At 69.6% G+C, this 228,865-nt stretch carries 205 protein-coding genes, 1 pseudogene and 1 riboswitch (1 of these 207 cut by a window edge); of the genes and pseudogenes, 107 read left to right on the forward strand and 99 right to left on the reverse strand.

The genetic code is table 11. The annotated features are described in order from the left end of the window. Positions 1–18: 18 nt before the first annotated feature. From ABZ855_RS14430 to ABZ855_RS14440, 3 genes are read right to left on the reverse strand one after another with little or no spacing between them, the layout of a single operon-like run. A complete protein-coding gene (locus ABZ855_RS14430) occupies positions 19–876 on the reverse strand; it encodes a ThuA domain-containing protein (protein ID WP_360806306.1) in 858 nt (285 codons plus the stop codon). A gap of 3 nt (positions 877–879) precedes the next feature. After that, on the reverse strand, positions 880–1,644 hold the full coding sequence (locus tag ABZ855_RS14435; RefSeq protein WP_360806309.1) for an SDR family oxidoreductase: 765 nt from the start codon (positions 1,642–1,644) through the stop codon (positions 880–882). A gap of 50 nt (positions 1,645–1,694) precedes the next feature. Next, positions 1,695–2,930 (reverse strand): acyl-CoA dehydrogenase family protein, encoded by a 1,236-nt coding sequence (locus tag ABZ855_RS14440; RefSeq protein ID WP_360806312.1) that lies wholly within the window; start codon positions 2,928–2,930, stop codon positions 1,695–1,697. A 205-nt stretch (positions 2,931–3,135) separates the two neighbouring features. Between ABZ855_RS14440 and ABZ855_RS14445 the strand changes: the two genes are divergently transcribed. Genes ABZ855_RS14445 through ABZ855_RS14460 form a run of 4 tightly spaced genes read left to right on the forward strand, consistent with a single transcriptional unit; the run spans position 3,136 to position 7,552 of the window. Next, a complete protein-coding gene (locus ABZ855_RS14445) occupies positions 3,136–4,674 on the forward strand; it encodes an AMP-binding protein (RefSeq protein WP_360806315.1) in 1,539 nt (512 codons plus the stop codon). A gap of 29 nt (positions 4,675–4,703) precedes the next feature. After that, positions 4,704–5,309, forward strand: coding sequence for a histidine phosphatase family protein (locus tag ABZ855_RS14450; protein ID WP_360806318.1), 606 nt, complete (start codon positions 4,704–4,706; stop codon positions 5,307–5,309). A gap of 30 nt (positions 5,310–5,339) precedes the next feature. After that, positions 5,340–6,530, forward strand: coding sequence for an acetyl-CoA C-acyltransferase (locus ABZ855_RS14455; protein ID WP_360806321.1), 1,191 nt, complete (start codon positions 5,340–5,342; stop codon positions 6,528–6,530). Positions 6,531–6,550: 20 nt separating this feature from the next. After that, entirely contained in the window at positions 6,551–7,552 is a 1,002-nt protein-coding gene (locus ABZ855_RS14460; protein ID WP_360806324.1) for a PDR/VanB family oxidoreductase, read from the forward strand. 25 nt (positions 7,553–7,577) lie between these two features. Here the strand turns inward: ABZ855_RS14460 and ABZ855_RS14465 are convergent, their stop codons facing one another. Next, positions 7,578–8,177 carry a dihydrofolate reductase family protein gene (locus ABZ855_RS14465; protein ID WP_360806327.1) on the reverse strand — a complete coding sequence of 200 codons (600 nt, stop codon included), beginning with the start codon at positions 8,175–8,177 and terminating at the stop codon, positions 7,578–7,580. An 11-nt stretch (positions 8,178–8,188) separates the two neighbouring features. Further along, positions 8,189–9,058: a metalloregulator ArsR/SmtB family transcription factor gene (locus ABZ855_RS14470; protein ID WP_360806330.1), complete on the reverse strand. Its 870-nt coding sequence runs from the start codon at positions 9,056–9,058 to the stop codon at positions 8,189–8,191. Positions 9,059–9,143: 85 nt separating this feature from the next. On the opposite strand from ABZ855_RS14470, the gene ABZ855_RS14475 reads away from it, so the two are divergent. Continuing rightward, positions 9,144–10,844 (forward strand): acyltransferase, encoded by a 1,701-nt coding sequence (locus ABZ855_RS14475; RefSeq protein WP_360806333.1) that lies wholly within the window; start codon positions 9,144–9,146, stop codon positions 10,842–10,844. 122 nt (positions 10,845–10,966) lie between these two features. Here the strand turns inward: ABZ855_RS14475 and ABZ855_RS14480 are convergent, their stop codons facing one another. From ABZ855_RS14480 to ABZ855_RS14515, 8 genes are all read right to left on the reverse strand, one after another. Beyond that, positions 10,967–11,911 (reverse strand): glycosyl hydrolase, encoded by a 945-nt coding sequence (locus ABZ855_RS14480; RefSeq protein WP_360806336.1) that lies wholly within the window; start codon positions 11,909–11,911, stop codon positions 10,967–10,969. A gap of 7 nt (positions 11,912–11,918) precedes the next feature. After that, positions 11,919–13,448, reverse strand: a complete 1,530-nt coding sequence (locus ABZ855_RS14485) for an alpha-N-arabinofuranosidase (RefSeq protein ID WP_360806339.1) — start codon at positions 13,446–13,448, stop codon at positions 11,919–11,921. Between the two features lie 43 nt (positions 13,449–13,491). Continuing rightward, a complete protein-coding gene (locus ABZ855_RS14490; protein WP_360806342.1) occupies positions 13,492–14,562 on the reverse strand; it encodes a lactonase family protein in 1,071 nt (356 codons plus the stop codon). Positions 14,563–14,615: 53 nt separating this feature from the next. Next, complete coding sequence (locus ABZ855_RS14495) at positions 14,616–15,584, reverse strand: sugar kinase (protein WP_360806345.1); 969 nt, start codon at positions 15,582–15,584, stop codon at positions 14,616–14,618. After that, positions 15,581–16,252, reverse strand: a complete 672-nt coding sequence (locus ABZ855_RS14500; RefSeq protein ID WP_360806348.1) for a bifunctional 4-hydroxy-2-oxoglutarate aldolase/2-dehydro-3-deoxy-phosphogluconate aldolase — start codon at positions 16,250–16,252, stop codon at positions 15,581–15,583. The genes ABZ855_RS14495 and ABZ855_RS14500 overlap by 4 nt, the downstream gene beginning before the upstream one ends. Positions 16,253–16,338: 86 nt before the next feature. After that, positions 16,339–17,160, reverse strand: a complete 822-nt coding sequence (locus ABZ855_RS14505; RefSeq protein ID WP_360806351.1) for a carbohydrate ABC transporter permease — start codon at positions 17,158–17,160, stop codon at positions 16,339–16,341. After that, positions 17,160–18,203 carry a sugar ABC transporter permease gene (locus tag ABZ855_RS14510; RefSeq protein ID WP_360806354.1) on the reverse strand — a complete coding sequence of 348 codons (1,044 nt, stop codon included), beginning with the start codon at positions 18,201–18,203 and terminating at the stop codon, positions 17,160–17,162. The genes ABZ855_RS14505 and ABZ855_RS14510 overlap by 1 nt, the downstream gene beginning before the upstream one ends. Then, positions 18,200–19,546, reverse strand: coding sequence for an extracellular solute-binding protein (locus ABZ855_RS14515; protein ID WP_360806357.1), 1,347 nt, complete (start codon positions 19,544–19,546; stop codon positions 18,200–18,202). The genes ABZ855_RS14510 and ABZ855_RS14515 overlap by 4 nt, the downstream gene beginning before the upstream one ends. Positions 19,547–20,048: 502 nt before the next feature. Between ABZ855_RS14515 and ABZ855_RS14520 the strand changes: the two genes are divergently transcribed. From ABZ855_RS14520 to ABZ855_RS14575, 12 genes are all read left to right on the forward strand, one after another. Further along, positions 20,049–21,146 (forward strand): LacI family DNA-binding transcriptional regulator, encoded by a 1,098-nt coding sequence (locus tag ABZ855_RS14520; protein ID WP_360806360.1) that lies wholly within the window; start codon positions 20,049–20,051, stop codon positions 21,144–21,146. Further along, positions 21,143–21,910, forward strand: a complete 768-nt coding sequence (locus ABZ855_RS14525; protein WP_360806363.1) for an SDR family NAD(P)-dependent oxidoreductase — start codon at positions 21,143–21,145, stop codon at positions 21,908–21,910. The genes ABZ855_RS14520 and ABZ855_RS14525 overlap by 4 nt, the downstream gene beginning before the upstream one ends. Before the next feature lie 247 nt (positions 21,911–22,157). Beyond that, positions 22,158–23,303, forward strand: a complete 1,146-nt coding sequence (gene dgoD / locus ABZ855_RS14530) for a galactonate dehydratase (protein WP_360806366.1) — start codon at positions 22,158–22,160, stop codon at positions 23,301–23,303. Positions 23,304–23,505: 202 nt separating this feature from the next. After that, on the forward strand, positions 23,506–24,441 hold the full coding sequence (locus ABZ855_RS14535; protein WP_360806369.1) for a zinc ABC transporter substrate-binding protein: 936 nt from the start codon (positions 23,506–23,508) through the stop codon (positions 24,439–24,441). Beyond that, the gene (locus tag ABZ855_RS14540; protein WP_360806372.1) at positions 24,438–25,280 is read left to right on the forward strand and encodes a metal ABC transporter ATP-binding protein; all 843 of its coding nucleotides are present in this window, start codon (positions 24,438–24,440) and stop codon (positions 25,278–25,280) included. The genes ABZ855_RS14535 and ABZ855_RS14540 overlap by 4 nt, the downstream gene beginning before the upstream one ends. Further along, a complete protein-coding gene (locus ABZ855_RS14545; RefSeq protein WP_360806375.1) occupies positions 25,277–26,158 on the forward strand; it encodes a metal ABC transporter permease in 882 nt (293 codons plus the stop codon). Before ABZ855_RS14540 ends, ABZ855_RS14545 begins: the two co-directional genes overlap by 4 nt. 138 nt (positions 26,159–26,296) lie before the next feature. Next, the gene (locus tag ABZ855_RS14550) at positions 26,297–27,859 is read left to right on the forward strand and encodes an acyl-CoA carboxylase subunit beta (RefSeq protein WP_360806920.1); all 1,563 of its coding nucleotides are present in this window, start codon (positions 26,297–26,299) and stop codon (positions 27,857–27,859) included. 41 nt (positions 27,860–27,900) lie between these two features. Beyond that, positions 27,901–29,646: a fatty acyl-AMP ligase gene (locus ABZ855_RS14555; RefSeq protein ID WP_360806378.1), complete on the forward strand. Its 1,746-nt coding sequence runs from the start codon at positions 27,901–27,903 to the stop codon at positions 29,644–29,646. Continuing rightward, a complete protein-coding gene (locus ABZ855_RS14560; protein ID WP_360806381.1) occupies positions 29,643–33,656 on the forward strand; it encodes a beta-ketoacyl synthase N-terminal-like domain-containing protein in 4,014 nt (1,337 codons plus the stop codon). Before ABZ855_RS14555 ends, ABZ855_RS14560 begins: the two co-directional genes overlap by 4 nt. A 29-nt stretch (positions 33,657–33,685) precedes the next feature. After that, positions 33,686–34,627: an alpha/beta hydrolase family protein gene (locus ABZ855_RS14565; protein WP_360806384.1), complete on the forward strand. Its 942-nt coding sequence runs from the start codon at positions 33,686–33,688 to the stop codon at positions 34,625–34,627. A gap of 71 nt (positions 34,628–34,698) precedes the next feature. After that, a complete protein-coding gene (locus tag ABZ855_RS14570) occupies positions 34,699–35,988 on the forward strand; it encodes a helix-turn-helix domain-containing protein (protein WP_360806387.1) in 1,290 nt (429 codons plus the stop codon). Positions 35,989–36,069: 81 nt separating this feature from the next. Beyond that, on the forward strand, positions 36,070–36,711 hold the full coding sequence (locus ABZ855_RS14575) for a cutinase family protein (protein ID WP_360806390.1): 642 nt from the start codon (positions 36,070–36,072) through the stop codon (positions 36,709–36,711). Between the two features lie 70 nt (positions 36,712–36,781). Here the strand turns inward: ABZ855_RS14575 and ABZ855_RS14580 are convergent, their stop codons facing one another. Together ABZ855_RS14580 and ABZ855_RS14585 are read right to left on the reverse strand one after the other, a co-directional pair. After that, positions 36,782–38,515 carry a hypothetical protein gene (locus ABZ855_RS14580; RefSeq protein ID WP_360806393.1) on the reverse strand — a complete coding sequence of 578 codons (1,734 nt, stop codon included), beginning with the start codon at positions 38,513–38,515 and terminating at the stop codon, positions 36,782–36,784. A gap of 136 nt (positions 38,516–38,651) precedes the next feature. After that, positions 38,652–39,278 (reverse strand): hypothetical protein, encoded by a 627-nt coding sequence (locus tag ABZ855_RS14585; protein ID WP_360806396.1) that lies wholly within the window; start codon positions 39,276–39,278, stop codon positions 38,652–38,654. A gap of 239 nt (positions 39,279–39,517) precedes the next feature. Between ABZ855_RS14585 and ABZ855_RS14590 the strand changes: the two genes are divergently transcribed. Continuing rightward, entirely contained in the window at positions 39,518–42,730 is a 3,213-nt protein-coding gene (locus ABZ855_RS14590; RefSeq protein ID WP_360806399.1) for a glycoside hydrolase, read from the forward strand. Between the two features lie 57 nt (positions 42,731–42,787). On the opposite strand, the gene ABZ855_RS14595 is transcribed toward ABZ855_RS14590, so the two are convergent. From ABZ855_RS14595 to ABZ855_RS14615, 5 genes are all read right to left on the reverse strand, one after another. Continuing rightward, entirely contained in the window at positions 42,788–44,950 is a 2,163-nt protein-coding gene (locus ABZ855_RS14595; protein ID WP_360806402.1) for a beta-L-arabinofuranosidase domain-containing protein, read from the reverse strand. Between the two features lie 61 nt (positions 44,951–45,011). Next, positions 45,012–46,970: a beta-L-arabinofuranosidase domain-containing protein gene (locus ABZ855_RS14600; protein WP_360806405.1), complete on the reverse strand. Its 1,959-nt coding sequence runs from the start codon at positions 46,968–46,970 to the stop codon at positions 45,012–45,014. Between the two features lie 41 nt (positions 46,971–47,011). Continuing rightward, positions 47,012–47,833, reverse strand: a complete 822-nt coding sequence (locus ABZ855_RS14605; RefSeq protein WP_319203734.1) for a carbohydrate ABC transporter permease — start codon at positions 47,831–47,833, stop codon at positions 47,012–47,014. 58 nt (positions 47,834–47,891) lie between these two features. Next, a complete protein-coding gene (locus tag ABZ855_RS14610; protein ID WP_360806408.1) occupies positions 47,892–48,857 on the reverse strand; it encodes a sugar ABC transporter permease in 966 nt (321 codons plus the stop codon). Positions 48,858–48,959: 102 nt separating this feature from the next. Next, a complete protein-coding gene (locus ABZ855_RS14615; protein ID WP_360806411.1) occupies positions 48,960–50,294 on the reverse strand; it encodes a sugar ABC transporter substrate-binding protein in 1,335 nt (444 codons plus the stop codon). 218 nt (positions 50,295–50,512) lie between these two features. Between ABZ855_RS14615 and ABZ855_RS14620 the strand changes: the two genes are divergently transcribed. The 3 genes from ABZ855_RS14620 to ABZ855_RS14630 all read left to right on the forward strand — a co-directional run bounded on the left by ABZ855_RS14620 (position 50,513) and on the right by ABZ855_RS14630 (position 56,543). After that, a complete protein-coding gene (locus ABZ855_RS14620) occupies positions 50,513–51,541 on the forward strand; it encodes a LacI family DNA-binding transcriptional regulator (protein ID WP_360806414.1) in 1,029 nt (342 codons plus the stop codon). Between the two features lie 185 nt (positions 51,542–51,726). Next, on the forward strand, positions 51,727–55,026 hold the full coding sequence (locus ABZ855_RS14625) for a discoidin domain-containing protein (protein ID WP_360806417.1): 3,300 nt from the start codon (positions 51,727–51,729) through the stop codon (positions 55,024–55,026). A 14-nt stretch (positions 55,027–55,040) separates the two neighbouring features. After that, the gene (locus ABZ855_RS14630; RefSeq protein WP_360806420.1) at positions 55,041–56,543 is read left to right on the forward strand and encodes a family 43 glycosylhydrolase; all 1,503 of its coding nucleotides are present in this window, start codon (positions 55,041–55,043) and stop codon (positions 56,541–56,543) included. Here the strand turns inward: ABZ855_RS14630 and ABZ855_RS14635 are convergent. The 4 genes from ABZ855_RS14635 to ABZ855_RS14650 form a co-directional block, all read right to left on the reverse strand. Beyond that, a complete protein-coding gene (locus ABZ855_RS14635; protein WP_360806423.1) occupies positions 56,515–57,696 on the reverse strand; it encodes a PP2C family protein-serine/threonine phosphatase in 1,182 nt (393 codons plus the stop codon). The two genes, ABZ855_RS14630 and ABZ855_RS14635, sit on opposite strands and share 29 nt — an antisense overlap. Positions 57,697–57,805: 109 nt before the next feature. Then, positions 57,806–58,564, reverse strand: coding sequence for an IclR family transcriptional regulator C-terminal domain-containing protein (locus ABZ855_RS14640; RefSeq protein ID WP_360806426.1), 759 nt, complete (start codon positions 58,562–58,564; stop codon positions 57,806–57,808). An 82-nt stretch (positions 58,565–58,646) separates the two neighbouring features. Next, positions 58,647–59,351 carry a hypothetical protein gene (locus ABZ855_RS14645; RefSeq protein ID WP_360806429.1) on the reverse strand — a complete coding sequence of 235 codons (705 nt, stop codon included), beginning with the start codon at positions 59,349–59,351 and terminating at the stop codon, positions 58,647–58,649. A 68-nt stretch (positions 59,352–59,419) separates the two neighbouring features. Then, positions 59,420–60,427 carry a LacI family DNA-binding transcriptional regulator gene (locus ABZ855_RS14650; protein ID WP_360806922.1) on the reverse strand — a complete coding sequence of 336 codons (1,008 nt, stop codon included), beginning with the start codon at positions 60,425–60,427 and terminating at the stop codon, positions 59,420–59,422. Between the two features lie 299 nt (positions 60,428–60,726). Between ABZ855_RS14650 and ABZ855_RS14655 the strand changes: the two genes are divergently transcribed. The 7 genes from ABZ855_RS14655 to ABZ855_RS14685 all read left to right on the forward strand — a co-directional run bounded on the left by ABZ855_RS14655 (position 60,727) and on the right by ABZ855_RS14685 (position 70,226). Beyond that, entirely contained in the window at positions 60,727–61,653 is a 927-nt protein-coding gene (locus tag ABZ855_RS14655) for a sugar ABC transporter permease (protein ID WP_360806432.1), read from the forward strand. Between the two features lie 3 nt (positions 61,654–61,656). After that, entirely contained in the window at positions 61,657–62,604 is a 948-nt protein-coding gene (locus ABZ855_RS14660) for a carbohydrate ABC transporter permease (protein ID WP_360806435.1), read from the forward strand. Between the two features lie 87 nt (positions 62,605–62,691). Further along, entirely contained in the window at positions 62,692–64,032 is a 1,341-nt protein-coding gene (locus ABZ855_RS14665; RefSeq protein WP_360806438.1) for a sugar ABC transporter substrate-binding protein, read from the forward strand. Positions 64,033–64,116: 84 nt separating this feature from the next. Further along, on the forward strand, positions 64,117–66,162 hold the full coding sequence (locus tag ABZ855_RS14670; protein ID WP_360806441.1) for a beta-galactosidase: 2,046 nt from the start codon (positions 64,117–64,119) through the stop codon (positions 66,160–66,162). Positions 66,163–66,293: 131 nt separating this feature from the next. Further along, positions 66,294–68,345, forward strand: a complete 2,052-nt coding sequence (locus tag ABZ855_RS14675; protein ID WP_360806444.1) for a glycoside hydrolase — start codon at positions 66,294–66,296, stop codon at positions 68,343–68,345. Positions 68,346–68,542: 197 nt separating this feature from the next. Then, positions 68,543–68,902 carry a DUF779 domain-containing protein gene (locus tag ABZ855_RS14680; protein WP_360806924.1) on the forward strand — a complete coding sequence of 120 codons (360 nt, stop codon included), beginning with the start codon at positions 68,543–68,545 and terminating at the stop codon, positions 68,900–68,902. 88 nt (positions 68,903–68,990) lie between these two features. Next, positions 68,991–70,226, forward strand: coding sequence for a phosphodiester glycosidase family protein (locus ABZ855_RS14685; protein WP_360806447.1), 1,236 nt, complete (start codon positions 68,991–68,993; stop codon positions 70,224–70,226). Between the two features lie 27 nt (positions 70,227–70,253). On the opposite strand, the gene ABZ855_RS14690 is transcribed toward ABZ855_RS14685, so the two are convergent. From ABZ855_RS14690 to ABZ855_RS14710, 5 genes are all read right to left on the reverse strand, one after another. Then, complete coding sequence (locus ABZ855_RS14690; protein ID WP_319098300.1) at positions 70,254–70,448, reverse strand: hypothetical protein; 195 nt, start codon at positions 70,446–70,448, stop codon at positions 70,254–70,256. 135 nt (positions 70,449–70,583) lie between these two features. Continuing rightward, positions 70,584–71,666 carry an acyl-CoA dehydrogenase family protein gene (locus ABZ855_RS14695; protein ID WP_360806451.1) on the reverse strand — a complete coding sequence of 361 codons (1,083 nt, stop codon included), beginning with the start codon at positions 71,664–71,666 and terminating at the stop codon, positions 70,584–70,586. After that, a complete protein-coding gene (locus ABZ855_RS14700) occupies positions 71,663–72,844 on the reverse strand; it encodes an acyl-CoA dehydrogenase family protein (RefSeq protein ID WP_360806454.1) in 1,182 nt (393 codons plus the stop codon). The genes ABZ855_RS14695 and ABZ855_RS14700 overlap by 4 nt, the downstream gene beginning before the upstream one ends. After that, positions 72,841–73,818 (reverse strand): NADPH:quinone oxidoreductase family protein, encoded by a 978-nt coding sequence (locus ABZ855_RS14705; RefSeq protein ID WP_360806457.1) that lies wholly within the window; start codon positions 73,816–73,818, stop codon positions 72,841–72,843. The genes ABZ855_RS14700 and ABZ855_RS14705 overlap by 4 nt, the downstream gene beginning before the upstream one ends. A gap of 116 nt (positions 73,819–73,934) precedes the next feature. Beyond that, positions 73,935–74,543 carry an XRE family transcriptional regulator gene (locus ABZ855_RS14710; protein ID WP_360806460.1) on the reverse strand — a complete coding sequence of 203 codons (609 nt, stop codon included), beginning with the start codon at positions 74,541–74,543 and terminating at the stop codon, positions 73,935–73,937. Positions 74,544–74,620: 77 nt separating this feature from the next. Between ABZ855_RS14710 and ABZ855_RS14715 the strand changes: the two genes are divergently transcribed. The 5 genes from ABZ855_RS14715 to ABZ855_RS14735 all read left to right on the forward strand — a co-directional run bounded on the left by ABZ855_RS14715 (position 74,621) and on the right by ABZ855_RS14735 (position 79,518). Beyond that, positions 74,621–75,592, forward strand: a complete 972-nt coding sequence (locus tag ABZ855_RS14715; RefSeq protein WP_360806463.1) for an NAD(P)/FAD-dependent oxidoreductase — start codon at positions 74,621–74,623, stop codon at positions 75,590–75,592. A gap of 147 nt (positions 75,593–75,739) precedes the next feature. Next, positions 75,740–77,278 (forward strand): ATP-dependent DNA ligase, encoded by a 1,539-nt coding sequence (locus tag ABZ855_RS14720; RefSeq protein WP_360806466.1) that lies wholly within the window; start codon positions 75,740–75,742, stop codon positions 77,276–77,278. 20 nt (positions 77,279–77,298) lie between these two features. After that, positions 77,299–77,775 carry an NUDIX domain-containing protein gene (locus tag ABZ855_RS14725; protein WP_360806926.1) on the forward strand — a complete coding sequence of 159 codons (477 nt, stop codon included), beginning with the start codon at positions 77,299–77,301 and terminating at the stop codon, positions 77,773–77,775. Between the two features lie 89 nt (positions 77,776–77,864). Continuing rightward, positions 77,865–79,259 (forward strand): NADP-dependent succinic semialdehyde dehydrogenase, encoded by a 1,395-nt coding sequence (locus ABZ855_RS14730; RefSeq protein WP_360806469.1) that lies wholly within the window; start codon positions 77,865–77,867, stop codon positions 79,257–79,259. Positions 79,260–79,284: 25 nt separating this feature from the next. Beyond that, positions 79,285–79,518, forward strand: coding sequence for a DUF6213 family protein (locus ABZ855_RS14735; protein WP_360806472.1), 234 nt, complete (start codon positions 79,285–79,287; stop codon positions 79,516–79,518). Positions 79,519–79,596: 78 nt separating this feature from the next. Here ABZ855_RS14735 and ABZ855_RS14740 read toward each other — a convergent pair whose 3' ends face one another. Further along, positions 79,597–80,823: an acyl-CoA dehydrogenase family protein gene (locus ABZ855_RS14740; RefSeq protein WP_360806475.1), complete on the reverse strand. Its 1,227-nt coding sequence runs from the start codon at positions 80,821–80,823 to the stop codon at positions 79,597–79,599. A 170-nt stretch (positions 80,824–80,993) separates the two neighbouring features. Between ABZ855_RS14740 and ABZ855_RS14745 the strand changes: the two genes are divergently transcribed. Next, on the forward strand, positions 80,994–81,638 hold the full coding sequence (locus tag ABZ855_RS14745) for a TetR family transcriptional regulator (RefSeq protein ID WP_319203787.1): 645 nt from the start codon (positions 80,994–80,996) through the stop codon (positions 81,636–81,638). 57 nt (positions 81,639–81,695) lie between these two features. On the opposite strand, the gene def is transcribed toward ABZ855_RS14745, so the two are convergent. Next, positions 81,696–82,241, reverse strand: a complete 546-nt coding sequence (gene def, locus ABZ855_RS14750; RefSeq protein WP_360806479.1) for a peptide deformylase — start codon at positions 82,239–82,241, stop codon at positions 81,696–81,698. 147 nt (positions 82,242–82,388) lie between these two features. Here def and ABZ855_RS14755 point away from each other — a divergent pair, with 147 nt between their 5' ends. The 7 genes from ABZ855_RS14755 (at position 82,389) to ABZ855_RS14785 (ending at position 90,244) form a co-directional block, all read left to right on the forward strand. Further along, entirely contained in the window at positions 82,389–83,627 is a 1,239-nt protein-coding gene (locus ABZ855_RS14755; RefSeq protein WP_360806482.1) for a MurT ligase domain-containing protein, read from the forward strand. Positions 83,628–83,663: 36 nt separating this feature from the next. Continuing rightward, entirely contained in the window at positions 83,664–84,395 is a 732-nt protein-coding gene (locus tag ABZ855_RS14760; protein ID WP_319203794.1) for a glutamine amidotransferase, read from the forward strand. 212 nt (positions 84,396–84,607) lie between these two features. Continuing rightward, positions 84,608–85,633, forward strand: a complete 1,026-nt coding sequence (locus ABZ855_RS14765; RefSeq protein WP_360806486.1) for a 6-phosphofructokinase — start codon at positions 84,608–84,610, stop codon at positions 85,631–85,633. 116 nt (positions 85,634–85,749) lie between these two features. Beyond that, positions 85,750–86,700: a cytochrome c oxidase assembly protein gene (locus ABZ855_RS14770; protein WP_360806489.1), complete on the forward strand. Its 951-nt coding sequence runs from the start codon at positions 85,750–85,752 to the stop codon at positions 86,698–86,700. Positions 86,701–86,817: 117 nt separating this feature from the next. Then, on the forward strand, positions 86,818–88,134 hold the full coding sequence (locus tag ABZ855_RS14775) for a PASTA domain-containing protein (RefSeq protein ID WP_360806492.1): 1,317 nt from the start codon (positions 86,818–86,820) through the stop codon (positions 88,132–88,134). 81 nt (positions 88,135–88,215) lie between these two features. Then, positions 88,216–90,060: a protein kinase gene (locus ABZ855_RS14780; protein ID WP_360806495.1), complete on the forward strand. Its 1,845-nt coding sequence runs from the start codon at positions 88,216–88,218 to the stop codon at positions 90,058–90,060. Between the two features lie 13 nt (positions 90,061–90,073). Beyond that, positions 90,074–90,244, forward strand: coding sequence for a hypothetical protein (locus tag ABZ855_RS14785; RefSeq protein WP_107090993.1), 171 nt, complete (start codon positions 90,074–90,076; stop codon positions 90,242–90,244). A gap of 51 nt (positions 90,245–90,295) precedes the next feature. Here the strand turns inward: ABZ855_RS14785 and ABZ855_RS14790 are convergent, their stop codons facing one another. The 4 genes from ABZ855_RS14790 to ABZ855_RS14805 are packed head-to-tail and all read right to left on the reverse strand — an operon-like array spanning position 90,296 to position 94,462. After that, positions 90,296–91,510, reverse strand: coding sequence for a histidine kinase (locus ABZ855_RS14790; protein WP_360806499.1), 1,215 nt, complete (start codon positions 91,508–91,510; stop codon positions 90,296–90,298). Beyond that, complete coding sequence (locus ABZ855_RS14795; RefSeq protein WP_360806502.1) at positions 91,507–93,288, reverse strand: cation acetate symporter; 1,782 nt, start codon at positions 93,286–93,288, stop codon at positions 91,507–91,509. The genes ABZ855_RS14790 and ABZ855_RS14795 overlap by 4 nt, the downstream gene beginning before the upstream one ends. A 24-nt stretch (positions 93,289–93,312) precedes the next feature. After that, complete coding sequence (locus ABZ855_RS14800) at positions 93,313–93,678, reverse strand: hypothetical protein (protein ID WP_360806505.1); 366 nt, start codon at positions 93,676–93,678, stop codon at positions 93,313–93,315. A gap of 16 nt (positions 93,679–93,694) precedes the next feature. Further along, a complete protein-coding gene (locus ABZ855_RS14805) occupies positions 93,695–94,462 on the reverse strand; it encodes a DNA-binding response regulator (RefSeq protein ID WP_360806508.1) in 768 nt (255 codons plus the stop codon). A gap of 113 nt (positions 94,463–94,575) precedes the next feature. On the opposite strand from ABZ855_RS14805, the gene ABZ855_RS14810 reads away from it, so the two are divergent. The 5 genes from ABZ855_RS14810 to ABZ855_RS14830 all read left to right on the forward strand — a co-directional run bounded on the left by ABZ855_RS14810 (position 94,576) and on the right by ABZ855_RS14830 (position 99,250). Beyond that, the gene (locus tag ABZ855_RS14810) at positions 94,576–95,091 is read left to right on the forward strand and encodes an Lrp/AsnC family transcriptional regulator (RefSeq protein ID WP_319203815.1); all 516 of its coding nucleotides are present in this window, start codon (positions 94,576–94,578) and stop codon (positions 95,089–95,091) included. A gap of 124 nt (positions 95,092–95,215) precedes the next feature. Next, positions 95,216–96,046: a dimethylargininase gene (gene ddaH, locus ABZ855_RS14815; RefSeq protein WP_360806512.1), complete on the forward strand. Its 831-nt coding sequence runs from the start codon at positions 95,216–95,218 to the stop codon at positions 96,044–96,046. After that, entirely contained in the window at positions 96,043–97,281 is a 1,239-nt protein-coding gene (gene rocD, locus ABZ855_RS14820) for an ornithine--oxo-acid transaminase (protein ID WP_360806515.1), read from the forward strand. Before ddaH ends, rocD begins: the two co-directional genes overlap by 4 nt. Positions 97,282–97,380: 99 nt before the next feature. Further along, a complete protein-coding gene (locus ABZ855_RS14825) occupies positions 97,381–98,130 on the forward strand; it encodes a lysophospholipid acyltransferase family protein (RefSeq protein ID WP_360806518.1) in 750 nt (249 codons plus the stop codon). Between the two features lie 109 nt (positions 98,131–98,239). Beyond that, positions 98,240–99,250, forward strand: a complete 1,011-nt coding sequence (locus ABZ855_RS14830) for an NAD(P)-dependent oxidoreductase (protein ID WP_360806928.1) — start codon at positions 98,240–98,242, stop codon at positions 99,248–99,250. Between the two features lie 110 nt (positions 99,251–99,360). Here ABZ855_RS14830 and ABZ855_RS14835 read toward each other — a convergent pair whose 3' ends face one another. From ABZ855_RS14835 to ABZ855_RS14870, 8 genes are all read right to left on the reverse strand, one after another. After that, positions 99,361–100,956: an alpha/beta hydrolase gene (locus tag ABZ855_RS14835; RefSeq protein ID WP_360806521.1), complete on the reverse strand. Its 1,596-nt coding sequence runs from the start codon at positions 100,954–100,956 to the stop codon at positions 99,361–99,363. 197 nt (positions 100,957–101,153) lie between these two features. After that, positions 101,154–101,930, reverse strand: a complete 777-nt coding sequence (locus tag ABZ855_RS14840; RefSeq protein WP_360806930.1) for an urease accessory protein UreD — start codon at positions 101,928–101,930, stop codon at positions 101,154–101,156. Beyond that, a complete protein-coding gene (ureG, locus tag ABZ855_RS14845; protein WP_360806524.1) occupies positions 101,927–102,607 on the reverse strand; it encodes an urease accessory protein UreG in 681 nt (226 codons plus the stop codon). The genes ABZ855_RS14840 and ureG overlap by 4 nt, the downstream gene beginning before the upstream one ends. A gap of 236 nt (positions 102,608–102,843) precedes the next feature. Beyond that, on the reverse strand, positions 102,844–103,509 hold the full coding sequence (locus tag ABZ855_RS14850; protein WP_360806527.1) for an urease accessory UreF family protein: 666 nt from the start codon (positions 103,507–103,509) through the stop codon (positions 102,844–102,846). Positions 103,510–103,522: 13 nt separating this feature from the next. Next, positions 103,523–105,244, reverse strand: coding sequence for an urease subunit alpha (locus ABZ855_RS14855; RefSeq protein WP_360806530.1), 1,722 nt, complete (start codon positions 105,242–105,244; stop codon positions 103,523–103,525). Next, entirely contained in the window at positions 105,237–105,548 is a 312-nt protein-coding gene (locus tag ABZ855_RS14860; RefSeq protein ID WP_055535474.1) for an urease subunit beta, read from the reverse strand. The genes ABZ855_RS14855 and ABZ855_RS14860 overlap by 8 nt, the downstream gene beginning before the upstream one ends. 9 nt (positions 105,549–105,557) lie before the next feature. Next, a complete protein-coding gene (locus ABZ855_RS14865; RefSeq protein ID WP_053744439.1) occupies positions 105,558–105,860 on the reverse strand; it encodes an urease subunit gamma in 303 nt (100 codons plus the stop codon). Between the two features lie 111 nt (positions 105,861–105,971). Further along, the gene (locus tag ABZ855_RS14870; RefSeq protein WP_360806534.1) at positions 105,972–106,622 is read right to left on the reverse strand and encodes a TetR/AcrR family transcriptional regulator; all 651 of its coding nucleotides are present in this window, start codon (positions 106,620–106,622) and stop codon (positions 105,972–105,974) included. A gap of 115 nt (positions 106,623–106,737) precedes the next feature. Here ABZ855_RS14870 and ABZ855_RS14875 point away from each other — a divergent pair, with 115 nt between their 5' ends. Continuing rightward, entirely contained in the window at positions 106,738–107,757 is a 1,020-nt protein-coding gene (locus ABZ855_RS14875; protein ID WP_360806537.1) for an ABC transporter permease, read from the forward strand. A gap of 769 nt (positions 107,758–108,526) precedes the next feature. On the opposite strand, the gene ABZ855_RS14880 is transcribed toward ABZ855_RS14875, so the two are convergent. Then, entirely contained in the window at positions 108,527–108,802 is a 276-nt protein-coding gene (locus tag ABZ855_RS14880; RefSeq protein WP_319203838.1) for a type II toxin-antitoxin system Phd/YefM family antitoxin, read from the reverse strand. A gap of 177 nt (positions 108,803–108,979) precedes the next feature. Between ABZ855_RS14880 and ABZ855_RS14885 the strand changes: the two genes are divergently transcribed. The 3 genes from ABZ855_RS14885 (at position 108,980) to ABZ855_RS14895 (ending at position 110,972) form a co-directional block, all read left to right on the forward strand. Next, entirely contained in the window at positions 108,980–109,615 is a 636-nt protein-coding gene (locus ABZ855_RS14885; RefSeq protein WP_360806932.1) for an ATP-dependent Clp protease proteolytic subunit, read from the forward strand. A 7-nt stretch (positions 109,616–109,622) separates the two neighbouring features. Beyond that, positions 109,623–109,931, forward strand: a complete 309-nt coding sequence (locus ABZ855_RS14890) for a hypothetical protein (protein ID WP_360806540.1) — start codon at positions 109,623–109,625, stop codon at positions 109,929–109,931. Between the two features lie 384 nt (positions 109,932–110,315). Further along, positions 110,316–110,495, forward strand: a riboswitch (cyclic di-AMP (ydaO/yuaA leader). 3 nt (positions 110,496–110,498) lie between these two features. Further along, positions 110,499–110,972, forward strand: a complete 474-nt coding sequence (locus ABZ855_RS14895) for a C40 family peptidase (RefSeq protein WP_360806543.1) — start codon at positions 110,499–110,501, stop codon at positions 110,970–110,972. Between the two features lie 141 nt (positions 110,973–111,113). Here the strand turns inward: ABZ855_RS14895 and ABZ855_RS14900 are convergent, their stop codons facing one another. After that, positions 111,114–111,575, reverse strand: coding sequence for an ATP-binding protein (locus ABZ855_RS14900; protein ID WP_360806546.1), 462 nt, complete (start codon positions 111,573–111,575; stop codon positions 111,114–111,116). Between the two features lie 212 nt (positions 111,576–111,787). Here ABZ855_RS14900 and ABZ855_RS14905 point away from each other — a divergent pair, with 212 nt between their 5' ends. Together ABZ855_RS14905 and ABZ855_RS14910 are read left to right on the forward strand one after the other, a co-directional pair. Further along, positions 111,788–112,645, forward strand: coding sequence for a helix-turn-helix transcriptional regulator (locus ABZ855_RS14905; protein WP_360806549.1), 858 nt, complete (start codon positions 111,788–111,790; stop codon positions 112,643–112,645). 9 nt (positions 112,646–112,654) lie between these two features. Then, a complete protein-coding gene (locus ABZ855_RS14910; RefSeq protein ID WP_360806552.1) occupies positions 112,655–112,879 on the forward strand; it encodes a DUF397 domain-containing protein in 225 nt (74 codons plus the stop codon). Between the two features lie 78 nt (positions 112,880–112,957). On the opposite strand, the gene ABZ855_RS14915 is transcribed toward ABZ855_RS14910, so the two are convergent. Beyond that, entirely contained in the window at positions 112,958–114,085 is a 1,128-nt protein-coding gene (locus ABZ855_RS14915) for an 8-amino-7-oxononanoate synthase (RefSeq protein WP_360806555.1), read from the reverse strand. 155 nt (positions 114,086–114,240) lie between these two features. Between ABZ855_RS14915 and bioB the strand changes: the two genes are divergently transcribed. From bioB to bioD, 3 genes are read left to right on the forward strand one after another with little or no spacing between them, the layout of a single operon-like run. Beyond that, on the forward strand, positions 114,241–115,452 hold the full coding sequence (gene bioB / locus ABZ855_RS14920; protein WP_360806558.1) for a biotin synthase BioB: 1,212 nt from the start codon (positions 114,241–114,243) through the stop codon (positions 115,450–115,452). Further along, positions 115,445–116,734, forward strand: a complete 1,290-nt coding sequence (locus ABZ855_RS14925; protein WP_360806561.1) for an adenosylmethionine--8-amino-7-oxononanoate transaminase — start codon at positions 115,445–115,447, stop codon at positions 116,732–116,734. Before bioB ends, ABZ855_RS14925 begins: the two co-directional genes overlap by 8 nt. A 2-nt stretch (positions 116,735–116,736) precedes the next feature. Then, positions 116,737–117,447: a dethiobiotin synthase gene (gene bioD, locus ABZ855_RS14930; protein WP_360806563.1), complete on the forward strand. Its 711-nt coding sequence runs from the start codon at positions 116,737–116,739 to the stop codon at positions 117,445–117,447. Positions 117,448–117,507: 60 nt separating this feature from the next. Here the strand turns inward: bioD and ABZ855_RS14935 are convergent, their stop codons facing one another. After that, the gene (locus ABZ855_RS14935; protein ID WP_360806566.1) at positions 117,508–119,790 is read right to left on the reverse strand and encodes a LuxR C-terminal-related transcriptional regulator; all 2,283 of its coding nucleotides are present in this window, start codon (positions 119,788–119,790) and stop codon (positions 117,508–117,510) included. A 218-nt stretch (positions 119,791–120,008) separates the two neighbouring features. Here ABZ855_RS14935 and ABZ855_RS14940 point away from each other — a divergent pair, with 218 nt between their 5' ends. Together ABZ855_RS14940 and ABZ855_RS14945 are read left to right on the forward strand one after the other, a co-directional pair. After that, the gene (locus ABZ855_RS14940; protein WP_360806569.1) at positions 120,009–120,695 is read left to right on the forward strand and encodes an alpha/beta fold hydrolase; all 687 of its coding nucleotides are present in this window, start codon (positions 120,009–120,011) and stop codon (positions 120,693–120,695) included. 79 nt (positions 120,696–120,774) lie between these two features. Beyond that, the gene (locus ABZ855_RS14945; RefSeq protein WP_360806572.1) at positions 120,775–121,476 is read left to right on the forward strand and encodes a class I SAM-dependent methyltransferase; all 702 of its coding nucleotides are present in this window, start codon (positions 120,775–120,777) and stop codon (positions 121,474–121,476) included. On the opposite strand, the gene ABZ855_RS14950 is transcribed toward ABZ855_RS14945, so the two are convergent. Both ABZ855_RS14950 and ABZ855_RS14955 read right to left on the reverse strand, forming a co-directional pair. Continuing rightward, positions 121,471–121,809 carry a fic family toxin-antitoxin system, toxin component gene (locus ABZ855_RS14950; RefSeq protein ID WP_319204106.1) on the reverse strand — a complete coding sequence of 113 codons (339 nt, stop codon included), beginning with the start codon at positions 121,807–121,809 and terminating at the stop codon, positions 121,471–121,473. The two genes, ABZ855_RS14945 and ABZ855_RS14950, sit on opposite strands and share 6 nt — an antisense overlap. 49 nt (positions 121,810–121,858) lie before the next feature. Continuing rightward, on the reverse strand, positions 121,859–122,098 hold the full coding sequence (locus tag ABZ855_RS14955) for a toxin-antitoxin system HicB family antitoxin (RefSeq protein ID WP_319203886.1): 240 nt from the start codon (positions 122,096–122,098) through the stop codon (positions 121,859–121,861). A gap of 169 nt (positions 122,099–122,267) precedes the next feature. Here ABZ855_RS14955 and ABZ855_RS14960 point away from each other — a divergent pair, with 169 nt between their 5' ends. The 6 genes from ABZ855_RS14960 to ABZ855_RS14985 all read left to right on the forward strand — a co-directional run bounded on the left by ABZ855_RS14960 (position 122,268) and on the right by ABZ855_RS14985 (position 129,700). After that, positions 122,268–123,110, forward strand: coding sequence for an ABC transporter ATP-binding protein (locus ABZ855_RS14960; protein WP_360806575.1), 843 nt, complete (start codon positions 122,268–122,270; stop codon positions 123,108–123,110). A 6-nt stretch (positions 123,111–123,116) separates the two neighbouring features. Then, positions 123,117–125,684 (forward strand): ABC transporter permease, encoded by a 2,568-nt coding sequence (locus tag ABZ855_RS14965; RefSeq protein WP_360806578.1) that lies wholly within the window; start codon positions 123,117–123,119, stop codon positions 125,682–125,684. Positions 125,685–126,040: 356 nt separating this feature from the next. Continuing rightward, entirely contained in the window at positions 126,041–126,544 is a 504-nt protein-coding gene (locus ABZ855_RS14970; RefSeq protein WP_360806581.1) for a hypothetical protein, read from the forward strand. A gap of 129 nt (positions 126,545–126,673) precedes the next feature. Then, positions 126,674–127,357 carry a class F sortase gene (locus tag ABZ855_RS14975; RefSeq protein WP_360806584.1) on the forward strand — a complete coding sequence of 228 codons (684 nt, stop codon included), beginning with the start codon at positions 126,674–126,676 and terminating at the stop codon, positions 127,355–127,357. A 96-nt stretch (positions 127,358–127,453) separates the two neighbouring features. Beyond that, the gene (locus ABZ855_RS14980; RefSeq protein WP_360806587.1) at positions 127,454–128,533 is read left to right on the forward strand and encodes a right-handed parallel beta-helix repeat-containing protein; all 1,080 of its coding nucleotides are present in this window, start codon (positions 127,454–127,456) and stop codon (positions 128,531–128,533) included. Positions 128,534–128,701: 168 nt separating this feature from the next. Next, the gene (locus ABZ855_RS14985; protein ID WP_360806590.1) at positions 128,702–129,700 is read left to right on the forward strand and encodes a methyltransferase; all 999 of its coding nucleotides are present in this window, start codon (positions 128,702–128,704) and stop codon (positions 129,698–129,700) included. Between the two features lie 71 nt (positions 129,701–129,771). On the opposite strand, the gene ABZ855_RS14990 is transcribed toward ABZ855_RS14985, so the two are convergent. The 7 genes from ABZ855_RS14990 to ABZ855_RS15020 all read right to left on the reverse strand — a co-directional run bounded on the left by ABZ855_RS14990 (position 129,772) and on the right by ABZ855_RS15020 (position 135,117). Continuing rightward, positions 129,772–130,104 carry a TcmI family type II polyketide cyclase gene (locus tag ABZ855_RS14990; RefSeq protein ID WP_319203901.1) on the reverse strand — a complete coding sequence of 111 codons (333 nt, stop codon included), beginning with the start codon at positions 130,102–130,104 and terminating at the stop codon, positions 129,772–129,774. 25 nt (positions 130,105–130,129) lie between these two features. After that, entirely contained in the window at positions 130,130–130,606 is a 477-nt protein-coding gene (locus tag ABZ855_RS14995; RefSeq protein WP_360806593.1) for an SRPBCC family protein, read from the reverse strand. 2 nt (positions 130,607–130,608) lie between these two features. Next, the gene (locus ABZ855_RS15000) at positions 130,609–130,869 is read right to left on the reverse strand and encodes a phosphopantetheine-binding protein (protein ID WP_319203905.1); all 261 of its coding nucleotides are present in this window, start codon (positions 130,867–130,869) and stop codon (positions 130,609–130,611) included. Positions 130,870–130,904: 35 nt separating this feature from the next. Then, complete coding sequence (locus tag ABZ855_RS15005) at positions 130,905–132,161, reverse strand: beta-ketoacyl synthase N-terminal-like domain-containing protein (protein WP_360806597.1); 1,257 nt, start codon at positions 132,159–132,161, stop codon at positions 130,905–130,907. Then, positions 132,158–133,426 carry a beta-ketoacyl-[acyl-carrier-protein] synthase family protein gene (locus ABZ855_RS15010; protein ID WP_360806600.1) on the reverse strand — a complete coding sequence of 423 codons (1,269 nt, stop codon included), beginning with the start codon at positions 133,424–133,426 and terminating at the stop codon, positions 132,158–132,160. Before ABZ855_RS15010 ends, ABZ855_RS15005 begins: the two co-directional genes overlap by 4 nt. Beyond that, positions 133,423–133,905 carry a cupin domain-containing protein gene (locus tag ABZ855_RS15015; RefSeq protein WP_319203911.1) on the reverse strand — a complete coding sequence of 161 codons (483 nt, stop codon included), beginning with the start codon at positions 133,903–133,905 and terminating at the stop codon, positions 133,423–133,425. Before ABZ855_RS15015 ends, ABZ855_RS15010 begins: the two co-directional genes overlap by 4 nt. An 87-nt stretch (positions 133,906–133,992) precedes the next feature. Continuing rightward, entirely contained in the window at positions 133,993–135,117 is a 1,125-nt protein-coding gene (locus ABZ855_RS15020) for a SchA/CurD-like domain-containing protein (RefSeq protein WP_360806603.1), read from the reverse strand. Between the two features lie 330 nt (positions 135,118–135,447). Here ABZ855_RS15020 and ABZ855_RS15025 point away from each other — a divergent pair, with 330 nt between their 5' ends. From ABZ855_RS15025 to mug, 7 genes are all read left to right on the forward strand, one after another. After that, positions 135,448–137,109: an FAD-dependent monooxygenase gene (locus ABZ855_RS15025; protein ID WP_360806606.1), complete on the forward strand. Its 1,662-nt coding sequence runs from the start codon at positions 135,448–135,450 to the stop codon at positions 137,107–137,109. 220 nt (positions 137,110–137,329) lie between these two features. Continuing rightward, entirely contained in the window at positions 137,330–137,755 is a 426-nt protein-coding gene (locus ABZ855_RS15030) for a GNAT family N-acetyltransferase (protein WP_360806609.1), read from the forward strand. Between the two features lie 163 nt (positions 137,756–137,918). Beyond that, positions 137,919–139,301 (forward strand): hemolysin family protein, encoded by a 1,383-nt coding sequence (locus tag ABZ855_RS15035; protein WP_360806612.1) that lies wholly within the window; start codon positions 137,919–137,921, stop codon positions 139,299–139,301. Continuing rightward, complete coding sequence (locus ABZ855_RS15040) at positions 139,298–140,335, forward strand: hemolysin family protein (protein WP_360806615.1); 1,038 nt, start codon at positions 139,298–139,300, stop codon at positions 140,333–140,335. The genes ABZ855_RS15035 and ABZ855_RS15040 overlap by 4 nt, the downstream gene beginning before the upstream one ends. A gap of 74 nt (positions 140,336–140,409) precedes the next feature. Then, positions 140,410–141,192 (forward strand): SGNH/GDSL hydrolase family protein, encoded by a 783-nt coding sequence (locus ABZ855_RS15045; RefSeq protein WP_360806618.1) that lies wholly within the window; start codon positions 140,410–140,412, stop codon positions 141,190–141,192. A 232-nt stretch (positions 141,193–141,424) separates the two neighbouring features. Then, entirely contained in the window at positions 141,425–142,867 is a 1,443-nt protein-coding gene (gene purB, locus ABZ855_RS15050) for an adenylosuccinate lyase (RefSeq protein ID WP_360806621.1), read from the forward strand. Beyond that, on the forward strand, positions 142,864–143,442 hold the full coding sequence (gene mug / locus ABZ855_RS15055) for a G/U mismatch-specific DNA glycosylase (protein ID WP_360806935.1): 579 nt from the start codon (positions 142,864–142,866) through the stop codon (positions 143,440–143,442). Before purB ends, mug begins: the two co-directional genes overlap by 4 nt. Positions 143,443–143,477: 35 nt before the next feature. On the opposite strand, the gene ABZ855_RS15060 is transcribed toward mug, so the two are convergent. After that, positions 143,478–144,197, reverse strand: a complete 720-nt coding sequence (locus ABZ855_RS15060) for a 5-formyltetrahydrofolate cyclo-ligase (RefSeq protein ID WP_360806624.1) — start codon at positions 144,195–144,197, stop codon at positions 143,478–143,480. A 13-nt stretch (positions 144,198–144,210) separates the two neighbouring features. Continuing rightward, the gene (locus ABZ855_RS15065; protein WP_360806627.1) at positions 144,211–145,368 is read right to left on the reverse strand and encodes a helix-turn-helix transcriptional regulator; all 1,158 of its coding nucleotides are present in this window, start codon (positions 145,366–145,368) and stop codon (positions 144,211–144,213) included. Positions 145,369–145,587: 219 nt separating this feature from the next. Here ABZ855_RS15065 and ABZ855_RS15070 point away from each other — a divergent pair, with 219 nt between their 5' ends. Further along, entirely contained in the window at positions 145,588–145,932 is a 345-nt protein-coding gene (locus tag ABZ855_RS15070) for a recombinase family protein (protein WP_360806630.1), read from the forward strand. Continuing rightward, complete coding sequence (locus tag ABZ855_RS15075; RefSeq protein ID WP_360806633.1) at positions 145,929–146,543, forward strand: ATP-binding protein; 615 nt, start codon at positions 145,929–145,931, stop codon at positions 146,541–146,543. Before ABZ855_RS15070 ends, ABZ855_RS15075 begins: the two co-directional genes overlap by 4 nt. A gap of 399 nt (positions 146,544–146,942) precedes the next feature. Here ABZ855_RS15075 and ABZ855_RS15080 read toward each other — a convergent pair whose 3' ends face one another. Both ABZ855_RS15080 and ABZ855_RS15085 read right to left on the reverse strand, forming a co-directional pair. Then, positions 146,943–147,395 (reverse strand): hypothetical protein, encoded by a 453-nt coding sequence (locus ABZ855_RS15080; RefSeq protein WP_360806636.1) that lies wholly within the window; start codon positions 147,393–147,395, stop codon positions 146,943–146,945. Between the two features lie 149 nt (positions 147,396–147,544). Further along, positions 147,545–148,225 (reverse strand): hypothetical protein, encoded by a 681-nt coding sequence (locus tag ABZ855_RS15085; protein WP_360806639.1) that lies wholly within the window; start codon positions 148,223–148,225, stop codon positions 147,545–147,547. Positions 148,226–148,521: 296 nt separating this feature from the next. Here ABZ855_RS15085 and ABZ855_RS15090 point away from each other — a divergent pair, with 296 nt between their 5' ends. The 8 genes from ABZ855_RS15090 (at position 148,522) to ABZ855_RS15125 (ending at position 158,840) form a co-directional block, all read left to right on the forward strand. Then, complete coding sequence (locus ABZ855_RS15090; RefSeq protein ID WP_360806642.1) at positions 148,522–148,851, forward strand: hypothetical protein; 330 nt, start codon at positions 148,522–148,524, stop codon at positions 148,849–148,851. Continuing rightward, positions 148,848–149,078, forward strand: a complete 231-nt coding sequence (locus tag ABZ855_RS15095; RefSeq protein ID WP_360806645.1) for a hypothetical protein — start codon at positions 148,848–148,850, stop codon at positions 149,076–149,078. The genes ABZ855_RS15090 and ABZ855_RS15095 overlap by 4 nt, the downstream gene beginning before the upstream one ends. A gap of 112 nt (positions 149,079–149,190) precedes the next feature. Then, complete coding sequence (locus tag ABZ855_RS15100) at positions 149,191–149,349, forward strand: hypothetical protein (protein WP_360806648.1); 159 nt, start codon at positions 149,191–149,193, stop codon at positions 149,347–149,349. 11 nt (positions 149,350–149,360) lie between these two features. Then, positions 149,361–151,577, forward strand: a complete 2,217-nt coding sequence (locus ABZ855_RS15105; RefSeq protein ID WP_360806651.1) for a TraM recognition domain-containing protein — start codon at positions 149,361–149,363, stop codon at positions 151,575–151,577. Between the two features lie 54 nt (positions 151,578–151,631). Then, positions 151,632–152,285 carry a hypothetical protein gene (locus ABZ855_RS15110; RefSeq protein WP_360806653.1) on the forward strand — a complete coding sequence of 218 codons (654 nt, stop codon included), beginning with the start codon at positions 151,632–151,634 and terminating at the stop codon, positions 152,283–152,285. 119 nt (positions 152,286–152,404) lie between these two features. Beyond that, positions 152,405–153,085 carry a replication-relaxation family protein gene (locus ABZ855_RS15115; RefSeq protein WP_360806655.1) on the forward strand — a complete coding sequence of 227 codons (681 nt, stop codon included), beginning with the start codon at positions 152,405–152,407 and terminating at the stop codon, positions 153,083–153,085. Between the two features lie 135 nt (positions 153,086–153,220). Then, positions 153,221–157,675 carry an ATP-binding protein gene (locus ABZ855_RS15120; protein WP_360806658.1) on the forward strand — a complete coding sequence of 1,485 codons (4,455 nt, stop codon included), beginning with the start codon at positions 153,221–153,223 and terminating at the stop codon, positions 157,673–157,675. 268 nt (positions 157,676–157,943) lie between these two features. Then, the gene (locus ABZ855_RS15125; protein ID WP_360806661.1) at positions 157,944–158,840 is read left to right on the forward strand and encodes a Shedu anti-phage system protein SduA domain-containing protein; all 897 of its coding nucleotides are present in this window, start codon (positions 157,944–157,946) and stop codon (positions 158,838–158,840) included. Positions 158,841–159,013: 173 nt separating this feature from the next. Here the strand turns inward: ABZ855_RS15125 and ABZ855_RS15130 are convergent, their stop codons facing one another. Then, positions 159,014–159,877, reverse strand: coding sequence for a hypothetical protein (locus tag ABZ855_RS15130; protein WP_360806664.1), 864 nt, complete (start codon positions 159,875–159,877; stop codon positions 159,014–159,016). A gap of 52 nt (positions 159,878–159,929) precedes the next feature. Between ABZ855_RS15130 and ABZ855_RS15135 the strand changes: the two genes are divergently transcribed. Further along, positions 159,930–160,994, forward strand: a complete 1,065-nt coding sequence (locus ABZ855_RS15135) for a hypothetical protein (protein WP_360806667.1) — start codon at positions 159,930–159,932, stop codon at positions 160,992–160,994. Between the two features lie 160 nt (positions 160,995–161,154). Further along, positions 161,155–162,069 carry a Shedu anti-phage system protein SduA domain-containing protein gene (locus ABZ855_RS15140; protein ID WP_360806670.1) on the forward strand — a complete coding sequence of 305 codons (915 nt, stop codon included), beginning with the start codon at positions 161,155–161,157 and terminating at the stop codon, positions 162,067–162,069. Positions 162,070–162,228: 159 nt separating this feature from the next. On the opposite strand, the gene ABZ855_RS15145 is transcribed toward ABZ855_RS15140, so the two are convergent. From ABZ855_RS15145 to ABZ855_RS15185, 9 genes are all read right to left on the reverse strand, one after another. Beyond that, positions 162,229–163,707, reverse strand: a complete 1,479-nt coding sequence (locus ABZ855_RS15145) for a site-specific integrase (RefSeq protein ID WP_360806673.1) — start codon at positions 163,705–163,707, stop codon at positions 162,229–162,231. Then, positions 163,707–163,925 carry a helix-turn-helix domain-containing protein gene (locus ABZ855_RS15150; RefSeq protein ID WP_360806676.1) on the reverse strand — a complete coding sequence of 73 codons (219 nt, stop codon included), beginning with the start codon at positions 163,923–163,925 and terminating at the stop codon, positions 163,707–163,709. Before ABZ855_RS15150 ends, ABZ855_RS15145 begins: the two co-directional genes overlap by 1 nt. Positions 163,926–164,005: 80 nt before the next feature. After that, positions 164,006–164,827 (reverse strand): replication-relaxation family protein, encoded by an 822-nt coding sequence (locus tag ABZ855_RS15155; protein WP_360806679.1) that lies wholly within the window; start codon positions 164,825–164,827, stop codon positions 164,006–164,008. 115 nt (positions 164,828–164,942) lie between these two features. Next, positions 164,943–166,961, reverse strand: coding sequence for a hypothetical protein (locus tag ABZ855_RS15160; protein WP_360806682.1), 2,019 nt, complete (start codon positions 166,959–166,961; stop codon positions 164,943–164,945). Positions 166,962–167,448: 487 nt separating this feature from the next. After that, entirely contained in the window at positions 167,449–167,661 is a 213-nt protein-coding gene (locus ABZ855_RS15165) for a hypothetical protein (protein WP_360806685.1), read from the reverse strand. Between the two features lie 81 nt (positions 167,662–167,742). Beyond that, positions 167,743–168,642, reverse strand: a complete 900-nt coding sequence (locus ABZ855_RS15170) for a hypothetical protein (RefSeq protein ID WP_360806688.1) — start codon at positions 168,640–168,642, stop codon at positions 167,743–167,745. 388 nt (positions 168,643–169,030) lie between these two features. Continuing rightward, positions 169,031–169,519, reverse strand: coding sequence for a DUF3846 domain-containing protein (locus ABZ855_RS15175; RefSeq protein WP_360806691.1), 489 nt, complete (start codon positions 169,517–169,519; stop codon positions 169,031–169,033). 171 nt (positions 169,520–169,690) lie between these two features. Then, entirely contained in the window at positions 169,691–170,020 is a 330-nt protein-coding gene (locus ABZ855_RS15180) for a hypothetical protein (protein ID WP_360806694.1), read from the reverse strand. Positions 170,021–170,355: 335 nt separating this feature from the next. Continuing rightward, complete coding sequence (locus tag ABZ855_RS15185) at positions 170,356–171,783, reverse strand: recombinase family protein (protein ID WP_360806697.1); 1,428 nt, start codon at positions 171,781–171,783, stop codon at positions 170,356–170,358. Positions 171,784–172,120: 337 nt separating this feature from the next. Here ABZ855_RS15185 and ABZ855_RS15190 point away from each other — a divergent pair, with 337 nt between their 5' ends. Beyond that, a complete protein-coding gene (locus ABZ855_RS15190; protein WP_360806700.1) occupies positions 172,121–172,588 on the forward strand; it encodes a MarR family winged helix-turn-helix transcriptional regulator in 468 nt (155 codons plus the stop codon). A gap of 146 nt (positions 172,589–172,734) precedes the next feature. On the opposite strand, the gene ABZ855_RS15195 is transcribed toward ABZ855_RS15190, so the two are convergent. Continuing rightward, positions 172,735–173,460, reverse strand: coding sequence for an ABC transporter permease (locus tag ABZ855_RS15195; RefSeq protein ID WP_360806703.1), 726 nt, complete (start codon positions 173,458–173,460; stop codon positions 172,735–172,737). 2 nt (positions 173,461–173,462) lie between these two features. Beyond that, positions 173,463–174,410 (reverse strand): ABC transporter ATP-binding protein, encoded by a 948-nt coding sequence (locus ABZ855_RS15200; protein WP_360806706.1) that lies wholly within the window; start codon positions 174,408–174,410, stop codon positions 173,463–173,465. Between the two features lie 107 nt (positions 174,411–174,517). On the opposite strand from ABZ855_RS15200, the gene ABZ855_RS15205 reads away from it, so the two are divergent. From ABZ855_RS15205 to ABZ855_RS15215, 3 genes are all read left to right on the forward strand, one after another. Beyond that, positions 174,518–175,690, forward strand: a complete 1,173-nt coding sequence (locus ABZ855_RS15205; RefSeq protein WP_360806709.1) for a histidine kinase — start codon at positions 174,518–174,520, stop codon at positions 175,688–175,690. A gap of 4 nt (positions 175,691–175,694) precedes the next feature. Next, positions 175,695–176,369 (forward strand): response regulator transcription factor, encoded by a 675-nt coding sequence (locus tag ABZ855_RS15210; protein ID WP_360806712.1) that lies wholly within the window; start codon positions 175,695–175,697, stop codon positions 176,367–176,369. 214 nt (positions 176,370–176,583) lie between these two features. After that, on the forward strand, positions 176,584–177,741 hold the full coding sequence (locus ABZ855_RS15215; RefSeq protein WP_360806715.1) for an ROK family transcriptional regulator: 1,158 nt from the start codon (positions 176,584–176,586) through the stop codon (positions 177,739–177,741). Positions 177,742–177,860: 119 nt separating this feature from the next. Here ABZ855_RS15215 and ABZ855_RS15220 read toward each other — a convergent pair whose 3' ends face one another. Beyond that, positions 177,861–178,622 carry a GntR family transcriptional regulator gene (locus ABZ855_RS15220; RefSeq protein WP_360806718.1) on the reverse strand — a complete coding sequence of 254 codons (762 nt, stop codon included), beginning with the start codon at positions 178,620–178,622 and terminating at the stop codon, positions 177,861–177,863. Positions 178,623–178,733: 111 nt separating this feature from the next. Then, complete coding sequence (locus tag ABZ855_RS15225) at positions 178,734–179,636, reverse strand: RNA polymerase sigma-70 factor (protein ID WP_360806721.1); 903 nt, start codon at positions 179,634–179,636, stop codon at positions 178,734–178,736. Positions 179,637–179,779: 143 nt separating this feature from the next. Here ABZ855_RS15225 and ABZ855_RS15230 point away from each other — a divergent pair, with 143 nt between their 5' ends. Continuing rightward, complete coding sequence (locus ABZ855_RS15230) at positions 179,780–180,622, forward strand: alpha/beta fold hydrolase (RefSeq protein ID WP_360806724.1); 843 nt, start codon at positions 179,780–179,782, stop codon at positions 180,620–180,622. Positions 180,623–180,691: 69 nt separating this feature from the next. Here the strand turns inward: ABZ855_RS15230 and ABZ855_RS15235 are convergent. Beyond that, a pseudogene (locus ABZ855_RS15235) lies at positions 180,692–180,933 on the reverse strand (EamA family transporter); the annotation flags it as partial. 163 nt (positions 180,934–181,096) lie between these two features. On the opposite strand from ABZ855_RS15235, the gene ABZ855_RS15240 reads away from it, so the two are divergent. The 3 genes from ABZ855_RS15240 to ABZ855_RS15250 all read left to right on the forward strand — a co-directional run bounded on the left by ABZ855_RS15240 (position 181,097) and on the right by ABZ855_RS15250 (position 185,807). After that, positions 181,097–182,689 carry an alkaline phosphatase D family protein gene (locus ABZ855_RS15240; RefSeq protein ID WP_360806727.1) on the forward strand — a complete coding sequence of 531 codons (1,593 nt, stop codon included), beginning with the start codon at positions 181,097–181,099 and terminating at the stop codon, positions 182,687–182,689. A 113-nt stretch (positions 182,690–182,802) separates the two neighbouring features. After that, complete coding sequence (locus ABZ855_RS15245) at positions 182,803–184,083, forward strand: GNAT family N-acetyltransferase (RefSeq protein ID WP_360806730.1); 1,281 nt, start codon at positions 182,803–182,805, stop codon at positions 184,081–184,083. Between the two features lie 32 nt (positions 184,084–184,115). Then, positions 184,116–185,807, forward strand: coding sequence for a DUF885 domain-containing protein (locus tag ABZ855_RS15250; protein WP_360806733.1), 1,692 nt, complete (start codon positions 184,116–184,118; stop codon positions 185,805–185,807). Positions 185,808–185,912: 105 nt separating this feature from the next. On the opposite strand, the gene ABZ855_RS15255 is transcribed toward ABZ855_RS15250, so the two are convergent. Next, entirely contained in the window at positions 185,913–186,407 is a 495-nt protein-coding gene (locus ABZ855_RS15255) for an immunity 21 family protein (protein WP_360806736.1), read from the reverse strand. Positions 186,408–186,483: 76 nt separating this feature from the next. On the opposite strand from ABZ855_RS15255, the gene ABZ855_RS15260 reads away from it, so the two are divergent. After that, positions 186,484–187,278, forward strand: a complete 795-nt coding sequence (locus ABZ855_RS15260; protein ID WP_360806739.1) for an ATP-grasp domain-containing protein — start codon at positions 186,484–186,486, stop codon at positions 187,276–187,278. A 41-nt stretch (positions 187,279–187,319) separates the two neighbouring features. Here the strand turns inward: ABZ855_RS15260 and ABZ855_RS15265 are convergent, their stop codons facing one another. Continuing rightward, positions 187,320–187,802: a rhodanese-like domain-containing protein gene (locus tag ABZ855_RS15265; RefSeq protein ID WP_360806742.1), complete on the reverse strand. Its 483-nt coding sequence runs from the start codon at positions 187,800–187,802 to the stop codon at positions 187,320–187,322. Positions 187,803–187,940: 138 nt separating this feature from the next. Here ABZ855_RS15265 and ABZ855_RS15270 point away from each other — a divergent pair, with 138 nt between their 5' ends. Further along, positions 187,941–188,387 (forward strand): Lrp/AsnC family transcriptional regulator, encoded by a 447-nt coding sequence (locus ABZ855_RS15270; RefSeq protein WP_360806745.1) that lies wholly within the window; start codon positions 187,941–187,943, stop codon positions 188,385–188,387. Positions 188,388–188,438: 51 nt separating this feature from the next. On the opposite strand, the gene ABZ855_RS15275 is transcribed toward ABZ855_RS15270, so the two are convergent. Together ABZ855_RS15275 and ABZ855_RS15280 are read right to left on the reverse strand one after the other, a co-directional pair. Beyond that, entirely contained in the window at positions 188,439–191,423 is a 2,985-nt protein-coding gene (locus ABZ855_RS15275) for an SMC family ATPase (protein WP_360806748.1), read from the reverse strand. A 40-nt stretch (positions 191,424–191,463) separates the two neighbouring features. Continuing rightward, a complete protein-coding gene (locus tag ABZ855_RS15280) occupies positions 191,464–192,627 on the reverse strand; it encodes an exonuclease SbcCD subunit D (protein ID WP_360806751.1) in 1,164 nt (387 codons plus the stop codon). A gap of 289 nt (positions 192,628–192,916) precedes the next feature. Between ABZ855_RS15280 and ABZ855_RS15285 the strand changes: the two genes are divergently transcribed. The 4 genes from ABZ855_RS15285 to ABZ855_RS15300 are packed head-to-tail and all read left to right on the forward strand — an operon-like array spanning position 192,917 to position 196,419. Continuing rightward, positions 192,917–193,894 carry an ABC transporter substrate-binding protein gene (locus ABZ855_RS15285; RefSeq protein ID WP_360806754.1) on the forward strand — a complete coding sequence of 326 codons (978 nt, stop codon included), beginning with the start codon at positions 192,917–192,919 and terminating at the stop codon, positions 193,892–193,894. After that, the gene (locus tag ABZ855_RS15290; RefSeq protein WP_360806757.1) at positions 193,891–194,763 is read left to right on the forward strand and encodes an ABC transporter permease; all 873 of its coding nucleotides are present in this window, start codon (positions 193,891–193,893) and stop codon (positions 194,761–194,763) included. The genes ABZ855_RS15285 and ABZ855_RS15290 overlap by 4 nt, the downstream gene beginning before the upstream one ends. A gap of 4 nt (positions 194,764–194,767) precedes the next feature. After that, positions 194,768–195,559, forward strand: coding sequence for an ABC transporter permease (locus ABZ855_RS15295; RefSeq protein WP_360806760.1), 792 nt, complete (start codon positions 194,768–194,770; stop codon positions 195,557–195,559). A 14-nt stretch (positions 195,560–195,573) separates the two neighbouring features. Further along, positions 195,574–196,419, forward strand: a complete 846-nt coding sequence (locus tag ABZ855_RS15300) for an ABC transporter ATP-binding protein (RefSeq protein ID WP_360806763.1) — start codon at positions 195,574–195,576, stop codon at positions 196,417–196,419. Positions 196,420–196,504: 85 nt separating this feature from the next. Here the strand turns inward: ABZ855_RS15300 and ABZ855_RS15305 are convergent, their stop codons facing one another. The 4 genes from ABZ855_RS15305 to ABZ855_RS15320 all read right to left on the reverse strand — a co-directional run bounded on the left by ABZ855_RS15305 (position 196,505) and on the right by ABZ855_RS15320 (position 201,067). Next, complete coding sequence (locus ABZ855_RS15305) at positions 196,505–197,503, reverse strand: alpha/beta hydrolase (protein WP_360806766.1); 999 nt, start codon at positions 197,501–197,503, stop codon at positions 196,505–196,507. 318 nt (positions 197,504–197,821) lie between these two features. After that, complete coding sequence (locus tag ABZ855_RS15310; protein WP_360806769.1) at positions 197,822–199,477, reverse strand: IclR family transcriptional regulator C-terminal domain-containing protein; 1,656 nt, start codon at positions 199,475–199,477, stop codon at positions 197,822–197,824. 111 nt (positions 199,478–199,588) lie between these two features. Continuing rightward, positions 199,589–200,371, reverse strand: coding sequence for an aminoglycoside phosphotransferase family protein (locus ABZ855_RS15315; protein WP_360806772.1), 783 nt, complete (start codon positions 200,369–200,371; stop codon positions 199,589–199,591). A 66-nt stretch (positions 200,372–200,437) separates the two neighbouring features. Next, positions 200,438–201,067, reverse strand: coding sequence for a YigZ family protein (locus tag ABZ855_RS15320; RefSeq protein WP_360806775.1), 630 nt, complete (start codon positions 201,065–201,067; stop codon positions 200,438–200,440). A 153-nt stretch (positions 201,068–201,220) separates the two neighbouring features. Here ABZ855_RS15320 and ABZ855_RS15325 point away from each other — a divergent pair, with 153 nt between their 5' ends. Next, a complete protein-coding gene (locus ABZ855_RS15325; protein WP_360806778.1) occupies positions 201,221–203,230 on the forward strand; it encodes an amino acid transporter in 2,010 nt (669 codons plus the stop codon). Between the two features lie 10 nt (positions 203,231–203,240). Here the strand turns inward: ABZ855_RS15325 and ABZ855_RS15330 are convergent, their stop codons facing one another. Both ABZ855_RS15330 and ABZ855_RS15335 read right to left on the reverse strand, forming a co-directional pair. Next, on the reverse strand, positions 203,241–203,744 hold the full coding sequence (locus ABZ855_RS15330; protein WP_360806937.1) for a histidine phosphatase family protein: 504 nt from the start codon (positions 203,742–203,744) through the stop codon (positions 203,241–203,243). A gap of 563 nt (positions 203,745–204,307) precedes the next feature. Continuing rightward, positions 204,308–205,057 (reverse strand): hypothetical protein, encoded by a 750-nt coding sequence (locus ABZ855_RS15335; RefSeq protein WP_360806781.1) that lies wholly within the window; start codon positions 205,055–205,057, stop codon positions 204,308–204,310. A 308-nt stretch (positions 205,058–205,365) separates the two neighbouring features. Between ABZ855_RS15335 and ABZ855_RS15340 the strand changes: the two genes are divergently transcribed. Next, positions 205,366–205,773: a CoA-binding protein gene (locus ABZ855_RS15340; protein ID WP_360806784.1), complete on the forward strand. Its 408-nt coding sequence runs from the start codon at positions 205,366–205,368 to the stop codon at positions 205,771–205,773. A 27-nt stretch (positions 205,774–205,800) separates the two neighbouring features. Here the strand turns inward: ABZ855_RS15340 and ABZ855_RS15345 are convergent, their stop codons facing one another. Beyond that, positions 205,801–207,300 carry an alginate lyase family protein gene (locus ABZ855_RS15345; RefSeq protein WP_360806787.1) on the reverse strand — a complete coding sequence of 500 codons (1,500 nt, stop codon included), beginning with the start codon at positions 207,298–207,300 and terminating at the stop codon, positions 205,801–205,803. Positions 207,301–207,477: 177 nt separating this feature from the next. On the opposite strand from ABZ855_RS15345, the gene ABZ855_RS15350 reads away from it, so the two are divergent. After that, entirely contained in the window at positions 207,478–208,650 is a 1,173-nt protein-coding gene (locus ABZ855_RS15350; RefSeq protein WP_360806939.1) for a 4-hydroxybenzoate 3-monooxygenase, read from the forward strand. A gap of 27 nt (positions 208,651–208,677) precedes the next feature. On the opposite strand, the gene ABZ855_RS15355 is transcribed toward ABZ855_RS15350, so the two are convergent. Together ABZ855_RS15355 and ABZ855_RS15360 are read right to left on the reverse strand one after the other, a co-directional pair. Beyond that, positions 208,678–209,235, reverse strand: a complete 558-nt coding sequence (locus tag ABZ855_RS15355; RefSeq protein WP_360806790.1) for a YbaK/EbsC family protein — start codon at positions 209,233–209,235, stop codon at positions 208,678–208,680. Between the two features lie 44 nt (positions 209,236–209,279). Beyond that, complete coding sequence (locus ABZ855_RS15360) at positions 209,280–209,852, reverse strand: XRE family transcriptional regulator (protein WP_319204112.1); 573 nt, start codon at positions 209,850–209,852, stop codon at positions 209,280–209,282. A 164-nt stretch (positions 209,853–210,016) separates the two neighbouring features. On the opposite strand from ABZ855_RS15360, the gene ABZ855_RS15365 reads away from it, so the two are divergent. Continuing rightward, positions 210,017–210,874 (forward strand): EamA family transporter, encoded by an 858-nt coding sequence (locus ABZ855_RS15365; RefSeq protein ID WP_360806792.1) that lies wholly within the window; start codon positions 210,017–210,019, stop codon positions 210,872–210,874. 25 nt (positions 210,875–210,899) lie between these two features. Here ABZ855_RS15365 and ABZ855_RS15370 read toward each other — a convergent pair whose 3' ends face one another. Then, the gene (locus ABZ855_RS15370; RefSeq protein ID WP_360806795.1) at positions 210,900–211,691 is read right to left on the reverse strand and encodes an acyltransferase; all 792 of its coding nucleotides are present in this window, start codon (positions 211,689–211,691) and stop codon (positions 210,900–210,902) included. 107 nt (positions 211,692–211,798) lie between these two features. Between ABZ855_RS15370 and ABZ855_RS15375 the strand changes: the two genes are divergently transcribed. Then, positions 211,799–212,326 carry a gamma carbonic anhydrase family protein gene (locus ABZ855_RS15375; protein ID WP_360806798.1) on the forward strand — a complete coding sequence of 176 codons (528 nt, stop codon included), beginning with the start codon at positions 211,799–211,801 and terminating at the stop codon, positions 212,324–212,326. Between the two features lie 157 nt (positions 212,327–212,483). Here the strand turns inward: ABZ855_RS15375 and ABZ855_RS15380 are convergent, their stop codons facing one another. The 3 genes from ABZ855_RS15380 to ABZ855_RS15390 form a co-directional block, all read right to left on the reverse strand. Beyond that, positions 212,484–213,131 carry a DedA family protein gene (locus ABZ855_RS15380; RefSeq protein ID WP_360806801.1) on the reverse strand — a complete coding sequence of 216 codons (648 nt, stop codon included), beginning with the start codon at positions 213,129–213,131 and terminating at the stop codon, positions 212,484–212,486. A gap of 129 nt (positions 213,132–213,260) precedes the next feature. Beyond that, the gene (locus ABZ855_RS15385) at positions 213,261–215,258 is read right to left on the reverse strand and encodes an RICIN domain-containing protein (RefSeq protein ID WP_360806804.1); all 1,998 of its coding nucleotides are present in this window, start codon (positions 215,256–215,258) and stop codon (positions 213,261–213,263) included. 582 nt (positions 215,259–215,840) lie between these two features. Continuing rightward, positions 215,841–216,278, reverse strand: coding sequence for a DUF4442 domain-containing protein (locus ABZ855_RS15390; protein WP_360806941.1), 438 nt, complete (start codon positions 216,276–216,278; stop codon positions 215,841–215,843). An 85-nt stretch (positions 216,279–216,363) separates the two neighbouring features. Between ABZ855_RS15390 and ABZ855_RS15395 the strand changes: the two genes are divergently transcribed. After that, positions 216,364–217,479: a hypothetical protein gene (locus tag ABZ855_RS15395; RefSeq protein WP_360806807.1), complete on the forward strand. Its 1,116-nt coding sequence runs from the start codon at positions 216,364–216,366 to the stop codon at positions 217,477–217,479. A gap of 150 nt (positions 217,480–217,629) precedes the next feature. After that, entirely contained in the window at positions 217,630–218,931 is a 1,302-nt protein-coding gene (locus ABZ855_RS15400) for an MFS transporter (protein ID WP_360806810.1), read from the forward strand. Positions 218,932–219,097: 166 nt separating this feature from the next. Here ABZ855_RS15400 and ABZ855_RS15405 read toward each other — a convergent pair whose 3' ends face one another. Both ABZ855_RS15405 and tuf read right to left on the reverse strand, forming a co-directional pair. Next, positions 219,098–219,889 (reverse strand): fused MFS/spermidine synthase, encoded by a 792-nt coding sequence (locus ABZ855_RS15405; RefSeq protein ID WP_360806943.1) that lies wholly within the window; start codon positions 219,887–219,889, stop codon positions 219,098–219,100. 154 nt (positions 219,890–220,043) lie between these two features. Next, positions 220,044–221,213 (reverse strand): elongation factor Tu, encoded by a 1,170-nt coding sequence (tuf, locus tag ABZ855_RS15410; protein ID WP_360806813.1) that lies wholly within the window; start codon positions 221,211–221,213, stop codon positions 220,044–220,046. Positions 221,214–221,669: 456 nt separating this feature from the next. Here tuf and ABZ855_RS15415 point away from each other — a divergent pair, with 456 nt between their 5' ends. Beyond that, the gene (locus ABZ855_RS15415; RefSeq protein WP_360806816.1) at positions 221,670–222,455 is read left to right on the forward strand and encodes a TVP38/TMEM64 family protein; all 786 of its coding nucleotides are present in this window, start codon (positions 221,670–221,672) and stop codon (positions 222,453–222,455) included. Between the two features lie 111 nt (positions 222,456–222,566). On the opposite strand, the gene ABZ855_RS15420 is transcribed toward ABZ855_RS15415, so the two are convergent. Genes ABZ855_RS15420 through ABZ855_RS15430 form a run of 3 tightly spaced genes read right to left on the reverse strand, consistent with a single transcriptional unit; the run spans position 222,567 to position 225,501 of the window. Continuing rightward, positions 222,567–223,304, reverse strand: coding sequence for a cupin (locus ABZ855_RS15420; protein WP_360806819.1), 738 nt, complete (start codon positions 223,302–223,304; stop codon positions 222,567–222,569). After that, positions 223,298–224,233 (reverse strand): PmoA family protein, encoded by a 936-nt coding sequence (locus ABZ855_RS15425; RefSeq protein ID WP_360806822.1) that lies wholly within the window; start codon positions 224,231–224,233, stop codon positions 223,298–223,300. The genes ABZ855_RS15420 and ABZ855_RS15425 overlap by 7 nt, the downstream gene beginning before the upstream one ends. Next, positions 224,230–225,501, reverse strand: coding sequence for a Gfo/Idh/MocA family oxidoreductase (locus ABZ855_RS15430; RefSeq protein WP_360806825.1), 1,272 nt, complete (start codon positions 225,499–225,501; stop codon positions 224,230–224,232). The genes ABZ855_RS15425 and ABZ855_RS15430 overlap by 4 nt, the downstream gene beginning before the upstream one ends. A 348-nt stretch (positions 225,502–225,849) precedes the next feature. On the opposite strand from ABZ855_RS15430, the gene ABZ855_RS15435 reads away from it, so the two are divergent. Both ABZ855_RS15435 and ABZ855_RS15440 read left to right on the forward strand, forming a co-directional pair. Next, positions 225,850–226,725 carry an undecaprenyl-diphosphate phosphatase gene (locus ABZ855_RS15435; protein ID WP_360806828.1) on the forward strand — a complete coding sequence of 292 codons (876 nt, stop codon included), beginning with the start codon at positions 225,850–225,852 and terminating at the stop codon, positions 226,723–226,725. Positions 226,726–226,829: 104 nt separating this feature from the next. Next, positions 226,830–227,009: a hypothetical protein gene (locus tag ABZ855_RS15440; protein ID WP_319213696.1), complete on the forward strand. Its 180-nt coding sequence runs from the start codon at positions 226,830–226,832 to the stop codon at positions 227,007–227,009. Between the two features lie 31 nt (positions 227,010–227,040). On the opposite strand, the gene ABZ855_RS15445 is transcribed toward ABZ855_RS15440, so the two are convergent. Continuing rightward, on the reverse strand, positions 227,041–227,784 hold the full coding sequence (locus ABZ855_RS15445; RefSeq protein ID WP_360806832.1) for an SDR family oxidoreductase: 744 nt from the start codon (positions 227,782–227,784) through the stop codon (positions 227,041–227,043). Positions 227,785–227,829: 45 nt separating this feature from the next. Beyond that, positions 227,830–228,462 carry a DUF4291 domain-containing protein gene (locus ABZ855_RS15450; protein WP_360806835.1) on the reverse strand — a complete coding sequence of 211 codons (633 nt, stop codon included), beginning with the start codon at positions 228,460–228,462 and terminating at the stop codon, positions 227,830–227,832. A gap of 90 nt (positions 228,463–228,552) precedes the next feature. Between ABZ855_RS15450 and ABZ855_RS15455 the strand changes: the two genes are divergently transcribed. Continuing rightward, a protein-coding gene (locus tag ABZ855_RS15455; protein WP_360806838.1) for a nuclear transport factor 2 family protein crosses the window boundary here: on the forward strand, positions 228,553–228,865 show its 5' portion. Its footprint extends 203 nt past the window's final position; the window shows 313 of its 516 coding nt (coding positions 1–313); it begins with the start codon at positions 228,553–228,555; its stop codon lies beyond the right edge, outside the window.

Raw genomic sequence — 228,865 nt, forward strand, 5'->3', positions numbered from 1 at the left:
CGCCGGACGGGCTGGTAGTCAGCCCCTCCGGCGTTTGAGGAGCGGGGGTTCGGGGGCAGCGCCCCCGAGACGGATGGGACGGGTAGGGGCGGCGGGGGCGAGAGAACCCACCGCCCACTCCACGCACCGCCCCAGCACCGTCACGAACTCCGGCGTCTGCCACGGGCCCCCGTCCACCCGCCCCGTGTCGTCCACGCCCAGATCCTGCATGTCGTACCGCCCCCGACAGTGCCCCAGAGTGAAGTAGCAGACCTCCCCGAGCCCGTGCCGCTTCAGATACAGCACCGGCCGGGGCAAGCCGTCGAGGGCCACCGCCTCGCCCTCCGCGAACCCCCTGCACACCCCCGTGTACTCGGCATGCAGCAACACCTCCAACTCGCCGTGCAGCTGGCACACATACAGCTCGTCAGTGACCGTGAACGACCCGATCCCCGCGACCAGCGGATGCTCCGGCCGCGTCACCAGCACCTCGTACGGCGCGATCGGCGGATGGGCGAGGAACTGACTGCCGAGCACCTCGGCGAGCTCCCCGAGGAGCCGTGGAGTCGAGAACACCCGCGACCCCTCACCCGTGGACGGCTCGGTCACCTCGATCACCGAGTTGGTGCCGTGCAGGGCGAGCCAGCGCCCGCCCCGCGCGACGAACCCGGCCAGGGAGGCCCGCTGTTCCGGGCCCGGCCGGACGTCGCAGGTGTAGGTGACCAGCAGGTCGGCCCGGTCCAGGGCGGCGACGCAGTCGTAGTCCTGGTACACGGAGGTGCGCACCCGGGGATGCTCACCGAGCAGCTCCAGCAGCCGTAGCCGCGCGTGGTCGAAGTCGTGCCAGCGTCCGCCGCACACGAGCACGGCGTCCAGGCGGCCTGCCGGGCCCGCCACGGCTCAGTACTGGACGCGGGTCAGGAGCCCGCCGTCCACCACGAGGTTGACCCCGACACAGAAGGAACCGGTCCGCCCGAGCAGGAACGCCACCGCCGACGCCACGTCCTCGGCGGTGCCGTAGCGGCCGATCGGCAGCTTGGCCAGCACCTCCTCGTACACCTCGGGACGGCTGGTGCGGATGGTCTCCCAGGCGCCGCCCGGGAAGTCGATCGGGCCGGGCGAGACGGTGTTGACGCGGATGCCCCTCGGCGCGAGGGAGTGCGCGAGGGCCGAGGCGTGCTGGACGACGGCCGCCTTGAGCGCGGAGTACGAGTTCGCGCCGGCCGGGCGCGCGGTGTCGGAGGCGTTGGTGGTACCGATGGCGACCACGGCGGCCCGGTCGGACGCCTCCAGGTGGGGAAGGGCCGCCTCGACGAGTCCCGCGAACGGGATCAGGTCGCCGCGCAGGCTGGCCTCCCAGGACTCGGGGCCCTTCACGTTGCCCGCCGACACATTGGACACCAGCAGGTCGAGGCCGCCGAGCTCACCGGCCGCCCGCTCCACGAAACCCGCGAGCGCGGCGGGGTCGGTGACGTCGACGGCCTCCGCGAAGACCGTCGCCCCCTCCGCCCGCAGTTCCGCGGCCGCCTTGGCGAGCCCTTCCTCGCCCCGGGCGCAGAGGGCCAGCGCACAGCCCTCGGCCGCCAGTGTCGCGGCGATCGCCCGGCCGATACCCCGGCTCGCGCCGGTCACCAGCGCCTTCGCGCCCGTCAGTCCCAGATCCATGGATGTCACTCCTTCGTGAGATGCGTCCTATACGAAAGGCCTCGGGGGCCCTAGTTGCCGGGAAGCTGCGAAAACGGCGCCCGGTCCACCCGCGGCTCCGGCGGCAGCTTCAGCACCCGCTCGCCGATCAGGTTGCGCTGGATCTGGTCGGTGCCTCCGGCCAGTCGGTAGCCGGGGGCGCCCAGCAGGTGCTGTGTCCAGGCGAAGGTGCCCGGTTCGCCGGTGTCGGCGCTGATCCGCGCCCCGAGCAGCTCGGCGGCGGTCTGTCCGGTGCGGGTGAGCAGGTCGGACGCCATCAGCTTGGTCAGCGACGCCTCGGGGCCAGGGCGGCCGCCGGCGGCGCTCGTCCTGGCGACCCGGTCGACGGTGGCGGCGCGCAGGGCGGCCCGTACGTACAGGTCGGCGAGGCGCTGGCGGACCAGCGGGTCCGATGTCCGGCCGAGGGAGCGGGCGAGGGCCAGTACGTCCGTGAAGGTGCCGCCCTTGCGGCGGTTGCCGCTGCCGGAGGCCGTGCGTTCGAAGGCGAGGGTGGTGGTGGCGACCTCCCAGCCCTGCCCCGGGCGCCCGATCCGAAGCCGGTCCGGGACGCGTACGCCGCTGAGGAAGACCTCGTTGAAGGAGGCGCCGCCGCTCATCTGCCGGATGGGGCGCACCTCCACTCCGGGGGCGTCCATCGGGACCAGGAAGGCGGTGAGGCCGGCCTGTTTGACGACGTCGGGGTCGGTACGGGCGAGCAGCAGGCCGTAGTCGGCGAACTGTGCGCCCGAGGTCCACACCTTCTGACCGTCGATCACCCACTCCTCCCCCTCCTGCTTCGCGCGGGTGCGCAGGGCCGCGAGGTCGGAGCCGGCGCCGGGTTCGCTGAACAGCTGGCAGGCCAGCAGGTCGGTGCGCAGGAACGCCCGGGCGTGGTCCCTGAGTTGCTCGTCCGTGCCGAACAGCGAGACGGCCATCGCGACCAGGCGCACGGTGACACTGATCAGTTCGGTGGACGGCGGCACCTCGAAGGCGGACTCCTCCTGGGCGAAGACGGCCGCATGCGCGGCGGTCAGGCCCGCGCCGCCCTTCTCCACGGGGAGGGTCAGGGCCTGGTAGCCCGCGTCGAAGCGGGCCCGGTGGTAGGCGCGGCAGCGCTCCAGCAGCAGGCGTTCCTCGTCCTCGGGCAGGTTGTGGAACACGGCGAGGTCGGCCTCGGCCGCGGCCTGCGGTCCTCGCGCCGGCTCGAGCACGGTGGCCAGCCACTGCCTGACCTGTGTGCGCCATGCGTCCGGATCGGGCTGGGACATGGCTCCTCCTCGGTCACTTACCAGACGACAGATTCAGTAACGGGGAGGAGTCTGCGTGCGCCCATTCCCGCTGGAACATGCGTGAGCATGCGGAAATGCCTCCATCCGGAACCAGAGTGTTCCGTACTTTCTTGATAAACGCTACAGTCTCCGCATCTCCTCTCCCCTTGAATCGGGAGAGGCCCGAGGAGCCGTCGGAGGAGCCATGTCGCTGCTGCCACTCGACCGTCGCGCCCAGGAGACACCCGACGACCCCGCCCTGGCGGACGACCTGGGTGTGCTGTCCTGGTCCGCCCTCGCCGACCAGGTGGCGCGGGCGGCGGCCCGGCTGCTGGAGTTCGCGCCCGGTCCTGACGACCGGGTCGCCGTCCTCGGCGACAACGCGATTCCGACGCTGGTGGCCCATCTGGCCGGCCTGCGCGCCGGGGTGGGAACCGTGGCCGCGTCCCGGAACCTCACGTCGGGCGAGCTCGTCGACCAGATCATCGACGCGGGAGTGACCGGGATCATCGCCGGTCCGGTCGGCGCCGGCGCGGCCCTCGACGCGGCCCGGGAACTGGGACTGCCGGTCGTGACGCACGGGACCCCGGAGGCCGGGCACGCCTTCGACTGGGACCTGTGGCTGGCCTCGGCGCATGGCGGGCACGCCCTCCCGACGGGCAGGCCCGCCCGGCCTCCGCTCGTCTACACCTCGGGAACCACCGGCCGGGCGCGCGGCACCGAGGTGCGCTGGGTCAGCGGCCCGGTCGCCGACAGCTCCGCCTATCTCGCCGCGATGTCCGCCCGGCCCGGATTCCCGCCGGGACCGCATCTGGTGTGCGGCCCCCTGCAGCACAACGCTCCCCTGACCTCACTGCGCCATCTGGCGGCCGGTCAGCCGGTGGTCGTGCTCGGCCGGTACGACGCGGAGACGTTCCTCAGCCGGGTACAGCGGTGGCGGGTGTCCTCGACGGTGATGGTGCCCACCCACTTCCAGCGGCTCCTCGCCCTCCCGGACGAGGTCCGCTCCCGCTACGACGTCTCCAGCCTGCGGCAGGTGTCCCACACCGGTTCCGCGTGTCCGCCCGACGTGAAGCGAGCCATGATCGACTGGTTCGGTCCGGTGCTGACGGAGTCGTACGGCGCCAGCGAAGCGGGCACCGTCGCCCGCATCAGCAGCGACGAGTGGCTCGCGCACCCGGGCTCGGTCGGGCGGGTCCACCCCCCGTTCGAGGTCCTGGTCACCGACGAGAACGGCGGCCGACTGCCGTGCGGGGAACGCGGATTGCTGGCGTTCCGGGCACCCGCCGACCAAGGCGTGCGCTACCACGCCGACCCGGACAAGACCAAGGCCGCCTATCTCTCCCCCGGCGTCTTCACGCTCGGCGACATCGGATACGTCGACGCGGACGGCTACATCTTCATCACCGACCGGGCCGCCGACGTCGTGGTCTCCGGTGGTGTGAACCTGTACCCGGCGGAGAGCGAGGCGGTCCTGCGGCAGCATCCGGCGGTCGTCGAGCTCGCGGTGATCGGCGTGCCCGACCCGGACTTCGGCGAGGCGCTGCGCGCGCTGGTCGTGGTCGCGGGTGACGAGCCGTCGGCCGACGAGCTGGACCGGTTCTGCCGCGAGCGCCTCGCCGCCTACAAGTGCCCGAAGTCGTACGAGTTCGTACCCGAACTCCTGCGCAACGCCATGGGCAAGCTCGACAAGCGCGCGATGCGCCGCCCCTACTGGAGCTCGGACCGGACCATCGCCGGCTGAGCCGCTCCCCCGCTACGCAAGGACCACCCATGACCGAACTCCTCCTCATCCGGCACGGCCTCCCCCTGGCCGGGGTGTTCGACCCGGGGCTGTCTCCCGAAGGCACCGCCCAGGCCGAACGCCTCGCCGCGTGGCTCGTCCACGAGGACCTCGATGCCCTGTACGTCAGCCCGTTCCGGCGGGCCCGCGAGACCGCGGCACCTCTGGAACGCCTCACCGGCATGACCGCGACCGTCCTCGACGACCTGCGCGAATGGGACACGGACGTCTCCCAGCCCTACACCCCGCCCGAGCAGATCGGCACGGGCGACCCCCGGGCGGCGGCGCTCGCCGAGGGACGCTTCGAGGACTTCGTGCCCGACCTCGACTGGGACGCCTTCCGCGGGCGGGCGGTGCGCGCGATGGACACCATCCTCGACGCCCACCCCGGCGGGCGGGTCGCCGCCGTGTGCCACGGCGGCATCATCAACACCTACCTGGCGACGGTGCTCGGCCTGCCGACGATGTTCTGGTTCCACCCCGGCTACACCTCGGTCAGCAGGGTGCGGCGCATGCCCGGCGGCCGGGTCGTCCCGCACTCGGTGAACGAGACCGCCCACATGATCGCCGAGCGCGCCGCCGACCCGGTCGCCTGAACCCGCCACCACCCCCAGGAGGTCCCGGCCATGCCCGGATCCGTCATCGTCGCCGGTACCAGGACGCCCGTCGGCAAGCTGATGGGAGCCCTGAGCACCCTGTCCGCTGTCGACCTCGGTGCCCATGCCATCGGCGCGGCCCTGGCCGCCGTACGCCTGGACCCGCAGGCCGTGCAGGCCGTCGTCATGGGTCATGTCGTGCAGGCCGGGGCAGGCCCCAACTCGGCCCGGCAGGCCGCGATCCGGGCCGGCATTCCGTTCTCCGTCCCCGCGAGCACCGTCAACAAGCTCTGTCTGTCCGGTCTGCACGCCATCGCCCTGGCCGACCTGATGATCGCCTCCGGCCGGCACGAAGTGGTCGTCGCCGGCGGCATGGAGTCCATGTCGGGCGCCCCGCACCTGCTGCGCGGCTCGCGCTCGGGCTGGAAGTACGGTTCGGCCGCCGTGGAGGACGCCCTCGACCGCGACGCCCTCGTCTGTGCCTTCGACGGCGTGTCCATGGGCGCGGCCACCGAGCGTTACCAGCAGCCGTTCGGCCTGACCCGGGAGGAACAGGACGAGTACAGCGCGCTGTCGCACCAACGGGCCGCGCACGCCCAGGAGTCGGGCGCGTTGGCCGGGGAGATCACCCCCGTCACCGTCGTCGGACGCCGGGGTGAGACGGTGGTCGCCGCCGACGAGGGCGTACGGCCGGGGAGCACGGCCGAGAGCCTGGGGCGTCTGAGGCCGGCCTTCTCCGGCGCGGGCACGATCACCGCCGGCAACTCCTCTCAGCTTTCCGACGGTGCCGCCGCCGTCGTCGTGATGAGCGCGGAGCGTGCCCGGCGGGAGGGCCTGACGCCGCTCGCCGAGATCGGCGCCTACGGCACCGTCGCGGGCCCCGACCCCTCCCTGCTCGTCCAGCCGGCCGGCGCCGTGCGCGACGCCCTGTCCCGGGACGGCCGGCTGAAGGCCGCCGACCTGGACCTGCTCGAGATCAACGAGGCGTTCGCCGGAGTGGCCCTGGCCTCCGTGCGGGAGCTGGACGTTCCCCTGGACAAGGTGAACGTCAACGGCGGAGCCATCGCGCTCGGGCATCCGGTCGGCATGACCGGAGCCAGACTGGTGCTGACTCTCGCGGCCGAGCTGCGGCGGCGCGGGGGCGGCACCGGGGCGGCGGCCCTGTGCGGGGGCGGCGGCCAGGGCGACGCGCTGTTGCTGCACGTACCGACGCAGGCCTGAACCCCGGAGCTGAAACGATCATGAACGACCAGTTGCCCCCGGCCCCGCAGACCCCGACGACCCTCACGGTGGCCTCCCGCACCCTCGCCGCGGACGGTGTCGTCTCCCTCGTCCTGCGCCGCCCCGACGGCGGTGCGCTGCCCGTCTGGACGCCGGGCGCCCACATCGACGTACTGCTGAACGGCGAGCACGCTGACGCCGACGGCGATGACGGCGGGCTGATCCGTCAGTACTCGCTGTGCGGGGATCCGGCCGACCGCGGGGCCTGGCAGATCGCCGTGCTGCGCGAGCCGCAGAGCCGCGGCGGCTCGGCGTACGTCCACGACCGGCTGCGCGAAGGCGCCGCCGTGCGGGTGCGCGGGCCCCGGAACAACTTCCCGCTGCGGCCCGCCGATCGCCAGCTGTTCATCGCGGGCGGCATCGGAATCACGCCCATCCTTCCCATGGTCGAGGCCGCCGAGGCCGCGGGCGCCGACTGGCGGCTGCTGTACGGCGGTCGTACCCGGACGTCCATGGCGTTCCTGGACCGCCTCGCCCCGTACGGGGACCGGGTGCTGGTCCGTCCCCAGGACGAGTACGGCCTGCTGGACCTCGCCGCCCACCTCGGCGTGCCGGAGGAGGGCACCCTGGTGCACGCCTGCGGTCCCGAGCCCTTGCTGCGGGCGGTGCGGGAGCGGTGCGTGGGCTGGCCCCCGGGCACGCTGGGCGTGGAACGGTTCGCACCGGTCCCGGCGGCCTCGGCCGGCGCCCCCGGCGAGGCGTTCGAGGTGGAACTCTCCCGTTCCGGGCTCACCCTCACCGTCCCGGCGGGCCGCTCGGTTCTCGAGACGGTGGAGGCGGCCGGGATCCCGGTCGACTTCTCGTGCCGGGAAGGCACCTGCGGCACCTGCGAGACCGACGTACTCGACGGCAAGCCCGACCACCGCGACTCGCTGCTGACCGAGGACGAGCGGGCCGCCGGCGACACCATGCTCATCTGCGTCTCCCGCTCGTGCGGACCGCGCCTGGTCCTCGATCTGTGACGGCGACCGTCTTCGGCGGTCCAGCTCAGCGGACCCGGTCGTAGACCAGGCACAACGTGCCGTGCTCGCCCGCCGTCTGGCTGACGAGTGTCCACCCGCCCTCGGGCAGGCCGTCGTCGAAGAGGCGTGGCCCGGCGCCGAGGAAGACCGGAAAGACCGTCAGCGCCAGCCGGTCGACCTTGTCCTCCGCCAGCAGTGACTTGATGACGCTCGCGCTGGCGAGCACGAGGATGTCGCCGCCCTCGGCGGCCTTGAGGTCCTCGACCACTTCGGCGGTCGGCTTGTCGACGATCGCCGTCCGCTCCCACGGGGCCTTGTCGAGGGTGGAGGAGAGGACCACCTTCTCGGTGTCGACGAGCCACTTGGCGAAGCCCTCGTCGCGCGGGTCGGCCCCCTCCATACCGATGACGGTGGGCCAGAAACCGAGGAACCCCTCGGCGTTGACCCGCCCGAGCAGGGCCGTCGTCGCCGGTTCCCAGAGGCTGGTCAGATGGTCGCGGGCGACGTCGGTCACGGCGTACGGCATCACCCAGCCCATGTCCATCGGGTCCGGCTTGGCGTAGTGGCCGTCGAGGGAGAGGGCGATGTTGGTGACGACTCGGCGTGCGGCGGTCTGCTCGGGCATGGCGTGCTCCTTCAGTCAGTGGTGCGAGTCGGGTCGGGGTTACCGGTGCTGCTGTCGGTGGTGTCCGTGGCGGCGGCGAGGGTCGCCGCGAGCTTGTCGAGGCTCTGGCCGAAGCCGATCTCGATGCCCGCGACGAAGTCCGGGGCGTCCACGGTGCTGTCGGTGATGCGCCAGTGGACGTCGAGGTCCGTGCCCGCTTTCCCGGGCCGAAGGCCCATGGCGACGTGGGCGGTGAAGGCGGGGCCGCCGTCGGGCAGCAACGGGGAGAGCCGGTAGGCGAGATGCTCACCGGGTCGTACGTCGACGACGACTCCCTCCGCCCGTCCGACGACCGGGCCGGAGTCGTCGGCGTCCTCGCCGTCGCGGTACTCCTGGACGATCCGCCCGCCGGGCCGCGCCTCGAAGACGAGTTCGGAGACGCGAAGGTCGTCGGGTGTCCACCAGCCCGCGAGCAGATCGGCTTCGGTCAGCCGGCGCCAGACCGTGCCGGGGCTTCCTTTGAGTGCCCGGTGGAAGCCGAACGTGCGGCCGTCCGCCCACCCAGGCTCCTGTGCGGCGAGCCGCTCCGCGTCGACGCTGCGCCCGTAGCGGTCGTACGTCGCGTACGGACCGTCGGCCTGGTCGGCGGTGTCGGCGAGCCGTCCGAGCGTGGCCGCCAGGTCCCGCAGAGCGGCGGACCGGAGTGCGTAGACACGGTGCTGGCCGGTGCGCCTGGAGGTCACGGCGCCGGCCCGTTCGAGGGTCTGCAGATGCTTGGTCGTCTGCGGCTGGCGTGCGTCGGAGAGCTGAGCGAGCACACCGACCGAGCGGGGCCGCTCGGCCAGCAGATTCACGAGCCGCCAGCGGGCCGGATCGGCCAGGGCGGCGAGGAGTGCGTCCATGACAAGCGAGTATTCTCCGTAACGAATATTCCTGTCAAGGAATATCTTCTTGTTTTCGAAGATCTCTCCGATTAGCGTTTCCCCCGTGGAGCAGCACCAGCAATCTGATGACATAAGGCACTTCGACCACTGCCCCTGGCTGTTCGCCGAGGGTGCGACGGAGGAGCAGCGCACCGCCCAGCGGGAGCGGCAGCGGAGGGTCGGCGGGGACAGTGAGATCGGCGAGAGGTGTTACGTCGCCGAGTCCGCCGCGGTGTTCCCGGACCGTCTGCGGCTCGGCGGCAACTCGTACATCGCCGCCCATGCCTATGTCACCGGGGAGTTGACCACCGGGACGGACTGCACGCTGAACCCGTTCGCCACCGTGCGCGGCACCGTCACCCTGGGGAACGGCGTCCGGGTCGGCGCCCATACGTCCCTGCTCGGCTTCAACCACTCCATGGAGCCCGACCGTCCGGTGTTCCAGCAGCCGCTGACCAGCAAGGGGATCACCCTCGGCGACGACGTGTGGATCGGCTCGAACGTGGTCGTGGTGGACGGCGTGACCATCGGTGACCATTGTGTGATCGGCGCCGGCGCGGTGGTGACCAAGGACCTTCCGGCCTGGACGGTGGCCGCCGGCAACCCGGCCCGCCCCCTGCGCGACCGCCGGGGCGGAGCGCCCGCCGTCGCGGTCCGCGGCGCGGACCCTCTGACGAGGTTCGCCGACACCGCCCGCGCCCAGGCCGCCGATGTCATCGCCCGGTGCTGGGACGGCGATCGGTACGTCGACCGCCCCGGTGCGCCGGCGACGCTACGCGCCCACTGCGACGCCCTGGAGATCGCCGATCTGCTGCTGGGATCGGTACCCGGGCAGTTGACGGCCGAGGAGCACGGCAAGCGGCTGTGTGCCGCCCAGGACCCGGAGACGGGCCTGGCTCCGGAGTTCGACGGGCCCGTGCCGACGCCCGACGCCGACGGCTTCATCGGCGAAGGACCCGCGCTCTATCACGTCCTGTCCCTCGGCTACGCCCTCGATCTGCTGGGCATCCACTTCCCTCAACCGGTGCGCGGAGTACGGGAGATGACGGCCGCTCAGCTGGTCGAGCGGCTGGAGGGGCTGCCCTGGCGGGAGGAGGCCTGGGGCGCCGGAGCATGGATCGACGCCTGGGCGACGGCGGCGCGCTGGAACCTGCGCCATCCGGCGGGCGACGGTGGCGAGGCCGGCACGCTGGAGGCGCTGTTCGGCTGGCTGCTGACCCGGGCCGACCCGTGGACGGGAATGTGGGGCAGCCCCTCGCCGGAGGCCGGACGCCTGCAGGTGGTCAACGGCTACTACCGGCTGACCCGTGGGAGTTTCGCCCAGTTCGGCGTGCCGGTGCCGCACCCCGAGCGGGTCGTGGACGCCGTCCTGGACCACGCCCGGGACCCCCGGTACTTCGGGCCGGGACGGGAGAACGCCTGCAACGTGCTGGACGTCGTCCATCCGCTGTGGCTCTGCGGCCGACAGCTCGGCGGCCTCGGCAAGGACGGCGGTTACCGTTCCGCCGAGATCCGCGCGTGGGCCGAGCGGCAGCTCGCCGCCGCCCTCCCCCGCTGGCACGACGGCAAGGGCTTCGGGTTCGGCCCCGGCACCAGCGGCCCGGGCCCCGAACCCGGCCTGCAGGGCACCGAGATGTGGCTCGCCATCATCTGGTACCTCGCCGACCTCCTGGGCCGCGCCGACGCGCTCGGCTACCGGCCACGCGGCGTCCACCGCCCCGAGCCCGCCCTGAGCCTGGGGGCGGGCATGCGGGCCGGATCGTAGCCGGGCGCCGTCCGGGCGCACGGCCTGAAAGCGAAGAGCGGGCCGTGTTCCGGTGTCCACCGGAACACGGCCCGCTCTGGCACTCGGGACCGGCTACCAGCCCTCGCGGCCGGCCCACCGCGTCACCGGTCAGGTCCTCCGAGCGGAAGGACGGGGGCCTCGAGGACCTCGTCGCGGTCGCACACGAGGGTGTCTTCGCTCACCCGCAGCCGGGCCACCTGGATCGAGCTGCGGCGGTCGTTGTCGCCGCCGGGGCCGTCACCGGATCGCCCGGGGTGGGTGAAGTAGAAGACGAACGCGCCGAGTTCGCTGGTGACGACGTCGGCGTGGTAGCCGTAGCCGCTGTCGTCCGGGCCCTGTCCGGGACGGTCGAGGACGAGTCCTCGCGGTTCCCAGGTCTCCAGGTCCCGTGAGTGCAGGACCCGCAGGCCGTGCCACTCGTCGATCAGCATCCAGTAACCGCCGTCGAGCTCGAAGACGTTGGGGCCTTCGTGCGGCGAGCACTCGACCGCGGGCCCCCGCACGGTCCACCGCGCCAGGTCGTCGCTGTCCGCCGCGTAGGTGTGCGAGTGATCGGCCTCGTCCTTGTACCACATGCGGTAACCGCCCGTGGGGAGCCGCAGGACACAGGCGTCGATCACCTTGTCGGACGACAGCGACAGAGTGGAGCGGTAGGTCCACGTGAAGAGGTCGTCGCTCGTGTAGTGCCGGATCACCCGTGCGTGACCCGCCCACTGGGTCGGAATGCCCCGGATCACACTGACGTACATGTGGTACTCGGTACCGTCGTCGATGATCTCGGGGGCCCAGTAGGTGTGCCGCCCGGGCTCGATGTCCAGCCCCTCGGCAATTCCCCGATACAGCCAGGTCGCCCCGCCGTCCGAGGAGGACGCTATGCCGAGGTCGGTGCCGTGCACCCAGCTCACGTCGTTCATCGGCGGGGCGTCGGCGCGACGGCTCGTGTAGAACATCCACCATTCGCCGGCGTGCCGGTTCCAGATCACGGTGGGGTCGGTCGCCCCGTCGTGAACGGGGTCGCGGAACAGGGGGCGGGCAACGGCTGTCATCGATTCCTCAGTCCTGTCGGGGCGTCAGACGGATCATGTTCCAGGACATCGGCTCGAGCCGGGCGTGCAGGGCGCCCTCGGTGACGGTCGTGCCGGTGGCGGTGTGCGGGGTGACCCGGTCGGGCCGCTCGGCGGTGTTGGTGGCCTCCGGGTCGCTGTCGGCCAGGACCAGGTGCTCGGCCAGGGAGTGCGCGCCGGCGCCGCTCAGGTCGATCTCCAGCGGCAGGGCGTCCGTCTGGCTGCGGTTGACGGCGAAGACGGTGATCGCGCCCGTCTCGTCGTCGGTCACCGCGGTGGCGTGCAGCAGCGGTACCTCGCCGAAGCGGGCGGTGGTGTACGTCGGGCTGTCCACCTCGACGCGCAGTACCCGGCCGCGTCCGTACGTCGACGCCTGGGCGAAGGGGTAGAACGTGGTCTGCCGCCACGCGGCGCCGCCCGGCTCGGTCATGATCGGGGCGATGACGTTGACGAGCTGCGCGAGGGATGCCGAGGTGACCCGGTCGGCGTGCCGCAGCAGGGCGATGAGCAGCGAGCCGAAGACGACGGCGTCGGTGACGGTGTAGACGTCCTCCAGCAGACGCGGCGCCTGCTGCCACTCCTCGACCGCGTGCGGGTTGGGCCGCTTCTGGTACCAGACGTTCCACTCGTCGAAGGAGAGGTTGATGCGCTTGTCCGCCTTGAGGCGGGCGCGGACGTGGTCGCAGGTGGCGACGACCGACTCGATGAAGTGCTCCATGTCCACGGCGGAGGCCAGGAAGGAGTCGCGGTCGCCGTCGATCTCCTCGTAGTAGGCGTGCAGGGAGACGTAGTCGACGAGGTCGTAGGCGGCCTCCAGGACGGTCGCCTCCCAGGACGCGAACGTCGGCATGGCGGAGCTGGAGCTGCCGCAGGCGACCAGCTCGAGGTCCGGGTCGACCTGGCGCATGGCGCGGGCGGTCTCGGCGGCGAGCCGGCCGTACTCCTCGGGGGTCTTGTGCCCGGTCTGCCAGGGGCCGTCCATCTCGTTGCCCAGGCACCACATGCGGATGCCGTACGGCTCCTTGTCACCGTTCGCCGCGCGGCGGTCCGACAGCTCGGTGCCGCCGGGGTGGTTGGCGTACTCCAGCAGCCGTACGGCGTCCTCGACGCCCCGGGTGCCGAGGTTGACGGCCATCATGGGCTCCATGCCGGTCTTCCCGCAGAAGTCCATGAACTCGCCGAGGCCGAACTCGTTGGTCTCGGTGGACTTCCAGGCCAGGTCCAGCCGGGCCGGCCGCTCCTCGCGCGGGCCCACGCTGTCCTCCCAGCGGTAGCCGGAGACGAAGTTGCCGCCGGGGTAGCGCACGGTCGAGACACCGAGCTCCCGGACCAGCGCCAGTACGTCCTGGCGCAGGCCGTCCGCGTCGGCGGTGGGGTGGCCGGGCTCGTAGATGCCGGTGTAGACGCAGCGGCCCATGTGCTCGACGAACGATCCGTACACACGGGGGTTGACGCTGCCGACGGCGAAGGCCGGGTCGAGGGTGAAGCGGGCGGCTGGGGTGGCGGCGGGCTCGGACATGACTGCCTTTCAGGTGTAACAGACGTAAGGAGATGTAGGGAGGTCAGAGCGCCAGTGCGCAGACCACCGAAGGGGCGGAGACCGGTGGGTGGGGCTGGTCGAGGGTTCCGTCGGGCAGGATCCGCAGGGTGGCGAGTGTGCCGCTGTGCTGGTTGGCGACCAGCAGGTGACCGTCCACCAGGGTGAGACCGCGGGGCCAGGTACCGCCGGCGGGGGTCTCGCCGAGCGGTTCCAGGGTGGTGCCGGCCAGACGGAACGCGGCGACGGTGTCCGCGCCCCGGTTGGTCACCCACACGAAGCGTCCGCAGGGCGACGTGACGATCCCGCCGGGCTGGTTGTGGACGTCCTTCGCCGTGGTGGCGGGGACGGAGGAGAGGGTTTTCAGGGTGCCGTCGGTCGCGTCGTAGCGATGGCAGGTGACGGTCGAGGACAGTTCGTCGGCGCTGAACACCAGGTCGCCGCCGGGGGCGAAGGCGAGATGCCGGGGACCCGAACCCGCCCACAGGCGGTTGACCGCCAGCTGCTCCAGGCGTCCGGTGCCGGTGTCGAGCCGGTAGGTGAACACGGAGTCCGCCCCCAGGTCGGTGGCCAGCACGAAACGGGCCGCCGGGTCGACGAGCACCTGATGGGCGTGGCTGCCCTCCTGGCGCCCGACGACCGGTCCTGAGCCCTGGTGGACGACGAGGTCGGTCGGCTCCAGCAGGCGTCCGTCCGCGCCGAGCCGGTGCACCGCGACCGTGCCCGGCGCGGTGTCGCTGCCGTAGTTCGCGGTCAGCAGCCACTCGCCGCCCGGGTGGACGGCGAGGTGGCACGGGTTCGCCCCGCCGCTGCTCATCGACTCGCCCAGCGGGGACAGGGTGCCGTCGTCGGCGCGGGCGACGGCGCTGACGGTTCCCGTCTCGGTCTCGTTGGTGCTGTAGACGACGCCGAGCGACGGGTGCGCCGCCAGGAACGAGGCCCCGCTCACCGGCAGCGGTTCCACCCCGTCGTACGAGAGGTGTCCGGTGGTGGGGTCGAGCCGCAGGGCGGCGAGGCCGGGGCCGTCGCCGCCGGTGTCGGGGGTGTGGGAGCCGGTGAGGACGGAGATCGCGCCGGTGAGAGAGCTTGTGCGCATGGGGGGTCCTGGGTCCTGGGAGAGTCGTCGGGCGGGGCGGGGTGGAGGGGGCTTCAGCGGACGATGTCGTCGTGGTGGTCCAGCAGTCCCAGTTCGGAGCGCCGGGGCAGGCCCTCCCAGTCACCGGCGGTGCTCACCGCGAAGGCACCGAGCAGGGCGGCCGTCCTCAGCCGCCGCTCCGGGGGCTCCCCCGCGAGCAGTTCGGCGAGGTAGCCGGCGGCGAACGCGTCTCCCGCGCCCACCGAGTCGTGCACCCGGACCGGTACGACGGGCTGCCGGTAGGGCTGTCCGTCGAGCAGGGCGTACGCCCCGTCGGCGCCGAGCTTGATCACGGCACCGCCCGGTCCCAAAGCGCAGATGCCCTTGGCGAGTTCCTCCGGTCCGTCGATGCCGGGCACCATGAGCGCGGCCTCGTGCGGTCCGGCGAAGACCAGGTCGCTTCTGCGCAGCAGGGGCAGCAGGATCGCCCGGGCCTCGGCCTCGCTCCACAGCAGCGAGCGGAAGTTGATGTCCAGCGAGATGGTGACCCCGGCGTCGGCGGCGATGTCCACGGCCCGGGTCACGGCCGCGGCGGGCCCTTCCCCGAGCGCCGGGGTGATGCCGGTGATGTGCAGGACCGCGGCTCCGGCGACGACGTCCTCGGGGATGTCGTCGGCGGTCAGCCGGGCGCCGGCCGTGTTGGTGCGGTAGTAGCGCGTACGGCTGTGGGTGGAGGTGCGGCGCTCCTTCAGCAGCACGGAGGTGGGGGCGGGCTCGCGGGTGGCGACCGTGGTGACCCCTTCGGCGCGGAGTTCGCGCAGGACGAGTTCGCCGAGTTCGTCGTCGCCCACCCGGCCGATCCAGGTGGCGGCGCCGCCGAGCCGGCTGACGCCGATCGCGACGTTCGCCTCCGCGCCGGCGATCCCCAGGCGCAGTGCCGTGCCGAGCGAGAAGGGGCCGGGGTCCTGGGCCGCCATGACGGCGAGCACATCGCCGAAGGTGACGAGGTAGGGCTCGTCGGGCGGGGGTGCGGAGGTGCTCACGCGGTCGCCTCCCCGGGCCGTGCGGTGGTCCCCACCGCGTCCAGCAGGGTGCGCGCCCTGGTGACAAGGGACTCCAGGGCCTGGGGGGTCGGGTTCTGATCGGCGCCGCGCAGCAGCGGGGAGCCGATGCCGACCGCGCGGGCGCCGGCGTCCAGGTAGTCCCGTGCCTCGTCGATGCCGACGCCGCCGACCGCGACGACGGGGATGTCCGGCAGTGGCGCGCGCAGTTGGCGCAGGTGGGCGGGGCCGCCCGTGCTCGCGGGGAACAGCTTGACGGCGGCGGCGCCGGCCCGCCACGCCTGGGACACCTCGGTCGGTGTCCAGGCGCCCGGGTAGCAGGCCACGCCCCGGTCCGCCGCGTACCGGACGACGGCGGTGTCCACGACGGGGGCCACCAGGAACTGCGCTCCCGCCGCCAGGGCGTCCCTGGCCTCGTCTTCGGTGACCACGGTGCCGGCGCCGACCGCGACGTCCGGGCCGAGTTCCGCCCTGATGGCGGCCAGCGCGTCGAGCGCTCCGGCGGTGGTGAGGGTGACCTCGAGACAGGTGACACCGGCCGAGGCGAGGGCCCGGGCCACGGCGGGCAGGCCGGAGGCGTCGGCCGACCTGAGGATGGCCATGACCCGAGTCCGGTCGAGTTGCGGGGTGAGAGCGGGACGCTCCGTCATGACCCCACCGCCGCAGGGGACATGGCGGTTGCCTGGGTGTCCGTCATGCGAAGTTCCTTTGCTGCGAGGTGCGTTGGTGAAGGGGATTACTTGAGTCCGGAGGTGGCGACGCCGGCGACGAAGCCCCGCTGCATGATCAGGAACAGCGCCAGCACCGGGACGACGTACATCACCGCGCCCGCGGCGACCAGGTTCCCCAGCGGTGAGCCGTGCTCGTTGACGTATCCGGTGGCGAGCTTGACCGCGAGCGTGGTGTGGTTGTCGTCGAGCAGCAGGGCGGGCGCGATGTAGTCGCCCCAGGTCCAGCTGAAGGACAGGATCAGGCTGGTGGCGATGACCGGCCAGGACTGCGGCAGGAAGATCCGCCAGAAGATACGGATCTGTCCGCAGCCGTCGACGATCGCGGCCTCCTCCAGTTCCTTGGGCATGTTCGAGAAGAACTGCCGGAAGAGGAAGATCAGGTACGGCGCTCCGCACAGGCCCCACAGCACCCACGGCACATAGGTGTTGGTGAGGTGCATCTTGGCGAACAGCAGATAGGTGGGGATGAGGGTGAGGACCTGCGGCAGCATCATCGTCGACAGCAGGACGTTGAAGACGGCCCGCTTGCCGGGTGCGTTGAGACGGGCGAAGCCGTAGCCCGCCCAGGCCGAGGCAAGGGTGACCAGGACCGCGTAGAGGGTGGCGATCGTCAGGGAGTTGCGGGCGTAGCCGAGGTAGTCGATCTGGGTCAGCGCGTCCCGGAAGTTGTTCAGGCTGAGGTGGTGCGGCCACCAGTGGATGGGCAGCACGCGCAGCTCGGAGGGCGCCTTCAGGGCGGTGTCCAGCAACCAGGCGAACGGGCCGAGGAACAGGACCAGGGCGCCGACCAGCAGCATGTAGACGGCACTTCTGCGGGGGAACACCATCACTTGCCTCCGAGCGTGCGGGGCCGGGACGGCTTGGCCGGCTCCGGGTCGACGGCGTAGAAGACCGCGCCCTTGCTGAGTTTGAAGATGAGGAAGGTCACCGCGACGATGATCAGGAACAGCACCCAGAGCATCGCGGACGCGTAGCCGTAACGGCCGTTGGCGAAGTACTGGGCGAACACGTGGATCATGAACAGGTAGTTGCCCTCGGGTACCGCGGTGACGCCCTTGGGGGTGGGGTCCAGCGAGATCAGCAGCGGCAGGAAGCTCTGCACGGCGGCGATGATGCCGGTGATGACCTGGAAGAACAGCACCGGGGAGAGCAGCGGCAGGGTGATCCGGGTGAAGGACTGCCAGGCGTTCGCGCCGTCCATGCGGGCGGCCTCGTGCATCTCCTTGGGGATGTCCTGGAGCCCCGCAAGCGAGATGATCATGACGTTGCCGGCGCCCCACAGGGTCAGGCTGATCAGGACCCAGCGGGCGTAGGGGTCCGTCAGCCAGCTCACACCGTCGATGTGCAGGGCGTCCAGCGCGCCGTTGGCCGCGCCCGAGTCCCGGTCGAAGATCAGCTTGAAGGTGAGGGCGGCTCCGACCGGCGGCATGACCGCGGGCAGATAGAGCAGGGTGCGGAACAGGCCGCGGGCCCGGATGGGCTGGTTGACCAGTACCGCCAGCAGCAGGCCCGCCGCGATGGTGAGCGGCACGGTGATCGCCGTGAAGACGCCGGTGCGGGCCAGGGAGGACATCGTCTCCGGGTCGGAGAAGACCTCCCGGTAGTTGTCCAGGCCCACAAAACGGGAGTTGTTCGACAGCCCGTCGGAGTTGGTCAGGCTGAGCCAGAACGCGTAACCGAGCGGGAAGGCCGTCAGGGCCAGGAAGCCGAGGATCCAGGGGCCGGCGAACACGTAGAAGGCGAAGGCGCGGCGGGTGGTCAGCGAGCGGGACCGGCGACCGGTGTCCGCGGCGGGGCGGGGCCCGGGCCGGGCGGCCGTCTCCCCGGAGGGGGACGGCGCGCCCGGCGCGGTGATCTGTTCGGCTATCACCCCACGAGCTCCTTGCCCTGGGCGAGCAGCTCGTTCATCTGCGAGTTGAGGGTGTCGGCGACCTTGCCCGCGGGGGTGCCGGACTTCACGGCACCCGGCAGGACCTTGGTCAGCACGCCCTCCAGGGCGGCCTGCTGGGCGTACGGGGTGAAGCTGATGACCGAGAAGTGCGACAGTTCCTGCTGCTGCACCTGGAACGCCTGCTTCTGGAAGTCGTTGGTCTGCGGCATCTTCGAGTTCAGGGACGTCAGCGAGGGGATGCCCCAGCCGCTGGCGGCGCGGTCCTGGGCGGGCTGGCCGCCGAAGTACCACTCGAAGAACTTCCAGGCCGCGTCCTTGTTCTTGGCGTCCCTCGGGATCCAGAAGCCGGTGGCACCGAAGCAGGAACTGACGCGGTGGTCGCCGAGCTGCGGCGCGGGCGCGAAGCGGGAGACGCCGGCGAGCTTGGGGTCGGCGCCTATCAGTCCGCCGAACCAGTAGCCGTTGCAGCTCATCGCCATCCGGTTGGCCTGGAAGGTGGGGCCGTCCCAGCCGTCCGGGTTGGGGTTGACGACGCTGGGGCCGATGTCGGCCTTGGCGTAGTCCAGGTACCACTGCAGTGCCTTCTGCGCCTCGGGGGAGGTGAAGTCCACCGTGGCCAGGTCCTCGGCGAACACGCTGCCGCCCGCGGAGGCGGTCATGCCCATGAGCTGCGGGAAGACGCCCATGCCGGTGGCGTTCAGGCCGTACACATTGACCTTGCCGAAGCGGCGCTTGACCAGCTTCTTGCCGAGGTCGAGCCATTCGTCGTAGGAGATCGGTTCGGTGGCGCTGGGCGCGTCGAGCTTGGCGGCCTCGAACATGTCGGTGCGGTACCAGAACATGGAGTCCTGGGAGTAGTCCTTGGCCAGGCCGTAGCGCGGTCCGACACCCTGCTTCTTGCCGTCGTAGCGCCACACGTCGTTGACCGGAGCGAGGTCGGAGTCCTTCAGCACCGAGCTCTTGGCGATGTACGGGTCCAGGTCCGTCATCAGGCCGCGGGCGGCGAAGTACGGGGTCTCGGTGGCGCCCAAGCCGCGGACCACGTCCGGCGCGTTCTTGGCGGCCAGCATGGCGTTCAGCTTGGTGGGGTCCGAGAGGATGAGGTTGATGTTCATCCCGAGCGCCTCTTCGGCGGCCTTGAGGGTCTTCTTGTCCCACTCGTTCGCGACCGACATCAACGTGAGGGTCGTCTTGCCGCCCCCGGATCCGCTCGTGCTGCTGCCGGCCGAGCCGGCACAGGCGGACAGACCGGTCGCGGCGAGCGCGGTGGTGGCGGAGAGGGCGAGGAAGCGCCGTCTGTCGAGGGATGTCGTCGTTGACATAGGCATGCTGATGGGCCTTTCGTGGCGGAACGTACGCGGTTGCGGAACGTACGGCGGCTGCGGGGACACACGAGGGGGACATGACGGCAGGAGGGGCTGCCGCGGGGAGCGAACTGTGTGGAACACGACGGCCGGTGGAACACCGGCTCGCTCGCAGTGGTGCGAGATGTTCCGGACCGGGCGCATCCGTCTGCGTGGACGAGTGCGTGCACGGGTGGCAGCGGACCGCGAGTGCGACGGTGGTCGCGTACACGGTGAGCCCGGGGAGACTCCTCGACCTCAGTTGACGCGAAGTCAACTGTGGCCGACATCCAGCTGTATCGATATGACCGATTCCAGAGCTTCCGGCAAGACTTGTCGCTTATTCCCGTCCGAGGAAACCGGTTGACTGGAACTTTCGCGAACGTTAAGTTGCGTTTCCAGAAAGTGTCAAGAGGCCAGAACACGTCACTCCGAGTCCCGCACAGCGGACCGGGGCGACGCCCACCGAGAGGGGGAGCACGTGCCGGAACAGCCCGTCCGGGCCAAGCTCGTGGATGTGGCACACGCGGCCGGGGTCTCCAAGGCCACCGTGTCCAAGGTGCTCAACGGCCGACAGGACCTGTCCGTACGGCCGGAGACGCGCCGGCGTGTCCACGAGGCCGCGGAGGCCCTCGGCTACCGGCCGCACTCCGGCGCCCGGGCCCTGGCCGGCGCCAGCACCCACGCGCTGGCCCTGCTGGTCCCCGCCCTCGCCAACCCCACATACGTCACCATCGCCCGCGGCGCCTACCAGCGGGCCCGCGAGCTGGGCTACCTCTCCCTGCTCGCCGAGGACTTCGACGGGCAGGAGGCCGACGAGTCCTTCCACGACCTGGTGCAGGAGGGCAGGGTCGACGGACTGCTCATCGCCTCGGCCCGTCCCGGCCACCCCCTGCTGGACGCGCTGAGCCGCAGCGCGGTCCCCCATGTCTTCCTCAACCGCTCCGTCGAGGGCTCGGGGCGCAACGTCACCATGGACGTGGCCCGCTCCAGCGTGATGGCGCTCGACCACCTGCACGGCCTCGGTCACCGCGTGGTCGGCCATATCGCGGGTCCGCACGGGATAACCCCCAGTGAGGTCCGCAAGGAGGCGTTCCTGAGGCACGCCGGCGTACTGGGCCTGGAGGCGGCTCCGGTCGCGTCCGGGGACTTCACCGAGGACGGCGGCGGATCCGCGGCGCGGGAACTGCTGCGCCCCGCCGACGGACGGGGACCGGTCACCGCCCTCTACACCAGCTCGCTCGCACAGGCGATCGGGGCGATGGCCGCGATCAGGGAACTCGGCCTCAGGATCCCGCAGGACATCTCCGTGGTCGGCAACGACGACCTGCCCGTGGCCGGTCACCTCCACCCTCCGCTCACCACGGTGGCGATGCCGCTGTACGAGCTGGGCACCGCCGCGGTGGACGCCCTGGTGGGCGGCATCGAGGGCAGGCCGGTCGGCGATGTCGTCGTGCCGACCGAGCCGGGGCTGGTGCTGCGCGCCTCCACGGCCCGGCCGGCGGGAGCGGAAGCCGGAACAGGAGCGGAAACTCGAACAGGAGCAGGGACAGGGACAGGGACAGGAGGAACCCCATGACCGTCGCCGCCGCACCGGCGCGTTTCACCGGCCGTACGGCACTGCTCACCGCCGCCGCCTCCGGCATCGGGGCGGCCACCGCCCACCGACTGGCGGCGGAGGGCGCGTCCGTCCTGGTCACCGACGTGGACGCCGACGGTGCCCGGCGCGTGGCCGAGGAGATCCGCGCGGCGGGCGGGGCGGCACGGGACCGGCCCCTCGACGCCACCTCGCCGGACCAGTGGACCGAGGCCGTCGCCGAGGCCGAGTCCTGGACCGGGCACCTGGACGTGCTGCACCTCAACGCCGGCCGCAACCTGCACGGCCCGGCGCATGAACTGGACGACACCTCCTGGCACGACCAGCTGCGGCTCTCCCTCGACTCGGTGTTCTACGGCGTCCGGGCCGCCGTGCCCCTGCTGAGAACGGCCAGGGGCGCGGTGGTGATCACCTCGTCCGTGCACGCCGCGATCGGCTTCCGGGGCTACCCCGCGTACGCGGCGGCCAAGGGCGGGATCGACGCCCTCGTACGCCAGCTGGCCGTCGAGTACGGGGGCCAGATCAGGTTCAACGCCGTCCTGCCCGGAGCCGTGGTCACCGCCCTGTGGGCCGGAGTGCCCCAGGACTACAGGGCACAGACCGTCACCCGCACCCCCGTCGGACGGCTCGGTGTCCCCGAGGACATCGCCGCCGCCGTGGCCTTCCTCGCATCCGAGGACGCCGCCTTCGTCACGGGCCAGAACCTGCTCGTGGACGGTGGCCGCAGCATCAGCTCCCAGGAGTAGGCCACCGGTCCCCACCCGTCGCGAACAGGGCGGCCACCCCGCCCGCTTCCCCGAGGACCGACGCCCGACGACCCGACCGCCGCACCCCGCCGTCGCCCGTCCCCCTGGCAGCCCTCCCCCGCCGCAACACCACTCCGCACCCCCGAGCGGGCAGTTCCCCCTGCCCGCCGCCCCACCACCGGGCTCACCGCCCCTCCCCCGGCCCGCACCAGGCCGCACACCGCACAGGACCCGGAGGTCCATTCCCATGAAGATCACTGGATACGAACTCTTCCTCGTCGAACCCCGCTGGCTCTTCCTGCGCGTCGACACCGACGAGGGCATCTCCGGCTGGGGCGAGCCCATCGTCGAGGGCAAGGCCCACACCGTCGCCCGCTGCGTCGAGGAGATGTTCGACTACCTTGTCGGGCAGGACCCGGCCCGGATCGAGGAGCACTGGCAGTACCTCGCCAAGAGCGGCTTCTACCGTGGCGGCGTGGTCCTCAACAGCGCCCTGGCCGGCATCGACCAGGCGCTGTGGGACATCGCGGGCAAGACCCACGGGGTCCCCGTCCACCAGCTCCTCGGCGGCCATGTGCGCGACCGGGTGCGCGTCTACGGCTGGGTCGGCGGTGAAACGCCCGAGGAGCTGGCCGAATCGGCCGCCGCGCAGGTCGCCAAGGGCATGACCGCGGTCAAGCTCAACCCCTGCGGCCAGCTGGAACCGCTCGCCACGCCCGCCGCGATCAACGCCATCGTGGACGGAGTGGCCGCGGTCCGCGAGGCCATCGGTCCGGAGCGCGATCTGGCGCTGGACTTCCACGGCCGGTTCAGCGGGGCGATGTCCCGCCGCGTCCTGCCGCTCCTCGAGCCGCTGCTGCCGCTCTTCGTCGAAGAGCCCGTGCTGCCCGAGTTCTCCCAGGACCTCGGCGCGGTGGTGCGCTCCACCTCCATCCCGATCGCCACCGGCGAGCGCCTCTACTCCCGCTGGGACTTCCGCTCGGTGCTCTCCGACGGCATCGCCGTGGCCCAGCCCGACATCAGCCACGCCGGCGGAATCTCCGAGAGCCGCCGCATCGCCGCGATGGCGGAGGCGTACGACGTGATGGTGGCCCCGCACTGCCCGCTCGGCCCGATCGCCCTCGCGGCCAGCCTGCAGCTCGACTTCGCGATCCCCAACTTCCTCATCCAGGAGCAGGCGCTGGGCATCGGCTACGGCGACAGCAGCGGACTGCTGGACTACCTCGCCGACACCACCCCGTTCACGTTCCGCGACGGTTACATCGACCGCCCGACCGCACCCGGTCTCGGCATCACCATCGACGAGGACGCCGTACGGGCCGCCGCCGAGCGTGGCCACCGCTGGCGCAACCCCGTCTGGCGCAACACGGACGGTTCACTCGCCTCCTGGTAGGAAGGCGCAGGTCAGGGCCGGACGGGCGCATCGCGCGGGGTCCGGCCCGGGCCGGGGGCGTCAGGTGTGTGCCGACGGGAACGACGCGTCAAGTATTGGTAATGGTTTCCATATCGATCGGATTCCGCCATGTTTTTGACATTCATTTCCATCTACTGTGGCGCACACACCCTTTCTGACCACCCCCTGTCGTGGAGGATCCATGTCCCCGTCCCCGTCCCGGCGCCTCGCCCTGATCACCGGCGCCTCACTGGCCCTCCTGGCGGGGTGCGGCAGTTCGTCGGACTCCGGCGGTGACAAGGGCGGCGCACAGGAACCGGTCGCCTCGTCCAAGGTCGCCGTGGTCGCCTCCACCAACGTCTACGGCGACATCGTCGAGCAGATAGGCGGCGCGAAGGTCGACGTCACGTCGATCATCAGCGACCCCGACCAGGACCCGCACTCCTACGAGGCCAACACCCAGAACCAGCTGGCCCTGTCCAAGGCGAAGGTCGTCGTCGAGAACGGCGGCGGCTACGACGACTTCGTCGACCGCATGCTGAAGAGCGGCGGTTCCTCCGCCGAGGTCATCAACGCCGTCGACGTCTCCGGGAAGACCGCCCCGAAGGGCGGCGAGCTCAACGAGCACGTCTGGTACGACTTCCCCACCGTCGCCAGGATCGCCGACCGGATCGCCGCCGCCCTCGGCAAGGCCGACACCGCCGACGCCGCCGTCTTCACCAAGAACGCCGACGCCTTCAAGGCGAAGCTCACGGCACTCGATGCGAAGGAGGCCGAGATCAAGAAGGAGCACGCCGGTGAGGGCATCGCCATCACCGAACCCGTGCCGCTCTATCTGACCACCGCGAGCGGCCTGGTCAACAAGACGCCGGCCGCGTTCAGCGAGGCCATCGAGGAGGGCGACGACGTCTCCCCCAGGGTCCTTCAGGACACGCTGGCGGTGTTCAGCGGCAAGCAGGTGAAGGCGCTGGTCTACAACGAGCAGACCTCCGGCCCGCAGACCGAGAAGTCCAAGGCCGCGGCCAAGGCGGCCGGCATCCCCGTCGTACCGGTGACCGAGACCCTGCCCGCGGGCAAGGACTACCTCGGCTGGATGACCTCCAACGTCGACGCGCTCGCGAGCGCGCTCGCCAAGTGAGCCGGCCCGCCCCGGCCCCCGTCGTCAGCCTGCGTGGCGCCGAACTGTCGTACGGCGCCCGTGTGGTGTGGCGGGGCCTGGACCTCGATGTGCGGCCGGGAGAGTTCCTGGCCGTGCTCGGGCCGAACGGATCCGGCAAGACGAGCTTCGTACGGGCCCTGCTGGGCCGGCAGCCCCTGTCCGCCGGGACGCTGACCGTCCTCGGCGGTTCCCCGCGCGAGGCCGGACGGCATCTCGGGTACGTCCCCCAGCAGGCGGAGGTGTCCGCGCAGGCGATGCTGCGGGCCCGCGATCTCGTGCGCTTCGGCATCGACGGGCACCGTTTCGGCCCCCGGCTGCGCACAGGTGCCGTCCGCCGCCGGGTCGACGAGATCCTCGCCTCCGTCGGAGCCACCGCGTACGCCGATGTCCCCCTCGGCATGCTCTCCGGCGGTGAACGGCAGCGTGTCCGCATCGGGCAGGCCCTGGCGACCGACCCGCGCGTCCTGCTCTGCGACGAGCCGCTGCTCTCCCTGGACCTGAACCACCAGCGGGCCGTCACCGAACTCGTGGACGCCCGCCGCCGCTCCCACGGCACATCCGTGGTGTTCGTGACCCACGAGATCAATCCGGTGCTCGGCCTGGTCGACCGCGTCCTGTACCTGGCCCCGGGCGGTCACCGGATCGGCACACCGGACGAGGTGCTGACCTCCGAGTCGCTGTCGCGGCTGTACGGCACCCGGGTCGACGTCCTCCGCGTCCAGGACCGGGTCGTGGTCGTCGGCGTCCCCGACGGCCCGGCCGCACCCCCGCATCACACCCAGCACACCGTTCTCCAAGCCGAGGAAGTATCCCGATGACGCTCGCCGAGGGGGTCTGGCACCAGATCTTCAGCTTCGAGAACTACGGCGAGCTCCTCGCGCTGGTCCGCAACTCGCTCATCGCGGGTGTCGCGCTCGGCCTGGTCGGTGGTCTGGCCGGGGTCTTCGTCATCATGCGCGATCTGCCCTTCGCGGTGCACGGCATCAGCGAGCTGTCGTTCGCGGGCGCGTCGGCGGCCCTGCTGCTGGGGGTGAACATCGTGGCGGGCTCGATCGTGGGCTCGATCCTCGCAGCCGGGGCGATAGGTCTCCTGGGCGCGCGGGCCCGCGACCGCAACTCCGCGATCGGCATCCTCATGCCGTTCGGTCTCGGGCTCGGTGTGCTCTTCCTCGCCCTCTACAAGGGCCGGGCGGCCAACAAGTTCGGGCTGCTCACCGGGCAGATCGTCGCCGTCGACACCCCGCAGATGGCCTGGCTGCTCGGCACCTCCGCCCTGGTGCTGGTCGCCCTGGCCGTGATCTGGCGGCCGTTGACCTTCGCCAGCGCCGACCCGGACGTGGCCGCGGCCCGTGGGGTGCCGGTGCGCGGACTGTCCTTCGTCTTCATGATCGTGCTCGGCCTCGCCGTCGCCCTGTCCGTCCAGGTCGTCGGTGCGCTGCTGGTCCTGACGCTCGTCGTCACGCCCGCCGCGGCCGCCGCCCGGGTGACAGCGTCCCCGGTGCTGTTGCCGCTGCTCAGCGTGGTCTTCGCCGTGCTCTCCATCGAGGGCGGCATCCTGCTGGCGCTGGGCAGCTCCATCCCGATCAGCCCGTACGTCACCACGATCTCGTTCACGATCTACGCGCTGTGCCGGGTGGCCGGGGCCTACCGCACCCGGCGGTGGGGAGACAGGAGGGCGGTCCCGCAGCCCGCGTGACACCACCCCTGTCACTCGCGTTGTCACGCACGGACGAACCCCGGTCCCTCGGGACTCACCTCACGCACACAGAACGGTGATTGACCCGGTCCCCTCGTCCGGCGCTGCCATATTCGAAAGCCACTTTCGGAGGTGGCTGTGACCCTAGAGGCGACGACATCCTGGGCGACGGGCCTGCCCGACCGCACCGCCGACCGCATCACCGTGCTGGAGAGCCGTCGGACCCAGGCGCTCAAGGAGGGCGGGCCTAGAAGACGTGGGGAGTACGGCGCCCGGGAGCGGATCGACCTGCTGCTGGACACCGGGTCCTTCACCGAGACCGGACTGTACGTACGGGCGCGGCCCACCACGGACGGCGCACGCCGACCCTACGGGGACGGGGTGGTCACCGGCTACGGCACGGTCGACGGCCGTCCCGTCTGCGTCTTCGCCCAGGATTCCACGGTGTTCGGCGGGAGCATGGGCGAGGCCTTCGGGGAGAAGACGATCGCCCTGATGGACCTCGCGCTGAAGACCGGCTGCCCGGTGATCGGGCTCAACGACGGCGGCGGCGCCCGTATCCAGGAGGGCGTCGCCTCACTCGCGCTGTACGCCGAGCTGGTGCGCCGCAACGTCCAGGCGTCCGGGGTGATCCCCCAGCTCTCGGTCGTGCTGGGTCCGTGTGCCGGCGGGGCCGCCTACTCGCCCGCCATCACCGACTTCACCGTGATGGTGGACGGCGCCTCGCACATGTTCGTCACCGGGCCCGACGTCATCGAGGCGGTCACCGGGGAACGCGCGAGCGCCGAGGAGCTGGGCGGCGCCCGCACCAGCAACTCCGTCAACGGCAACGCCCACTTCCTCGCGGCCGACGAGGTGGAGGCCCTCGACACCGTACGGGACCTGCTGTCGTATCTGCCCGCCAACAACCTGGAGCGGCCCCCGCAGTACGCGCCCGCCGAGGCGCCCGCCGACGTGTGCCTCGACGAGGTCGTGCCGGACCGGCTCGGACAGGCCTACGACATGCGGGAGATCCTGCGCGCGGTCGTCGACGGGGGTGAACTTCTCGAGGTGCAGGAGCTGTTCGCGCCGAACATCATCTGCGCGCTTGCCCTGGTGGAGGGCTCTTCGGTCGGGGTGGTCGCCAACCAGCCGCTGCACGCGGCCGGTGTCCTCGACATCGACGCCTCGGAGAAGGCCGCGCGGTTCGTGCGGTTCTGCGACGCGTTCGGCATTCCGCTGCTGACCTTCGCCGACGTCCCCGGTTATCTGTCCGGTGTCCGTCAGGAGCAGGCCGGGATCATCAGGCGCGGCGCCAAACTGCTGTACGCCTACGCCGAGGCGACCGTCCCGAAGGTCACGGTGGTGGTGCGCAAGGCGTACGGCGGCGGGTACGCGGTGATGGGCTCCAAGCATCTGGGCGCCGACATCAACCTCGCCTGGCCCACCGCCCGTATCGCCGTCATGGGCGCCGAGGGCGCGGTGGGCGTCCTGCACCGGCGGGAACTGGCCGCCGCCGCCGACCCGGAGGCCCTGCGGGCCAGTCTCGTCGCCGCGTACGAGAGCACGCACGGCACGCCCTACCTGGCCGCCGAACGCGGTTACGTGGACGCCGTGATCGCCCCGCGCGACACCCGTACCCACATCGTCCGAGCCCTGCGCGCCCTGCGCGGCAAGCGCGCCCCGATGCCGTCGCGCAGGCACGGCAACATCCCCCTCTGAACCTCTGGGTCCCCTTTTCGCGATGTGAGGAGCCATGCCCGATGGACAGTCCCCTTCCCCCGCTCGCCCCCGCCCTCCGGAGTCTGCCGGAGTACGTCCGGCACTGGGCCGAAACGACCCCCGACCGCCGGGCGTTCACGTTCGTCGACCATCCCGCACCGCACTCACGAGGCATCCATCGCACCCTGACCTGGCGTCGACTGCACCTGCGCGTACGGGCGTTGGCGGCCCGGCTCGCCCAAGAGGCCGCGCCCGGCAGCAGGGTCGCGCTGCTGTGTCCGCAGGGCACGGAGTACGTCACCGCGTTCCTGGCGGCGCTCACGGCCGGGCTCGTCGCCGTGCCCCTGTATCCACCGGGTCTGCCCGGCCACGGCGACCGGCTCACGGCGGTGCTGGACGACGCGTCTCCGGCTGTAGTTCTGACCACCAGTCATGTCATGCGCGAAGTACGGGAGTTCTGCACCGGACGGACTGCAGGGATCGTCGCCGTGGACCAAGTGCCCGACAGCGTGGGTGACTTGCCGCCGATATCCCAGGACGACGACGCCATCGCCTATCTCCAGTACACGTCCGGTTCGACCCGCTCTCCGGCCGGCGTGGAGATCAGTCACGGCAACGTCGTCGCCAACGCCCGTCAGGCGCTTGCCGCTTACGGCCTCGAGGAGCGTCCGGCGACCTGTGTGGGCTGGCTGCCGCTGTACCACGACATGGGGCTCGTCCTGAGTGTCGCCGCTCCGGTCGTCCGGGGGATGCTGTCGGTGCTCATGGATCCCGCCGCGTTCCTGCAGGAACCGGTGCGCTGGCTGCGGCTGCTCTCCGCGCATCCGCGGGCGCTGAGCGCGGCGCCCAACTTCGCCTACGACTACTGCGCTTCGGCCGTCACCGAGGCCCAGAAGCAGGAATTGCGGCTGGACGGGGTCGTCGCGCTGCTCAACGGCAGCGAACCGGTCCGCGCCGCCACCGCCGACCGCTTCCACGCCGCCTTCGCCGCCCAGGGGCTGGCACCGGACGTCCACTGTCCGTCGTACGGACTCGCCGAGGCCACCGTCTTTGTCAGTGCCGCCCGGCCCGGGGAGCCACTGAGGCGGTTCGCGCTCGACCGTGACGCCCTTGCCGCAGGAAAGGCCCTGCCCGCGCCGGCCGGTGATCCCCGAGCCCTGACGCTGGTCGGCTGCGGTACTCCGGCCGGGCAACTGGTCCGGGTCGCCGACCCGGTGTCCCGTGCCCGGCTGGCCGAGGGGGAGGTCGGCGAGATCTGGGTGCAGGGGCCCAACGTGGGGCGCGGTTACCGGAGTCGGGAGGAGGAGTCCCGGCGGGTGTTCGGCGCCACGTTCGCCGACGGAACGGACGGCGGCGGCCGCTGGTTGCGCACCGGCGATCTGGGGACCTTCCTGGACGGGCAGTTGATCGTCACCGGACGGCTGAAGGACCTCATCGTCGTCGACGGGCGCAATCACTATCCGCAGGACGTGGAGGCCTCCGTCCAGGACGCGGACCCGGCCGTGCGGCGCGACCGGCTGGCCGCGTTCGGGGTGCCGGGTGACGCGGGCGAGCGGGTGGTCGTCGTGGCCGAGCACGCGCGGAGCGTCAGCCTCGCGGAGATCGACGTCGTCGGGCTGGGGCATGTCGTGCGCGCGGCCGTCTCGGCACGGCACGGGCTGCGGCTCGCCGACGTCGTCCTCGTGCCGCCGGGCACGGTACCCCGTACGTCCAGCGGCAAGGTGGCCCGGGCGCTGACCCGGCGGCGCTATCTGGAGGGTGCCTATACGCCGGAGCCGGCCGCGTGAGGGGCGCCGACGAGGCCCGGTTGCGTCGGCTGGTCGCCGAGCGGGTGGCCGCGTGGCACGGTACGGCCGCCGAGGACGCGCCCATGGACCGGCCGCTGGCGGACCTCGGCATGTCGTCACGGGACGCGGTCGTGCTCGCCGGGGAGCTCTCACGGGCGACGGGCCGGGAACTGTCGGCGACGCTGTTGTGGGAGGCGCCCACCGGTGATGCCCTGGTGGCGTATCTCTGCCGCGCGGAAGTGGACGTGAGAGAGCCAGAGGGAGAGGGAGCGGCTCCTCCTCCCCCGGCCTCGGCCGACGAGCCCGTGGCGGTGATCGGCGTCGGGTGTCGGCTGCCCGGCGGTGTGCACGGGCCGGGCGACTACTGGCGGTTGCTGGTCGACGGCGTCGACGCCGTCCGGCGGGTGCCCGAGGACCGGTGGCGCGACTTCGGCGCGTTTCCGCCCAAGGACGCGTCCCTGTACGGCGGTTACCTCGACGACATCGTCGGGTTCGACGCGGACTTCTTCCGCGTCACCCCGCGCGAGGCCGCCGTGATGGACCCGCAGCAGCGGATCCTCCTGGAGGTCGTCCACGAGACCCTCGACCATGCCGCCGTCCCGGCCGCTTCCCTCGCGGGCAGCGCCACCGGTGTCTTCGTCGGGGTCTCCGCCGCCGAGTACGGCTCGCTCACCGGCGCCGACGCGGCGACCGTCGACCCCTGGGCGCCCGCCGGTGGCGCGTTGAGCGTGACGGCGGGGCGACTGGCGTACGTCCTGGACACCCGGGGGCCGAGCATGGCCGTGGACACCGCCTGCTCGTCCTCGCTGGTCGCCGTGCACCACGCCTGTGTCAGCCTGCGCACGGGTGAGAGCGACACGGCGATCGCCGCCGGGGTCAACCTGCTGCTGTCGCCCACGGTCACCGTGGCGTTCCGGCGGGCCGGGGCCCTCGCACCGGACGGGCGGTGCAAGCCGTTCTCGGCGGCGGCCGACGGCATCGGGCGCGGCGAGGGATGCGCGGCCGTGCTGCTGAAACGGCTGTCGGACGCCGAGCGGGACGGCGACCGCGTCCTCGCGGTCATCCGTGCCACGGCCGTCAACTCCGACGGCCGTTCCAACGGCCTGCTCGCACCCAATCCCGCAGCCCAGAAAGCCCTGTTGGCGACTGTGTACGCCCGGGCGGGGCTCGCCCCGGCGCACATCGACCATGTCGAGGCGCACGGCACCGGTACCCCGCTCGGCGACCCGATCGAGGCGGGCGCGCTCAGTGCCGTGCTCGGCGCGGGCCGCGATCCCGACCAGCCGCTGCTGCTGGGCTCCGTCAAGGGCAATCTCGCCCATCTGGAGTCGGCGGCGGGCATCGCCGGGCTGGTGAAGACGGTTCTCGCCCTGCACCACGACACCATTCCGCCGTCCCTGCACTGCGCGGCCGGAAGCTCCCTGGACGAGGGCGGGCGGCTGCGCGTGGTGACCGAGTGCGAGCCGTGGCCGCGCTACGGCGGTACCGCCACCGCCGGGGTGTCCGGGTTCGGGTTCGGCGGCACCAACGCCCATGCGGTACTGGAGGAATGGCGGCCCGCCGACACCCTCCCGCCGTCCCGGGAGGAGGAGAGCCCGGTCGCCCGTCTCCATCTCCTCTCCGACGTCGACACCGTCCGTCTGCGGGACACGGCGACCCGGCTCGCCGACTGGCTGGACACGCCCGAGGGGCACACGGCTCACCCCGCCGACGTGGCGCGCACCCTCGCCGGGCGCGGCGGGCGCGGGGCGGTGCGTGCCGCGATCGTGGCCCAGGACCACGCTGAACTGGCTGAAGGCTTACGGGCGTTGGGGCAAGGTCTCCCGCACGAGCTGCTCGTGACCGGTGAGCGGGATCTCGTGGGGCGCGGGCCCGTGTGGGTGTTCTCCGGGTACGGCAGCCAGTGGGTCGGTATGGGGCGTCGGCTGCTCGCCGAGGAACCCGCCTTCGCCGCCGCCGTGGAGAAGCTCGACGCGCAGATCGCCCCGGAGTGCGGGCTCTCCCTGTACGAGCACCTGGCGCAGGGCGGCGATCTCGACCGCCTCGAGGTCGCCCAACCGGTGCTGTTCGGGCTGCAGTTGGCGCTGGCCGAGCTGTGGCGTTCGTACGGTGTCGAGCCCGCCGCCGTCATCGGGCACTCCGTGGGAGAGGTGGCCGCCGCGGTGTGCGCGGGCGCGCTGGAGGTGCCGGAGGCCGCCCGGGTGGTCGCCGTGCGGGCCCGGCTGCTCAGTGGACTGCGCGGCGGTGCCATGGCTGTCGTCGACATCGGGGACGGTGAACTCGAGGTCCTGGAACGGGATTTCCCCGGCGTCTGTGTCGCCGTGCACTCCTCACCCGGGCAGAAGGTCGTCACCGGGGAGAAGTCGGCCGTGGCCCGGCTTCTGCGACAGCTGGAGCAACGGGGCCGAACCGCTCGCGCCCTGCATGTCGTGGGCGCCGGGCACTCACCCCAAGTCGACCCGCTGCTGCCGGAGTTGACCCATGCCCTGGCCGATCTTCGGGGCAACCGTGCCCGGGTCCCGGTCTACTCCACCGTCCTGGACGACCCGCGGGACGACTCCCTGTTCGACGCCGCCCACTGGGCCGCGAACCTCCGGCGCCCCGTTCGCCTGGACCGGGCGGTCGCGGCGGCCGCAGCCGACGGCCACACCGCCTTTGTCGAGATCTCGCCCCACCCGGTCCTGACCCGGGCCGTCCTCGACACCGCACCGGGCGCTCTCGCCATCGGCACCCTGCGCCGGGACGCCGACAGTTCCGCCGGGTTCCTGGCCCAGGTGGGCGCCCTGTACTGCGCGGGTGCGCGTCTGCCGATGCCGCCGGGCCGGGTGATCGACCTGCCCGCACCGCGCTGGCGGCACGTCCGCCACTGGTGGACGGACGGACGGGCGACGACCACGGCGACCACGGCGACCGCGACAGCAGCACCGATGGAGGAGGGCGATGCGCCCGACACGTCCGTCTCCGGCCGTCTTAGGCACCACATCGCCGCCGTCACCGGCCATTCCGCGTCCCGCATCACGCCGTCCACGACCCTACCCGGCCTCGGCCTGGACTCCCTGATGGCCGTGCGCATCCGGACCGCCCTGGAAGGCGAGTTCGGGATCGAGCTTCCCCTGCGCGAACTGCTCGGCGGCGACTCCACCACCGTCTCGTCGGTCGCCGAGCACATCCAACATGCCCTGTCCCAGCGGGAGTTGCCCGCTCCCCACCGCTCCCTCCGCGCCACCGGCTCCCTGGCTCCCCTCTTCCTCCTCCACGCCGCCGGCGGCACGACCGACGTGTACCGGGCACTCGTCCAACGACTGGGTGAGGAGCGCCCGGTGTACGGACTCGAACGGCTCCCGGACGCCCGTACCGTCGCCGAGAAAGCGCGCCGATACGCCGAGGTCGCGGCCGTCGCTCAGCCCAACGGGCCGATTCTGCTGGCCGGTTGGTCCTTCGGTGGCTTCGTCGCCCAGGAGACCGCGCGACAACTCACCGCCGCCGGGCGGGACGTGGGACTCGTGGCGCTCCTCGACTCCGTACGGCCGCTCCCCCGCCCCGGCGACACCCCGGCCGACCGGATCCGCGCCCACTTCACGGGCTTCGCCCGCCATGTCGCCGACACCTACGGGGTCCAACTGCGGCTCCCGTACGCCGAGTTGGCGGCGATGGACGACGACGGTGAGCGCATCGACACCGTACTGCGAGCCCTGCGCGAGGCGGCCGACGTACCGCCCGCCGTCCTGGAGCACCAGCGCTCCTCCTATCTGGACCTGCGGATCGGCGAGGCCCACCGCCCCGGGCCCTACGACGGGCGGGTGGTCCTGTACCGGGCCACCGAGCCCGCTCCGCACACCGTGCGCGACCCCGCGTACGAACGGGACGACGAGGCGCTCGGCTGGGACAAGGTGTGCCCGCGACTGACCGTCGTACGGGTCGCGGGCCACCATCTGTCGCTGCTCGACCCGCCGTACGTCGACGAGATCGCCGCCCATCTGCGGCGCGCGCTCGACGAGCAGAGCCGCTGAACCGCAGGACCCGGAAACGAGGAGCCGCCATGTCCCACCACCGCACCACCGGAATGTCGCGCCGCACCGCCGCCAAGGCCGCGACAGCCGTCGGGCTCACCGCTCTGCTCGGCACCAGAACCGCCACCGCCCAGGCCGTGACCCGGCTCTCCGCCCGCACGCTGGACGTCTCCGTTGCGTCCCCCGCCCTGGGCCGCAGCGCGCCCGTACGGCTGATCCTGCCGTCGGGATTCGGCACGCAGCCCGGACGGACGTACCCCGTCCTCCATCTGCTGCACGGCGCCCACGACGACTACACGTCCTGGACCAGGGAGACGGACATCGAGGCCTTCACCGAGGGCCGGAACCTGATCGTGGCGATGCCGGACGCGGGACCCACCGGCATTCCCACCGCGTGGCGCGGCGGACCCGACTACGAGACCTTCCAGCTCACGGAGGTCCCGGCGCTGCTCGCCCGCGAGTACCGGGCCTCCGGCGTCCGGGCGGTCGCCGGGGTCTCCACGGGCGGCTACGGCGCCATGGCCCACGCGGCCCGCCATCCGGGCATGTTCGCCGCGGCGGCCTCGTACAGCGGCATCCTCGACACCACCGCACCCGGTGTGCCCCCGCTCGTGGACGCCATTGTGGCCCGCGAGAACCTGGCTCCCCGCTCCCTCTGGGGCAGCCCCCTCCTGAACCTCCTCACCTGGCGCGACTTCAACCCACGGGACCGCGCCGCCGGGCTGCGCGGCACCCCTCTGTACGTTTCCAGCGGCAGCGGAGTCGTCGGCGGCACCGGTGACTGGCTGCCCGAGGCGCTGGAGAGCGCCCTGTGGCTGTCCGCGCACGCCTTCACCGACACGCTCGCGCTGCTGCGCGTCCCGGTCACCGCCCACTACTACCCGGGAGGGGGACACAGCTGGGCCTTCTGGAAAGGGGAGTTCCGCGCGTCGTGGCCGATGCTCGCCGGTGCGCTGGGGATACCGGCGTGAGGCCGGTACCGTCGGGGCACGGAACGGAACGGAGGGGTCGCCCGTCCAACCCAGGACTCGTCCCTCACCCCATGGGCAACAGCCCACGGGTGAGCCGTCTCCGGGTGAATGGAGGGCCTTTGGCGGCGACCCCCGCCCCGCGCGGCGCACCGGACGGCCACGGCGCCGCCGCTGTGCCACCCGAACTGGCCCAACTGCTGCGGGACGAGCTGGAGTCCGTCGCCGACGAGGTGGAGGAAGAGGTACGCAGACAGGTCCCCGAGTACGCCGCCCGGTCGGCCGACAGAACGGACCGCGCGCACCTCAGGTCGGGGGTCGTGCAGGCGCTCACCCTGTTCGTCGACCACATCGCCGATCCGCGCCACCGGGGCGAGTCGATCACCGCGATCTACCACGAGCTGGGGCGCGGTGAGGCCCTGGAGGGCCACAGCCTCGAGACCCTGCAGTCCGCCCTGCGGGTCGGCGGCCTGCACGCCTGGCGGCTGCTGGGCCGTACGACGGAGGAACTGGGGCTGGACTCCTCGGTCATGGCCGCGCTCGGCGAACTGGCGTTCCGGACCGTGCACGAGGTCGCCGAGGCGGCGGCGGCCGGATACGCGGAAGGACAGTTGCACAGCGCGGACGAGCTGGAACGCCGCCGGGCGCGGCTGCTCGGGCTGCTGCTGGGCGAGGGGCCGGTGTCCCCGGAGGCGGTGCGGGACCTGGCGCACGGCGCCCGTTGGACCGTACCGCCGTACGTCGCGGTGGTCGTCCTCGCGGCCTCGCCGGACAAGCGGGAGGAGGAGCGGCCGCCCGCCGCCGCCGGAGCGCTGGTGGATCTGGAGTCCCGGCCGCCGCGGATGGTGGTTCCCGACCCGGACGGTTCGGGATGCTTCGGCGGCCGGGCGTTGCCTCCCGCGCTGCGGGGCCGGCCGGCGGCGATCGGACCCTCCGTTCCGCTCACCGAGGGCGCCAGATCGCTGCGTTGGGCCACCCGGGCCCTGTGGCTGATGGGGCGCGGGATACTCCCCCGGCAGGGGGTGGTGCGCTGCGTCGACCATCTGTCGACCCTGCTGCTGCACAGCGACGAGCCCATGCTCGACCTGCTCAGGGCGCGCGCGCTCGCTCCCCTGGACGCGGTCTCGGAGCAGCAGCGCGGCAGGCTCGCGGAGACATTGCTCGCGTGGCTGCTCAGCGGCAGCAATGTGCCCGATGTCGCCGCCCGCCTCCACGTGCATCCGCAGACGGTCCGCTATCGGCTGCGCCAGCTGGAGAAGGTCTTCGGTGAGGCGGCCCTGCACGACCCGTCCACCCGCCTCGATCTGATCCTGGCACTCACGTCGGCACAAAACGACGAGGAATTCCTGAATTCCCGTCCATAACACCCGGTGCGGCACCACGAATACGTTCGGGACGTCCTTTCTCATAGGCGCTTGACGCGCCCCACCCGCAAAGGATCCCCCATGCGTATCCGCTTCTGTCTCGCCGCGTTGACACTCGTCGGCGGGGCCGGACTGACCACCCTCTCGGCCCCCGCCGCGTCCGCCGCGGCCTGTTCGGACATCGACGTCGTCGCAGCTCGCGGCACGTTCGAACCGGGTTCGCTCGGCGCGATCGTCGGCGATCCCGTGTTTTCCGCGCTCCAGCGGAAACTGACGGGCAAAAGCCTTTCCAGCTACAAGGTGAACTATCCCGCGGACCTTTCCCTCACGTCGGCCGCGCAGGGCAATTCGGATCTGGTCAACCACGTCAGGAGCCAGTCGGCCGCGTGTCCGAACCAGCGTTTCGTGCTCGTCGGCTATTCGCAGGGCGCGAACGTCGTCGACAACTCCATCGGAATCAGCAGCGCCGGCGCGGTGGTCGGCAGCCCGATCGTGGCCACCATTCCGGCCGCGCTGGAGCCGAAGGTCGCCGCGGTGCTGCTGTTCGGCAACCCGATCCGGGCCATCGGCAAGAGCGTCACCGGCACCTACCAGAGCCGCACCATCGACTTCTGCGCCAAGGGTGACCCCATCTGCGAGAACGGCGGCGGCGACGTCCTGGCCCACCTCGGCTACACCGCGAACGCGGGCGCGGCGGCGGACTTCGCGGCCGGCAAGGTCTGAGAAAAAAGGAAGGGAAAGGGCCCGGGAGAATTCTCCCGGGCCCTTCTTCCATGGGAGGAAGACGATGAAGCTACTGGGGGTCGCGCGCGAACTCCGTGAGGCTCGTGGAGACGGGCTCCGGGCGGCCGTTGTTCTGCGTGGGCGCGGCCGTCAGTACGTCGAGGTGCTGGTAGCCGTCGGCGATCACCGGATCGAGGTCGGCGGGGACGCGGCCCGCGAGCAGTCCATCGCCCGCGAGAACGGTGAGCGTCGGGTTGGCGGTGAGCCCTTCCGGGTGCACGACGAGCCGCTTGATCTGCGGGGAGGTGGACAGTTCGAGGTCGGTGACCAGTTTGGTCGGGAAGTACTGCTCGGTGAAGTCGAGCGGCTGCGCGGCGAGACTGCGGGCCAGCTCCTGGATGTCGGTGACCTCCTTGCCCGCGCCGGTGAACGGCGTCCCGTCCGCCGACCGGTACCCGGGGTCGTCGGGATCGCCGACGCGGTCGTAGTTGCGCCAGCCGTAGAGCGGGCCGTGCGGCTGGTCCGGGATGGCCTTGTACGCGGTACCGAACAGCCCGGGCTGCTGGTCGCCGCCGTTGGCGACGGGGAAGGACTTGTCCACGATCGGCCCGCCGTCGAAGAACCCCACGCTGCTCTGCAGGAACGCCAGCGGTACGGAGTTGTCGTCGAGGAGCGCGCCGAGCACCGCCTCGTTGGTGAGCCGGAAGTCCTTGACCGCCGGTGAGCCCGTGAGGAAGGCGGCGGCGTCCTTGGCGAACAGGAAGCGGTTCGTCGCCTCGATGTTGGCGTTGGCGGGCAGATAGGAGGGCAGGTCGGCCTCGCCGCCCGGGTCCCGCAGCGCGCCGACGCCCGCGATGGCCAGCAGGGTCATCGTCTCGGCGTTGAGCAGGACCGGCGCGGACAGTGAGCGCGGCAGCAGTCCGCTGTCGAGGCCCGCCTGGACGACGCCGTAGCCGAGGCCGATGTCGGGCAGGTTGGTGTCGTCCGGGATGCTGCCGCTCAGGTCGGCGAGCGAGGTGGAGACGGTGGTGTCGAGGGCGAAGTAGCCGGCGCACTGGCGGTGTCCGGCGTCGGCGGTGGTGGCGGGGTTGCCGTCGAAGTCGGCGACCGCGAAGTACCCGGTGATCACACCGCCCAGGGAGTGCCCGCCGCACAGCACCTTCCGCTCGCGCAGGCCCTGGTCGGGCAGTTCGGCGGTCAGCAGGGTGTACTGGTCGCGGACGGTCTGCTCGATGCCGAGTTTCGCCATCCACCCGAGCTTGTCGTTGCCGGCGAACCCGGCGAACGTACGGCCGGCGACCTGCTTGCCCCGGTAGTAGTAGTCGACGGCCGTGTGCTGGTCGCCGGAGTCGGTTCCGGTGTGGTCCTCAAGGCAGTTGGAGCGCCGGTCCAGGGCCCAGAACTCGATGTGCCGGCCTTGTCCGGCGGCGCGCGCCACGGTGTTGCGGGCGACGCTGTCGAAGGCCCCGGCGCCCTCCAGGATGCCCGGCTGGGCGACGAGGATCCGGTCGGCGTCGGCCGAGTGGGCGGGCCCGGACGAGGAGCGGTAGCGCAGGTACGACAGCCAGTCGCACGCGGCCGGCCTGGCCCCGAAGGAGGCCGGCAGCGGTGCCTTCACCCGGACCACCGTCTCGGTCACCCCGGCGGCGGCCGGGTTCGACGACGCCACGGGGGCCTCGGTGCGCACGTTGCCCCCGTGCGCCTCCGGGGCCACCGCGGTGAGCGTTCCGGTGGTGAGCAGCACCGCGAGCGCGGTGCCGCGCAGCCCCTTCAGGGGTGTTCCTCTGCTGCGACTCGTATCCATAGCGGGACCGTAGGACCGCCCGGCCCGTGCGATCGGGCGGTGCTCACAAGAACGCAGCTCCCGTCGGCACCTTTGTCATCAGGCACCAACGGTTTCTGCAGCCTCCGTTCCGCCAGCCCGTCGCTACAGCTTGTCGCTACAGCCCGTCGTTCTTCATGGCGGCGACGATCCGGACGTGGCGGTCGGCCGCCGTGCCGGACCACTCGTTGTCGTAGTTCAGGCCGTAGGGCCAGAAGTGGCCGCCGCCGGTGGAGATTTTGGCGCTCGACCCGTCGAACTGCCGTACAAGCGCGGTGGCTTGAGCGCCGGTCCAGGTGCCGCTGCCGCCGAGGGAGGACCAGCCCGAGCTGGTGCCCACGCCTATGGTGTGGGCGATCTCGTGCAGAGCGGTCCGTTCGCTCATGTAGCTGCGGTTGCTGCCGAAGCGGATGGTGCCGTTGAGGTTGCCGTCGGCGGTGGGGACGCCGGGCTCGTAGCGGACGGTGATGGTCTTGCCGAGGTCGCTGAGGTTGTTGTAGCGGGCCACGGCGGCGTTCATGGCGGTGGTGATGAGGTTGTACGCGGACTGCTGGTCCGCCGTGGGGTTGCTCGCGCGTACGAGGGACCAGGTGATGGTGGCCGCCGCCGCCCGTTCCCCGGTCGCCGGGACGGGCTGCGGGGCCGCCTGTGCGATGCCGGGGCCTGCCAGCATCGCGGCTGCCAGGGTGGCCACGACCGCCTTGACGCGCCAGGGCGCTCGCGGTGAGGTCGACTGTGAACTCATGGGGGCTCCTGTGGGGGGATGAGCCGTCGGGTAGGGGACGACGGCGTCCTGAAAGCGCTTTCCCAGGTTGCCCGGAGGCTAGCCACATGTTTCGGACACGTCAATGAACTGGACAAGTCCTGTCCGCACAACGGAACTTGCGCTCCATCTTGACGTGTTCATTTTTGTCATCAAGCATGCCGTCAGCTCGACTCCTTCTGTTCGGTTCTGTTCGCCTCCTCGTCATGGAAGGGAGTGCCGTGTCCTCTCGGCACCGCCAACGCATCGCCCGGGCCCTGGCCCCAACGGTCCCCCTGGTACTCGGCGCTGGTCTTCTGGTCCCCCAGCCCGCGGCGGGTGCGGAAGCGGCGGCGGTGAGCAGCGTCACCGTGCGGATCGACCCGTCGTACCAGCAGCAGGAGTTCGAGGGCTGGGGCACGAGTCTCGTCTGGTTCGCCAACGCGACGGGCGGCTATCCGGAGCCCATCCGCAGACGGCTGGTGGACATGCTGTTCGGCAAGGACGGGCTCGATCTCAACATCGCGCGCTACAACATCGGCGGCGGCAACGCCCCTGACGTACGCACCGACTACATGAAGGCCGGCGCGACCATGCCGGGCTTCTGGAAGGCCCCCGCGGGCATCACCCGCAAGGACATGGACTGGTGGGACCCGAACAACCCGGACCACTGGAACTGGGACGCCGACGCGAACCAGCGCTGGTGGGTGGACCAGGTCAAGGACAAGGTGACCACCTGGGAGGCGTTCAGCAACTCGCCGCCCTGGTTCCAGACGGTCAGCGGCTATGTCTCCGGCGGCTTCGACGCGAACACCGACCAGATCCGGCCGGACCGGGTCGACGAGTTCGCCAAGTATCTGGTGCGGGTCACCGAGGAGATGGAGAAGCGGCACGGCATCAAGTTCGACACCATCGACCCGCTGAACGAGCCCAACACCAACTACTGGGGTACCCAGTTGGGCGCCGACGGGCAGCCCACGGGCGGCCGTCAGGAAGGCGCGCACGCCGGGCCCGCGCTTCAGCAGAAGGTCGTTCTGGCCCTCGACAAGGCCCTCGCCGGGGCCAGGACCCACGCGGCGATCTCCGCGATGGACGAGACCAACCCGAGCATCTTCACCCAGAACTGGAACGCCTACGGAGCCGAGGCCCGGGCCGCCGTCGACCAGCTCAACGTGCACACCTACGGCACCGGTATGCGCACCAGCGCCCGGGACATCGCCAAGGGCGCCGACCGGAAGCTGTGGATGAGCGAGGTCGAGGGCACCTGGGGCACCGGGACCGACTTCACGAGCATGGAACCGGGGCTGGGTATCGCCACCCGGATGGTCGACGACATGCGTGAACTGGAGCCCTCCGCCTGGGTGTTCTGGCAGCCGGTCGAGGACTCGATCCCGCAGGCGGCGGCCGGCAAGAACTGGGGCAGCATCCATGTCCCGTTCAACTGCACGGCGTCGGACACCCTGGAGACCTGCCCCGTCAAGGCCAACTCCAAGTTCCACACCATCCGCAACTTCACGCACTACATCCGGCCCGGCGACCACTTCGTGAAGACCGACGACCCGTCCACCGTCGCCGCCGTGAAGGCGTCCGGCCGTGCGGCGACGGCCGTGCACGTGAACAGCGGCACGACCGCCCGTTCCGTGACCCTGGACCTGTCGCGCTTCGGCAGGGTCACGGGGAAGGCCTCGGTCACGCCCGTGGTCACCAGCGCCGACGGCGCGCTCGTCCAGGGCACGCCGGTCCGGGTGACCGACCGGTCGGCGACGCTCACCGTTCCCGCGAAGTCGGTCACGACCTTCCTCGTCGACGGCGTCAGCGGAGTGGCGAAGGACGCCGCCCTCGTCCAGCCCGGGCACGTCTACCGGCTCCAGGGCACCCAGAGCGGCAAGTCGCTGACCCCCTCGGACGACGGCACCGGCGTCGTCATCCGCACGACCGACGCCGCGAACCCCGAACAGCTGTGGTCCGTACGACAGTTGACGCCCGGCAACGACAACCGTGAACGCTACGCCCTCACCAGCGCCACCACCGGCAAGCGGCTCGCCGTGCGCGACAACGTGGCCGTACTGGAGGCCCCGAACACGAACACGGACCCGGCGGCGGGTGAGCCCGACAGCGGCGCCCAGTGGATCCTGTCGACCACCGGCGACGGCACCTGGACGTTCGTCAACGCCGCCACCGGCAGGCTGCTCGACGTCACCGGGCAGTCCTCGACGGACGGCGCGAAGGTGTCGACGTACACACCGACCTCGGCGGCGAACCAGCGCTTCGCCGTGCTCGACGAGACCGTGCTGCGCACCGAGCCCGCCAAGGTGTTCACCGTCCCGGGCCTGCGGCCCGAGCTGCCGAAGACGGTGACACCGGTGTTCCGGGACGGCTCCCGGGGCGCCCTGCCCGTGGTGTGGGACCTGCCGTCGGACCGGGTCTGGCGCAAGCACGGGACCGTGCGGGTCCGGGGCGAGGCGACCGACGCCCTCGGGCGCACGATCCGCGCGAAGGCGGTCGTCACCGTCGACACGATCGCCTCGACGCTGCCCGGCCGTGCCAAGACGTATGTGGGCGGACACCCGGAGCTGCCCCCGACCGTCGTCGGCGTCGGCAGCCACGGCGGCCGGACCGACCTCCCGGTCACCTGGGACCAGGCTCCCGAGGGGGCGTTCGACGCGAAGGGGACTGTCACCCTGCACGGCGTCGCCCGGATCGTCGGCGGCGGTACGGCCGACGCGACCGTACGCGTCCAGGTCACGGCACCGGTGACGGCGAACATCGCGCCCGACTCGGACGTCTCCGTCGCCGCCACCTTCACCGAGAGCGGCTACTCGGCGGAGAAGCTGCGCAACGGCGACCTGTCGGAGAAGGCGTGGTCCAACTGGAAGCCGGGCAACACCAAGAACGCCTCCGACACCGTCACGTTCACGCTGCCGAAGGCCCGCGACCTGAGCAGGGTCGTCGCGCACTTCTACCGGGAAGGGGCCGGCGCGTCCTTCCCGGAGAGCCTCAAGGTGCAGGTGCGGGCGGCCGGCAGCGACAGCTGGACCGACGCGAGCGCACCCGTCCCGGTGGGGACCGAGGGCACGCCGGTGATCGACGTACCGCTGACGGCGGGTCCCGCCGCCGGGGTGCGCGTGGTCATGACGGCGCGTCAGGGCGGCTACCTGACCATGAGCGAGATCGAGGTGTACGCCAAGTCCCCTGGTGTCTCCGCCGATTCGGCCGCCGCGTCGATCGAGGTCGAGGGTGTGCCGGTGGCGTCCTTCGACCCCGATACGACCGACTACCGGGTCAGGACCGCCGATCCGGCGCGGGCCGAGGTCACGGTGACGACTCGTGACCCCTATGCGAAGGTCGCGGTCGAGACGATCCGGGACCATGGCAGGACGCTGGCCGTTGCCACGGTGACCAGCGAGGACGGGACGATCGCGACGACGTACCGGGTGGCACTCGTACGCCGCTGAGGCACACCCTTGAAAGCCGGAGGGAGGGGAACCGCTCGGTTCCCCTCCCTCCGGCTTTCAGCGTCTCAGGTTCGCCCGGATGGAGGCGGCGACTACCGCGTCCCGCTCCGCCCGGCTGAACAGACCCTGGGACTGCCAGCCGTCTGCGAGGACCCGGACCGCGTCGAGGAAGGCCTGCTGGGTGGCGAAGGGAGCCCGCGCCCAGAGGACGTCGAGGTAGGTCAGTCCGTCGGCGCGGGCACGGTTCGGTACGCCCGAGGTGGCCGTGCCGAACACCACGACGGGCTCGGAGCGCTTGAAATAGGCGTGGTAACGGGCCGTGTCCGCGATGTGGAACGGGGCCAGGACCAGGCCGTGCGTGGTGAAGTGCTGCGGGCGCCCCTCCGGTTTGACCGAGGCGGCGAGATCGCCCTGCAGGGTGAAGTCCTTGTAGAAGGAGAAGGTCCGGAGGGTCGTGGCCGTACTCCGGGCGACCAGCAGGACCGGGCCGTGGAACACGGACTGGACCGTGGGGTCGTCCACGGCCCGTTCGACGCGCAGCCGGTAGGGGGCGGAGACGGTGATCCGGTCACCGCGCTGCCAGTTCCTGCTCAGGGTGAGGTAACTGCCGGGGACGGCCCCGGCCGGCTGCGCCACCCCGTTCACGGTGACGGTGAAGCCTCCCGTGGCCCAGGACGGCACCCGCAGCTTCAGGTCGAGGGTGCCCCCGCCCTCGCGGAACGTCAGGGTGCGCACGCCCTCGGCCGGGAAGTCGCTCGTCTGGTCGATGACGATGCCCCGCTCAGGCCAGCGCAGGGTGGAGGCGAGGTACAGGTTGACGTACAGCGCGTTGCCGTCGGCGGAGCGGAAGTACACCGAGTCCTGGTACTTGGTGTGGTTCTCCATGCCGGTGCCGCCGCAGCAGGTACCCGTGTTGTCGTACTGCCGCACGACTCCCGGTCCCATGCCGACGAAGTAGGTGACCTCCGGACTGGTCGTACTGCGGGCGTCCCGGCGGGAGGCGAGGATGTGGTTGGTCAGACCCCGTTCGTAGTAGTCCATGTATGCCGGGTCGGGCGTGTGGAAGAAGAGCTGGCGGCTCAGCTTCAGCATGTTGTACGTCGCACACGTCTCGGCGTTGTTGTCGGCCAGCGTCGCCGCGATCGCGTTCCGCGCCCGGAACATCTCGGCCTGGCCCGTGCCGCCCAGACTGTACGTCCGGGGGCCCGCGACCATGCCCCAGAAGTTGCGGGCGGCGGTGGCGTACCGCGCCTCGCCCGTCTGGTCGAACAGCCTTGAGTAGCCGGTGAATTGGGGGATGTGCTGGTTGGCGTGCCGGCCGTCGAGGACATCCTGGTTGGCGACGCAGGCGTCGAGCAGCGCGGTGTTGTCGAAGCAGCGGGCGGCGGCGAGGTGTTCGGCCTTGCCGGTGAGGGCGTGCAGGTCGGCGAGCACCTCGTTCATACCGCCGTACTCCCCGGCGATGTAGATCGACCACATACGGTCGAGCTGCGCCCGGGGCAACCGGCTGAGCCTGCTGTGCACCCAGTCGCCCATCTTCGAGGCGATCGTCAGGGCCTGCTGGTTCCCGGTGAGGGTGTGGGCGTCGAGGAGGCCGCGCATGAGCTTGTGGCAGGTGTAGTAGGGCGCCCAGATGGTCGGGTAGGTCGTGTAGCTCTCCAGCAGGATGAACTGGGTCTCCGGGTACGCGGCCAGGAACCCTGGGTGGCTGGGTTTGGGCGATCCGTGGTCCGCCAGGGCCTGTTGGCACTCGGCGAGTGCGGTGACCAGGTAGTCGAGCTTGGTCTTCAGCGCGGCCTCTCGGGTGTCGGCGTACGCCTGCGCCATGAGGCTCAGGAAGTGGCCGCCGAAGTGGCCGCGCAGATTGCCGTCGGCGGTCTCCCAGCCGCCGGGCGGCTGCGCGCCCCGGGTGTCGAGCCCGGCGTTGGCGCGGAAGACGGCCAGGATGCGGTCGGCCGGGTAGGACCTGGCGTACTCCAGCATCAGATCGCGCTTGCGGCGGAACACCCCGTCGCCCAGGGTGACTTGGTCCAGCGGGAAGGGCTGCACGGACCAGCTGGACGGTACGGGCGCGGGGAGCGCGGCGCCCGACGAGGGCGACGCGGGGAGGACGGCGCCCGAGGCCGCGTGGGCCGCCGGGACCGCGTAGGCCAGCGGTGCGGCGGCCACGCTTCCGGCGGCGAGCCTCAACAGGCCCCGTCGGGTGGGTGGTTGGGTCATCTCGGGCTCCGATCGTGGGGTTTCGGGATGCCTGATCCGCAGAGTGCGCCTGTCTGTCCGCCTAGGTTTCCGTCGTCGGCAGCCATACGCGCATCGTCGAAGGGCCGCGGTTCGCCCAGGAGTTGTAGGGGACGAGGACGATTTCCGTGCGCTCGGCGGCGATTACGGTCGTCCGGTCCAGTGGGAGGTACGGCCATACGGAGTCGCCGGGGCCGTCCTGTCCGGCGAGTTCGCCCGGCGCGACCACGCTGCCCTCCGGCCCGTCCTCCGGCTCCGCGGACGGATCCACCCGTACGGCGTCGACGTCCCGTCCGGCGGGCAGGTCCACGGACTCGGCGCAGTACACCAGCGGGCCACGCTGGACGGCGGCCGTGCCGCGTACGGCGTCGATGCGCGGGTCCGGGGCGATCCACCGGGGTTTCACGGGGAGTTCGAGACGTATCTCGTCGCCGGGCCGGAAGAGCCGGGTGATGTCCGCCGTGCCCGGGGGGACCGTGCGGCAGGTTCCGTCCGGGTCGACCAGGTAGGCGGTGGCGCCCCGGGTCCAGGCGGGGACGCGCAGGGACAGGGTCCAGGGGTGGTCCTGGGGCGAGCGGTCGACGCGTATCGACACGTCGCCGCCGGACGGGTAGTCCGTGCGGACAGCGAGGGCGACGCCGTGGCCGCCGGTCAGGGTCGTGGAGATCTCCGCGTCGGCGTACTGGTGGAGCTGGATGCCGTGGTCGTCGGCGGTGGCCAGGTAGGCGGGGAGCTGGGCCAGGGTGCGGGCCACGTTCGTGGGGCAGCAGGAGACGGCGAACCAGGGGGCGCGCAGGCTCGATTCGGCGCGCGGGCTCACCTCGTCGGCGGCGGGCACGGCCCCCCGGTGGCGCCGGTGCAGGGTGTTGGCGTAGAAGAAGGACCGGCCGTCCTCGGCCGGGGAGGTCGCGACCACGTTGAACAGGGTCCGCTCGGCGAGGTCGGCGTAGCGCGGGTCGCCGGTGGCCAGGAGCAGCCGCCAGCTGAGCTGTACGGACGCCACGCCCGCGCACGTCTCCGAGTAGGCGCGGTCGGGCGGGAGGACGAAGTCGTCGCCGAAGGCCTCGTCGCGGTGGTGGGATCCCATGCCGCCGGTCAGATAGGTGCGCCGGGCGACCGCCGCCTCCCACTGGCGTTCGACGGCCGCGAGGAGTTCCTCGTCGCCCGTCTCCACGGCCACGTCGACCGCGCCGGAGGCGAGGTAGAGGGCGCGGACTGCGTGGCCGCGCAGCACCGTGGCCTCCCGTACCGGCAGGTCGTCCTGGTGGTAGGCGCGGCCGAACTCGCCGTCGGCGAGGGTGCCTTGGCCTCGGCGTTCGATGAACAGGGCGGCCTGGTCGAGGTAGCGTTCCTCGCCGGTCAGCCGGGCCAGTTCCACGAGGGCCGTCTCGATCTCCGCGTGACCGCAGACGCCTTCGATGCCGTTCCGGCCGAAGGTGGCGCAGATGTGGTCGGCGGCACGCAGGGCGATCTTCGTCAGCTCGCCCTCGCCTCGGGTCCTGGCCTGGGCGATGCCGGCCTGGATCAGGAATCCGTAGCAGTAGAGTTCGTGGCCCCATTCGAGGTCGCTGTAGCGGGGCTGCTGTCCGGGGTTGCCGAAGGCCGTGTTCAGATAACCGTCCGGCTGCTGCGCGGACGCGACGGCTTCGGTGAGCGCGGCGATGTCAGCGTCGAGGAGGGTTTCGGTGCCCGTGCCCGTGCCCGTGCCTGTGCCCGTCTGCCAGGCCATCGCCTCGAGGAGCTTGTAGATCTCGGAGTCCGCGAACTCCCTTCCGCGCCGGTCCCGTTCGATGCGGCCCTCGGCGACGGCCCGGAAGTTGCCGGTCCAGCCGGTGCGTTCCATCCAGTCACGGCAGTGCTCGAGCGTGGCGGTCGCGTTGACGTGCCGGCGCCGGGCCCAGAAGCCTCCCGTGATCCGCACCTCGTCCAGGCCGAGGGGGCGTAACCGTCCCCGGGTCGGGGCCACGGGCAGCGCGGTCGACAACTCTCGGTTCTCACTCACCCATCGATGCCTTTCCATCCGGTTCATTCGGTTCGTCTTGGTCAGCCCTTCAGCGCGCCCGACATGAAGCCCCGTACGTAGTGCCGTTGCAGCAGCAGGAAGAGGAGGAGGCAGGGCACCGCGAGCACCACTACGCCCGCTTCGGTGGCCCCGTAGTCGACGGCGCCCATGCTCTGCTGGCGCAGGTTCGCCACGGCCAGCGGCAGGGGTGCCTTCTCACTGTCGGAGATGAGGATCAGCGGGGCGATGAAGTCGTTCCAGGCCGCGAGGAACGCGAACAGACCGACGGTGATCAGCCCCGGTCGTACGGCGGGGAGCAGGACCCGGCGCAACGCGCCGGACGTGCCGCAGCCGTCGACGAGTGCCGACTCCTCCAGTTCACGCGGGACCGCCTCGAAGGAGATCCGCATCATGAAGGTGGCGAACGGCAGTTGGAACATGGCCAGGACCAGGCTCAGCCCGATGAGCGAGTTCTGGAGGTGCAGCCGGCCGAGCAGCACATAGAGGGGGATGAGCAGGGTGGCGTACGGGACCATGAGGATGGCCAGGGTGAGCAGGAACAGCAGATTCTTGCCCGGGAAGTCGAAGCGGGCGAAGGCGTAGCCGCCCAGCAGGGACACCCCGAGAGTCAGCGCGACGGTGAGCGCGGAGACGACGGTGCTGTTGAGAAGGTACTGCCACAGGCCGGCGTCGTAGTCGAGGAGCGTCCGGTAGTTGCCGAGTCCGTGGCCGGACTCCTGTGCGGTGCCGGGCTGTCCGCTGACCGAGGCCCAGGCGTTCCACACCAGGGGGAAGAGGAAGATGACGGCCAGGCCGCCGGCGACGACGTAGTAGGGCGTACGGCCCAGGGCGCGGGTCAGCAACTCGGTCTCCCTTCCCATGACTTGGGGGTTGTGGCTGGTTGGCTCGTGACTCGTCGGCTCATGACTCGTCCGCGCGGCGCAGGCCGCGGAACTGGACGGCGTTGAGCAGGAGCAGGACGCCGAGCACCAGCACCGAAAGGGCCGCCGCCGTACCGAGGTTCATCCGCTGGAAGGCCTCCCGGTAGATCAACTGGACGACGGTGACCGTGCTGTTGTCCGGTCCGCCCTTGGTGAGGACGAAGAACTGGTCGAAGGCGAGCAGCGATCCGGTCACGCAGAGCAGCAACGTGAGCGCGATGGAGGGGCGCAGCAGCGGCAGCGTGATGGAGCGGAAGATCTGGCTCCGGCTCGCGCCGTCCATCCGGGCTGCCTCGAACACCTCGTGGGGGATGCGCTGGAGGCCCACGAGAAGGATCAGCATGTAGAACCCGGCGAACTTCCAGACGATGAGGAAGACCGTCGAGAGGAGGGCTGAGGTCGGGGTGCCCAGGAAGGACACCGGGTCGTCTACGAGGCCCAGTTTCTCGAGGACGCTGCTGAGGGGGCCGGTGGTGGGGCTGTACAGGCCCCAGAAGAGCAGGGACGCGGAGGCGAGGCCGAGGGCGCTGGGCAGGAAGTAGACCGTACGGAAGAAACCGGCCCCCGGGCGGGACTCCTGCACCAGCAGGGCGAGGAGGAGGGCGAGGCCGAGGAGGACGACCGTGACGATCACGGTGTAGAGGAGCGTGAAGCGGACGGCCGGCCAGAAGAGGGTGGTGTCGGTGGCGTCGGTGTAGTTCTCGGGGGCGTTGAGGCCCCGGTCGCCTGCGAGGAGGGGCCAGTCGCTGAGGGACATCTGGCCGACGAGGAGCAGGGGGAGCAGGAAGAAGACGGTCACGAATACTGCGGTGGGGGTGGCGTAGGCGAGGCCTTGCGCTTTGCGGGACGTCCACCATTTTCGCCCTGGGGCGGGCCGGGGGTGGGCCTCGCGCCCCGTCGGGCTCCGGTGCGCGGGCGCCGTTCGGTTGGGCGCCTTCACGGGCATGGCTCTCCTCTGCCGTGCGGGTGGGTGGGGGCTGAGCGCGCAGTTCCCCGCGCCCCTGGGGGAGGACGGGGCTGCGCCCCTTTCCTCCCCCAGGGCGCGTGCTCAGTCGGCCAGGGACGCTGTGACTGCCTCGTTGTCCTTGGTTACGTTCGCGGCGTCGCCGAAGGCCGCGTCTCGCATCAGGGTCAGCCAGGGGCCGTTGGGGTCGTTGAAGGTCTGGCCGAACTTGAGGGCGTACGGGGTGCGGCCGTCCGCCACCAGCTGGTTGATGGTCACCAGCCTCGGGTCCGCCTTGGAGTACTTGTTGGACGCGAGGTCGGTGCGGGCCACCACGTCCTTGTGGGCGGCGACCACGTCGACCTGGGCCTCGTCGCCCAGGGACCACGCGAGGAAGTTCCAGGCCTGGTCGGCGGACTTGCTGGTGGCGGAGATGCCGATGGCGTCGCCGCCGACGAACGTGGACTTGCCTCCGTCGGGGCCGGGGATAGGAGCGACGCCCAGGTCCAGGTCCTTGGGCATCAGGCCCAGGGTGGTCGAGGGCATCGGCATGACGCCGACCTTGCCCTTCGGGAAGACGCCGGTCCAGGTGGCGCCGGTCTCGTCGCGGGCGCCGGGGGCGACGATGTCGTCCTTCACCCAGCCGCGGTAGGTGTCGTACACCTTCTTGGCCGTGGCGGAGTCCAGGGTCGCCTCGGTGCCGTCCTTGTTCAGGACGTCCTCCCCCGCCGCCCAGATGGACGGCCACCAGGTGAAGACGCCGCAGCCACCGCAGTTGCCGCCGAAGAAGGTGCCGTCGACTCCGCCGCCGAGCGCGTCCACGGCGCGGGCCTGCTGGTCCCACTCGGCGAGGGTGGCGGGCGGCTTCTCCGGGTCGAGCTTCGCCTGCCGGTAGAGCTCCTTGTTGTAGAAGAGCACCGACAGATCGAGGGTGTGCGGGACGACGTACTTGCGGTCCTCGTACGTGCCCGCCTTGATGTGCGACTGGGCGAGACTGGCGGCGAAGGGCAGGGCGTCTATGCGTTCGGTGAGGTCGGCGAAGAGGCCGCTGGAGGTGTAGTTGGGGACGAACACCACGTCGGAGGCGAAGAGGTCGGGCAGGTCCTTCGAGCCTGCGGCCGCGCCCACCTTCGCCTGGTAGTCGTCGGTGGGGATGACGGTCAGCTCGATCTGGTTCTTGTGGCCCGCGTTGTACGCCTTGACCAGGGCCTCGCTCTGCGGCCGGGTCGCCGCCCGGGTCCACATCGTCAGGGTGGCGCCGTCGTCGGCGCCCGTGGCGCCGGCCTTTCCCCCGCCGCCGCCACCTCCGCTCCCCGAGCCCTCGTCCCCGGAGCCGCAGGCCGTGACCAGGCTCGCGGCGGCGAGAAGCGCGACAGCGCCGGTGGTGAATCTGCTCAGACGTCCACGTCCGTGTCCACGTGGTCCGGTCGTGCTCCCCATAACGATCCCCCTCGTGTGGGTTCTGCGCCGGAAAGAAACCGAAAAGGCTTTCTGAAAGCTAGGACCCGGCTCACGGCCCGTCAATCCCCTTGCACAGAAGGGAAGTCGGCGACCCTTGCACGGTGGCCGCCGAAACCTGTGAAACTACGCGTGACGCGCCTCGACCGAAACGACTCGCGTACGGTTTACGCAGGCAAGGCGAGAGAAGGAGTTCACCCATGGCACAGGCCACCGGCCCCTCTCGTTCGCAACCCTCCACCCTCAGCGACGTGGCCCGGCTGGCGGGAGTGTCCATCGCCACCGCGTCCAAGGCGCTCAACGGCCGGAGCCAGGTACGCGCCGAGACCCGGCAGCGGGTCGTCGACGCGGCCGAGCGGCTGTCGTTCCGCCCCAACCAGCTGGCCCGCGGTCTGCTCGCCGGGCGCACCGGCACGGTCGGACTGCTCACCAGCGACCTGGAGGGCCGGTTCAGCATCCCGATCCTGATGGGCGCCGAGGACGCCTTCGGCGCGGGCGAGGTCGCCGTGTTCCTGTGCGACGCGCGGGGGGACGCGATCCGTGAACAGCACCATGTCCGGGCGCTGTTGGGGCGTCGGGTCGACGGTCTGATCGTGGTGGGCAGCCGTACGGATCCGCGTCCGTCGCTGGGGCGGGAACTGCCGGTGCCGGTGGTGTACGCGTACGCCCCGTCGGACGATCCCGCCGATCTGTCCATCGTCCCCGACAGTGTCGACGCCGGCCGGCTCGCCGTGGCCCATCTGCTGGCCTGCGGCCGGACCCGGATCGCGCACATCACCGGCGATCCCGGGTATCTCGCGGCGCGGGAGCGTGCCGAGGGAGTCATGGGCGCGCTCGCCGACGCCGGTCTCACCCCGGTCGAGGAACCGCGGTTCGGTGCCTGGTCGGAGGGCTGGGGGCGGGCGGCCACCGCGCTGCTCCTCGACCGGCACCCGGAGGTCGACGCGGTGCTGTGCGGCAACGACCAGATAGCGCGCGGCGTGATGGACGTACTGCGCGAGCGCGGCCGGCGGGTGCCGGAGGACGTGTCGGTCATGGGCTTCGACGACTGGCACGTCCTGACCTCCGGCGCCCGGCCGCCGCTGACCAGCGTCGACCTGAACCTGGAGGAGGTCGGCCGGGCGGCGGCGCACGCCCTGTTCAGCGCGATCGGCGGAGTACGTCGTTCCGGGATCGAGGCGCTGCCCTGCCGGGTGGTCATCCGGGGTTCGACGGCACCGCTGTCCTGAACCCGCCAGGTCCGCCTCACTCGGCGAACTCGGGTCTCACCGAACCCTCTTGACACCTCATCAGCTCGCTCCTACGTTGCGAAAACCTTTCAGGTCCGTTTTCTGTGTTCTGTGCTCTTCGGGTTCATGAACGTCGGCGCCATCGCGACCACACGTCTGTCAGGCAACGGGACAGGGAGCCTCCGATGAGAAGACCGCACGCCTTACTGGTACGACGTCGGCGCACGAGATACCTTCTCGTCGCCCTGCTGCTCACCCTCGCCACCGTCCTCACCGCGCCCCCGGCGGCCGCCGCGCAGACCATCGGCTTCCCCACGTTCAGCGGCCCCGCGGTCCCGGCCCCGCCCGTCGCCCAGACCACCGGCGACATGATGAAGGCGATCTACGACGCGGAGAGTTCCGGTACCGACTTCTGGATGGACCGGCTGCTGACCCGTTCCGGGGACGATCCGGCCGGCCCCTGGCTGATGAGCCGGGGCCGCGGGCTGTTCATGAAGACCCACGACCCGGCGGTCCTCGGTTTCGGCGGCCATGTCGCCTACTGGGAGAGCGTCAACGACCAGAACGCCTACAGCGTCGCCATCAGCCCGGGCACGTTCACCGAGCAGGTCTCGCAGCGCCGGCAGATGCCCAGCCACTGGAACAGCGTCCACACCAGCGGGTCGGTCACGGTCAACCAGACCAAGTTCATCACCGAGAACAACGTGGCCGTGACCAACCTGTCGATCAAGAACAACGGCAGCGCCTCGACCACCCTCCAGCTGCGGGCGACCTCGCCGTACGCCACCACGGGCTCCGGCAGCGAGCTCACCGGCCAGGCGAGCGCGTACAACAACCTGACCACCCTGCGCCCCCGCATCACCGGCGACGGTTTCACGGTCACCAGCGGCGGCCTCAACCGCTCGGTGACGGTTCCGGCCGGGGCCACGGTGACCGCCAAGGTGGTGATGGGCTTCGTCACCGACGAGATCCCCCAGTCGCTCACCGAGTACAACGCCTACGCGGGCTACTCGAACGCGACCGCCTTCGCGACGCACGTCAAGGCCTACAACCTGTGGTGGGCGCAGAACGTGCCCTACATCGACGTACCCGAACCGGCGATCAAGAAGAGCATCTACTACCGCTGGTGGCTGATGCGCTTCAACAACCTGGACGCCGACATCCCCGGGCAGACCTTCCAGTTCCCGACGTCGACCGAGGGCGTCCTCGGCTACAACAACGCGATCGCGCTGACCCAGCCGATGCACATCGACGACCTGAAGTACCTGCGCAACCCGGCCTACGCGTACGGGGACTGGCTGAGCGCCGGCCAGACGTCCAAGGGCGGGCGCTTCCTGGACAACCCGGGTGACCCGGAGAACTGGTCCAACAGCTACACCCAGTACATCGCCGAGGCGGCCTGGAAGAGCTATCAGCTCCACGGCGGCCAGCCGGCCATCGCCGCCAACCTGGCGCGCTACGCGGAAGGCGACGTCAAGGGGCAGCTCGCCTACTACGACCACGACAACAACAAGCTCATCGAGTACGACTGGGGCGCGCTGACCGGCAACGACGCCGACGCGGTCTCCTTCCACTGGAAGCCCGGCAACATGGACCGCGCCGAGTCCGCCTACCAGTACAGCGGAGCCCTGGCCGCCGCGCAGGCCTACGAAGCGATCGGCAACACGGCCAAGGCGAACGAGATGCGGACGCTCGCGACGCAGATCAAGGACGCCATCGTCAACGTCCTGTGGAATCCGAACCGGCAGTTGTTCGAGCACCGGCTGAAGTCGACGAACGAGTGGGTGCCCTGGAAGGAGATCAACAACTACTACCCGTTCTCGGTCGGCGCCGTCCCCAACACGGCGACGTACAAGCAGGCCCTGCGGCTGTTCGACGACCCGGCGCAGTACCCGATCTTCCCCTTCTACACGGCCAACCAGGTCGACAAGCAGGCGGCGGCCGACGCCGGTGAGCCCGGTTCCAACAACTTCTCCACGATCAACTCGACCGTGCAGTTCCGGCTCTACTCGTCGGTGCTGCGCAACTATCCCAACTCGTGGATGAACGCGACCGACTACAAGAAGCTCCTGTACTGGAACACCTGGGCGCAGTACGTCGGCGGCAACACCCAGTGGCCCGACGCCAACGAGTTCTGGGCGGACTGGAACGGCAGCTCCATCAACTACCGCTCCTGGATCCACCACAACATCCTGGGCAGCAGCAACTGGACGGTCATCGAGGACGTCGCGGGTCTTCGGGCGCGCAACGACGCCAAGGTCGAGCTGTCGCCGATCAACATCGGCTGGAGCCATTTCACCGTCAACAACCTCCGCTACCGCAACGCGGACCTGTCGATCGTCTGGGACGACCCGGCCGACGGCGTGGTGCGCTACCCGGGCATCCCGGAGGGCTACTCGATCTACGTCAACGGCAACCGGGCGGCGACCGTCAACTCCCTGGTGCCGTTCACCTGGGACCCGGCCACCGGTGACGTCACCACCAGCGGCACGGTCGGCTTCCACACGGCGGTCGCCGGACTCCAGGCACCCAACCAGGTCGTCCAGAGCAGCCCCCGGATGGTCGACATGCTCGCCAAGGCGGGCGTCGACCTCACCGCCGACCTGACCAACATCGCCACCGGGGCGACCGCTTCGGCCTCCTACACCGGGTCCGGCAGCGGGGTCTCGGGCGCGATCGACGGCTACCCCACCAACGAGCCGTTCTGGGGCGCCGGCGGTTCCCCGAACAGCCAGGACTGGTACGAGCTGAACTTCGGTGCCGCGCGAACCCTCAACGAGGTGCGCCTGTACTTCAAGGACAGCCGCCCGGCGAGTACGACGTACCGGGCGCCGTCCGCCTACAACATCCAGTACTACGACGGCAGTTCATGGGTGAACGCGCCGAGTCAGACCAAGACCCCGAGCGCACCGCGCGCCAACTACAACCTGGTGCAGTTCCCGGCGATCACCGCCCAGCGCGTCCGCGTCCTGGCCACCAACGCCTCCGGCGCCAAGACCGGCCTGACCGAGGTCAAGGTGTTCAACCGGGGCGGCGTCCAGCCACCGCAGCCACCGGCCAACCAGGCCGTCTCCGCGACGCCGTCCGCGTCGTACACCTCGTCCTGGGAGAGTGTCGCCGCGCTCAACGACGGCATCGATCCGCCCTCGTCCAACGACACGGTGAACCCGCGCTGGGGCACCTGGCCGGAGACGGGTCAGCAGTGGGCCGAGCTGACCTGGCCGGCCGCGAGGACCCTGAACAAGGCGGACGTGTACTTCTTCGACGACGACCAGGGCATCGACATGCCCTCCGCGTGGAAGCTCCAGTACTGGAACGGCAGCGCGTATGTCGACGTGCCGGGAGCCGGAACGTACGCGCTCGCGAAGAACCAGTACAACTCCGTGTCCTTCACCGCCACCAGCACGACCCGGCTACGGGTGCTGCTCACCAGCACGGGCAGCAGTTCCGTCGGTCTCCTCGAAGTCAAGGCGTACGGACCCTGAAGGGATGTGCTGAAGTGACCCGTTCCAGATGTACGGCCGTACTCGTCGCCGTGCTCGCCATGGTGGTCGCCCTCCTGGTGGCGACGCCGCCCGCGTCCGCCGCCGTCACGTTCTCCTCGACGGGCGTGAACCAGAACGGCGGCAACTGCCTCGACCTGCCCGGCGGTTCGACGACCAACGCCACCCAGTTGCGGGCGTTCACCTGCAACTCCGGGGCCAACCAGAACTTCGGCTACACCCCGGTCGCCGGGACGTCCGACACGTACACGATCACCACGCAGTCCGGGCAGTGCGTCGATGTCTACGGGGCGTCGACGGCGGACAACGCCACGATCATCCAGTGGCCGTGCCACAGCGGAACGAACCAGCAGTGGCGGCTCGTTCCCGTGACGGTCTCCGGCACCGACAGGACGTTCAACCTGGTGTCCGTCAGCTCGGGCAAGTGCGTGACACCCAGCGGCGGTTCGTCCGCGTCGAACACCAACCTCGTGCAACTCCCGTGTGCCACCGCGAACGGCAGGGTGTGGCGGCTGCCCGGCTTCACCAGCGGCGGCGGCACGGGCACGCACACCTTCACCAACCCGCTGTCCCAGCACGGGCCCGACCCCTGGCTGACGTACTACGACGGCTACTACTACCTCGCCACGACCACCTGGAACTCGACGGTCACCATGCGCAAGGCGAGCACTCTCGCCGGGCTCGCCACGGCCGCCGACCAGGTGATCTTCAACCTGACCCGGCCCAACGGGGCCGGCACGATGTGGGCCCCGGAGTTCCATCTGCTCGACGGCCCCAACGGCAAGCGCTGGTACTTCTACTACACGGCCGGACGTGAGCCGTACGACCTGGGCACCCAGCGCATCCATGTGCTGGAGAGCGCGGGCCTGGACCCCATGGGGCCCTACAGCTTCAAGGCCGACCTGCTCGACCCGACCCAGGACAACACCTGGGAACTCGACCCGGGCATCCTCCAGTTGAACGGTCAGCTCTATCTGCTCGGCACCTTCTACAACGGCTCGCAGCCCATGTTCATCCGGCCCCTGTCCAACCCGTGGACGGCGAGCGGCACCCGCCGGGTGCTGTCCACCCCGACCCTGAGCTGGGAGACGGTCGGCGGCGCGGTCAACGAGGGCGCCGAGGTGCTCCAGCGGAACGGGAAGACGTTCATCGTCTACTCGGCCAGCCACTGCTCCACGCCCGACTACAAACTGGGGATGCTGACGTACAACGGCACCGGCGACCCGCTCAACTCCTCGTCCTGGGTCAAGTCCCCGAACCCGGTGTTCCAGCGGTCCAACGCCAACGGTGTGTACGGGCCGGGCCACAACGGGTTCTTCAAGTCGCCCGACGGCACGGAGGACTGGATCGTCTACCACGCCAACAGCTCCGCTTCCGGCGGCTGCGACATGAACCGCACCACCCGGGCACAGAAGTTCACCTGGAACGCCGACGGCACACCGAACTTCGGTACGCCGGTGGCACTCGGCGTCACACTGACCGCGCCTTCGGGCGAGTAACGGCCTTCTCGGAAGCCTGAGTCGCAGTACCGGTCGGTGCGCAGGCCGACGGTTCGGGAACCACGACCTCCCGGACCGTCGGCTTGCGGATGAGGAGCAGCGCCGCGTCGTCGTGGAGCCGGCCGCCCACATGTGCCAGCAGTTCGTCGTGGAGCGCGTCGAGGGTACGGGAGGGGTCGTCACCGGCGTGGCGGGCCAGTCCTTCGTGCAGCGGGTAGAAGGCGCGGCCCCGGTCGCGGGCCTCGGTGACTCCGTCGGTGTACAGCAGGAGCTGGTCGCCGTCGGTGAAGGGCAGCACCTGGAGGTCGGGGGTGTGCCCGGTCAGGGCGCGCAGCCCGAGGGGCGGGGCCGGATGGGTGGGCTCCACGGCCGAGAGGGCGCCGGAGGCGCGCACCAGCAGCGGAGGCGCGTGTCCGCAGTTCACCACTTCCAGCTGCCCGGACCTCGGGTACCCGGCGACGACAGCGGTGACGAAGTCGTCCGCGCCGAGGTTGCGGGCGAGGCTCCGTTCGATCCGGTCGACGACACCGAGAAGATCGGGCTCGTCGTAGGCGGCCTCCCTGAAGACCCCGAGGACCAGCGCCGCGATCCCCACGGCCGGCAGTCCCTTGCCGCGCACATCGCCGACGATCAGTCTCACCCCGTACGGCGTGGGTATCAACGCGTACAGATCACCCCCGATCCTGGCCTCGGCCGCGGCCGCGCTGTAGCGGACGGCCACCTGGAAGGGGCCGACCGTCGCCGGGACAGGGCTGAGCAGTGCGTGCTGGGCGGTCTCCGCGACCGAGCGGACGGCGGCGAGCACCCGCTCCCGGCGTCCGCGCAGCGCGCTGGCCAGCCCGCTCGCCAGGGTGACGGCGACCAGGGCGGACAGTACGGCGGCCAGTTCCGGGGTCGGTATGCCGTCCCAGTGTCCGAGGGCCGCGCCGAGCACCCCGGCGAGGAGGCCCACGCCGAGGACACCGCGCGGCCCGTTGGTCGTGGCGGCCAGCGCCGGCCCGGCGACGAGCAGCGGCAGCCAGTTCGTCCCCGCTCCGCCGAGGAGGTCGCCCAGGACCACGGCGGAGACGATCAGGACGGGCAGCAGGGACACGCGGTTCCTGAACACTCGTGTCCGTCGATGGTCTCGACCATGGTGTCGGGCCTGACTCATGTTCCGTCCGCAGTCCTCGCCTGTGTCCGGGAGTGAACCCCCGAAATGCCGGTTTCGTCCAGGTGTCCAGGAAACGCGATCAGCCGGGGCCGCTACAAGAAGCGGATTTTCAGATAGTGAGCGAGAGACTCCTGGTCACCCGGTCCGCGATCGGAAGCAGCCGCGCCCTGATCTCCGGCAGCCGGGCGAGCCGGTCGGCGGGCAGGGAGACGCCGAGCGAGCCGATCGTGTCGCCCCGGTAGACGGGGACGGCGACACAGACCGTGCCGAGGGAGTACTCCTCCAGGTCCGTGACGGCCGGGGCCACGGGTGAGGAGTCGATGCGCCGGAGCAGTTCCAGCCGGCTGGTGATCGTTCTCGGGGTGAGGTCGTTGAGGTGGTGGCGGGAGAGATAGTCGTCGCGGGAGGTGCCGTCCAGCTCGCGCAGGACGGTCTTGCCCAGCGCGGTGGCGTGGCCCGCGTCCTCGAAGCCCACCCACAGGTCGACGCGGGGCGCCCGGGGGCCGTCGACGATCTCGGCGACCCGGATCTCGCCCTCCTCGTAGAAGGTGAGGTAGGCGGCGGTCGCCAGCTCGTCCCGCAGCGCGGCGAGCGTGGGACGGACCCGGCTCAGCAGCGCCTGCCCGCCTCCCGAGACCTGCAGCGACCCCAGTTTCTCCCCCAGGATGAACCCGCCGTCGTCCAGTTTCCGCAGGTAGCCGTCGTGGACCAGGGTTCGCAGCAGGTGGTAGGCGGTGGCCAGCGGCAGCCCCGTCTCCCGGGCCAGCAGCTTCGCCGGCGCCCCGTTCTCATGCGCGCTCACCGCCTCCAGCAGCCGGAAGGCCCGCTGGACGGAGGTGATCAGCGTGGGGCCGTCGTGCGCAGCCATAGGACCAGGGTGCGCCCGGCACCCGGCGCGGGCAAGGCGTGAGGGGTCCTGGAGCGTGGGGACGGTATCGGGTCGGCCCCGGTCACCGCACGCCCTGTCTCCGGTATCCCGAACGGTTGTACTGCTTCCAGTTGCTCTGCGTCACCATCCCCCGGCCTTTCGCCAGATCCTGCACCACCGCCTCCCAGCCCGGGTCGTCCAGCGGCTCGTAGCCGGCGCGGACGTACTCGACGAAGGTCCACCAGTTCTCGGGGCCCGGCGTGCTGCCTCCCAGCGCGTTGACGTGGTTGGTCTGCAGGTCGGAGGGCCGGGACGGACCGGGCATCCGGCGGCCCAACACCAAAGCGTCCTCTTTTCGCAACGCGGCCAGTCGTTGGGGAATGTCGCCCGAGCTGAAGCTGTGCGGATGGAGTCGCAGGGCCGGCCGGACCACTGCGAGGAGTTCCGGCTCGGAGTGCGGACCGAGCCCGATGGTGTGGTCGAAAACCCGGCGCAGCCTTTCGCAGATCGCCTCGCTGAGGTACTTGGAGAACCAGTAGGCGTCGCCTTCGAAGTACTGCCGGTCGACACCGATCCCCACCGCGTCGGTGTCGTACACCAGCCAGAAATCGAGGCTTTCGAGGCCGTGGCTCTCCGACTGGCGGAGGTAGCAGGCACGGAGTCGGCCGAGCGGCAGGTGTTCGACCCGTTTGCGGCGCCACGGCGTCCCGCGTCGGACGATGGTCAACGACCGGCCGTCGAATGCGAAGGTCCACCCCGCGTACCGCATGACCATCGAATCAGACATCTGTTCACTTTACCGACGGCAGCCGAGACGGCACAGCCCAACTGCGGTGTGGAAAAGCCGTGTTGCTGTCAGGTGGACGGCCGGTCATCCCGCGACCGCGGCGGCGCCGTGCTCTGTCGCAGCACCAGCCTCGTCGGCACCAGCGTCGTGCCGTGTTCCGTCGCGTCGTGTCTCATCTGTCGCAGCACGCCCTCCACACACAGCCGACCCACCTCGGCGAAGTCCTGGTGCACGGTGGTGAGCGGCGGCAGGAACGAACCCGCCTCCGGGATGTCGTCGAAGCCGATCACACTGACGTCCTCCGGCACCTTGCGGCCGCTCTCGTGCAGCGCCCGCAGCAGCCCCAGCGCCATCTGGTCGTTGGCCACGAACACCGCCGTGCAGTCCGGCAGTTCAGCGATCCGCAGACCGGCGTGATAGCCGGACTCCGCCGACCAGTCACCGCGCACCAGAGGCGGCGCGGTCCGTCCGGCCGCATGGAGTTCGGCGCGCCAGGCGTCGGTGCGGCGCTGCGCGGCGTACGAGCCCTCGGGACCGGCCAGATGCCAGACCGTGCGGTGGCCGAGGTCCAGGAGGTGCCGTACGGCGGTCCTGGTGCCGCCCGCCTGGTCGGTGTCGACCACGGTGTAGCGGTCACCCGCGTCGGAGTCGGCGACGACCACCTGGACGTGCGGCGGCATGGAGAGGGTCGAGTCGTCGAGGAGGTGCACCTCGAGGATGACGATGACCGCGTCGACGGCGAGTTCACCGAGCCGCGAGAAGGCTCCGCGCACCTCGTCCTGCGTCGGCACGGCGACCGGCAGCAGGGTGACCGAGTACCCCTCGTGGGCGGCCGAGGTGGCGATCGCCTCCAGCGTGCGGACGTTTCCCGTGGTGGACAGGCCGAAGGTGATGACGCCGATGGTGCGGAACTCACCGCGTTTGAGGGCCCGGGCGGCACTGTTGGGCCGATAGCCCAGCTCCTTCATCGCCGCGAGGACCTGCCGGCGGGTCTCCTCGTTGACGCCCGGGAAGCCGTTGGACACCCGGGAGACGGTCTGCGAGGACACTCCGGCGACCCTGGCGACGTCCGCCATGGAGGCACTCTGCGTACGACGGGCGGCCCGTTTCCTGGTGCGCGCCCGTGCCCGCGCCGGATCCGCCGAGGTGCCGTCAGCTGTGTCCACCCGTCAATCCTCGCTCTCGGTCCACCAATGCGCCCGACGACTCTTGACCTTCGTCAGGGGAGCGGTGTAGACATGCCGCCATCAGATGTTTACGTAAACATAACAGCCCGTGACCTCTTGTGGGGGTTTCCGCGAGCAGGAATGTTTACGCAAACATCGGGGCGGCGGCGGACCAGCGCCGGTTCGAGACGGACGAGCGAGGCACGACAATGACAACCCTAGAACCGCCGGTGGCCGTCAAACGCGCCCCGGCCCGGCCCGCGGCGAAGAGGGACCGCCGCTCATGGACGGGATGGGGGTTCATAGGCCCGTTCGTGGCGGTGTTCGCCCTCGTGTTCCTGGCCCCCATCGGATACTCGATCTACCTCAGCCTCTTCAGGGACCAGCTGATCGGCGGCACGAGTTTCGTCGGCCTGGACAACTACACCCAGGCCCTGAAGGACGACCAGTTCTGGGCCTCCCTGGGCCGGGTGTCGCTCTTCCTGGCCGTCCAGGTGCCGATCATGCTGGGCATCGCCCTGCTGATCGCCCTGGCCCTGGACAGCGGACGCCTCTACGGCAAGGACTTCTTCCGCATCGCGATCTTCCTGCCGTACGCCGTGCCCGCCGTGGTCGCCACCCTGATGTGGGGCTTCATGTACGGCACCAAGTACGGGCTGGTGGGTGACATCAACAGCGCGTTCGACGTGACCCTGCCCGACCCGCTCTCCAGCGGCCTGGTCCTGGCGTCGATCGGCAACATCGTCACCTGGGAGTTCATCGGCTACAACATGCTGATCTTCTACTCCGCGCTGCGGGTCATCCCGCTCTCGCTCTACGAGGCCGCGGAGATCGACGGCGCCGGGCAGTTCCGCGTCATCACCGCCATCAAGCTCCCCGCGATCCGCGGTGCCCTCGTCATCGCGACGATCTTCTCGATCATCGGCAGCTTCCAGCTCTTCAACGAGCCGGCCATCCTGCGGCCCCTGGCGCGCAACGCCATCACGACCGACTTCACCCCGAACTTCTACACGTACTCGCTGTCCTTCAACGGCCAGCAGCACAACTACTCCGCGGCGGTCGCCATCATCATGGGGCTGATCACCATGGTCATCGCCTATGTCGTGCAGCTCCGCGGCATGCGCAAGGGAGCGTGAACCATGAGCAGCTCCGTCACCACCACCTCCCCGTCCGCATCCGCGCCGGCCGACGGCGGCTCCAAGAGCGCGCCCAAGCTGCGCGTCGGCCGTAAGCACACGCCTGGCCGCCCCAAGCGCAGCATCCTGCTGACCGTGCTCACCGGGCTGATCCTGGTCTACACGGTCGTGCCCCTGATCTGGCTGGTCATCAGCGCCACCAAGACCCAGGACGGGCTGGCCAATTCGTCCGGCATGTGGTTCAGCGACGACTTCGCCCTCTGGTCCAACATCCACGACACGTTCACGTACCACGACGGCATCTTCGTCCGCTGGCTGCTGAACACCCTGCTGTACGTCGTGCTCGGCGCCGGCGGTGCCACGCTGCTGGCGATCCTCGGCGGCTACGCGCTGGCGAAGTTCACCTTCCCCGGGAAGCGCGCCGTGTTCGCCGTGGTCATCGGTGCCGTCGCCGTCCCCGGTACGGCCCTGGCGGTGCCCACCTTCCTGATGTTCAGCAAGATGGGCCTGACCGACACCCCGTGGGCGGTGATCATCCCCTCGCTCGTGTCGCCCTTCGGTCTGTACCTGATGTGGGTCTTCGCGACCGAGGCCATCCCCACCGAACTGATGGAGGCGGCCCGTATCGACGGAGCGGGCGAGGTGCGCACCTTCTTCCAGGTCGCCCTGCCGCTGCTCGCCCCCGGCACCGTGACCGTCCTGCTGTTCACCACGGTCGCGACCTGGAACAACTACTTCCTGCCGCTGATCATGCTCAAGGACCCGGACTGGTATCCGCTGACCCTGGGTCTGGACGCCTGGAACTCCCAGGCCCAGACGATCGGCGGCGACGTCGTCTTCAACCTGGTGATCACCGGATCCCTGCTCACGATCATCCCGCTGATCGCCGCGTTCCTGCTGCTCCAGAAGTACTGGCAGTCCGGCCTCGCCGCCGGAAGTGTCAAGGAGTGACACCCCTCAAGGCCCCACAAACCCCCCTCGGCTTCACCGCGTTTCAACCCTCACCAGTCCCACCCACGAAGAAGTGGAAGCATCTCGATGCGTAGAACCACCGGCCGCCTGATGCGCGGCATAACCCTGCTCTCCGTCCTCGCCCTCGGCGCGACCGCCTGCGGTGGCTCCGACGACGACAGCTCGGACCAGAAGGCCGTCTCCGCCGCGGACATCCAGGCTGCTCTCCAGAAGGGCGGCACGGTCAACGTGTGGGCCTGGGAGCCCACGCTGAAGTCGGTCGCCGCCAACTTCGAGAAGAAGTACCCCAAGGTCAAGATCAACCTGGTGGCCGACCGGTCCGGCGACAAGCACTACACCGCCCTGTCGAACGCCATCGCGGCCAAGAAGGGTGTCCCGGACGTCGCGCAGGTCGAGTACTTCGCGCTGAGCCAGTACTCCCTCACCAAGGGCCTGACCGACCTGGCCCCCTACGGCGCCGACAAGCTCAAGGCCAAGTACACGCCCGGCCCGTGGAACGCCGTGAACGACGGTGACAAGGTCTACGGCCTGCCGATGGACTCGGGCCCGATGGCGATGTTCTACAACAAGACGGTCTTCGACAAGTACAAGATCGCCGTCCCGACCACGTGGGACGAGTACGTCGAGGCCGCGCGCAAGCTGCACAAGGCCGACCCGAAGGTCTACATCGCCAACGACGCCGGCGACGCGGGCTTCACCACCAGCATGCTGTGGCAGGCCGGTTCGCGCCCCTACAAGGTCGACGGCACCAAGGTGACGATCAACTTCGAGGACGCGGGCGCCAAGAAGTACACGGACACCTGGCAGAAGCTCATCGACGAGAAGCTCGTCTCGCCGATCAACGGCTGGACCGACGACTGGTACAAGGGCCTGGGCGACGGCACCATCGCCACCCTGACCACCGGTGCCTGGATGCCCGCCAACTTCGTCACCGGTGTCCCGAACGCGTCCGGTCAGTGGCGCGCGGCCCCGATGCCGGCCTGGACCAAGGGCGACAAGGCGAGCGCGGAGAACGGCGGCAGCTCGCTGACCCTGCCCGAGCTCGGCAAGAACAAGGAGCTCGCCTACGCGTTCGTCGAGTACGCGAACGCCGGTGACGGTGTGCAGACCCGCGTCGACGAGGGTGCCTTCCCCGCGACCACCGCTCAGCTCCAGGACCCGGCGTTCCTGAGCAAGAAGTTCGACTACTTCGGTGGCCAGGAGGCGAACAAGATCTTCGCCGACTCCGCCGCGAACGTCGCCAGCGACTGGTCGTACCTGCCCTTCCAGCAGTACGCCAACTCGATCTTCAACGACACCGTCGGCAAGGCCTACGTCTCCAGCGAGAAGCTGGCCGCCGGTCTGAAGGCCTGGCAGGACGCCTCCGTCAAGTACGGCACGGAGCAGGGCTTCACCGTCGAGAAGTAACAGCTGGGCAGTAACAGCCGAGGAGCGGCCGGACAGCGTCAACGCCGGCCGCTCCTCGTACCCCCCGTACCTGGAAGGACCACCATGACCTCCGCCTCCCCGTCCCGTCTGCCGTACGGGCCGGACGGTGACTCCGCGCCCCGTCTCGCGTACGGCGCCGACTACAACCCCGAGCAGTGGCCTCGGGAGGTGTGGGAGGAGGACGTACGGCTGATGCGCGAGGCCGGTGTCAACATCGTCTCGGTGGGGATCTTCTCCTGGGCCCGTATCCAGCCGGACGCGGACACCTGGGACTTCGGCTGGCTCGACGAGGTCATGGACCTGCTCCACGAGGGCGGGATCGGTGTCGACCTGGCCACCGCGACCGCGTCCCCGCCGCCGTGGCTCACCACCGCGCACCCGGAGATCCTTCCGGTGACCTCCACCGGCGAGACGGTCTGGCCGGGCGCGCGCCAGCACTGGCGCCCCACGTCACCCGTCTTCCGCAGCCACGCGCTCGGTCTGGTCCGGAAGATGGCGGAACGATACGCCAACCATCCGGCCCTGGTGGCCTGGCACATCTCCAACGAGCTGGGCTGCCACAACATCTACGACTTCTCGGACGACGCGGCCCGCGCCTTCCGCGACTGGCTGCGCGCCCGCTACACCACCCTGGACGCCCTCAACCACGCCTGGGGCACAGCATTTTGGTCGCAGCGCTACAGCGACTGGGCGCAGATCCTGCCGCCCCGGCTGGCCGGCTCGCACCCGAACCCGACCCAGCAGCTGGACTTCAAGCGGTTCTCCTCGGACGCGCTGAAGGACTACCTGGTCGCGGAGCGGGACATCCTGCGCGAGTACACGCCCGAGGTGCCGATCACCACCAACTTCATGGTGATGGGCGGCACGAAGGGCATGAACTACCCCGACTGGGCCGGCGAGATCGACTTCGTCTCCAACGACCACTACGTCCACCCGGGCCCGCAGGACCGCGACGAGCTGTCCTTCTCCGCCAGCCTGACCAGCGGTATCGCGGCCGGCCGGCCGTGGTTCCTGATGGAGCACTCCACCAGCGCGGTCAACTGGCAGCACGTCAACGTGGCGAAGCGGCCCGGCGAGCTGGCCCGCGACTCGCTGCTGCACGTCGCGCACGGCGCCGACGCCGTCTGCTTCTTCCAGTGGCGCCAGTCGGCGGCCGGCGCCGAGAAGTACCACTCCGCGATGGTGCCGCACGCCGGCGCCGACAGCGAGGTCTTCCGCGCGGTGGCCGCCCTCGGCCAGACCCTCAAGGACCTGGCGCCGATCACGGGCTCCGAGCGCGAACCGGCCCGCGTCGGCATCGTGTTCGACTGGGACTCCTGGTGGGCCAGCGAGCAGGACTCGCACCCCACCGCCCTGCTCGACTACCGCCAGGAGGGGCTGAACTGGTACTCGGCGCTCCTCTCCCTCGGCATCCGCGCCGACGTCGTCACCACGCGCACCGAGTTCAGCCGCTACGACGTGCTGATCACCCCGGTCCTGCACATGGTCCCGGCGACCCTCGCCAAGGAGCTGACCCGGTACGCGGAGACCGGCGGCCACCTGATCACCACGTACTTCTCCGGTGTCGTCGACGAGAACGACCACATCTGGCTCGGCGGCTACCCCGGCGCCCTGCGCGAGCTGCTCGGCATCCGCGTCGAGGAGTTCGGCCCGCTGCTCGAGGGCGAGTCCGTCGAGGTGGACGGCGGCGGTACGGGCACGGTGTGGACCGACCGGATCGACGTGACCGACCCCGAGGTCGAGATCCTCGCCCACTACCGCTCCGGCGCGTACGCGGGCCGCCCGGCGGTCACCCGCCGTACGACGGGCACCGGTTCGGCGTCGTACGTCTCCACGCGCCTCGGCGCCGACGGCCTCGCGGCGCTGCTGCCGGGGCTGCTCGCGCCGGCCGGGGTCGACAGCGAACTGCCCGAACCCGCCCGTGGGCGCGTCGAGTTGACCGTACGGCAGGGCGGCGACAGCCGGTTCCTGTTCCTGGTGAACCGGAGCGAGGAGGAGGTGCCGCTGCCCGGCCTCGACGGAGAGCGCCTGTCCGGCGGTACCGACGCCGACGGTGTTCTCGTCCTCGCGCCGAGGGAAGTCGCCGTACTGCGCACGCCCGCCCTCTGACGGGCACCTCGCACCACCCCTGAACTCCCCTGATCCAAGGGGCACACCGTCGTGCCCCGTCCGTGCGCACCCGCGTACGGTGCGGGCACGGCGGTCCACCGCAGCGACCACATCCGAGTTGGGAGCACACGTTGGCACGCCGTACCCGCACACGACACCTTCTGGGTGTCGTAGGCATCACCGCTCTGGCCACTTCGGCCGCCCTGGTCAGCGCGCCTTCACCGGACGCACAGGCGGCTGTCGAGGCAGCGGCCTCGTCCGTCACGGTCACCCCCGATCCCTCGTACAAGCAGGAGAGTTTCGAGGGCTGGGGCACCAGTCTGGTCTGGTTCGCCAACGCGACCGGCGACTACCCCCCGGCGATCCGCGAGAAGCTCGCGAAGCTGCTGTTCGGCGACGACGGTCTGGCGCTGAACATCGCCCGTTACAACATCGGCGGCGGCAACGCCCCCGATGTGAAGAACTACCTGCGGGCCGGCGGGGCCGTCGAGGGCTGGTGGAAGGCGCCCGCGGGCACCACCCGCACGGACACCGACTGGTGGAGCGCCGACGACGCGGCCGACTGGAACCCGAACGCGGACCACACCCAGCGCTGGTGGGTGGACCGCATCAAGAAGGACATCACCCACTGGGAGACGTTCAGCAACTCGCCGCCCTGGTTCATGACGGAGAGCGGCTATGTCTCCGGCGGCTTCAACGCCAACACCGACCAGCTGAAGGCCGATTCGGTCGACGACTTCGCCGCCTACCTCGCGGGGGCGACGAAGCGGCTGGAGAAGGCCGAGGGCATCAAGGTCGACACCGTCGACCCGTTCAACGAGCCCAACACCGGCTACTGGGGCACCAAACTGGGTGCGGACGGGCAGCCCGTCGGCGGCCGGCAGGAGGGCGCCCACATCGGCCCCGCGCTCCAGCAGAAGGTGCTCGCCGCGCTGGCGCCCGCCCTGAAGAAGGCCAAGGTCAAGTCCGAGATCTCGGCGATGGACGAGACCAACCCGTCCATCTTCGCGAACAACTGGAACTCCTACTCGCAGGAGTCCAAGGACCTCGTCGACCAGATGAACGTCCACACCTACGGCACCGGGCAGCGCACCACCGTGCGCGACCTCGCCAAGGCGGCCGACAAGCCGCTGTGGATGAGCGAGGTCGAGGGCGACTGGGGCGACGGGCAGAGCTTCACGGACATGCGTCCGGGGCTCGGTCTCGCCCAGCAGATCGTCAACGACCTGCGTGAACTGGAGCCCAAGGCCTGGGTGTTCTGGCAGCCGGTCGAGGACTACGACAACATGAAGCCCGGCGGCGAGTCCGCCAAGGGCGGCAACTGGGGCAGCATCCAGCTGTCGTTCAGCTGCAAGTCGACGGACACGCTGGCGTCCTGCCCGATCTACACGAACACCAAGTTCGACACCGCCCGCAACTTCACGCACTTCATCAAGCCGGGCGACAAGCTGATCAAGGTGGACGACACCTCCAGCGCCGCCGCCGTGACCAAGGACGGCAAGGGCGCCTCGCTCGTCCACGTCAACAGCACCACCGCGGCCCGTGAGGTCACCATCGACCTCTCCAAGTTCCGCACCATCAAGGGCAACGCGACCGTCACGCCGACCGTGACCAGCGCCGACGGCAAGCTCAAGCAGCAGGCCCCGGTCAAGGTCGTCGACGGCAAGGCCACGTACACCGTCCCCGCGCAGTCCGTGACCTCCTTCGCCGTCAAGGGCGTCTCGGGTGTCGCGAAGAACGCCGGCCTGTTCAGCAAGGGCCACTCCTACACGCTGACCGGCGTGCAGAGCGGCAAGGCGGTCACCGTCGCCGCGAACGGCACGAGCCTGGTCATCGGCTCGGCCAACGGCACGGTCGCGCAGAACTGGCAGCTCGTCGCCCGGCACGGCGACAAGGGCGCCCGCCAGCGGTACGTCTTCGCCAACCCGGCCGAGGACAAGCGACTGGCCGTCCGCGACAACGTGCCCGTGGTGGAGCCCGACACGGGCAAGCGGGACCCGGCCACCGAGTGGATCATGTCGACCACCGGTGACGGGACGTGGACGCTGATCAACGTGGCCACCGGCCGTCTTCTGGAGGTCGGCGGCCAGGCGACCAACGAGGGCGCCGCCGTCACCACCTGGATCGCCAACTCCGGCTCGAACCAGCGCTGGAGGGTCACGGACGTGACCGCCAAGAAGTGATCGGGTAGTACGTCTCCCCGAAGGCCGCTTCTCCGCGCACCCCGGCACCCGGGCCGCGGAGAGGCGGCCTTCGCCGTGCCCGGCCCGTCCGACGCGCCCGTCCGACGCGCCCGTCCGACGCGGCCCTTCGACGCGGCCCTTCGACGCGGCCCGCAACCCTCTCGCAACGTCCCGCGCGGTCCACTGGGGCGGTGATGATGCCCGAGGAGATCCCGCGCGTCGAACTGACGCCGGCCGCCGCCGACCTGCTGCGGCGGCTGTACGCGACGCACGGCCCGCTGATGTTCCACCAGTCCGGCGGCTGCTGTGACGGCAGCGCGCCCATGTGCTATCCGGCGGGCGAGTTCCGGACCGGCGGCTCCGACATCCTGCTCGCCGAACTGGTGGTCGAGGGTGTCGTCGAATCGGTGCCGTTCTGGATGTCGCGCAGCCAGTTCGAGGTGTGGAGCCACACCCGGCTGATCGTGGACGTCGTACCGGGGAGGGGCAGTGGCTTCTCGCTGGAGGCACCCGAAGGAGTGCGCTTCCTGATCCGTTCCCGTGTAGTCAACTCCTAGCCTTCCGCGCGCCCCCGGCGCAGCTCATCGTCATCTGGTGTGCTCCCCCAGCGCCCTGCAACAGTTGACGGGACATCAGGGGGGCTGAATGCGTGGCAGCGGACGGTTCGGAACAGGGGGATCCGCGGTCTCGGCCGTCGCGGTGATCGCGACGGTGGCCGGCGCGACCCTGACAGGGGCGGCACCCGCAGGCGGCGCCTCGAGAGCCGCCGGGATCGGGCCCGGTGTCCGCTACGCCCAGTTCGACATCAGGGCGGCCAAGGGGACGACCCACGCCCATCTGCTGAGCGTCGACCTCGGCCACGCGCGCGTCAGGGTCAACCTCCTCCACCCGGGTGCGGTGGCAGCACGAGCCGCCGTCTCCCGGATGAGCGACGCACACGGGGCCGTCGCGGCTGTCAACGGCGACTTCTTCAACATCAGCGAGACACAGCATCCCGGGGTCGCGGCCACGGGGGCGCCCGTCGGCCCGGCGATCGCGAGCGGCGCGGTGCTCAAGGCGGCGGCGCCGAACGGTCAGCGCTTCGGGCCGTCGATGCCACCCGGCGTCACCACCACGGCCGTCCTCGGGGTGGGCACCGACAGAAGGGCCCGGCTGGACAACCTCGCCCTGTCGGGCAGCGTCAGTACGCCGGTGGGGAGCTTCGCGCTCGGCGGGCTCAACCAGTACGCGCTGCCGTTGGGTTCCGTCGGCGCCTTCACCCAGGCCTGGGGCAGCGTCTCCCGCCAGCGGGCGGTGTGCGGCACGGACACGGACCGGGGCGCCGCGTGCGGCACGGACGCCTACGAGGTGACCGTGCGGCGCGGCAGGGTCGTACGGATGGCGGAGTCCGCCGGCAGCGGCGCCATCGCCGCCGACACCACGGTGCTGCTGGGCCGGGAAGCGGGCGCGCGGCAGCTGCGGAAGCTGTACGTCGGCGCGAAGGTCAAGATCAAGAGCCGTCTCGTGGCGGCCAGGAGCCGGGTCCCGTACCGCTTCGCTCTCGGCGGGTATCCGGTGCTGAGGGACGGTCGGCCACTGGCCGGCCTCGACACCGACACCTCCGCCGTGCGCACCGCCGTCGGCATCGCGGACGGCGGGCGCAGACTGCTGCTGCTCGCGGTGGACGGTGCGCCCGATCACCGAAGCGGCCTGACCGTCTCCGAAGTCGCGGCCACCATGCGGAAGTTGGGCTCGGTGGACGCCTTCAACCTGGACGGCGGCGGTTCCACGACCCTCGTCGCCAGAGCGCCCGGCGCGAGCAGGGTCACCGTCCGCAACCATCCGACCGGCGGCGCCGAACGGCCCGTCCCGAACGCGATCGGGGTCTTCCTGACGTCCTGACTTCCTGACTTCCTGACGTCCTGCTTCTCAGGGTTTCAGACTGCTGACGATGTCCGCGGTCGCGGTGAGCCCGCTGTGGATCGTCGGCGCCACGTTCGTGCTCGCCAGATAGAACCCGAGCAGGACACAGACCACGGCGTGACTGGGCTTCAGCGCTCCGTTGCGCAGGAAGACCACCGCCAGGATCAGGAGCAGCACCACCACAGAGATGGAAATGGCCATCGTCAACCTCCTCCGCCACGTCCACTTCGCGGCTTTCGGCCGCAAGTGTGGCGTAGCGGAGGGTTCGTCCGTGCGGCTGACATGACGGCCGAACGTGTGGTGTCGCGTGACTCGTGACTACGGGGACGCCATGCGTCAGGGGGCGCGCAGATCGACCAGTTCGGCCAGTGCCTCCCGGTGGGCGCCCGCCGTGCCATAGGCGATGGAGTCGGCCTTCGCCCGCTTCAGGTACAGGTGGACCGGGTGCTCCCACGTCATACCGATACCGCCGTGCAGTTGCAGCGCCTCCTCGGCCGCCCGGACGGCGACAGGGGCCGCGTAGGCCTGGGCGACGGCGACCGCCACATCGGCGTCGACCCCGTTCGCCAGGGCGTCGGCCGCGTTGCGCGCGGCGGCTCGCAGGCTGACGACCTCCAGCCACAGCTGGGCGAGCCGGTGCTTGAGCGCCTGGAAACCGCCGACGGGCCGGTTGAACTGCTTGCGCTCCTTGAGATGACGTACCGTCTCGGTCAACGTCCATTCCGCGAGGCCGAGTTGCTCGGAGGCGAGCAGTCCGGCTCCGGCCCGCAGGGCCCGGCGTACGGCGGGTTCGGCGTCGCCGAGAAGGCGGCACGGCGCCCCGTCCAGGGCGACCTTCGCCACCGGCCGGGTCAGGTCGAGGGACACCTGCGGGGTGACGGTGGCCGCGGCGGCGTCCACCGCGTACAGGCCGCCGTCGTCGGCGGGCACCAGCAGGACGTCGGCTACGGCCGCGTCCGCGATACCGGTCAACTCCCCGTGCAGACCGCCGTCTTCGAACCGTACGACGGGGTAGGCGCTCCCGGCGGGAACGTTCAGCGGGACCGCGAGGGCGCCGATCGTCGTCGCGGACGCCAGCTGTGACAGCAGCTCGTCGGCCCCGCACTCCAGCAGCGCCTCGGTGGCGACGACGGCACTGGTGAGATACGGGACGGGCGCGACCGCACGACCCAACTCCTCGAGTACGACGGCGACTTCCCGGTGTGTGGCGCCCTGACCGTCCAGCGCCTCGGGGACGAGCAAGCCCGCGAGGCCCATCCCCTCGGCGAGGGCCTTCCACAGCGGGATGTCGTGCGGGGTGTCCGACTCGACGCGGGCGATCACACCCGCCGCCTCGCAGTGGTCGGCCAGCAGATCGCGGACGGCCGCGCGGAGGGCGTCCTCCTCCTCCGAGTACAACAGGTCGGGCTGGGTGCTCATCGGGCGAGGTCCTTCCAGGCGACGTCCTTGTCGGTGCGCGGTTCGCTGGGCAGGCCCAGGACGCGTTCGGCGACGATGTTCAGCAGGACCTCGCTGGTCCCGCCCTCGATGCTGTTGCCCTTGGAACGGAGGTAGCGGTAACCGGCGTCACGGCCGACGAAGTCCACCAGTTCCGGCCGACGCATGGTCCAGTCCTCGTACAACAGGCCTTCCTCGCCGAGGAGTTCGACCTCGAGGCCGCTGATCTCCTGGTTGAGGCGGGCGAAGGACAGCTTCATGCCGGCGCCCTCGGGGCCGGGCTGGCCGACGGCGAGCTGCTGGCGCAGCCGCTCCCCCGCGAGCCGGGCGACCTCGGCCTCGACCCACAGCTTGAGCAGGCGCTGATGCAGGTCGTGGGTGCGCAGCTCCGGGCGCTCGCGCCAGGTCTTCGTGACCGGGCCGATCATGCCGCCCTCGCGGGGCAGCCGCATGCCGCCGATGGCCACGCGCTCGTTGTTCAGGGTGGTCTGCGCGACCCGCCAGCCGTCGCCGACCTCACCGAGCCGGTGGGCGTCCGGGATGCGGACGTCGGTCAGGAAGACCTCGTTGAACTCGGCCTCGCCGGTGACCTGACGCAGCGGCCGTACCTCCACGCCGGGGTCGGTCATGTCGCAGACGAAGTAGGTGATGCCCTTGTGCTTGGGCACGTCCGGATCGGTGCGGGCGATGAGGATGGCCCAGCGGGCGAGATGGGCGCTGGACGTCCACACCTTCTGCCCGTTGACGACCCAGCCGTCCCCGGAGCGGACGGCCCGGGTGCCCAGCGCGGCCAGGTCGGAGCCGGCCCCCGGCTCGGAGAAGAGCTGGCACCAGACCTCCTCCCCCACCCACAGCGGCCGCAGGAACTGCCGCTTCTGCTCCTCCGTACCGAAGCGGAGGATGGTCGGGGCGGCCATGCCCAGGCCGATGCCGATGCGCCGGGGGTCGTTGTCGGGAGCGCCCGCGGCCTCCAGCTCGGCGTCCACGACGGCCTGGAGGGCGCGCGGCGCGCCGAGCCCGCCCAGCCCTTCCGGGTAGTGCACCCAGGCGAGACCGGCGTCGAAGCGGGCCTTGAGGAAGTCGAGCCGGTCGGTGGTGGCGGGCGGCTGCGCGGCCAGCAACTCCCGTGTCCGGCGGACGAGTTCAGCGGCGTCGGTCATGCGGCGGCTCCGTTCTCCAGCGAGGGCAGCACGGCGACCCGTCCGGTGGTGACCCCGTCGGCGACACGCTGCACGGCGGCCGAGGCCCCGCTCAGCGGCACGCGCTCGCTCACCAGCGGCCGAATCGCGCCCTGAGCGGCCAGCTCGGTGAGCTGCTCGTGGCAGTGCTGGACCAGCTTCGGGTTCTTGGTGTTGTAGAGGCCCCAGTGCAGTCCGAGGATCGAGTAGTTCTTCACGAGGGCGTGGTTGAGGCCGGGGCTGGGAATGGTCCCGCTCGCGAACCCGACGACCACGATCCGCCCCTCGAAGGCGACGGCCTTGGCGGACTGGGTGTAGGCCTCCCCGCCGACGGGGTCGTAGATCACGTCGGCGCCACGCCCGCCGGTGGCCTCCTTCACCGCCCCGACGACGTTCTCCGTACGCCGGTCGATGACGACGTCGCAGCCCAACTCCCGTGCCACGGACACCTTTTCGGCCCCGCCGACCACTCCGATGACGGTGGCTCCGGCGGCCTTTCCGAGCTGTACGGCCGCGCTGCCGACCCCGCCGGCGGCGGCGTGCACGAGCAGTGTCTCGCCGGCCTGCAGGGCAGCCCGCCGGTGCAGTCCGAACCAGCCCGTCTGGTAGCCGATGAGCAGGGCGGCGGCCTCGGCGTCGTCCAGCGCCTCGGGGGCCGTGAACAGTCCCCGGGAGTCGGCCACGACGTACTCGGCGAAACCGCCGTACGGCAGCGCGGGGTTGGCGATCACCCGGCGTCCGCCCTCGGTCTCGCCGCAGATCTCGACGCCGGGGGTGAACGGCAGCGGCGGCCTGACCTGGTACTCCCCACGGCACATCAGCACGTCCGGGAAGTTGATGTTCGCGGCCCGCACCTTCAGCAGCACCTGGCCCTCGCCGGGCACCGGCCGCTCCACCTCGCCGAGGACCATCACCTCGCCCGGCTCACCGTTCTGGTGCACTTGCCATGCCTGCATGGGGGGCCTCCACGGGACTGCGTTCGCTTGTTCACCTGACCGGACTCGACCGCATACTAAGCGGTCGCTTGCACATCAGGGAACCGTCGAGGAGCGGTCGTCGGCAGTCGCGTACGTCACGACCGCTCGCCCTTCGCACGAGCGGGCCGCGCCCGTACATGCATCCGCTCCCCCTGCGGCCCGAACAGGCTGAGGAACTCCACGGGCCCGTCCCCCATCGACCCGAACCAGTGCGGCACGCGCGTGTCGAACTCGGCGGCCTCTCCGGACCCGAGCACCACGTCGTGCTCCCCGAGCACGAGCCGCAGCCGCCCCGCGAGCACGTACACCCACTCGTACCCCTCGTGCGTACGCGGGTCGGGCTCCTGGCTGCCGGCCGGGAGGATCACCTTGTACGCCTGGAGCCCGCCCGGCTGCCGGGTCAGCGGAAGATACGTCCGCCCATGCCGTTCGATCGGCTTGGCCCGCACCCGGGGATCGTCGACCGGCGGAGCCCCGACCAGCTCGTCGAGCGCGACCCGGTGCGCACGCGCGATGGGCAGCAGCAACTCGAGACTGGGCCGGCGCAACCCCGACTCCAGCCGGGACAGGGTGCTGACGGAGATACCGGTGGCGGCCGAAAGCCCGGCGAGGGTCGCCCCCCGCTCCTTCCGGATCCGTCGCAGACGGGGGCCCACCTCGGCGAGGACCTGGTCGGCGGCGGGCTCGTCGTTCGTGGCATTCATGCCGCCATTGCAGTTTCGGCAAAGGGGTTTGTCAATACGGCAGGACCGGAGCGACGCTCGCGGTGGAGGTGGTCACCATGACCGGGCAATACGAGACGGACACGTACGCGGACGACATGTACGCGGACGACCTGTACGAGGTCGTCGTCATCGGAGGCGGCGCGGCCGGGCTGTCGGCCGCGCTGGTCCTCGGCCGGGCCCGTTGCCGCACACTGGTCGTCGACGCGGGCGAGCCGCGCAACGCGCCGGCGGCACATATGCAGGGCTATCTGTCCCGCGACGGCATGTCGCCGGCCGAGTTCCTGGCGGTGGGGCGTGAGGAGGTCGCCCGGTACGGGGTGGAGCTGGTCGTCGACAGGGTGGTTGACGTCGTCAGGGGCGAGGGCTTCACGCTGACCCTGGCGAGCGGGAACCGGAGGGTACGGGCCCGACGGCTGGTCGTCGCGACAGGGTTGCGCGACGAACTCCCCGAAGTACCGGGCGTCGCCGAGCACTTCGGACGGGACGTGCTGCACTGTCCGTTCTGCCACGGCTGGGAGGTGCGGGACCGGGCATTCGGCGTGCTGGCCTCGGCCCCGGCGAGCGTGCACCAGGCGATGCTGGTCGCCCGGTGGTCGAAGGATGTGACGCTGTTCCTGCACACGGTCGCGGAGGAGGAACTCACCGACGAGGCCCTGCGCGGGCTGGCGAGGGCAGGGGTGAAGGTCGTCCCCGGCGAGGTCGAGTGCCTGACGTCGGACGCCGGCCGTGTCACCGGCGTACGCCTCAGGAACGGCACGACGCATGCCCGGGAGACGGTGTTCGTCGCGCCCCGGCCCGTCCCGCGCAACGCCCTGTTCGAATCCCTGGGCGCGGAACTGACGGAGACCCCGTTCGGCACGTACCCGAAGGTGGACGCGACGGGCCTGACGACCGTGCCGGGCGTCTGGGCGGCCGGGAACGCGATCGGCTTCGGCGAACAGGTGATCAACGCGGCGAGCGGCGGCTACCGCGCGGCCACGGCGATCGTGGCGGACCTGGTGTTCTCGGAGGTGTCGCCCGGTACGTAGCGCCTGCGGCGGTGCGGGGGTGCTGGGGTACTGCTGGTCGTGCCGTTTCGACCAGCAGCGAATGCATGGCGGCGGACGCACCCCCGCACGGGGTCTGTCGTGGCAGCCCCGGGTGTGCATCCGCCACCCCCGTTGCACCATGGCTGCATGCTTCTGACCAGGCTCGCCCACGTGTCCCAGGAAGTCGCCGCCACCTCGGCCCGGTCACGCAAGATCGCGCTGCTCGCCGAACTGTTCCGGGACGCGGGCCCGGACGACGTGCCGATCGTCATCCCCTATCTCGCCGGGCGTCTGCCGCAGGGCCGGCTCGGCATCGGCTGGAAGGTGCTGGACCAGCAGGTCCCCGGCGCCGCCGAACCCTCACTCACCGTCCTCGACGTGGACGCCCGGCTGACCGCGATCGGCGCGGTCACCGGCGGCGGCTCGCAGGCCGAACGCAGGCGCCTGGTGGGTGAGTTGCTGGCGGCCGCCACCGCGGACGAGCAGCGGTTCCTGTTCGCGCTGATCACCGGCGAGGTACGGCAGGGGGCCCTGGACGCGGTCGCCGTGGAGGGCCTGGCGGCGGCCACCGAGGCCCCGGCCGCGGACGTACGGCGGGCGGTGATGCTGGCCGGCGCCATCCAGCCCGTCGCGCAGGCACTGCTCGCCGACGGACCGACCGCGCTCGCCCGTTTCCGGCTCACCGTGGGCCGGCCCGTCCTGCCGATGCTCGCGCACAGCGCCTCCTCGGTACGGGAGGCTGTCGAGAAGCTCGGCGCGTGTGCCGTCGAGGAGAAACTGGACGGCATCCGGGTCCAGGTCCACCGGGACGGCGACGACGTGCGTCTCTACACCCGCACGCTCGACGACATCACCGACAGACTGCCCGAACTGACCACCGCCGCACGGACGTTGAGAGGCGAGCGGTTCATCCTGGACGGCGAGGTGATCGCCCTCGACGCGACCGGGCGCCCGCGTTCCTTCCAGGAGACCGCCGGGCGCGTCGGCTCGCGCGTGGACGTGGCGACGGCGGCCCGGGAGACACCCGTGTCGCCCGTCTTCTTCGACGCCCTGTCGGTCGACGGCCACGACCTCCTCGACCTGCCGTTCGCCGAGCGGCACACGGCTCTGGCCCGCCTGGTCCCCGAGCCGATGCGGGTACGGCGTCTGCTGGCCGGCGGTCCCGCCGATCTGTCCGCCGCCGAGCGGTTCCTCGCCGACACCCTCGAGCGCGGCCACGAGGGCGTCGTCGTCAAGGCCCTCGACGCCGCCTACAGCGCGGGCCGGCGCGGTGCGGCCTGGCTGAAGGTCAAGCCCGTACACACACTCGACCTGGTGGTGCTGGCGGCCGAATGGGGGCATGGACGCCGTACCGGCAAGCTGTCGAACCTCCATCTCGCGGCGCGCAACCCCGACGGGTCCTTCGCCATGCTCGGCAAGACCTTCAAGGGCATGACCGACGCGATGCTGACCTGGCAGACCGAACGGCTCCGGGAGCTGGCCGTGTCCGACGACGGCTGGGTGGTGACCGTACGGCCCGAACTGGTCGTCGAGATCGCCTACGACGGACTCCAGCGGTCCACCCGCTACCCGGCCGGGGTCACCCTCCGCTTCGCCCGCGTCCTCCGCTATCGCGAGGACAAGACGCCGGAGGAGGCGGACACGGTCGAGACCCTGCTCGCCGCACACCCGGAGGCGACCCGGTGACGGAGAGGCCGCCCGGGCGGGTGCGCCGCAGCGCCGGCCTGCTGCTGTTCCGCCGGGCCGCGCCCGGTCAGGAGATCGACGGTCTGGAGGTGCTCCTCGGCCACATGGGCGGGCCCTTCTTCGCCCGCCGCGATGCCGGGGCCTGGACGATTCCCAAGGGCGAGTACGGGGACGGGGAGACGGCCTGGGACGCGGCGCGCCGCGAGTTCCGGGAGGAACTGGGGCTGGCGCCGCCCGAGGGCGAGGCCGTACCGCTGGGCGAGGTCCGGCAGGCCGGCGGGAAGCTCGTCACGGCGTGGGCGGTCGAGGCGGACCTCGACCCGGCCACCGTGGTGCCGGGCACCTTCCGGATGGAGTGGCCCCGGGGGTCGGGACAGGAACGGGAGTTTCCCGAACTGGACGAGGTGCGGTGGTTCGGGCTCGAAGCGGCGCGAACGGTGATCGTGAAGGCGCAGGGCGGGTTTCTGGACCGGCTGACGGAGCACTCGGGGCCCTGAGACCGTGCCGGTGGCCGGCCGCGTACACGTTGCGGGGGCCGTCGGCGCGCGGGAAGGTCGAAGGACAGCCCTCGAGCAGGAGGCACGGCATGCCCATCGCGACGGTGAACCCGGCGAACGGCGAGACGCTCAAGACGTACGAGGCGATGAACGGCGAGGAGATCGAACGCAGGCTCGCGACCGCCGAGGCGGCCTTCCGTACGTACCGTACGACCGGCTTCGGCGAGCGTGCCCGGCTGTTGGGCCGGGCCGCCGGCCTGCTCGACGAGGACCGGGACGACATCGCCCGCACCATGACGACCGAGATGGGCAAGCCGGTCAAGCAGGCCCGCGCGGAGGCCGCGAAGTGCGCGAAGGCGATGCGCTGGTACGCCGACCACGCCGAGGAACTCCTCGCCGACGAGAAGCCCGCCGAGGCCGACGTCAAGGACTCGGGCGGCTCCCGTGCCGTGGTCCGTTACCGGCCGCTGGGGCCGGTGCTCGCGGTGATGCCGTGGAACTTCCCGCTCTGGCAGGTGATCCGCTTCGCCGCGCCGGCCCTGATGGCGGGCAACGTGGGCCTGCTCAAGCACGCCTCGAACGTCCCGCAGACCGCCCTCTACCTGGAGGACCTGTTCCGGCGGGCGGGTTACCCCGAGGGCTGCTTCCAGACGCTGCTGATCGGGTCGGGCGCGGTCGAGGAGATCCTGCGCGACCCCCGGGTACGCGCGGCCACGCTCACCGGCAGCGAGCCCGCCGGGCGCGCGGTGGCGTCAGTCGCCGGGGACGAGATCAAGCGGACGGTGCTCGAGCTGGGCGGCAGCGACCCGTACATCGTCCTGCCGTCCGCCGACGTCGAACGGGCCGCGCAGGTCGCGGTCACCGCGCGTGTGCAGAACAACGGGCAGTCGTGCATCGCCGCCAAGCGGTTCATCGTGCACACGGACGTCTTCGACGCGTTCACCGAACACTTCTCGACGGCCATGGCGGCGCTGAAGGTCGGCGATCCGCTGGCCGAGGACACGGAGGTCGGACCGCTCGCCAGTGAGCAGGGGCGCGCGGACCTGGAGGCGCTGGTCGACGAGGCGGTGGAGAGCGGCGCGACGGTCGTGTGCGGTGGCGAACGTCCCGAGGGTTTCATGGACAGGGGCTGGTACTACGCGCCGACCGTCCTCGCCGACGTGACACCCGAGATGCGCATCCACCAGGAGGAGACGTTCGGCCCGGTCGCGACGCTCTACCGTGTGGCCGACCTGGAGGAGGCGTTGGCGATCGCCAACGACACGCCCTTCGGCCTCAGTTCGAACGTGTGGACCCGTGACGAGGCCGAGGTGGACCGCCTCGCACGGGATCTGGAGGCGGGCGGCGTGTTCGTCAACGGGATGACCGCGTCCCACCCGGCGTTCCCGTTCGGCGGGGTCAAGCGGTCCGGATACGGGCGTGAGCTGTCGGGACACGGAATCCGAGAGTTCTGCAACATCACCACGGTATGGCACGGAGCGTGAGCGTTCCGCGGCTACGATCGCCCTTGTGAACCGCGAAGTGACTCTGCCTCTGATCGTCGACGACCGCGGCACGTTGCAGGTTGCCGCCTCCGACGTCAGCAAACTGCTGCGCACGGTCGGCGGCCGCTGGCTGCATCTGGTGGAGGCCGGCCAGGACCTCGACGAGGACACGGTGGCCGCCCTCACCATCGAACTGGCCAAACTGGCCGACCGAATCGACGTGGCCTGCATCGCCCACAGCAGCGGCAGTACATCGTGAGAGGGGGCAGCTGACCGACCTGCTTTCAGGGGCGCGGGGAACTGCGCGACCAGCCCCCACCGCCCCGCAGCCGACGAACTACCGAATCGGCATCCCCGACAGGGTCCGCGCGATCACCAACCGCTGAATCTCACTCGTACCCTCGAAGATCGTATAAATCGCCGCATCCCGATGCATCCGCTCCACCGGGTACTCCCGGGTATACCCGTTCCCCCCGAGTATCTGAATCGCCTGCCCCGTCACCTTCTTCGCCGTCTCGCTCGCGAACAGCTTCGACATCGACCCCTCCGCCGCCGTGAACGGCTTCCCGTTGATCGCCATCCACGACGCCCGCCACGTCAGCAGCCGCGCCGCGTCGATGGACGTACGCATGTCGGCGAGCTGGAAGGCGACCCCCTGGTTGTCGATGATCGGGCGGCCGAACTGCTCACGGGTGCGCGCGTAGTCGAGGGCGACCTCGTACGCCGCCCGGGCGGTGCCGACGGCCATCGCGGCGACGGCCGGCCGGCTCGCCTCGAACGTGGCCATCGCCGCGTTCTTCACCCGCTCGCCGCCGGACTTGGCCCGCTCGTGGGCCCGGGCGAGGCGCTCGTCGAGCTTCTGCTTGCCGCCGAGCAGGCAGGAGCCGGGAACGCGCACGTTCTCGAGGACGACCTCGGCGGTGTGCGAGGCGCGGATGCCGTGCTTCTTGAACTTCTGGCCCTGGGACAGGCCGGGCGTGTTCGGCGGGACGATGAACGAGGCATGACCCTTCGAGCCCAGCTCCGCGTCGACCACGGCGACGACCACGTGGACGTTGGCGATGCCACCGTTGGTCGCCCAGGTCTTCGTACCGTTGAGGACCCATTCGTCCTTGGCCTCGTCGTACACGGCACGCGTGCGCATGGAGGCGACGTCGGAGCCGGCGTCGGGCTCGGAGGAGCAGAAGGCGGCGACCTTGACATCGTTGGCGTCGCCGTACATCTGGGGGATCCAGGTGCCGACCTGCTCCTCGGTGCCGTTGGCGAGGACGCCCACGGCGGCGAGGCCGGTGCCGACGATGGACAGGGCGATGCCGGCGTCACCCCAGAAGAGTTCCTCCATGGCCATCGGGATGCCGAGTCCGGTGGGGTCGAAGTACTGCTGGGCGTAGAAGTCCAGCGAGTAGATGCCGACCTTCGCGGCCTCCTGGATGACCGGCCAGGGGGTCTCCTCGCGCTCGTCCCACTCGGCGGCGGCGGGCCGGATCACATCGGCGGCGAACCCGTGGAGCCAGTCGCGGACCTCTTTCTGTTCGTCGTTGAGCTCCATGGTGAATTCGGCCATGACCCCTCCATCGCTGCACTAGCATGTTACCTACGGTAACTGGAGTCTGTTACTCGTCGGTAGGAAAAGTCAACTCCCGGACACCGATCGGTAGCCCGTTCGATGAGCATGAGCCGATCAGTGCTAGTTTGCGCAAGCGTCACCGAAATCAGCACGGGTGGGGAGAAACCATGGACACCACGCAGCAGAACGATCAGCAGCGGTCCGCCGACCGCCGCCGGCGCGAGCTGCTGGAGGCCGCGGACCGGGTCGTGCTGCGCGACGGCCCCGGCGCCTCGATGAACGCCATCGCCGCCGAGGCCGGCATCACCAAACCGATCCTCTACCGCCACTTCGGTGACAAGGGCGGACTCTACGCCGCCCTGGCCAAGCGGCACACGGACGCCCTGCTCGACTCCCTGCGGGCCGCGCTGGACGCTCCGGCGGAGCGGCGGGAGCGGGTCGAGGCCACCCTGGACACCTACCTCGCGGCGATCGAGGCGCGGCCCCAGGTGTACCGGTTCCTGATGCACCCCGCAGACGCGGTGTCGCCCGGCGATCCCGGGTTCGATGTGCGGAAGCACTCGTTGCCGTTGCTGCGGCTGATGGGCGAGGAGTTGGCCCAGGTGATCGAGGATCGGCTGGATCTTGGTCCCGGGAGTCAGCAGTTGGCTCGGGTGTGGGGGCACGGGATAGTCGGGATGATGCATGCGGCCGGGGACTGGTGGTTGGGGGAACAGCCCTGTTCCCGGGCCGAGTTGGTGCGGAGTTTGGCTGACTTGTTGTGGGGGCGGTTGGCTGCGGCCGGGGATCGCGTGGGTGGGCCCGGGTTCTGAGGGGTTGTGTGTCGGCTGCCGGCCGGTGGGGGCTGGTCGCGCAGTTCCCCGCGCCCCTTAAAGTCCCCGGTGCCAAGCGGCTCGGGTTGTTTGTCGCATGAGTCTCTTGTGGCGCCAGCCCGTTACTCGGTCCGCGTATGTTGTGCCCTCCAAGTGGTCCATCTCGTGTTGGAGGCAGCGGGCGAAGAAGCCCGTGCCTTCGATCCGCACCGGGGCGCCCGTCACCGTGAAGCCCTCGACCGCCGCCTCGTCGTGGCGTTCCGTGCCCGCCTCCAGGCCCGGGAGGGACAGGCAGCCCTCGGGGCCCCGCAGGACCAGGCCCTCGGCCCGAACCAGGCGGGGGTTGACCACGTGGCCGATGTGGCGGACGTCCTCGTCGTCGGGGCAGTCGTAGACGAAGACCCTCAGGGGGCGGCCGATCTGGTTCGCGGCCAGGCCCACGCCCCGGGCGGCGTACATCGTTGCGAACATGTCCTCTACGAGCCGCGCCAGTTCGGCGTCGAAGTGTGAGACTTCCGCGCAGGGGGTGTGCAGAACCGGGTCGCCGAGCAGTGTCAGGGGGCGGACGCGCCCTCGGGTGCCCGGGATGGAGCCTTGTCGCATGGCCGCAAGGGTACGGTCACCCATGTCGCGCGGGTGCCGTGGTGGTGCCGCGATGCGGATCCGGTAAACGGATCTCGATAGGCTGAGGTCCACACCACGTGGCCGGAGGCAGAGGCGCGGCGCGTACGCAAGGAGGATCGAGATCTGATGGCAGGCAACTCGGACCCGCTCACTCCGCGGGCCAAGCTGGCGGTGACGGCCGGCAAGGCCGTCGCGGCGGCATCGCGTGCGGCAGGGCGCGGCAGCGGGTCGGTGATCGGCGGCAAGGTAGCCCTCAAACTCGACCCCGATCTCCTCGCCCGGCTCGCGCAGAACCTCGACGTGATCCTCGTCTCGGCGACCAACGGCAAGACCACGACCACACGGCTCATCGCGGAGGCCCTGCGGGCCGCCGGGCCGGTCGTGTCGAACGCGCTCGGCGCCAACATGCCCGCGGGCATCACCTCGGCGCTCGCGGGCGGTTCGGACGCCAAGTTCGGGGTCATCGAGGTCGACGAGAAGTACCTCGCCGGTGTCGCCAGGGACACCGACCCCAAGTGCATCGCGCTCCTCAACCTCTCCCGCGACCAGCTCGACCGCGCCGCCGAGACCCGCATGCTCGCCGAGAACTGGCGTGAGGGGCTCGCCGGTTCGAAGGCCGTGGTCGTCGCCAACGCCGACGACCCGCTGATCGTGTGGGCCGCTTCCTCCTCCCCCAACGTGATCTGGGTCGCCGCCGGCCAGATGTGGAAGGACGACGCCTGGTCCTGCCCGTCCTGCGGTGGCGTGATGCAGCGCCCCGGTGACGACTGGTTCTGCGGTCAGTGCGGCTTCCGCCGCCCGACGCCGAGTTGGGCCCTGTCCGGCGACCATGTGCTCGACCCCCACGGGTCCGCCTGGCCGATCCACCTCCAGCTGCCCGGACGCGCCAACAAGTCCAACGCCGCCGCCTCCGCCGCTGTCGCCGCCGTGTTCGGCGTACCGCCGCAGGTCGGCCTGGAGCGCATGTACCAGGTGCAGGCCGTGGCCGGACGGTACGACGTCGTGCAGTTCATGCAGCGCGATTTGCGACTGCTGCTCGCCAAGAACCCGGCCGGCTGGCTGGAGACGTTCTCCCTGATCGACCCGCCGCCGACCCCGGTCATCCTCTCGGTCAACGCGCGGGGCGCCGACGGCACCGACACCTCGTGGCTGTGGGACGTCGACTACACGCAGCTCACCGGGCACCCGATCTTCGTCATCGGCGACCGCAAGCTGGACCTCGCGGTGCGCCTCGAGGTGGCCAACCAGCACTTCCAGGTGTGCGAGAACGCCGACCAGGCCGTGCAGATGGCGCCGCCCGGCCGGATCGAGGTCATCGCGAACTACACCGCATTCCAGGATCTGCGCCGCCGCGTCGGCAACTGACCGCTGCCGCCAACGACCACTGAGGACGATCACTTCATGAGCGACAACCAGCTGCGTCTGGTGTGGATCTACCCGGACCTGCTCAGCACGTACGGCGACCAGGGCAACGCGCTCGTCGTGGAACGCCGGGCCCGGCAGCGCGGCCTCGACGTGGCACGGCTCGACGTGCGCAGCGACCAGCCGATCCCCACCTCCGGCGACATCTATCTGATCGGCGGCGGCGAGGACCGGCCGCAGCGGCTCGCGGCCGAGCGGCTGCGCCGCGACGGCGGTCTGCACCGGGCCGTCGGCAACGGCGCCATCGTGTTCTCCGTGTGCGCCGGGTACCAGATCCTCGGCCACGAGTTCATCAACGACCTCGGTCAGCGCGAGCCCGGCCTCGGGCTCCTCGACGTGGTCTCCGTGCGCGGCGAGGGCGAGCGCTGCGTGGGCGACGTACTCGGGGACATCGACGCGCGCCTCGGTCTGCCTCCGCTGACCGGCTTCGAGAACCACCAGGGTGTCACCCACCTCGGCCCCACCGCCCGCCCGTTCGCGAAGGTGCGGCTCGGCAACGGCAACGGCACGGGGGACGGCACGGAGGGCGCGTACAACGACACCGTCTTCGGTACGTACATGCACGGGCCCGTGCTCGCCCGCAACCCGCTGATCGCGGACCTGCTGCTGAAGCTGGCCCTCGACGTCAACGCGCTGCCGCCGACCGACGACCGCTGGTACGAGGCGCTGCGCAACGAGCGGATCACCTCGGCGCAGCAGCAGCCCGCCTGACCTGCGCGCACCCCCGCTCCCGCCGCGACCTGTACACCTGCCGTGCGCGTCAGCGACACCGGCCCGTCTGACGGGGCATCCGCACAGGTGAGCGCGGGTGTCCAGCACGCGGACGGGTGCTACGGCCCAGGTCCCCGCCGCCGGTATGGTGGCGGGGATCGAGCCGGACAGCGCTGTCCGGCCTTGGCCCACGTGGAGAAGGTTTACGGGCGATGCGCATTGGTGTCCTGACGTCCGGCGGCGACTGCCCCGGCCTGAACGCCGTCATCCGGTCCGTCGTGCACCGCGCCGTAGTGGACCACGGTGACGAGGTCATCGGCTTCCGGGACGGCTGGAAGGGCCTCCTGGAGTGCGACTACCTGAAGCTCGACCTCGACGCGGTGAGCGGCATTCTCGCTCGCGGCGGCACCATCCTCGGCTCCTCCCGGGTCCGCCCCGAGCATCTGCGGGACGGCGTTGAGCGCGCCAAGGGCCATGTCGCCGAGCTCGGGCTCGACGCGATCATCCCGATCGGCGGCGAGGGCACGCTCAAGGCGGCCCGGCTGCTGTCCGACAACGGCCTGCCGATAGTGGGCGTACCGAAGACCATCGACAACGACATCGCGGTCACGGACGTCACCTTCGGCTTCGACACGGCCGTCGGGGTCTCCACCGAGGCCCTGGACCGGCTGAAGACCACCGCCGAGTCCCATCAGCGCGTCCTGATCGTCGAGGTCATGGGCCGCCACACCGGCTGGATCGCGCTGCACTCCGGCATGGCCGCGGGCGCCCACGCCATCGTCGTCCCCGAACGCCCCTTCGACATCGACGAGTTGGCGGCGCGGGTCGGCGAACGCTTCGCCGCGGGCAAGCGGTTCGCGATCGTCGTCGCCGCGGAGGGCGCGAAGCCGCGCGAGGGCTCGATGGAGTTCGACGAGGGCGGCAAGGACGTGTACGGCCATGAGCGCTTCGCCGGGATCGCCCGGCAGCTCTCCCTGGAGCTGGAGGAGCGGCTCGGGAAGGAGGCGCGGCCGGTGATTCTGGGGCATGTGCAGCGGGGTGGGACGCCCACGGCGTACGACCGGGTGCTGGCTACCCGGTTCGGGTGGCATGCGGTGGAGGCTGTGCATCGGGGGGAGTTCGGGCGGATGACGGCGCTTCGCGGGACGGACATCGTGATGGTGTCCTTGGCCGAGGCCGTCGAGACGCTCAAGACTGTTCCTGAGGCTCGGTATGCAGAGGCTGAGTGTGTGCTTTAGCCATTGACGGTTGTTCGTCGGGTGCGGGTGCTTCGTGGCTTGTCGCGCAGTTCCCCGCGCCCCTGTAGGTCGCCCCCGATTCCAAGCGTGAACGGGGGCGGTTCTACTCTTGGGGGATGGAGCACAGCGGGCACGGTATGACCATGGATCTTCCGCCCTTCACCTTGGGGCGGGGGCTCGGGTGGTCCGCCGATCCGTTCTTTCTGGTCGCCTGTCTTGTCGGGCTCGCCCTGTATGCGTGGGGGGTCGTACGGCTGACCCGGCGCGGGGACTCGTGGCCGGTCGGGCGGACCGTCTCCTTCGTGCTCGGCGTGCTGACCGTCATGCTCGTCATGTGCACCAGGCTCAACGACTACGGCATGGTCATGTTCAGCGTGCACATGGTGCAGCACATGGTGATCAGCATGGTCTCCCCGATCCTCATCCTGCTCGGCGCACCCATCACTCTCGCGCTGCGGGCGCTGCCGGTCGCGGGCCGGGGCCGGAAGGGGCCGCGTGAGCTGCTGCTCGCGCTGCTGCACAGCCGGTACATGCGCGTCATCACGCATGCGGCGTTCACCATCCCGCTGTTCATCGCCAGTCTCTACGCGCTGTACTTCACGCCGATCTTCGACTTCCTGATGGAGTCGAAGGCCGGGCACATCACGATGATGTGTCACTTCCTCGCCGTCGGACTGATCTTCTTCTGGCCGATCATGGGCGTCGACCCGGGCCCGAACCGGCCCGGCTATCTGATGCGGATGCTGGAACTGTTCGCGGGCATGCCGTTCCACGCGTTCTTCGGGATCGCGCTGATGATGGCGTCGACGCCGATGGTCGACTCGTACAAGAACCCGCCCGCCTCGCTCGGCATCGACGCGCTCTCCGACCAGAACGCGGCCGGCGGGATCGCCTGGGCGTTCAGCGAGATCCCGACCGTGCTCGTCCTGCTGACGCTGCTCTTCCAGTGGTACGGCTCCGAGCAGCGGCAGGCCAAGCGGCGGGACCGGGCCGCCGACCGCGACGGCGACAAGGAACTCGAGGCGTACAACGCCTATTTGGCCTCACTGAACGCACGTGGGCGCTGAATCAACTTTTATTCCCGTCACCTGAAACACTTTTTCATTCAGTAGCATGGACGTGATGTATCCGCCGGGGGGAGCGGTATGACACTTCGTGCTTTCAGGAAACTCGGGCTTCGGCGAATGTTCGTCGCACTGTTGTGCGTTCTGGGCGTTCTGTTCGTCAGTAGTTGCGAAAGAGAGGCGCCGCCGACGGTGGTGAGGGCGGTCGCCTCGGGAGTGGCCTCCCTCGCGCCGTTCTTCGACGAGAGCAGCGGCCTCGGCCATGACGCCCAGGTCCGTTCACGGCCCGCGCACGGCAGCAGCCTGCAGCGGGGCAGCACGCCCGGGCTGTACGGGGGCACGACGAAGCCGACGGTCTGTGACGTCGCCCGGCTGAGGCAATTCCTCACCGACCCCGACAACAACAGGAAGGCCCAGGAATGGGCACGTGTGGTCGATATTCAGCAGAGCGGGATTCCCGCCTATCTCGACCGGCTCACACCTGTTCTCCTGCGCCACGACACCCTCGTGAAGAACCACGACTACAAGAAGGAAAAAGCGGTCCCGTACGACGCGCTGCTCCAGGCCGGAATCGCGGTACTCGTCGATGAGGCGGGAGTTCCCGCCGTGAAGTGTTCATGCGGAAATCCGCTGAAGCCGTTCCAGGGCGCCACGGACCGTATTTCCGTCCAGTTCGAGGACGGCAACGAGAAGTGGCGGGACTACGACGCCGACGAGGTCGTGCTGGTACGTCCCGCACCAGGCAAGGTCGACCGGTTCGCGCTCGTCGACGTCGACGATCCGGAGCGGGGCATCTACCGCCGGCCCGGCACCGAGGGCGAGGCCGACCAGGTCTTCGACACGCGCGAGCGGCATCAGGTGCCTCGCCTCGCCGGAACGACCTTCGGTGCCGCGAGCAGCCGTCTGACGAACCTGGGCCTGGCGACGGCGTACGACACCGCCGGGCTCCCCCCGTCCGACGCCACCGTCACCGGTTCGGACCCGGCCCCCGGCGCGGCGCTCCCGTTCGGCTCGTACGTCACGCTCAGCGTGCACATCGAGTCGGGCTCCCCCGACGACGGCACCGGCGGAGGAACCGGCGGCGGCGCGACTCCCTCCGGGCCGGACATGAGGCCACCGTCGACGCCGACCTCGGAATCGGAGTCGGAGTCGGAGTCGGAGTCGCCGCCGGCTACCAGGCCGACCTCGGCGCCGCCGCCGGTGCCCGAGTCCGACACCCCGTCCCCCGAGACGACCGAGCCCTCGGTATCTCCCTCGTCCCCACCTCCGTCCAGCGACGAGCCCACGCCGCCTACATCAGAGCCCACAAGCGAGGCACCCTCCCCGGACCCACCTCCACCAACGCCGAGTGACACACCAAGCGCACCCCCCGACCCAAGCAACCCACCTCCGCCATCCCCTACAACTACGCCGACCTCGGAAACGCCGGGTTCGTAACGCGCCCTATAGGGGCGCGGGGAACTGCGCGACCAGCCCCCACCGACCCGCACCCGACAAAACGCCCGCGGAGGTCACCGCATGCCCTCAGGCTCCCCCACCTCAGGAGTAGGCCGGGTAATCGCCGGCCGCTACCTCCTGCTCAACCAACTCGGCAGCGGCGCCATGGGCCACGTATGGCTCGCCCACGACCAGCGACTCGCCTGCGAGGTCGCCCTCAAGGAGATCGCGTTCCGCGACCCCACCGAGCCCACCGCGGAACGCACCGCCCGGGTCGCCCGGGCCCGCGCCGAGGCCCGCCACGCGGCGGTGTTGCGCGGCAACCCCAACGTGGTGACCGTGCTCGACGTACTCGAGCACGAGGGCCTGCCCTGGATCGTCATGGAGTACGTGGCGGGCGCCCTCGACCTGCGCGACCTGATCGCCATGCGCGGCCCCCTCGCACCGGCCGAGTGCGCCCGGATCGGCCTCGCCGTCCTGGACGCGCTGACCGCCGGACACGAGCAGGGCATCATGCACCGGGACGTGAAGCCCGCGAACATCCTGCTGGCGCCGGACCGCGCCGGAACACCGCACGCCCGGATCCTGCTCGCCGACTACGGCATCTCGGTGCAGCCGGACGCGGCCGAGCCCCGCTACACGCTGACGTCCACGCTGGTCGGCACGGCGGGGTATCTGGCGCCCGAGCGGGCCACCGGCGGGCCGCCGACCGCCGCCGCCGACCTGTTCTCGCTGGGCTGCACGCTCTACTACGCCGTCGAGGGCGTCGGACCGTTCGAACGGGACACCCCGCTCGCGGAGATCACCGCCGTGATCATGGAGGAACCCCGGAAGCCGGAGCGGGCGGGCGCGCTGGGACCGGTCCTGGAGGCGATGCTCACGAAGGACCCCGCCCAGCGGATCACGGCGGCCCGGGTGGAGGCGGCCCTGGACCTGATCGTCACGCCCCAGGCCGACCCGTACGAACGCGTCAGGACGGACCCGGAGTCCTTACCGCCGTGGGGTGCGCCGGAGCTGCTGTACGGGTCCGGGGAGGCGCCACCGGCCCCGCCCAGGGAACCGCACACAGAACCGGACATGAGGCTCGTGCCGCCGCCCTCCGCTCGTCGCCGGGCCCTCCCCGCCGCGCTGGGCGCTCTGCTCGGGGTCGCCCTGGCCGGTGTCGGGGTCTGGTTCACGCTGGGCGACCCGCCGGGCGGCGCCGCGCAGGCCATGGGGAAGCCATACGGCGGGCCTGTCGGTCTCGCCGAGCCGCTGGCGGAGGGCGACTGTGTGATCGCCGACTGGCCCGGCGGTACGCGCTTCAAGGGGGCGCCCCGGCTGACCGTGGACCCGACCTGTCGGGACGCCTCCCCGGACGGGCAGGTGCTGGCGGTCGTGGACGCCGGGTCGGTCGCCGAGGCACGGGTCCAGGGGCCCGCCCAGTGCGAGGAACTGACCCGGGATCTGCGGGAGAAGCTGGCCGACGTACGCGGATACGCCGTCGTGCCGGCCGAGGACGGGTTCGAGACGGCCCGGGGGCGTACGGCCTGTCTGCTGCTCGGCGCGCACGGGCCGGTGTACGGGCCGCTCGGGCCGTTCCGTGAGCCGGGGCAGTCCTTCGGGGACACGGCCTCCATGCAGAGGCGGGACTGTCTGCGGTCGCCGTCCGGGCGGGAGGCACGGCTGGTCGCCTGTACCGAGCCGCACGACGAGCAGGTCCTCGGGTTCACGAGGCTGGACGCCCGCGTGCCCTTCGAGAAGGCGCGGGACATGTCGGACACCGCCTGTGCGAGGGACGTGCCGCCGGCCGACTACGGCTTCGATCCGTCGGTCTACCGGGCCGGGTCCTGGACGAGTCGTGGAGCGTGGGACTCCGGAACGCATTTGGTCGTCTGCACTGTTTCGAGGCAGAACGGGGGCACCATGGAGGGAGAAGAGCCATGAGGAGGGTGTTGCGATGCCCGGTTCCACGAACGGTTCCACGAAGACCATGGGGGTGCTCACCGTAGGCGGGCTCGTCGTGGTGACGGCCTACACGGTGGCGCTCGGCAGCAACGGCTGGCTGTGGTTCGGCTGGGTGGTGCTGGGCCTGATCACGCTCGGGATGGTCGTCACCCGTCCCACCTGATCTCCCGGTCCGGGCCCCGGTTCACCTGAATGGCCCAGTGGCCGGGCCCGGTCAGTTCTCGAAGAGGCGGCCCGCGGAGTGCACGCCCGGCTGGTATTTCGGCAGCCGGGCGGTGATTTTCATGCCCGCACCGAGCGCGGTCTCGATGACGAGGCCGTGGTCGTCTCCGTAGACCTGGCGGAGTCGGTCGTCCACGTTCGAGAGGCCGATGCCGCCGGACGGGCTGATCTCGCCGGCGAGGATACGGCGGAGCAGTACCGGGTCCATGCCGACGCCGTCGTCCTCGATGACGACCAGGGCCTCGGCGCCCGCGTCCTGCGCGGTGATGCTGATGTGGCTCTTGCCGGCCAGGGCTCCCTTGCCCTCCAGGCCGTGTTTGACGGCGTTCTCCACGAGGGGCTGGAGGCAGAGGAAGGGGAGCGCGACCGGGAGCACCTCGGGGGCGATCTGGAGGGTGACCGAGAGGCGGTCGCCGAAGCGGGCCCGGACGAGGGCCAAGTAGTGGTCGATGGCGTGGAGTTCGTCGGCCAGGGTGGTGAAGTCGCCGTGCCTGCGGAACGAGTAGCGGGTGAAGTCGGCGAATTCCAGGAGCAGTTCGCGGGCGCGCTCCGGGTCGGTGCGCACGAACGAGGCGATCACCGCGAGCGAGTTGAAGATGAAGTGCGGGGAGATCTGGGCGCGAAGTGCCTTGATCTCGGCCTCGATGAGGCGGGTGCGGGACTGGTCCAGGTCCGCCAACTCCAGTTGGACGGAGACCCACCTCGCGACCTCTCCGGCGGCTCGGACGAGGACCGCTGACTCTCGGGGCGCGCATGCGACGAGGGCGCCGTGGACGCGGTCGTCGACGGTGAGGGGGGCCACGACGGCCCAGCGCAGGGGGCAGTCCGGGGCGTCGCAGGTGAGCCGGAAGGCTTCGCCGCGCCCGGTTTCCAGGGGGCCGGCGAGGCGTTCCATGATCTCGGCGCGGTGGTGTTCGCCGACGCCGTCCCAGACGAGGACCGACTCCTGGTCGGTGAGGCAGAGGGCGTCCGTGCCGAGCAGGGTGCGCAGGCGCCCGGCCGAGCGTCCGGCGGTCTCCTCGGTGAGGCCCGCGCGCAGCGGGGGCGCCGCCAGGGAGGCGGTGTGCAGGGTCTCGAAGGTGGCGTGCTCGACGGGGGTGCCGAGGCCGCCGAGGCGTTCGGGGCGGGCCGCGCGGCGGCCGAGCCAGAATCCGGCGGCCAGCAGCGGCAGGATGGCCACGCAGAGTCCGGCGAGGAATCCGCTCATGTCCGGGTCACCTCCGTACGGGAGCCCCCTGCGGGACCGTGGCCGGTGTGGCCCGTGTGACCGCCGTGGCCGCCGTGCGCCCCGGACAGTTCCTCCGGCAGGTGGAAGCGGGCCAGGATGGCCGCCGTACCGGCGGGGACGCGGGTCGGGGTGGCCAGGGACACCAGGACCATGGTGAGGAAGCCGAGGGGTACCGACCACAGGGCGGGCCAGGCGAGCAGGGCGTGCAGGGCGCCCGTGCCCGGGAAGCCCGCCATCGTGGCGGCCACGGCGAGGAGCGCGGAGCCCCCGCCGACCAGCATCCCGGCGGCGGCCCCCGGCGGGGTCAGGCGGCGCCACCAGATGCCGAGGACGAGCAGCGGGCAGAAGGACGACGCGGAGACGGCGAAGGCGAGCCCGACGGCGTCGGCGACCGGGAGTCCGCCGACGATGACGCTGGCGGCGAGCGGTACGGCCATGGCGATGACCGTACCGAGGCGGAAGTGCCGTACGCCGCGCGAGGGCAGGACGTCCTGGGTGAGGACGCCGGCGACGGCCATGGTGAGCCCGGACGCGGTGGACAGGAACGCGGCGAAGGCACCGCCGGCCACCAGTGCGCCCAGCAGGTCGCCGCCGAGGCCGCCGATCATGCGGTCGGGCAGCAGGAGGACGGCGGCGTCGGCGTCGGCGGTGAGGGCCAGTTCGGGGGCGTAGAGGCGGCCCAGGGCGCCGTAGACGGGCGGGAGGAGGTAGAAGGCGCCGATGAGGGCGAGTACGGCGACGGTGGTGCGGCGGGCGGCGACGCCGTGCGGGCTGGTGTAGAAGCGGACCACGACGTGCGGCAGGCCCATGGTGCCGAGGAACGTGGCGAGGATCAGGCCGTACGTGGCGTACAGCGGGCGTTCCTCGCGGCCTTCGGCGAGGGAGGTCGACATGCCTCCGTTGGTGCCGCGGTCGGCCTGGGGGACGGCGGCGCCCTTGGCGAAGGTGAGGCGGGTGCCGCGGTCGATGTGGTGGGTGCCGGCGGGGAGTCGGAGGACCTGGTCCGTGTGCGGGCGGCCGTCGACCGTGCCGGTCACGGTGACGGTGAGCGGGGCCTTCAGTTTCAGGTCGAGGCCGTCCCCGACCCGGACGACGCGCTGTTCGCGGAAGGTGGCGGGTTCGTCGAAGGCGTGGCGCGGAGCGCCGTCGCCCTGCCAGGCGAGGGCGAGGAAGAGGGCCGGGACGAGCAGCGCGGTGAGCTTCAGCCAGTACTGGAAGGCCTGGACGAAGGTGATGCTGCGCATGCCGCCCGCGGCGACGGTGGCGACCACGACGACGGCGACGATGACTCCGCCGACCCAGTCGGGCGCGTCGGTCAGGACCGCCAACGTCAGGCCTGCGCCCTGGAGTTGGGGCAGCAGATAGAGCCAGCCGACGCCGACGACGAAGGCTCCGGCGAGTCGTCGTACGGCCTGGGAGGCGAGGCGGGCCTCGGCGAAGTCGGGGAGTGTGTAGGCGCCGGAGCGGCGCAGCGGGGCCGCGACGAAGAGGAGCAGCAGGAGGTAGCCGGCGGTGTAGCCGACGGGGTACCAGAGCATGTCGGGGCCCTGGACGAGGACGAGGCCCGCGATGCCGAGGAAGGAGGCGGCGGAGAGGTACTCGCCGCTGATGGCGGTGGCGTTGAGGCGGGGGCCGACGGTGCGGGAGGCGACGTAGAAGTCGGAGGTGGTGCGGGAGATGCGCAGGCCGAACGCGCCGACGAAGACCGTCGCCACGACGACGAGGGCGACGGCCGGGACGGCGTAGTTCTCGTTCACAGGGGACTGTTCCCGTTCATGGCGTCAGCGGTCCTGGTCCTCGACCAGCCGGACGAAGTCCCGCTCGTTGCGTTCGGCGCGCCGTACGTACCAGCGGGCGAGCAGCACCAGCGGCGCGTAGAGGCCGAAGCCGAGGATCAGCCACTCCAGGTGGTGGGCGTCGGGCATCGCGGCGAAGAGCAGCGGCAGCGGGGCGACGAGCAGGGCGAGTACCGCGAACACCACGAGGGCGGCGCGGAGTTGGGACCGCATCAGGGAGCGGACGTAGGTGTGGCCGAGGGTGGTCTGTTCGTCGATCTCGGTGCGCGGCCGGTAGTAGCCGGAGGTACGGCGGGCGCGTCGGGGCGGTCCGGTGACGACGACGCGGCGCTCGGCGGGGTCCTGGGGCACGGGCGGGCTCTGCCTCTCAGCTCGCGGGCCGGCGCATCAGCAGGTCCCGCAGCTCCCGGGCGTGGCGTCGGCTGACCTGGAGCTCCTCGGCGCCGACCAGGACGCTCACGGTGCCCGCGTCGAGGCGGAGTTCGCCGATGTGGCGCAGGGCGACGAGATGGCGGCGGTGGATGCGGACGAACCCGCGGGCGCGCCAGCGCTCCTCGAGGGTGGAGAGCGGGATGCGGACGAGGTGGCTGCCCCGGTCGGTGTGCAGACGGGCGTAGTCGCCCTGGGCCTCGACGTGGGTGATGTCGTCGACGGCGACGAAGCGGGTCACCCCGCCGAGTTCGACGGGTATGTGGTCGGGGTCGGGTTCGTGCACCGGTATGGGTGCGGGGAGGGGCGGGGTGTTGTCGCGGAGTTCGGCGGCCCTGCGGACGGCCTCGGCGAGGCGTTCCTTGCGTACGGGTTTCAGTACGTAGTCGACGGCCTTGAGGTCGAAGGCCTGGACGGCGAAGTCCTCGTGGGCGGTGACGAACACGACGAGCGGCGGCTTGGCGAACCCGGTGAGGAGCCGGGCCAGGTCGAGGCCGTCGAGGCCGGGCAGATGGATGTCGAGGAACACGACGTCGATGGCCTCGGGTCCGCCGGGTCCCGACTGCAGGGCGCGGTTGATGCGGCGCAGGGCCTCGGTCGCGTCGCCCGCTCCCTCGGCGCTGTCGATGCGTGGGTCCGCGTGCAGCAGATACAGCAGCTCCTCCAGGGAGGGGCGTTCGTCGTCGACGGCGAGGGCGCGCAGCATGAAGGTGGAGTGTAGGTGGAATTCGTACGTGTGGACATGTGCCGGGCGTGCGGGCCGCCGCCCGGCGCTGTGTTCCTCGTCGTCGGATCGCCGTCGCTGGATACAGTGCCCGGATGAACAGCAGGCCGGCGCCTTTCGACGGAGTTGACCGGAAGATCATCACCACCCTGATGGCGAACGCCCGTACGAGCTTCGCCGAGATCGGTGCGGCGGTCGGGTTGTCGGCCACCGCGGTGAAGCGGAGGGTGGACCGGCTGCGGGAGGCGGGTGTGATCACCGGGTTCACGGCGACGGTGGAACCCTCGGCGCTCGGCTGGAGCACGGAGGCCTACGTGGAGGTGTACTGCGAGGGCGCGGCGCCGCCGCGGCGGCTGGCGGAGGTGGTGCGCAACCATCCGGAGATCACGGCGGCGATGACGGTGACGGGCGGTGCGGACGCGCTGCTGCATGTGCGGGCGACGGATGTGGAGCACTTCGAGAACGTGCTGGAGCGCATCCGTACGGAGCCGTTCATCCGGAAGACGATCAGCTACATGGTGCTGTCCCACCTCCTCCCGGAAAGCCCGGAGGCGGGCGCTACCCATCCTGCTCCGAACAACACTTCGGACGGCGCATCAGACCTGCGTTGATGGCGTCAAAGACGCAGGATTCCTGCGCGGACACGCAATCGTTGTCGCTTGTCGGGCGTCGGGCTCAGTTCCTACCGTGGTGTCATCCCACTTGGAACATCGCAGGAAGCGGAGGAACCCCTCTGTGCCCGACAGCCGTGTGCCGCGCCCCCGGCGCTTTCTCGTCTGTGAACCCAGACATTTCGCCGTGCAGTACGCGATCAACCCCTGGATGAACCCCGGCACCAGGGTCGACATCGATCTGGCCCAGGAGCAGTGGCGCTCGCTGATCAGCGCCTACCGCGCCCACGGCCACACCGTGGACACCGTGGAGCCGGTCCCCGGCCTGCCCGACATGGTGTTCGCCGCGAACTCGGCGGTCGTCGTCGCCGGCCGCGTGTTCGGCTCCTCCTTCCACGCCCCCGAGCGCCGCCCCGAGTCGACCGCGTACGAGACGTGGTTCAAGTCGGCGGGCTTCGACGTGTACCGCCCCGAGTCGGTGTGCGAGGGCGAGGGCGACCTGGTCCCGGCCGGCCGCTGGATTCTCGCGGGCACGGGCTTCCGTACGACCCGTGCGGCCCATCACGAGGTGCAGGAGCACTTCGGCGTCCCGGTGATCGGCCTGAAGCTGACGGACCCGTACTTCTACCACCTGGACACGGCGCTGTTCGTCCTCGACGACGGCCACGGGGGCCGCGAGGGAAACATCGCGTACTACCCGGAGGCCTTCTCGCCGGGCAGCCGTGAGGTGCTGGCGCGGCTGTACCCGGACGCGGTCGTCGCGACCCGCGAGGACGCGCTCACCTTCGGTCTGAACTCGGTCTCGGACGGTCACCACGTCTTCATCGACCCGGGCGCCACGGCTCTCGCCGCCGAACTGACGCGCCACGGCTACCTTCCCGTCCCCGTCGACCTGTCGGAGTTCCGCAAGGCCGGCGGCGGCATCAAGTGCTGCACTCAGGAGATCCGCTCATGACCGCACTGACGAGCACGGGCGCGGGAGCGCGCTCCTCCGCGGACCTGATCCGCGCCGAGGAGCCGGTCCTCGCGCACAACTACCACCCGCTGCCCGTGGTCGTGGCCCGCGCCGAGGGCGCCTGGGTCGAGGACGTCGAGGGCCGCCGCTACCTGGACATGCTGGCCGGCTACTCGGCCCTCAACTTCGGCCACCGCCACCCGGCGCTGATCGAGGCGGCCCACCGCCAGCTGGACCGCCTCACCCTGACCTCCCGCGCCTTCCACAACGACCGGCTGGCCCAGTTCGCCGCCTCCCTGGCCGAGTTGACGGGCCAGGACATGGTCCTGCCGATGAACACCGGCGCGGAGGCGGTCGAGAGCGCCGTCAAGGTGGCCCGCAAATGGGCGTACGACGTGAAGAGCGTGCCCGCCGACCGGGCGACGATCGTGGTGGCGGCGGACAACTTCCACGGCCGTACGACGACGATCGTCAGCTTCTCGACGGACGAGACGGCGAGGGCCGGCTTCGGCCCGTTCACGCCGGGCTTCCGGATCGTGCCCTACAACGACCTGGCGGCCCTGGAGGAGGCGATCGACGAGACGACGGCGGCGGTCCTCCTGGAGCCCATCCAGGGCGAGGCGGGCGTCCTGATCCCGGACGACGGCTATCTGACCGGCGTACGCGAACTGACGCGCCGCGCGGGCTGTCTGTTCATCGCCGACGAGATCCAGTCGGGCCTGGGCCGCACCGGCCGCACCCTGGCCGTCGACCACGAGGGCGTCGTCCCGGACATGGTGCTCCTCGGCAAGGCGCTGGGCGGCGGCATCGTGCCGGTGTCGGCGGTGGTCGCGCGCCGGGAGGTCCTCGGGGTGCTGCGGCCGGGTGAGCACGGCTCGACGTTCGGCGGCAACCCGCTGGCGGCGGCGGTCGGCCAGGCGGTGGTCGAACTGCTGGAGACCGGCGAGTTCCAGCGCCGGGCGGCCGAGTCGGGGGTCGTGCTGCGCGACGGCCTGACCGGGCTGGTCGGCAGGGGCGTCGTCGGATTCCGGTCGCGGGGGCTGTGGGCGGGGGTCGACATCGACCCGGCCATCGGCACCGGACGGGAGATCAGTGAGCGGCTGATGCGGGAGGGGATCCTGGTCAAGGACACCCACGGATCGACGATTCGGCTGGCGCCGCCGCTGACGATCGGCGCGGAGGAACTGAGGACGGCTCTCGGAGTTCTGGAGAAGGTGCTGGCCCAGGGAGCCTGATCCCGGCCAAGTGACGACAGAGCGTGACACCTGAAGGGTGACGTCCGACGACGGCCGCGCCTACACTGATCGCCTCCAGGGGAACAGAGGAGCGCCGGAGTGTTCTATTACGTGCTCAAGTACGTGTTGCTCGGTCCGCTGCTGAGACTTGTCTTCCGGCCGCGGATCGAGGGGCTCGAACACGTACCGTCGTCGGGCGCCGCCATCGTCGCCGGAAACCATCTGTCGTTCTCGGACCACTTCCTGATGCCCGCGATCCTCAAGCGGCGCATCACCTTCCTGGCGAAGGCCGAGTACTTCACGGGCCCGGGGCTCAAGGGGCGGCTGACCGCGTTCTTCTTCCGCAGCGCCGGCCAGATCCCGGTGGACCGGTCCGGCAAGGAGGCGGGGCAGGCGGCCATCCGGGAAGGGCTCGGGGTGCTGAGCAAGGACGAGCTGCTCGGTATCTATCCGGAGGGCACCCGGTCGCACGACGGGCGGCTCTACAAGGGCAAGGTCGGGGTCGCCGTGATGGCGCTCAAGGCCAAGGTGCCCGTCATTCCGTGCGCGATGATCGGCACCTTCGAGGCGCAGCCGCCCGGCAAGGTCATCCCGAACATCCATCCGGTGGGGATCCGCTTCGGCAAGCCCCTCGACTTCTCCCGCTACGAGGGGATGGAGAACGAGAAGGCGATTCTGCGGGCCATCACCGACGAGATCATGTACGCCATCCTCTCCCTCTCCGAGCAGGAGTACGTCGACCAGTACGCGGCCGTCGTCAAGCAGGAGGAGGCCGCGCAGAAGGCCGCCGAGAAGAAGGCCGAGAAGGAGCAGCGGGGGCGCAAGTTCCCGCGTATGCCGCTCAGTTGAGGCCTCCGGTGCCGTCCGGCGCTGTCCCACCTCAGCCCATGTCTGCTGGCAGCTAATCTTCGCCGGACCCGGCGATCACAGCGGTTACGGTCGCTCCATGAGACGAGCTGTGGTGATCGGAGCGACCGGGCAGATCGGGCGGGTGGCCGTGCGGGCACTGGCCCGCGACGGATGGGAGGTGACCGCCGTCTCGCGCGGCGGAGGCCGGGACGACAACTGGCCCGACGAGGTGCGGGTCGCGGCCGCCGACCGGGCCGACGACGCGGCACTCGCGGCGGTGGTGGGCGACGGCTGCGACGTCCTCGTGGACATGGTGGCGTTCGGGCCCGAGCACGCACGGCAGTTGACGGGTCTCGCCGGGCGGGTCGGGTCGGCGGTGGTGATCTCCAGTGTGTCCGTGTACGAGGACGACAAGGGACGCAACTTCGACACACAGGAGGAGCCCGACGGCTTCCCCGAGTACCCGGTGCCCGTCCTCGAGGAGCAGCGCACCGTCCAGCCGGGCGAGGACTCCTACAGCACCCGGAAGGCGGGCCTCGAACACGAACTCCTCGCCGTGGCAGACCAGTTGCCGACCACGCTGCTGCGGGCGGGAGCCATCCACGGGCCGTACTGCCGTAGCCCGCGGGAGCTGTACTTCGTCAAGCGCAACCTGGACGGCCGGCGCCGGCGCGTCCTTCCGTACGGCGGCGAGAGCCGCTTCCACACGGCGAGCGTCCACAACATCGCCGAGCTGATCCGGCTGGCCGCCGCGCGGCCGGGCGCCCGGGCCCTGAACGCCGTCGATCCCGAGGCGCCGACGGTGGCGGAGATCGCGGGGGCCATCGACGCCGTGATGGGGGTCGAGGCGGAGAACGTACTGGTGGACGGTCCGCCGCCGGCTCCGACCGTGGGCAACACCCCGTGGTCGGTCCCGGTGCCCGTGGTGTTCGACATGTCCGCCGCCGAACGGGAGTTGGGCTACCGGCCCGTCGTCACGTACGCCCAGAGCCTGCCGGAGACCGTCGCCTGGATCGAGGGGCGCCTGGCCGGGCGGGACTGGCGGGAGGCGTACGCCAAGATGTACGAGACGTACGGCGATCTCTTCGACTACGCGGCGGAGGACGCCTGGTCGGTGTGACGACGGGACGGGTGTGGGGCGGCCGGAGGATTCCCGGCCGCCCCACACACCTCGTACGACTGACTGTCAGGGACTACTTACTGCCGTCGGCTTTACCGCTACCGCTACCGCTACGGCTTCGGGGTGGCGTGCGGGGTGCAGGTCACGTCCGCCGTGTCCACCTTGCCGGTGAGCAGATAGGTGTCCACCCGCTCGTTGATGCACGGGTTGACCAGACCGGTCACACCGTGGGAGCCCGCGTCCTTCTCGGTGATCAGACGCGAGTTCTTGAAGCGCTTGTGCAGTTCGACGCCACCCTCGTACGGAGTGGCCGCGTCACGCTGGGACTGCACGATCAGCACGGGCGGCAGGCCCTTGCCGGACTTCACGTTCACCGGGGTCTGCTGCTTGACCGGCCAGGTCGCGCACGGCAGGTTCATCCAGGCGTTGGCCCAGGTCAGGAACGGGTAGTTCTTGTGCAGCCGGGTGTTGTCGCGGTCCCACTTCTTCCAGCTGGTGGGCCACTTGGCGTCGGTGCACTCGACGGCCGTGTAGACGGCGTTGCCGTTCTCGGAGGACGCGTTGCCCGCGGTGTCCGTGAGGTCGGGGGCCGCCGCGTCGACGAGCGCCTGGGTGTCGCCCGCGAAGTACTTGCTGAACACGGTGGCGACCGGGATCCACGACGAGTCGTAGTAGGGGGCGCCCTGGAAGAAGCCGATCAGCTCGGCCGGTCCGACAAGCCCACCGATCGGGTTCTTCTTCGCGGTGGCCCTCAACTCCAGCCACTTCGCCTGCACTTGGGCCCTAGTGGTGCCCAGGTGGAAGACGGCGTCGTTCTTCGCGACCCAGTCCTGCCAGTCGTTCCAGCGCATCTCGAAGGCGACGTCCTGATCGAGGTTGGCCTCGTACCAGATCTTCTCGCGCGACGGGTTGACCACACTGTCCGCGATCATGCGGCGGACGTGCCCCGGGTAGAGCGTCCCGTAGACGGCCGCGATGTACGTCCCGTACGACACACCGAGGAAGTTGAGCTTCTTCTCCCCCAGCGCGGCACGGATCACGTCCAGGTCGCGCACGGTGTTCGGGGTGGTCATGTACGGCAGCATCTCGCCGCTGCGCTCGTAGCAGCCCTCGGCGTACTCGCGGGCCGACTTGCGCTGGGCGCGCTTGTCCGCCTCCGAGTCCGGCACCGGGTCGGGCTTGGGCGCCTTCACGAACTCCTGCGGATCGACGCAGGAGATGGGCGCCGAGTGGCCGACTCCACGCGGGTCGAAGCCCACGAAGTCATAGGCCTTCGAGACATTGGTCCACAGCGGGTTCTTCGTGGTGACCCGGCGCGGGAAGCGCAGCCCGGAGCCGCCGGGACCGCCCGGGTTGTAGACGAGGGCGCCCTGCCGCTCCTCCTTGGTCCCCGTGTTGCCGATGCGGTCGACGGCGAGCTTGATCTGCTTGCCGTACGGCCTCGCGTAGTCGAGCGGCACCATGACCCAGCCGCACTGGATCGGCTTCTCCAGGCCCCAGTCGGCCGCGCAGTCCTGCCAGTCGATGCCGGCCTTCGCGGCTCGTGCGGCGGCGATCGCCGCGCCGCGCGTCTCCCGGTCCTGGCCGTGGCGGGCGTCCGCGCTGGCCGAGGGCGCCGCGACGGCGCCGGCTATCAGGGTCGCCGTGACCAGTGCTCCGGCGGAACCGAGCGCCGCGGCTCTCTTCGTCGCCTGCGTGCCTCTCAAGTGGGGCCTCCCCGTACGTGGTTGTTGTCGGTCGGTGACGGGGACCGATCCTCGCGGCTGTGCGGGACCTGTGAACAGGGGGTGGACGTCGTTCTTTACCATTCCGATAAACGGTGAAGTCGGTTTCGCTCAGCGGACATTCGGTGCGGTGTGTGGATTTGCCGTGATCGACCGGGGCGGCACAGGCCCCCGGTCGATCAGCTACCGCCGGACGGGGACGGCTCCAGGGCCGCGAGCCCCTCGTCCAGCACCCGGCGCAGCCGCAGCGCGTCCGGCGCGAGCGCGGTCACCAGCGCGGCGGGGCCGGCGAGCGGTACGAGCACGGCGCTCTCGCCCAACATCCGAGCCGCGACCGGCTCGTCCACGAACTCCGGTCGTACGACGACGAGTTGACCGATCGCGCGATGCCCCGCCAGTACGGCCGGACCGTCCCAGCCGCCCGGCGCCCCGGGTCCGCAGGCCAGCTCCTGGTCGAGGACGACCCGCCCCCCGACCCGCACCATGAGACGGCTGCCGAGCCGTCCGGGTTCCTCACCGGAACGACCGAGCACCTGCTCCTCCCGGAACACGAACCGGGCCCCGGACGCGAGATCGACCCGCGTGCCGACATACAGCTCGCTGCCCTGGGCGCAGATCAACTGCTCGGGCAGCCACCGCAGTTCACCCCCGTCGGCGACCTTGATCCGTACGTCGTAACGGGCCTCGCCCTTCGCCTGGCCCGGCAGTGCGATGGTGGCCGCGGCCGACGCGAGGTGCAGTCGGGCGCCCTCCCCCACCTCCGCCTCGACGGCGAGGTGGTCGCCACCCAGCGGCCCGCTCATGGCGCCGACCAGCATGACGCGGGCCTCGTCGCCGTGCGCGCGGATACGGCGCAGCGCAAGCGGTCCGTCGCCGTCGAGCACCGGCAGGGCGGTGCCGCCCCGGCCGTCGGCGCGGGCGACGATCCGTGCGGTGGCCCGTACGCCGACGGTCATGCCGTCCACGCCGTGAGCTGCGCCCGGACCCAGAGGGCGACGTCCGTGACACCGGCCTCGCTGCGCAGCGACTGGAACACGACGGGCATGTCCCCGCGCGCCGCCTTCGCGTCGGCGGCCATCCGGCCGAGGTCGGAGCCGACGTACGGGGCGAGGTCGGTCTTGTTGACGACGAGGAGGTCCGCGGTGGTGACGCCGGGGCCGCCCTTGCGCGGGATGTCGTCACCGCCGGCGACGTCGATGACGAAGATCTGCGCGTCCACGAGTCCCTTGGAGAAGGTGGCGGTGAGGTTGTCGCCGCCGGACTCGACGAGCACGATGTCGAGGGGCCCGACCTCGTCCTCGAGGTCCTCGACGGCTTCGAGGTTGGCGGAGATGTCGTCGCGGATCGCGGTGTGCGGGCAGGCGCCCGTCTCCACGGCGGTGATCCGCTCGGGCGGCAGCACGGCCTCGCGCAGCAGGAAGTCGGCGTCCTCGCGGGTGTAGATGTCGTTGGTGACGACCGCGAGGGAGAGGGTTTCGCGCAGGGCGCGGCAGAGGGCGGCGACAGTGGCGGTCTTGCCGGAGCCTACGGGGCCGCCGAGGCCGATGCGGAGCGCTCGGCGGGTGCCGTCGGGCCGACGGGCATCCGCGCTGACGGCTGCGCCGGCCTGGGGGTGGGAGTGGTCGAGGTGCATGGAATACGGCTCCGCTTCTGGTCCTGGTTCTGCTTACTGGCTTTTTCCTCGCCCCCGCCGCCCCTACCCGTCCCATCCCTGGGGGCTGCGCCCCCAGACCCCCGCTACGGCCTGAACGGCCTCGTCCTCAAACGCCGGACGGGCTAGTAGTTAGCCCCTCCGGCGTTTGAGGAGCGGGGGTTCGGGGGCAGCGCCCCCGAGGATGGGACGGGTAAGGGCGGCGGGGGCGGATCTCACTACGACGCGAACAACCGCACCGCCCACCCCGCATGCCCCTCCGCCCCCACCTCCAACATCGGCGCCGAAGCCGCAGGCAACGCGTCCACCTCCCCCACCGCCGCCACCTCCACCGCCCGATCCACCACCCGGTCCAACTCCGGCGCCAACCGAGCCAACACCCCCGTCGCATCGAACGGATCAAGGCTCAGCAACCGCACCACCGCCGTCGCGGGCCCGCTGACACACTCGTACACCGAGCAGTACGCCGCGTCCTCCGCCCCCAGCCCCGCCGCCCGCGCAGCGAGCCCCAGCACCACCGGCTGATGCGCGCCCTTGGGGAACTCCCGGGCCAGCGCGTCGAGTTCGGCGGACGGCCAGGTCGTCCGTGCCGCCCGCATCAACTGCCGCCCCAGCCTGCGCGCGGCGACGCGCAACGCGGGGGACGGTGTCCGCGCGTCCGCGGCGGCGTCGAGGGCCACCGGATCGGTCCCGGCGGCAGCGGCTGCGGCGAGCGCGGCCGACACCAGCCCCGTCGTGTGCAACCGCCCCCGGCAGAACTCCTCCAGGCTCGCGGCCCCGGTGATTCGGCCCGCCTTGACCGCGGCCTCGGCCCCGCCGGAGTGCGCGTGCCCTCCGGCGGGGAAGCGGCCGTCGGCCAGGACGAGCAGTGCTGCCCTGCTCATCACGCCCCGCCCATCAGAAGAGGAAGTACCGCTGGGCCATGGGCAGTTCGGCGGCCGGGGTGGCCTCGACCAGTTCCCCGTCGATGTGCACGGCGAAGCTGTCGGGGTTGATCCGTACGTCCGGACGCGCGTCGTTCTCCCGCATGTCGGCCTTGGTCACCGCGCGGGTGGACTCGATCGCGACGAACCGCTTGCCGAGCTGGAGCCGTTCCGGCAAACCGTCCTCGATCGCCAACTGCGCAACGAAGTTGAAGGAGTTGGAGGCCGGCGCGCGGCCGATCGCGCCGAACATGGGGCGGGGCAGGATCGGCTGCGGGGTCGGGATCGAGGCGTTGGCGTCGCCCATCTGCGCGTACGCGATCTGGCCACCCTTGATGACGAGATGCGGCTTCACGCCGAAGAACGCGGGCTCCCAGAGGACCAGGTCGGCGAGCTTGCCCGTCTCCACGGAGCCGATCTCCCGCGCGAGGCCTTGCGCGAGGGCCGGGTTGATCGTGTACTTGGCGACATAGCGACGTACGCGATGGTTGTCGGCGCTGCCGTCGCCCGGGAGAGCGCCCCGGCGCCGCTTCATCACATGGGCGGTCTGCCAGGTCCGCATGATGACCTCGCCGACCCGGCCCATGGCCTGGGCGTCGGAGGAGATGATGGAGATCGCGCCCAGGTCGTGCAGGATGTCCTCCGCCCCGATCGTCGAGGGCCGGATGCGTGACTCGGCGAACGCCAGGTCCTCCGGCACCGCCGCGTTCAGGTGGTGGCAGACCATCAGCATGTCGAGGTGTTCCTCGGCGGTGTTGACGGTGTACGGCCGCGTGGGGTTGGTCGAGCTGGGCAGGACGTGCGGCTCGGAGACCACGGACATGATGTCCGGCGCGTGTCCGCCGCCCGCACCCTCGGTGTGGTAGGCGTGGATGCCCCGGCCCGCGATGGCCGCGAGCGTGTCGGCCACGAATCCGGCCTCGTTGAGGGTGTCCGTGTGGATGGCGACCTGGATGCCGGTGCGGTCGGCGACGGTGAGGGCCGCGTCGATGGCGGCCGGGGTCGAGCCCCAGTCCTCGTGGATCTTCAGGCCGAGGGCGCCGCCGCGGATCTGGGAGAGCATCGCGTCGTGCGAGACGGTGTTGCCCTTGCCGAGCAGGCCGAAGTTGAGGGGGTACTGCTCCATCGCCTCGAGCATCCGGGCCAGGTGCCAGGGGCCGGGCGTCACCGTCGTGGCCTTCGAACCCTCGGCCGGCCCGGTACCGCCACCCACGAGTGTCGTGATGCCCGACGCCAGCGCCTCGTCGGCGATCTGCGGGCAGATCAGATGGACGTGCGCGTCGATGGCGCCCGCCGTCACGATCCGCCCGTTGCCGGCGATGATCTCGGTCTCGGGGCCGATGACCAGGTCGGGGTGGATCCCGTCCATGGTGTCGGGGTTGCCCGCCTTGCCGATGCCGGTGATCCGGCCGTCGCGGATGCCGATGTCGGCCTTGACGATCCCCCAGTGGTCGACGATCACGGCGCCCGTGATGACCGTGTCCGGGGTGCCGTCTGCGCGCGTAGCGCGAGCCTGGCCCATGGATTCGCGGATGACCTTGCCACCGCCGAACACCGCCTCGTCACCGGCGAGACCGGGGCCGCCGCTGCGGTCCTCCTCGATCTCGATCAGCAGGTCGGTGTCGGCGAGCCGGATACGGTCGCCGGTGGTTGGGCCGAACAGGTCGGCGTACGCGGCACGCGAGATCTCAGGCATCGAGGGCACCTCCGGTCTCCCCGCGCAGTCCGGGCACGATGCGCGCGCCGGTGAGCGGAACGAGTTCTACGTCGACGGGGATCCCGGGTTCGAAGCGTACGGCGGTGCCGGCGGCGATGTTGAGCCGCTTGCCGCGCGCTGCCGCGCGGTCGAACTCCAGGCCGGGGTTGGCCTCGGCGAAGTGGTAGTGGGAGCCGACCTGGACGGGCCGGTCGGCGGCGTTCAGCACGGTCATCGACGTGACCTCGCGGCCCTCGTTGTACACAACGGGTCCGTCGGCGAACAGGATCTCTCCGGGAATCACTACAGCCCCTCAGACGATCGGATCGTGGACGGTGACGAGCTTGGTGCCGTCCGGGAAGGTCGCCTCGACCTGTACGTCGTGGATCATCTCGGGGATGCCCTCCATGACGTCCTCCCTGGTCAGGAGCGTGCGCCCGGAGGACATCAGCTCGGCGACCGTACGGCCGTCACGGGCACCCTCGAGGATGTGCGAGGTGATCAGCGCGACCGCCTCGGGATGGTTCAGCCTGAGCCCCCGGGCCCGGCGCTTCTCGGCCACGTCCGCCGCCACATGGATCAGCAGCCTCTCCTGCTCGTGCGGGGTCAGTTGCACGGCTTCCCACCTCACATTCTCGCTCCGGACCGTGCGGGGTCCGGTGGCCCGGTGCCACCAAAACCGCTGGTGGCGAGATGGGCACGCTAGTTGGCCGGAGTTTCAAGGACGTTAACCGGCCTGCGCTCCACTCTCGTCGCTCCGAACGGGCGCGCCCATGCTCATCAGACCGCGCAAACCGTCCTGAAGCACTTCCACCGGCGCGGCGCCGAAGAGGGCCATCTGCGCGACGAAGCCCTGAGCCGCAGCGATCATGGTCCGTGCGACGCTCTCGGCGGATACGTCGGCGCGCATCATCCCGGCTTCCTGATAGCGCTCGACGAGCAGCACCCACGGCTCGCGAATCTTCGCGTAGCCCGAGTTGAGCACCTTCGACAGCTCGGGATCGCGCAGCGTCTCGCCCCACACCTGGACGATCAGCCGGGGGTAGATGGCTGCCCCCTCGTGCGTCAGCCCCGGGCGCAGGCCCATCATCCTGCCCATCACCTCGCCCACGATCACGTCCGGCGGTGGGGGCGGGTTCTGCTCGCCCGCCGTCTCGAAGGCGTTGCCGACCTCCTGGAGCACCTCGGTGACGATGGCGGCGATCAGCTCCTCCTTGCCGCTGAAGTAGCGGTAGACGGCCCCGGCGGAGAGATCGACCTCCTTGAGCACGTCCTGCATCGAGGTGGCGTGGAAGCCGTTGCGGGCGAAGCAGAGGGCCGCCCCGTCGAGGATCTGACGGCGTCGGGCGTCGAGGTGTTCCTGGGATACGCGGGCCATGCCGCACAAACTAAAACGAACATTCCTTCTTGACAAGAGCGGCCGAGCGCAGGACGGTGGTGACGAACCAAAAACGAACGATCCTTCTTTTTACTCAGTCGATTCGAGGGAACCCATGCCCACCACGTCCGCGGCGTCGCCCCAGGCGCACCGCCGCCACATGATCGCCGTAGTCGTCCTGGCCCCCGTCCTGGTCGCGCTGGCCCTCTGGGCCTTCGCATGGCCCGCCTCCCGCACCGCGCCCCGCGACCTGCCGCTCGGCGTGGCGGGCCCGGCCACCGCGGTCACCCAGGTGGAGCGGCAGCTGTCCGCCCACGAGGGCGCCTTCGAGATCCACCGGTACGCCGACGAGGCCGCCGCCCGGGAAGCCATCGAGAACCGGACCGTATACGGCGCCGTCGTCGTCACCGCGCAGGGTCCGGAACTGCTCACCGCGTCGGCCGCGAGCCCGGTCGTCGCCCAGCTCCTGCAGCAGGCGGCGACCGGTGAATCCGGCGCCCAGGTCAGGACCGTGGACGTCGTTCCGGCCGCCGCGAACGATCCGCGGGGCGGCGCGTTCGGCGCGAGCGTGCTGCCGCTGGCGCTGGCCGGCGTGGCCGCCGGCGCGGTGGTCACCCTGCTCGGGGTACGCGGGCTGCGTGCGGTCGGCACGCTGGTCGCCGCCGCCGCGCTGGTCGGGGTCGTCGCCGCGGCGGTCGCGCACAGCTGGCTCGGCGTGCTCACCGGTGACTGGTGGGCCGAGGCCGCCTCACTGGCCCTGACAACGCTGGCCGCGAGCTCTGCGGTCGCCGGCCTGGCCGCCCTCCTCGGCACCGCGGGCATCGGCCTCGGCGGCCTGACCGTCATCCTGCTCGGCAACCCGTTCTCCGGAGCGTCCAGCGCCCCGCAGCTGCTGCCCGACCCGGTCGGCACGATCGGCCAGTGGCTGCCCCCGGGCGCCGGCGCCTCCCTGCTCCGCTCGGTGTCGTTCTTCGACGGCGCGGCGGCCCTGGGCCCCGCCCTGACCCTGACCTGGTGGGCGACGCTGGGCCTGGGCGCGGTCCTACTGGGCAACGCGCTCAAGCGCCGCACGGAGGACGGCAACACGGAGCCGGCACCGGCCGCCGCCGAACGCGAACCGGCCCTGTCAATCTGACCGAACCGACCTCCCCCACCCCGGGTGCCCCAGCCACACGGCCAGGGCACCCGGTTCTCGCAGGTCTCCGCCACGATACGGAACCACCGCCGCTCGCCTACACGGCGGTGACCGCCCAGACGCTGCTGAGCAGCACCGGGACCCGGGGGCGTACGAAGGACCGAACCCACGGGCGGGTCGGCTACCGCCGCCGAACGGAGACCGGCCGTCGCGAAACCCAACGAACCGACCGGATCCCGCTACCGCAGACAAGCCACCCCGCACCTAGTCGCTCGCGCTCCGCGCCGCCGCCCGTCGGCAACACCCGCTGCTCAGCGCGTTCCGGACCGCTGGCGCTCCGCCGCGATACCGAACCGCTGCCGCCGACCGGCGCGGCGGCGACCTCCCGGACGTCCCGTGGGCGACACCGGGGCCTGGGCGGTGTGTCCTGCTCGATGGCGTGCGCAAGAGGCGTCCGGAGGACGCGAACCGCAGGCGGGTGGCCTGCCCCCGTCGAATAGCAGCCGACCCTCGCGAACCGACCGAACCACCCGGATTCCGCCACGCCGGACAGGCGCCCAGCACCCTTTCGCGCTCCGAACCGCCGCCGCTCTACCGCGTGCTCAAGAGGCGTACGGAGGACGGGAACCACGGGCGGGGTTTGGCTACCGCCGTCGAACGGAAACCGGCCCTCGCGCAACCGACCGAACCGCCCTCCCACCGCTACGGCGGACAGGGCGCCCTGCGCCCTTTCGCGCTCCCCGCCGCCGCCCCTCGGCGGCGCCCTCGCTCAGCGCGCCCCGGGGCGCTGGTGTTCCGCCGCGATGCCGAACCGTTGCCGTTCGACCGGTGCGGTGGCGACCTCCCGGACGCTGGAGACCGCGCTGATGACCTGCTCCTCCGCCGCGTCGAGCTCGTCGAGGCGTTCCAGGTCGGCCGCGGAGACCAGGGCGACCAGGGGCTTGCCGTGCCGCGTCACGACGACGCGCTCACCGCCGTACACCACCTTGTTGATCAGGTCGGCGAGTTCAGCCCTGGCTTGCGTCACCGGAATCTCGTAGGCCATGTGTTCCAGCTTAGACCCGCCTCTCGCGGCCCCCGCAGAGCGGACGAACCCCGTGAAGCCCGCCACTCCGCGAGGTTTCGCCGTCAGCGAGCACGTCTCGCGACCCTCGCGCCGCACTCTGTACGTCCTGTACATTTTCTACGGAAGCCATTGAGGAGGCGTACCGCCATGAACGACATCGACGTCCCGTCGGCCCGCCATGTCCTGCCCGAGTTCACCGAACGCACCAGTTCCGGGTCCCGGACGATGGATCCGTACTCGAAGCTCCTCGAGGAGCGGATCGTCTTTCTCGGGACCCCGGTCGACGACATCTCGGCGAACGACGTGATGGCACAGCTGATGCATCTCGAATATCTGGCGCCCGAACGGGACATCTCGCTGTACATCAACTCCCCCGGCGGCTCGTTCAGCGCGATGACGGCGATCTACGACACGATGCGGTTCGTCACCTGCGACGTGGAGACGATCTGTCTGGGCCAGGCGGCCTCCGCCGCGGCCGTACTGCTGGCCGCCGGCACGCCGGGCAAGCGCAGCGCGCTGCCGGGGGCCCGGGTGATGATCCACCAGCCCTCGCTGTCCGAGCCGATCCAGGGCCAGGTGAGCGATCTCGCCATCCAGGCCCAGGAGTTGGGCCGGGTCCGTAACCTGCTGGAAGAACTGCTCGTACGGCACACCGGCCGGAGCCCGGAGCAGGTCGCCGCGGACATCGAGCGGGACAAGATCCTGGATGCCCAGGGCGCCCTGGAATACGGGCTGGTGGACCGGATCGTGCCCAGCCGCAGGTCCTCGGACCCCGCCCCCGGCACGAGGTGAGCCGCCGATGCTTCCGCCCGAACTGCCTCCGCTGCCCGCTCTGACGCACGCGGAGGGCGAGTTGATCGACCGTTACCTCGAAGTGGCCGATCTGCTCGGCCGTATCAACCCGGCGTATCACGGGGACACGTACCGCGGACTGCGGGCCGCGCAGGCGCTGGTCGCCAAGGCGGTGGCCCTGCGGGACGCGCTGGAGTTGATGCATCAGCGGGGCGAGGCGGAGGTGCACGCGGATACGCTGGCGCGTGCGCTGCGCGTCCTGGACGGGGAGCGCCGCACGGCGCGTGTCATCGTTCCGCGTGAGCCCGCCAGTTGACGCATCCGGTCTGCCGGCCCGTGCCGGGCGCGCTCAGGCGCCCCGGTGACGCGCTTGTCCAAAACGGGCCGGGACGCGGCCGAATGCCATCCCCCGTTCGGAGTAGACGCGGGTCCTTCGAAAGGACCGGTCGGGTTGCGCGACACGCCCGGTCCACATGCGGAATCGAGACGTTTCAGCCCTGGTCCGAGGGTGCGCGACCCCGTCGAAAGTCGTGCGAGGGTACGGGTGTCCACCCGAACGGGTCAGCGGTGAGTAACGCCACAAAGCCCCGATTCCATTGGGATTTTCCCACTTCCATGAGCCAAGATCCCTTCCTGACGACAAGCCCCCGCCACAAGCGGCGGGGCGATCCGGGCGGACGCCGAGTCCTGCCGCCGCCCGGATGACCGGTCGACAGATGTGCATCGGCAGGAGTGGAGGACCCAAGCACGACGGGTCGCCGGAACGGTCACGCCATGACCGGGCCGAGCAGCCCTTGGGGTGAAGCCGCGTCAGCGGCCGGGCAACTTCGCCAGCCCGAATCCGACAGGTCATCCTTCACAGGCGGCTGACGAAGGGTTGCGCATGTCTGCGCTCAATCGTGTCCCGTCGATGATGACCCGGGCCGGTACGGTCTCGGCTCTCACACTCGCCGCTGTGGGCGGCGGTCTGGTGCTCCCAGGCGTCAACACGGACGCCGCGGCGGTCACACCACAGACGAAGGCACTTCAGATCGCGGCCTCCAAGAAGGGCTCCCCGTACAAGTACGGGGCCGCGGGACCGAAGAAGTTCGACTGCTCCGGTCTCACGCAGTATTCGTTCAAGAAGGCGGGCAAGTCCCTGCCGCGTACGGCGGCCGCCCAGTACAACAAGACCAAGCACATCTCCGCCAAGAGCCGCAAGAGCGGGGACCTGGTCTTCTTCCACTCGGGCAAGAACGTGTACCACGTGGGCATCTACGCCGGGAAGGGAAAGATCTGGCACTCCCCGAAGACCGGGGACGTCGTGAAGCTCCAGAAGATCTGGACGACGAGCGTCTGGTACGGCCGGGTCAGCTGACCTGACCTGACCATCTGCCCTGCCCGGGGCGGGAGCGGCGGCCTGGCCTGGACCCGCCGCTCCCGCCCCGCTGCCGTTTCCCGGCGACAGCGACAGCGACAGCGGCGCGCCGAGAACCCTGCGCGGACAGCCGCCGAACCGTTACGGCTCCTGCTGGCCCGACGCCGTCACCGGGGGCCTGACGGGAGCCGCCCAGGGGAGTTCGATCGACACCGTCTTTCCGCCCTCGCGGGTGGGCCGCACGCGCAGTCTGCCGCCAGCCTCCGCGGTCAGCCAGCGGATGATGACCATTCCGCGGCCGTTGTCCTGCTGAACCGCGGCGGGCAGCCGCTTGGGGAAGCGCGGGTGACTGTCCGTGACGCCGATGCGCAGGTTCTCGTCACGGTCGAGGGCGATGTCCACCGTGAAGGTGGGTGACAACCCGAAGGTGTGCTGTACGGCGTTGGTGGCGAGTTCCGAGACGATCAGACGGATGGTGTCGGCGGCTTCGGTGTCACCCCGCAGGCCCCATTCCGCCAGCACATCGGCCACATACGCGCGGGCGGCGGAGACCGAGGCGGGATCGCTCGGCAGAGTGACGGATGCTTCCAGATGGTCTGCCATGGCGAGGTCGTCCCTTTCCCACGGAACCGGAGCCCGACACGGAGCGGCTGGTTCGAGTACGGTCCCGGACTGGTGCTTCGCGCCAGACTGCCATTCCCGCGCCGGTCACGGGGTGCGATCCACCAAGATATGCATATATCTGTCGCTCGAAGCGGTGAACTCTGCGACCCCAGAGCGTATTTGCGCGGCTCATAAGGAGTAAGGAGTGGCCCATGCAGTACGGTCCCGCGGTGCGCCGCCGAAAGCTGGGTGACGAACTGCGCGCACTGCGCTCCAGGGCCGGCCTCACAAGCGGTGAGGCGGCGCGTCTGGTGGGCTGGCACCAGTCGAAGGTGAGCCGCATCGAGACCGGCGCGAGCGGGGTGAAACCGGCGGACGTACGGTTACTCCTGGACGCGTACCGGGTTCCGGAGGGCGAGTCGCGTGAGCTGATGCTCGTGCTGGCGGGCGGCGAGGACGGCGGCCGGCACCACTGGTGGCATGCCTACCGGGGCGTACTGCCGCCCACCTACCGGGACTTCATCAGCCTGGAGTCGCAGGCCAGCACGATGCGCACGCTGGAGACCTCGGTGGTGCCGGGGCTGCTGCAGACCCCGGAGTACGCGCGCGCGATGACCCGGGCCGCCGTGGACGGCGTGGAGGAGACCCGGCTCGACGCACTGGTCGAGGTGCGGCTGGCCCGGCAGGACGTACTGCGTTCGGATCCGCCGCTGGCGCTGAGCGCGGTCCTCGACGAGGCGGTGCTGCGCCGAGAAGTGGGCGGTCCGGAGGTGATGACACGTCAGCTGGAGCGCCTCATGGAAGCGGCCAGACTGCCCCAAGTGCGGTTGCAGATCCTGCCGTTCACCGCGGGGGCGTACATCGGCATCACCGGCCCTTTCGTTATCTTCTCTTTTCCGAGCACTTCTGACTTGGATGTGGTTGTTCTCGACCAGATGATGAGTAGCCTCTACCTCGAACGGAAAGAAGACCTCCGGGCCTACAGCGAGGCCTTCAACACCCTTCAGATCCACGCCCTTTCGCCCGAGGATTCGTTGGATTTCATCGCCGGTCTGAATCACGGCGGGTAAGGAGGCACCATGTCCGCAATGCCTCGAAACGTACCGTCCGTCGTCGAACAACCCGGTGTCCAATGGCTGCGCAGCAGCTACAGCACCGGCGCGAACAACTGTGTGGAGACGGCCCGTCCGGACACCGGAGTCCGGGCAGGTCGGCTCGCCGTACGCGACTCCAAGAACGTGGCGGGGCCCGTCCTGCTCTTCTCCCCCGAGAGCTGGGAGGGCTTCCTCACCACGCTGAGGTGATCGCCCAAGGACGCACGGCCGCGGTTCGCCGACTCATGGTCGCGTGTCACTGATCAACGACCCTGTGGATCTACGCGTCTACGGTCGGTTCTCGCCGATCACCTGTACCGCCCGTGCGATCTGTTCCTCGGCCAGGTCCGCGCGGGCGGTCAGCCGCAGCCGGGACACCCCGTCGGGCACGGACGGCGGACGGAAGCAGCCCACGCCCACACCGGCGGCCCGGCAGTCGGCCGCCCATCGCACGGCCCCCTCCGGGGAGGGCGCGCGCACGGAGACGACCGCCGCGTCCGGCCGTACCGCCGACAGTCCCTGCGCGGTCAGCCTGGTGTGCAGCTCACGCGCCACCGCACGCGCGCGTGCGGCCCGTTCGGGCTCGCGGCGCAGCAGGGTGAGGGCCGCGAGGGCGGCGCCCGCCGCGGCCGGGGCGAGGCCGGTGTCGAAGATGAACGTACGGGCCGCGTTGACGAGGTGCTCGATCACCCGAGCGGGGCCCAGCACGGCGCCCCCCTGGCTGCCGAGCGACTTGGACAGGGTGACCGTCACGACGACGTCCGGCGCGCCCGCCAGCCCGGCCGCGAACGCCGACCCCTGCCCGCCCTCGCCCAGGACTCCCAGCCCGTGCGCGTCGTCGACCACCATTCCCGCGCCGAACTCCCGGCAGGCGGCGGCGAGTTCGGCCAGCGGTGCCGCGTCCCCGTCGACCGAGAAGACCGTGTCGGACACGGCGACGGCGGGCCCGCTGTGGGTGCCGAGCGCCTTGCGGAAAGCCTCCGGGTCGGCGTGGCCGACGACCTGGGTCGTGCCCCGGGCCAGGCGGCAGCCGTCGATGAGCGAGGCGTGGTTGCCCGCGTCCGAGACGACGAGGGAGCCGTGCGGTGCGAGCGCGGTGACCGCGGCGAGGTTGGCCGCGTATCCGGAGGAGAAGACCAGCGCGGCCTCGAATCCGCAGAAGTCGGCCAGTTCGCGTTCGAGTTCCGCGTGCAGTTCCGTACTGCCGGTGACGAGCCGCGAGCCGGTGGCACCGCCGCCCCAGCGCCGGGCGGCCCGGGCCGCGCCCTCGGTGACCTCGGGGTGCCGGGCCAGGCCCAGGTAGTCGTTGCTGGCGAGGTCGAGGAGCGGCGAGTCGGCGGGGCGCGGACGCAGGGTCCGTACGAGTCCGGCGCGGCGGCGCGCCTCGGCCTGCTCGTCGATCCAGCCGAACGCCATGAGTCCTCCGCGCAGCGACGTGTTTGTAGGCAGTCAACAGACCCTAACCGCACGCTCTGCCACCCATGATGTGGCAATACCCACACGTCGAAGCACCTCTGTTGTACCAATCCCTCCTTTCGCTCGGCCCGTCGGATACGTCAGGATCGGCTCCCATGGACCTGCTGACGACGCTGGTGGACAAGGGGCTGCGGCGCGAGTTGCCGACCCGTGAAGAGGCGCTGGCCGTACTGGCCACCTCCGACGACGATCTCCTGGATGTGGTGGCCGCCGCCGGGAAGGTGCGCCGGCACTGGTTCGGGCGGCGGGTGAAGCTCAACTACCTGGTGAACCTGAAGTCGGGCCTGTGCCCGGAGGACTGCTCCTACTGTTCGCAGCGCCTCGGCTCGACCACGGGCATCCTGAAGTACACCTGGCTCAAGCCCGACGAGGCCTCGAAGGCCGCGGCGGCCGGGCTGGCCGGCGGCGCCAAGCGGGTCTGTCTGGTGGCGTCCGGGCGCGGCCCGACGGACCGTGACGTGGACCGGGTCGCCGGCACCATCAAGGCGATCAAGGACCAGAACGAGGGCGTCGAGGTGTGCGCGTGCCTCGGTCTGCTCTCCGACGGCCAGGCGGAGCGGCTGCGCGAGGCCGGGGCGGACGCCTACAACCACAACCTGAACACGTCCGAGGCGACGTACGGCGACATCACCACCACGCACACCTACGAGGACCGGGTCGACACGGTCCAGAAGGCGCACGCGGCCGGGCTGTCCGCCTGCTCGGGCCTGATCGCGGGCATGGGCGAGAGCGACGCCGACCTCGTCGACGTCGTCTTCTCCCTCCGTGACCTCGACCCGGACTCGGTTCCTGTCAACTTCCTCATCCCGGTCGAGGGCACCCCGCTGGCCAAGGAGTGGAACCTCACCCCACAGCGCTGTCTGCGCATCCTGGCGATGGTCCGGTTCGTGTGCCCGGACGCGGAGGTACGCATCGCGGGCGGCCGTGAGGTCCATCTGCGCTCGATGCAGCCGCTCGCGCTGCACCTGGCCAACTCGATCTTCCTCGGCGACTACCTCACCACCGAGGGCCAGGCGGGCAAGGCCGACCTCGACATGATCGCCGACGCCGGTTTCGAGGTGGAGGGCGCCGACCAGGTGACCCTGCCCGAACACCGGGCGGCGGCGCGCGGCGGATGCGGGTCCCACGAATCGACGGGTGCTGGGTGCGGTTCCGGCGAATCCACGGGCGGCGGGTGCGGCTCGCACGAGGGCGGCGGTGTCTGCGGTACGGCCGCTCCCGCTACGCCGACGGTGAGCGAGCCCCGTACGGACCTGGTCACCGTACGCCGTCGAGGTGCCGGAACGGACCTCGCGCCCAATGCCTGACCTGGCCGATCTGCCTCTGTCCCAGCTGCTCGACCTGGACCGGCGGCACGTCTGGCATCCGTACGGGCCCATGCCGGGCCGGGTCGAACCGCTCGTCGTGGAGTCGGCGAGCGGTGTGCGGCTCCGCATGGCGGGCGGCTCGGGCGAGCTGGTAGACGGGATGTCGTCCTGGTGGTCGGCGATCCACGGCTACAACCACCCGGTGCTCAATGAGGCGGCGCGCGAGCAGCTCTCGCGGATGAGCCATGTCATGTTCGGCGGGCTCACCCACGAGCCCGCCGTACGACTGGCGAAGCTCCTTGTCGACTTGTCGCCTGATGGACTCGAGCATGTCTTCCTCGCCGACTCGGGTTCGGTGTCGGTCGAGGTCGCGGTCAAGATGTGTCTGCAGTACTGGCGTTCGGTGGGCCGCCCGGCGAAGCAGCGTCTGCTGACCTGGCGCGGCGGCTACCACGGCGACACCTGGCAGCCGATGTCCGTGTGCGACCCCGAGGGCGGCATGCACGAGCTGTGGCAGGGCGTCCTGCCCCGCCAGGTCTTCGCGGATGCGCCACCCACGGAGTACGACGAGTCGTACGCCGACCAGCTGCGCTCGACGATCGAGCGGCACGCCGACGAACTGGCCGCCGTGATCGTCGAACCGGTGGTGCAGGGCGCGGGCGGGATGCGGTTCCACTCCCCCGCGTATCTGCGGGTGCTGCGCGAGGCGTGCGACGCGTACGGTGTGCTGCTCGTGTTCGACGAGATCGCGACCGGGTTCGGCCGCACGGGAACCCTGTTCGCGGCGGAGCACGCGGCGGTGACCCCGGATGTGATGTGCGTGGGCAAGGCGCTGACCGGCGGCTATCTGACGATGGCGGCGACGCTGTGCACGGCACGGGTGGCCGACGGCATCTCGCGCGGCGAGGTCCCGGTGCTCGCCCACGGCCCGACCTTCATGGGCAACCCGCTGGCGGCGGCCGTCGCCTGCGCCTCGATCGGCCTGCTGCTCGACCAGGACTGGCAGGCGGAGGTCAAGAGGCTCGAGGCCGGACTGCGCGACGGACTCGCCGGCGCTTCGGACCTCCCCGGAGTCCGGGACGTACGTGTGCTGGGCGCGATCGGGGTGGTGCAGCTCGACCACAAGGTGGACATGGCGGCGGCCACGGCGGCGGCGGTGCGCGAGGGCGTGTGGCTACGGCCGTTCCGCGACCTCGTGTACACCATGCCGCCGTACGTCACCGGCGACGCGGACGTGGCCCGGATCGCGCGCGCGGTGTGCGCGGCAGCCGAGGAGGGATGAACATGCCGATCCTGGTGATCACGGGGACGGGCACGGAGGTCGGCAAGACGGTCACGACGGCCGCCGTCGCCGCCACGGCACTCGCGGCGGGCCGCACGGTGGCCGTGCTCAAACCCGCGCAGACGGGAGTAGGGCCGGACGAGCCCGGTGACGCCGCCGAGGTCGCGCGGCTCGCGGGCGCGGTCCACGCGGTCGAACTCGCCCGTTACCCGGAGCCGTTGGCCCCCGCGACAGCCGCCCGCCGGGCCTCACTCCCGCCGGTGCGACCGGCCGAGGTGGCGGAGGCCGCCGCGAAACTGGCCACCGAGTACGACCTGGTACTGGTGGAGGGCGCCGGCGGACTGCTCGTACGCTTCGACGACGAGGGCAACACCCTGGCGGACGCGGCCGAGTTGATGAACGCACCCGTACTGGTCGTCGCTTCGGCAGGCCTGGGCACCCTGAACACGACAGAACTGACGGCTCGTGAACTGTCCCGCAGAAACATCGACTTGCGAGGCATCGTCATCGGCAGCTGGCCCGACGAGCCTGATCTGGCCTCCCGTTGCAACGTGGCCGACCTGCCGACGGTAGCCGGAGCACCCCTACTCGGAGCACTACCGGCGGGAGCAGGAACCCTCCCCCCGCCCAACTTCCGCACGCTGGCAAGCAGTTGGCTGGCCCCACCACTGGGCGGCACATGGAACGCAGCGAACCTGGACGAGCGCTTTTAGGGGCGCGGGGAACTGCGCGACCAGCCCCCACCGCCCCGCAGCCAACACACAACACACAACTCACAACCCCTCCTCCCCCAACAACCGCACCAACTCAACCCGAGACCGAATCCCCAACCGCGAGAAAACCCCCCGCAGATGATGATCAATTGTCCGCGGACTCAAAGCCAGCCGCACAGCGATCTCCCGATTGGTCGCCCCCTCGGCAACCATCCGCGCCACCATCAACTGCTGCGCCGTAAGCCGCGCAGCGACCTTCACCGGCCCCGAGACAACAGTCACCGGCGCCCCCAGCGCCCGAAGCTCCGCCCGTGCCTGCGTCGCACAGTGCGGCGCGCCGAACGTCTCGAACGCCTCCAGCGCACTGTGCAGCCGGTCCCGCGCCTCGGTGCGGTGCCGCAGTCGGCGCAACGCGCTGCCGAACAGCAGCTCCGTACGGGCGCGTTCGAAGTCGCGTGTGCCGTGTGCGTGCAGGTCGAGGGCGGTGCGGTAGTGATCGACCGCTTCGGCGCCGGGCGCGAGCAGCGCACGGCAGCGGGCGCTCAGCGCCAGGTCGTCCGAGCTGCGCACAGCCGTGGCCCAGCGGTCGTAGTCGGCGTGGGCGGCCCGGGCGACGCGGGTGTCGCCGGTGCGGACGGCGGCCTCGACGTAGTGCGGGGTGGCCAGGTGCCGGATGGCCCGGTGTCCGTGGCCGGGGCCGAATCCGGCGAGGGCGCGCAGCCGGGCGGCGGCGCTCTCGAAGCGGCCGGTGGACAGGTCGAGGAAGGCGAGCGCCCACAGGGCGAGGGCGGCGGGCAGTCCCAGGCCGTGGGCGCGGGCGTGGGTACGGGCGGCCTCGGCGCGGTCCCGGCAGACCTCGCCGTCGCCGGTCACCGCGGCGAACATGGCGAGGGCGGCCTGCAGATGACAGGCGCCGTTGTCCTGGCCGGTGGCGTACGCCTGCCAGAGGGCGTCGGCCGCGGCGGTCTCGGCGGCACGTGGGCGGCCGGTCCAGAAGTCGGCGTAGGCCCGGAACTCCATGGCCTGCGGGACGGTCACCGTCTCCCCTCGGGCGCGGGCGGAGGCGGCGGCCCGGACGGTGGCGCGTGCGGCGCCGGGGTGGTCTCCGAGGAGCAGCGCGGCGATGCCGGAGTGGATGAGCAGGGTGGGGTCGCCCCCGGGACCGCAGCGCCCGGCGGCGGCCTTGAGGAGGTTGCGGGCGTCCTCGTACCGGCCCTCGACAGCGGCGGCGAGTCCCGCGAGGGTGCCGGGCGGGATGATGCCGAGCCGTGCGGACACGGTGGCCGCCTCCCGGCAGCGGCGTAGGTCACCGGTGTACATGGCGGCCTCGGTGGCACGTGCCAGCAGGTGCACGGCGACGTCCAGGGCGGGGTTGGGGACGCGCTGCGACGACTCTGAGTCCGGGTGCGAGTGGGGGTACGGGGGGCCGTAAGGGTACGGATACGGGCCGTCCGGAAGGTCGGAGCCCGGCTGCCGCTGATCCCCGGCGGAACGATTCAGCGCCCCGCCCCGCTCAGGCATGCGCCCCTGCTCAGGCGTTCGCCCTTGCTCCAGCGCGGCCCTCGCGTGCCGGACCGCGGCCGTCAGCAGTCCGTCGAAGGCCTCGGTCGCGTTGCCCGAGCGCAGGGCGAGCATGCCGCTCAGCGCGCTCTCGTCCGAGGAGGACGCCACCAGCACCAGTCCGCGGGCCCGGTCGCCGTCACCCCGGTGCCAGGCGTCGGCGGCGGCCCGGGAGAGGAGCCGGGACCGGTCTCGCGGGTCGGGCGAGAGGGCGGCGGCGCGTTCGGCGAGGGCGCCGGCCAGGAGGTGGTCGCCGAGCTCACGCGCATCGAGCGCGGAGGCGCCGAGTTCGCCGGCGAGCCGTGCGCTGGGGCCCAGGGCTCCGGCGCCCCGGTGCCAGGACCGCCGGGGTGTCTCGCCGTCGCCGTGCAGGACACGGGCCAGCAGCCGGTGGGTGTCGCGCCGGTCCGCCGAGGACCCGGACTCGTAGGCCGCGACGCGTGTCCACGCGTCGCGGAAGACGACTCCGTTCGCCGTCGCATGGGCGATTCCGGCCGCCTCGGCGGCGTCGAGGGCCCGGGTGTCGAGGTGGCCGGCGGCGACCGCGCGCAGAAAGGCGTGGGTCGGTACCGGGTGCTGGTCGGCGGCGGCGAGGAGGAGCAACAGCCGGGTGTCGTCGGGCAGGGCGCGGATCTCCCGGCGGTGCGCCCGCAGCAGTTCGGGGGCGAGTTCGGCGGGTTCCGACGGGAGCGGGTCGAGGCCCGCCGCCTGCCGTTCGGTGAGGCGCGGTACGAGTTCGGCGGCGGCGCGCGGATCGCCGTACGCGGCGCGCAGGACGCGCACGCGGACGCCTTCGGGGAGTGGGGGGCCGAGCTGCTGCCACGCGTCCGTGAGCTGCGGTGGCGAAATACGCGGGAGAGGCGGGGGATTCACCGAGGTCACCACACCACTCACGTTACTGGCGAGTTACAAGGTGCGTAAAGACCGGCGATTTCACCGATGCGGCGCGCGTAGACCCGGCCTGACACTCCAGCCAACCCCGCCCCATATCAGGAGGCACCATGCAGCGCCGTATGCGACGCATCACAGCAGCCTTCTCGGCCGTCCTGTCCTCGATGCTTCTGTCCCTCTCGCTCACCGCGACTCCCGCCCAGGCCGCCACCCACAATCCGATCGTCTTCGTGCACGGTCTCAGCAGCTCGTCTAGCAGCTGGAACGACTGGGTCGCCGACTTCAAGGCCGACGGCTACACGGCCTCCGAGCTGGACGCCTGGACGTACTCGTGGTCCCAGTCGAACGTCACCACGGCTCAGCAACTGGCCACCGAGGTCAAGAGGGTTCTGGCCGCGACCGGCGCCTCGAAGGTGGATCTCGTCGTCCACTCGATGGGTGCGCTGAGCGCTCGCTACTACCTCAAGAACCTCGGCGGAACCGCGTACGTCGACGACTTCGTCTCCGCGGCCGGCGTCAACCACGGCACCACGGTCGCCTCCTGGTGCTCGTGGCTGTACACCTCGTGTGCCGAGATGTACACCGGGAGTTCGTTCCTGACCTCGCTGAACTCGGGCGACGAGACCCCGGGCAGCGTGTCGTACGCCAGTTACTGGTCGAACTGCGACGACGCGCTCACCCCGGACACCACCGCGATCCTCAGTGGAGCCACGAACGTCGAGGTCGGTTGCATCTCGCACGACGAGATGAACAACGACTACGGCGTCTACCAGCAGGTGCGCGACTTCATCGCCTGATCCCGCCGACAGCGAGTGGTGCACGGGTCCCGTGAGCGGGGACAATCGCGGTAAGGCCCGTCCTCCCCGGGAGGTCCCCATGCCGCTACGGTCCGCCGCCGGCTCCGCCAAGGTGCCGCGGGATCCCGTGCACCATCCGCTGTTCGCGCGTTACTACGCCCGGCTCAGCTCCGCCGCCGAGACCGGCATGGGCCTCGGCGCCCTGCGGCACCGGCTGCTCGCCGGGCTCTCCGGCCGGGTGATCGAGATCGGCGCCGGCAACGGACTGAACTTCGCGCGCTATCCGGGCACCGTCTCGGAGGTCGTCGCGATCGAACCCGAGCGTCTGCTGCGACAGTTGGCCGTGGAGGCGGCGATGCGCTGCGAAGTGCCCGTCGATGTCGTGCCGGGCGTGGCGGAGGCGCTGCCCGTGAAGGCGGAGGCCTTCGACGCGGTCGTGCTCTCGCTGGTGCTGTGCGGTGTCCGGGACGTCTCCCGCGCGCTCGCGGAGGTACGGCGGGTGCTGCGGCCCGGTGGCGAGGTGCGGTTCTTCGAGCACGGCGTCGGCGGCGGGCCCGCGATGCGGTTCACCCAGCGCGCCCTCGACCGCACGGTGTGGCCGGCGCTCGCCGGCGGCTGCCATCTGTCCCGGGACCCGGTCGCCGCGTTGCGGGACGCGGGGTTCGAACTCGGCCCGTACCGGCGGCTGTTGCTCGCCGAGAAGGGACCGCGGCTGCCCATCTCGTACTGCGTGATGGGCAGCGCGTGGCGTCCCCCGGAGCCGGATGCAGATGGCTCATAGGCTCCACTGGCGAAGCTCGTGCGCGATGTCCTGCACCGAGGCGTCGCCCGTCTTCACCAGTCGGGCGAGCTCACGCACCTGCTCGGGCGAGGTGACGACCTTGACCCCGCTGGCGATCAGGTAGGCGTAGGCGACCGCAGAGGCGAACAGCGCGTTGGAGCGCTCCAACGCGGGTACGTGCAGCAGGAGTTGGAGCAGGGCGGCGGCCCTGGCGTGCGGGTTGTCGTAGACGGGGATGTCGAAAATCTCGGCCTCGTGGCGGGCGACGGCGGCGACCAGAGCGCCCCAGTCGGAGACCTGGGGGTCTCCGGGCGTCTTCCGTTCGGCGATCATGAGGAGCCAGGCGAGGTCGATCCTGAGGTTGCCGGAGTTGTCCAAGGGGTCAGTGACGACCTTCGCGCTTGCCTTCACGGTCCGTGCCGAATTCCTCGGCGAAGACGGACTCGTACTGCTTCATGAAGTCGGCGGCGGCCTCCACGAAGGTGTGGCCCGCCTCGCCGGTGTCATGTCTGACCAGCTCTTCGATGTAGCGGTTGACGCTCATCCCACGGGCGAGGGCCTGTTCGCGTGCTGCCCGGGCGGTGCCCTCGTCCACCCGGACGTTCAGCTGAGTCTTGGGCATATCTCGAAGCTAGCGCGTGAGTGCTAGCACCGGCAAGGGGGCCACCTGGGAGTGAAAAGGGATACCGGGTGTGCGCCTCGTCACACTACGCTCGGCCGGGACAAGGAACGAGGGACGTCGGTACGACATCGGGCCGGCCACGACCAGCAAGCCACTGAAGGAGGCAGCCTTGTCCACACCTGCTGCGGAGCACGCCCCCGGGCACGCGGAGGCGGACGGGACCGCGGCCCGCGCCCGTGCGCTGACCAAGGCGTACGGGTCGGGCGAGACGACCGTCCTCGCCCTCGACTCGGTCGACGTGGACATCGCGCGCGGGCGCTTCACCGCGGTCATGGGACCGTCGGGGTCGGGCAAGTCCACGTTGATGCACTGTCTGGCCGGGCTCGACACCGTGTCGGCGGGGCAGGTGTGGCTCGGCGACACGGAGATCACGGGGCTGAAGGAGCGTGATCTGACCCGGCTGCGGCGGGACCGGATCGGGTTCATGTTCCAGTCGTTCAATCTGATCCCGACCCTGAACGCGGTCGAGAACATCACTCTGCCCATGGACATCGCGGGCCAGAAACCCGACCAGAAGTGGCTGGACCAGGTCATCGACTCGCTGGGGCTGCGGGACCGGCTGAAACACCGCCCGGCGCAGCTGTCCGGCGGGCAGCAGCAGCGCGTGGCCTGCGCCCGGGCGCTCGCCTCGCGCCCCGAGCTGATCTTCGCGGACGAGCCGACCGGCAACCTCGACTCGCGCGCCGGTCTTGAGGTCCTCGGCTTCCTGCGCGACGCCGTCGACGACCTCGGCCAGACGGTCGTCATGGTGACCCACGACCCGGGCGCCGCCGCCGTCTCCGACCTGGTGCTCTTCCTCGCCGACGGACGGATCGTGGACGAGATGGCGCGGCCCACGGCGGAAGCGGTCCTGGAGCGGATGCGTCTGTTCTCCGGCGGCCAGAGTCAGACACAGAGCCGGTCCGCCTCGCCCGACACCCCGTCCCGCACCGAGCCCACCGACGAGGACTGACGCCCCGTGCTGAAGGCAACGCTCAGGAGTTTTCTCGCCCACAAGGGCAGACTGCTGCTCTCCGCGCTGGCCGTGGTCCTGTCCGTGGCGTTCGTCGCGGGCAGCCTGATCTTCTCCGACACGGTCACCCGTACCTTCGACCGGCTCTTCGCCTCCACCTCCGCCGATGTCACCGTGAACCCCCGGACGGACTTCAAGGGGTCGGTGCCCTCCGGCGAGGTCCTGACCCTGCCCGCCTCGCTGGCCAAGCAGGTCGCCGGAGTCGCCGGAGTCGCGGACGCGCATGCGGACGCGTCGGTCGACAACCTCACCGTCGTCGACGACCGGAACAAGTCGGTCTCACCGACCTCCGGCGCCCCCACCATCGCCACCGACTGGTACCTCACCGACCGCAGCCCCGTGAAACTCACCTCCGGCCATGCCCCCCGGGGCGACGGCGAGGCGCTGCTCGACGCGGACACCGCCGACAGCAAGGACGTGGGCATCGGCGACACGCTCACCGTGCACGCGCAGCCGGGGTCGTTCAAGGTCAAAATCGTCGGGATCGCCACCTTCACCACCACCAACCCGGGCGCGGCGCTGCTCTTCCTGGACACGAAGACCGCGCAGACCAGGCTGCTCGGAGCGCCGGACCGGGCCACGAGCATCTCGGTGACCGCCGCGAGCGGGGTGAGCGACGCCGAGCTGAAGAGCCGTATCGCGCAGCGGATCGGCACCAGCGACTACGAGTTGCAGACGGCCTCCGAGCAGGCCGAGTCCTCCGCGGAACAACTCGGCGGATTCCTCGATGTGATCAAGTACGTGATGCTGGGCTTCGCCGGGATCGCGGTGCTCGTCGGGGTCTTCCTGATCGTCAACACCTTCTCCATGCTGATCGCCCAACGCACCCGCGAACTGGGCCTGTTGCGGGCGCTCGGCGCCGACCGGCGGCAGGTGCGGCGGTCCGTGCTGACCGAGGCGGTGCTGCTCGGCCTGGTCGGCTCGACGCTCGGCCTCGCCGCCGGGATCGGTCTCGCGGCCGGACTGATCCGGCTGATGAGCGCGTTCGGCATGAACCTCAGCTCGGCCGACATGGTGGTGGGCTGGGCGACGCCCGTGTCGTCGTACGCCGTCGGGCTCGGCGTGACCTTCGTGGCGGCCTATCTGCCGGCCCGGCGGGCCGCGGTGGTCTCCCCCATGGCCGCGCTCTCGGACGCCGAGATCGCCGGGGTGGGCAAGCCCCTGCGGGTACGGGCGGTGGTCGGCGCCATCGTCGGGGCGCTCGGGGCCGCCGCGCTCGTGGGCTGCGCCACCGCCGACGAGACATCCACCTCCGCTTCCCTGCTGGGACTCGGGGTCGTCCTCACGCTCATCGCCACGGTCATCGCGGGCCCGCTGCTGGTCCGGCCGGTCATCCGGGTGCTGGGCGGCGCGTTCCCCGCGCTCTTCGGGCCGGTCGGCCGGATGAGCCAGCGCAACGCCCTGCGCAATCCCCGCCGTACGGGGGCCACGGCCGCCGCGCTGATGGTGGGCCTCGCCCTGGTCGGCGGGATGTCGGTGGCCAGCGCCTCGATGACCAAGTCCTTCGACCAGCAGATCGACAAGACGCTCGGCGCCGACTTCGTCGTGCAGAACGACAACTTCGTGCCGTTCCCCGAGGAGCTCACCGACAAGGTGCGGGACACGAAGGGGGTCGGTCTCGTCGTACGGCAGCGGTTCGTGCCGGTCGCGGTGCGCTTCCCGGACGGCAAGCGCCTGGAGACCACGGCCGCCGGGTACGACGCGCGGCTCGACGACGTCGCCCATGTCACCTACGCGCAGGGCGACACGGCCGCCGCACTCGCGGACGGCCATCTGGCGCTGTCCGCCGACTACGCCAAGGACCACGGCGCACGGATCGGCACCGTGCTGCCGGTGCAGTTCCCCGACGGCGGACGGACCCAGCTGACGGTCGCCGCCCTCACCGACCAGGACAGCGCCGAGGGGTTCGGCACGCAGGGCGGGATCTACTTCGGGATCGCCGTCGCCGAGCGGTTCGTGCCCGGCGGGCAGGAGTCCGCGCTGTACGTCAACGCGGCCGACGGCACGAGCGTGGACCAGCTGCGTCCCGCGCTGGAGCGGACCCTCGAGCCGTATCCCCAGGTCAAGGTGCGTGACCAGGCCGACTACAAGGAACTGATCCGCAACCAGATCGCCGTACTGCTCTACCTGGTCTACGCGCTGCTGGGCCTCGCGATCGTCATCGCGGTGCTCGGCGTGGTCAACACCCTCGCCCTGTCGGTCGTGGAGCGCACCCGCGAGATCGGGCTGCTGCGGGCCATCGGGCTGTCACGGCGTCAGCTGCGCCGGATGATCCGGCTGGAGTCGGTGGTCATCGCCGTGTTCGGCGCGGTGCTCGGGCTGGGGCTCGGGCTGGTGTGGGGCGTGTGCATACAGCGGGTGCTGGCGCTGCAGGGCATGGAGGCACTGGCGATTCCCTGGGTCACGATCGTCCTGGTGGTGGTCGGCTCGGCGGTCGTCGGGATCGTCGCGGCGCTGCTGCCCGCGCTGCGCGCGTCCCGGATGAACGTCCTGGCGGCGATCGCGCACGACTGACGGGGAGCGCGGCGCCGGGTGTCTCCGCTCCCGGCGCCGGGCTTCGCGTACCGCCGTCGCCCGGCCAAGTCCCGTGGCGATGCGTGCAGTCGTGTCGCCGCCGATCGGGTTGTACGTACATCGGCGCGCAGGACGGGAAGTGACGACAGGTCAGGCCATCAAATGCCTGGTCAGAGCCCTGCTGCTGGTGTCGGGGGATGGTGGGCGGCCGGTCCGGGTGCCGCCGTACGGGTCAGCCGGGCGGGCGGCTCGAGTGGTGGGTCCGGCGGGTCTGGCTGACGGTGGATCACGTCGAGGTCGGGTCTCGTCAGCTGACATCACGTCAGCGCCCCGGCCGCGGCGGAAGGACTTCGATCATGCGCTCTGCCCGCCTGCTCCTCGCTACCGCGACGGCCACGGCCGCTCTCGCGATCGCCGCACCCGGCGCTTTCGCCGCCGACGGCGGCGACTGGGACCACGGTGACTCTTCATACAGCAAGGAGCACGACAAGGACAGCAAGCACGACAAGCCGAACGGTGGCATGCACACGGGTGGCGGTGCGCTCACCGCGGTGAACGAGGGCGACTGGAGCAAGGGCGACAGCGCGGACGAGAGCAAGAAGGGCGGCTGGGAGGCCGACAAGGAGGAGGCCAAGGGCTCCTGGAACTCCGAGGACAAGGAGGAGAGCAGCAGCAAGGGTGACTGGGGCGGCAAGGGCGAGTGGGGCGGCAAGCACGAGAAGCCCAGCGGTGGCATGCACACCGGTGGCGGCGCGCTCGCGTCCCCGGGTGTCACGGCCGGCGGGCTGGCGGCCCTGGCGGTCGTCGGCGCGGGTGCGTTCGCGATGCGTCGCAGGAACGCGGCCGACGGGGTGTCCTGACCGATGCCTGACATAGCAGCCGGGGCCGTCGCGTGCGCACATCCGCCTGTGCGCACTGCGGCGGCCCGGCCGGTTTAGTCCCCCTCTTCTGTCTCCTGCTGTGCCCGTGTTCCAGTGAGGTGGTTCCCGATGGCAGCCCGGTTGCCCTCCCCTGTCGCATCCCCGTCGGCGCCGCCCAGGCGGCGCTTTGTCGTACGTCTGATCGCCTGGTCCGTGGTCCTCCTGATCCCGGCGGTCTTCCTCTTCTCCGGGAACGACGAGCCGTCCGACGACGCCCGCGCGCCCCGGGTCGCCGTAGCGCACGCCCCGTCCGTGTCGGCCACGCCGAAGGCCTCGGTGGCCCCGAAGGGCGGAAAGCAGCTGCCGCGGGCGCGGCCGACGCGGCTGCGGATCCCGGCCATCGGCGTGGACGCCCCCTTCGTCGGCCTCGCCATCGGCGCCTCGGGCCAGCTCGAGCCCCCGCCCGCCGACGACGTGAACCTGGTCGGCTGGCAGGCGAACGGCGTGTCGCCGGGTGAGGCGGGGACCGCGATCATCGCCGGGCACGTCGACACGGCGACCTCCCCCGCCGTCTTCGCCGGGCTGAGCGAAGTGGAGAAGGGCACCCGCTTCTCCGTCAACCGGTCCGACGGTCGTACGGCCGTCTTCGTGGTCGACAGCGTGGAGACGTTCGCGAAGGACGACTTCCCCGACGAGCGGGTGTACGCCGACACCCCGCAGGCCCAGGTCCGGCTGATCACCTGCGCCGGTGACTACGACCACTCGGTGAAGGACTACACCGACAATCTCGTGGTCTTCGCCCACCTCGTCTGACCCCGCGCGGCCCGTCCCGGCCCTTCGGGATCCCCCGGGAGCCCACCTGGGTGATCAGCGGTGGCGGGCCGGAACACCCGCTCCTAGCTTCGGCATATGACCAGACGACAGATCACCCACCTCGTATGTACGGCGGCTGTTGTTGCCTCAGGGCTGGGAGCGGCCGCTCCGACCGACCACCGCACGGCGCATCAGCTGCTCCGCGTCCACCGGGTGCAGCCCGGCGAATCGATCCAGCGGGCGGTGAACGCCTCACGGCCGGGGGACACCGTTGTCCTCTCCCCCGGCACCTACCACGAGAGCGTCAGCATCACCGTGCCCGACCTGACCCTGCGGGGCTCCCTCGCCGGGCCGGCCGTCATCGTCCCCGGACCGGCCTCCGCCGACGGCACCTGCGCCAAAGCGGGCAACGGCGTCTGTGTGACCGGCACCAAGAGCAGTCCCGTCAAGGGCGTCACCCTTCGCTCGCTGACGATCCGGAACTTCACCAAGAACGGCCTGTGGGCCTCGTGGACCGACAAGCTGAAGGTCCAGAACGTGACCGCCGAGAAGAACGGACAGTGGGGCCTCGCCCAGGAGAGGTCCGTGCGCGCGGTGTTCAGCCGCAACGTCGCCGAGCAGAACGGTGACGCCGGGCTCTTCGTCGCCAACACCGTCGACCGGGAGGACGGCGCCCAGGACTCCAAGGGCACCGTCGTCAGCCACAACCGTCTGGTCGGCAACCGCATCGGCCTCACGGTGCGGCGGCTGCGGAACCTGACCGTCGAACGCAACGACGCGACCGGGAACTGCGCCGGGGTGTTCGTCGTCGGCGACGAGGGCACCCCGCGCGCCGGGGCGATGACCCTACGCCGCAACCACGTCCACGCCAACAACAAGCTGTGTCCGAAGACCCCCCGGCTGCCCTTCCTGCAGGGCTCGGGCATCGTCCTCACCGGCACCGAGAAGACGCTGGTGACGAAGAACCGGGTCGAGGACAACGTGGGCGCCTCCCCGCTGTCGGGCGGCATCGTGCTGTTCAAGAGCTTCGTGGGCGCCCTCAACGAGAACAACGAGATCCGCGACAACGTGGTGCGGCGCAACAGCACGGCCGATCTCGTCGACGGGGACCCCGGCAGGAACAACACCTTCCGCGGCAACACGTGCGGGGTCTCCGAACCCGCGGGAATGTGCTGACGCCGACCCGACTCGAACGACTCCCTCACCCACTCCCCACTCCCCCACACGCACGGCACGACGACAGAGGCGAGGCAACAGATGACGACCGTTGATCCGGCTCCGCCGGCTTCCCCCACTCCCTCCGCGCCCTCCGCTCCCTCCTCTCCCCCAGTCCCTCCGGCGCCCATGCGCCTGAGGGAACTCGTGTTCGGGGCGGCCTGCGCCGCCGCCGTACGCGCCGCCGCCCGTCTGGGTGTCGCGGACGCCCTGGACGACTCCCCCCGGACTGCGGAGGACCTGGCGGCGGCGGTGAAGACCCGGCCCCACACCCTCAGGCGGCTGCTGCGCGCGCTGACCTGCCAGGGCGTGTTCGAGGAGCGCCCCGACGGCACCTTCGTCCACACCGAGATGTCCCGGCTGCTGCGCGAGGACGATCCGCACAGCCTGCGGTACATCGCCCTGTGGTGCACCGAGCCATGGACGTGGAGCGTCTGGCCGCAGCTGGACGAGGCGGTGCGCTCGGGCCGGAACGTCTTCGAGGACATGTACGACCGGGAGTTCTTCTCGTACCTCAACGAGGAGGCCCCCGAGTCGGCGTACGTCTTCAACCGGGCCATGACGACGTCCAGTGAGCAGTCGGCGCGGGACGTCGCGAACCTGCTGGACCTGACCGGGGTCTCCTCGGTCGCGGACATCGGCGGCGGCCAGGGCCGGGTGGTGGCGAGTCTGCTGGAGAAGCACCCCGCGATGCACGGCACGCTGCTCGACCTGCCCGGCGTGGTGGAGAACGCCGACCCCCGGCTGCGCGACGGCGGTTCGCTGGCCGCGCGGGTGAGCATCGTGGCCGGGGACTGCCGGGAGGACATCCCCGTACAGGCGGATGTGTACATCATCAAGAACATCCTGGAGTGGGACGACGACAGCACCCGCCGGGCGCTGGCGAACGTCCGGAAGGCGGCGCGGCCCGGTGCTCGGGTCGTGGTCATCGAGAACCTCGTGGACGACACACCGTCGATGAAGTTCACCACCGCCATGGACCTGCTGCTGCTCCTCAATGTCGGCGGTGCCAAGCACACCCGGCAGAGCATGGTCGACCGGCTGACCGAGGCGGGTCTGGTCATCGGTGAGGTCCGTCCGGTCAACGCGTATCTGCACGCGTTCGAGTGCACCGTCCCCGACAGCTGACCGACCGCCCACCACAAACCCCGAGGCCGGTACCGCGTCCACTCGCGGTACCGGCCTCGGGGTTTCGGCGCTCAGGAGCGGGCGTCGCGCTCCCACTGGTAGAAGCAGTGCGCCATGGCGTCCTTGGGGCTGCGCCAGGTCTGCGGGTCGTACGCGGACACGTACGCCGACAGCTTGTCGCTGATGCCCCGGAACTCGGGGTGTCCGGCGACCTTCGCGATGGCGGGCGCCGGGTCCTGGTCGGCCTCGATGAAGTGCAGGTACACGTCGCCGTACTGGAAGAGGCTGCGGCGGGTGACACCGACGAGGTGCGGGAGTTCACCACTGTCGGAGGCGGCGAACAGGTCGGCGATCGCCGGCGCCGAACCGGGTGCCATCCGGGCGACGATCAGGGCGTGATGCATCGGGGGTCCTTCCTGGGCCGGTGGGTCAGCTGGGCAGGGGCGCGTTCTGGCGTTCGCGGGCGACCTGCTCGATGCGGTCCCGGATGAGCGCCATCTGCGTACGGGAGTTGCGGTTGATGTTGTCCGTCATCCACTCGTCGTCGACGGGGGCGTCGGGCTTCATCGCGAAGTCCTGCGTCCAGCGCATCTGGGTGCCGCCCGGCAGCTCCGTGTACTCCCACAGGATGTTCATGTGGGCGAAGGGACCCGTCTCGATCCGGCGGGCCCGGACGACCCGGTTGGCGCGGTCGACGGTCCGTTCCGAGATCCAGCTCCAGACCTTGCCGTTGTCGTCCGGGTACATGGTGAGGCGGAAGGCGGTGGTGTCGCCCTCGCGGGAGAGCACCTCGAGGGAGGAGTACTCGGTGAAGAGCTGCGGCCAGTTCTCGATGTCGTTGGTGATGTCCCAGACGAGGTCGAAGGGGGCGTCGACGGTGATCGTGTTCTCGGTGTGTCCTGACACTTTCAGGCTCCAGCCTTGAGGGTGCTGTTGACGAGGTCGAGGAACTCCTGGGGCGTCTTGCAGCGCTCGGAGTCGGGGGGCAGCGAGCGGCCGTACTGGTTCTCCAGTTCGCCGACGATGCCGAGCAGGCCGAGCGAGTCGAGGCCGAGGATCCCGAAGGGGGTGTCCGAGGCCCGCTCCAGCTCCCGGGGGTCGACAGTGACTCCGGCGCCCCTCTTCATGAGGGTGGCCAGTTCGTCGTAGGTCACTTGGGTGGTGAGCATGCGGGTGTTCTCCTTACCGCCCGGTGCTGTCGGGCTCAGGCGTCTGCGCGGCGCACGATCAGCGCCGCGTTGGAACCCATCAGTCCCCGGCTGAGGACCAGGGCCGTGCGCGGCTCGGCGGGGCGAGCGCGGGACATCACCAGGTCGAGGTCGTGGCAGATGTCGAACACGTTGGGGGTGGGTGGGATCAGGCGGTGCTCCATGGCGAGCACCGCTGCGGCGATGTCCAGCACGGGCGCCCCGCAGTAGGCGCGCCCCATGCCGGTCTTGGGCGCCGTGACGGGCACCTTGGCGCCGTACTCGCCGAGGGCGTCGGCGATGGCGCCGGCCTCGGCGCGGTCCGCCTCCGGCACTCCGAGGGCGTCGGCGAACACGACGTCGATCTCCTCGGGGGCGCAGCCGGCCTCGTCGAGGGCGGCCCTGATCGCGTGGGCGAGCCCTTCCCGGGACCGGTCCCAGCGGGAGGCGCCGGTGAAGGTGGCGCCGTGTCCGGCGACGACGGCCCGGACGGGCGCTCCGCGTTCCCGGGCGCGGTTCTCGTCCTCGACGACGAGCATGGCGCCGCCCTCGGCGGGTACGAAGCCGCAGGCTCCCGCCGTGAAGGGGCGGTAGGCGCGGGCCGGGTCCTCGACGGTGCTGAGTTCGGCGTAACCGAGCTGGCAGACCATCGAGTAGGGGGCGAGGGGTGCCTCCGCGCCGCCGACGACGACCGCGCCGGTGCCGCGCGCCACGGCCCGTGCGGCGTGGGCGACGGCGTCCAGACCGCCTGCCTCGTCGCTGGCGACCACTCCGCAGGGGCCCTTGAAGCCGCCGCGGATGGAGATCTGGCCGGTGCTGGCGGCGTAGAACCAGGCGATGGACTGGTACGGGCCCACGTACCGGGATCCCTGGCCCCACAGCTTCTGGAGCTCGCGCTGCCCGAACTCACCGCCGCCGGACCCGGCAGCGGTGACCACACCGATGTCGTACGGCTCGGCGGGCTCGCCCCGGGCGATTCCGGCGTCGTCGAGTGCGAGTGCGGCCGCGGCCATGGCGAAGTGGCTGAACCGGTCGGTCTGGACGAGGAATCGCTCCTCGATGAGGTCCCCGGCGTCGAAGCCCCGGACCTCGCCCGCGACGCGCAGCGGCAGATGCCCGCAGCCCTCACGGGTGATCCCGTCCAGGACGACGAGTCCTTCGCCGACGGCCTTCCAGTAGGAGTCGGCCCGCAGGCCGTTGGGCGCGATCACACCGATCCCGGTGATGGCCGCGCGCGGGGTGCGCGGGGTGCGCTGGGTCTGCCGAGTGCTCATCGGGTTCTCCCTCCCGGTCCGGTCAGCAGTACGGCCGACTGGAAGCCGCCGAATCCGCTGCCGACGGAGAGCACGTTCCTGAGCTTTCGCGCTCGCGCGGTGCGCGGCACGTAGTCCAGGTCGCACTCGGGGTCGGGTGTCTCGTAGTTGGCCGTCGGCGGCACGACCTGGTGCTTCAGCGCCAGGACACAGGCGACGACCTCGATCGCGCCGATCGCGCCGAGTGAGTGGCCCACCATGGATTTGATGGAGCTCATCGGAGTGTCGTAGGCGTGGGCGCCCAGGGACCGCTTGACGGCGGCCGTCTCGTGGCGGTCGTTCTGTTTGGTGCCCGAGCCGTGCGCGTTGACGTAGTCGATCATGGTGGGGTCGAGGCGGGCCTGGTCGAGCGTGGCGTCGATCGCCCGGGCCATCTCCAGCCCCTCGCAGGTGAGACCGGTCATGTGGTAGGCGTTGCCGAACGTGGCGTAGCCGCCGATCTCGCAGTAGATGTGCGCGCCGCGGGCCCGGGCGTGCTCGTACTCCTCAAGGACGAGGACCGCCGCGCCCTCGCCCATGACGAAGCCGTTGCGGCGGGCGTCGAAAGGCCGGGAGGCGTGTTCGGGGTCGTCGTTGTTGTCCGAGGTCGCCTTGATGGCGTCGAAGCACGCCATGGTGATCGGCGAGATCGGCGAGTCCGCCGCGCCGGCGATGCAGATGTCGGCACGGCCCTCCTCGATGGTGTGGAAGGCGTAGCCGACCGCGTCGATCCCCGAGGTGCAGCCGGTGGAGACGGTCTGTACCGGGCCCTGGGCGCCGAACTGCTCGGCGACGACCGAGGCGAGGGTGCTCGGCGAGAACGCCCGGTGCAGTTGCGGGTCGGCGCCGCGGTGGTCCACGTCCCACCGCCGGCCGCCCTCGCTGACCTGGACGTAGTCGTGTTCCAGACGGGTGGTGCCGCCGACGGCGCTTCCCAGGGAGACCGCGACACGCCAGGGGTTCTGCGCGCCGGTGTCGAATCCCGAGTCGCCGACGGCTTCGGCGGCGGCGACCATGGCGAACTGGATGTAGCGGTCGGCGTGCTGGCTCACGTCCGGGTCGAGGCCGTGTGCGAACGGGTCGAAGTCGCATTCGGCGGCGATGCGTGAGCGCAGGCCCGCCGGATCGAACAGCGTGATGCCCCGGGTCGCGGTGCGGCCGCCGGAGAGGAGGTCCCAGAACGCCGTGGCGCCGGTCCCTCCGGGAGCGACCACACCGATGCCGGTGACAGCCACCCGCCGGGTCACCGTATGGCCCCGCTTCGCTCGGACGGCTGTCCGTGGTCCGGAGCGAGCCCGCCCGGCCCGCCGACGGCGAACTCCGTGCCGGGTACGGCGGTTTCGGTGACCTCCGTGTCGACGTGACCGAGGCTGGGTCGCGGTGCGAGCGGCCCCAGGTGGAAGACCATACGGGCCTCCACGTCTCCGACGTTGCGGAAGCGGTGGCGTACGTCGATCGGGATCAGGAGGCCCTGATCGGGCCGGAGGGCGTGGGTCTCGCCGTTCAGGTCGACCTCGAGACTGCCCGCGACGACGTACACGAACTCCTCGGAGTACGGGTGGTAGTGCTCGCCGATGCGCTCGCCGGGCTGGACGATCGCCAGGCCCATGAAGCCGCTGGTGGAGCCCACCGTGGCGGGCGTGAGCACGGCCCGCAGGTCGCCGCCGCGTCTGCGGTTGGGTTCTGTCTCGCTCAGATCCACGATGCATGGGTGGTGCTTGTTCATGGTTGACACCTCCGGGGGTGGCAGGGACGTCGTCCGGCGGGTGGGAGCGGCTCGGACCGCGCCGCGGTGATCCGTCAGGAACGTCCGTCAGGAACGCGCCGAGCTGCGGTCGGTGACGGGCATCATGTCGGCGTGCGACAGGAGGCGGTTGATGTTGCGGTCCGTCTCCAGGGAGCCCTCGACACCGATCGCGGCACCGTCGAGGAGACGCTCGAACTCCGCCGCCTTCCCGGGGCCGTTGAGGCCGAGGGAGGACTTGGGGTCGGCGTCGAGTTCACCGGTGAGGTCGACCAGGCGGACAACGATGTCATCACGCTGGAAGACGGTGCTGCCGTACACCGGGCTGTGCGGGTCGTCCGCGGCGGCCTCGTCCTGGTGGGCGAGCAGCCGGGCGAGGTCCATGCCGCGGCCCTCCTTCGCCGGGTAGTACAGCGCGTGCCGCCGCAGTCCGGCCGGGGCCTTCGGGCCGGAGACGACGTGGTGGACGGCGGGGAGCGCGGCCCGGGTGAAGAAGACCCGCGCCGAGTCGGGGTCGCTGAGGTCCCGGTCCTGTTCGAGGTACGGGTTGATGGCCTCCTCGACCGCCCGGACCTCGGGCTGGCGGGCGACGTGGCGGAGCGCCGCGAGGAGGTCGCCCTCTACCTCGACGGCCCGGACGACCCGGTTGCCGTGCATGAAGAGGGAGGTGCGGCGCAGCCGGGTGGTGTCGTCGACCTGCGCCTCGGGCGAGGTGTAGCCGGCCAGGATCTCGGCGACCTTCGACTCCGAGCCCGGCTTGACGGTGAAGGTGAGGGCGTGGCGTGCGACACCGTCGCCGACGCGGGCCTCCACCTGCATGCCCGCCTTCGCCGACTCCGGGGTGAGCGGCGCGTTGGGGGTGGTCTCCCGGAGGATGCTGTAGCGCATGGACCGGGTGTCCCGGACGCAGCTGTGCATCGGCCGGACGGTCTCGACGTGCTCCTCGCTGTTCACCCAGGCGAGGAAGGGGGGTGCGCTCTCCCACTCGCTGGTGATGAGCCACTGCGAGGGGTTCTCGATCGACTGGCAGAGCTGGTCACTGAGGTGACCGGGGACCGACGCGACCTGGTTGCGCATGTGCTCGTACGCGTCCAGGAACTGCTGCTGGGCTCCTTCGTACAGGTCGAGCAGCAGAATCACCCGCAGCCTGGAGCCGTCGAACGCCGACTGCGATATGCGTCCCGAGATGGTCATCCGGCGCACCTCTCCTCTTCGTCGTGAAGGTTCTTCGTGGTGAAGGTCTTCGTGGTGAAGGTTCTTCGTCGTGGAAGGCGGGCGGCCGTCGTGGCCGAAGCCTGGGCCGCCATGAGCCGATCGTTGACGCGACTCGCGATGTGCGCGACTCCCGCGGGGTCGGGCGGGTGAACCGTGCGCCATCCGGGTGCCCTCGGCGGGCGGATCGGCTGCCCGGGATGCACTGTGCAGGGGCAATCGCATCGCCGACCCGCGTCCCGGCACAGCCCGGAGAGGACGTGCGCAGACCGGCGGAGAACCGGCAGAGACCGGCAGACACTGGAGGCATTCATGAACCGCGCGGAAGAGGCCGACGGCAGAAGCGGCCACCACACGCCCGTCCTGATCGTCGGCGGCTCCCTGGTGGGCCTGTCCACCTCCCTGTTCCTCGGTCGTCTGGGGGTGCCGCACACCCTGGTGGAGCGCCACTCGGGCACCTCGATCCATCCCCGGGGGCGCGGGAACAACGTGCGCACCATGGAGTTGTTCCGGGTGGCCGGGGTGGAGCGGCGCATCGAGGAGGCGGCGTCGGTCCTGGCGGACAACCACGGCATCCTGCAGACCCCGAGCCTGGTGGGTGACGTGGGCGAGTGGCTGTTCAAGGAGATCGACCCGGGCGGCGGTCTGGCCCGCTTCAGCCCCAGCGGCTGGTGCCTGTGCAGCCAGAACGACCTGGAGCCGGTCCTGCTGGAGAGCGCGCGGGCGCTCGGCGGGGATCTGCGGTTCTCGACCGAGCTGATGTCGTTCGAGCAGGGCCCCGAGGGGGTCACCGCGCAGGTCAAGAGCCGGGAGACGGGTGAGCACACCACCATCCGGGCGGACTATCTCGTCGCGGCGGACGGTCCGCGCAGCCCCGTCCGGGAGCAGCTGGGCATCGGGCAGAGCGGTCCGGGCGACCTCTTCCACAACGTGAGCATCACGTTCACCTCGCGCGGCCTCGCGGACGTGGTCGGCGACCGGCGTTTCATCGTCTGCTACCTGACCAGCCCGGACGCCGACGGCGCTCTGCTGCCGGTCGACAACCGGGAGCGCTGGGTGTTCCACGCGCCCTGGCACCCCGAACACGGCGAGACGCTCGAGGAGTTCACCGACGAGCGGTGCCGGGAGCACATCCGGCGGGCGGTCGGCGTACCGGACCTGGACGTGGAGATCACCGGCCGGGCCCCCTGGCACGCCGCCCAGCGGGTCGCCGAACGGTACGCGGAGCGCAGGGTGTTCCTCGCCGGCGACTCGGCCCACGAGATGTCCCCCACCGGGGCCTTCGGCTCCAACACCGGTATCCAGGACGCCCACAACCTCGCCTGGAAGCTGGCCGCCGTGCTGGGCGGCTGGGCGGGGCCGGGTCTGCTGGCGTCGTACGACCTGGAGCGCCGGCCGGTCGCGGAGGCGACGAGCGCCCGTGCCGCGGCGCGGTCGGTGGAACACAGCCACCCGGGGTACACGCCCTCTCCCGGAGCCGGTGGCCCCGGCGGCCGCAAGGGCGGGATCCTCAACGTGGCCCTCGGCTACCGCTATCCGCGGGGCGCGGTCCTGGGCACGGATGCGGCGGTGCCGGTCGTGCCAGAGGGCGTACGGCTGACGGGTGAGCCCGGGAGCCGCGCTCCGCACCTGTGGCTGAACCGCGCCGGTACCCGGATCTCCACGCTCGACCTGTACGAGGGTTCGCTGGTGCTCCTCAGTTCGGCGGGCGGCGCCGGCGGCTGGCACGACGCGGCGTCGGCGGTCGCTCGGGAGCTGTCGGTGCCGCTCGACTCGTACCGGATCGGCAGCGGGCCGGACGCGGAGCTGTCGTCCGCGAGCGACCTGGAGTGGGCGGAGGCCCATGGCGTAGGCGCGGACGGCGCGGTGCTGGTGCGCCCCGACGGGTTCGTGGCCTGGCGGTCCGAGGGGGCGGCGGCGGATCCCGGGGCGACGCTGCGGGAGACGCTCTCGGTGCTGCTCGACCGGGGCTGACCGTTCGGCGCGGGGATGTGCGGTGGTTCGCCGGACCAATTCGCACAGCCTTTTGACAGTAGGGCCTCTTGGCAGCGCGGAAGGCGTCCACGCCAACTGGTGCGCCAAGAGGCCCTGTTGTCGCGGTCGTAGTGCGCCGCCTGCGAGCGGGGCCGCTTCGGTCGCCGTCAAGGCATGCCGCGCCGTTCCGGCCGACTTGCCGTCGTGCTTGACTCGTCCCATGAGCGATCTTCACATCCGCCCCGCCACCCTCGCGGACATCGACGCCGTGCTGCGGTTCTGGCGCGACGCCGCGGAGGGTACGAGCATCAGCGACGACCACGAGGGAGTCGCCCGGCTCATCACACGGGACCCTGAGGCCCTGCTCCTCGCGACCCGCGACGGCCTGCTCGCGGGATCCGTCATAGCCGGCTTCGACGGATGGCGCTGCTCCGTCTACCGACTGGCCGTGCACCCCGGCCACCGCCGGCAGGGCATCGCCACCGCCCTGCTGGAAGCAGTCGAACAACGCTTCTCGGCCCTGGGCGGGCGACGCGTCGACGCCATGGTCCTGGAAGCCAATGAACGGGCACACCACACGTGGGCCGCCACCGGATACCACCGCGAGGACCACTGGCGACGGTGGGTGAAGCCCCTCACCGACTGAGAACGCCGAGCACTTTGCGTATCCTTTACTATTGTCGGACCAGTTGATTCTCTGAGGAAAGGTGTGAGCGTCCGCCCATGGGCGAGCCTCCCAGTAGCAACAGCACCACTCGACGTCGAGCGATCCCGCCGGCCCTGCCCGATCCTGGGACGGAGGTGAACCGATGACCGAAGTGCTCCTCCTCCTGGTCGCGATCCTGCTCTCCCTGGCCTGTGGTGCCTTCGTCGCGGCGGAGTTCTCCCTGACGACGGTCGAGCGCAGCGAATTGGAGCGCGCGGTGGAGCGCGGCGAGCGGGGTGCCGCCGGCGCGCTGAAGGCCGTACGGAACCTCACCTTCCAGCTCTCCGGCGCGCAGCTCGGCATCACGGTCACCAACCTCGTGGTCGGCATGCTCTCCGAGCCGTCGATCGCGGCGCTGATCTCGGGCCCGCTCGAGTCACTCGGCGTGTCGGCCTCGGCGTCGTCCTCCATCGCCCTGGTGATCGGTACGGCACTGTCGACCGTCTTCCTGATGGTCTTCGGCGAGCTCGTGCCCAAGAACTGGGCGATCTCCTCACCGCTGGCCGTGGCCAAGCGGGTGGCGACACCGCAGCGCCTGTTCAGCGCCGCGTTCCGGCCGTTCATCACCCACCTCAACAACACGGCGAACCGTATGGTGCGCCTCTTCGGCATCGAGCCCGCCGAGGAGCTCGCCTCCGCGCGCGGACCCCAGGAACTGGCCGCACTGGCCAGGCACTCCGCCAAGGCGGGCGCCCTGGAGCCCGACACCGCGGAACTGTTCGTACGGACCCTGAACCTCGCCGACCTCACCGCGGAGAACGTGATGACGCCGCGCGTCCAGGTCGTCGCCCTCGACGCCCAGGCGACCTGCGAGGACGTGGCGAACGCGACCCGGGCGACCGGGCTGTCCCGGTTCCCCGTCTACCGCGGCAACCTGGACTCGGTCGTCGGCGTCGCACACATCAAGGACTGCCTCGCGGTTCCGGCGGAGCGTCGCCCCCGGGTGTCCGTCGCCGAACTGATGCGCGAACCGCTGCTGGTCCCCGAGTCACTGACCGTCGACCGGCTCCTCGACCGGCTGGGCGGCAAGCGCACCATGGCCGTCGTCATCGACGAGTACGGCGGTACGGCGGGCGTGGCCACCCTGGAGGACATCGTCGAGGAGGTCGTCGGCGAGGTACGGGACGAGCACGACCCGCACGAGCTGTCCGACCTCGCCCCGGCGGGCACCGACGACGAGGGCCGCGCCCTCTACTCCGCCGACGGCGCCGCCCGCACCGACCAGCTCGCCCGCGTCGGCCTCTGGCTGCCCGAGGGGCCGTACGAGACGCTCGCCGGCCTGGTGGCCACCGAGCTCGGCCGTATTCCGCGGGCCGGTGACACCGTCGAGGTGGCCGGCTGGCGCCTGGACGTGGTGGACGCCTCGGGCCGCAGGGCCGCACGCGTCCTGCTGCACGCGCCGCACGCGTCGGAGGAAGCGGCAGAAGCTGCCGCTGCTGCCGAAGCTGCCGAAGAGAAGGAACAAACGGAAGGGGAGGCGAAGTGACCACGATCCAGCTGCTGATCGGTCTGGCGACGCTGGTCGTCAACGCCTTCTTCGTCGGCGCCGAGTTCGCGCTGATCTCCGTACGCCGCAGTCAGATCGAGCAGTACGTCACGGAGGGCGCCGGCGGAGACCGCTCCGACGGCAACCGGCGGGCGAAGAGCGTCCTGTGGGGCCTGGAGCACGTCTCCGCGCTGATGGCGGCGGCCCAGCTGGGCATCACCCTGTGCACGCTGGTCCTCGGTGTGGTGGCCGAACCGGCGATCGCGCATCTGCTGGAGCCGGTGTTCCACGCGGTGGGCGTCCCCGAGAGCGCGGGTCACGCGGTGTCCTTCGTGATCGCCCTCTCCCTCGCGACGTATCTGCACATGCTGCTCGGCGAGATGGTGCCGAAGAACATCGCGCTCGCGGAGCCGGTGCGCAGCGCCCTGCTGCTCGGCCCGCCGCTGGTGGCCCTGGCCCGGGCCCTGAAGCCGGTGATCTTCACGATCAACGCCTTCGCGAACACGCTCCTGAAGCTGCTGCGCGTCGAGGTCAAGGACGAGGTCGCGGCGACCTTCTCGGACGCCGAGCTGGCCCGCCTTGTGCACGACTCCGGCGAGGCCGGGCTCATCGACGACCGGGCCCGGGAACGGCTGAACGACGCCCTGGAACTGGGCCGCCGGCCGGTGCGTGACGTCGTACTCCCGCTGGAGAGCGTCGTGTACGCGCGCGTGGGTGTCACTCCGGAGGAACTGGAGCAGCTGTCGGCCGAGTCGGGCTTCTCGCGCTTCCCCGTGGTGGACGAGGAGCGCCGGATCGCCGGCTATCTGCACGTCAAGGACGCGCTGGACGCGGCGCCCCGGGACCTCGCCTTCCAGGTCCGGGACATGCGTCCCATCGCGAGCGTACGGGCGGACACCCCGCTCGACGACGTGCTCACCGCGATGCGGCGCAGCCGTACGCACCTGGCGGCGGTGCAGGGCGAGGACGGGCTGCTCGCCGGGATGGTGACGATGGAGGACGTGCTGCGCGAGCTGTTCGGACAGCCTGCGTAGAGAGCACGCGAAGAGGCCGTACGAAGAGGTCGACCGACCGCCGGGTATGTGAACGGGCTATCATCTCTGTCGCCATGCAGACGAACGCCACGAACCCCGCATACACCAGCCTTGTCGCGGTCGGCGACTCCTTCACCGAGGGCATGTCGGACCGGTTGCCGGACGGTACGTACCGCGGCTGGGCCGACCTCCTCGCGGCCCGGATGGCCGCCCGCACCCCCGGTTTCCGGTACGCGAACCTCGCTGTGCGGGGCAAGCTGATCGGGCAGATCACCGCCGAACAGGTGCCCGTGGCGGCGGCCATGGAAGCGGACGTGATCACCCTGGTGGGCGGCCTCAACGACACGCTCCGCCCCAAGTGCGACATGGGGCGGGTGCGGGGGCTTCTCGAGGAGGCCGTGGAGCAGCTGGCGCCCGCGTGCAAGCAGCTGGTGCTGATGCGCAGCCCCGGTCGCCAGGGGCCGGTCCTGGAGCGGTTCCGGCCGCGCATGGAGGAACTGTTCGCCTGCGTCGACGACCTGGCGTCCCGGCACGGCGCCCTGGTGGTCGACCTGTACGGCGCGCCCTCGCTCAGCGACCCTCGCATGTGGGACGTCGACCGGCTGCACCTCACCTCCGAGGGCCACCGGAGGGTGGCCGAGGCGGTCTGGCAGACCCTCGGCTACGAGGCGGAGGACCCGGAGTGGCGCACCCCGGTACCGGCCACGCTGCCGCCCGGCTGGGCGTCCCGCCGGGTCGCGGACGCCCGGTTCGCGCGGCAGTACTTGTTGCCGTGGATAGGCCGGCGCCTGACGGGACGGTCATCGGGGGACGGGCTGCCGCCGAAGCGGGCGGAACTGTCACCGTACGAGCACTGACCCTCGGGGGACTTTCCTCGCCCCCGCCGCCCCTACCCGTCCCATCCGTCTCGGGGGCGCTGCCCCCGAACCCCCGCTCCTCAAACGCCGGAGGGGCTGGAAGTCAGCCCGTCCGGCGTTTGAGGACGAGCGCGTTCAGCGCGACAGCGGGGGTCTGGGGGCGGCAGCCCCCAGGGATGGGACGGGTAAGGGCGGCGGGGGCGAGATCCTCGGGCCAGTACAATCCCTACACGTGACCGCCGCACCCGCAAAGCCCCGCATCCCGAACGTCCTCGCCGGACGTTACGCCTCCACCGAGCTCGCCACGCTCTGGTCCCCCGAGCAGAAGGTGAAACTCGAGCGCCAGCTCTGGCTCGCCGTACTGCGGGCGCAGAAGGACCTCGGCATCGAGGTCCCCGACGCCGCTCTCGCCGACTACGAGCGGGTCCTCGACACCGTCGACCTGGCGTCCATCGCCGAGCGCGAGAAGGTCACCCGGCACGACGTGAAGGCGCGGATCGAGGAGTTCAACGACCTCGCCGGGCACGAGCACGTCCACAAGGGCATGACCTCCCGCGACCTCACCGAGAACGTGGAGCAGCTGCAGATCCGGCTCTCGCTGGAGCTGGTGCGCGACCGTACGGTGGCCGTCCTGGCGCGGCTCGGCAAGCTGGCGGGCGAGTACGGCGAGCTGGTCATGGCCGGCCGCTCGCACAACGTGGCCGCGCAGGCCACCACCCTCGGCAAGCGCTTCGCGACCGCCGCGGACGAGCTGCTCGTGGCGTACGGCCGGCTCGAGGAGCTCCTCGGCCGCTACCCGCTGCGCGGCATCAAGGGCCCGGTCGGCACGGCCCAGGACATGCTGGACCTGCTCGGCGGGGACGCGGCGAAGCTCGCGGAGCTGGAGCAGCGGATCGCCGGCCACCTGGGCTTCTCCACCGCCTTCACCTCCGTCGGCCAGGTCTACCCCCGCTCACTCGACTACGAGGTCGTCACGGCTCTCGTCCAACTGGCGGCGGCGCCCTCGTCGACCGCAAAGACGATCCGGCTGATGGCCGGGCACGAGCTGGTGACCGAGGGCTTCAAGCCCGGCCAGGTCGGTTCGTCCGCGATGCCGCACAAGATGAACACGCGGTCCTGCGAGCGCGTCAACGGGCTCATGGTGATCCTGCGCGGCTACGCCTCGATGACGGGCGAGCTGGCGGGCGACCAGTGGAACGAAGGGGACGTGTCCTGCTCGGTGGTGCGCCGGGTGGCCCTCCCCGACGCGTTCTTCGCCCTGGACGGTCTGCTGGAGACGTTCCTGACGGTCCTCGACGAGTTCGGCGCCTTCCCCGCCGTCGTCGCGCGTGAACTCGACCGCTACCTGCCCTTCCTCGCCACCACCAAGGTGCTGATGGGCGCGGTGCGCGCGGGCGTGGGCCGCGAGGTCGCGCACGAGGCCATCAAGGAGAACGCCGTCGCCTCGGCGCTCGCCATGCGTGGGCAGGGCACCGAGCGCAACGAGCTCCTCGACAAGCTGGCCGCCGACGAGCGCATCCCCCTGGACCGCGCACAGCTCGACGCCTTGATGGCCGACAAGCTGTCCTTCACGGGCGCCGCAGCCGACCAGGTCACCGTCGTCGTCGGCCGGATCGAGGAGATCGTCAAGCAGCACCCCCAGGCCGCGGCCTACACCCCCGGAGCGATCCTCTGACCCGCTTCACCCAGGCCGAACTGGAGGCCGCCCGCGACCGACTCGTACCTGACGTCGTCGCGGACGGCCTCCATGTCCTGTTCTGCGGCATCAACCCGGGCCTGATGACCGCCGCGACGGGCCACCACTTCGCCCGCCCCGGCAACCGCTTCTGGCCGGTCCTCCACCTCTCCGGCTTCACGCCGAGGCTCCTCAAGCCCGCCGAGCAGGGCGAGTTGCTCTCGTACGGACTCGGCATCACGAATGTCGTCGCACGGGCGACCGCACGGGCCGACGAGCTGACCCCGGAGGAGTACCGCGAGGGCGGGAAGCTGCTGGCCGCGAAGGTGACACGGCTGCGGCCCCGCTGGCTGGCGGTCGTGGGCGTGACGGCGTACCGGGCGGCCTTCGACGACCGCAAGGCCCAGGTGGGCCCACAGGAGCGACGGTTCGGCGACACACGCGTGTGGGTATTGCCCAACCCGAGCGGGCTCAATGCGCTGTGGACTACACCCAAACTGACGGATGCGTTTCGTGCGTTTCGGCTGGTCACAGGGCTACCCGACGCGTCGGGTGCGGGTGGCCCCGAGGGCTAGTTTAGCCGTCTAGTGCCCCCCAGGGGCGGCTACGGCTACCCCTGCTTGGCCCGTGCTGCCAGCACAGGGATTGCCGCGATCTTCTCTGGTGTCAGGTCACCCCACACCAAACCGGCGGGTCGTCGGCGGTTGGGGCAGGGGATCACCTCGTCAGGGGTAACGATGTAGTCCACGCTGAAATCGTGCTGGGTCTCCGGGATGTCGTCCTCGATGACCTGGAGCGCGTGGACTGGCGCGACGATCACCGTCTTCTCAGTGACGAGGCCGGCTTCGATAAGAAGCGCCACTTCGATGTCGCTGAAACCCGCGCCCTTTCCTATGCGGGCACCGGAGCGGTTCACAGCCACACTGCCGCACACCACGATGTCGATCGGCTCGACGTCTTCCACGCCGACCCGGCGAGCGACCTGAGCCGCACCCTTCTTCTCGGCGGCCTCCTCGGGCGAGATGGTCAGTTTCTCGGGGTCGAGCAGGTAGAAGGGCTCGGGACTCGCCATCCTCGGCACGGCCATGTAGACGCGCTTGCCGTCTTTCAGGGCGCGGACACGGACGGGAAGTTGCGCCCAGTCAGGGTTGGCCTTGACGGTGGTTGCTCGTCGCCACTCATCCAGACCGGCAAGTTGCTCTGCTGTCGCCTCCGAGCCGTAGAAGCCGGGAATCTTCCCGTACGAATCAGCAGGAGCGCCGCCGCCGTCAATGAGCCGACGCCACACCCGCTCGCGTACGGCCTGCTTCGCCTGGTCGATGTCCGTCAACGTCCCACCCGTTCTACATCAGGGCGAGCAGTCGATCGTTGATCTCCTGCGCCCATGGTTCCGACCTCCACTGCCGCAACTCGCGTCCGGCAGAGAAGGCCAGATTAAGACCACCCCCACCACGCGTCAGCTCGACGGCATCAATGGTGCGGTGCATGACGCGCGCCGCCTCGTCGAGCTTCCGCTGACGGATGAGCGCCAAGGTCAGGTTCCCCAGCGCGATGGCCTGAGATTTTTTCTTGCTGGCGAGTGCTCGCGAGGTCGTACGGAGGATCGGTTCGGCCCGCTCGGGGAGGTCGAGGAACAAGTAGCAGGAGCCAGCCAGTCGGTTGTACTCGTTGACGGTGTAGAAGGGCGCCGCCAGATCATCGGGGTGGACACGGTCGAACTGAGCGTCAGCCTTCTTCAGCGCTGCTTCGCACTCTGTGAGCGCACCCGTCATGGCGTGCCCCTCGGCAACGTGAAGCAGGCTCAACCCAGTAAGCGCCGGGCTGACCATTCGAGCGGCGTCGGCTGCTTGCTCGGCGAGCGTCACGCCACGCACTGCGTTCTTCTCTCCGTAGAGCGCAACGAAGCTCATGCGCAGCGTGGCGTACGACTCCGTCAGTGGATCGCGGGCATGACGCGCAGCTTCGACGGCTTCCTTGAAGTACTGAACCGGCGCGTGGTGGTCGCGGCGCTGGGAGACGTCCCAACAGAGCTGTCCCATGATCGTGGCTGAGTCGGCTTCAACTTCGTACAGCGCCCGACGCACACGCGGGTTGGTGGCGTTCTCGCGGAGGAAGCGCACCTGGCCGTGCAGCTGACCGGCACGACCTAGCAGGGCGGTTGACGTCTCTTGGTCGTATGCCTCATCCAGCTTCCGAAGTTGCTCATGGATGTAGGCGACCACCATGAGATCGGCCGCCGCTGGATTTTCCAGCGCATACGTCATCCGCTCGCTGGGGCGTGAGTCGCTGACGGTGATGTCATCGAGGAGCGCTTGCAGGTCCTCGTTCGACACCTTGAGCGCCCGAGCGAGTTTTGGCCGTAACCAAGCTTGCGGCTCCGTCTCGGCCGCCTCCCAACGACCTACCGTCGAGCGCTCGACACCAAGAAACTCGGCCAGACTCTCTTGGGTGTGGCCTGCCGCTTTACGACGCCGGACGAGACCCATCCGCTTCGCTGCCATCGCCCATCCCTCCGTGCGGGGGCGAGTGTTCACCATAACCGTGCAAGTGGCATCCGTGCAGGCCAGACAACAGAGTGCGGCACGGGATGCGTCATTGGTGCGACACGTTTGCTGTGGCGTCTTTGCAGGTCAAACCGCTTCTCTAGCGGGCAGGTTGGCGAGCAGACGGAATCCCCGTGTCGCTGCTCGCCAGCCGTTCCAGTCCCCTAGGAGGAACGGATGCGACCGCTCATGTTCGGCTACATGCGACTCGCCGCGAGCGATGATCCAGATGAAAACGCGGCAATCGAGAGGGAGTTGAGGCACTACACGCAGGGCGAGGGGTTCGAGTTGGAGCGACTGTTCATCGAACGCCTCGGCTCCGATGAAGAGTCCGCCTTCTTCGCGCTCATCGACGCCCTGAAGACTGCCGAAGTCAAGAACGTCATCGTGCCGTCCCTGTGGCACTTCGCCCGGCTCCCCGGTCTCCAGGCCGCCATGCGTGACCACATCGAACGCGAGATTGGTGCGCGGCTGTGGGTCATCCAGAGCAAGAGCACGCAGCAGAGGAGTACCGCGTCATGAGCGCCGACGGCGTGACCCCGATTCCGCTGCTGGCCGCATCCATCCGCTTGAACGCCGTCCCTCAAGCTGTGGCTGCCACGCGGTTGTTCGTGCGACACAACTTGACGCTTTGGGGTCTGGAAGAGCACGTGGAAACGGCAACGCTCATTATGAGCGAACTGGCCACGAACGCTGTGCAGGCGAGCATCACCGACGCACAGCCGACGACCAAGGCGACCTCGACGGATGCCGTTATCGGCGCGCAGCTCCGTGCCGTCGAAGCCAGCCTGTTCGTCGAGGTCTACGACAGAACGAGCGCAGTGCCCGTACGCAGCTACCCCGACCACGACGCCGAGGGTGGGCGCGGCCTGCTGCTTGTCGATGTCTTCGCGAAGCAGTGGAACATCCACCACTCAAGCGTCGGGGGAAAGATCGTGTGGGCTGAACTGCCGCTCGGCTTCCCCTTGGAACCGTCCGCTTGCATCTACGAGCACACACCCCTGGTCTTGCCGCGTGGACTCCGTGCGACGTACAGCGCAGACGAACACCAGACACGCCGGGCACTCCTCGATCGTCTCTTGACCACGACCATCTTGGCGGACATGGCAGCGCGGATGACCGATGCGATCTGACCCTCGTGGCCGGCGCACCCTTGAACATCTCGACCAACCGCCGGTGATCTCCATATGAGGCCGCAGCAAGTGTGGGACTTGTTCGACTGGTTCCGCGGGTCGTGCTTCCGCTGCGAAACGGTCGGGGTCCCGGTGGCAGTTGTCGGCGAGATGACCGTCAAAGACAAGACGCTGCCGCTGTACGCCTGCCATCTGTGTATCTTCCGGATGCAGCAGTCGCATTGGTTCGCCCTGCGACGCCAGGCATGGCCCCTTGAGAAATTGCAGCTACCACCCCGACAAGGGTGGAGAGTTGGAAGGACAGCTTCACTGCGGTGGCTGACCTACCGGAAAAAGATCCGAGCATGAAGAACGCCCCCGACGCGGACGCGGGGGCGTTCTTCGCTGTTGGGGGCGTGATCAAACCGACGGCGGAGCCGTGTCCGTTGACTCGTGGCGGGCCAAGTCCAGATACTCCGTCAGTTGCTCGACGGTTTCTTGCTCGCCGCGCTTGCCGTCAAAGTACTCCTCCAGGAACATGCTCATCGTCGCCAATGCAAGGATCGGCCGCTCGGCGAAGTAGACCTGAACCGCACGGAGGAAGCTTGCTCGGACGACCTCGTCGTCAAGCGGCTCATGCTTGCCCACGACCACCATGTTCTTGATGGCTTGATCGTAGGCGAAGATGACGAGCTGCCACTTCGAATCATTGCTGTACTTCTCGACTTCTTCGATGGCTACGTCAGCACGTGCGGCAACGGCCTCGAAGGTGAAGTTTCGACCACTCTGGTCGATTACCTCCCTTGCGGCGGCGTAAATCTTCTGAGCGAGGGGTTCGTCCCAGGTTTCCTGGTCATCTTTGTTCTCGGTCACGCCATTGTCCTTCTTGTTGCTCGGATGGGGCGCGCTACCAGTTCAAAAGAACTAGCAAAGCGCCACGTCCGAGAGAAAGCACGGCGACACTCAAGAGTTTCTACGCATAAACCTTAGTTATTTATACATGAACAACTGAAACTGTCAACCTACCAATCCCAAGCAAGTCCGCAGAACCCGCGGTCTAGGTCCCGGAAATTCCTGAAGTAGTCGTTACGAGTGGAGGCGGGCAGGATGTTTTCCTTTTCCGGATCACGCTCGGCTTCATCGGCGGAATCACTTCTGAACCACCAGACCTGACGCGGCAGCCGAGGGCCTGTGAACTGAACCTGGAGCGTGTACCGCTCAGTTGGGCGAAGCGCCTGGTACCGGATGTGCGGCACGGTAGGAGCAGTGCTGTTGACATGTGCCCTGTAGGAGAAGGCTTGTGGTCTGTTCTGCGGTTTGGTGTCGAGGTTAAGAAGCGCTGTAACGAGGCCACGCCTGGATTCTTCGACTTCGGCAACATCACACCCTTTCCCGCCATTAATAGTGACCGTTCCTGGCGACGGGTCTGCCGGATAGAAGTACGAAACCTTCAAGGCAGGCCGGGTCGGACTAACCTGTAGGTCCACGCCAACCTGCGTCGTCACGCCTTGGTTGTTGATCCAATGAGTTTCCACGCGTGACTCAATAATGAGTGGCTGAGTTGTCCGCCGCTGCCGTGGTACTCGACTGCTCTGGCTCCTTCTTCGGCCGTCTTGCAAAACCCCTGCGAGGCGCATTTCATAATATGCGTCCCAGAGTGCAGTGCCATCGGCCTTGAATGTAGTGACGTAGAAGTCGACCATTCTCTCCGAGGCTGGCTCAATGCCACGTTCCACGCTGGAAATGCGTCCCGTTGAAAAGTGGCCCTCAAGGTCGCGGTTCCTGTACCCGGCTGCCTCGCGAGCATCGCGCATGAGGGCACCGTGTCGAACATGAGCTTCACTGCGCGGCTGCCGTCGCGTCCTCGCCATCGCTCCCCGCTTGCTTGGTAGTTGCCTCGTACGAAGCGCTTCAGATTCACCAAGCGTAAGAAGCCCCCGCCAACCTGTCGTTGCCATCGGAGAGCATCAAGCCGTTCGAGTGACAGGGAGGGTTTGCCATGCCCAACAGAAACAGAAAAGAACTTCCGTTCGACCCAAGAAGATCCGCGTACGAAGCGGGTCACGACCTCGCCCGCCAACTGCCGCCCCGTGAAGGCTCGCCACCAACCGGCAGCCTCCCGATGCCCCGCGGCCTCGATCCAACGGCGCTGGCCGGCTACTTCGAGAACCACCCATTCTTCGAGCAGGGGCAGACGAAGCGGGAGCGGCGGACCATCCGGGAGATGCACGTCGTCGGGGAGGACGAGTACACGCTGACCGAGACCACCGTCGAGACGGAGTGGTTCAGCTTCGGTCGCGACATCTTCATGAAGGGCGACGGCCGATGACTCACGACCAACAGCAACTCGTCGGCTCACTGCTGGTGCTGGTGCTCCTGGCGGTGTTCGTCGGTGTGCCGCTGTACCTCTTCGCCAAGATGACGCCGCGCATCCTACGGGCCAGGCGGAAGCGGGATATCAAGACGGCAATGCGGATGGGCGTGCTCGACCACCAGCTCATCCAAGAGGTGGGCGGCGAACTGTACGACGAGCGCGAGTGGCACGGCAGATGGTGACTGGCCCGTCGTAGGACGACCAGCTTCTACCCTTCCGCCCCTGTTCGCTTGAAGGTCAGCCGGACAGGGGCGGCTCTATGTACCGAAGAACGCAACTTTCCGGAGGCCGCTCGTGAAAAAGCTCCGCCTGTACCTCGTCATGCTGCTGCTTGGTGTGTTGGCGATTCGGGTGCTCTGGGCGCTCGTTGAGCCGCTCATCCCGGTACTTGTGGTCGCGCTCGTCCTCGTGACAGGCGTCGGCTTCCTGTACCACCGGTCATCGCGGTGGTAGGCGACGAGCGGGTGCGCACCTTCTCGCTTGGCCTCCCGGCAGCGTTGGACGAGCGCCAGGTTGTGACGTGGCTCGGCTCCTTGAATGGGCTCGCCCAGCTCGGCCCGCGGCGACTGTTTGGTGTGGCGTCGCTAGCGCTCGAAGCTCGCGCGGATGAACGCGGCATCCAGCACTGCCTCCGGGTGCCCAGAGGACAGGCGAACTTCGCCGTCACGCAGCTGCGCACCCTGATCCCCGGTTCTACCGCCACGCCGGCGGGGGGCGAAGAACCCGACGACGTATGGACGGCCGCGGTGGAGTTTGGTTCGACCAACCCTCGTGGCCGACTGCGCACGGTGGAAGCTGCGGTCATGTCGGGGCGACTGCTGGCGGCCATGCAGGGGCTCGGCCGGAGAGAAGCGCTCCTTCTCCAGTGGGTGATCTCTCCGGCTGTTCCGGTGCACCAAGGGGGCGAGGCCGGCGCAGGCGTGGTGGCGTCGTTCTTCGGGGAGAGCGCAGCACGGCATGAGCGCACCGATCGAGGGACGGCGTCGAAGCACGAGGAGCCGAACTTCCTCGGGGTGCTGCGCTTGGCGGTGAGTACGGCAAATGACGAGAGGGACGCACGCCTACTCTCGCGCCTCCGTCCCGCCCTTATGAGTGCCAGCAGTAACGGCACTCGACTCCGTCGACGGTTCGTCTCGTCGCGCCGGGTAGTACGACGAGTTTCACGAAGCGCGGCGCCCCTGCTGTATCCCTCACGGCTAGCTGCAAGCGAACTCGCAGGGTTGTTGGCATGGCCCATCGGGAGCCCGCATGTCGCTGGGCTTGCGCGACCACGAGCACGGCAGCTTGCGGCAACGGGCGCCGTTCCAACTCGGGGCCGGGTAATCGCCCGCAGCAACTTTCCGGGTGCGGAACGGCTGCTTGCTCTCGACCCCGTTCTTTCAGCGCAGCACCTCCATGTGGTCGGGCCGACCGGCAGCGGGAAGACGGCGCTTCTTACGAACCTCATCACGCAGGACATGCAGTCGGGCCGCGGCGTCGTGCTCGTCGAGAGCAAGGGCGACTTGTTCACGGCCGTACTGGAGCGTGTCCCTGAACGTCGGCTTCATGACGTCGTGCTGCTCGACGTTGGTGACACGGACTATCCGGTCGGGTGGAACCTGCTGAGCGGTAGTCCCTACCTGGCAGCGGCGGGAATCCAAGCACTCTTCGATCACCTCTACCCGGGTGATAGTCGCGGCGTCCGCGTGCGCGCAGGGTTCTTCCATCTCACCCTCACCTTGATGCTCAGCCAGGGTGCAGAGGAGCCAATGTCCTTCGCGGACATTGGGCCTCTCGCCTTGCCGCAGGCAAGACAAGAGGAGTTCTCTAAGCGCCTCATCCGAGGCGTGGCCCACGTGGAAGAACTGGCCGACTGGTGGCGCAGCATCGATGACCGGATGCGCTCCGCTCACTTCCAACCGATCTTGGATAGAACGTGGCAGCTCACGAGCCGCCCGGCACTGCGGAACATCTTGGGGCAGAGCCGTAGCACCTTGGTTCTTTCCCGCATTCTCCGTGAACGGAAGATCTTGCTCGTCAACCTCAGCCGCGCGACGGAGGGGAAGAACACGGCCGGACTGCTCGGTTCGCTTCTCCTGAACGCGATTTGGGGAGCGGTGCAGGCAGGTGGGTGTGATCCGACCAACCCAACACAGCTCTACCTCGATGAGTTCCAGGACTTCATTAACCTGCCGATCTCGCCGTCTGAGTGGTTTGCCCAGGCGCGATCGCTCGGTCTTGCTGTGACGGTGGCACACCAACACCTCGACCAGCTCACCAGAGAACTCCAGGCAGCCACGCAGAACAACTGCCGCTCGAAGGTCGTCTTCCAGACTGCTGCCGACGAGGCCCGCGACTTTGCCCGTCAGTTCGGCCGCAGCGTGAGTGAAGACGACTTCCTTAACCTCGGTCGCTTCGAGGTCCTTATGCGGCTTGCCACCGACGAAGGTGTCAGCACACCGCTCTCAGGGGTGACGCTCCCGCCTGGTGACCCCACAGGCTTCGCCGGTGAAGTGCGGCAACTCTCCCGCGAGCGTTACGGACGGCCGCGGGCCGAGGTAGAAGCGGAGATCCGTGCGCGGAGGGAAGGGCGGAAGAAGCCGAGCACTCAGGCATCGCCGGCCACCGCTCCTAGGAAGCGACGGTTCGGCGGACCGAAGACGCCGGATGAGATAGGAGAATCCAGTGGCCCGGCAGCTTAGTTGGACTTATCCTGATCTGTTCGCTCGTGATCACTAAAGCTCGGAGGAGCAACGGTGGCAGACATCCAGAAGATGGTTGACCAGCTCGACTTCTTGATCAAGGCGTCTCAGAACTACGCCACGAACGACAACTGGTCACTGGACACGCGGACTCCAACCGATCCGCTCGTTCTCGGCAACCGCATTGAGTCGGCTGTTGAGAGGTGCGCTCTGCCTGGCTCTTCCTACCTCAAGCAGCTCGAAACGGCGCGTCGTCTGCCGCAGCCTCATAGGTTTCACGAAGTACGGCACGTCGCTATGGGACTGCGCGATGACCTCGTGGCAGGTTGGTATTCATCTGTGGTCGAGCTGGTGCACGCCGAGACGTACAGCGACTACTTGGAGATGGCCGAGGGGCTTCTCGACCAGGGGTACAAGGACCCTGCGGCGGTCATCACCGGCACATCCCTTGAAGTCCACGTGCGCTCGCTGTGTGTGAAGCATGGTGTCGATATCGAGATGCCCAGCGGTTCGCCGAAGAAGGCCGACACCATGAACGCTGACCTGAAGAAGGCGGGCGTTTATGACGGCTTGCAGCAGAAGCAGATCACGGCCTGGATGGATCTTCGCAATAAGGCGGCTCACGGCAACTACGCCGACTATGACCAGACGCAGGTGCGCTTGTTCATCGAGGGCGTTCGCGCCTTCATGATGAAGTACCCCGCGTAGCTTTCTGCACTGTAGGCGAGCCACGTAGGCCAGGGGTAGGCCGGCTGTAGGTCTACCCCTACATCTTTAGCCCAGTGACCAGTAAGGATGCCGGGGCCTGTCAAGACGGAGGGACCAGCGTGGAACTCGCCCAGCGCGACTTTGAAGTACTCAAGCTCACCCATGCCTTTTCCCAGCTTGCTTCGACGCATATTACGGAGCTGCTGTTCTCGGATAGGTCGCACGCTGTGCCGGATCGGGTGCTTGGGCGCTTGGTGAAGCTGAGTTACCTTTCGCGCGTTGGCCGACGAGCAACGGGTGAGAAGGGCGGGGCGGGGGCGTACGTCTACCAGCTCGGCCGTGCCGGGCGGTTGCTCTTGGCTGTTGACGGACGGCTCTCGCGGGCAGTGAACAACCACTCCCTTCTGATCGCTGACATCTACCTGGAGCTGCGGCGAGCAGAACGACAAGGGATGCTCGTCATGAACGACTGGGCTGTTGAGCGGCCCGTTCCACCGAGCGTGCGTGCTGATCTGTTTGTAAGTGTCGAGTATCCCGAGCAGCGACGACGAAGTAGTTACTTCATTGAGGCTGACCTCGGAACTGAGCCACTTCGAATCATCCGGGAGAAGATTGAGGGCTATTGGCAGGCTGTCGAGATGAGTAACCAGGACTATTTTCCGTATGTGGTTTTTGTAGTCAAGGATCGGTTGCGCTTGCTAGAGCTGAGTCGGCTGTTACAGGGGCTAGATGAGGAGCAGCAAGATATGTCGCAAGCCGCGTTAATCGGGGACGCGGTACACAAATTGATGCGACTTTAGAGCAGACAGAGACTAATCCGACTCCAACCTGTAGCGGATCAGTAGCGGAAAGTAGTATCATGGAGCAAGGAAAAGGAGTAGCGCAAAAAAGTCGATGTACAATTTTAGGTCATACCTTAGAAATGGGAGCCCACAGTGAGTCCTCGTCCTGGAGGGGAAACCGATAAGTTCGGTAACCGTTACGAGGGTGCCTGGACAGTCAGGCATCTGCTGTACGTGCTCCTCGGCGAGGCGCAATCCATCAAAATTGAAGATATCGACGAACTGGGCAAGGGCGCCGAATTTACCTACCGCCATGGCGATACAGTCGAAGTGCATCAGGTGAAGCGCCAGAACGGTAACGCCAATAGCTGGAACGTCAGGTCGCTCCACAAGAAGGAAATTTGGAAAAATGCACGCCATCACGTTGAACAGGGTCGCCATTTCCATTTTGTCTCTGTGGTCCCCGTCCGCCCCATCCAGGAATTGACAGACAGGGCTCGAAGCGCAGATACACTTACAGAGTTCATTAATGATCGACTAACGAAGGAACTTGAAGATCCATTCAATGAGCTTGCATCTTCTGCCATCTACGGTTCTACTGAAGTAGCATGGAAAGCACTCCGTGGTCTTTGGGTCTCCTGGCCCGATGAGTATGACCTTGTCCGTCAGAATTCGGTTCTCGCAGCGCTACTACTAAGCGGTGCATCCGGTCGCCTCGCTGCTGTGGGCTTGGGAGATCTTGCGAACTACGCACTAGGCACCACTCTCGACGTAGACGCCATCGAGTCTCGGCTCGAAACATACAAACTGAGGCGCTCTCCGCTTCTATTCGGTGACACCGTTTCGGCGAAAGTAAGGGAAATCACTACGAGCTGGACTGCCAGCGTTGAACGTGAACTGCTCCAGCCGACAATTGAGCGGGCCGAGGCAAATAGCCTTGTTGAACTCGTCGAGACTGACTCGGACAAGCTTACTCTCCTGGTCGGGGCGGCTGGAGGAGGAAAAAGCGCTACTCTTCATCAACTCGTGAAAACGCTTCAGGAGCGTGAAACGCCCTTGCTGAGTTTTCGCCTCGACAGGCTTGAACCTTTTACAAGTACCACCGAACTCGGTAAGCGGATCGGGTTGGATATTTCACCCGTTGCAGCCCTCGCTGCCGTAGCCGGTGAACGCTCCTCTGTACTTGTCGTAGACCAGGTTGATGCTGTCAGTCTGGTGTCAGGACGGATGCCACGAAATTTTGATGCAGTGGCTGACCTCGTACGCGAAGCAACTGCTTTCCCGAAAATGCGGGTAGTTCTGGCCTGTCGGAAGTTTGACGTCGAAAATGATCACCGCATTCGGGAGCTGGTTGACAGCAAGCGGTGTGAGCGCGTCGAAGTGCAGGATCTAACCGAAGACCAGGTGGTTGAAGCCGTCACGTCCATGGGACTGGACTCGGCCATTCTGACCACCCACCAGAAGAAGCTTCTCCAGGCACCGTTGCACCTGGTTCTATTGAAAGGGGTCTCCGACGATTCCGCAGCCCTAGCATTCCAGACGACCAAAAATCTCTTCGATGCTTTTTGGCGACGGAAATTGAGTGACTGCATGCAAAGGCGCGAGTCGGTACGCTTCACTGAGGTCATCACGACACTGGCCGAAGGCATTAGCGCTCGCCAGCGCCTGTCGGTGCCTGTCACTATTCTTGATCGAGAAAACCTAGTCGTTGATGCCGACGTGCTGGTATCGGAACACATGCTGGTTCGCGACGGCCAAGAGATCGCCTTCTTTCATGAGACATTCTTCGACTACGCGTTTGCCCGCGGTTGGATTGATCGAAATCAATCTCTCGTTGACTTTCTAGTAAGTGGAGAGCAAGAACTCTTCCGACGTGCCCAAGTGCGACAGATCTTGGGTCACCTACGAGAACTTGAACCTGATCGCTTTGTAGACGAGGTAGAAGCTACTCTCATCAGCCCAGATGTCCGTTTTCACGTTAAGGATGTCATCCTCACCCTTCTTAGCGCACTGAACCAACCGACTTCTCGCGAATGGGAGATGGTGGCTGATGTGCTAGAAACTCACCCATCGTTCGAGGAGCGGCTTTGGAACTCTCTACGGAGAGCTCCATGGTTCGAACGGCTCGATACAGAGGGTGTCATCGAAGAGTGGCTATTTAGCAGTGATGGTACCCAGAAAGGCCGGGCGCTCGACATCATGGGTGGGGCAGGGAAGTCTAACCCTGACCGTCTCGCCGAACTGCTTCAATCGCACACCACAGAAATCGATTATCCCAGGTCGCTACGATGGATCGTCCGATTCGCAGACATTCACGAGAGCCGCTCTCTGTTTCAGCTTGTTCTGGATGCAGTTTGCAGTGGGCAGTATGACGGAGATGAAGAGCAAGAGCTTTGGCTCTCGACTCATGACCTGGCTCAACATCAGCCGGCCTGGGCAGTTGAACTACTGGCCGCATATCTCATTGATCGCCCCAATGCTTTGAAGCTGGATTCCAATAAAAGGGTTGCAGCCCTCCTAAGTAGGGATCACAGCATAATTGAACTGGCCAAGGTGGGGGCCGAAGGCGCACCCGAGACCTTCTGCGACTTGCTTCTGCCGTACATGCTGCGAGTAATGGAAGCAACGGCATCGAATAATACCGATCTCCCCATCCAAGATCGCCACTTTTCCCATCGCTATCCAGAAATGGGCGTTCACGAACTGGAAGAGGCTATCTTGGCAGGGATGGCTTCCGCCGTCCGCAACCTGGTAAAGCAAAACTCAGAGCAGGCAGAATCCGTTCTGAGGACACTGGCGTCAAGTCCTTATGAAGCAGCTCAGTGGCTTTTGTACGAGGGTCTACGGATGGACGGTGAGCAATATGCAAAATGGGCTGTAGAGCTGCTGCTAGAGGGAACTCACCGATTTCTGTCTGGTTACTCGTCGAATGGTGTATGGACTACTCGTCAGCTGATTCAGGCTGTAAGTCCTCACTGCTCTGACGGCTACTTCCAGGAGCTGGAGAGCGCAATTCTCGCACTGCGCTTCCCATGGGAAGGTCGACAGCCAGGCTGGTATATGTTTTGCCTCTTGACCGGAATGGAGGAATCACGTCTTTCCGATACCGCTAGCCGTCGACTAGGTGAGCTGCGGAGAGCGAAGAACATGGAGCAGCCCCCTGAGCCGCAAGGCGTGACGGGAGGATCTATTGCTTCCCCTATCCCACCCGAGGCTGCTAAGCGCATGAACGATGAGCAATGGCTACGTGCCATCGCTAAGCACAGCTCGGATAAGACAAACTGGGACTCATTTACGGGTGGTGCGCATGAACTTTCCGATGTACTGCGTCAAGAAGCCGAGCGCGACCCCGCAAGATTTTGTGTACTGTCACTATCTTTCGACAACGCTACGAATCCAGCATATGTCACCGCTTTCCTAATGGCACTGGGAGCCACGAAAGCCCTCGATGATGGATCCCCAGTGTTCGAAGCCGCTCGTCACATTGCAACCCTCGAACACGAAGACATTCCTCGGTGGCTCGGGCATGCGCTTCGTCATTACTACAAGTCGGTTCCTCTGGATCTCGTAGCCACGATTGCCGATTATGCGATCCACTCAGCGGATCACGAACCTAGTGATCCGGATCCTTGGCTTTCCAGAGGTGGCGAAAACATTGGTCGTGACATTTATGGAGCTGGCATAAATTCGATCCGTGGTGCAATAGCCCTAACCTTGGGTGACCTCCTTGTCTACGATACGGATGGCAGTCGTACAGAATTGGTTCTTCCAGTCTTGAATCAGCTGGCAAGAGACCCATCTATCCCTGTGCGTTCATGTGCTGCGCATCTGATCCTTGCATCTATGCGCCATGCACGTCCTCAAGCCGTGGATGCTTTTAGCCAGCTAGTAGAAACGACCGACGATCACCTCTTCGCGACTCATACTGCTATTCGCCTGGTCGCTTATCTGGGATCCCAGGATCCGGAATTGGCGAGACCAGTTGTTGAGCGCATGCTAAATTCTCAGGTTGCAGAAGTGAGAAAAGATGGTGGGCACCTGGCTGCCATCGCTGCGTTGCAATGGGGCGTAACAGACCTTCTTGACTCTGTGATCTCTAGTACTGATGGGGCGCAGCGAGAGGGCGCAGCCCGACTGTGCGCACACAGGTTGGCGGACACGAACGATGCGGCTATTGCCCGCCAGACCTTTGAGGAGTTTGTTGATGACTCTGACGAGGCGGTTCGGAAAGCGGTGGGCGAAGTAGCGGCGGCGCTTCGCGGTGAGCATCTGCGCCCCATGAAACTATCGCTGATGCGATTGATCTCCTCGGCTTCATTCTCAGAGTCATTGCCCCAACTGTTCCTAACTCTGGAACATGCACCCGATCGCGTTGATGACTTGGTACTGGCATGTTGCCAACGCTTTATTGAGGTCAAGGGAACAGATTCTGGCGACATCAGAACAGCCGCCGCAGGAGATAGTCGATATGTCGGTAAGCTTCTCATCCGGGCTTATACACAAGCTAACGCTCGCGCCAAGCGAGGAAAGATTCTTGACCTCATTGATCAACTGCTTGAGGTTGGAGCATTCGGCGTTGCGGACCTGGTCGAAAAGTCTGAGCGTTGACCTGCTGCCCTCACACTGTGGCGAGCGGCTGTGGGCTCATGCTGTGCGGATCCCGCAACTTCACTCAGCCAGCGGCTCGGCTCGGCGCGGCGCGGTCTGCCTGCTAGGACAGCCTGTTCTAGCGCCCATGGCCGGCGCAAGATTGGTCGGCGCCATCAATGATGCAGCCTGTGGGTCAGTGGCCGAATCGGCAACTATCCGTCATCAACTCGCCCTGAACGCTGCCGTTCTCCAGTCTCGCACTTGCGCCTCCAGCCATACTGCAGCGGTGGACACCTTCCGCCGTGCAGAGACCGACACCAGGCCGGAGCGCCCCCAGGCAACGCCGTGGGACACTTACCGCGCAGCGCTGCTGCCTCAGTGGCAGAGCCTTCTAAGCTCCTCCCCCAGTGAGCGAGAAATACAGGAGTTCTTGGAGCTCCACCCCTGCTTCTTGCCTGGCGCAACCGACAACGTCGGTCCCGGCGGTCATCACGGCCCTTCGTTCTCGTCCGTGATTCGACAGCCGCCGCTCAAGGGTCTCGGTCCTACGCGCGTCCCCGACTTCATGTGGGTTCGACGGGACACAGGTGCCATCCGACCGATCTGCATCGAGATCGAGAGTCCTCAGAAGGCTTGGTTCAACAAGGGTTCGAGGACTCCGACTGCCGAGCTGACTCAGGCGATCGACCAGCTTACGGAGTGGAAGGTTTGGTTCTCCTCGCCGGAGAACCAGCTCATCTTCGCGAAGACATACGCGCCCAGCTACTCACACCGTCCTGTCGAGCCTCAGTTCGTTCTCGTCTATGGACGGGACGCCGAGTTCCGGGCTGCCACATCACCCCACGACAACCCCGACTACATGCGGCGGAAGCGTGACCACATGCCTCGGGACCGTGAGCACTACTTCACTTACGACCAGTTGGCTCCGGAAAGAGAAGCGGGGGACTACGCGACCCTCACGTACCAGGTTGATCAGTGGATCCTGCACTCGCTGCCGCCAACCTTCTCGACCGGTTACCACGTGATGGAGATGAGCAAGGTCATCAGGGATCCCTCGGAGGTGGTGCGCCGAACCAACCTCATGAGCGCTGAGAGAATGGCGTACGTCATCGCACGCTGGGAGTATTGGCGTGGCGTTGCGCTCTCTGAGCACACCCACTCCTTTGCCGTTGGGCGTGAGTAGTCGAGGGGCGAGACTTCCGAACGGACCAGGCGCCAGCGCTCCTGCTGTCATGAACGCCCCGCGCCAGTCTCAGGCCGCGGGGCGCTTGCTGGTCCGGGTGGTTCCGACCGACCTACAGGGCGGGGCCGGCGTAGCGTTGATCCTGCGGTTCATACGCGGGAGATGGTGACTAATCAGCTGCTCGTAGGTGTGGTGGCATCTACCCGGGTGATCCTGAAGATGGCCACCGTCCCCAAAAACGGCGACGGCCCACCCGTAAGCGGGTAGTCGTCCTTCATTGCCGAGTAGAGGGCAAGCCCCTTCTCTGCAAGCTCGTCTAGGATGGCTGTGAGGCTTCGCTGCGCGTCCCGCACCGAGGAACGAGAGAACTCGATGTCTCCTGAGATGTCGCTCCAGTCCTGGAAGCTTTGAACAGCACCGTCAATGAGGTCCTGCTCTTCGTCGGTGCAGTCGTCCGGTTCTTCATGCGGCAACCACCCAAGGCAGCCGGAGAGGATCGGCCAGAGGTCACGTCCTGTCTTCATGTGGTCGAGCAGTACGACTTCAAACGCTGGCTCGTCCTCCACCGTGAGGACGTCGATGATCCGGTCAACCTGTGCCCGCTTGAGCTTGCTGATCTCATCGGCGAGCGTCTTGAGCCCCCACACCTCGATGGTGACGCCGGGGTGTAGCGGGCGAAGCTCGTTGTCGATGAACTGGTCGACCTCGCCAGGCAGGGTGTCGTTGGTGAGGAAGCGCCACACCTTCACGTCTCGGTGCTCCTGGAGGCATCCCTCCAAGTCACCGCAGATCTTCGCCTTGGTCTTGTCAATCCGCTCACCACGTGTGGCGTGTGCTGCGAAGAACACCCGGGCCTTCGGACAGTAGCCGTCGTTCTTGGTGTCGCCCTTTGGTCCGGCGGCCCGCACGGGTTGGTAGTCGCCGGGGTATAGCACCAGGCCGAGCCGATCCATGCAGTCCTGGAAGGTGCTGCCCTCCATCCGGAGGAGCTGGCCTTCCACGAGCTTCCGCAGCGAGTTCTGATCCACGGCAGCCATTACCGCACGGCATCCACGTCCTGCGCAGCTAGGTTGCGCGCATCAAGAGGCAGTGGCCGGCGCGCAGTTGGTTCGCTCGTTCAAGCGTCAACTGCGGTACAGCATGGATCGTCGTTACTCGCTTGCCCCGCTTCGCCGTTGGCCCGATCCTGGAACGTTCGTCGCTACCAACAGAAAGACGATCATGAAAGAGATCTGGGTGAACATGGGCAGCGTGAACAACGCGGCCCGGCTGGAACTCAAGTCCGTCGACGGCACGAGCGGCCTGGGCGTGATGCAGCTCCGCTTCCACTTCGAGGCATCCTGCCGGAACGAGGCGTCAGCGCAGCGGCCGATGTGGCTTGAAGGCAAGGTTCACGCCGTCGGCCTGGGTCGGTCTAGCGGCTACCTGAGTCGGCTGACTGTTGAGTCCTCCCCTGTCACCCTGCACAGCCTCGCGGCAACGACGACATTCGTCCTCGCTGCCGACCTCGACCACAGGCAGCTCCAGATCATTGAGGAGCACCGCACGGGCGGGATCACGTTCCGGCTCGAAGTCACAGGCACTGCCATGACTGGCAGCAACCTCGAACGTATCGGGGTGGGCGGCATTGAGCACGAGGTCAACCAAAGCGACTGGGCGGCGATCCTTGAACAGATGCAGTACCGCCGCCTGCTCCTGATCGAGCTCGACGCGCCGGACGCCAACCGCCCGGCCGAGTTTACCGTCGCCCTCAACTACTACCGCGACGCCGAGAAGCAGTACATCAAGCAGGAGTGGCGCCTGACGGTTGAAGCGCTCCGTCAGACCCTCGCGGCGCTCGTCGGCAAGAAGGCCGACGACGAGGATGAGTCGGCGGACGTTGCAGCGGCAGCCAAGGCACTCCGCAGGGAGTCGATGAACACGACCGTCGGCTATCCGCCCCGCGCCGAACAGGTACGGCTCGCCCTCAAGTTCATGTGCGACCTGGGCGCACACCCGGAAGTAGCCGAGACGACCAAGGCCGATGCCTACTCAGCCCTCTTGATGGTCGGCGGCCTGCTGCACAGTTGGCAGCCGATGAAGGCTCAGATCATGCCTCAGCCCTCAGCCCAGGAGGACGAGCCGACCAAGGTCGCGCCGGCGGCGAGCGTCTGAACCGACGAGCCTGAGACGCCCCGCGGCCGGAGTGGGTAGGTGGGCTCGGTCATCGGGTGAACCGGGGCGCGAGCGAAGTGCCCGCCTTCGCTGAGGCCCTTCGGGCAGTAGATAGCGGGCTTCTTACCTGTCAGATCTTCTTGTGCGCAATACTGCTGCCATGAGTTCTCTTCCTAATGTTGAGGCTGGTTCGAACCCTCCTTCACCGGCGCCTCTCCCTTGGGAGACGTATGCGGCCTGGCTCAAGCCGGAGTGGGAAAGGTTTCTACAGTCATGCCATAACGAACCCGATATGCAAGACTTCCTAGAGCGCCACCCGTGCCTTCTGCCGGGAGCGACAGACAACGTTGGTGGTGGTGGCCACCATGGGGCAACGTTCTTCGCCGTTATTCGCCAGCCTCTCCTTAAAGGGCTGGGACCTGATCGTCTTCCCGACTTCATGTGGGTACGCCGCTCAACGGGCGTCATCCACCCTATCTGTATCGAGATTGAAAATCCGAAGAAGAACTGGTTCACAAAGGGAGCGAGAGAGACGCCAGGAGTGCCGACCGCAGAGCTAACCCAGGCACTCGACCAACTGATTGAGTGGAAGGTCTGGTTCTCCAAAGAAGAAAACCAATCCATCTTTAAGAAGATGTACGCTCCCAACCACACTCATTGGCGCGTTGAGCCGGAGTATGTACTCGTCTACGGACGGGACGCAGAGTTTCGAGACGGCACATCAAGGCATGCCAACCCAACCTATATGAGGGAAAAGCGCGATCACATGCGCCGCTCCAACGAACACTTCTGGACCTATGACAGGTTGAGGCCCATTGAGGAAGGGGGTATTTACGCAACTCTTACTCGACATGAGTCCGGGTGGAGTCTGAACTCTGTACCCCCAACATTTTCACTCGACGATTTTTACTATGAGGATCTGTGTAGCGTTGTGAAAGATCCATCCGAGGCCATTTCCAAGTCGGAACTCATGCCCGATGAGTGGAAGACGCGGCTGGCTAATCAGTGGCAGGAGATTCGGGACAGGGCACTGGCGCGGCGGAACCAGTCTATGTCGAATAGGCGCAACATTTAGCCGTCACTCTGGAGCGTCTGGAGGTGCAGCGGTGACTGCTTGTGTTGTGGAGTCTCTGGTGTGTTTGTCCGGGTCAGCAGCACTCACGCAACGACTCGGACGTGCGGCAAGTCGACCGGTTCATAGCGGGTCGGCCGGCATGCGATTGGTTGACTCGAACTACGCGGCAAGGTCCACCTCCTCACCCCTGGTGTCTTTGACAGCAGCGCTGACAGCTACGACGCCGAGCAGCCAAGAACGACGTCGTACGCGCAAGACCCCATCAACCTCGGTGACGCGCTGCTGCGTGCCACCCCAGCCTGTCGTGTTCCGAGTTTTCATCCTGGCAATCGGAGTTCGATTCTCCGTGAGGTCACCAAGGAATTTATCCATCAAACCGGCACCAGGAACCCCTGTTGCCGGTTTGTTTTTGCCTTCGGACGAGGAGTTGAACTGATCGACCAAAGATGGTGTGGCTGGCGGCTGACATCCATTTTGACAGCTACCTGGGCGAACGTTGCTCTTCTCGTTGCTGTCAGCCGATGGTAAAACGGCCTCCGTCATAAGATTGAGCGCATTGCGCCGTGATGCCATGTTGGCGTGCTGGTAGTACTTCTGTGTGACCGATGTATTGCTGTGACCTAGAATCAGTTGAGAATCCTTGTCGGGAACGCCCAGATCCTTCATTAAGGTGGCGGCGCTATGGCGAAGGCTGTGTAGCGTGACTCGCCTTAACCCGTACTTGGCAGATAGGCGCAAGAAGGTCCGGGTGTAGTTTTGAGGTTCGACTGGCCCGCCTGTCAATTTGGTGAAGTATAGGGCGTCGTCGGAGTCCGTATTCCGTCGAGCATCATGCTCCCTCAATGCATCCGCCACGATTCTGAGCAAAGGCAGGTAACGTTGACCGGCCTTTGTTTTGACCGGGCCTACCTGAACTATCCCGCCTGCGCGGAACACTTGCTGGCGTACGTAGATCCTCCCTTTCGCGAAGTCGATCGCTTTCCGGTCAAGCCCAAGAACCTCACCTCGTCGCATGCCGTAGAGCACTGATATAAGGAACGCTGGGTACCACCTATGACTCTTGGCCACTTCCAGGAAGCGTTTTGCTTCATGAACATCCCATGGCAATACACTGTCTCCTCCTCCGTAGGTCTCTTTAACGCTAACCAGTTGGGCGACATTGCGCGCGAGAAGCTCCTCTCGCATCGCCTGGCCAAGCGCGGACCTGATTACTTCGCGTAGCGTCTGTACCTTCCGCACAGAGCGTCCGTCTGCTAACTGCTGATTCAGGTAAGTTTGTAGCGTTGGCACGCTCAACTTTTTCAACGGCAGTTTGCCTAAGCCAGGTTTCAAGTACAGGCGAATGTTGCTCTCGTATAGGTCGTAAGTTGTTGGCTTCCGGTTGGGCTTGATTACCTCGGATAGCCAGTAGTCGAGGTAATTGCCGAGCAACCATTGCTTGTCTGCTGTAGGTATGCCCTTGGCCACTTGAACTTTCAGCTCGGTCAGCTTTTCGTGAACCTCGGCGCGGGTCTTGCCATAGACATAGACCCGCTTAGGTTTCCCGCTCGTCGTCTGCACCCAGATGGAAGTGACCCAACGCTTATCGCTGTTGCGTTGGTAGATCGACCCCTCACCGTTTGCATTACGACGACCCATCAGGCTAACGACGCCTTCCAGCCTGTCAGAATGTAAGCCTCAATCGACTTGAGTGATATGAGCGTCCGTCGCCCAACTTTGATTCTCTCAAGCTGTTCGGACCTAAGTAGGTCGTACAGCTTCCATTTGGATATTCGTAGTCTCATGTACGCCTCGCGTACTGTGAGAAGTAGAGTGTCTTCACCTCCAGGGATTGCACGTTTGATTACCTCATCCATAAGTTGTTCTCCTTCAAGTTAAGCTTTTTCGGTTGGTCTTGTGAACCTCCCGGGTGGACTTCTGCATTGTGGTTTCGACATCACGACACGGCTCCTTGCTCAGTTCCACCAAGCAGCTGCGGGCCGTCACCGAGGAGGCCGACGGAAAAGAGCGCCTGGGCATCGAGGGCGAGTCTTCCGATGACGCCACGTATCTTCTCGGCGCGCTGCTGGCTCTGGACGAGCCACACCACCTTTGGAAACACCCCACGCCACTGTTGCTCCATGCCACTGCGCCAGTAGTCGATGTACCGCTGGGACTTCTTCTGGATGGTCGGTAGCGTCTCGGTGCTCATGTCGACCTCGATGAAGCTGCTGTGCTCGATGGCCGCTCGGCCTATCCGCGCGTACGCATCCGGCTTGATCTGCACGAGTTCGCCACCGGGGCCGGTGAAGTGACGCCAGTTGGCCGGCTCGGCGTCGTAGGCGAGTAGGTCGCCCTGACCTTGGCGGTGCCGCTCGACCAGTTGCACGTAGAGTTCAGCGACGGCGAGCATGTGGTCTTGGAAGTACGGCTTTGACTCCCACACCCGGCGACGGCCGCCAAGTGGCCCGCTCGTGTTGAGGACGGCCTGACCCAATCCGCTCAGGCTGTAGATGTAGCCGGACGATCCCGCCCGCACGCCCCCGACGATCCGTGAGAACCGCGTCACGGCGCCCAGTTCTGTAAGGCGGGTCATCATGAGCTGAGCACGACGTATGCGAGCACGTGGCGATCCATCGACCACGATAAGCCGTTGTACCTGCTTCAAGCTGAGTAGCCGTACGCGGTGCAGGGATGCCAGCACGCCAACGTCACGCGGGCTGAGCTTGGCGCGCAGCCGCACCACCCGGGCCGGTGGGATCGAAGAAGGTCTCACCATGGGTGAACTCCCGTTGGTGAGAATTTCTTTGGTTCCATCACCTCCGCAACAGGGAGACGGCGACCAGGACAACCAACACGACACGAAGCGTGAAGCGAACCACGAGACGAAGCCGTCATGCCGTCCTCCGTGGCGCTTGCCCGATGGGGCCGAGCTCGGGCCGATCCTCCCCGCGCCACCGCAGTCGTAGGGCTTCGTCGAGCGCCAGGCCGTCAACCCCGAACCGCTCCGCACTCGCGCGGCGTAGGTCGGCGGCATCACTGAGCGCCGTTGCGTCGGGTGGAAGCGTGCGAACAAGGAACGGCCGGCCAGGACTGTTAGGTACGTACGCCCTGGCGTACGCCTCGTGCGTCCCAAGAAGCGCGAGGTCATCCGCGCTCAGTCCGTCGCCAAGCGCAGCGGCCAACCCCGCACCGTCGTCCACGCTGGGACGGAACACCACACGCGAACGCGCGTTGGCGAGAAGCGCGGCCTTCATCTTCGGCGGGAGCTGGCCAAGGTGTTGGTGTGCGACGGTGAGCCCGACACCAAGCCCGCGCGCCTGAGCGAACATGTCGCCAAGGTCAACGGGCTGTCGTAGGTACTGCTGTACCTCGTCGATCACGACCATGGCCGGGTGTCGAAGGGGCGCGGCGACCGTTGCCCGCCGCTGCATCGCCTGGTTGAGCTGTGTCACCAGCAAGGCACCGATGAGCTGCGCCGTCTGGGCACCGATGACGCCCGTGTTCAGGTTCACCAGCACGACGCGCGGACGCATGAACAGCTCGTCCATCTGGAACCGCGGCCGTGCTTGGCCGACCAGTCTTCGGATTGGGGTGCGGCTTAAAAACGCCCGGCTCTTGTTGAGAACCGGGCTGACTACTTGTTGACGTTCGGCCTCCGAGAGGCCGTCGTACCAAGAGAAGAAGGGTGCAAGGACGAGCGCGTCGTTCACCTCGACGAGCACGCGACGACGGAACGCCGCGTTGGTCAGAATGACCGGCAGATCGGCAAGGGTTCCTGAGTCGGTACGAGCAAGCGCGATGAGCGCGTGCAGTAGCACGTCACTACTCCGAGGCCCGATGCTCGACCCATAGAGCTCGTGGAACAGATGCAGGATGTGGTCGGCCTGGCGCTCGGCATCCTCACGGTGTCCGGCTAGCGGGTTGAACCCGACGACCATCTCACCGGCTCCCGGCTCGATGACCACAACGTCTTCTCGACGCTCCGCGGGCACGCCGGCCAGGATCGCTTCTACGAGGTCGCCCCGAGGCTCAAGAACGAAGACGCTTCGCCCTACACGGATGTCTGCTTGGACGAGCCGCGCCAGCAGCGTCGACTTGCCGCTTCCAGTCGGCCCGATGACGTGCAGATGGTGAAGCGAACTCTCCACCGGCAACGTGACCACTTGGTTCCGCTGACTTGGATGCAGGCCGGCCCCGAGGACGCGCCTCGTCGGTAGGTTCCTCGCTTCCAGTGGTCGAAGCAGTGCGGAAGGTGCCGGGTACTGACGACCGCGCGACGGCACGGAAGTTCCGGCACCATCCAGCGGCCAGCCGAGCACGCTGCCCAGCTCCGCCAGGTTGAGCACGCCCGACCACTGGATGCCGCCCGTCTTTACGGCGTCGAGCTGGTGGCTACCGGCGACCGATGGTCGCCCGATCCTCAGTTGTGCGTGCGAACTGCCAACGAGCCGCAGTGCTTCGCCGAGCATCCGCACGATGGGTGCGGCCAGCTCTACGGACGCGGCACGCGCCCCGATCCGGCCGCGCACCGCGACCAGTGGTTCGGATGCCTTCTGCTTCCAACCTCGTCGCTCCTCCGCTGTCGCCTCATGTATGGCGACCAGGCCGAGGGCACGGGCGACGCTGAACGACTGCGGTTGTTTCACTCGTGACTGCGGCGGCCCGATGACCCACTGCACGACGGCCGAGGACTTGTCACTCAGGGCATGCAAGATTTCCGACAGTCCTGCCGTGACGCCTGCGGCCATGTCCACCCGGAGCGGCTGAGTAAGCCCGACTGGCTGCACGTCCGCAACAAGCTGCGGTGCAGCCCGCACGGGTCGAGTGACCGGCGTGAGCATGAGGCCGGGAAGTTGCGCGATGAACTGCGCCGACAGGTCCCCGCTGATGCGTCGGTCGATGCCGACCAACCAACGCACGACGCCGCGAGAAGCACGGAGTTCAAAGACAACGACTGGCGTCTGTCTGCGCCAGCCGATCTTGGGACGGTACGCCAGCGGTTGAAGCGCCCGTGTTACCTGCGCCCGGCTCAGCTCGTGCGGAAAGTGAACCTCGAACCAGTCGAGTGCACCAGGTCGCTTTGGTTTATTTCTCTTGTCTATATGCCACCTCCTTTGGGATTAGTACTCCAGACCCAGACGGCATATATAAGAAGCCTCACGACGCTAGCGTCGTGGGTACAAAAAATTATGTGTGCTGAGTTGAAGCCGGTAGTTGAGCGCGTCCAGCGACCTAGATAGGTTGCCTGCGACTGCTCTTACTCTCTACTATGCCAAGTCTGCATTGCGTTTCCCTGATGCAAGCTGGTCGTGATGGCTTGGGGTTGGCTGTTTTTGGATGTAGCCCAGTTACTATATTTATGCAAGTAGCTGAAGAGGGGCTTAAGGGTCGGTTACACTAACCCCGCTTGTCAGCAAATGCGTAGACCACGATAAACACGAAAGCGGCTGCGGCCACCACCCCAACGGTCCACCTACTCTCACTGAAGAAGAGAACACTTTGCGTCAGCGGGCCGAGGGAAAACACTAGACGGCCTATCATTTCTTTTTTGAAGAACATCAAGGCGACGCCCGCTATCATGAATAGAAAGGTTAAAATATCAAAAATCATACGTGTTTCCTGTTGAAGTTTGTGTTGGGGTGCCGGATGCTTTGAACATCCGGCACCCCCGCTAGGGAACTCTAGAAGCCCCTAGCAGCGCTCTGCCCATGCCTGCCACCAGAGCGATCCCCAGTCCTTGTACACCCAGATGCACTTTCCACGGTTCATCCGGGCAATCGTCCAGACTGCGGCCCCGAGGGCGGCACCGACCCACCCGGAAACGCCGAGCGCACCGGTGACCACTCCTCCGCCGAGTTCCAGTACATCCTTGGTGGTCTTCTTCGAGAATTGCACCAGGAAGCCGTACTTGGAGGCGTAGTACTTCGGATCGGCCACCACCGGGTAGCTGTAGCTCCCGGCGTTGTGCTCGACCACCTGTGTCAGCGTGGTCCCGTCCGTCTCAAAGTGAGTCGGAACGGCGGTGCCGCTCGCGTCCTTCGCCCAGGGGGCGGGGACGAGAACAACGGGCTTTCCGTCGCCGTCGAGAACGACGGCTCCAGCGTTGCCGGGCGAGACTTCCACTCGCCCACCTTCCGGCACGTCGACCTTGTAGTCGTAGCGCGTCGGTGCGGTGGGTTCGGCGATGGTGGTGAGCATCTGCACACCACCCTCCGTCGGGATGACCGCCTGAGCGGACCCGTCAGTGCCGGGATACGCCACCGTCCCATCCTTCAGCCGAGTCGCGTCTTTCGACTCGTCGGCGTTCGGAAGGGAGATGGTGATTTCCGGCGTGCCGTTGCCTTGCAGTGAGACTCCGGCCTCGGGGTCCTTGGGGACCTCGATGGTGGTGTCCTCCTGCTTGACGACGGCGGCTGAGTCGGTGTCCGTCGAAGACGGAACCGGCTCAGCCACCAACGAACCGTTCTGGCGGTCCGTGCTGCCGAGTGCCGACGCGATCTCCGAAGAGGAAACCGCCTCGACGTCGTCGGCTGCTGCGTTGCTCGGGACTGCCACAAGGGAACCCGTCGCAATGACAGCGGATACGACCATCTGGGCGATGGTGCGTGAAGCTCGCATGGTTGCTCTCCGATGCGAATTCCTACATGCGTTTCCGCACGTAGACCCAAGAGTTTCTAGGGCCGCTTCTACTTATACGTAATTACAACACTCCTGCATATGGTGAAATAAACAACACCCCGGTCTACGGAATTTAAAATCCCCGCCCCATACGACCTATCTGAGATCGCAGGGGCGGGGTTCCGCCGTCACCGCTGGAGAGCAACCAGACCACGGGAGGCGGAGACATGGACTTCACCTGGAGTAAAACTCGACATGCGAAGTGTTCAGGAAGGATTATGAGACCACGGCGCATTTTAGGCAATAGTGAAATCGCCCCGCCCCAATGAACCGCATAGGTCATCAGGGGCGAGGCGTTGTGTCAGATGCCGATAACCCTCGCGTTCCTGACGGTCGCGAACGTCTCCTCGTGGATGATCGCGTAGTTGTACGCATCGAACCAGTCGGTGAATGTTTGCGCTCGTCGCAACCACGAGCCGTTGGGGTCGTGCAGGAACTCAACGGCGTATGTCTCGGTGTCGAGGAGAAGCGTTACCAACTCCTCGGGAACCGACTTTGTGTATCCGCGTCCATCCGGCATTCCGGTGAGGACTGCGTCCCCGGTGATGTACGCCTTGCCGCGGAGGCCCTTGGCGTGCTGCCACAGCAGGACGGTTGCGCGGTGGTTAAACGGAAGCGAATAAAGCATCGCCCCGTCGTTCGCGAGGATCGAAGCCGGCGGTGCGTCGAGGTTGAATGCCTCGAACGAACCCTCCACCATCTCTTGAATGGCCGTATGGTTCTCCGCGTCGAACTCGATCCGCTTAAGCGGCTGCTCCTCTTTGTGTGGGAGCAAGATGCCAGTTATCACGGAACCACTTGCTTTCTCGACCGTGGGACTCTGGTCTGGGGTGACGGTCGTTTCACCCCAGAGGTGAATCTCACGACCAAGTTGAGAGGCCCCGCCCCGATGACCCTTTTGGATCACCAGGACGGGGGATTTCCGCGCCGCCGGGAGCGGTGGCAGACGCGGAGCTAGGGGTTAGCTGCCGTTCCCGTTGCCAACCTTGGTTCCGGGCACACGGCCACGGGTGCCGCGTGCGTCCTTGAGAACCTGGGGCATGTTGTCGGCGGCCTTGTTGAACTCCTCCAGCGGGACGTACATGTCCTGCTTGGTATTGTCGGGCATCGTGACTTCGAGAATCACGAGGGTGTCACTGATGTCCGTGAACGCCTTGAGTTCAGGAACCAGCACATCCAGTGCCTTCGGCTGGTCGATGTCCGGGTGCTGCCGAACAACGACCTGTGCGAACTGCTTGTCGGTGCCTTGCTTGCCGCTGAGGTCTGAAACCTTCTGGCTGACAATCGCCATTTCTGCTCCACTTGGTGTGTTTGGTGCTCGGCCGGGGCTCTTCCTCGGCCGTACTTCTATTACGCCAAAATCATCTGGTGGAGCGCTTGGCGAGTTTGACTGGTGACGTTTGGGGGTGGTTGATTTATAATAAAAGGTAGAGAATTATCCATGTCAGCGACACAATCACGTACACCAGCACGAAAAAAGAAGCAGCCAACCAATACAGGCGAGCCGGTTCAAGGCGTCCAAGGCACAAAAAAATCCAGCCCCGCGACTATGACGTCACAGGGCTGGACAGCGGAGCAGCTTTCTCGCGCCCCGAAGCTAACGAAGAGCCGTTTAGCTAAGGTGCGTCAACTTCTAATCGGCTGACGCCACACAACCGTCACGCGATTCTCGTTGTATGTCGTCTGGCGACCCTTCTCACGCACGCCTTCGGCTGGTGCGATGACGATTGCCTCAAAGAGTTCTTCAAGAATCGCCTGCTTCCGGTCAAGCGGCAGCGTGGGCCACTCCTCGGCGGCCGAGGTGACTTGCTTCGCTTTCCGTACATGCTGCGCTACTTGGGAGCGCAGTTTTTTCTGTTCGTCTTCAAGCTCCTTGATTGACGGAAACACAATCGATCCCGACATCTCACCGGCCCGGTACGCCGCCATGAGTTCGGCGATTTTCGTGGTCACCTCGTCAAGGCGTGCCGTATCAGGAGCGCCGTCGGACTCAGGCGCTTCGATCGGTTGATCGAGATATGCAAGCACCAGATCTGTGATCTGTTGATCCAGCCGGGGGCCTGAGATGCCGAGCCCCGCGCACCCGCCTGCATCTTTGGACTGGCAGTTGTACGTGAAGTACCGGTCGCCTTTGGGTGCACGCACCAGTTTTGAACCACAGCGACCACACCGCAGGACGCGACTCAAGAGTGCCCGGGTAGGCCGACGACGGTCAGGCTTTGACTTGAGAAGTTCACACAGTGCTTCCCAGGTTGGGGCGTCGATCAGGCCGCCGTCGTGTCGCTTGATGTACTGGCCGTCTTCATCGAGAAGCACTTCTCTCTTGTACACAGCCAGGCCAGCGATGCCGGGTGCGATCAAGATACGGCGCACGGTTTCGCCAGTGACCCGGCCACCCCGGGCAGTCGTAATGCCCTTGCTGCGCCACTCCTCCGCGATGGCCGTGGGACGGATGCCCGCGAATACATCCGCGATGGCCTTATGCGTGATGGTGGCCCTGTCCTCGTTGATCGAACCATCTTTGTTGCGGTAGAACGCCGGGTAGTTGCTGAAGACGTTCCCCATCAGCGCCTCGTCCCGGTAGAAGTTGGTCACACGCTTCACAGTCTTCGCACTGGAGTGGTTGGCGATGTTCACCAACATGCGAGCGACCATCTGGCCGTCTTCGTCCGTCAGGTCGATGCTCATCGAGGTGAGCCAGAGAACTGGCTTTACACGACCCTCTTTGAAGTACGCGTGGCAGTACGCCTTGATCACGCGTTCAAGGTCGGAGGGCTGACGGAAGATGCGGTCGAGATCCCAACCGGCAATGCCATCATTCTTACCGGCGGTGAAGTCTTGAAGCCAGGGTTCAAATCCTTCGTCACGGATGACCTCTGGCTTATATGCAGACTTGTCGTTGTCGATGTACTCGCGTGTTGCTGTACCGCCGTGCGTTTCGATGAGTGGCAGTACAGTACGAAGCTGCCGGTCAAGACCGGGAGCGCGCTCCTCATCCGTATCCGAGATACGGGCGTACGGGGCAACGATTATGGGGTTTATGTCCGCTTTCATGCGCTATGCCCTAATTATACTATGTTGGGCATAGTTTCCAATGCTTTGAGCGGCCTGAACGCGCACTGGACGGCGGCGACGATGGCGGAGGAGTTCGGGCGCCTGCGGGAGGCTGCTTCCCTGGCCATATGGCCGGCCGATCACTACGACCAGGCGTGAGTCAGCGTCGATGACGACCTGGTGGGCTGTGGAGTATCGGTCGAGGCAAACGGGGCTGTCCAGGACGGTTCCGATGCCGTGATCTCGCTTGCCCTCAACCGCACTTGAGGTCCTACGTTCTTCGCATGACCTGCACGGTGTGCGGGCTCCACGCCGAAGTACCTGGAGAGGACGTTCCATGACGACCCAGCAGCTCTCCGACGCCGAACTCGCCGGCCAGCCCGCCGCGTACTGGACCGGTGTCGCCTACGAGGCGCTCATCGCGTACATCCGGGCCCGGCAGGCCGAAAAGGGCTACACCCAGCCCCAGTTCTGGTTGCTGCGCAACCTGTCGAAGAACGACATCTCACCCGACGGAGAGGGGATGACCCTGCCCGAGCTGCGCCAGGCCATGACCTCCTATATCCGGCCCGAGGACGATCTGGCAGTGGAGGCCGAAGTACTCCTGGAGCGCGGCTGGCTGACCCGGGACGCCGAGAACCGGCTGTGGCTCACCCCAGAGGGAGAGCAGGCCCGTGTCGACATGGTCAGTATCGCGCCCGCGATCAGAGCCGTCCTCCACGAGGGCATCGACGACGCGGACTACGTCACCACGGTGAAGGTGCTCCAGCGGCTGATCCGCAACGCGGGCGGGACGGCCGCCTGACAGGCCGCGAGTCCAGGGCAAGCGTCCCCGGCGTGAGCAGCCGGGCGGCGGACGCGGATCTCGTTCTCGCCGAGGTTGACGCCCACCTCGGCGAGCGTGCGGAGCCCGCAAGCTTGGCGGCACGCGGCCTCGCCCGCGCCCCCCCCTCACGCATCCCGGCGCCGCACGCTCCACGCCCCCGCGAGCAGCGCGGCCCCCGTCCACAGGGCGGTCACCGTGAGGCCGGTCCAGGGGCCCAGCGAGCTGTCGGACCTCTCGTGCAGGACCACTTGGCCCGCCCGGTCGGGGAGGAAGTCGGTCAGCCCGCCCGCCACGTCCCCGATCACGAACGAGACGATGAGGACGAACGGGATCAGGATGCTGAGCGTGGCCACACCGCTGCGCAGCAGGGCGGTGAGGCCGGCCGCGAGCAGCGCCATCAGCGTGAGGTAGATGCCGCAGCCGACGACACCACGCACCTGTTCGCCCGCCGTGAGTCCGCTCGCCGCCTCCCCCAGGCCCGCTCTCGCGGCGGTGAGCGAGGCGAAGCCGGTGACCAGCCCCACCAGCAGGGCCGGTACGCCGATGGCCGCGATCTTCGCTGCGAACCACCGCCCGCGCTGCGGCACCGCGGCGAGGGAGAGGCGCAGTCCGCCGCCGTGGAACTCGGACGAGACGGCCGTCGCGCCGAAGGCGATGGCGGCGATCTGGCCGGGCCCCACTCCGGAGAGCGCCGTGAACAACGGGTCGAACTCCGGGTCGGAGGTACTGGAGATCCCGGCTAGCGCGGAGAACGCCGTGGAGACGGCGAACACTGCGAGCAGTGCCCCGCAGAGTGAGCGGAGAGTACGGATCTTCAGCCACTCTGAGCGCAGTACGGGTGCGAACGGCATGGTCAGGCCTCCTGAGGCTGCGCTGCAGATTGCGTCGGTGACTGCCGGGCGGCGAATTCGGTCTCGGACGTCGTCAGGTCCAGGTAGGCCTGCTCCAACGTGCCCTCCTCCGCCGCCAGTTCGAGGATCGGCACGGCGGCATCCGACGCCAGCCGTCCGATGTCCTCCACCCGCGCGTGGCTGACCGTCAGATGCCCGTCCTCGTGTTCGGCGGCCTCGTAGCCGTGGCGTGCGAGGGCCTCCTTGAGCAGGGCGGTCTTTGTCGTGCGCACCCGTACTCGCGGCTGTACGCGCGCGTGGATGAACTCGCGCACCGGGGTGTCGGCGAGCAGGCGGCCGCGGCCGAGGACCACGAGGTGGTCGGCGAAGGACGCTGTCTCGTTCATGAGGTGGCTGGAGACCAGGACCGTCCGGCCCTCGCCGGCCAGGCGGCGCAGCAGCTCCCGGATCCAGATGATGCCTTCGGGGTCGAGGCCGTTGGAGGGCTCGTCGAGCAGCAGTACGGGCGGATCGCCGAGGAGGGCGGCGGCGATGCCCAGGCGTTGGCGCATGCCGAGGGAGTACGTCTTCACCCGGCGCCTCGCGGCGGGCGCGAGCCCGGTCTCCTCCAGGACCTCGTCCACCCGGCGCTCCGGGATGCGGTTGCTCGTCGCCAGCACCCGCAGCTGGTCACGTGCGGTACGTGAGCCGTGCGCGGCCTGCGCGTCGAGGAGGGCGCCCGCGTGGCGCAGGGGTTCGTCGAGCGAGGCGTAGGCGCGTCCGCCGATCGTGGCGGTGCCGGACGTCGGCCGGTCCAGGCCGAGCACGAGCCGCATGGTGGTGGACTTTCCGGCGCCGTTGGGGCCGAGGAAGCCGGTGACGCGGCCGGGCAGGACACGGAAGGTGAGGTGGTCGACGGCTCGTGTGGTGCCGTACTCCTTGGTGAGGTTCTGGATGTCGATGCTGGTCATGGGAGCAGCGTGGCGGGGCGGGTGGTGGTACCGCCTCCCCCGCGCGTGGGGAGCGTCTCCCCCGTCCGGGGGAGGTCGTTGTCAGTGGTGGCTGTCACGATGTCGTCATGGCCCGCTTTCTGCGCCCGCTGCTGCGCGGGACGACGTACACGCGCTTACTGCACCTGTGGGTGCCGATGCTTGCCGTGAGCGTGTGGATGTTCATCGACATGTCGACTCCGTGGATGCCCGCCGCTGTTCTGCTGCTGGTCGGGCTGATTCCGGGGGTGCGGCTGGGCGAGGGGGTGCAGGCGCGGCTGCTGTTGACGCCGGGCGAGCCGGCGTCCGAGTCGGCGATCTCCATCGCGCCGTCGGCGAGTTGGCGTGACCGGCTGCGGACGGTGTTGTGGCTGGAGGTGCGGATGGCTCTCGGGGCGGTGACGATGGGGGCCAGTGTCTGGCTGCCGTTGACCTCCGTCGACCTGGTCCTGGCCGCGAGCGGACACGTCTCCGACGGAAATCCCTTCCTGCCCGCCTCGCAGCCGCAGTGGGTGTACGCCCTGCTCGTTCCGCTGCCGCTGCTCGTCTTCTACGGCGTGGTGGTCGGCCTGGGCGAGCTGGTCACCGCCGCCGCACGCGGGCTGCTCGGCCCTTCGCCCTCCGAGCGGCTGGCCGCACTGGAGGAACGCACCGAACAACTTCTGGAGCGCAACCGCATCGCCCATGAGCTGCACGACTCCATCGGGCACGCGCTCACGGTGGCGGTGGTGCAGGCGGGCGCGGCCCGCGCGGCGGGTGATCCCGCGTTCACCGACCGGGCGCTGGAGGCCATCGAGGAGACCGGCCGGGCCGCGCTGGAGGACCTGGAGCGTGTCCTCGGCGTGCTGCGCGAGTCGGACAGGCCCGCGAGCAGCCGGCCGGCCCTCACCGAGGCCGACCGGCTTCTGGAGTCCGCGCGCTTTTCCGGTGCGAACGTCGCCATGGAGGTGACCGGCCCTCTCGACGGGGTGCCGGGTCCGGTGTCCCGCGAGGGCTACCGCATCCTCCAGGAGTCGCTCACCAATGTGCTGCGGCACGCGGGGGCCGTGCCCGTCCGGGTCCGGATCGGGGTCGCGGACGACACCCTCGCCCTGGAGGTCCGCAACCCGCTCACCGCCGCGATACCCGGCCCCGACCGGGGCAGTGGCCTGCGCGGCATACGGGAGCGCGCGGCGCTGCTGGGCGGCCACGCGCGTACGGGGCCCGACGCGGGCGACTGGCAGGTGCACGTCGAGTTGCCGCTGCGGGCTGATCTACGCTGACCGGATGCCCGTAACCGTGCTCCTGGTCGACGACGAGCCCCTCGTACGCGCGGGTCTGCGGGCCGTGCTGGAGGCTCAGCCCGATATCGAGGTCGTCGGGGAGGCGGCGGACGGGGCCGCGGTCATCCCGTTGGTCAGGCGGTTGCGGCCCGATGTGGTCGCCATGGATGTGCGGATGCCGCTGATGGACGGCATCGAGGCCACGCGCGCGGTGCTGCGGACCGTGCCGGAGCCGCCGAGGATCCTGGTAGTGACGACGTTCGAGAACGACGAGTACGTGTACGAGGCGCTGCGGGCCGGTGCCGACGGGTTTCTGCTCAAGCGGGCCCGGCCGGCCGAGATCGTGCACGCGGTGCGGCTGGTCGCCGAGGGCGAGTCGCTGCTGTTCCCGGCCTCGGTACGGCGGCTGGCGGCCGAGTACGGGGACCGGGGGCGGGACAGGGGCGGGAACCGGGCCGCCCGGGATGTTCTGGAGCGGGCTCGGCTGACCGGGCGCGAGGAGGAAGTGCTGCGGCTGATGGCCCGGGGGCTGTCCAACGCGGAGATCGCCGCTCGGCTGGTCGTCGGCGGCGAGACCGTGAAGTCGCATGTCAGCGCGCTGCTGGCGAAACTGGGGGCCCGGGATCGTACGCAGGCGGTCATCGTGGCGTACGAGTCCGGGTTCGTGGCGCCCGGATGATCCCGGCCTGCCGGAGAGATCTGGTGTGCCCGGCTCTCGCCGGGGTGCTCCGCGCCGAGTACGATCCGCCCCACACCTGCACTGAGCGCTCCGCCGGAAGCGCTGTGACGAACCCGCGGGCCGGTGGGGCCTGGTCGCGCAGTTCCCCGCGCCCCTTTGGGGGCGCGGTCGCGCACCCGCCCTCACCAGGTCGGCTTGGCTGGGAGGACGTACGTTGGGGCAGCTGACCGGTGGGGATCCCTCGCTGCTGCGAAGGATCAACTCCGCGGTGGTGCTGCACGCGCTGCGTGCCACGGACTGCGCGACGCTGACCGAGATCACCCGGGTGACGGGGCTGTCCCGGCCGACCGTCGAGGGCGTGGTCGAGGGGCTGATCGAGGGCGGGCTCGTCGTCGAGAAGGCCGCGGACGAGAGTGTCGCGCGGCGGCAGGGGCGGCCCGCGCGGCGGTTCAGGTTCCGGGCGGAGGCCGGGCATCTGCTGGGGCTTGAGATCGGCTCCCATCGGGTCGCCGCGCTGCTGTCCGACCTCGACGGGCGTTTTCTGGGGTCGATCTCGAAGGACGTCGACGAGGCGGCGCCCGCCGACGAACGGCTCGAGCGATTGCGGTCGGCGGTCGCCGAATTGCTGCGGCGGGCCGGGGTGGCCCGTGACTCGCTGCGCGCCGTGGGTGTGGCCACACCCGGGATAGTGGAGGCCGACGGGGTCGTACGGCTGTGCACGGCGCTGCCCGAGTGGACCGGGCTGCGGCTCGGTGAGCGGCTCAGCCGGTCCTTCAAGTGCCCGGTGCTGGTGGAGAACGACGCCAACGCGGCTGCCGTCGCCGAGCACTGGAAGGGCGCGGCGATCGACTCCGACGACGTCGTGTTCGTACTGGCCGGGCTGAGTCCGGGCGCCGGTTCGCTGATCGGCGGGCGGCTGCACCGGGGGTACGGCGGGGCGGCCGGGGAGATCGGCGCGCTGCATCTGCTGGGCCGGGGAGCGACGCCGGAGGCACTGCTGTCGACCACGGGCGAGCCGCTGCACCCGCTCGACGAGGTGGCGGTCGCCGGGGTGTTCCGCCGGGCCCGCGAGGGCGACGAGCAGGCCCGCGCTGCCGTCGACCGCTTCATCCAGCGGCTGGTCCACGACGTGGCCGCGCTCGTCCTGGCCCTCGACCCCGAACTGGTGGTCGTCGGGGGCTGGGCGGCGGGGCTGGACGGCGTACTGGAGCCGTTGCGCGACGAGCTGGCGCGCTACTGTCTGCGCCCGCCCGGCGTGGCCCTCTCGCTCCTCGGCGAGGCGGCCGTGGCGACGGGTGCGCTGCGGCTTGCTCTCGACCATGTCGATGAGCAGTTGTTCGCGGTGGAGGGGACTGTGACTGCGCGGCGTTGAGCGTCCGCGTGGAGTGCGGTGTGGTGACTGCGGTGTAGCGGCTGCGCGTGCGTCGTGGCTGGTCGCGCGGTTCCCCGCGCCCCTTGGGGCGCGGGTTGGCGCACAGGCCTGTATGACTGCTAGGACGCCCGGCGTTCCGGGCCGTGGTGTATTTCCACTCCCCCGGCGTCGCCGAAAGTCAACCGGCACGTGTCAGCGCGATAGGTCGCCACCGAGAGCGCGGCTGTGCGTCCCTGGGCGAAGAAGCGGGTCGTGACCACGAGGACGGGCGCCCCGGGAAGACGGTCCAGCTCCTTGGCGTCGTCCGCGCGCGCCGAGCCGAGTTCCACGGCGCGGTCCTGGCCCTCCAGCTCCAGGCGCTGGAGTTCCCGCAGCACCGCACGCGCGCGCGAGGCGCCGGACGGGGCGTCTATCGCCGACAGGTCGGGCACCGACGCGGACGGCACGTAGAGCAGTTCCGCGGCGACCGGCTGGCCGTGCGAGACGCGGGAGCGGCGCACGGTGTGGACGGCCTCGTCCGGGCCCGTCTCCAGGGCGGCGGCCACCCCCGCGGCGGGTACGGCCAGCCCGCTGTCGACGGGCTGCCAGGCGTCGCCCGCCGCGCCCGGCCACGCGTGCTGGGCCGTGCCGACGGCGACGCCCATGCGCGGCGGGGCGACAGTCGTACCGACACCGCGACGGCGCTGGAGCCGGCCTTCGAGTTCGAGCTGTTCCAGTGCCTGGCGGAGCGTGGCACGGGCGACGCCGAAGCGGGCCGCGAGGTCGCGCTCGTTGGGCAGGATCTCGCCCACCGTGAACTCGGAGTCCAGTGCCTCACTGAGCACGGTCTTCAGATGCCAGTACTTCGGCTCCGGCACCGTTTCCAACTGCGTGGTCCCCACCCTGTCCTCCGCAATCGCCGTGGTCCACCGGCGTTTTGATGCCCTTGTTTATTAAAGGTTGTTGCACTTTCCTGCGACCATAGGGCGGCCCTGAGCCTTGGTCAAGACCAATCAGCCTTCCTGGGGAGTGGCCAGAGAGCGCACCTTGTCCGGGTTGCGGATGATGTACACGTACTGGATACGGCCGTCCGCCACATCGATCTGGAACACGGCGTCGGGCTTGCCGCCGTCCAGGACCAGCACGGCGAGGCCGCCGTTGACCTCCAGGAAGCGGAACGAGGCGTCCGTGAGGCCCTTGCCGCCGACGCCGATGACGAAGCGGCCCACATGGTCGGCCGACTCCAGGATGCGGCGCGGCGACTTGGCCAGCCCGCCGCTGTCGGCGACAAGGCAGACGTCCGGGGCGAGGAGTTCCATGAGGCCCGCGAGATCGCCCTGTTCGGCGGCGACGAGGAAGCGCTGGGTGAGGTCGCGGCGCTGGGAGGGATCGACCTCGTAGCGCGGGCGTCGTTCGTCGACGTGCCGACGGGCGCGTCCGGCGAGCTGACGCACCGCCGGTTCGGACCGGTCGAGCATGCCGGCGATCTCCGCGAACGGGTACCCGAAGGCCTCCCTCAGGACGAACACCGCGCGCTCCAGCGGCGAGAGGGACTCCATGACGACCATGACGGCGAGGGACACGGTGTCGGCGAGCACGGCCCGCTCGGCCGCGTCCGCGACGGTGCCCGTGCCGTCGGCGAGGTCGGTGACGTAGGGCTCGGGGAGCCACGGGCCGACGTAGGTCTCACCGCGCGCCTTCACCTGGCGCAGCCGGTCGATGGCGAGCCGGGTGGTGACGCGTACGAGGTAGCCACGCGGTTCGCGTACGTCGGTCCGGTCGGCGCCCGACCAGCGCAGCCACGCGTCCTGGACGACGTCCTCGGCGTCGGCCACCCGGCCGAGCATGCGGTAGGCGACGCCCATCAGGACGGGCCGGTGCTCTTCGAAGACGTCGGTCACGGTGTCGGCAGTCATTGCTCCATCCCAACCCGGTTGCGAGTGGCGTGTCCAGCGAGTTGAGAGCCAAGGCCCACCAGGGGCTACCGGCCAGTAGTAATTACTGACAAGCTGTCTACGCAGATACGCACCTACGCAGACGCGTACGTCGAGGAGAGCCCATGTCCGCCACCGTCGCCTTCGAGGTCCACTCTCCGTACGCCCCGGAGGCCGAGACCAGGACCGTGACCCTGTCGTACGCGCGCGTGGGCGCCGGCGAGCCGCTTCTGCTGCTGCACGGCATCGGCCACCACCGGCAGGCCTGGGACCCGGTGATCGACATCCTGGCCACCGAGCGGGAGGTGATCGCCGTCGACCTCCCCGGCTTCGGCGCCTCCCCCGCGCTGCCGGACGACTTCGTGCACGACCTGCCGACGATGACCGCCGTCTTCGGCGGCCTGTGCGACGCGCTGGGGCTGGACCGGCCGCATGTGGCGGGCAATTCGCTGGGCGGTCTGCTGGCCCTGGAGCTCGGTCGCGAGAAGCGCGTACGGTCCGTCACCGCGCTTTCCCCGGCGGGTTTCTGGTCGCAGGCGGAGCGGCGGTACGCGTTCGGTGTGCTGCTCGCGATGCGGCGGGCCGCGCGGAGCATGCCGCTGCCCCTGGTCGAGCGGCTGTCGCGCTCGGCGGCGGGGCGGAGCGTCCTGACGAGCACCATCTACGCCCGGCCCGGCCGCCGTTCACCCGAGGCCGTCGTCGCCGAGACGCTCGCCCTGGCGAACGCCCAGCGGTTCGGCGAAACCCTCAGGAGCGGCCGGGACATCCGCTTCACGGACGACATCCCGGGCCTCCCGGTCACCGTGGCGTGGGGCACCCGGGACCTGCTGCTCGTGCGCCGCCAGGGCATCCGCGCCAAGCAGACCATCCCCAAGGCCCGCCTGATCCGCCTCCCCGGCTGCGGCCACGTACCGATGAACGACGACCCGGCCCTGGTCGCCCGGGTCCTCCTCGACGGCAGCCGCTGACCGGCGAGGCGCACGAGGGCCAACGCGCTTGGTCCCAAGGCGACTCGACGCCGACGAGGGCGTTTCCGCAGCCTGAACGAGGCCGTAGGAGCCCGTACCGACGAGCGGGGCGGTGCGGGCAGCGCCGAAGGGGTTGAGCCCGGAGAAGAGCGTGGCGCGCCGCGCGCCGATCCGCCGCAGCCGACGTACCGGCCTACGAAGCCGACCACGGTGGCGACCGCCGCCTGCCGGAGCAGCGCGGCGGTCTCGGTTGCTTCGGGCACGCGCAGCCGGCCGACCCCGTCCAGGGCCACCCCGGCGAGCGCGGACTCCCTGACGTCCTCGCCTCCTCGACCCCGGCCCGCGCGCCGGTCGTCGCGGCCACTTTCCCTGGCTGCGGGAGCAGTTGTTCACTCGCGGTTTGTGTGGGCGCTGTGGTGTCCCAGTAGTTGTGGCTGTGCACATTCGCCGGATCCCGTCCCCGGAGGCACGCCCATGTCAGCTTCTTCCCTGCCCGGTCGTCGTAGCGTGCTGCGCGGCTCGCTGGCCGCTTCGGCCGCACTGACCCTGCCCGCCGCCGCCATCGGCGCGGCGGCACCCGCGTTCGCGCTGTCCGGGCGGCCGAAGGCCGGCTGGGGTGTCCAGACCGGTGATGTGACCGCCGACTCGGGGCTGGTGTGGGTACGGTCCGACCGGCCCGCCCGGATGGTCGTCGAGACGTCCGCCACCGGGTCGTTCCGCAACCCCCGCCGCCGGCTCGGGCCGCTGCTCGGCGCGGACACCGACTTCACCGGTACGACGCGGCTGCGCGGGCTGCCGCCGGGCGAGCAGATCCACTACCGGGTGCTGCTCGCCGACCCGGACGACCCGCGTCGCACCGGCGAGCCGGTGACCGGCACCTTCCGTACGGCGCCGGTGCGGCGGCGCGACGGGGTGCGGTTCCTGTGGTCGGGGGACCTGGCGGGGCAGGGCTGGGGCATCAACCCGGACCTCGGCGGCTACCGGATCTACGACGCGATGGGCAAGCTCGACCCCGACTTCTTCCTGTGCAGCGGCGACAACATCTACGCCGACGGCCCGATCTCCGCCACCGCGGCGCTGCCCGACGGCAGCACCTGGCGGAACATCACCACCGAGGAGAAGTCGAAGGTCGCCGAGACGCTCGCCGAGTTCCGCGGCAACTTCCGCTACAACCTGCTCGACGAGAACCTCCGTCGGTTCAACGCCCAGGTCCCGTCGATCATCCAGTGGGACGACCACGAGGTGCGCAACAACTGGTACCCGGGGCAGCGGATCCTCGACTCGGACACCCGGTACACGGAGAAGAACGTCGATGTCCTCGCCGGCCGGGCCCGGCGGGCCTTCAGCGAGTACTTCCCGGTCTCCACGCTCCGCCCGGGCTCCCGGGACGGCCGCGTGTACCGCGTGCTGCACCAGGGCCCGCTGCTCGACGTGTTCGTCCTCGACATGCGGACGTACCGCGACGCCAACTCCCCCGACGACCAGACCGTCGACCCGCAGGGCATCCTCGGCGCCGAGCAGCTGGAGTGGCTCAAGCGCGAACTGTCCTGCTCGCGTGCCGTGTGGAAGGTGATCGCCGCCGACATGCCGCTGGGCCTGGTCGTACCGGACGCCACCGAGGGCAGGGCCAACATCGAGGCCGTCGCGCAGGGCGACCCGGGTGCGCCCCTCGGGCGTGAGCTGCAGATCGCCGAGCTGCTGCGGTACATCAAGCACCGGCGGATCACCGGCACGGTCTGGCTGACCGCCGACGTCCACCCCACCTCGGCGCAGCACTACCAGCCCTCGCGGGCCGCCTTCAGCGACTTCGAGCCGTTCTGGGAGTTCGTGTCGGGCCCGCTGAACGCCGGGGCGTTCCCCGCGAGCGCGCTCGACGGTACGTTCGGTCCGGAGCGCGTCTTCGTGAAGGCGCCGACCGCGGCGAACGTCTCGCCCGCCGGCGGCTACCAGTTCTTCGGCGAGGTCGACATCGACGGGGGCAGCGGTGAGCTGACGGTACGGCTGCGCGAGCAGGACGGGACCGTGCTGTTCACGAAGGTGCTGCAGCCGGGGCGAGTGGGGCAGTAGTGCCAAGTCGGCCAGTAGTGGTACAGGAGTAAACAAAAGGGGCGGAAAGCAACTTAACCCTTCGGTCACAGTCCGTTCGTGATCACGCAACACCGTTGGCGCATGGTGATGGCATGACGCGAAAGATAGCTGAGGAATCCGCTGTGACCGACGGGCGCCCCGTGCGCCACTGGCGCCAGGACGTCGTCGAGCTTGCCGCGCTGCTGCGCACATGGTGGGCAAGCCGCCACGGTCACGCACCGCCGGACGCCACCGGCGCGGCGGCCGACACCGGGATGGACCCCGACGCGAGTGTGCTGTGGCGGATGCGAACGACGGTCAAGGACCAGCCGGGATCGCTCGCCTCGCTGTGCATCGCCCTCGCCGATCGGCGTATCGACATTCTCAGCCTCCAGACGCATCCGCTGGCCCGGGGCACGGTCGACGAGTTCCTGCTGCGCGCCTCTCGTGACCTCACCGCCTCCGAGATCTCCCAGGCGATCTCCCTGGCGGGCGGTGAGGGGACGTGGATCGAGCGGGCGGACACCCACGATCTCGTCGACGCGCCGACTCGGGTCCTGGGCCTGGCCACCCGTACGGCCCTGGATTCGGCCGAACTGCCGCTCGCGCTGCGCCAGTTGCTCGGCCGGTGCGCGATCCGGTCGCTGCCCGGCGGTGACCCGGCGGCACTGGAGGGCGTACCGGCAGGGGGCGCGCTCGAAGAGACGGACACGGTGATGCGGCTGCGCGCGCCGGAAGGCGGAGTGATCATCGTGGAGCGGCCGTATCTGCCGTTCACCCCGACCGAGTTCGCCCGGGCGCGGGCGCTGGTGGAGCTGGACGCGCGGCTCGGTCCCCGGGTCCCGCACGGCCAGGACGTGCTGACGCTGCCGCGGGGCAACGCCATCACCGTACGGCGTGCCGACGCACGCGACCTGGACGCGGCCAAGGCGCTCCACGAGCGCTGCTCACCCCGCACCCTCTCGCTCCGCTACCACGGTCCGATGGGCGACGCCGACCGCTATCTGGGGCATCTGCTCAGCCCGCGTTACGGCCGTACGCTCGCCGTGCAGACGGCCTCGGGGCGGATCGTCGGGCTCGGTCACCTCCTCTGGGACGGTGAGGAGACCGAGATCGCGCTGCTCGTCGAGGACGAGTGGCAGCGGCGCGGCATCGGCGGGGAGCTCCTGCGCCGTCTGGTGGCGATGGCACGCGAGGCGAACTGCGAGCACGTGTACGCCGTCACGCAGTCCTCCAACACCGGCATGGTCGCCGTGATGCGTGGCCTCGGCCTGCCCCTCGACTACCAGATCGAGGAGGGCACTCTCGTCATCACGGCCCGTCTGGAGACGGCCTCCGTCGGTACCCCGAGGTCGTACGACCGCAGCACACGCGGTGGCGCCGAATCGACGTGACGCCGACTGCCGTCGCGTACGAGGATGGGGCCATGTCAGACACCAAGAACCCGTTGCCCCGTGAGGTCGCCGACGCCTATGTCGACGACCTCATCGCCCTCGACCCGGTCACCGGTACGTACCTCGGCGTGAAGGAGAGTTCCAGCAGGCTTCCGGACACCTCGCCCGCGGGCCAGGAGGCGCTGGCGGAGCTGGCCCGGACGACGCTGGCCCGGTTGGACGAGGCGGAGCGGCGGCCCGGCGCGGACAGTGACATCGAGCGGCGCTGCGGGCGGCTGCTGCGTGAGCGGCTCACCGCCGAACTCGCCGTGCACGAGGCGGGCGAGGGTCTGCGCGCGGTTGGCAACATGCACACGGCCGCGCACTCGGTGCGCGAGGTGTTCACGGTGACGCCGACGGAGACGGAAGAGGACTGGAAGGCCGTCGCGGAGCGGCTGCGCGCCGTGCCGGCCGCGCTGCTGGGCTACCGGGAGAGCCTGACGCTGGGCCTGGAACGCGAGCTGTACGCGGGTCCGCGTCCCACCGCCACGTTCATCGGGCAGCTCGGCGAGTGGTCCGACCTGGACGGCAAGGGCATCGGCTGGTTCGCGGACTTCGCGTCGGCCGGCCCCGAGGCGCTGCGCACCGAGCTGGACGAGGCGGCCCGGACCGCGGACGAGGCCGTCGTCGAACTCCAGGGCTGGATGCGGGACGTGTACGCGCCGGCCGTCGAGGGCAAGCCGAACACGGTGGGCCGGGAGCGGTACGCGCGCTGGTCGCGCTACTGGAACGGCACGGATCTGGACCTGGACGAGGCGTACGCGTACGGCTGGTCCGAGTACCACCGGCTCCTCGGTGAGATGAAGCAGGAGGCGGAGAACATCCTGCCCGGCGCCGCGACGCCATGGGTGGCGCTCGCCCATCTCGACGAGCACGGCAAGCACATCGAGGGCGTCGACGAGGTCCGCGAGTGGCTCCAGGGCCTGATGGACCAGGCGATCGAGCAACTGGACGGCACGCACTTCGAACTCGCCGAGCGGGTGAAGAAGGTGGAGTCCCGCATCGCGCCCCCCGGCAGCGCGGCGGCGCCGTACTACATGGCCCCCTCGGAGGACTTCTCCCGCCCCGGCACCACCTGGCTGCCGACGATGGGCCAGACCCGCTTCCCCGTGTACGACCTGGTCTCGACCTGGTACCACGAGGGCGTCCCCGGCCACCACCTCCAGCTCGCGCAGTGGGTGCACGTCGCCGAGAACCTCTCCCGCTACCAGGCCACCGTGGGCGGCGTGAGCGCCAACTGCGAGGGCTGGGCGCTGTACGCGGAGCGGCTGATGGACGAGCTGGGGTATCTCACGGACGCCGAGCAGCGTCTCGGCTACCTCGACGCGCAGATGATGCGGGCGGCCCGGGTCATCGTCGACATCGGTATGCACGTGGAGCTGGAGATCCCGGCGGACTCCCCGTTCCACCCGGGCGAGCGCTGGACCCCGGAGCTGGCCCAGGAGTTCTTCGGCGCCCACAGCAGCCGCCCCGCGGACTTCGTGGAGAGCGAGCTGACCCGCTATCTGACCATCCCCGGCCAGGCGATCGGCTACAAGCTGGGCGAACGAGCCTGGCTGCTCGGCCGCGAGAACGCTCAGCGCCGGCACGGCGACGCGTTCGACGCCAAGGCCTGGCACATGGCCGCGCTGTCGCAGGGCTCGCTGGGACTGGACGACCTGGTGGACGAGCTGTCCCGGCTGTGAACTGAGCCGCTGGCCCGCAACTGAAGTACGGGGTAGGGGAGTTGGGGACAGGGCACGCTCCGCACCCGCTCCCCTCCCCCTCCTCTCGCCCGCCTCTCCCCCGCCTCAGTCCGGCAGCCGCCGCAGCTGTACGAGCCCCACCCATGTCTCCGGTCCCGGCTCCACGTACGCCGCTCGTACCGCGTACCGTCCCGGCGTCAGCTCCACCCGGAGGTGATCGGTCCGGTCCGTCTCCTTGCCGGGCCAGGCCGAGTCGAAGAGGAGCACGTCGCCCGGGGTCTCCCAGGTCCGGTCCGGCTCCCACTCCGCGATGGCGAGCGCGGCCGGGACGCAGGCCAGCAGCTCGTCCTCGGAGTCGGCCGCGCACCACCGTACGAAGGTGTCGTGCTCCGGCAGGAACGCGGTCGAGGCGGGTTCGTCGCCGAGGACGAGGGCCGTGGTGTCACCGACGGGCACGAAGCCGATGAGGCCGTCCACGTCACAGGCCCGGTCGTAGTCCGTCGACAACTCGTCGCCGTCCGCCCCCGCCCAGAACGGCAGCACCGCTTCCGGTACCGCGATGAGCGGCCCACCACCCGACTCCACCCACTCAACTGCCATGCGCAGCAACCTACACGCTGTGCGCGCCCGTAAATTCGCTGTCCCACGACCGGCCCATGGGCCACCCTCTTTTTCCATGAACGCCCGAACTCTGTTCCTCTCCCCCCGTGCCACCGCGACCGGATACGCACTGGCCGACGCGGCCCGCCGACGCGCCATGCGTGTCGAGGCCCTGCGCGAGTGGCGCGTGCCCGACGAGTGGCGAGCCGTCGAGGGAGCCTCGCTCTACGCCGGGCCTCTCTTCGCGGACGCGGTGGGCGCCGAGCTGGGCCTCGGGCTGCTCGAGGCGGCGCCGGACTGGCTGGCCCGGCTGCCGTACGAACTCACCGGCAGGGAGATCGAGTTCAGCACCGTCGCCGAGGCCAGGCAGCTGCGCCGTCCCGCTTTCGTGAAGCCGCCCAACGACAAGAGCTTTCCCGCGCGCGTCTATCCGGACGGGAGCCGACTGCCCGGTCCCGACGCGGTCGACGACGGTACGCCGGTGCTGGTGAGCGACATCGTGACGTTCGCCGTGGAGTACCGGCTGTTCCTGCTCGACGGTGAAGTCCGCACCGGCAGCCGGTACTTGACGGACGGCGACCTGGATGTCGCCCCGCTCGACGGGGACCCCCGGCGGGCGGAGGTGCTGGCCTTCGCGGAGCAGCTGTCCTCCCTCGACCTGCCGAGTGCCGTCGTCGTGGACGTCGGTCTGCTGTCGGAGGGCTCGGAGTGGGTCGTCGTCGAGGCCAACTCCGCCTGGGCGAGCGGGCATTACGCGTGCGATCCGGATGCCGCCCTCGATGTCGTCCTGCGCGCGGCCCGCCCTGAAGGGGAGTTCGGCCCGGCGGACCGTGCCTTTCTGCGTCCGCTGCCCGAAGTCGTGTGGGACTAGGGCTGGTTGAACAGCGGGCGGATCTCCGGTCGGTGTTTGCTTCAGCAGCCGCAGTCCGCCGCGTCCACCGGGGCCGTCAGCGCGTCGGTGGCGCGGCGCTCGCGGCCCTCCCAGGTCTCGAACTCGAAGCCCTCGCGCGCCCAGTACTCGAAGCCGCCGAGCATCTCCTTGACCTGGTAGCCGAGTTGGGCGAGGGCGAGGGCGGCGCGGGTCGCCCCGTTGCAGCCGGGGCCCCAGCAGTACGTCACCACCGGTACCGACTTGTCCAGCAGCCGGGCGGCCTGCTCGGGGATCAGGGCCGTGGGCAGGTGGAGGGCGCCCGGGATGTGCCCCTGGTCCCAGGACTCGGTGGACCGCGTGTCGATGACGACGAAACCGGGGTCGCCGTCGGCGGCGAGCGCGGCGGCCACGTCGGAGACGTCGGCGTGGAAGGCGAGGCTCGCACCGAAGTAGGCGGCGGCCTCGGCCGGGGAGGCCGGGGGGACACGCAGGACAGGGTTGGTGAGGGGCGTGCTGACGCTCATGAGCCGGCCTTTCACAGGTGCGGGGCCCGGGTCGAGCCCTCCGTGGGCAGAAATCTACGGCCGATGATCACTCACCTGAAGGTGTGATCCACGCCCTTTCCCTTGATCGGCCGGGGATTCCCCTGCTATTGCTCGGGCATGAGCACGTTTTCCCCGGACGCCACCGACTGGCGCATTCTCGATGTCCTCCAGCGCGACGGCCGCGCCAGTTTCGCCGAGCTGGCGCGTGCCGTCGCGATGTCCCCGAGCGCGGTCACCGAGCGGGTGCGGCGGCTGGAGGAGGCCGGCGTCATCCAGGGGTACGCGGCGGTCGTCGACCCGGAACGGGTCGGAATGCCGATCCTCGCCTTCGTGCGGCTCAGATACCCGAACGGCAACTACAAGCCGTTCCACGATCTGGTCGCCGTGACGCCCGAGATCCTGGAGACGCATCACGTGACGGGCGACGACTGCTTCGTCATCAAGGTCGTCGCCCGTTCGATGCGGCATCTGGAGGAGGTGTCGGGCAAGATCGGCGCGCTGGGGTCGGTGACGACGAGCGTCGTCTACTCCTCGCCGCTCCCCCGCCGCCCGGTCGGCCAGTGAGCGGCTGAGGGCCACCGACCGGCGGTCCGGCCGGCGGTCCGGCCGCCGGGCTCACTCACCGGCCCGCTGTCGCACCACCGACCCCGATCTTCCCTTCACCACCTCGAGCTGGGCGTGGATCCGGCGGCGCAGGTCCGGCACATGACTGACGATGCCGACGCTGCGGTCTCGTTCGCGCAGCGAGTCGAGGACGTCGAGGACCTCGTCGAGTGTCTGGTCGTCGAGGCTGCCGAAGCCCTCGTCGATGAAGAGGGTGTCGAGACGGACCCCGCCGGCCTCGTCCGTGACGACGTCCGCCAGGCCCAGCGCGAGGGCGAGGGAGGCGAAGAACGTCTCGCCGCCGGACAGGGTCGCCGTGTCCCGTTCGCGGCCGGTCCAGGCGTCGACGACATGCAGGCCGAGGCCACTGCGCCCCCGTCCGGCCCGGTCGTCGGAGTGGACGAGGGTGTAGCGCCCGGACGACATGCGCCGCAGCCGTGCCGTCGCGGCGGCGGCCACCTGTTCCAGACGGGCCGCGAGAACGTACGACTCGAGCCGCATCCTGCGTTCGTTGTCGGCCGACGTGCCGGCGGTGAGGGTGGCGAGGCGGGCCACCCGGTCGTGGGCGGCCCGCAGCGGCGCGAGCCGCCTGACCGCCGCGATCGACCGCGCGGACAGCCGGTCGAGTTCGGTGCAGCGGCTCACGGCGGCGTCGCGCGCGGAGGCCGCCTCGCGAAGTCGCCGGGCGGCGGCCGAGGCGGCCTGCTCGGCGCCCGCGAGGTCGGCGGGCGGCCGCTGAGCGGCGGCCATGGTCTCGGGCTCGGCGAGGGCGGCCCGGACGGCGGCCTCCTCGGACTGCCGTTCGTCCAGGCGCCGTTGGAGTTCCCGGTGCGCCGCGTCGTCCAGCAGGGCGTCCGCCGCCGCGCGCGGTGTGTCGAACCCGGCGCGGTAGGCGGCGTCGGCGAGGCGGGCGTCGGCGTCCTTGAGACGCTGGGCGGTGTCCTCGGCGGCGCGCGCGGCCTCGGCGGCCTCGGTGAGCAGCGCGGTCCGGCGTTCCAGCTGCGCGGCCCGCACGGCCACGCTCTCGGCGTCGCCCCGGGCCTGCGTCAACTCCTCCTCCAGCGTGGCCCGTTCACGCTCGAGGGTGTCCCGGCGGGCGCCCCTGGACGCCGTCCTGAGCGCCGCCTCCTGCTGAGCGGCGGTACGGCGCTCGCGCTCCTGCTCGGCCCGGCGCAGCTCCTCGTGCGCGGCGTGCAGCCCGGAGGCACCCCGGCGGGCCTCCTCGTACCGCCGCTCCAACTCCTCGGCCCGCTGGGCGAGTTGCTCGGTCGGCGTGTCACCGGCCTCGGCGGTGGCAGCCGCCAGTGCCTCGCGTACGACGCCCAGACGGCGTTCGTTCTCGGCGCGCCGCTCGTCGGCCCGCTGGTAGTCGGCCAGCGCCCGTTCCTCCGCCTCCCGGTCGATGTGCCCGGCGATCTTCCGTGCGGGCGCCGGGTGTTCGGTGGCTCCGCAGACGGCGCAGGGTTCGCCGTCGGCCAGGCTCTCGGCCAGCTCGGCGGCGATGCCGGCCAGACGCTGTTCCTTGAGGTCGAGCCAGTGGGCCTTGGCCTCCGTGGCCCGCTCGCGCGCCGCCAGTACGTGTGTCTGCGCCTCGTCCGTGTCCCGGGCGAGCGTGTCCCGCTGGCGGGCGGCCCCGAGCCGGCTCTGGGCGGGTTCCCGCTGGACGGCGAGCTGTTCGGCCCTGGTGGCGGCCTCCTGCGCCGACTCGATCCGGGTCTGCAGGGCCGCCCGGGTCGCCTCCCACTCGCCGAGCCAGTTCTCGGCGTCGTGCAGGACGTCCTCGTCGGCGCGCTCCTGACGGTCCAGGTCGGCACGTTCGGCGACGAGCCGGCCCAGCCGCTGTTCCGCGCGGCGGGCGGATTCGAGGCCGCCCAGCTCCTCGGCGGCCCGGCGTGCGGCGGCGGCCAGTCCGGCGGCGCCCGCGTCCGCGAAGGTGTCCGGCAGCAGGGCACGCGTGGAGGTCTCGGCGTCGGCCGCGCGCCGGTGCTCGGTCTCGGCGATCTCCCGCAGCTCCAGCGCGGGCGCCACCGCCTCGGCCTTGCGGGCCCGCTCCATCCGCGTCCGGTCCGCCCGGTGCGCGTCCGCCCGCTCCTCCAGCCGCCCGGCGCGCTCCCGTGCCTCGGCGAACCGGCGCTGCAACCGCGCCGTTTCGCGTACGTCGGCCAGTGCCGTGTCGGCGGCGGCCTGCGCGGACTCGGCGGCGGTGCGGGCGCAGTGGGCGATGGTGAGCAGCTCACGCGCGGTGCAGCGGGCGACGGCGGCGGCGCCCATGATGGTCTCGGCCAGCCCCGGTTCGCCCGGTGTGAGGCCGGGCAGCTCCATGGCGTCACCGGCGGCCTGCTGCATACGGTGCGCGTCGGCCAGCAACTCCGCGTCCCCGGTGCGCACTTCGGCCTCGGCGGCTCGCCTGCGGTCCGCGAGGCGTTTCTCGACCTCGGCGAAGCGATGCGTGTCGAAGAGGCGGCCGAGCAGCTTGCCCCGGGCCTCGGCGTCGGCCCGCAGAAAGCGCGCGAAGTCGCCCTGGGGAAGCAGCACGACCTGGCAGAACTGCTCGCGGCTCATCCCGAGCAGCTGGGTGATCTCCTCGCCGATCTCCTGGTGGGAGCGGCTGAGGTCCTTCCAGGCACCGGCGGCAGCGTCGTACTCGCGCAGCCAGCTCTGGGCCTTGTCCAGTGTCGTGCCCGCGCCGCGCTTCTTGGGGCGCTCCCAGGGCGGCTGCCGGGTCAGTTCCAGTCGGCGTCCCGCGACGGTGAGTTCGAGGGTGACCTCGGTGCGGGTGCCTGGCTCGGCGTGGTCGCTGCGCAGCGAGCCGCCCTGGCGGGCGCCGGGCACCGAACCGTACAGCGCGTAGCAGACGGCGTCCAGGACCGAGGTCTTGCCCGCGCCCGTCGGACCGTGCAGGAGGAAGAGGCCGGCGGCGGACAGCTCGCCGAAGTCGACCCGCTGGGCGCCGCCGAAGGGCCCGAAGGCCGTGATGTCCAGCCGGTGCAGCCTCACCGGGCGCCCTCTGTGTAGTCCGTACTCCTGTGAGCGCGCCTCACCGGGCCACCTCCCGTACCGTCTCGTCCGCCCGCACCGCGTCGAACGCGTCCCGCAGGACGGCCCGTTCGTGCTCGTCCGCTCCCGCGCCCCGCACATGCAGGACGAAGTCCTCCGCGATCTCCTGGTCGTCGCGCCCCGCCAGGCGCCGTGCGTAGGTCACGTCCGGGTCGCCCGGTGTGCGCTGCGGATCGAAGGCGAGGGCGAGGGTGTGCGGGAACCGTTCCATGAGCCGGGCCATGGGGTCGGCGGGGCGCACCGCGTCGGTGAGGGTGGCCTCGACCCAGGCGTCCTGGTGACGGGCGAGGCCGGGATCGGCGAGCAGTTCGTTCAACTCCCCCCGGATACGGGCGAGTGGGCGTGGCACCGGGCAGTCGACGCGCTCCGAGGTGAGCGAGCCGTCGCCCGCCAGGTCGATCAGCCACATGCTCTTGCGGTGGTCGGCCTCCGAGAAGGAGTACGGCAGCGGGGAGCCCGAGTAGCGCACGCGCTCGGTGATGGTCTGGCAGCCGTGCAGATGACCCAGCGCCACATAGTCGACGCCGTCGAACACCCCGGAGGGCACGGCGGCGACCCCTCCGACGGTGATGTCCCGTTCGCTGTCGCTGGCCTCGCCGCCGGTGACGAAGGCGTGGGCGAGGACGACGGAGCGCGTGTCCCGCGCGCGGGTGGCGAGGTCGGCGCGGACCCGGTCCATGGCGGCCGCGAGGACACTCTCGTGGTGTGCCTTCTCCACCCCGAACTCGTCCTTCACCAGGGCCGGTTCGAGATAGGGCAGACCGTAGAAGGCGACGTCGCCGAAGGCGTCCCGGAGCACGACGGGGGTGCCGGCGGCAGACGGGACCGTGCGCAGATGGATGCCGGCCCGGTCGATGAGGCCGGCGCCGACACCGAGGCGGCGGGCCGAGTCGTGGTTGCCGGAGATCATCACCGTCGGCACCCCGAGGTCGGCGAGCCGGTGCAGCGCGTCGTCGAAGAGCTCGACCGCGGCCAGCGGGGGTACCGCCCGGTCGTACACATCGCCCGACACGACCACCGCGTCCACCTCGCGTTCTCGCGCGACGGAGACGAGTCGGCCGATGAACTCGGCCTGCGCCTCAAGCATGTTCACCCGGTGGAAGGCGCGGCCGAGATGCCAGTCGGACGTGTGCAGAAGCCTCAAGACACTACTCCGACCTGCATGTTTCCCCCTACTTCGCCCCTGGACCCAGCAACGAACCAGCGCGGTTCCCGCTTTCGGCACCGACCACGCTAACGCCTGTCAGTACCTGGTCCATCACGGGCCTCAGTCTGCCACCGGCATCTGACGTCAGGTGGCCGTTGTTGTCCGGCCGGGCTACCTGTACGCCACCTATTGACGCACCCCGGGCGGGGCCATAGCCTCCGCACGTCTTGTTCGGTACGCGGACAAGATTTCGCACTGCGCACAATCAGTCTCGCCAGGAGGGGCCATGAGAAGGCGCACGTTTGGGTTTGCCGCAGCGGTGGTGACGGTCGCGGTCGCGACCGGATGCGGATCCTCGTCTTCATCGACCGGCGGGGCGTCGCCCTCGGACGGGAGTAAGACCACACAGGTCAAGGTAGGAGTCATCCCCATCGTCGATGTGGCGCCGCTGTACCTGGGGGAGAAGAAGGGGTTCTTCAGCAGTCGCGGTATCAAGCTGGAGATGGTGACGGCCCAAGGTGGAGCCGCGATCATCCCTGGTGTCGTGAGCGGCCAGTTCCAGTTCGGGTTCAGCAATGTCACCTCGTTGATGATCGCCCAGAGCAAGGGGGTGCCGGTCAAGTCCGTGGTCAACGGTGCCGCCACCACCGGTGTCGCCGGCAAGGACCTCACCGGGGTGGCCGTCAAGAAGGACAGCTCGATCAAGTCCGCCAAGGACCTCGCCGGAAAGACGGTGGCGGTCAACACCCTGCAGAACATCGGTGACACCACGGTCCGCGAGACGGTGCGCAAGGACGGCGGCGATCCCTCGAAGGTCAAGTTCGTCGAGATGCCGTTCGACCAGATGCCGGCCGCGCTGGACGGCGGCCAGGTCGACGCCGCCTGGATGGCCGAGCCCGCACTGGCCATCGCCAAGAGCCAGGGCGCCCGTGTCGTGGCGTCGCCGTTCGCCGACACCGATCCCAAGCTCACCGTCGCGACCTACTTCGCCTCCACCAAGCTGACGAAGGAGAACCCCGACCTGGTGAAGAAGTTCACCGAGGCGATGACCGAGTCGCTGAAGTACGCCTCCGACCACCCCGACGAAGCGCGCCAGACGCTCACCACCTACACCAAGATCAGCGGCGACGTGCTGAAGAGCCTGACGCTGCCGAACTGGCCGGCGCAGTACGACATGGCGTCCCTGGAGAAGCTGGCCTCCCTCGGCGAGAAGGACGGCATCTTCGGCGACAAGAAGCCCGATCTGAACGCCCTGTTCTCATGAGCGGTCGCGGAAGCACTCCTGTGCTGCCGAAGACCGCCGGCGCCGCCGGGACCGATGTCGGTCCCGGCGGGCCCGGGTCCGGCCACAAGCGGCGCATCCGGGAGAAGGCCGCCACCCCGCTGCGCGGTGCAACCGGCCTGGTGGGGCTGGCGGTCCTGCTCGAGGTGCTGCCGCACACCGGTCTGGTCTCCGCCGACTACCTCCCGCCCGCGTCCGAGATGGGCCGGGCTCTGTGGCGTCTGCTCGGTCAGGAAGCGTTCTGGACCGCTCTCGGCGACACCCTGACCGGGTGGGGCATCGGGCTGGCCATCTCCGTCGTGGCGGGCGTGGCAGCCGGCATCGTGATCGGGTCGGTGCCCCTGCTGCGGGCGGCCACCGCCTCGACCATCGAGTTCCTGCGGCCCATCCCGTCGGTCGCCCTGATCCCGCTCGCGGTGCTGCTGTACGGCACGGACCTGCGGTCGAAACTGCTGCTGGTGGTGTACGCCTCCTTCTGGCAGGTGATCGTCCAGGTGCTGGCCGGGATGCAGGACGTCGACCCGGTCGCCGAGGACACCGCCCGCAGCTACCGGATGGGGACCTGGGGGCGGGTGCGCCACGTCATGTGGCCCACCGCGCTGCCGTATGTGATGACGGGTGTGCGGCTTGCCGCCACCGTGGCCCTGGTCCTGGCGATCACCGCGGAACTCGTCATCGGCGCGCCGGGCCTGGGCAACCAGATCGCCGTCGCCCAGACCTCCGGTGCCGTGCCCGACGTCTACGCCCTGGTCCTGGTCACCGGACTGCTGGGAATCGCCATCAATCTGGTGGCACGGGCCGTGGAGCGCCGGACGCTGCACTGGCATCAATCCGTGCGCAGGGAGGGGTAGTCGGATGATCCGGACATCTGTCCTCAATATGGCCCGACGGGCCGTGCTGGTCCTCGGCCTGCCACTGACGCTGTTCAGTGTGTGGTGGTTCGCCACGGCCGGCAGCACGGACTTCTACGTCCCGCCGCTGTCCACCATCCTGCAGAAGTTCCCGGAGGTCTGGACGGGTGAGCGGCTGGCCTCGGACGTGGTGCCCAGCCTGGTCCGCTTGACCACCGGTTACCTACTGGCCGTTGTCATCGGAGTCGGCCTCGGACTGGTGGTCGGCACGAGCCGCGTCGTGCGGGACGTCCTGGAGCCGGTCCTGGAGCTCTTCCGGGCCATTCCGCCTCCCGTGCTGGTACCGGTGATCATGCTGTTCGCGGGCATCGGCGACACCATGAAGGTGATCGTCATCGTCAGCGGCTGCGTATGGCCGATCCTGCTCAACACCGTCGAGGGCGTACGCGCCGTCGACGAGGTGCTCAGCGACACCTGCCGCTCCTACGGCATCACCGGCCCCTCCCGTCTGTGGCACCTGACGCTGCGCTCGGCCAGCCCGCAGATCGTCACCGGCATGCGGCAGTCGCTGTCCATCGCGATCATCCTCATGGTCATCAGCGAGATGTTCGCCGCCAGCAACGGCCTCGGCTTCACCATCGTGCAGTTCCAGCGCACCTTCGCCATCCCCGAGATGTGGAGCGGCGTACTGCTGCTCGGCCTGCTCGGATTCGCCCTGTCGCTGCTCTTCCGGCTCGCCGAGAACCGGGTCCTGGCCTGGTACCACGGCCTGCGCCGCGCCCAGCGCAACCCCTGACAAGGAGACGAGCGATGCTCGACGTACGCAACCTGCAGAAGATCTACACCGGACGGAACCGCAACGTCGAGGCCCTGCGGGACCTGACCTTTCACATCGGTGCCGGTGAACTCGTCTGCCTGGTGGGCCCGTCGGGATGCGGCAAGACCACCCTGCTGAAGTGCATGGCCGGACTGCTGACCCCCACCGGCGGCGAGGTGCGCCTGGACGGCAGCCCGGTCACCGGGCCCCCGCCCGGCATGGCGGTGGTCTTCCAGGAGTACGGCCGCTCCCTGTTCGCCTGGATGAACGTCCGCGACAACGTCGCCCTGCCCCTGCGCAACAAGAAGCTCGGCAAGGCCAGGACACAGGAACTCGTGGACCACGCGCTGGAGGTGGTCGGCCTGGCCGACGCCCACCAGGCCTACCCCTGGCAGCTCTCCGGAGGAATGCAGCAGCGCGTCGCCATCGCCCGCGCCGTCGCCTTCGAACCGAAGGTGCTGCTCATGGACGAGCCCTTCGCCGCAGTCGACGCCCAGACCCGCGCCGAACTCGAGGACCTCATCCGCCGCCTGTGGCGCGAACTCGGCGTCACCGTCCTGTTCGTCACCCACGACATCGACGAGGCGGTCTACCTCGGCCAGCGCACCATCATCCTGTCCAAGTCGCCGACCGTCGTACAGGAGGACCTCACCATCGACCTCCCCGACGAACGCGACCAGTTGCACACCCGCTCCAGCCCCCGCTTCGCCGAACTGCGCGCCCACGTCTACGAACAGATCCAGAAGGCCAAGCACGGTCCCGGGGACGCCGGCGCAGCGCCGGTGGCCCCCAGCGAGGACCTCCCCCAGGACCTTCGCCTGCAGCGGTCGGAATCCTGACATCCGGCCGATCGCCTGAACGGCCACGGGCGTCACCTCGGCGGCCGCCACCGGCCACATTGACCGGTGGCGGCCGTCGGCCGTTCTAGCGTGCGCTGGGGCGCAGTTGGGCCTCAAGGAAGGTGACGATGGTCTGCCAGGACGGGGTCACCGGACGAGGCGGTGTGGTGTGACCGTCCCACGTGGTCTCCTCGTAGGCGTCCTTGCGGGTGTCGGGGTCGCTCAGCATGTCGAAGAGCGGGCCGTGGCCGGCGTGCGGGAAGGAAACGAAACGCACCTCGTCGCCTGCGGAGGCCAGGGCGTCGCGGAGCAGCCGGCCCTGGTGATAGGGCACCAGAGGATCCTGCTCGCCGTGGAAGATCAGGAACGGGGGTGCGGTGTGCCTGCCGACGTAGGTCAGCGGGTTCGCGGCCGCGACCTTGTCCGGGCAGTCGTTGATGGGGCAGCCGAGCAACAGCGACTCGGGCGAACGCGCGTCCTCATGGCAGCCGGTGAGTCCCAGGACGGTGTTGAAGAACGTGCAGTTGTCCAGCATGTGCGCGTCCATCTGCGAGAAGTCGGTCGGCGGGTAGAACGGCAGGGCCGCCTGAACCGCGCTCGAGGGACCGCGTACACCGACATCGCCCTCCAGCGCCGGAATGTTCCCGGTGACCCCGGCCATCGCCGTCGTCCAGCCGCCGGAGGAGTCACCCATGATCGCGAAGCGCTTGGGGTCGAGGTTGTAGGTCTTCGCGTGCGCGCGCAGCCACCGGATGGCGCCCTTGATGTCATAGAGCTGGGCCGGGAACTTGGCCTGCGAGCTGGAACGGATCGACACACCCGCGACCGCGAACCCGTGCGGGTTGAGCTCGGCAGCGACCTTGTCGGCCCCTTGCCGGCCGTTGTCGGCCATCCACGCCGAGCCGGCGGAGAAGATCACCAGCGGTACCGGCCGCGACGACTGCGGGACATAGAGGTCCAACAGGTGACCCTGGCTGTCGGCCGGCTGGGCAGGCGCGTAGGCGACGTCCTTGGTGATATTCACCCCCGTCGCATGCGTGGACGGGGTCGCGAATCCGGATGCGGCGGTCATCGCCACCGCCATGATCCCTCCTGCGAGTGCCAGCAGAACGCGGCTCCTCGGCACGGCTGGTAGTAGACGCCGGAACCTCATGTTCACTCCTCTTCGAGTGGGGCGCAGTCGGCAGATGCCGTCGCGGAGCCGACGGAGCGGCGGGTGACGGCGGGCGGGCGTACAGACGTTTCGCCTGGCAAGAGGTGCGAATCCGAAATGCGGGCTGAAGGGGCCGACTGCGTGAGACCCCCACCGCCTGATGTTCGCCTGGCGAAATTGATTTCGCTGTACGGTGTGCATGAGTGTGGGACCGACGCGCGGTCGGTGTCAATGGTGAAGAAGGGAGCCTCAGGTCAGTTGGAGACGACCGGAGTTGGGGACGGCGGAGAGATCGCCCTCGACCGCTTCAGCCGTTGCGAGGAGGCCGGGCAGGACCTGCTCGAAGCACTCGGCGATGGTGCGCCGGCTGGGGTGCATGGCCACGTTGATCGCGGCCAGCACTTCGCCGTCCTTGCCGCGCACGGGTACGGCCATCGAGCGCAGACCGACCTCGAGTTCCTCGTCGACCAGGGCGTAGCCGCAGTCGGCCGTCCTCTCGAGAAGCCGGAGAAGTTCGTCGACTTCCGTCACCGTGTTCGGGGTGAGCCGTGCGAGGGGCGAGGCGGCGAGCAGTACGGCACATTCGTCTCTGGGAACGTCGGCGAGCAGGACCCGGCCTATGGAGGTGGCGTAGGCGGGCAGGCGGGTGCCCACGGAGGCGTCGACCGTCACCAGACGGACGGTGGCGGCGCGGGCGACGTAGACGATCTCCGAGCCGGAAAGCACTGACATCGAGACAGAGTCCGAGAGCCGACGGGACAGCTCCGTCAGATGGGGCTGGGCCAGTTGCGACAGTGTCAGACGCGACAGCGGGGCGTAGCCGAGGGAGAGGATCGCGGCGCCCGGACGGTACAGCCCTCCCCGGTTCGTGAGGTAGCCGAGGTGCTCCAGGGTGATGAGAGCCCGCCGCGCGGTGGCACGCGGCAGACCGGTGATACGAGCGACATCGGAGCTCTTGAGGGCGGGGCGGCCCTCACCGAAGGCTGTCAGCACGCTCAGGCCGCGGGCGAGGGATTCGACGAAATCGCGGCCGGTCGTGAGAGTCCTGGTGTTCTCCCCCCGCCTGCCCGGGGGTTCGGAACGTGACACCGGTTCCTGTGCGCCCAGTTCGCGCTCCATGTCCGCCGCGGCACGGCGGGCGGCCGGCAGTGCGGCCCGCGCCAGGGCTTCGGCGCTCGGAAAGCGCCCGATGAGGCTGACGACGTTCACCACGCAGAGGAGGTCTCCGTCGGGACCGTGGACGGGGACGCCGAAGGCGATCAGGCCCGGTTCCAGCCACTGGTCGTCGAGGGACCACCCGGCGGAGCCGGCGGCGGCGGCACGTTCGCGAAGATCATTCGTACACGCCTGAGCGTGCTCCGGCCCTCGCACGCAGTTGTGCTCCGCCTGATGCCGTTCCCACTCCTCAGTGCTCCAGGTGGCGGCCAGCAGAGCGCCGGGCGCCGAAGCGTCGAGCGGCATCCGGTCGCCGATCGTGCAGACGATACCCATCCGCCGGTCCCGCTTGGACGAGTGGACGAAGTGGGCGCCGTGCCGGTCCGGGACGGTCAACGTGACGCCCTCGTCCAGTTCCTCGGCCAGAGCGTCGGCGTGGGGCCCGAGGAGCTCGGGAATTCGCACGGCGGACAGGTAGGCATTGCCCACTTCCATCAACGGGGGTGCCAGCATCACCTCGCGTCCCTCGATACGGAGGTAGCCCAGAGCGTCCAAGGTGCTCGTGATGCGGTCGAGAGTGGCCCGGGGCAGGCTCGTGCGATGGGCGAGTTGCTGCAAGTCCTCTCGCCCGCCCGCGTCTGTCAGCGCCCTGAGGACGGCGATCCCACGCATCAGCGGACCGACCACCTCGGCAGGCGCATGCTCCGTTACGAGCTCGTCCACCCCCCGGGCTACGACCTCGGCCGCCATGCTCTCTCCTTGCTTCCGTGCAGGCCACGGTACATCGGGCGTCGACGGGGCCACCGTCAAGGAGCAGAAGAGCGGATTCGAGGCCGGGAGCCAGGCACGGGCCCTGCTGCCTCAGCCTGCGAGCAGAGCCTGCATCCACTCCTCTTCGCGTTGCTCGATGTACTCGGCGTCGTTTCGCCAGGCGTCGCCGTGCCCTTCGGCCCACAGCCTTGCCCAGGGCTGGGTTCCTTGGGCTGCCTGGTCGCGCAGGAAGTCGTGCATGGAACGCGTACGGCGCCCCAGCAGAGGGACCAACTGACGACGCTCGGACTCGGCCAGACCGTAGGCATCGGCGAAGACTCGCAGCCGGTCCGCCGCGTCCGGGCTCTGCCAGTCCGGATGCGCGGACAGCGGGAGGAACCCGTGAATGGCGTACGCGACATCCCACAGGCGCGAGCCGGGACCTGCGGTGTCCCAGTCGATGAAGGCCCATTGCGCCTCCCCTCCGACCACAAGGTTCCAGGGGGCCAGGTCGTGGTGGGCGATGATGTCACTGCCCTCAGGGGGGATCAGGGTCTGCCACCGTGCGTCGGAGGGCGGCGTGAAGTCCTGCACGGCGTCGTGGAAGTCCCGGATCAGCCGTGCCACGCGGGCCAGTTGGCGATCGGGTTGCAGCAGCGAGAACCGGTCGGGCCAGATCACGTCTCCCGGCATGAAGGTCAGGACCTCACGCCCCTGATCGTCCATGCCGAGCGGACGAGGCGCCGCGCCGAATCCCACCTCGTGGAGGTGCCCGAGCAGGGCATGCACAGCGGGAGTCCAGGGTCCGGCCGGACGGCGAACGGTGTCCCCGACGCGAACGACACCATCACTGACGTTGCCACCGGACAACGGCTGTTCATCATCGTGACGCATCGAACCAGTGTGTCGGATCAGCCCGTCATGATCACCCCATTAAAGGGGACCGTCAGAGGGGGACGCTCAGGAGACGTCCCCGTACGCCTCTCCGCCGAGTTCGAATCCGGCCGTCCCCGCCGTCACGTCCGCCAACCAGGCCTGGAACGCCGCCACATCGGCGTCCGGCAGGCCGATCTCGATCGTGACGGCCTCCCCGTAGCGCACGTCGCGCACCTCGCGGCCCGTCGAGCGCAGGTCGTTCTGGACCTTTCCGGCCCGCTGGTGGTCGACGGTCACGGTGGCCAGCCGGAAACGGCGGCGGGTGCGGGTGCCGAGTGCGTCGAGGGCCTCGCCGACCGCTCCTCCGTACGCCCGGATCAGGCCGCCGGCGCCCAGTTTGACGCCGCCGTAGTAGCGGGTGACGACGGCGACGACGTACCGCGTGTCCCGGCGCAGCAGCATCTGGAGCATGGGGACTCCGGCGGTGCCGCCCGGTTCGCCGTCGTCACTCGCCCGCTGCACGGAGGCGTCGGCGCCGATGACGTACGCGAAGCAGTTGTGGGTGGCGTCCGGATGCTCCTTGCGGACGGCGGCGATGAACTCCTGGGCCTCCTGCTCGGTGGCGGCGGGGGCGAGGGCGCACAGGAAGCGCGAACGGTTGACCTCGGTCTCGTGCACGCCCGCGTGGGCGACTGTGCGGTACTCGTCGGGCATCCGGCCACCCTACGGGCGCGGGCGTGGTGGATACTCACTCCTCGTTGCCAAAAGCCCGCAGGCCGGGCCGAATGCACAGAGAAGTAAACAAAGAAGTAAAAGAAGCAATCAGCGCGCAAAGAAGACCCCAAGAAGACTCGAGGAGAACACCGCATGACCGGCGTCGAGATGGATCGCGTGGACAGCACCGGGCCCGCGGGCCGGGGGCCCTCCGTGTCCGGGCCGTCCGTGCCGTCCGTGCCCCGCTGGCGTGCCTGGCTGCTGGAGGGGCTGACCGAGCGGCCGGCCCGGCATCCGGGGCCGCACGCGACTCCGGCCGAGGACCACCGGGGTCACACGTGGTGGCGGGTCATGTGTCTGACCGGCGTCGACTACTTCTCGACGCTCGGCTATCAGCCGGGCATCGCCGCCCTCGCGGCCGGTCTGCTCTCGCCGCTCGCCACCCTCGTACTGATCGCGCTGACCCTGCTCGGCGCGCTGCCTGTCTATCGCCGGGTCGCGCGGGAGAGTCCGCACGGCGAGGGGTCGATCGCCATGCTGGAGCGGCTGCTGCCGTGGTGGTCGGGGAAGATCTTCGTCCTGGTGCTGCTCGGGTTCGCGGCCACCGACTTCATGATCACGATCACACTGTCGGCGGCGGACGCCTCCGCGCATGTCGTGGAGAATCCTTTCGCTCCGCACTGGATGCACGGCGGGAACGTGTGGATCACGCTCGTCCTGGTCCTCGGGCTGGGCGCGGTGTTCCTGAAGGGGTTCAAGGAGGCCATCGGTATCGCCGTGGTGCTCGTGGGCGCCTATCTCACCCTCAATGTGGTCGTCCTCGCCGTCTCCGCCTGGGAGGTGCTGAGCCACCCCGTGAGGATCGGTGACTGGACCGACGCGATGACCGCGGAGCACTCCTCGCCGATAGCGATGATCGGAGTGGCACTGCTCGTCTTCCCGAAGCTCGCGCTCGGCATGTCCGGCTTCGAGACGGGGGTGGCGGTGATGCCGCAGGTCAAGGGAGACGAGAGCGACACCTACGAACGCCCCGAGGGGCGGATCCGCGAGACCCGCAAGCTGCTCACCACCGCCGCCGTGATCATGAGCTGCTTTCTGCTGCTGTCCAGTCTGGCGACGACGATCCTGATCCCGCAGTCCGACTTCGAGAGCGGCGGGCCGGCGAACGGGCGCGCGCTCGCCTATCTCGCGCACCAGCACCTCGGCGAGGCATTCGGCACGGTCTACGACGTCTCGACGATCGCGATCCTCTGGTTCGCGGGGGCCTCCGCGCTCGCCGGTCTGCTGAACCTCGTACCGCGCTATCTGCCGCGCTACGGCATGGCGCCCGAATGGACGCGGGCCGTCCGGCCGTTGGTGCTGGTGTTCATGGCGGCGGCCGTGTTCATCACGCTGTGGTTCAACGCGAACGTCGACGACCAGAGCGGTGCGTACGCGACGGGTGTGCTGGTGCTGATGCTGTCCGCGTCGTTCGCGTCGGCGGTGGCCGTGCACAAGCGCGGCCATCGGGCCGCGACGACCGGTTTCGGCGCGATCACCGCCGTGTTCGCCTACACACTGGTCACGAACGTGATCGAACGGCCCGACGGCATCAAGATCGCGCTGATCTTCATCGTGGCGATCCTCGTGACGTCGTTCGCCTCCCGGGTGCGCCGCGCCTTCGAACTGCGGGCCGCGGAAGTGACGTTCGACGAGGCAGCGGTCCGCATCATCGACGAGGCGGCGGCCGGCGGCCCGCTTCTCCTTGTCGCCAACGAGCCCCAGGAGCACAGCACCCGGGAGTACCGCGCCAAGGAGCAGAGCCAGCGCGAGGAGACCCATATCCCGGACGGCCGTCCCGTGCTGTTCCTCGAGGTGTTCGTGCGGGACTCCTCCGACTTCACGGCCGATCTCGCCGTGCACGGTGACGAGAAGCACGGCGCCCGGCGACTGCGCGTCGAGGGTGCGACCGTGCCGAACACCATCGCGGCGGTGCTCATGCAGCTGCGCGACCGCACCGGCCAGGTCCCGCACGCCTACTTCAACTGGACGGAGGGCAACCCCTTCAGCCACCTGGTCCGCTTCCTGATCTTCGGCCACGGGGAGGTCGCCCCGGTGACCCGCGAGGTCCTCCGCCGCGCCGAACCGGACCTCGACCGGCGCCCACGCGTTCACGTGGGCTGACCGGGGCGGTTCAGCGGGGCGTGCGCCCGCGCGGCACGATCAGGCTCGTGAGCAGGGCCGTGCCGGGCGCGAGGTCGGGCCAGCCGTCGCCGTGCCAGGCCAGGACGGCGATCGCGGAGGTCGGGAACTTCGTCCGTACGTCGTCCAGCGCGCCGTCGAGCGAGTCCCCGGCCAGCTCCAGCACCAGTTCCTCCAGGCCGGGGTTGTGTCCGACCAGCAGCAACGTCCCGACGGCGGGCGGGACTTCGTGCACGAGATCCAGCAACTCCGGTACGTCGGCGCCGTACAGCCTCGACTCCGGCCGGACCGGCGGTGGGGTGCCCCACTCGGCCGCAGCCAACTCCCAGGTACGGCGGGCGCGTTCGGCGGTCGAGCACAGGACGAGGTCGGGCAGACAGCCGGCCTCGACGAGGGCACGCCCGACGGCCGGGGCGTCCCGCAGACCACGCGCCCCGAGGGGCCGCTCGTGGTCGTCGACACCCACAGGCCAGGCCGACTTGGCGTGCCGCAGCACGACGAGGCGACGAAGGGGGGTGGCGCCGGGTTGGCCGGCGCTGTGGTGGGTCGCGCCGGGCTGGGTCGGGCGGTAGTGGCTGGGGCCACGGTGGGCCACGCTGGGCCGGCCTGCGCTGGGCTGGGGTGCGTCGGGCTGGGTCGGGCGGTAGTGGCCGGCGCTGTCGTGGGCCGCGCTGGGCTGGGGTGCGTCGGGCTGGGTCGGGCGGTAGTGGCCGGCGCTGTCGTGGGCCGCGCTGGGCCGGCCTGCGCTGGGCTGGGTCACGCCGAGCCGACCTGCGCCGGGCTGGGGCGCGCTGGGCTGGGTCGGGCGGTAGTGACCCGCGCTGTCGTGGGCCGCATCGGGCTGGGCCGCGCCGAGCCGGCCTGCGCCGGGCTGAGACGCGCGGTGTTGAGACGCGCGGTGCTGGCCCGCGCTGTCGTGGGCCGCGCTGGGCCAGCCTGCGCTGGTCTGGGTCGCGCCGGGCTGGGTCACGCCGTAGTGGCCCGCGCTGTCATGGGGCGCGCTGGGCTGGGTCGCGTCGGGCTGGTCGGTGTCGGTGTGCGTCGTGCCGTGAGGGGGCGTCACGTCAGCGATCCGATCTCGCGGGTGAGTTCGAGGCCGAGGATGCGGTCGGCGTAGGCGTACGTCTCGAAGCGGGCGCCGTCCGGCATGCCGTCGAGGGTCTCGACGCGTCGCAGGACGTCCAGTACGGCGGGGACGTCGAGGTCGTCCTCCCACGCGGCGCGCAGATCCTGGCGTACGGCTTCGGGCACCGGGCGGGACGGTTGCGCGGCCCACACCGCGACCGAGTGGCGCCAGTGCGCGAGTTCGCTTCCCGCGTCGGCCAGCGTCTCCGGGGTCAGACGGACGGTCTCGGAGCGGGGGCGGGTGAGGAGGGCGAGGCGGAGGGTGGCGGGGTCGATGTCGCCGGGCGTGGGCGCGGTCTCGGAGTCGGTCGGAGGACCGGGTGGGGAGTCGGCGGGGGCGACGGCGAGGCGGATGCCGTCGGTTGTTCCCTCGTCGCCGCTCATTACCTCGATCAGCTGGGCGCCTGCGAACTCCGGTCCTACATCGCCGCGGTCCTCGAAGGGCCTGATGCCCAGAGCGGCCGCGGCCGCCCGGAGTTCGGCCACCTGCTCGCCGCCGGTCAGTACGGGCCAGACAGGGGTGCCGCCGACTTCGAGGGCACGGATGAGGACGTCGGCGACCAGGAGCACGCGCAGGGCGGTGGGGTCGAAGCGGGGGGCGTACGCCTCGACCCGGGTCAGGGTGCGGCGGGCCGGGGCGGCGACCTTGGGCTCGTTGGTTCGGGCGTCGAGGATGCGGAGCACGGTGCCGAGGGTACGCTCCGCTGGGCTGGGGGGTTGTTATTGCTCGGGTCGGGCGAGGTGGTCGCGCAGTTCCCCGCACCCCTGACGGCGGGGTGGTTTGTTTGGCTCCCGGCCGGTGGGGGCTTGGCGCGCAGTTCCCCGCGCCCCTGACGGGCGCCCCTGACGGGGCTGCCCCGCCATTTGCCGGGTGTCACCGCCCGATACTCCTCGCCGACCGCAGCGCGGGAATCACCTCAGGCCCGTCACTGTTGTCGCGCACAACAGCCACTGCTGCGACTGCGAGCGTACGAATTCCTAGGAGGCCGGGCGTGTACGGCGACCCAGTTACGGTCCGCAAGATCCTTACCGAGCTCGGCGACACCTGGGCCATCGTGGGGCTGTCCTCCAACCCCCAGCGGGCCGCGTACCGCGTGGCCGAGGTTCTCCAGCGGCACGGCAAGCGGATCGTCCCCGTCCATCCGAAGGCGGAGACGGTCCACGGCGAGCAGGGTTACGCCTCGCTGGCCGACATCCCCTTCGATGTCGACGTCGTCGACGTGTTCGTCAACAGCGGCCTCGCGGGCCCGATCGCCGACGAGGCCGCCGCCATCGGCGCCAAGGCCGTCTGGTACCAGCTCGACGTCATCGACGAGGCCGCCTACGACCGCACCCGCGCCGCCGGGCTCGACATGGTCATGGACCGCTGCCCGGCCATCGAGCTGCCCCGCCTCGGCTGACCCGCGACCAGCCACGCACCGTCAGCCTCACTGTGCGGGCCCATCGGACCGGCCCCGCCGGCGCAGCAGCAGAAGACCGCCCGCCAGCGCGGTGATTCCGGTCGCGGCGGTCCAGGCGACGATGTCGGTGGCGCCGCTGGCTGCGAGATCCTCGCCCGTGCCGACCTTGCCGGCCTCGTCGCCCTGACCGGTCGCCCGGGGCGAGGGCGTTCCGCCTGACCCACTGACGGCCGTGCTCTCCGCGCCGGCAGTCGGAGTCGGGCTCGGGCTCGGGCTTACCACCACCGGGGCCGTCTCGCTGTGCCTGTCCCGCGTGAACGCCAGTGTCCCGAAGCCCAGTTGGTCGTATCCGCCGCTGTTGGGGCCGTAGTCACCCCCGCCGCCCTCGGGGGACGCCTGGGCGGCGATTCGGGTCAGATAGGTCGCGGACAGTCCCCGGCGCTCGGTGTAGTGGTTGGCGATCATGGCCCAGATGGGCCGGGTCATCCCCGGGTCGACGGCCGCGGCCCGGTTCGCGCTCTCGCTGCCCGACCAGCCGCCCACCGCGCCCTTCCTGCGGGTGTTGGCCGTGTACGGCACCTCGCCGCCCATGCTCCACTTCGCCACGTACTGGGCGCCCTTGAGAAAACGGCTGTCGTCGTAGCCGTACAGGTCGATGCCCTGGTTCCAGGCCATCTCGCAGACAGTCCCCATCAGGCCGACGCCGAGCAGGGCGTGGCCCTGGTCGCGGCCCGCCTCGATCCATTCGCCGAGCCCCTGGTCGTCGTACACGACCGGGATGGCGTTCCTGACCGAGCCCATGCCGGCGCCGTGCTTGAAGTACTCGACGGCGCGGTCGATCTTGGCGCGGTCGTCGCACAGGATGCCGATGGCCAGGACGCAGGCGATGGCCGTGAGGTCCCAGTTTGCCCAGTAGTTGGAGATGACGGCACCGTTGTGGTTCGCCAGGAAGTCCTCGCTGAGCGGATGGAAGACGTCCAGCATCATCCGCTGGAAGCGGGCGAGGTCGAAGTCGGCGTGGTCGCGGACGAGTTCGGCCGCGTTGGCGAACTGGTAGCCGTACAGGCCCGCCGCGAGGAACCGGTCGGCCGAGCCCGCCAGACCGGTCAGTTTCGCCGACCAGGCGTTGAGGATCGCCACTGCGGTGTCCCCGTACGCGCTCTCACCGCTGACATGCCAGCGCAGGGCGTTCTGGTAGGCCGCGTGGATGTCGTTGTAGAGGATCGCGTAGTTCTGCGGTGAGCCCGCGCCGCGGTAGACCGTGGTCTGCGGGTTGGCCGTCCAGCCGCTCTGTGCGTGCCGGTTGGCGGTCAGCCGCGCGAAGCCCGCCGTGTACGGCGTCGCGCCGGCCTTCACCTTCTTCGCCATCCGGTCCAGATCCGCCCGGGTGTGCAGCATGCCCGGGTGTACGAGGCTCGTGCCCGCCGCCGTGGCCTGTGGGGCGGCGAGGGTCGTACCGATGGTGACGGCGCCCGCAGTCGCGCCGGTGAACTTCAGCAAGCCGCGACGGCTGATCCGTGTGTTCAAAGCTTCGGTCCTTGCGGGGGGATGGGAGGGGGGACGGAGAGGAGACGAACACCGGGGTCGCCGATAACGAAAAGTGCGGGTCGTGCCGTCGGCGCGGCCCGACATAATGCTCGGGTGACTTTCGCCTCACCTCCCCCCGGCTTCACGCCCAACTCCCCGTCAGCGCAGGCCTTTCCGGTGGTGATAGTGGGCGCCGGGCCCGCCGGGCTCACCGTCGGGAACATCCTGCGGGCCGCCGGTATCGACTGTGTGGTGCTGGAGACGGAGAGCCGGGAGTTCATCGAGCAGCACCCCCGGGCCGGCTTCATCGAGGAGTGGGCGGTGCACGCACTCCAACAGCGGGGCCTGGCCGACGCGTTGCTCGAGCGGGCCGGTACGCACACGAGGTGCGAGTTCCGGTTCGGCGGCCGACGCCATCGCTTCGAGTACGCCGAACTGTCGGGCCACCGCCACTTCGCCTATCCCCAGCCGCTGTTGGTGACGGACCTGGTGCGGGAGTACGCGGACGTACGGGGCGGCGACATCCGGTTCGGCGTGCGGGACGTCCTCGTGCACGACCTGGACACCGACCGGCCCGCGGTGTCGTACGTCTCAGCGGAGACAGGCCAACGGGAGTACGTACAGGGAGAGTTCATCGCCGGATGCGACGGCGCCCGGGGAGTGACCCGGACGGCGATACCGGCGGCCCACGTCCGGATCGCGCGGCACGACTACGGCATCGGCTGGCTGGCCCTGCTCGCCGAGGCGCCGCCGTCCAACGACTGCGTGATGTTCGGCATCCACCCGCGAGGCTTCGCCGGGCACATGGCCCGGGGCCCCGAAGTCACCCGCTACTACCTGGAATGCCCGCCCGGTGACGACCCGGAGAACTGGCCGGACGACCGTGTCTGGGCCGAACTCCACCAGCGGCTCGACGCGTTGGGGGCGCCTCCGCTCAACGAGGGGCGGCTGATCGAGAAGCGCGTCCTCGACATGCACAACTACGTGGTGGAACCCATGCAGTTCGGGCGGCTGTTCCTGGCCGGCGACGCGGCCCATCTCACCGCCCCCATCGCCGCGAAGGGCATGAACCTCGCCCTGGCGGACGCCTTCCTGCTCGGCGACGGACTCGTCACCTACCTCACGAACGGCGATCCGGCCGGCCTGAACGGCTACTCGGAGGCGTGTCTACGGCGCGTCTGGCAGTACCAGGAGTTCTCGCTGTGGCTGTCGGACATCTACCACGGCGCGTCCTCGAGCGATCCGTTCCGCTCCGGCGCCTCTCTGGCCCGGCTCCGCCGCATCCTCAACTCCCCCGCCGCCGCAGCCGCGTTCGCCGACGTCTACATCGGCAGGGACGCCGACCACTGACCCCGGCCACCAACTGTCCCGCCGGTCTCAGTCGACGCCCAGTCCGTCCACCACCACCGCGCCCGGGAGTTCGGCGAACGCCTTCCCGGGCACCAGCAGCTTGCCGCGCCGCCGCCCGCTGCCGACCAGCACCCAGGGCAGGTCCACGACGGCCGCGTCGACCAACAGGGGCCAGGAGTCCGGGAGTCCGAGCGGAGTGATGCCTCCGTACTCCATCCCGGTCTCCCCGACGGCCGTGTCCATCGGCGCGAACGAGGCCTTGCGGGCGCCGAGTCGGCGGCGCACCACGCCGTTCACATCGACCCGGGTGGTGGACAGGACGAGACACGCGGCAAGGGTGGTCTCGCCGCCGCGCTTGCCGGCCACGACGACGCAGTTCGCCGACTGTTCGAGCAGTTCCCGGCCGTAGTGCTCGACGAAGACGGCGGTGTCGGCCCACTGCGGGTCGGTGTCCACGTACACAATCTGGTCGGCGGGCACGGTACCGGTCCAGCCGCGTACGGCGTCGGCGACCGGGCCGACGAGTTCGCCGAGGCAGTCGGGGGCGGGAGTGGCGGTGTCGAAGTCTCCGATGGGCGCGCGCATGACGGCACGCTAACAGCCGTGCGCCGGGGTCCCGGCCGGGCGGCTCAGCTCACCGGCGGGACGGACACCGACATCATCATCTCCATCGGTTCGGCGCCGTCGTTGCCGTACGTGTGGGGGACGTCGGCCGCGAAGGTGGCGCTCGCGCCCGCCGGGACGCGGTGTTCGACCCCGTCGACCGTGAGCGTCAGTTCGCCCGCCGTCACGTGGAGGATCTCGAACGTGCCCGGGGGGTGCGGGTCGGACAGGCTGGTGTCGCCGGGCATGAGGTGCCAGTCCCACAGCTCCAGCGGGCCGGGGGCCTCGGTGCCCGCGAGGAGCCGGTTGAAGCTGCCGGCGTCGGTGTGCCACAGCCGTACGGCCTGGTCGGCGGGGACGATGCGGACCTTGGGGCCCTGTTCGTGCTCGAGGAGGGTGGTGATGCTGACGCCGAGCGCGTCACCGATCTTCACGACCGTGCCGAGGCTGGGATTGGTGCGGGCCTGCTCGATCTGGATGAGCATTCCGCGGCTGACCCCGGCACGGGCGGCGAGCGTCTCCAGGGTGAAGCCGCGCTCGGCACGCCAGCGCTTCACGCTGCGCGCCAGCGACTGGGTCAGCAGGTCGAGGTCCGACACGGTTCCGTCCAAATTCTTGTCCGCCACTCTTGTCTGCACCTCATCCTGCCGCACTCCCCCCGATCTCCCGCCTAGTGCAAAATTCTGGATGACAGAGTTCACTTCACTGAACTACCGTATGGTGCACCCGACCGTTCACTCCACTGTACTGCGAGGCGTTTCCCATGACCGCATTCTTCGCCCTGGTCACCAGCCTGCTCTGGGGGCTGGCCGACTTCGGCGGCGGACTGCTGACCCGGCGCATGTCCGCGCTGACGGTGGTCGTGGTCTCGCAGTCGATCGCGGCGGTCGTCCTAGGCACCACCGTGGTCCTGACCGGCGGCTGGAGCGAGGCCGGTCCGCGCCTGTGGTTCGCGGTCGGCGCGGGCCTCGCCGGCCCGGTGGCCCTGCTCGCCTTCTACAAGGCGCTCGCCCTGGGCCCGATGGGGGTCGTCTCCCCGCTCGGCTCGCTCGGCGTGGCCGTCCCCATCAGCGTCGGGCTCTTCCTCGGCGAGCGCCCCGGGCTGCTTCAGTTCGCGGGGATCGCGGTAGCCGTCGTCGGGGTCGTGCTCGCGGGCGGGCCGCAGCTCAGGGGCGCGCCCGTCCAGCGGCAGGCGATCCTGCTCACCCTGCTCGCGGCTTTCGGCTTCGGCACGGTCTTCGCGCTGATCGCGGAGGCGTCGACCACCCTCACCGGTCTGTTCCTCGCGCTCTTCGTCCAGCGCCTGACGAACGTGGCCGTCGGCGGCGCCGCGCTGTTCGTCTCGGTCCGCCGGGGCGGCGCCGCCCTCCCGGCGGGCGGCTTCCCCTGGCGGACGCTCCCGGTGCTCGCCTTCGTGGGCCTCGCCGATGTCGCCGCCAACGGCACGTACTCGATCGCCGCCCAGCACGGACCGGTCACCGTGGCCGCCGTACTGGCCTCGCTCTACCCGGTGGTGACCGCCCTCGCCGCACGCGGGTTCCTCAGCGAGCGGCTGCGCGCGGTGCAGGCGGCGGGCGCGGGCCTGGCCCTGGTGGGCACGCTCCTGCTGGCGACGGGCTGACCGCCGGCCACCTCGGCGGCCCGGCTCAGGACTCGGCGCGTACGTCCCCGGCGTGCTCCTGGGCGTCCAGCTCGGCCAGTCCGGCCACCGCCACCGCGTCCAGCTCCGACAGGGCCTGCAACTGCTCCGGGGTGGTCCCTTCCGGGATCGGTGTCGGGGCCGGTGTCCGCAGCGGGGGCAGCCAGCCCTCGGCCTGCGTCCAGCGGCGTACGACCTTGGCCGGAGCCCCCGCCACCACCGCGTGGTCGGGCACCGTCCCGCGTACGACCGCACCGGCCGCCACCACCACGTTCCGCCCGATCCGCGCCCCCGGCAGGATCACCGCACCGGTGCCGATCCAGCAGCCCGGGCCGATCTCGACCGGCTCCATCCGCGGCCACTGTCTGCCGATGGGCTGGTGCGGATCGTCGTACGAATGGTTGGTGGACGTCACGTACACATACGGCCCGAAGTAGCAGTCGCTGCCGATGGTGACCGTCGTGTCGGCGATGACATGGCTGCCGCGGCCGAGGACGACGCCGTCGCCGATGCGCAGGATGGGGTCGGGGCCGAGGTCGAGGTCCGGCATCAGACCCGCCGTCAGGGTCACCTGCTCGCCGATGATGCAGTGGGAGCCCAGCTCGATCCAGGGTTCACCGAAGACGGTGCCCAGCGGGAAGGCGAGCCTGGTACCTGTTCCCATCGCCCGGAAGGCCAGCCGCCCGGGGTTCTCGGCGGTCACGGAGCCCGTGCGCTGCACCCAGGCCCAGCCCGCGTGCACCGCGCGCTGCGCCAGCCGACGCCGCCAGGACGAGAACGTGTTCTTGGGCTTGGGCATCCGCACACCGTACTCAGGGCCGGGCGGCCCCAGCATGCCGCACACCTGTGATCTTCGCCCCACGGCGGTGGCGTACGGTCTGACGTACTCGAGGACCAGGAGGCGAGATGACGCACAAGGCGTTGATCACGGGTATCGGCGGCAGGGACCCGAAGGTGGACGAGGACGCCTTCGTGGCGCCCACCTCGTCCGTGATCGGGGACGTGACCCTTCAGGCGGGCGCGAGCGTCTGGTACGGGGCGGTCCTGCGCGGCGACGTCGAACGGATCTCCGTCGGTGCCCGGAGCAACATCCAGGACAACTGCACCCTGCACGCCGACCCGGGTTTCCCGGTCACGATCGGCGAGCGGGTCTCCGTGGGCCACAACGCGGTGGTGCACGGCGCGACGATCGAGGACGACTGCCTGATCGGCATGGGCGCGACGGTACTGAACGGCGCGGTGATCGGCGCGGGTTCCCTGGTGGCGGCCCAGGCACTGGTCCCACAGGGAATGGAGTTCCCGCCGGGGGTCCTGGTGGCGGGGGTGCCCGCCAAGGTCAGGCGTGAACTGACAGCGGAGGAGAAGGAGGGAATCTCCCTCAACGGCACGATGTACGCGGACCTGGCAAAGGCCCACCGCGAGATCCACCAGTAGCCATCAGCCCCAAGGAGTGACCGGCCAACTCCGGGCCCTTCGCGACTCCCCGCACCTCACCCACCCAGGGGCGCGGGGAACTGCGCGACAAGCCCCCACGGCCCCGCACTCGCCCGCCCGCCGCCCCCTCAACGGCGAACCGGCGCCTCAACAGACCTCACTCACCGGCCCCGACAGCCTCAACCTCCCGCACAGCCGCCCCCTGCGCCTTCTTCGCCTTCCGCTTGAGCACCAGCATCGACGTCACCCCGAACAGCACCGCCAGCACCAGCCCCAACCACGAGAACCGCTTCAGCCACGACTCGGCGACAACGCCCACGTAGTAGATGACCGCGGTCGTACCGCCCGCCCAGATGATCCCGCCCAGCACATTGGCGATCAGGAACTTCCAGTACGGCATCCGCAGCACCCCCGCGAGGGGCCCCGCGAAGATACGCAGCAGCGCGACGAAGCGGCCGAAGAAGACCGCCCACATGCCCCACTTCTCGAAGGACCGCTCGGCCGTGGCGATGTGCCCCTCACCGAAGTGCTTGGGGAACTTCGCCCCGAGCCAGGCCAGCAACGGCCTGCCTCCCTTGCGGCCGATGGCGTAGCCGATGGAGTCACCGATGATCGCGCCGGCGCTCGCGCAGGCGCCAAGGATGATCGGGTTGATCTCACCGTGCTGGGAGGAGAGCAGCGCGGCGGAGACCAGAACGATCTCGCCGGGCAACGGAATGCCGAGGCTCTCCAGCCCGATGACCAGTCCCACCAGCGCGTAGATACTGACCGCGGGGATCGTCTCCAGCCATTCCTGCACGTGCAACGCCGGTTCCTTCCGATCTCGCCGTACGCCCGGTACGTCTGCGTCCCCGGCGCGCGCCCGGCCACGGGCGCACGCCGGGAAGCCTACCGGGTCGGGGTGACACGCGGAGCCGACGATGACTCGTGCCAGTCATCGGCCGAACGGACCGATGATCCCCGTGAGCGGCCCCATGGCCTGTGCCAGCGGGACGACGACCGGCTGCACCGGGGCCGGCGGCTGCTGCGGCAGGGCCTGCGCCGGGGCGGGCGCCGGGTCGGGCGCGGGCTCCTGGCCGCCGTCGTCCACGACGTAACGCGTCTCGAACTGCTGGCCGCCGGTGGGATCGGACGAGGGCGCGACCGTGGGTCCGGGCGAGGGCGAGCCGGCGAGTCCGGAAGTCCCGTTTCCGGCATCGGTCTCGGCCCCCTGCTGCGTACCGTCCGTGCCGCCCTCCCCCTTCTGCTTCTGCTGCTCCTGGCCGGGCCCGCCGCCCAGCGTGCCCTCGCCGTCCTTGCCGGCCTTGCTCTCCTTACTGTCCTTACCGTCCTTGACGCTCTTGTCGTTCTTGCCGCCCTTCGCCCCGACTCGCTCCTGCCCGTCTCCCGTCCTGGCGGAGTCGTCGGTCGCGGACGGGTCGGGGTCGAGCGTCCATTTCTCGCTCGCAGCCCCGGACCTGGTCGTGACCACGACATCCGCGCCCGGGCGGGGCGAGGCGGGTGCGACGGCCAGTTCCTCGCGCCAGTGGGGCAGCAGTTCGCCCTGGACGGTGAGGTCGTAGCGGACCTCGTCGGCGTTGGACCCGACGCAACCGGAGAGGAAGACATGTCCGTCGGCGGAGTGGGAGTCCAGGCACAGCCTGGGGTCGGCGAGGCTGCGCAGCAGACCGTCGTCCTCGTACGACCACTGCTGGGTCACGGCGGACGAGCACACGGCGAGCCGGGTCCCCACGCCGGCCACGACCCGGCCGTCGCGGATGTCCAGGCACAGGCCCGTGGCGAGGTGGCGCAGCCTGCCGCGTTCCGTCACGCCGGGATAGCCGGCGGAACCGGCCGACGGCGAGTCACCGGCCTGCGGCGAGGCACTGACCGACTCCTGGCCGGCGGAGGGCGCGGCGGACGCCTGCCCGGTCGAATAGCCGCTCACCGCGCCCCAGTTGGCCATGGGCATGGTCCCGTCCGACCGGCCGCGGACACCGATCACGCTCGCGACCAGCGCGAAGGAGAGGACACCGACCCCGACGGCCACGGCCCGGGTGCGGGCTTTCGGGAGGGTGTAGCGCTCGTCGGTCAGCGGGAAACGGGCCATGAGGCGATGCCGGCCACCGCCGCCGGGGCGTCCGCCGCTCCGGCCGGACTGTCTGTGGGGAGCGACGCCCGGGCCACCGCGTCCCGGGCGGGAGTCGAGATAGCGGCGGGCTCCCCAGCCGAGCACCGCCTCGGCGAGCAGAATCCCCAGCTCGCCCTCGAAATGGCTGAGCTGCTCGGCGGCGTGCCGGCAGTGCGAGCACACCAGCAGATGCTGTTCGACATCGGGCAGCAGGGCGCCGCCGCGCCGGATCGGGACGTCGAGGAGGCGGTTGTAGAAGCGGCATTCCTTGGACGGCGCGAGTTCACGGTGGGCGTGCACACAGGCGGTGCGGAATTGCTCGCGGGCCTGCTCGAGTGCCGTCGCGGCGCTTGCCGAGTCCACCCCCAACAGACCAGCCGGTACGGAAAGGGGTTCGGCCTCGACCTCGGTATGCCAGAGGAGGCACTGGGCCGCTCTCGGCAGGACGCCGAATGACCGCTCGGCCAGTTGCCGATTCTCGGATGTCCGGGCCCTCGCCGCGCGTAGACCACGCGCGCCAGTGGGTTTGCGGAGTTCCGGAAGCAGTCCCGAAATACCGTCGTCGGCGGACCACTCCCGGACCGTTTCCCTTACGGCGACGAGGAGTTGGGGTCGCAGCGCCTGATTCGACTCACCGCGCTCCAGCCGCCCGAGCACCCGGTGAAAGGCCGACGTGGCGGCCATCGTGGCGAGGTCCCCGTCGACCGCGAGGCAGATGGCCGCGTAGTCGTACGTCGACTGCCAGTGGCGCGCGAGCAGCAGCGCGACGGCGTACGCGCCCTCACCCTCGACCCGCCCGCGCAGTTGCGCCGCGAGGTTCATGTCGGATTCCCCGGTACTGATGCCGGGGCGCGGAGGGTAGGGCGGACGCGGGGGATGAGGGGATTGCACAGAACCCATTCCTTCCAAGCCGCAGGACGGCACCAGCGAATTGCACATCCACGGGAAAGTAATGCCGATTGGTTCGTACCTACGACTCGTCACCTGGGGAGTTCGGGTCGACCGGCACGGAATCCCGAGCGGGAAAAGGGGTCTGACCTCCGCCCCCGCGCGAGTTGGCCCACACTCGCACACCCGTCTCGCAGTAAACAAGGAGTTCGAGTGACTGAAGTTCAAAACGAGAGCAATTCAGATGTGTTACCGGCGGTATCCGCACCGGCTTTCGAAATAGCGCTCCGCGTGAGCACCGAGTTGTGTGCACGAGCACCCGGGTGGCACACACAATCTTCAACTTTCGACCACGCGACCGGAGGAATGCAACTCACCTACAGCACAACGCAGTTGACCATCGGCACCGGCCCTGACGGTCCGTTGCCGCCGACAAGAACGAGACCCGGCAGGTCCATGGACCTCCGGGTCGTGGCGACTCCTGAGAGCCGGTCAACTGTGACGGGACGACGAGTGTCAGCTGTTCGGGCGAAGAGTCCAGACAACTGTCATCTCGCCCGTAATGGCACCGTCTTCACGCTGGATGGCGACGGTCACCGGGAATTCGGGGCGCTTGCCCTCGTCGAGTTCGGCGACCACCTCGGCGACAGGGCGACCGAGGGTCGCGGTGGCCTTGACGGGACCGAGCGCGATCTTCTTGAACGCGATATCGGCGGTGACGGGCAGCGGTACGGCACGGGAGAACTGATCGCCGAAGGCCGCGAGGACGACGGCTCCGCTCGCGGACTCGCCGAGTGTGAACATCGCCCCCGCGTGCGGCCCGCCGACATGGTTGCGGTACTCGTCCTGGTCCGGCAGGGCCACCACGGCCTTCTCCGGCGTGATCTCCAGGTATTCGAGGTTCAGCGTACGAACCATGGGCACCGTGGCGGTGAGACGTTCACCGATCGACATCTGATCTTCGCTCATGGCGTCATGTTACCCACGAGTAGCCTGGTCGGCCAGATCCGGCCCGCCGACCGCCGTATCGTTACCGGCCATGTGGCCAGAACAGCAGCCGCCCGGGGGCGAGCAGAACCCGCAGGACCCGCAGCAGGCACAGGTCCCGCCGCACAATCCCTACCAGCAGCCGGGCTATCAACAGCCGAACCCGTACCAGCAGCCCGGATATCAGCAGACCGGTTATCCGCAGCAGCCCAACCCCTACTCCCAGCCCGCGCAACCGGGTTGGGGCCCTCCGGTCCCGACCGGCGCACCGCAGCCACCCCAACAACCGCAGCCACCGTCGGGCGGAGGCGGGAACCGGACGAAGATCACCGCGATCGTCGCGGCCGCGGCGGTCGTGCTCACCGCCGGGGTGACCGGATTCCTGGTCCTGGGCGGTGACAAGGACGAGCAGGCGGGCTCGGACGGCAACGACAAGCAGTCCGCCCGGTCCGCGCCCGCCGCGACGCCCACCCCGGAATCCGCGGACCCCAGCGATTCGGCCTCGGCGTCCGCATCGGCGTCCGCCGCCGACGACAACCCGCGCGACTCCGCGGCCGAGCAGCCGACGATCGCCGGCTGGAAGGTCGTCGTGAACCCGAAGTGGGGCACGGCCTTCGACGTACCGGCGGACTGGGAGGTGAAGTCACCGGGCACGCTGATCGGCTTCGAGGACGACAACGCCAAGGCCGGTGCGGCACCGCTCATCACCATGTCGGCGCCCGCGTACTACAAGTCGAAGTGGTGCGTGTCGGACGACGACAAGGACGGCCGTACGTCGGACACCGCGCTCGCGGCCGTGGGCACCAAGGGCGCGAGCGGCGCGAAGACCGCCGACGAGGTCGCCGTGAACCAGGTCCCCTGGTGGGTCTACGGCGGCTACACGCAGCCGGACAAGAAGAGCCTCGTCTTCGACGAGAAGGCGACGCCGTACACGACGAAGTCCGGGATCGCGGGCAGCCTCGCCCGCGCTCATTCGAAGAACACGCCCCAGAAGGGGAAGTGCGCGAGCGACGGCAAGGCCATCACGTTCGGTTTCAAGAACTCGGCCGGCGACTACGTGGCGTGGAGCCTGTACGGCGCGACGGGCGTCAACGGGGAGGTCCCCGAGAAGACGGTCATGCAGATCCTGAGCACGGTACGACTGCACGGGGACCCGACCGGCGCCTGAGGGCGGCGAGGGTCGGGAAACGACGGACACCGGTGACCGGTGATCGCTCCTGAACGACCCTCGCTCTCGACCGGCTGAATCCGACCGGTACTGGTCATGTCGGGGCGGAAATGGATTGGCAAGTGGGTGGCGGGCGGCGATAGTCGCCCCGTGACCTCCGCCGACTCCCCCTCCGTACGCCCACGCCGCCCGTCCTGGGCCGGCCGGAACTACAGCCTGCTCACCGCGTCGGCGGTCGTCACCAACCTCGGCAGCAACGGGGCGGTGATCGCCGCCGCGTTCGCGGTGCTGGAGGCGGGCGGGGACGCCGGTGACGTGGGACTGGTGGCGGCGGCACGCACACTGCCGCTGGTGTTGTTCCTGCTGATCGGCGGAGCCATCGCCGACCGGCTCCCCCGGCACCATGTGATGGTCGCCGCGAACGCCCTCAACTGCCTCTCGCAGGCAGCGTTCGCGGTGCTCGTCCTGGCTGGGGAGCCACAGCTGTGGCAGATGATGCTGCTGACCGGGCTAGGCGGCACCGGGCAGGCGTTCTTCGGCCCGGCGGCCGAGGGCATGCTGCTCTCCTCGGTGGAGGGCGACCAGGCCGCCCGCGCCTTCGCCGCGTACCGGATGGCGATGCAGAGCGCGGCGCTGGGCGGCGCGGCCGTCGGGGGCGCGATGGTCGCCGCCCTCGGGCCCGGCTGGGTCCTCGCGGTGGACGCGGTGGCGTTCGCGGTCGCCGGGGCACTGCGCTCCTTCCTCGACGTGAGTCACATCCCGGCCCGTGCGGCGGGCGGTGGGCTGCTCGCCGATCTGCGGGAGGGCTGGCGGGAGTTCGCCGGGCGGTCGTGGCTGTGGGTGATCGTCCTCCAGTTCGCCGTCGCCAACGCGGTCATCGGCGCGGCCCAGTCGGTCTACGGCCCGCTCGTGGCCCGCGACAGCCTCGGCGGGGCGGGGCCATGGGGACTGGCGCTGGCCTCGTTCGGGGCGGGCACGGTCGGCGGCGCGTTGCTGATGATGCGCTGGAAACCCCGCAGGCTGCTGCTCGCCGGCACGGTGTGCGTGTTCCCGCTGGCCCTGCCGGCTGCCGCGCTCGCCGTACCGGCACCGCTGGCCGTGCTGTGCGCGGTGATGTTCGTGACGGGCGTGACGCAGGAGGTGTTCGGCGTGAGCTGGATGACCGCGCTGCACCAGGAGATCCCCGAGGACAAGCTCTCGCGCGTCTCCGCGTACGACTGGTTCGGCTCGGTCGCGATGCTCCCCCTCGCCACAGCACTGGCCGGCCCGGCGGAACACGCCTTCGGCCGCACGCCGGCGCTGTGGGGCTGCGCGGCCCTGATCGTGGCGGTGACAGCGGCGGCTCTGTCCGTACGAGACGTACGAAACCTGACCCGCCGCACAAAGAGGGTCACCCGGGAGACACCCCAAAAGACGCCGCAGCAGAGCAAGTTGGAGAACACGGGCGGCTGAACGCAGCCCCGCTGCCCCTTTTCGCCGGCCCCGGACCTCCGTGTCGCCGTCGCGCATCGCACAGGGGCGGCGCGCAACGGCGGTCACCCGCAGGGCGAGTTGGAGAACGCCGACGGGTGAACGCAGCCCGTGGGCCCCGCCCGTCCCCGTTTCGCCGGCCCGGACCTCACCCGATCCCGAACGCCCCTTGCGGCGGCTCCGGCGACGGCACCGCGTCCTCTTCTCGCACAGGGGCGGCATCTCCGGTGAAGTCCCGTAGTGCGGGCCCGTGTTCGAGGCGGGCCGGGAAGGCGTCGGAGGCGACGCGGCGGGCCAGGGCGGCGGTGTCCAGGGGACGGTGTGCGGCGACGAGCACCGCGTTGCCGAAGCGGCGGCCCCGCAGGACACCTGGTTCGGCGATCATCACCAACTCCTCGAACACGGCCGCGAACGTGGCGAGTTGGGAGCGCAGAAAGCCGAAGGGCGCCGCGTCGGCCAGGTTGGCGAGGTAGACACCGTCGCCGCGCAGCACCCGCTCGGCCTCCTGAGCGTACGCAAGGGTCGTCAGGTGGGCCGGGACGCGCGAGCCGCCGAACACGTCGGCGACAAGCACATCGGCGCTGCCGTCGGGCGCGGCTTCGAGCCAGGCGCGGGCGTCGGCCGCATGCAGGTCGACGCCCGCGCCGGCGGGAAGCGGAAGGTGTTCGACGACCAGGTCGAGCAGCCCACGGTCGGCCTCGACGACGTCCTGCCGGGAACCGGGCCGGGTCGCGGCGAGATACCGGGGCAGCGTGAGCGCACCCCCACCGAGATGCACCACGTCCAGCGCCCGCCCCGGCTCCGCGACGGTGTCCAGCACATGCCCGAGCCGACGCGCGTACTCGAACTCCAGATACGTCGGCTCATCCAGATCGACGTACGACTGAGGCGCCCCGTCAACCGTGAGCAACCAGGCCCGCTCCCGATCGATGTCGGGCATGAGCTTGGCGAACCCGTGATCAACAGCACGGGCAACGGGTATCGACTCGTCGTTCACCTCCTCATTGTGCCCGGGAGCAGCGCCGGAAAGGGGCGCGGGGAACTGCGCGACCAGCCACAACCGGCCCGCAGCCCCCCACGCACACCAACAACCCTCACACCACGGCAGTAACCGTCCCCGCCCCCACCGTCCGCCCACCCTCACGAATGGCGAACCCGAGCCCCGGCTCCAACGGCACCTCCCGCCCCAGCTCAACCGTCATGGACACGGTGTCCCCGGGCCGCGCGACAGCGATCTCGCCGAGATCGACATCCCCGACCACATCCGCCGTACGGATGTAGAACTGCGGCCGATACCCCGTCGCGACCGGCGTCGTACGCCCGCCCTCGCGCCCCGACAGCACGTACACGCGCGCGGAGAACCGCCGGCTCGGTACGACACTGCCGGGCGCCGCGGCCACGTGCCCGCGTCGGACCGCGTCGCGCGGCACCCCGCGCAGCAGCAGGGCCACGTTGTCCCCGGCCTGCGCCTCCTCCATGGGCTTGCCGAAGGTCTCCAGCCCCGTCACGACGCTCTCCAGACCCGCGCCGAGCACTTCGACCCGATCCCCCACGCGAACCGTGCCACGCTCGACCGCGCCGGTGACGACCGTCCCCCGGCCGGTGATGGTGAGCACGTTCTCCACCGGCAACAGGAACGGCGCGTCCAGGTACCGCTCGGGCATGGGCACATACGTGTCCACCGCGTCGAGCAGCGCGTCGATCGACGCCGTCCAGCGCGGGTCGCCCTCGAGCGCCTTGAGACCGGACACCCGTACGACGGGCACCGCGTCGCCGCCGTAGCCCTGCGCACTGAGCAGTTCGCGTACCTCCAGCTCCACGAGGTCCGTCAGCTCCTCGTCGCCCGCGTCGGCCTTGTTGAGGGCGACCACGATGTGGTCGACACCCACCTGCCGGGCCAGCAGGACGTGTTCGGCGGTCTGCGGCATGATCCCGTCGAGCGCGGAGACGACGAGGATCGCCCCGTCGAGCTGCGCGGCGCCGGTGACCATGTTCTTGACGTAGTCGGCGTGGCCCGGCATGTCCACGTGCGCGTAGTGCCGGGTGTCGGTCTCGTACTCGACGTGCGCGATGTTGATGGTGATGCCCCGCGCGGCCTCCTCGGGGGCGCGGTCGATCCGGTCGAAGGGAACGAACGTGCCGGAGCCGCGCTCGGCGAGCACCTTGGTGATGGCGGCGGTCAGGGTGGTCTTGCCGTGGTCGACATGGCCCATCGTGCCGATGTTGAGATGCGGTTTCGTGCGAACGTATGCGGTCTTGGACATGGCGGTACCTCGAAGCCTTTTCCAGCGGTGCTGAGTGAAGGTCCCGGCGCGGAGAACGCGGCCGGGACGGGGACCCCGAGGAAGTTCGCCGACCCTCCCCCTACGGGGTCCGCCGGACGATCCGGGAAGGGTCAGCTTCGAGCGCCGTCGACTGCGGCCACGAGGATCGGGACGGCAGCCTTCGGGGCATCCGCGACTGCGGATGCTGCGAGGAGGAAGGCGTACCGGAACATGAGGCGATCATCGCCGACGCGTCAGCGCACGTCGAATGGTTTTCCGGCGGGCGCGGGCTCCGGGAGCCCGGAGAGGTCCCGCACAGTGGCGCATGTCACGGCGATACGTTTCCGCAGCTTATGGATGCACGTGTCACCTGACGCGCCGCGAGTTCCCCTGGTTGTTCCACCGTTGAGCCGAACCATACGGCGATCACACATATCCGTCGGTTAGTGTCACCAGATGCTCGATGCCACCACCCGCTCTGGGGGCACCGCCACGGCCTCTCCCCGGGCCATCGCCACGGAGCTCTCCCCGCTCTCCCCGGCCGTCATCGTCGTCACCCCACCCGGCGGCCTCGCCGCGCGCTGCACGAGAGCACTGCTCTCGCCCTGGTCGCGGCTGTCGCTCCTGGTGCTGCTGCTCGGCGCCGCCGCGTCCTGCGTCCTGCTCTTCGAGCCCCAGCGGCTGCTTGCCGACGGCTGGCCTCCCCAGGTCGGCGGCGCCGCGGCGGCGGTGCTCTTCGGGGCGGCGTACGGAGTCTGCACCGTGGCGTTCGTACCGCGCCCGCTGCTCAACCTCGCGGCGGGCGCCCTGTTCGGTTCCCAGACGGGCCTCGCCGCGGCGCTCGCGGGTACGGTCCTGGGCGCCGGGCTCGCCTTCGGCCTGGGCCGCGTCCTCGGCCAGGACGCGCTGCGCCCGCTGCTGCGCGCCCGCTGGCTCAAAGCGGCGGACGGCCAGCTCAGCAGGCACGGCTTCCGCTCGATGATGGCGGCGAGACTGTTCCCCGGGGTGCCCTTCTGGGCCGCCAACTACTGCGCCGCCGTCTCCAGGATGGGCTGGCTGCCGTTCCTGCTGGCGACGGCCCTCGGGTCCATCCCGAACACCGCCGCGTACGTCGTGGCGGGCGCCCGCGCCTCGTCACCGACCTCCCCCGCCTTCCTGATCGCGATGGCCTTCATCGCCGTACCGGCGGTAGCGGGAACCGCGGTGGCCTGGCGCAAACGCCACCACCTACGCGGCCACTGACTTTCAGCCCGTCCGGCGTTTGAGGACGAGGCCCGTTCAGGGCCGTAGGGGGGTCTGGGGGGCACAGCCCCCAGGGATGGGAACGGGTAGGGGCGGCGGGGGCGAGACAACCTAGGAGGCGGCCCCCCGATACACATCCAGCCGCCCGCACATCCCGAACTTCCCGCGCACCGCAGGCTGCTGTGCCCGCACCACGGCCTCCGCCAGATGGGACGCATCGCCCCGTTCCAGTCGGCCCAGCTGCTCACCCGTCGCGGCAACCGCCGCCTCCGCCCCCCGCCGCCAGCGCTCGCGCCAGTCGGCCAGCCGGGGCCGTACGAGAGCGGCGGCCGCCTCGTGGAAGGCCGCCAGAGCTTCCGGCCCCTCCGCTTCCCGCAGCGCCCGGTAGCCCTCGAGGGCGAGATCACGCCGGGCCCGGGCCACCCGCTCCTGCTCGGCGACGGGCGCGTCCGCCGGGATCACGGTCGCGGCGGCGTACGTCTCCGGGTCGGTCAGACAGCGCGGCGGCAACGTGAGTACGGCGTCCCCGGCCTCCGGGAGCCCGCTGTTCTGCATGAGGACGGTGATGCGCAGGTCGTCCTCGTTGACCAGCCGATGGATCGTGCCCGGCGTGAACCAGGCGACCGTACCGGGCGCGAGCGGCGTCTCCTCGTACCCGGACGTCGTGAGCGTCTGGACCGAACCGCGCCCGCCCGTGACGACGTACGCCTCCGAACAGGTCAGATGCATATGGGGAGTTCCACCGCACACCCCGTCGTCGGCCGGCCAGTCGTAGACGGCGAGGTGCGAGACGGCGACGCCGCCGGGCAGGCCCGCGAAGGCCGCCGCGTGGGGTGCCGGGCTCACCAAGGGTGCGTCTCCAGGTACTTGGCGACGCCCTCGCGCTCCCACTCCCCGTCGGCGACGACGACCCGGTAGCGGCGCGTGAGCGTGTCGCCGGGAGCGAGCTCCAGCTCGTCGTAGAAGGCCCAGGAGGGGGCGACGGCGGCGAACGGCTCGTTGCGCACGAACCAGTGCGCGGGATGGGCGCCCTCGCTTCCCAGGTGGTCGTTCTCGGGCGCGTGTGCGAAGACCAGCGTGGCGTGGCCGTCGGCGCCGTCGAACTCGCCGGAGTACGCCAGCCACGGCGCCTGCGTGCCCATCAGCTCCGGCCCCTCGGAGTCGGGGCCGAGGATCCGCCCGTCCCGGAAGGCGCGCGGGCCGCGCCAGAACAGGCCGGTGTAGCCCGCGGCCTCGCGCCCGGCGGTGGTCGGGCTGCCGAAGAGCAGCGGCTCGGCACGCCGGTTGGTGATCGCGCTCGTCCAGGTCAGCGCCCAGGATCCGGCCGCCGGATCGACGTCGTGCACCTCGACCCGCCGCGCCTCCTCGGCCCACAGCTCCCCGCTGTACGGGTGCCAGGTGAGCCGCTCCGCGATGACGGCCCGGCCCCCGTCCGAGGCGACCTCGTCGAAACCGACGTGGGCCATCGAGCCGACGCGCTCGGGAAGGGCGAGATACCCCTCGCCGTGCACGTACGAGTTGCCGCCCCACAGGTTCGCCCCCGACAGGTGCGAGGCCGTCAGCTGGAGCCCCTTGTGCCAGCGGTGGTCGTTCGGCCGGTAGTCGGTGACGACGTTGCCGGTGAGCGTCCGGACCGGGTGCAGATACGGCTTCGGCGCCTCCCAGGCCGCCTCCGCCCCGTACACGTAGCTGAACAGCTCGACACCGGTGACAGGTTCGGTCACGGTGATGCGGTCGCCGTGCGCGTGGACGATGCGCAGGTCCTCGGACGTGGTCACGCGGACGCCTCCTCGATAGCGGAACCGGAAATGTCGCCATCATCGTCGCCGTGGCTGTCGTTCGAGGGCGCCCAGCCGGGCGCGCCGCCGTGCAGTGCGGCGTAGTAGGGGTCGCCCGGGCCGATGTCACCGGCCCTGACCGTCGTGTCCGTGAAGGCGGACTTGTACAGCGCGGTGATCAGTTCCAGACTGGTCCGCCCGTCGGCCCCGCTGCTGCGCGGCCGTTCACCGGCGCGCATGCTCACCACCAGCTCGCGCAGCTGTGCGAGGTGCGAACTCGGCTCGTCCACGCCGAAGTCGCGCCAGGCGGCCACCTCCGCCTCCGGTACGTCCGGCGCGGGGGTGATGGTCCAGTTGTCGTTGGAGTGCCCGTACAGATGGGTGAGTTCGACGGTGGCGCGCTCGCAGTCGATGCGGATACGGCTGACCTCGTCGGGGCTGAGCACGCTGTTGACGACGGTCGCGAGCGCGCCGTTCGCGAACCGGACGAGCGCCGTGGAGACATCCTCGGTCTCGACGTCGTGGACGAGCCGCCCGGCCATGGCGCGCACCTCGCTCCACGGGCCGAGCAGATCGAGGAGCAGGTCCATCTGGTGGATGCCGTGCCCCATGGCGGGCCCGCCGCCCTCGGTCTGCCAGCGTCCGCGCCAGGGCACGGCGTAGTAGGCGGTGTCGCGGTACCAGGTGGTCTGGCAGTGCACCACGAGCGGCCGGCCCAGGGCCCCCTCGGCGAGCAGCCGCCGTACATGGGTGGAGGCGGAGCCGAAGCGGTGCTGGAAGACGATCGAGGCGTACGGGCCGCCCCCGAGCCCCTCCTCCGCCTCGATGGCGTCGAAGTCGGCGAGCGTCGGCACCGGCGGCTTCTCGCACCACACCCAGGCCCCGGCGCGCAGCGCGGCCACGGTCTGCTCGCGGTGCAGGGTGGGCGGCGTACAGATGGTGACCAGGTCGGGCCGCTGCTCCCGGAGCATCTGCTCCAGGTCGGTGTACGCGTGCGGAATCCCGCTCTCCGCGCAGAACGCCTTCACCGCGTCGGCATCGATGTCAACGGCGGCGACGACCTCCGTCTCGCCCTCCTCGGCCAGGCGGGCGAGCGCCGGCAGATGCGACCCGCGCCCGATGGCGCCGGCCCCGATGACGGCGGCACGGATACGCCGCCCGGTGAGCGGGGGGAGCGTGGCGGGCGAGGCCTGGGTGGCGGGGCCGGCGACAGCAGGGCTCCCCGGGATGGCCGGGGAGGTGTCGGGGCTCGCTGCGGGTGTGGTCATGTGCGGGATCAGCACTCCATCGGACGCGTTGTCTGACGTGGGCCGACGCGTGTTGACTCCGGACCTCCGGTTACAGCAAGCGCTTTCCCCACGCTGGCAAACTATGTTCCGCCCGAGCGGTCGGTCAACACCACGTCGCGGGTGTTCACGGGGTGGACGGTCCGGCCGCGCAATAAGGAGAACCCCGCCCTTTACCACCCCTTGACCCCGGCCCCTGTGCTCGGCCCGTCCCCGGGGGCCGCTAGGCTGCCCCCAACACACCTGATCCTCGCCGCCCTTCGCCTCGCGAACGGCGTCCCGGTGTGTCCGTCGGCCCTCCCACGATCAGCGCTTGGACCACGTAACTTCATGTCTTGGTTTGAATCCCTCATCCTCGGACTCGTCCAGGGGCTGACCGAATTCCTCCCCGTCTCCTCCAGCGCGCATCTGCGCCTGACGGCCGCGTTCGCCGACTGGAAGGACCCGGGTGCGGCCTTCACCGCGATCACGCAGCTGGGTACGGAAGCGGCGGTGCTGATCTACTTCCGCAAGGATGTCGGACGGATCCTTTCGGCATGGTTCCGCTCGCTCACCAACAAGGCGATGCGCAGCGACCACGACGCCCGGATGGGCTGGCTGGTGATCGTCGGTTCGATTCCGATCGGCGTCCTCGGTGTCACGCTCAAGGACCAGATCGAGGGGCCGTTCCGGGATCTGCGGATCACCGCGACGATGCTGATCGTCATGGGCATCGTCATCGGTGTCGCCGACCGGCTCGCGGCTCGTGACGAGACCGGCGGCAAGCACCGGGCGGCCAAGGAGCGCAAGGGCCTGAAAGACCTCGGCGTGCGGGACGGTCTGATCTACGGCCTGTGCCAGGCGATGGCCCTGGTCCCCGGTGTCTCGCGCTCCGGCGCGACCATCAGCGGCGGCCTGTTCATGGGCTACACCCGTGAGTCGGCGGCGCGTTACTCCTTCCTGCTGGCCATGCCGGCCGTGCTCGCCTCGGGTGTGTTCGAACTCAAGGACGCCTCGGAGGGCGGTCATGTCTCCTGGGGCCCGACGGCGTTCGCGACGGTGATCGCCTTCGCGGTCGGATATGCCGTCATCGCCTGGTTCATGAAGTTCATTTCGACCAAGTCGTTCATGCCGTTCGTCTACTACCGCGTCGTCCTCGGCATCGTGATCATCGCCCTGGTGGCCACGGGCGCCCTGAGCCCGCACGCGGCCGAGTCGTCGGGCTGACGCGGCTGCGCCCGCCGTCGCGGCAGGCGACCGTGACCAACCACATACCTGGTGAGTAGCCGCTCGGTAGCGCACTGTCAGTCCCTGCGCCTACGCTGATACGTATGTCCCCCGATTCCCTGACCCCTGGTTCCGTGCGGTCTGCCGCCATGCTGAACGAAGAGATCCGCGCGCTCTGGCTCCGCGCGGGCGGCTCCCTCTCGGCCCAGGAGCGGGAGGAGTACGAGCTGTTGGTGGTCAGGTGGGCCGCGGCGATACGCGGCGAGATCATCGAGGCCGCCTGACCCACCCGGCAGCCGTCGGGCGAGCCGGGCGTCACCTCCCGCCCGACACCCGCAGCACCGCGCCGGTGGCGTAGGAGGCCTCGTCGGACATCAACCAGGCGACGGCGGCCGCGACTTCCTCGGCCAGCCCCGGCCTGCGGAGCGGAATCGTCGGGGCCGCGCGCCGAGCCCGGCCCGGGTCGCCCATCGTCGCGTGCATCTCGGTGTCGATGATGCCCGGGGCCACCGCGTTGACCCGAACACCGTCCGGACCGAGTTCCTTCGCCAGTCCCATGGTCAGCGCGTCGACGGCCGCCTTGGTCGCCGCGTAGTGGACATAGTCGCCGGGACTGCCGAGGGTGGCCGCCGCCGACGACACGTTGACGATCACACCGCTCCCCCGAGCCGTCATGACCCTCGCGGCCCGACGCGAACACAGCAGCGTACCCAGCAGGTTGACCTCCACCACGCGCCGCAGGTCACCGGGGTCCGCGTCGGCGAGCCTGCCCAGGGGGCCGGTCACCCCGGCGTTGTTCACCAGCCCCGTGACCGGCCCGAGCCGCTGCTCGACCGTGTCGAACAGCCGGTCCACCTCCGCCTCGACCGAGGTGTCCACCTGGACGGTCACACACCGCGCCCCCGCCTCCCGTACCCCCTCCGCGACCGACTCGGCGGCCCGCGCGTCCCGCACATACCCCACCGCGACATCGTGACCGTCCGCCGCGAGCCGGAGACAGGTCGCGGCACCGATCCCCCGGCTGCCACCCGTGACCACCGTGACCGACGACCCGCTCATGGGCACACCTCCGTGTCTCGCTGCTCCGTACCCGGTCCGCGGTCCCTACGCTCGCAGATGCGCGAGCGCGCCCTCGTCGAGCGGCAGTGGCCGCTCCTGAGGCAACAGCCCGGCCGCACGGTCCAGTTGACCCGCCCGTACGAGCGCGTGGACCTCGGCGGCGAGCGGCGTCACGTCCTCGATCCCGACGATCCACTCGTCGGCGTACCGCGCCGCCGCCTCCCCGGAGAGCCCGAGCTGCAGGGACCGGTACGGCAGCGGGTTCAGCCGCAGATCGCGCTCGGGATCCCACTGCACCCGCGCCGACGCCCGCCGCAGCTGCCGCTTCCAGGCGGCCTGATCCTCGTGCAGCTCGGGCACGTAGTGCGAGAGACACGCGTCGCGCAGCGCCCACTCGAAGCCCTCCCGGGTGATCTCGACGGCCAGCACGGTCTCCTGTCCCTCCTTGGTGCCCCAGCCGCAGCGGTACATCATCCAGGTGAAGGACGGCTTGATCCACGTCATGCGACTGCGGCTCCACTCCGGCGGGAACCGCCCGTCGCGGGCCGCCGCGAGCCCGATCTCCGGGCGGTAGGCCTGATAGACGGTCAGCGTGGACGCCGTATGACGGGCGCGTACGCGGAACCTGGGTTCCCGCTCGGGGGAAGTGTCGGGAAAAACGACTGTCTGATCTTTCACGCGACCAGCTTGGGAGTCGGACACGCCCACAGGCCACCGAATATCCGCACGTACCTTGGCTCCGTCCGCCCCGTGCCCAACACTGAGCCGATGACGCAGCGTGTGGAGCTCGCGACCGTGATGGACAGGCTCTCCCTCGACGGACTCGTCACCGCGTACGCGGTGGCCGTGGACGACGGCGACTGGGAGGCGTACATGGAACTGTTCGCACCGGACGGACGGGCGGACTACCGCTCGGCCGGCGGTATCGAGGGCAACGCCCGGGAGGTCGCCGGGTGGCTCAGACAGAGCATGGAACTCTTCCCCATGCGGCAGCATCTGATCGTCAACCGCCGGGTCGGCTTCGACATCCTGGAGCACGACACCGGCGACACGGCCCACATCCAGGCCGACTACATCAACC

Source organism: Streptomyces sp. NPDC047042, assembly GCF_040644035.1.
Taxonomy (GTDB): Bacteria; Actinomycetota; Actinomycetes; order Streptomycetales; family Streptomycetaceae; genus Streptomyces.

Bases quoted from the DNA above. Each gene is read 5' to 3' on its own strand.
- ABZ855_RS14435 (WP_360806309.1), bottom strand. From the start codon at position 1,644: ATGGATCTGGGACTGACGGGCGCGAAGGCGCTGGTGACCGGCGCGAGC.
- ABZ855_RS14440 (WP_360806312.1), bottom strand. From the start codon at position 2,930: ATGTCCCAGCCCGATCCGGACGCATGGCGCACACAGGTCAGGCAGTGG.
- ABZ855_RS14445 (WP_360806315.1), top strand. From the start codon at position 3,136: ATGTCGCTGCTGCCACTCGACCGTCGCGCCCAGGAGACACCCGACGAC.
- ABZ855_RS14450 (WP_360806318.1), top strand. From the start codon at position 4,704: ATGACCGAACTCCTCCTCATCCGGCACGGCCTCCCCCTGGCCGGGGTG.
- ABZ855_RS14455 (WP_360806321.1), top strand. From the start codon at position 5,340: ATGCCCGGATCCGTCATCGTCGCCGGTACCAGGACGCCCGTCGGCAAG.
- ABZ855_RS14460 (WP_360806324.1), top strand. From the start codon at position 6,551: ATGAACGACCAGTTGCCCCCGGCCCCGCAGACCCCGACGACCCTCACG.
- ABZ855_RS14465 (WP_360806327.1), bottom strand. From the start codon at position 8,177: ATGCCCGAGCAGACCGCCGCACGCCGAGTCGTCACCAACATCGCCCTC.
- ABZ855_RS14470 (WP_360806330.1), bottom strand. From the start codon at position 9,058: ATGGACGCACTCCTCGCCGCCCTGGCCGATCCGGCCCGCTGGCGGCTC.
- ABZ855_RS14480 (WP_360806336.1), bottom strand. From the start codon at position 11,911: ATGACAGCCGTTGCCCGCCCCCTGTTCCGCGACCCCGTTCACGACGGG.
- ABZ855_RS14485 (WP_360806339.1), bottom strand. From the start codon at position 13,448: ATGTCCGAGCCCGCCGCCACCCCAGCCGCCCGCTTCACCCTCGACCCG.
- ABZ855_RS14490 (WP_360806342.1), bottom strand. From the start codon at position 14,562: ATGCGCACAAGCTCTCTCACCGGCGCGATCTCCGTCCTCACCGGCTCC.
- ABZ855_RS14500 (WP_360806348.1), bottom strand. From the start codon at position 16,252: ATGACGGAGCGTCCCGCTCTCACCCCGCAACTCGACCGGACTCGGGTC.
- ABZ855_RS14505 (WP_360806351.1), bottom strand. From the start codon at position 17,160: ATGGTGTTCCCCCGCAGAAGTGCCGTCTACATGCTGCTGGTCGGCGCC.
- ABZ855_RS14515 (WP_360806357.1), bottom strand. From the start codon at position 19,546: ATGTCAACGACGACATCCCTCGACAGACGGCGCTTCCTCGCCCTCTCC.
- ABZ855_RS14525 (WP_360806363.1), top strand. From the start codon at position 21,143: ATGACCGTCGCCGCCGCACCGGCGCGTTTCACCGGCCGTACGGCACTG.
- dgoD (WP_360806366.1), top strand. From the start codon at position 22,158: ATGAAGATCACTGGATACGAACTCTTCCTCGTCGAACCCCGCTGGCTC.
- ABZ855_RS14535 (WP_360806369.1), top strand. From the start codon at position 23,506: ATGTCCCCGTCCCCGTCCCGGCGCCTCGCCCTGATCACCGGCGCCTCA.
- ABZ855_RS14545 (WP_360806375.1), top strand. From the start codon at position 25,277: ATGACGCTCGCCGAGGGGGTCTGGCACCAGATCTTCAGCTTCGAGAAC.
- ABZ855_RS14555 (WP_360806378.1), top strand. From the start codon at position 27,901: ATGGACAGTCCCCTTCCCCCGCTCGCCCCCGCCCTCCGGAGTCTGCCG.
- ABZ855_RS14565 (WP_360806384.1), top strand. From the start codon at position 33,686: ATGTCCCACCACCGCACCACCGGAATGTCGCGCCGCACCGCCGCCAAG.
- ABZ855_RS14570 (WP_360806387.1), top strand. From the start codon at position 34,699: ATGGGCAACAGCCCACGGGTGAGCCGTCTCCGGGTGAATGGAGGGCCT.
- ABZ855_RS14575 (WP_360806390.1), top strand. From the start codon at position 36,070: ATGCGTATCCGCTTCTGTCTCGCCGCGTTGACACTCGTCGGCGGGGCC.
- ABZ855_RS14580 (WP_360806393.1), bottom strand. From the start codon at position 38,515: ATGGATACGAGTCGCAGCAGAGGAACACCCCTGAAGGGGCTGCGCGGC.
- ABZ855_RS14585 (WP_360806396.1), bottom strand. From the start codon at position 39,278: ATGAGTTCACAGTCGACCTCACCGCGAGCGCCCTGGCGCGTCAAGGCG.
- ABZ855_RS14595 (WP_360806402.1), bottom strand. From the start codon at position 44,950: ATGACCCAACCACCCACCCGACGGGGCCTGTTGAGGCTCGCCGCCGGA.
- ABZ855_RS14610 (WP_360806408.1), bottom strand. From the start codon at position 48,857: ATGCCCGTGAAGGCGCCCAACCGAACGGCGCCCGCGCACCGGAGCCCG.
- ABZ855_RS14615 (WP_360806411.1), bottom strand. From the start codon at position 50,294: ATGGGGAGCACGACCGGACCACGTGGACACGGACGTGGACGTCTGAGC.
- ABZ855_RS14620 (WP_360806414.1), top strand. From the start codon at position 50,513: ATGGCACAGGCCACCGGCCCCTCTCGTTCGCAACCCTCCACCCTCAGC.
- ABZ855_RS14625 (WP_360806417.1), top strand. From the start codon at position 51,727: ATGAGAAGACCGCACGCCTTACTGGTACGACGTCGGCGCACGAGATAC.
- ABZ855_RS14635 (WP_360806423.1), bottom strand. From the start codon at position 57,696: ATGAGTCAGGCCCGACACCATGGTCGAGACCATCGACGGACACGAGTG.
- ABZ855_RS14640 (WP_360806426.1), bottom strand. From the start codon at position 58,564: ATGGCTGCGCACGACGGCCCCACGCTGATCACCTCCGTCCAGCGGGCC.
- ABZ855_RS14645 (WP_360806429.1), bottom strand. From the start codon at position 59,351: ATGTCTGATTCGATGGTCATGCGGTACGCGGGGTGGACCTTCGCATTC.
- ABZ855_RS14650 (WP_360806922.1), bottom strand. From the start codon at position 60,427: ATGGCGGACGTCGCCAGGGTCGCCGGAGTGTCCTCGCAGACCGTCTCC.
- ABZ855_RS14655 (WP_360806432.1), top strand. From the start codon at position 60,727: ATGACAACCCTAGAACCGCCGGTGGCCGTCAAACGCGCCCCGGCCCGG.
- ABZ855_RS14660 (WP_360806435.1), top strand. From the start codon at position 61,657: ATGAGCAGCTCCGTCACCACCACCTCCCCGTCCGCATCCGCGCCGGCC.
- ABZ855_RS14665 (WP_360806438.1), top strand. From the start codon at position 62,692: ATGCGTAGAACCACCGGCCGCCTGATGCGCGGCATAACCCTGCTCTCC.
- ABZ855_RS14670 (WP_360806441.1), top strand. From the start codon at position 64,117: ATGACCTCCGCCTCCCCGTCCCGTCTGCCGTACGGGCCGGACGGTGAC.
- ABZ855_RS14680 (WP_360806924.1), top strand. From the start codon at position 68,543: ATGCCCGAGGAGATCCCGCGCGTCGAACTGACGCCGGCCGCCGCCGAC.
- ABZ855_RS14685 (WP_360806447.1), top strand. From the start codon at position 68,991: ATGCGTGGCAGCGGACGGTTCGGAACAGGGGGATCCGCGGTCTCGGCC.
- ABZ855_RS14690 (WP_319098300.1), bottom strand. From the start codon at position 70,448: ATGGCCATTTCCATCTCTGTGGTGGTGCTGCTCCTGATCCTGGCGGTG.
- ABZ855_RS14695 (WP_360806451.1), bottom strand. From the start codon at position 71,666: ATGAGCACCCAGCCCGACCTGTTGTACTCGGAGGAGGAGGACGCCCTC.
- ABZ855_RS14700 (WP_360806454.1), bottom strand. From the start codon at position 72,844: ATGACCGACGCCGCTGAACTCGTCCGCCGGACACGGGAGTTGCTGGCC.
- ABZ855_RS14705 (WP_360806457.1), bottom strand. From the start codon at position 73,818: ATGCAGGCATGGCAAGTGCACCAGAACGGTGAGCCGGGCGAGGTGATG.
- ABZ855_RS14710 (WP_360806460.1), bottom strand. From the start codon at position 74,543: ATGAATGCCACGAACGACGAGCCCGCCGCCGACCAGGTCCTCGCCGAG.
- ABZ855_RS14715 (WP_360806463.1), top strand. From the start codon at position 74,621: ATGACCGGGCAATACGAGACGGACACGTACGCGGACGACATGTACGCG.
- ABZ855_RS14720 (WP_360806466.1), top strand. From the start codon at position 75,740: ATGCTTCTGACCAGGCTCGCCCACGTGTCCCAGGAAGTCGCCGCCACC.
- ABZ855_RS14730 (WP_360806469.1), top strand. From the start codon at position 77,865: ATGCCCATCGCGACGGTGAACCCGGCGAACGGCGAGACGCTCAAGACG.
- ABZ855_RS14740 (WP_360806475.1), bottom strand. From the start codon at position 80,823: ATGGCCGAATTCACCATGGAGCTCAACGACGAACAGAAAGAGGTCCGC.
- ABZ855_RS14745 (WP_319203787.1), top strand. From the start codon at position 80,994: ATGGACACCACGCAGCAGAACGATCAGCAGCGGTCCGCCGACCGCCGC.
- def (WP_360806479.1), bottom strand. From the start codon at position 82,241: ATGCGACAAGGCTCCATCCCGGGCACCCGAGGGCGCGTCCGCCCCCTG.
- ABZ855_RS14755 (WP_360806482.1), top strand. From the start codon at position 82,389: ATGGCAGGCAACTCGGACCCGCTCACTCCGCGGGCCAAGCTGGCGGTG.
- ABZ855_RS14760 (WP_319203794.1), top strand. From the start codon at position 83,664: ATGAGCGACAACCAGCTGCGTCTGGTGTGGATCTACCCGGACCTGCTC.
- ABZ855_RS14765 (WP_360806486.1), top strand. From the start codon at position 84,608: ATGCGCATTGGTGTCCTGACGTCCGGCGGCGACTGCCCCGGCCTGAAC.
- ABZ855_RS14770 (WP_360806489.1), top strand. From the start codon at position 85,750: ATGGAGCACAGCGGGCACGGTATGACCATGGATCTTCCGCCCTTCACC.
- ABZ855_RS14775 (WP_360806492.1), top strand. From the start codon at position 86,818: ATGTTCGTCGCACTGTTGTGCGTTCTGGGCGTTCTGTTCGTCAGTAGT.
- ABZ855_RS14780 (WP_360806495.1), top strand. From the start codon at position 88,216: ATGCCCTCAGGCTCCCCCACCTCAGGAGTAGGCCGGGTAATCGCCGGC.
- ABZ855_RS14785 (WP_107090993.1), top strand. From the start codon at position 90,074: ATGCCCGGTTCCACGAACGGTTCCACGAAGACCATGGGGGTGCTCACC.
- ABZ855_RS14790 (WP_360806499.1), bottom strand. From the start codon at position 91,510: ATGAGCGGATTCCTCGCCGGACTCTGCGTGGCCATCCTGCCGCTGCTG.
- ABZ855_RS14805 (WP_360806508.1), bottom strand. From the start codon at position 94,462: ATGCTGCGCGCCCTCGCCGTCGACGACGAACGCCCCTCCCTGGAGGAG.
- ABZ855_RS14810 (WP_319203815.1), top strand. From the start codon at position 94,576: ATGAACAGCAGGCCGGCGCCTTTCGACGGAGTTGACCGGAAGATCATC.
- rocD (WP_360806515.1), top strand. From the start codon at position 96,043: ATGACCGCACTGACGAGCACGGGCGCGGGAGCGCGCTCCTCCGCGGAC.
- ABZ855_RS14840 (WP_360806930.1), bottom strand. From the start codon at position 101,930: ATGACCGTCGGCGTACGGGCCACCGCACGGATCGTCGCCCGCGCCGAC.
- ureG (WP_360806524.1), bottom strand. From the start codon at position 102,607: ATGCACCTCGACCACTCCCACCCCCAGGCCGGCGCAGCCGTCAGCGCG.
- ABZ855_RS14850 (WP_360806527.1), bottom strand. From the start codon at position 103,509: ATGAGCAGGGCAGCACTGCTCGTCCTGGCCGACGGCCGCTTCCCCGCC.
- ABZ855_RS14855 (WP_360806530.1), bottom strand. From the start codon at position 105,244: ATGCCTGAGATCTCGCGTGCCGCGTACGCCGACCTGTTCGGCCCAACC.
- ABZ855_RS14870 (WP_360806534.1), bottom strand. From the start codon at position 106,622: ATGGCCCGCGTATCCCAGGAACACCTCGACGCCCGACGCCGTCAGATC.
- ABZ855_RS14875 (WP_360806537.1), top strand. From the start codon at position 106,738: ATGCCCACCACGTCCGCGGCGTCGCCCCAGGCGCACCGCCGCCACATG.
- ABZ855_RS14880 (WP_319203838.1), bottom strand. From the start codon at position 108,802: ATGGCCTACGAGATTCCGGTGACGCAAGCCAGGGCTGAACTCGCCGAC.
- ABZ855_RS14890 (WP_360806540.1), top strand. From the start codon at position 109,623: ATGCTTCCGCCCGAACTGCCTCCGCTGCCCGCTCTGACGCACGCGGAG.
- ABZ855_RS14895 (WP_360806543.1), top strand. From the start codon at position 110,499: ATGTCTGCGCTCAATCGTGTCCCGTCGATGATGACCCGGGCCGGTACG.
- ABZ855_RS14900 (WP_360806546.1), bottom strand. From the start codon at position 111,575: ATGGCAGACCATCTGGAAGCATCCGTCACTCTGCCGAGCGATCCCGCC.
- ABZ855_RS14905 (WP_360806549.1), top strand. From the start codon at position 111,788: ATGCAGTACGGTCCCGCGGTGCGCCGCCGAAAGCTGGGTGACGAACTG.
- ABZ855_RS14910 (WP_360806552.1), top strand. From the start codon at position 112,655: ATGTCCGCAATGCCTCGAAACGTACCGTCCGTCGTCGAACAACCCGGT.
- ABZ855_RS14915 (WP_360806555.1), bottom strand. From the start codon at position 114,085: ATGGCGTTCGGCTGGATCGACGAGCAGGCCGAGGCGCGCCGCCGCGCC.
- bioB (WP_360806558.1), top strand. From the start codon at position 114,241: ATGGACCTGCTGACGACGCTGGTGGACAAGGGGCTGCGGCGCGAGTTG.
- ABZ855_RS14925 (WP_360806561.1), top strand. From the start codon at position 115,445: ATGCCTGACCTGGCCGATCTGCCTCTGTCCCAGCTGCTCGACCTGGAC.
- bioD (WP_360806563.1), top strand. From the start codon at position 116,737: ATGCCGATCCTGGTGATCACGGGGACGGGCACGGAGGTCGGCAAGACG.
- ABZ855_RS14940 (WP_360806569.1), top strand. From the start codon at position 120,009: ATGCAGCGCCGTATGCGACGCATCACAGCAGCCTTCTCGGCCGTCCTG.
- ABZ855_RS14945 (WP_360806572.1), top strand. From the start codon at position 120,775: ATGCCGCTACGGTCCGCCGCCGGCTCCGCCAAGGTGCCGCGGGATCCC.
- ABZ855_RS14950 (WP_319204106.1), bottom strand. From the start codon at position 121,809: ATGATCGCCGAACGGAAGACGCCCGGAGACCCCCAGGTCTCCGACTGG.
- ABZ855_RS14955 (WP_319203886.1), bottom strand. From the start codon at position 122,098: ATGCCCAAGACTCAGCTGAACGTCCGGGTGGACGAGGGCACCGCCCGG.
- ABZ855_RS14970 (WP_360806581.1), top strand. From the start codon at position 126,041: ATGCGCTCTGCCCGCCTGCTCCTCGCTACCGCGACGGCCACGGCCGCT.
- ABZ855_RS14975 (WP_360806584.1), top strand. From the start codon at position 126,674: ATGGCAGCCCGGTTGCCCTCCCCTGTCGCATCCCCGTCGGCGCCGCCC.
- ABZ855_RS14980 (WP_360806587.1), top strand. From the start codon at position 127,454: ATGACCAGACGACAGATCACCCACCTCGTATGTACGGCGGCTGTTGTT.
- ABZ855_RS14985 (WP_360806590.1), top strand. From the start codon at position 128,702: ATGCGCCTGAGGGAACTCGTGTTCGGGGCGGCCTGCGCCGCCGCCGTA.
- ABZ855_RS14990 (WP_319203901.1), bottom strand. From the start codon at position 130,104: ATGCATCACGCCCTGATCGTCGCCCGGATGGCACCCGGTTCGGCGCCG.
- ABZ855_RS15000 (WP_319203905.1), bottom strand. From the start codon at position 130,869: ATGCTCACCACCCAAGTGACCTACGACGAACTGGCCACCCTCATGAAG.
- ABZ855_RS15005 (WP_360806597.1), bottom strand. From the start codon at position 132,161: ATGAGCACTCGGCAGACCCAGCGCACCCCGCGCACCCCGCGCGCGGCC.
- ABZ855_RS15015 (WP_319203911.1), bottom strand. From the start codon at position 133,905: ATGAACAAGCACCACCCATGCATCGTGGATCTGAGCGAGACAGAACCC.
- ABZ855_RS15020 (WP_360806603.1), bottom strand. From the start codon at position 135,117: ATGACCATCTCGGGACGCATATCGCAGTCGGCGTTCGACGGCTCCAGG.
- ABZ855_RS15025 (WP_360806606.1), top strand. From the start codon at position 135,448: ATGAACCGCGCGGAAGAGGCCGACGGCAGAAGCGGCCACCACACGCCC.
- ABZ855_RS15030 (WP_360806609.1), top strand. From the start codon at position 137,330: ATGAGCGATCTTCACATCCGCCCCGCCACCCTCGCGGACATCGACGCC.
- ABZ855_RS15035 (WP_360806612.1), top strand. From the start codon at position 137,919: ATGACCGAAGTGCTCCTCCTCCTGGTCGCGATCCTGCTCTCCCTGGCC.
- ABZ855_RS15045 (WP_360806618.1), top strand. From the start codon at position 140,410: ATGCAGACGAACGCCACGAACCCCGCATACACCAGCCTTGTCGCGGTC.
- ABZ855_RS15065 (WP_360806627.1), bottom strand. From the start codon at position 145,368: ATGGCAGCGAAGCGGATGGGTCTCGTCCGGCGTCGTAAAGCGGCAGGC.
- ABZ855_RS15070 (WP_360806630.1), top strand. From the start codon at position 145,588: ATGCGACCGCTCATGTTCGGCTACATGCGACTCGCCGCGAGCGATGAT.
- ABZ855_RS15075 (WP_360806633.1), top strand. From the start codon at position 145,929: ATGAGCGCCGACGGCGTGACCCCGATTCCGCTGCTGGCCGCATCCATC.
- ABZ855_RS15085 (WP_360806639.1), bottom strand. From the start codon at position 148,225: ATGGTCGACTTCTACGTCACTACATTCAAGGCCGATGGCACTGCACTC.
- ABZ855_RS15090 (WP_360806642.1), top strand. From the start codon at position 148,522: ATGCCCAACAGAAACAGAAAAGAACTTCCGTTCGACCCAAGAAGATCC.
- ABZ855_RS15095 (WP_360806645.1), top strand. From the start codon at position 148,848: ATGACTCACGACCAACAGCAACTCGTCGGCTCACTGCTGGTGCTGGTG.
- ABZ855_RS15130 (WP_360806664.1), bottom strand. From the start codon at position 159,877: ATGGCTGCCGTGGATCAGAACTCGCTGCGGAAGCTCGTGGAAGGCCAG.
- ABZ855_RS15140 (WP_360806670.1), top strand. From the start codon at position 161,155: ATGAGTTCTCTTCCTAATGTTGAGGCTGGTTCGAACCCTCCTTCACCG.
- ABZ855_RS15145 (WP_360806673.1), bottom strand. From the start codon at position 163,707: ATGGGTCGTCGTAATGCAAACGGTGAGGGGTCGATCTACCAACGCAAC.
- ABZ855_RS15150 (WP_360806676.1), bottom strand. From the start codon at position 163,925: ATGGATGAGGTAATCAAACGTGCAATCCCTGGAGGTGAAGACACTCTA.
- ABZ855_RS15155 (WP_360806679.1), bottom strand. From the start codon at position 164,827: ATGGTGAGACCTTCTTCGATCCCACCGGCCCGGGTGGTGCGGCTGCGC.
- ABZ855_RS15165 (WP_360806685.1), bottom strand. From the start codon at position 167,661: ATGATTTTTGATATTTTAACCTTTCTATTCATGATAGCGGGCGTCGCC.
- ABZ855_RS15170 (WP_360806688.1), bottom strand. From the start codon at position 168,642: ATGGTCGTATCCGCTGTCATTGCGACGGGTTCCCTTGTGGCAGTCCCG.
- ABZ855_RS15180 (WP_360806694.1), bottom strand. From the start codon at position 170,020: ATGGCGATTGTCAGCCAGAAGGTTTCAGACCTCAGCGGCAAGCAAGGC.
- ABZ855_RS15185 (WP_360806697.1), bottom strand. From the start codon at position 171,783: ATGAAAGCGGACATAAACCCCATAATCGTTGCCCCGTACGCCCGTATC.
- ABZ855_RS15190 (WP_360806700.1), top strand. From the start codon at position 172,121: ATGACGACCCAGCAGCTCTCCGACGCCGAACTCGCCGGCCAGCCCGCC.
- ABZ855_RS15195 (WP_360806703.1), bottom strand. From the start codon at position 173,460: ATGCCGTTCGCACCCGTACTGCGCTCAGAGTGGCTGAAGATCCGTACT.
- ABZ855_RS15200 (WP_360806706.1), bottom strand. From the start codon at position 174,410: ATGACCAGCATCGACATCCAGAACCTCACCAAGGAGTACGGCACCACA.
- ABZ855_RS15205 (WP_360806709.1), top strand. From the start codon at position 174,518: ATGGCCCGCTTTCTGCGCCCGCTGCTGCGCGGGACGACGTACACGCGC.
- ABZ855_RS15210 (WP_360806712.1), top strand. From the start codon at position 175,695: ATGCCCGTAACCGTGCTCCTGGTCGACGACGAGCCCCTCGTACGCGCG.
- ABZ855_RS15225 (WP_360806721.1), bottom strand. From the start codon at position 179,636: ATGACTGCCGACACCGTGACCGACGTCTTCGAAGAGCACCGGCCCGTC.
- ABZ855_RS15230 (WP_360806724.1), top strand. From the start codon at position 179,780: ATGTCCGCCACCGTCGCCTTCGAGGTCCACTCTCCGTACGCCCCGGAG.
- ABZ855_RS15240 (WP_360806727.1), top strand. From the start codon at position 181,097: ATGTCAGCTTCTTCCCTGCCCGGTCGTCGTAGCGTGCTGCGCGGCTCG.
- ABZ855_RS15245 (WP_360806730.1), top strand. From the start codon at position 182,803: ATGACGCGAAAGATAGCTGAGGAATCCGCTGTGACCGACGGGCGCCCC.
- ABZ855_RS15250 (WP_360806733.1), top strand. From the start codon at position 184,116: ATGTCAGACACCAAGAACCCGTTGCCCCGTGAGGTCGCCGACGCCTAT.
- ABZ855_RS15255 (WP_360806736.1), bottom strand. From the start codon at position 186,407: ATGGCAGTTGAGTGGGTGGAGTCGGGTGGTGGGCCGCTCATCGCGGTA.
- ABZ855_RS15260 (WP_360806739.1), top strand. From the start codon at position 186,484: ATGAACGCCCGAACTCTGTTCCTCTCCCCCCGTGCCACCGCGACCGGA.
- ABZ855_RS15265 (WP_360806742.1), bottom strand. From the start codon at position 187,802: ATGAGCGTCAGCACGCCCCTCACCAACCCTGTCCTGCGTGTCCCCCCG.
- ABZ855_RS15270 (WP_360806745.1), top strand. From the start codon at position 187,941: ATGAGCACGTTTTCCCCGGACGCCACCGACTGGCGCATTCTCGATGTC.
- ABZ855_RS15285 (WP_360806754.1), top strand. From the start codon at position 192,917: ATGAGAAGGCGCACGTTTGGGTTTGCCGCAGCGGTGGTGACGGTCGCG.
- ABZ855_RS15290 (WP_360806757.1), top strand. From the start codon at position 193,891: ATGAGCGGTCGCGGAAGCACTCCTGTGCTGCCGAAGACCGCCGGCGCC.
- ABZ855_RS15295 (WP_360806760.1), top strand. From the start codon at position 194,768: ATGATCCGGACATCTGTCCTCAATATGGCCCGACGGGCCGTGCTGGTC.
- ABZ855_RS15300 (WP_360806763.1), top strand. From the start codon at position 195,574: ATGCTCGACGTACGCAACCTGCAGAAGATCTACACCGGACGGAACCGC.
- ABZ855_RS15305 (WP_360806766.1), bottom strand. From the start codon at position 197,503: ATGGCGGTGGCGATGACCGCCGCATCCGGATTCGCGACCCCGTCCACG.
- ABZ855_RS15310 (WP_360806769.1), bottom strand. From the start codon at position 199,477: ATGGCGGCCGAGGTCGTAGCCCGGGGGGTGGACGAGCTCGTAACGGAG.
- ABZ855_RS15315 (WP_360806772.1), bottom strand. From the start codon at position 200,371: ATGCGTCACGATGATGAACAGCCGTTGTCCGGTGGCAACGTCAGTGAT.
- ABZ855_RS15320 (WP_360806775.1), bottom strand. From the start codon at position 201,067: ATGCCCGACGAGTACCGCACAGTCGCCCACGCGGGCGTGCACGAGACC.
- ABZ855_RS15325 (WP_360806778.1), top strand. From the start codon at position 201,221: ATGACCGGCGTCGAGATGGATCGCGTGGACAGCACCGGGCCCGCGGGC.
- ABZ855_RS15355 (WP_360806790.1), bottom strand. From the start codon at position 209,235: ATGCGCGCGCCCATCGGAGACTTCGACACCGCCACTCCCGCCCCCGAC.
- ABZ855_RS15365 (WP_360806792.1), top strand. From the start codon at position 210,017: ATGACCGCATTCTTCGCCCTGGTCACCAGCCTGCTCTGGGGGCTGGCC.
- ABZ855_RS15370 (WP_360806795.1), bottom strand. From the start codon at position 211,691: ATGCCCAAGCCCAAGAACACGTTCTCGTCCTGGCGGCGTCGGCTGGCG.
- ABZ855_RS15375 (WP_360806798.1), top strand. From the start codon at position 211,799: ATGACGCACAAGGCGTTGATCACGGGTATCGGCGGCAGGGACCCGAAG.
- ABZ855_RS15385 (WP_360806804.1), bottom strand. From the start codon at position 215,258: ATGAACCTCGCGGCGCAACTGCGCGGGCGGGTCGAGGGTGAGGGCGCG.
- ABZ855_RS15390 (WP_360806941.1), bottom strand. From the start codon at position 216,278: ATGTCGATCGGTGAACGTCTCACCGCCACGGTGCCCATGGTTCGTACG.
- ABZ855_RS15395 (WP_360806807.1), top strand. From the start codon at position 216,364: ATGTGGCCAGAACAGCAGCCGCCCGGGGGCGAGCAGAACCCGCAGGAC.
- ABZ855_RS15405 (WP_360806943.1), bottom strand. From the start codon at position 219,889: ATGCCCGACATCGATCGGGAGCGGGCCTGGTTGCTCACGGTTGACGGG.
- tuf (WP_360806813.1), bottom strand. From the start codon at position 221,213: ATGTCCAAGACCGCATACGTTCGCACGAAACCGCATCTCAACATCGGC.
- ABZ855_RS15415 (WP_360806816.1), top strand. From the start codon at position 221,670: ATGCTCGATGCCACCACCCGCTCTGGGGGCACCGCCACGGCCTCTCCC.
- ABZ855_RS15430 (WP_360806825.1), bottom strand. From the start codon at position 225,501: ATGACCACACCCGCAGCGAGCCCCGACACCTCCCCGGCCATCCCGGGG.
- ABZ855_RS15435 (WP_360806828.1), top strand. From the start codon at position 225,850: ATGTCTTGGTTTGAATCCCTCATCCTCGGACTCGTCCAGGGGCTGACC.
- ABZ855_RS15440 (WP_319213696.1), top strand. From the start codon at position 226,830: ATGTCCCCCGATTCCCTGACCCCTGGTTCCGTGCGGTCTGCCGCCATG.
- ABZ855_RS15445 (WP_360806832.1), bottom strand. From the start codon at position 227,784: ATGAGCGGGTCGTCGGTCACGGTGGTCACGGGTGGCAGCCGGGGGATC.